The following is a 219217-nucleotide window of genomic DNA, read 5'->3' on the forward strand; positions in this document are numbered from 1 at the left end:
GCGGGCTTGCCCCGCGATGTATTTCACAGGCTTGGGCGCATCGACAGGTCTATGAGTTTGGCTTGCCCATAACCATAGAAATCTCCCACGTGGTCATGTATACGCGTGGGAGCGGGCTTGCCCCGCGATGTATTTCACAGGCTTGGGCGCATCGACAGGTCTATGAGTTTGGCTTGCCCATAACCATAGAAATCTCCCACGTGGTCAGGTTTGCGCGTGGGAGCGGGCTTGCCCCGCGATGTATTTCACAGGCTAAGGCGCATCGACAGGTCCACCGCCTTCACATCTTTGGTCATCGCGCCAATCGAGATGTAGTCCACACCCGTCTCGGCAATCACCCGCAGAGTGCTCTCGTTGACCCCGCCGCTGGCCTCCAGCTTGGCCTTGCCGGCATTGATGCGTACGGCTTCACGCATTTCATCCAGGCTCAGCTCATCGAGCATGACGATGTCGGCACCGGCCGCCAGCGCCTGACGCAGTTCATCCAGGCTTTCCACCTCGATCTCCACCGGCTTGCCTGGGGCGATGCGCTGCGCCGCCGCCACGGCCTCGGCCACCCCACCACTGGCGGCGATATGGTTTTCCTTGATCAGGAAGGCGTCGTACAAGCCGATGCGGTGGTTATCGCAACCGCCGCAGGTCACCGCGTACTTCTGGGCCAGACGCAGGCCAGGCAGGGTCTTGCGGGTATCGAGCAGGCGCACCTTAGTACCCTCGACCAAGCCCGCCAAGAAACGCGCCCGTGTCGCCACACCCGAGAGCATCTGCAAAAAATTCAACGCCGAACGTTCACCGCTGAGCAGCGAGCGCGCCGGGCCTTCGAGGTGGAACAAGGGCTGATTGGCCTTGGCCTGCTCGCCATCGGCTACCTGCCAATGCACCGCCACCCGCGGATCGAGCTGACGGAACACCGCATCCACCCACGCGGTGCCGGCGATCGTGCAGTCCTCGCGGGTGATGATGGTCGCCTTGGCCAGGCGCTCCGCTGGGATCAGCTGGGCGGTAATGTCGCCACTGCCGATGTCTTCGAGCAGTGCGCGACGCACGTTGGCTTCGATTTCGGCAGTCAGGTCGGCAAGGCGTAGGTTCGGCATGGTCGGCTCCACAAGCTAGATGCCGGCGATTATAGGGCAGGGGGCTGGTGTGTACAGCCGTCCGCAGTCTGACCTTTGGTCAGGGCGGCTGAGCAATCTGGGCAAATCGCGGTCATTTACCGAGCTGAGGCGAGAGCGCGCTGGTAGCTGTAAGATTTTTTGTCGATAATAGCGCCCAGTATTTGGCGTCATGACTTTGACGATTTTCCTGCAAGGAGTACGGGATGCATAAAGAAGGCAAGGTGGTGCCCCTGGCGGCGGCCATCGACAAAGGCGTGCGTGCGCCCTTGCCCTGTCTTCCGATCCTATTACTCCAGGTGCGCGACAAGGCCGCGCTGCACCTGCGCCAGGGCCTGCAGGCGTTGTTCGACAATGCTGACGATACGCTGTTCGAAATGGCCGACAAGGCCGTCGAACGTTGCGATCAGAACCTTTATTTCGAAGCCATGCGCGATCTACGCCTCAAGCGCAAGAGCATCGAACGCGCATTCCTCGACAGCTTCTATCAAGCATTTGCCCAGATGGGCCAACCCGACCCCTTGCCCTATCTTGGCGTTAGCGACTTCATGCGCAATACGCTGCAGGTGGAGCGCGCTGCGGCTATTCAGACCATGCTCGACCGGGTGTTGTCGCGCGAGGGCTTTGCCCTCGGTCAGCTGGGCCTGCGCTTTCAGGCGTTACTTGATCAGGCACTGGATGAGCCGCGTAATCCGTTGGGGCCTGAAGCCTTGTGTGGGTACTTTCTCGACGCCGGGCGCAGCCTGGGAGTAGGCCCCAAGGTCAAACTGATCTTGCTCAAACTGTTCGAGCGCTACGTGCTGCGCGACCTTGACCTGTTGTATGGCGAGGCCAATCAGTTGCTCGCCGCCGGCGGTATCTTGCCGGAGCTCAAGTCTGCGCCGCGCCGCCGCGCAGAAGACCGACGCCTAGCTGACCGACGTGTCCCAGATTGTCTGGCAGCTGGCGCCGAAACTGATGCCGATAGCGCAGGCCAAGCCTACTTCGCCTCGCTGCAAGCGCTCTTGGCGCCAGTGCGAGGCCGCGTCGCACCGCGCTTGCAAAGCCTGGCTGCCGCCCAGCCAATCAGCACGGCCGATCTGTTGCGCCTGCTGTCGCACCTGCAAAATTACGTGCCGGCCACCGGTGAGCCGGATGATTTCCATCTGGGCCAGCAGCTTGAGCAGTTGCTGCTGCGAGTCAGCGTACGCAGCGGCAGCCGTCGGCGCATCTCCAGTGCCGATGAAGACTTGATCAATCTGCTCGGTCTGCTGTTCGACTTCATCCAGGCCGATGCCAATCTGCCGGCCAATTTACGCGCCCTGATTGGCCGCCTGCACATTCCGCTGCTCAAGGTGGCGTTGCTCGACAAAGGCCTGTTCAGCCGCGCCAATCACCCGGCCCGGCGCCTGCTCAATGAAATCGCCGCCGCCGCGATTGGTTGGGAAGCTGACCACCAAGGTCCACGAGACAGTTTGCAGTTGCGGGTCGAACGGATCGTCCAGCGCCTGCTCAACGACTTCAACGAGGATCCACAGCTGTTTGCCGAGCTGCTCGAGGATTTCCTCGCGTTCAATCAGGATGAGCGGCGCCGTAACGAACTGCTCGAGCAACGCACCCGCGATGCTGAAGAAGGCCGTGCCCGTACCTTGCAGGCCCGTCAGCAGGTGCAGCAGGCACTGAATTTGCGCCTGCACGGCCGCGTGCTGCCGCAGGTGGTGGTGCAGATGCTGGTGCAGTCCTGGAGCCAGGTTTTGCTGTTGGCCTGGCTCAAGCAGGGCGAAGCGGGTAGCGCTTGGTACGACGGGCTGCAGACCATGGATGACTTGCTCGCCAGCATTGCCCCGCACCACGGCGAGCAGGCCTGCCAGCGATTGCTCCAGCAGGTGCCGGGGCTGCTCAAGGCGCTGCGCGAGGGCTTGGCCAGCGTGGCCCTGGACTCAGCGGCGGCGCGGGAGTTTTTCCTGCAACTGGAACAATTGCACCTGCACGCCTGTAGCGGATCGCAGGAGGCTCAAGCAGCGGCACCCGATCATGTACTCGTGGCGGATGAAATTGTCTTGGCGATTGCCGACGAGTCGGCCTGTGCTGGGGTGCTGCAACCTGAGCAGCCAGACGCAGAGCACCAACTGGTTGAGCGTCTTCGCGTTGGCAGCTGGGTGGAAGTGCTCGATGACGATGAGCCACTGCGCTGCAAGCTGGTCGCCAGGATCGCCAGCAGTGATCGCCTGGTATTTGCCAATCGCACCGGCATGAAAGTGCGCGAATGGAACAGCAGCAGCCTGGCCCAGGCGCTGCGCCGGGGCGAGGTGCGCTTGATCGATGATGGCCTGCTGTTCGAGCGCGCGCTGGACGCGGTGCTCAGCCATCTGCGCAGCCAGCAGGCGCGCTGAAGGTGTGGCCGCAGCACAATCATTTACATGCAAGCGCGATTGTCAGGGGGCATACTGGGTGCTCTATCCCTGGTGATCTACAGGATCTGCCCAATGCAATTGGACCGTGCGACAGGCTGGTTTTCCGGCGTTACCCACTGCCCCTCGCCCAACTTCAATAGCCGCCCTGAGGGCGAGGCGATCTCCCTGCTGGTTATCCACAACATCAGCCTGCCGCCTGCCTGTTTCGGCACCGGCAAGGTCCAGCAGTTTTTCCAGAACCAGCTAGACCCTGCCGAGCACCCCTACTTTCAAGACATCTGCCATCTCACGGTATCGGCGCATCTGTTCGTCGAGCGCGATGGCGCGGTGACTCAGTTCGTGTCGCTGCTCGACCGTGCCTGGCATGCCGGGGTATCGCGCTTCGAGGGCCGTGAAGGGTGTAACGATTTCTCGATCGGCATCGAACTGGAAGGGACCGACGAGTTGCCTTACACCGATGCCCAGTACGCCACCCTGGCCCAGCTCACCCAGGCGATTCGCGGGGTCTGGCCGGTCATCGGGCCAGCCCGTATCCGTGGCCACGACGATATCGCCCCGGGGCGCAAAACCGACCCCGGCCCAGCCTTTGACTGGCACCGCTATCGCGCCGATCTGCAGGACAACGAGGTAAATTCATGAGTTTTCTGGTGTTGGTGCTGGTGCTGTGGGTCGAGAAGTTCTCTGCCCTGCGCCAGCGATTGCAGCGTGATGGTTTCTTCCTCACTGAGCTGGCGCGTCTGGAGCGCAGCGGCAAAGTGCACCCTTGGTGGAGCCTGGCGATCCTGGTGTTGGCGCCGGTAGCGTTGCTGGTGTTGCTGTTGTATGTGCTAGAGCCGGTGGCCTATGGCCTGCTGGCGCTGCCGGTACACCTGTTGGTGCTGATCTACAGCCTCGGCCGCGGCGATGCTAAGGCCGCGCTCGGGCCGTTTCGCGACGCCTGGCGGCGTGGCGATGACCAGGCCGCGCTGCATGTAGCCGAACGCGACCTGGGGCTGGCGGCGGATGATCCGCAAAGCCTGCTGATCCGGGTTCAGGGCTATCTGCTGTGGCAGGCCTACCAGAGCTTCTTCGCCGTGATCTTCTGGTACTTCCTGCTCGGCCCAGGCGCGGCGCTGGCCTACCGGTTGCTGGTGCTCTGCGCCGAACATAGCGGTCAAGCAGCGCTCAAGGCCAAGGCCGAACAGCTGCGCCACGTCATGGACTGGTTGCCAGTGCGGGTCTTGGCTTTGAGCTTCGCTCTGGTGGGTAACTTCGTGGCGGTAATGCGGGTGATGCTGCATGAATTGCTCAACTGGCGGATCAGCGCCGGCCACCTGATCGCTCGGGTTGGCCGGGTGGCGGATGACATTCCAGAGCAAGAAGACAGTCAGCGTGGGCTGGCGCGCCTGGATAGCCTGTGGGAGCTGCTGCTGCGCTCGGCGGTGCTGTGGTATGCGGGTTTTGCCCTGTGGACGGTCTTGGTCTGATCAGGCCCGGTGATGCTCGCTAGCGTGGCAGCGGGCGTGCCCCGCGATGGCGAAGGTAAGGCCAACAGCTTAGCTGGCGCTTAACCATAAGTTACAAACCTTGGATTGGATCTGCGCTATTAATGGCCACGTGCCACACCGCAGAACAACAATAATCCAAGGAGGTGACCTGTGCAGCGCTTGCTCTATCCGGCCATCGCACTCATGAATCGGCTGAGCTTCGGCCTGAAGTTCAGCCTGATCAGCGTCCTGTTCTTCCTGCCCATGCTGGTCACCAGTTTCTATCTGGTGCGCGACGCCTACCGCCAATACCACGCCACCCACGTAGAACTGCAAGGCCTGGGCCCGCTGGCCGGTAGCCTGGTGCTGCGAGCCGATCTGGAAACCCTTGGCAACCTTCTGCAAATCAACGCTGTGCTTGGCCAGTCGGGGCAGGCCGGCGATGTCGAGCAACGCATTAACGCACTGGAGGACAAGCTCGCGGCCCAGTTGCAGGCCTTGCAGTCCAGTGATCCGCTGTTGGAAGACAAGCGTGCGGAGTTGAGTGAGGCGTTTACCCGTGCGCGCGATGAATCTTCGTTGCAGAACAAGGTGGCGTTGTTCGACAAGCTGTTGGGCCAAGCCCAGGTCCTGGCCAAGTTGCTGGCTGCCCAGGCGGGCCTGAGCCAGGACAGCCAGGCCTCGGTGCGCCAGTTGACCGAAGTGCTTGGCACCGCGACGGCCCAGGTCACGCAAACCCTGGGTGAGGGGCGGGCGATGGGCGCCGTTGCGTTAGGTCGAGGGTTCATCGACTCGGCAGGCAGTGCGCGTTTTGAAGACTTGCTGCAACGCCTGGAGCGGCTGGGCGCTGACTATGCCATCCGCCTGGACGATGCCCTGGCCAGTGATTCCCAGGCCAAGGCCATGCTCAGTGCAACTGCCCAGGCGAGTCAGGCGACCGTCAAGCAGGCGGCGACGCTGTTCGAAGACCAGGTGGTGGTGGCCGAAACCCTGGATGCGCCGTGGCCGGCGTTCTATCAGCAGGTCAGCGAGCTGATGGGCCAAACCTACCGCCTCAATGATGCGGTGCTGGCCCAGCTACGGGTGCAATTGCAAGAGCGCCTGGCCGAACACCGCCTGCGCATGATCGCCCTGATCGCCGCCCTGGCCACGGTGTTCGCATTGATCATCTACCTCTACAGCGGCTTTTACGTATCCACCCGTCAGACACTGCGCGGGTTGGGCGCGGCCATGGATAAAGTCGCCGCCGGCGACATGACCGTGAGCTACCAGGCGCGCAGCCGCGATGAGCTGGGCGAGCTGGGCAGTGCCTTCAATGAGACCGTGCGCAGGATTCGCGAGCTGATTGGCCAGGTCGGCCATACCGTCACTACAGTCGAGGCGCAGGCCGGGCAGGTACTGGCGGTGTCGGTGCGCAGCAACCAGGCGGTGAGTGGCCAGCGCGAGCAGATCGAGCAGGTTGCCACGGCCATGAATCAAATGAGCGCCACCGCCCTGGAAGTCGCCCGCAGCGCGGCGTTGGCTGCCGAGGGAGCACAACAGGTCAACCGTGAAAGCGCCACCGGCCGTGGCCTGGTCGAGCACCAACAAGACAGCATCGCCCGTCTGGCCGGGGAGATCGACCAAAGCGTGGTGACGGTCAATCAGCTGGCCGGCGACAGCCAGGCGATTGGCGGCGTGCTGGCTGTGATTCGCAGCATTGCCGAGCAGACCAACCTGCTGGCGCTCAACGCTGCAATCGAGGCGGCGCGGGCGGGTGAGCAGGGCAGGGGTTTTGCGGTGGTGGCCGATGAAGTGCGCACCTTGGCCAAGCGCACCCAAGACTCAACCGAAGAAATCGCCCAGATGATCCAGCGCTTGCAGGAGGGTGTCGGTGCGGCGGTCAAGGCCATGGGCAGCAGCCATCAGATGGCCGCCGGCACGGTCGACGAAGCCCGCCAGGTGCAGCAGGCATTGGGCAATATCCTCGCCGCGGTGGGCGGGATCGTCGAGCAGAATCAGCAAATCGCGGCGGCGGTCGAGCAGCAGACTGCCGTGGCGCATGACATCGACCAGAACATCGTGGCGATCAACCGCGCAGCCCAGGACACCACGCAAGGAGCGTGTCAGACCGAGGATGCCAGCCGGGCGTTGTCCGGGCAGGTAACCGAACTCAAGCGCTTGATCGGCGCCTTCAGGGTTTGACCGGCAGGCCTCCTCGCCGCTGCAACGTGGGCTTGCCCCGCGAGGAGGCCAGTACTACCAACCAAACAACTCGCAGGCATTGCGGCTACTGACCTCAGCCAAGCGCTCAGGCTCAACCCCCATCAGCCCCGCCAGCACTTGGGCAATCTGGGGCAGATGCTCCGGGCTGTTGCGCTGCCCGGCAAACATCGCGGGCGCCATATCCGGCGAATCGGTTTCCAGTACCACGCTCTCCAGCGGCAAGCGCGCCACTGTTTTACGCAGGCGCAATGCCTGCGGCCAGGTAGCGGCGCCGCCAAGCCCCAGCTTGAAGCCAAGCTTGATGTACTCGCGCGCCTCTTCATAGCTACCCGCAAACGCATGGATGATCCCGGCCCGCGCAGGCTTGTAACGTTTGAGGGTAGCGATCACCTGCGCGTGGCTGCGGCGCACATGCAGCAGCGAGGGCAGTGCGAAGTCGCAGGCCATTTGCAGCTGGGCCTCGAACAGCGCTTGCTGGCGCGCTTGGTCCAGTTCAGGCAGGTAGTAATCCAGGCCGAACTCGCCAACAGCGCACAACCGCGGATCACCGCGCAGGCGTTCGAGCCAGTCGCGCAGTTGCTCCAGGTGCTCTGGCCGATGCTGCTCCAGGTACACCGGATGCAGGCCGAGCGCGGCAACCACGCGGGGATCGGCGCAGGCCAGATCCCAAACGCGTTGCAGATTGTCCTGATACACCCCCAGCACCACCATGCGCTCGACCCCTCGGGCCTGGGCACTGTCCAGCAGTTGCTGGCGGTCGTCGTCGAAGTCGGCGAAGTCCAGGTGAGTGTGGGTGTCGATCAGGCGCATGTTCAGGCCGGCTGGATTCGTTGCTTGAAGGTACGCGCCACCGCGTGTACGCCGGGTTCGTAGCGTTTTTCTTCGATCGCGGCCAGGGCCAGTTCCAGGGCCGTGGCGGCGATCAGGCCGTGTTGCTGGGCCATGGCGTTGACCGGCAGCGGCAGGAAGTCCAGCAACTGGTTGTCGCCAAAGGTGCCCAACTGCAGCTGACGCGAGTCGGCCGGGCGCGCTTGCAAGGTGTCGAACACCCCTTGCAGGAGCACGTACGAGGTGGTCACCAGGGCATCCGGCAGACCGCCCAGGTCACTGATCAGCTGCTGCATCAGGCGCTGGCCACAGTCACGGCTGAACGCCTCGCCCTGGTAGCGCCGCACGTCGCCATCGAACTGCTCCAGCGCCTGGTCGAAGCCGCCCGCGCGCGCCTGGCTGACCGACAGTTCAGGGCGAGCACCGATCAGGGCGATGCTGCGTGGGCGGGTGGCGAGCAGGCTGTGCGCCAACTGCTGGCTGGCATCACGGTCGTCGCTGATCACCGAGCAGAAATGCGCTGGGTCCAGGCGCCGGTCGATGGCGATCACGGGCAGGCCTTTGTCTTGCAGTTCGCGATAGCTGTCATCTTCCGGCGGCAGGCAGCTGGCGACGAACAGCGCATCACAACGCCGGGCGCGGAACAGCTGCTGCAACTGCCGCTCGCTGTCGGGTTGGTCGTCGCTGCTGGCAATCAACAGTTGATAGCCACGGGCGCGCGCGCCTTGTTCGAGCTGTTTGGCGATGCGGGCGTAGCTGGGGTTCTCCAGATCCGGGAGAATGAAGCCCAGGGTACGTGTGTGCCGGCTGCGCAGGCCAGCGGCCTGGGGGTTGGGCGTGAAGCCATGGGCCTCGACCACCGCACGCACACGCTCGACCGTGCTGTTGCTGATGCGCTGCTGTTCGGCCTTGCCATTGATGACGTAGCTGGCGGTGGTCACTGACACACCGGCCAGACGGGCGATATCGCTGAGTTTCACCGAATTTTCCTTGTTATTACCGGGACTGGCTGTGGAGCTTGACCGGATAGTTTCCCCCATGGCCAGGCTCGCGCGCAGACGACCATTGTCGCAATTGTCCGACAGGATGGGGCTTTTTAGTCGGCAGATTATCGAGTAACGTGGCCACATGGTCAGATTAATCGTTTCAGCAGGCAATTTGACTGCCGTGGTTACCGCCTGCGCCTGACCCGTGAACCGGTTGATAACGTGAATCTCACAACAATACCTCAGTACCCATTGCGGGGCTGCAAAAGGAGAAGGTCATGCTCGAGCTCGCCAAAGAGCAGATAGCCATGGGCCAGTCGGCTGCCGACAAGGGCGAGGCGCTGCGCCTGCTGGCCCGTTGTCTGGTCGAGGATGGCTTGGTCGCCGAGGGATACCTTGAGGGCTTGCAGGCGCGCGAGGCGCAAGGCTCGACCTTCCTCGGCCAGGGCATCGCCATCCCCCATGGCACGCCGCAGACCCGCGACCAGGTGTTCGCCACGGGTGTGCGCCTGATGCAGTTTCCCGAGGGCGTCGACTGGGGCGATGGGCAGATGGTCTACCTGGCCATTGCCATCGCCGCGCGTTCCGATGAACACCTGCGCCTGCTTCAGTTGCTGACCCGCGCACTGGGCGAAACCGACCTCGCCGAAGCGTTGCGCCGGGCCAGCTCCGCCGAAGCCCTGCTCAAGTTGTTGCAGGGTGCGCCGCAGGAGCTGGCGCTGGATGCGCAACTGGTCGGGCTGAACCTGCCCGCCGAAGATTTCGATGAGCTGGCCTGGCGCGGCGCACGCCTGTTGCAACGCGCCGGTTGCGTCGATAGCGGCTTTGCCGCCGTGCTGCAGCAGGCCGAGCCGCTGCCGTTGGGCGAAGGTCTGTGGTGGTTGCACAGCGAGCGTCAGGTGCGTCAGCCCGGCCTGGCCTTCATTACCCCGCAGCAACCACTGCGCTATCGCGAGCAACCGCTCAATGGTCTGTTCTGCCTGGCCAGCCTTGGCGCGGCCCATCAGGCATTGCTTGAGCGGTTGTGCGAGGTGTTGATCGAAGGCCGCGGGCAAACGCTGTACCAGGCCACCAGCAGCAGAGCGGTGCTTGAAGTGCTCGGCGGCGAGGCGCCAGTGGACTGGCCCAGCGCCCGCATCGTGCTGGCCAACCCGCATGGTTTGCACGCGCGCCCGGCCAAGGTGCTGGCGCAGATGGCCAAGGGTTTTGACGGTGAAGTACGCATCCGCCTGCTCGACAACGCCCAGCCAGCGGTATCGGTCAAGAGCCTGAGCAAGTTGCTCGGCCTGGGTGCGCGGCGCGGGCAGACGCTGGAACTGATCGCCGAGCCGAGCATTGCCGCTGATGCCTTGCCGGCACTGCTGGCGGCCATCGAGCAAGGCTTGGGCGAAGAGGTCGAGCCGGTGCCGGAAATTGCCCAGCCAGCCGCTGCGGTAAACCAACGAGCCCTGGTCGCGCCGCAGCCGGGCAGCCTGGTTCAGGGTGTGGCAGCGGCACCTGGGATCGCCTGCGGCCCGGCTCATGTCTGCGTCGAGCGCGAAATCGACTACCCGTTGCGCGGTGAGTCGCCGGCGCAGGAGCGCAGCAAACTGCGCCAGGCGCTGGAGGCGGTCAACGCGGATTTGCACACCCTGGTGCAGCGAAGCGACAAGGCCATCGGTGAGATCTTCGTTACCCATCAGGAAATGCTCGCTGACCCCGCCTTGAGCGATGACGTCGATCAGCGGCTGGCCCAGGGCGAAAGCGCGGCAGCAGCCTGGATGGCGGTGATCGAGGCCGCTGCACGGCAGCAGGAGGCCTTGCACGATGCGTTGCTCGCCGAGCGCGCGGCCGATCTGCGCGACATTGGCCGACGGGTGCTGGCGCAATTGTGTGGCGTGCAACAAACCGCAGAGCCTGAGCAGCCCTACGTATTGGTCATGGCCGAGGTCGGCCCGTCCGACGTTGCCCGCCTGGACCCGGCCCGGGTCGCAGGGATCGTCACCGCCCACGGTGGCGCTACCGCCCACAGCGCCATCGTTGCGCGGGCGTTGGGTATCCCGGCGGTGGTTGGTGCTGGTGCGGCGATTCTCTTGCTCGAAGCCGGTACGCCACTGCTGCTCGATGGCCAGCGTGGCCGGGTCACTGTCGCGCCGCCCGCCGCTGAGCTGCAACGCGCCTTGGCCGAACGCGATCTGCGCGAGCAACGTCTGCAGGCTGCCTGGGCCACTCGCCATGAACCGGCGATCACCCGTGATGGCCATGCCATCGAAGTGTTTGCCAACATCGGTGAAAGCAGCGGCATCGACAAAGTGGTCGAACAGGGCGCCGAAGGTATCGGCCTGCTGCGCACCGAATTGATCTTCATGGCGCACTCCCAGGCACCCGATGTCGCGACCCAGGAGGCTGAGTACCGACGCGTGCTCGATGGCCTGGGTGGGCGCCCCTTGGTGGTGCGTACCCTCGATGTGGGCGGCGACAAACCCCTGCCGTACTGGCCGATCGCGGCCGAGCAGAACCCCTTCCTCGGTGTGCGCGGGGTACGTTTGACCCTGCAGCGGCCGCAGGTGATGGAAGACCAGCTGCGCGCGCTGCTGCGCTCGGCCGAGGGTCGGCCGCTGCGGATCATGTTCCCGATGGTTGGGCAGATCCATGAATGGCGCGAGGCCAAGGCGATGGTCGAGCGCTTGCTGGAGGAGATCCCGGTCAGCGACCTGCAACTGGGGATCATGGTCGAGGTGCCGTCGGCGGCGTTGTTGGCGCCCCAGCTGGCGCGCGAGGTGGATTTCTTCAGCATCGGCACCAACGATCTGACCCAGTACACCTTGGCCATCGACCGCGGTCATCCAAGCCTCTCGGCCCAGGCCGATGGCCTGCACCCGGCGGTGCTGCGCTTGATCGACATGACCGTGCGCGCTGCCCATGCCGAGGGCAAGTGGGTGGGCGTGTGTGGCGAGTTGGCCGCTGACCCGCAGGCGGTGGCGCTGTTGCTCGGCCTAGAGGTCGATGAGCTGAGCGTGGCCAGTCGCAGCGTCGCCGAAGTCAAGGCACTGGTGCGCCAGGCCGATTACCAGACGGCCCGCGCCTTGGCGTGCGAGGCCCTGCAACAAGACAGCGCCGCCGCCGTGCGGGCGCTGGTGGAGCGTTACTGATGGCCAAGATCCTCACCCTGACCCTCAACCCCGCGCTGGACATCACCGTCAGTCTCGACAGCCTGCGCCCAGGGCATGTCAATCGCAGCCAGGCCCAGCACAGCCACGCCGCCGGCAAGGGCCTGAACGTGGCCCAGGTACTGGCTGACCTGGGCCACAGGGTTACCGTCGGCGGCTTTCTCGGACGGGACAACCTGCAGCCGTTCGAAGCGCTGATCGACTGGCGTGGTTTTGCCGACTGCTTCGTGCGGGTAGCGGGCGAGACGCGCAGCAACATCAAACTGGTCGAGGCCGATGGTCGGGTGACCGATATCAATGGCCAGGGGCCGCAGGTCGACGAGGCGTCGCGCACGGCCCTGTTGCGGCGGCTGGAACAGGTCGCCGCCGGCCATGATGCAGTGGTGGTAGCCGGCAGCCTGCCGCGCGGCATCGACCCGCAGTGGCTGCACGAGTTGCTGGTGCTGCTTAAAGCGCAAGGTTTGAAAGTGGCCCTGGACACCAGCGGCGAAGCCCTGCGCGTTGGCCTTCAGGCCGGCCCTTGGCTGGTCAAGCCCAACACCGAAGAGCTGGGCGAAGTGCTCGGCGTTGCCGTGCACACCCAAGCCGAACAGCGGGCCGCCGCCGAGCGGCTGCTGGCCAGTGGTATCGAGCATGTGGTGGTATCCCAGGGCGAGCAGGGCGTGAGCTGGTTCAGCCATGGCCTGGCCCTGCACGCCCAACCGCCCAAGGTGCGCGTGGCCAGTACGGTTGGCGCGGGTGACTCGCTGGTGGCTGGCATGGTGCATGGTTTGCTGCAGGCAGAGGCCCCCGCCCTGACCTTGCGCCGCGCCACCGCCATCGCCGCCCAGGCGGTGACCCAGGTCGGCTTCGGTATTGCTGATCGCGAGCAATTGGCGCGCCTAGAAGCCGCCGTGCAACTGACAGAACAACAAGAGGGTTGCCGATGAACATCGCCATTGTCACCGCCTGCCCAAACGGCCAGGTGTCCAGCGTGCTCAGCGCACGCCTGCTGGCGGCTGCTGCCCAGCGTCGGGGTTGGAGCACTAGTGTCGAGGTCCAAGATGTCGAGCACCCTGAGCGCAGCCTGAGTGCGGCGCAGATTGCCGAGGCCGACTGGGTGCTGGTGATCAGCACGGGGCCGGTCGACTTGTCGCGTTTTGTCGGCAAACGTCTGTACCAGAGCACACCCGCCCAGGCCCTGGCTGACCGAGAAAGTTTTCTTGATGAGGCTGCGGCCCAGGCTCAAGTACAGGCGCAGACATCGCCCGTGCCAGTCGCTGCGTCAGCGTCCATTGGCGTGCCGCGTATCGTCGCGGTTACCGCCTGTCCGACCGGGGTCGCGCATACCTTCATGGCTGCCGAGGCGTTGCATAAGGCCGCACAGCAACTGGGCTACCAGATCACTGTAGAAACCCAGGGTTCGGTCGGTGCGCGCAATCCACTGCCCGCAGCGGCGATTGCCGAGGCAGACGTAGTGTTGCTGGCCGCAGATATCGAAGTGCCGACGGCCCGCTTTGCTGGCAAGCGGATCTATCGCTGCGGCACAGGGATTGCCCTCAAGCAGGCGCAAGCGACGCTCGACAAGGCCTTGCTCGAAGGCAAGGTCGAGAGTACCGCCGATGCTGCCAGCGAGGCGTCGAAAAAAGCCGAGAAGGCCGGCGTCTACAAGCACCTGCTGACCGGTGTGTCATTCATGTTGCCGATGGTGGTGGCGGGCGGTTTGTTGATCGCGCTGTCTTACGTGTGGGGGATCAACGCCCACGAAGTGCCCGGCACCCTGCCCGCAGCACTGATGCAGATCGGTGGCGAAGCGGCCTTCAAATTGATGGTGCCGCTGCTGGCCGGCTATATCGCCTGGTCTATCGCTGACCGCCCAGGCCTGGCCCCCGGGATGATCGGCGGCATGCTCGCGACCCTGCTCGGCGCTGGCTTCATCGGCGGCATCGTCGCCGGTTTCCTGGCCGGCTATAGCGCCAAGGCGATCAGCCGTTGGGTACGCCTGCCCAGCAGCCTGGATGCGCTCAAGCCGATCTTGATCATCCCGCTGTTGGCCAGCCTGTTCACAGGCCTGGTGATGATCTACGTGGTCGGCCAGCCGGTGGCCGCCATGCTCGCTGCCCTGACCCAGTTCCTCGACACCATGGGTACGACCAACGCGATTTTGCTCGGGCTACTGCTCGGCGGGATGATGTGCGTGGACTTGGGCGGGCCGATCAACAAGGCCGCGTATGCCTTCTCGGTCGGCTTGCTGTCGACCCACAGCTACGCGCCGATGGCGGCGACCATGGCCGCTGGCATGGTGCCGCCGATTGGCTTGGGCCTGGCCAGCTTGATCGCCCGCAGCAAGTTCGCCCAGAGTGAGCGCGAGGCGGGCAAGGCGGCGTTGGCGCTGGGGCTGTGCTTCATTTCCGAAGGGGCAATTCCGTTTGCCGCCAAAGACCCGCTGCGGGTGATTCCGGCAAGTATTGCCGGCGGTGCGCTGACCGGGGCGTTGTCGATGTATTTCGGCTGCAAGCTGATGGCCCCGCATGGTGGGCTGTTTGTGTTGTTGATCCCCAATGCGATCAACCACGCGCTGTTGTACCTGCTGGCGATTGTCGCTGGCAGTGTCCTGACGGCGGTGGTGTATGCGCTGATCAAGCGCAGTGAGCAGGTTGAATTGGCTGTGGCGCCGGCCAAGGGATGATGGGCTGACGGTTCCGGCCTTTTCGCGGGCAAGCCCGCTCCCACAGGGTTCGATGTGATCCGAGCACTTGCAGTGTGCAGGAGCCGGTGGGTCATGCGTGTGATCAATTCGGCCTCAGCGCGAGCGCCGCGAACCCTGTGGGAGCGGGCTTGCCCGCGAAGAGGCCGGGCCAGGCCACAACAAATTCAGCGGTTAGCGCCGCTGCTTGTGCCGCAACGGCACCAGCAGCTCACCCAGGCCGTTATGATCGATCTCATGCATCAGCGCCAATAGCGAGCCCAATTCCCCTGGCGGAAAACCCTTGCGCGCAAACCAGCCCAGGTAGTCGCCGGGCAGGTCGGCGAGCAGTCGGCCCTGGTACTTGCCAAAGGGCATGCTCCGGGTGACCAGCAGTTGCAGCGATTCAGGTTTCATCGTCACGCCCGTCGATAACAAAGCGCCGACCATACTGCAATCTGCACGAGCGCCCAAGCGCCGATCATGCAGAAAGCCGATTGCATGCCTTCCTATCTACTTTATAAGGCACTGATTTTATTAGATTTATTTAAAAATTCAGGCTTGGCACGAAGGCTGCTCTGTATCTAGGGACTTCCATCTGCCAAGGAGTTTGAGTCATGAGCAATCCAAACAAAGACGTGATCGACGTTCTTAACGACCTGATCGAATACAGCAAGGATGGCGAGAAGGGCTTCAAGACCTCCGCTGAAGACGTCAAGAACCCCGAGCTGAAGTCATTCTTCGTCCAGCGCGCCAGTGAGTGCGCCAGCGCTGCCGCCGAACTGCAGAGCGAAGTGCGTCGCCTGGGTGGCGATCCGGAAACCTCGACCAGCATCAGCGGTGATCTGCACCGTGGCTGGGTCAACCTCAAGTCGCTGGTGACCGGTAAGGATGAGGAAGCGGTGCTCAATGAGGTGGAGCGAGGCGAAGACCATGCGCTCAAAGCCTACAAGGAAGCCCGTGAGAAGCTGGTCAAGCACGGCCGCAGCGTCAGCGATCCGACCTACAGCCTGGTGGAGAAACAGCTGCAGGGTGTGCAGCGTAACCACGACCAGGTAAAGGCACTGCGTAACGCCGCGCGCGCTCGCTCTTAATCGAGCGGCCCTGCTACCCGGTTACGGCCACCGGCCTTGGCCCGGTACAGGGCTTCGTCCGCCGCACCCAGCAGCCTTGCCAGGTCTTGCTGGGTGCCGGGGATGTACAGGCCGATGCCGATACTGACGGTTATTGGCAGGCTATCCTCGCCAAATAGCGGCAGCGCTTGAACGTCGGCGCGAATCCGCTCGGCCAGCATCAGTGCGCCGGCCAGCTCGGTCTCCGGCAGCACCACCTGAAATTCCTCTCCCCCATAGCGCGCTGCCAGGTCTGCCGGGCGGCGGATAGCGTGTTCGATGGTCTTGGCCACTTCGCGCAAGGCATGATCGCCACCGGCATGGCCGTGACGCTGGTTGAACGCCTTGAAGTGATCGATATCGACCATCAGGATCGCCAGTGGCCGGCGGTTACGCTGCGCCCGTGCCCATTCCAGACGCAACACCTGATCCAGACGGCGGCGGTTGGCCAAGCCGGTGAGGCTGTCGGTCGCGGCCAGGGTGGCCAGGCTTCGCTCGGCATCATGCCGGCGACGGAGCTCGCGGCCCAGCAGCAGGGTCAGCCAGAGAATGCCCATGCACAGCACGCCGGTGGCCACGCTGACCACGATTGCCGTGCGCCGCCACGATTCGAAGACTTCATCGGAGGCGTGCGCGACCAGCACGATCAGTGGCAGGTCGGCAACCCTGGCGAAGGTGTACATGCGTTGCTTGTCAGACAAGGCTGACCTGGCGCTGAAGCTACCGCTGCGCTCATTGAGAATACGTTGGAAGTTGGCCCGCTTGCTGTAATCGGCGCCGATCATAGGATCTTGCGGCCGGGATGGCTGGCGAGCCAATAACTGCCCCTGGGTGTTGAACAGGTTGATGCTGCTGTCCTTGCCAATGTCCAGACGTTGGAACAGCTCGTTGAAGTAGGACAGGCGCAACGCGCCTGCGGCCAGTCCGAGAAATTCACCCTGCGGGCCATTGATCCGGCGACTGAAGCTGATACACCAGTCCAGGTCGCCCAGCTTTGCCTTGAAAGGCGGGCCGACCAGCAGGCCCAAATTGGCGTCGTTCAAATGCGCCTTGAACACCCCGGTATCGGCGAAATTGGCCTTGCGTGGCAGCATGCTGGTGGAGTCACCGACCACATTGCCTTGGGCGTCGAGCCACAGTACATCGCCGCGGCGACGATCGACGAAGGCTTCATTGAACAGCAGGCGTTGACGTAGTTGGCCGGGGACTTGTGGCAGTTCCTTGCGCCCGACTGCCCAGATCAGCCCTTGTAGCGACTGATCGTAGAGCTCGACATTGCGCAGGATATCGCTCTCGATCAGCTGGACGATGTTGCTCGATGCGCGAATCGCCGATTGCTCGACGCTGTCTCGCTCGCGCGCCAGCAGATAGCTGACGATGGCCACAATGGCGAGCACGGCGAGGCAACTGCCCAGATTGAGGATCAGTTCGGGGTGGGTCTTGTACAGGGCGGCGCGCGGTGATCGGGTGGGCAACGTCATACTCGCAACTGCATAAGCCCCTCATGTCCTTGAGGGTAGGGCCATTAAGCGGCGGCGGTAGTTTAGGCAAGTGGATATTGTCGGACAAGATTTTATCTGGCTGTCCGACGGAATGAGGGGCAACTTCTCTTCGTCGCGGGAAAGCCCACGCCCACGCTACCCCTTGAATGGCTGGCGTGAGAGCGGGCTTGCCGCGCGATTACAGGATCAGAATACGTTCAACGGATAATCGACGATCAGCCGAATCTCGTCATTGTCCTGCTCGGACGCATAGGCCTGGTTGGCCCGATGGCTGGCATAGCGCAGCAGCACCGAGAGGTCCTTCAGGTTGCCTTCCTGGAACACATACTTCACGTCCAGGTCACGTTCCCAGTGGGTGGCGTGCTTGCCGGCCGGGTTGTAGTAGTCGTAGTAGGTGCGGTTCTGGTCAGCCTTGGTCAGGTCGGCCTCACCGCGCGAATACGACAGCGACGAGCTCAGGCCAGCAATGCCCAAGCCTGCGAAGTCATAGTCGTACTGCAGCTTCCACGAACGCTCGTTCGGCGCGTTGAAGTCCGAGTACATCCGCGAGTTGTCCAGGTACACGCTGTCGCCCAGGTTGATGTAGTCGAACGGCGTGTCGCCATTGACCCGCTGATAGGCGGCCGTGATGCTGTGGTAACCGGCATTGACCGTGAAGTGCAGGCTGAAGGTGTTGTTGTCGATGTCGCCCAGCAGCGCCTGGCCGGTGTCCTGGGTGTGATAGAAGTGCACACCGGGGTTGAGGCTGACCAGGTCATTGACCACGTAGGTGTAGTCGAAGTCGACGTAGTACTGGTTCCAGATGTCCTTCAGCTCGGCGGCATACAGGTTGGTGGTGATGTTCTCGCTGCCGCTCCACGATGCACCCGCCCAGCTCAGGTGATCGCTGTCGCGGTTGTCTTGCAGAGCACCGTAGTAGGTGTCGATACGCCGATGGCCGCTCTGGTTGTACGGCTTGGTGAAGCTCACCTGGCCGCCTTCGAGCAGCAGGCCGTCGACACTGGTGTTGGTCAGGCTGACGCCGCGGAAGGTCTGCGGCAGCATGCGCGTCTCACCGCCGGCAATCACTGGGTTGGTGAGGAACAGGTCACCGGCCTTGAGCTCGGTGTCGAATGCCTTGAGCTTGACCGCCGCCCCTGCGGTGGAAAACGAGTGCGGCGCGGCGCCCAGTTCGTCTTCGTTCTTGAAGTGCGACGGGAGAATGCTGGTGCCAGCATGGCCGCCACCGCCATCGAGTTTCAAGCCCAGCATGGCGTGGGCATCGAGGCCGAAGCCTACAGTGCCGGGGGTGTAACCGGACTCGAAGCGGGCGACGAAGCCCTGGCCCCATTCGCGGTTGTCACGCACGCCGGTATTGAGGTTATTGCGATTGAAGTAGGCGTTGCGAAAGTGCAGGTTCAGCGACGAGCCTTCGATAAAGCCTTCAGCCTTGGCTTGTTCGTCGGCCTGTGCCATGAGTGGCATCGTTGCGGTGAATGCAATGAACAGCGGGGTAAAACGGAACGCGGAAGTCACCGGTAAGAGCTCCTTTGGTCTGACGGTGGGCAGTTTTTATTGTCGCAATTGCAAGTCTTCTTATTGATATACGTAACAGTCAGGCTGAATTATTCGACACATAAAAAAAGCCGCTGATTGGCAGCGGCTTTAAGAGGCTAACATATTGGCGCGCTGGGCGGCCATGCACTAGCCCAGGGAAAAAGGAGCGTTGTGGCAGGATTGATCAGCTATCGGCACTGTCGTCGTTGACGACTTTGGAAGCGGTCTGCTGAGCGTCTTTCGCAGCGTCTTGCTGTTGCGCGGCGTAGCTCTGGCGAGCTTCTTGATGAACGGCGGCAAGTTCTGCGTTTCGGGCGACGAAGGCCGGCGATTCTTCAGCCATGGCCAGGGGCGACAACAACAGGGAAGACAGAACGAATACGCTGGCAACACCCATACTGTTGGACATTTGGAGCAACCTTCTTGCGGGGCAAGTGATAATTAAGACAGGGGCTAAGTTAGTCCCAATACCGCCGCGGAAACAGCGCAAAGATGGATAAGCACTATTGCGCAAAAGGTAAGGATATGTCGCGAACTCCTCAGTTCTGCGGCGCAAACCCGCGGACTTGAGCGCTCGGCAGGCGAATACCAAAGGTGTTGGCGCCGCCTTCGCTGCGCACGAAAACACTCCCGCCATGCATCAAGGCGATGGCCTTGACGATTGCCAGGCCCAAGCCATGATTGCCACTGCCGGTATTGGTGCGGGCAGCATCGACCCGGTAGAAGCGTTCGAACAACAGCGCCAGGTGCTCGTCGGCAATGGCGGGGCCCGGGTTGCTCACGGCGATGCTGACATGCTCCGGCCCTGCCTCGATGTGCACCGCGATGATTTGCTGGGGCGCGGTGTGCTGCACGGCATTGTTGAGCAGGTTGATCAGTGCCCGGCGCAGTTGGGCTTTCTCGATCGGCGCCAGCGCATCGCCGCTGACACTGACCTTCACCTGGGCGTCTTCAAGGATGTAGTCCAGGTAGTCGAGGGTGGTGGCGACTTCTTCGGCCAGTGACGCCTGGGTCAGCGAGGTGGCCTTGCTGCCCTGGTCGGCGCTGGCCAAAAACAGCATGTCGTTGATGATGCTGCGCAGCCGTTCGAGCTCTTCAAGGTTCGATTGCAGAACCTCGAAGTAGTGTTCGGCGCTGCGTCCGCGGGTCAGCGCCACCTGGGTCTGGCCGATCAGGTTGGTCAGCGGCGAGCGCAGTTCGTGGGCGACATCGGCGTTAAATGCTTCCAGGCGCGAGTAGGCCAGGCTGACCCGGTCCAGCGCTGCGTTGAAGGCGCCAGCGAACTGCGCCAGCTCAGGTGCCAGATCGTGGGTTTGCAGGCGTCCGTCCAGGCGCGGGGGGGCCAAGGCTTGCGCTTCATTGGACAGCGCCAGTAACGGCCGCAGGCCGATCCGCGCCACCCAGTAGCCGAGCACCGCAGCCAGCAGCACGCCAAGCACGGCCAGGCCGACGATGGCCACCAGCAGGCTGTGTTGGGCCTGCCAGAAGGTTTCGGTATCGATGCCGATCATGAAGCGCAGGGCTGGCCGCTCACCCAGGGCCGGCAGTTCGCTGACCAGCACTTTGTACGGATAGGGGCTGTCGGCCAGGCGCAGATCGCGCATGCCCTGCGCGCCTTCGGCGAAGGCGCGGACCTGCTCGGTCGGTTTGCCATACTCGTAGGCCGGATCGCTGCTCACCACCCAGAAGCGAATGCGCCGGTCTTCTTCGCTCAGCAGGTTGAGCTTGTTGTGAATCTTCACCCAATGCTCGCGGGTGCCGAAGCGATTGAGGGTCGACTCCAGCACGCTGAAGCGCGCATCCAGCTCGGCCGCCGGGAGCATGTCCAGGCTGCGGTCGACCTGACGATACAGGGCAGTGCCGATCAGCAGGAACACGCCCATCGCCACCAGCAGAAACAGCGCCGCCAGGCGCAGGGCGATGGAGTTAGCCGGCACGGTTTTCCAGGACATAGCCCATGCCTCGAATGGTATGCAGCAGCTTGTTGTCGAACGGCCCGTCGAGCTTGGCCCGTAGGCGTTTGATGGCCACCTCGACGACATTCGCGTCGCTGTCGAAATTGATGTCCCAGACCAGCTCGGCGATGGCGGTCTTGGAAAGGATTTCGCCCTGGCGGCGGGCTAGCACGCTGAGCAGCGAGAACTCCTTGGCGGTCAGCTCCAGACGTTGCCCGGCGCGGCTGGCCTTGCGACTGATCAGGTCGATCCACAAGTCGCCGACCTGCACCTGCAAGGGCTCATGGTTGCTGCTGCGGCGCGTCAGTGCTTGCAGGCGCGCGACCAGCTCAAGGAACGAAAACGGCTTGCCCAGGTAGTCGTCGGCGCCTTCGCGCAGGCCGTGGATGCGGTCTTCGACGCGCTCGCGGGCGGTCAGCATGATCACCGGCGTCTGCTTGCGTGCACGCAATGCGCGCAGCACGCCGTAGCCATCCAGGCCGGGCAGCATGACGTCGAGGACGATCACCGCGTAGTCGCCTTCCAGGGCCAGGTGCAGGCCGTCGATGCCGTCACGGGCCAGGTCGACGGTAAAGCCCTGTTCGCTCAAGCCGCGATGCAGGTAGTCGGCGGTTTTCTCTTCGTCTTCGATGATCAGTACACGCATGCTCTTGTCTCAACTGGCGTTCGGCGCGGCTGCGGTGGCGGCCTGGCGGCGATGGAACAGACGCTCCAGGGCCAAGTATATGACCGGGGTGGTGAACAGCGTCAGCGCCTGGCTCACCACCAGCCCACCGACTACCGCAATGCCTAGCGGCTGGCGCAGCTCAGCGCCAGTGCCAAAGCCGAACATCAGCGGGACTGCGCCGAGCAAGGCGGCCAGGGTGGTCATGATGATCGGCCGAAAGCGCGTCAAGCACGCTTGATGGATCGCCTGCTCCGGAGTAAGGCCCTGCTTGCGCTGCGCCTCCAGGGCGAAGTCGATCAACAGGATGCCGTTCTTCTTGACGATGCCGATCAGCAGCACCACGCCGATCAAGCCCATGATGCTGAAGTCCTGACCCATCGCCCACAGCAGGATCAACGCCCCCAGGCCGGCCGAGGGCAGGGTGGAGATGATGGTCAGCGGGTGGACGAAGCTCTCGTAGAGCACGCCGAGAATGATGTACACCGCCACCAGCGCAGCGAGGATCAGCCACGGCTGGCTCGACAGCGAACTCTGGAAGGCCTGGGCGGCGCCCTGGAAGTTGCCGGCAATCGAGTCGGGCATGCCCAGTTCGCGCTGGGTCTGGTCGAGGATGCGCACCGCATCGCCCAGGGCTACCCCGGGCGCCAGGTTGAACGACAGGTTGGCGGCCGGGAACAGGCCGTCATGGGCGATCGACAGTGGCCCGGTGCTTGGCGCGGCGACGTGCGCGAGGGCCGACAGTGGCACCATTTGGTTGGTCAGCGGTGAGCGCAGGTAGAAGTAATTGAGGCTCTCGGCCTTGCCACGCTGGCGGGCATCCAGTTCGAGAATCACTTTGTACTGGTTGGTCTCGGTCTGGAATTCACTGATCTGCCGCTGGCCGAAGGCGTCATACAACGCTTGGTCGACATCGGTGGTGGTCAGGCCGAAGCGCGCTGCGGCCTGGCGGTCGATCTCGATGCGGGTGACGCTGGCGCCCAACTGCAGGTCGTTGGACAGGTCGCGAAACGCCGGGATCTCGCGCAGGCGCTCGGTCAAGCGCTGGGTCCAGAGGTTCAGGGCGACGCCGTCATTACTCTTGAGCACGTACTGGTACTGGGTGCGCGAGGGCCCGGAGCTGAGGTTGATATCCTGCCCGGCACGCATGTACAGCACCACCCCGGGGACTTTCGCCAGTTGCGGGCGCAGCCGGTCGATCAGCTCGCTGGCCGACACATCGCGCTCGCCACGGGGCTTGAGGGCGATCCAAAAGCGGCCGTTGGCGATGGTCTGGTTGTTGCCGGTGACCCCCACCGCGTGGGAGAAGGCGCGCACCGCAGGGTCAGCCTCGATGATCCTGGCCAGCGCCTGATGCTTTTCGATCATCGCCGGATAAGAGACGTCGGCCGCTGCCTCGCTGGTGCCGAGGATGAAACCGGTGTCTTGCAGCGGGAAGAAGCCTTTGGGGATGGCCACGTAGCCGACCACCGCCAGCGCCAGGGTCAGGCCGAACACGCCGAGGGTCAGGCGTTGATGGGCGAGGGCGCGGTTCAGGCCTTTTTCGTACCAGCGCACCAGGCGCTCGCCGAAGCCGTCGTGATGCTCCTTGGGTGGCCGGCGCATGAACAGCGCGCACAGGGTCGGCGCCAGGGTCAGCGATACCACCACCGAAATCAGGATGGTCGAGGTCGCGGTGAGGGCGAACTCCTTGAACAGCCGTCCAACCACGCCGCCCATGAACAACAGAGGGATGAATGCGGCGATCAGCGAGAAGCTGATCGATATCACGGTAAAGCCGATCTCGCCGGCGCCTTTTATTGCCGCGGTGCGGCTGTCGTCGCCAGCCTCCAGGTGGCGGTGGATGTTCTCTACCACCACGATCGCATCGTCGACCACGAAGCCTACCGAGATGACGATGGCCACCAGGGTCAGGTTGTTCAAGCTGAAACCAAAGATATACATCAGCGCGCAGCTGGCGATCAGCGACACGCCCAGAACACTGGACACCACCAAGGTCGCCGACCATTGGCGCAGAAACAACGCCATCACGCCGATCACCAGGATCACCGCGATCATCAAGGTCAGTTCCACCTCATGCAGCGAGGCGCGGATGGTCTGGGTGCGGTCTTGCAGCACCGACACCTCGACCGAGGCCGGGAGCATTTCCTGCAGACGGGGTAGCGCCTCCAGCACCCGGTCGACGGTATCGACGATGTTCGCCCCAGGCTGGCGGAACACCACCAGGTTCAGCCCGGGCTGATCGCCAGACCAGGATTTGACGTAGGCGTTTTCCGCGCCCTGGATCACCTTGGCCACATCCGACAGGTGTACCGGCGCGCCGTCGCGGTAGGAGACGATCAGCTTTGCGTAGTCCTCGGGGTGGAACAGCTGGTCGTTGGCGGCCAGGGTCGACACGCTGTGCTCGCCGTACAGCGCGCCCTTGGCCAGGTTCAGGCTGGTCTGCTGGATAGCCAGGCGCAGGTCGGCCAGGGTCAGGCCGATGGCGGCGAGTTTCTCCGGCTGGGCCTGGACGCGGATCGCCGGGCGCAGTTGGCCGGTAATGTTGATCAGGCCAACCCCGTCGATCTGGCTCAACTGTCGCGCCAGCAAGGTCTCGGTGTAGTCGCTCAGCTCGTTGCCGGGCATCTGCGCGGAGCTGACGGTGAGTACCAGCACGGGGCTGTCGGCCGGGTTGACCTTGCGCCAGGTCGGCGGGTTGGGCAGGTCCTGGGGCAGGCGTGCGGTGGCGGTGTTGATCGCCGCCTGAACTTCCTGGGCGGCGGTGTCGATGTTCTTGTCGAGGGTGAATTGCAGGATCAGGTTGGTCGAGCCCAGCGCGCTGCTGCTGGTCATCTGGGTCATGCCGGGGATGGCGCTGAACTGTACTTCCAGTGGCGTGGCCACCGACGAGGCCATGGTTTCCGGGCTGGCGCCGGGCAGCTGCGCGGTAACCTGGATGGTCGGGAAATCTGCCTCTGGCAAGGGTGCCACGGGCAAGCGTGGGAAAGCGATGGCGCCAAGCAGGACCAGGGCGAAGGTCAGCAGCAGGGTGGCGACTGGGTGGTCGATGCACCAGGCGCTAAGACCGTTGCGGGTAGTCATGGCTGCGCCCTGCGATCGGCCATCTCAGTGCTGTTGGGCGCGTCGCTCAGCACTTCGACGTGAGCCCCCGGCTTGAGCCGCGACTGACCATCGAGTACCAGCCGATCACCGGCTTTGACCCCGGCAATGATGTTCAGCGTACTGTCCTGGAACAGCACCTTGACCGGCACACTGGTGACCTTGTCGCCGTCCAGGCGGTAGACGAAATGGCCGTCGACGCCGCGCTGGACCACGGGTGGCGGTACCACCAGCGCGCTTTCTTCGACCGCGGTGCGCAGCTTTATCGTCACCAGTTGGCCGGGCCAGAGCAGCCCATCCTGGTTGTCGAATTCGGCCTTGACCCGCAGCGTGCCGGTGGTGGCCGAGATCTGGTTGTCGATCAGGGCCAGATGTCCCTCGGCGAGCAGTTTGCTTTCGCCGTCGGCATCCAGGTAGGCCTGGACCACGGCCGGGGTTGGCGCCTTGAGCAGGCTTTGCAGGGTCGGCAGCATCTGCTGGGGCAGGGCGAACTCGATGCCGATCGGGTCGATCTGGGTCACGCTGAACAGGCTCTGGGTATCGCTGGTGCGCACCAGGTTGCCGGGGTCGACATTGCGTATGCCAACTCGCCCGGTTACCGGGGAGCGGATCTGCGTATAAGAAAGCTGTACCTGGGCATTGGCGATGGCCGCCTGGTTGCCCTTGCCGGTGGCTTGCAACTGATTGACCAGCGCCTGTTGCTGGTCGAGGGTCTGTTTGGAGACGCCATCGTCGCTGCTGAGCAGCTTGTAGCGCTTAAGATCGACCCCGGCCACTTGCAGCTGCGCCTGGCTCTGGCCGAGCTGGGCACGCGCCTGGTCGAGGCTGGCGCGGATAGCCCGATCGTCGAGGGTGGCGAGCAGGTCCCCCTGCTTAACCCACTGGCCTTCCTTGACCAGCACTTGGGTCAGCACGCCTTCGACCTGTGGCCGAATCTCGACACTGTGCAATGACAGCACCGAGCCAATGGCGCTGGCATAGCGCGGCACATCCTGCTGGGCGACGCTGACCACCCGCACTGGAATCGCCGTTTGCGCACGGACGGCCGGCGCCGATTGGCGTTGGCTCAGCCAGCCGCCTGCGCCAATCAGGGCAATGAGCGCCAGGGCGGCAAGAAACACAGAGCGGGACGGACGTCGCATCGGGTCGGGCACCGTAGGCGGGGGGTGAGAAAACGGATGTCTGTACTCAAGCTTATAGCGCTGTGATCGGGTCGCCAGCGTGACGCCAAGCTGACGGCGCTGACAGTTTCGGCAGGTTAGTGGCGAAATGCCAATATGCTGCCCCAGATCAATGTTTCTCTGCTAGTTGGCCATAGAGTCGAACGCCCTGCCGATCTTCCCGACAAGAACGAGAGCCGCCGATGAAGTGCAATGTGCCTGTTACCGGTCGCCAAGTGGAGTACCCCGGCGATGCGAACATCCTGTCCACCACCGACCTGGACAGCCTGATCACCTATGCCAATGACGATTTCGTGCGCATCAGTGGCTTTGCCCGCGACGAATTGCTCGGCCAAGCGCATCACCTGGTGCGCCACCCCGACATGCCGCCGCAGGCGTTCGAGCAGATGTGGCGGGCGCTGAAGGCCGGCAGTTCATGGATGGGACTGGTCAAGAACCGCTGCAAGAATGGCGATCACTATTGGGTCAGCGCCTTCGTTTCGCCGATCAGTAGTGGCGGTAATACCGTCGAGTATCAGTCGGTGCGCACCCGGCCGACTGCAGAGCAGGTCGCCGCCGCCGAGCACTGTTATGCACGCTTGCGCGCGGGGCGGCGAGGTTGGCGCCAGCGCTTGCCGGTGGTGGGCTTGGGCCTGCGCGCATGCGTGGCGGTGGCGGCCGCCTTGGTGGTGGTGCTCGGCGCTGGGCATTGGTGGCTGGGCACGCCTTGGCAGGCTGCATTGCTGGAGTTGCTGTTGGCCGCTGGCTTGAGCAGTCTGGCGATTGTGCTGGTGTTGCGCCCGTTCGAGCGCTTGCGCCGCCAGGCGCTGAGCATTGCCGACAATCCGCTGAGCCAGCAGCTGTATACCGGACGGCGCGACGGCATCGGCCAGATCGAGTTCGCCATGCGTATGCTCAAGGCGCAGCTGGGCGCGGTGGTTGGGCGTATCGGCGATACCTCGGCGCGTCTGGCTGGCCATTCCGGAGCCTTGGTCAATGCCCTGCAGGCCAGTCACGCCAACAGCCTGGATCAGCAGAACGAAGCCGATCAAGTCGCCACCGCGATCCACCAGATGAGCGCCAGCGTCGCCCAGGTTGCCAGTAGCGCCCAGTTGGCCTCGATGGCCGCTGACCAGGCTGAGGACGAGACCCAGGCCGGCCACCAGTTGGTCGACCGCAATCGCTGCGCGATCCAGGATCTGGCAGGCTCGTTGGTAGAGGCCAGTGAAGTGGTGCAGCAGTTGGAGGGCCACAGCAGCGAGATTTCCGGAGTGCTGGATGTCATTCGCGGGATTGCCGAGCAGACCAACCTGCTGGCCTTGAACGCTGCGATCGAAGCGGCGCGCGCCGGCGATCAGGGGCGCGGCTTTGCCGTGGTTGCCGACGAGGTTCGCGGCTTGGCCCAGCGCACGGCGCAGTCGACCCATGAAATCCAACGCATGATTGGCGCCCTGCAGGAAGGCGCGCGTGCTGCCGTGCAGGTGATGCAGCAGAGCAGCGCCCACGCAGGACACAGCGTGAGCCAGGCGCAGTTGGCCAGCGGCGCGCTGGATAGCATCAGCGTGCGGGTCAACCAGATCAACGAGATGAGCTTGCAGATTGCGGCGGCGGTAGAGCAGCAGAGTCAGGTCAGCGAGAGCATCAACCGCAACATCGTCAGCATTCGCCAGGCCAGTGAGGCGACCGTCGATGTGGGCCAGCGCAGTCATACCCGGGCCAGTGATGTGGCGGATTTGGCGCAGGATCTGCGGCGCTTGGCCGATGAGTTCTGGCGGCGCTGTCAGTGATCCTTGCTGTGCCCGTGCCGGCCTCATCGCGGGGCAAGCCCGCTCCCACGCATGTTGTTGAATCCAGGAGCAATGAGCTGCGCCCCAGATGTTGGACACCCATCCATCATCTGGGGCGCAGCTCACAATTGCGTGGGAGCGGGCTTGCCCCGCGATGAGGCCGGCGCTGCCTCAGAAACCTATGAAGGCATAATAGACAGGCGGCTCGGCGGTGATTTGCAGGCCGTGACTCACAAGGGTACTGGCGAGCTCTGAGTCCGCTACATGCACAGTCCAAGGCGCACGATCATCGCTGATGACCTGCTCCAGCGCATTAGCGAAAGCCGCCATTTCCGGCAAATAGGCGGTAAAGCCATTGCCCTTCAGCGCGCTGGTGGTCATGCCCAGCGCCTGACAAATCGCCACCTTGGCCGCGATATCGTCCCTATCCGCCTGGCGCGACGCGGCAATCAGCGCGACCAGCTGCGGATCCGCCAGTACCTGGCCATGGATCAATTCCGGCCCCTGCTCCCAGGCTTCGGGCGGGCAGTCTTTGTTTTCCGGGCGCAGTGGCAGGTGCGGGTTGATCTCTGCCGGGTAGATGCGACAAACCAGAGGCCGCGTCTCATAAATAGTGCACAGGTCCTGCGCATCGAGATTGCGACAGCGCCCGGGATTGAATGCAGCGAAAGTCACTGACACGCGCATTTGCCCAGTGCCGCAACTGACCGGGTGCGAACGCCCCAGCACGTGCTCGCGTTGCTCGACCGGCATGCCCGGGCCATCGGTGACGAAACCCTCGAGCAATACCACTACTTGGCCACCAGCCGCCGCCCATTGGCGCGACTCGGCCAAGGTCAACGGAACATGATGGCCGGTGCAGCACTTGCCGCAACCGGTGCAGGAAAAACGAATGCTGTCGTTCACTTGGCGCCTGGGTTCCACTCGCTGACGAACGCCTTCTTGTGTTGACGATCGTACAGGCACAGCTCAGTGCCGGTGCGTTGCTGCATGTGCTTCTGCGGATAGACGCCTTCGATCAGCAGGGCGCTGAAACCGACCTGGTCGTCGAACTCGGCTGGCTTACCGCGGGCGTGGGCGTCCTTGAGTTGGCTGGCGGACAGGCAGTCCTTGAGCATCTGTTGGCGATACTCGTTCCAGGCCTGGCTGCTGGAGGCCTGGGCGACACCTGTGGACAGGGCGCAGGCGATCAGGAGAAAGCTGAAATACTTCATACGCGATACCGGCATAAAACATCCGAGGGGCGCGAATTATGCCCCAGTCTCCCCAGGCATCAAGCCTGGGAGTTTGTCGCTGAATATATCAGGGTGGCCCAGCTTGCCTACTGGCATAACTGTCAGTGCTCAGCGAACACCACGGTGCGTGCGGCGGTCACCAGGCAGTCGGTCAGGTCCGGCGAGGAGAACTTGGTGAGGATCGCATTGGCGCCGGCGGTCTTGGCCTTTTCGCTGCTCATGGCGCTGTCCAGCGAGGTGTGCAGCAATATATAGAGGTGCTGGAAGTCGGGCGTCTCGCGCAGGGTGCGGGTAAAGGCGTAGCCGTCCATCTCCGACATCTCGATGTCGGAAACGATGATGTTGATCTCGCGCTCGGTGCCTTGCAGCTCCAACAGCACATTGATCGCGTCCTTGGCACTGCGCGCGGTGTGGCACTCGATCCCCAGGTTACGCAGGGTGTGCACCGATTGCTGCAGGGCTACCTGGCTGTCGTCGACGACCAGGATATTGGCGGCGGCCAACAGGCTGGCATCTTCCTCGCTCAGCTCGCCGGGATGCGGCTCGGGCTGAGGGGGGGCGATGGCATGGATGACCTTTTCAATGTCCAGCACCTGTACCAGGGTGTTATCGACCCGGGTCACGCCGGTGATGAACGAGCGGTTGCCCGAGCCGTAGGGCGGCGGTTTGATGTCGGTGCTCAGGCAATGCACGATGCGGCTCACCGCCTGCACGTGCAGGCCCTGGCGCGAGCGGCTGATCTCGGTGACGATCAGGCAACCGCCGTCCGGGTCGGCCAGCGGTCGCTCGCCGATGGCGCGCGACAGGTCGATCACCGACAACGAATTGCCGCGCAGGGTCGCCACGCCTTTTACGTGAGGGTGGGATTCCGGCAGCTTGGTCAGCGGCGGGCAGGTGATGATTTCGCTGACCTTGAGCAGGTTGATAGCCATCAGCTTGCCGCTGCGCAGGGTGAACAGCAGCAGGGACAACGAGTCCGCGCGGGCATTTTGCGTGGCCATGGGCAACCTTTGCGTGTGTCAGGAAAAGAGAGGATGCCGGGTTATCGGCCTGTGCTGGCTTGGCTTTAGGGGTTTTTCGGTCCGCTGCGATGGGCTGCAAAGCAGGCCCACCCCAATTCAGCGCAGCCCCAAGCGCTTGGCCACCCGGCTCAAATTGGCCCGATCCAGCCCCAATTCACGTGCCGCTGCCGCCCAGTTACCGTCGTGGCGCGCCAGGCACGCTTCGATCACTTGCCGCTGATAATCATCCAGCGCTTCCCGCAGGCCACCCTCGGGCAGGCTGGCCAAGACTTGCGCGCTTTCAACCGGCGCGGCATTGGTGGGCAGCACACTACGCAGATCCAGGTCCGCAGCCTCCAAGGTAAGAATCCGTGGCCGCTGCGGGTGCTGCCCGAGGGCCTTGAGTGCCGAGCGGCCGATCAGGTGCTCCAATTCACGCACATTGCCCGGCCAGTCATACGCCAGCAGCGCCGCCTGGGCCTCATGACTCAGACGCAAACTATTCAGGCCCAGGCGCGAACGGTTCTGCTCCAGGAAGTAGCCCGCAATCAGCAGCACATCACGGCCGCGCTCGCGCAGCGGTGGAACCTGCAACGGATACACGCTGAGCCGGTGATAGAAATCGGCGCGATAGCGGCCGTTGCGCACCTCATCGGCCAGGTCGCGGTTGGTCGCGGCGATCAGCCGGACATCGACCTGGTGCTCACGATCCGACCCCAAGCGCTGTAGCTGGCCGCTTTGCAACACGCGTAGCAGCTTGGCCTGTACCGTCAGCGACAACTCGCCCACCTCATCGAGAAACAACGTACCGCCATTGGCCAGTTCGAACTTTCCACGTCGTTCGCCATGGGCACCGGTGAACGCCCCGCGGACATGGCCAAACAGCTCGCTTTCGACCAGGGTGTCGGGCAGGGCCGCGCAGTTGAGGCTGATCAGTGGCTTGTCGGCGCGGCTGCTGGCCTGGTGCAGGGCTTGGGCCACCAGCTCCTTGCCGACGCCGGTCTCTCCGGTAATCAATACGGTCAGGTCACTGCCGCCTACCAGGCGGATTTCTTCTACCAAGCGTTTGTGCGCCTTGCTCTGGCCGATCAACTCCTTGTCTTGCCCGCTGGCCTGGCGATAGACCTCGGCGCGTTGCTGTTCGTCTTCCACGCGCAGAGCCAGATGCTCGATGCGCTCGGCCACGGTGACCGTGGCCGCTGCCAGGCTGGCGAACGCTTGCAGGGCATCCAGCTCCAGGCTCTGGAACTGACCGGGGGTCAAGGCATCCAGGGTCAGCAGGCCCCAGGGCTGTTCATCGACCATCAGCGGGCAGCCCATGCAATCGTGTACTTCCAGGTCGGCGTCGGGTGCATTGACCAAGCCGTCATAGGGATCAGGCAGTTGGCTGTCGCTGGCAAAGCGCGTCGGCTCGCTGCGGCTGAGCAGGATCTTGAAGCGCGGGTGCTCACTGACCCGAAAGCGCCTGCCCAAGGTGTCAGGGGCGAGGCCGTCGACCGCCAGCGGCACCAACCACTCGCCATCCAGGCGCAGCAAGGCAGCGGCGTCGCACGGCAGCAAATCGCGCATGGCCTGCAATAGGCGGCGATAGCGCTCTTGGTCGGGCAGGTCGCGCGACAGGTCGCTGACTAGGGGGAGGAGGGCAGTGAGCAACGGTTTTGCGGTCATAAAGACTCCTTTTGGTCGTTATGACTATACGCCTGCCGTTGTCATTTTGACACTGTGCCCCGCGAAGCCCCGAATACGCTGGGTTTTAGAGTTGGCACGATTGCTGTAATAGCCAAGGCATCCATTCGAAGCCACAGGCTCAGGAGTTGTCGCAATGCTCAATGCCGAACAACGTGCAATCATCAAAGCCACTGTCCCTCTGCTGGAAAGCGGTGGCGAGGCGCTGACCACCCACTTCTATAAGATGATGCTCAGCGAGTACCCCGAGGTACGCCCGCTTTTCAACCAGGCCCACCAGGCCAGCGGCGACCAGCCGCGCGCCCTGGCCAACGGTGTATTGATGTACGCCCGCCACATTGATCAGCTCGAGCAGCTCGGCGGGCTGGTTGGGCAGATCATCAACAAGCACGTAGCGCTGCAGATTCTGCCCGAACACTACCCGATCGTGGGGCGCTGCCTGCTGCGCGCCATCGAAGAAGTGCTTGGCAAGGACATCGCTACCCCTGAGGTGATCGATGCCTGGGCCGCGGCCTATGGTCAGTTGGCCGATATCCTGATCGGCGCCGAGGAAAACCTCTACAAACAGAAAGAAGAAGCCGCAGGCGGCTGGCGCGGCACGCGCGAGTTCCGCCTGGTGCGCCGCGAGCAAGAGAGCAGCGAGATCGTCTCCTTCTATTTCGCCCCGGTCGATGGCAAGCCGGTGCTCAAGGCCGAACCGGGCCAGTACATTGGTCTGCAACTGTTTATCGACGGTGCCGAGCAGCGTCGCAACTATTCCCTCTCGGCTTTGTGCGATGGCGAGCAATACCGCATCAGCGTCAAGCGTGAGGCCGGTGGCAAGGTGTCCAACTACCTGCATAACGGGTTCATGGTAGGCGATACCATCGCCCTGTTCCCGCCTGCAGGCGACTTCACCCTGGCGCAGAGCGACAAGCCGCTGGTGTTGATCAGCGGTGGGGTGGGCATCACTCCGACCTTGGCGATGCTGCAAGCGGCGCTTGCTACCGAGCGTCCGGTGCACTTCATTCACTGTGCGCGTAATGGCGCGGTGCATGCCTTCCGTGACTGGATTGACGGCCTGGCTGCGCGCCATCCGCAGCTCAAGCGTTTCTATTGCCATGCCGAGGAGGGCGGTGATGCCGATGCGGTGGGCTTGTTGAACGAGGAACTGTTGGCGCAGTGGCTGCCGCAGGAACGCGACGTCGATGCCTACTTCCTGGGGCCTAAGGCCTTCATGGCGGCGATCAAGCGTCAGCTCAAAGGGCTAGGTGTGCCAGAGGCGCAGAGCCGCTACGAGTTCTTTGGGCCGGCGGCTGCATTGGAGTAATCCTCCTGGCAGGTGCAGCATCATCGCGGGGCAAGCCCGCTCCCACGCGATAGCGTAGGAGCGGGCTTGCCCCGCGATGGCTGCTGCAGATGTTTCATCCTTAATCGCGCTTTAATCACTGTATCCTTCACTCGCGGGTGTCGAGGGGCTTGCGCCTGTCCGGCATTCGCGTCGCCATTTGTGCATGGCCGACGTTGAACTGACGTCGATCCGTCTGGTCCTAGAGCTCTGCGGATAGTGCCGTCACGCCACTCCTTCGACATTCAAGGTCATGTTCAGCGTGTAGACTGGCGCCCAGGTCGGCCTCAGCGCTGCCACTCTCCATCGAAGGAATCGGCAATGAACGAACAAACATCGCGCCTCAATCGTGAACGGCGCTTCCTGGTGCTGCTGGGGGTGATCTGTCTCGCCCTGATCGGCGGCGCGCTCTACATGCAGATCGTGCTCGGCGAGGCGCCATGCCCGTTGTGCATCCTGCAGCGCTACGCCTTGCTGCTGATCGCGGTGTTCGCGTTCATCGCAGCGGCCATGCCGGGCAAGCGCAGCCTGACGCTGTTCGAAGGCTTGGTCATGCTCAGCGCCATCGGCGGAATCGTTGCGGCTGGCCGCCATGTGTATATACTCGCCAACCCTGCGGTCAGTTGCGGCATCGATACCCTGCAACCGATCGTCGACGACTTGCCCCTGGCCAAGGTCTGGCCACTGGCGTTCCAGGTCGAGGGTTTCTGCAGCACCCCGTATCCGCCGATCCTGGGTCTGTCGCTGGCGCAATGGGCGCTGGTGGCGTTCATCCTGACCGCCATCCTGGTGCCGCTAGGCATCTATCGCAACCGCCGCGGGGCTTAGACCAAAGTCCCGAATTCGCGCAAGTCTGTTGCACCGCGAGAGAATCACCTGATCTCGCCTCCCAGTTGATCCAGATCAAACACAAAGCCTTGCAGAATGCGGGTTTCAGGCCTACTGGGAGGGGTGCGACAAACTGTCGCGAAGTTGATTTTTTGAGCAGGATTGTTACGCATTCTGTAAAAGACTGTTGCTCAATAAGTCATAGTAAAGGGGGGGCGACCTATCTACAATCGCCCCCAATTTCCGTTCGGCACTGCTTGCAAGTCGCAGGATTGAAGGAAGCCACGGCTCCTTTTTGCTGACTTCGTCAAGTTTCGCCCAACGGCGATACCGGGCGGACACCCCTCCGCGTTTTCCCGCACCAAATGGACTTGGTCTGAAGTACAGGCCGTTTGCCTACGAAACCAAAAGCACCGTAAAGCCCGCTCAACGCCAGGTCCTGCAGTCGGACCCCAGGCAGGAGCGAATTCGAGCCCAAATTGCTAACGCTTGGCAGGACGAAGTGTTGGCGAACAAAACACTATTGCATTGAAGCAAGCTGATCTAGAGGTCGTGAGATGAGTAAAAAGCGTTACCCCAGACTGTTTGGCATATTGCCCTTTTTAGGCATGCTTTTACTCAGTGGGTGCAACTGGACCCTGCTCGACCCGAAGGGCCAGGTCGGCATTGAGCAAAAGAACCTTATCCTGATCGCTACCGGCTTGATGCTGCTGGTGGTCGTGCCGGTCATCATCATGACCCTGGCGTTCGCCTGGAAGTACCGTGCTTCCAACAAGGCAGCCACCTACACCCCCGACTGGTCGCACTCGACCAAGATCGAGCTGGCGATCTGGATCATCCCGGTGATCATCATCTGCGCCCTGGGGTACTTCACCTACCTGTCCACCCACAAGCTGGACCCGTACCGTCCACTGGATTCCGATGTGAAGCCGGTGCAGATCGACGTGGTCGCGCTGGACTGGAAATGGCTGTTCATCTACCCGGAGCAGGGCATTGCCACGGTCAACAAGATCGTCTTCCCAGCTAACACCCCGGTCAACTTCCGCGTCACCTCCGACGCTGTGATGAACTCCTTCTTCATCCCAGGCCTGGGCGGTCAGATCTACGCCATGGCCGGTATGACTACCAAACTGCACCTGATCGCTAACGAGAACGGTGAGTTCGACGGTATCAGCGCCAACTACAGCGGCGCCGGTTTCACCGGTATGAAGTTCAAGGCCACTGCAACCTCCCAAGCTGACTTCGAGAAGTGGGTCGCTGAAGTCAAGCAGTCGCCGAAGAAGCTGGACAAGGCCGAATACGAAGCCTTGGCCAAACCAAGCGAATACAACCCAGTCGCGCTGTACAGCGAGGCTTCGGCTGACCAGTTCCAGATCATCGTCGACAAGTACGAAGGTATGAACCGCGGTCGTCCGAGCCACGAAGAAGAAGGCAGCAAGGATCTGGCCACAACCCAGGGTGTGGAGTCGAGTAAGCAACCAGCTGCCGGGGCAGAGGAGTAAGAGATGTTCGGTAAATTAAGTCTGGAGGCGATCCCGTATCACGAGCCGATAGTCATGGTGACACTTGCCATGATCGCGCTCGGTGGTATCGCTGTAGTAGGTCTGATCACCTACTTCCGCAAGTGGACCTACTTGTGGACCGAGTGGCTGACCACGGTCGACCACAAGAAAATCGGCGTGATGTACATCATCGTCGCCATGATCATGCTGCTGCGTGGCTTTGCCGACGCCATCATGATGCGGACCCAGCTGGCTGCCGCCACCGGTGGCTCCGAAGGCTACCTGCCGCCTGAACACTATGACCAGATCTTCACCGCTCACGGTGTGATCATGATCATCTTCATGGCGATGCCGTTCTTCACTGGTCTGATGAACCTTGCGGTTCCTCTGCAGATCGGTGCACGTGACGTGGCCTTCCCGTTCCTCAACTCCCTGAGCTTCTACCTGCTGCTGGCAGGCGTGCTGCTGGTCAACATCTCCCTGGGTGTTGGTGAGTTCGCCAAGACCGGCTGGGTTGCCTATCCGCCGCTTGCGGGTATTCAGTACAGTCCTGGGGTAGGTGTCGACTACTACATCTGGGCGCTACAGCTATCGGGTCTGGGGACAACGCTGACCGGCGTTAACTTCCTGGTCACCGTGATGAAAATGCGCGCTCCAGGCATGAAGCTGATGGACATGCCGATCTTCACCTGGACCTGCACCTGGGCCAACGTGCTGATCGTAGCTTCGTTCCCGATCCTGACCGCTGCACTCGCTCTGCTGACTGTTGACCGTTATCTGGACTTCCACATTTTCACCAACGAGCTTGGTGGGAACCCGATGATGTACGTCAACCTGTTCTGGGCGTGGGGTCACCCTGAGGTTTACATTCTGATTCTGCCGGCCTTCGGCGTGTTCTCGGAAGTCACCTCGACCTTCGCTGGCAAGCGTCTGTTTGGCCACCACTCGATGATCTACGCATCGGGCGCGATCGCCATCCTCGGCTTTGCCGTTTGGCTGCACCACTTCTTCACCATGGGTGCCGGCGCGAGCGTCAACACCTTCTTCGGCCTGGCGACGATGCTGATCTCCATCCCGACCGGTGTGAAGTTGTTCAACTGGCTGTTCACGATCTACCAGGGCCGTCTGCGCTTCACCGCGCCGATCATGTGGACCCTGGGCTTCATGGTTACCTTCTCGATCGGTGGTATGACTGGCGTTCTGCTGGCTGTTCCAGGTGCTGACTTCGTTCTGCACAACAGCCTGTTCGTAATTGCCCACTTCCACAACGTGATCATCGGTGGTGCGGTCTTCGGCTACATCGCTGGCTTCTCCTTCTGGTTCCCGAAAGCCTTCGGCTTCACCCTGAACGAGAAGTGGGGCAAGGCTGCCTTCTGGTTCTGGATCTCTGGCTTCTACGTTGCGTTCATGCCGCTGTACGCCCTGGGCTTCATGGGCATGACCCGTCGTCTGAACCACTCCGACAACCCGCTGTGGGAACCCTACCTGTACGTTGCCGTCGTCGGCGCCGTGCTGATCCTGTTCGGTATCGCTTGCCAGCTGATCCAGATCTACGTATCGGTTCGCGATCGCAAGCAGAACATGGACGTCACTGGCGACCCATGGGGCGGCCGTACCCTGGAATGGTCGACTTCTTCGCCACCTCCGTTCTACAACTTCGCTCACATGCCTGAGAAAGTTGGTCTGGACGCCTGGCACGAAGCCAAGGAAGCCGGTGTGGCCTACAAGCCTGCGGCCAAGTACGAAGCGATCCACATGCCGAGCAACACCTCTACCGGTTTGTTCATGGGCCTGCTGCTGACCGTCTTCGGCTTCGCCTTCATCTGGCACATCTGGTGGCTGGTAGGCGCGAGCCTGGTAGCAACTATCGCAGTCTTCGTTCGCCACGCTGCACGTGACGACCAGGGCTACATGGTTCCGGCTGAAGAAGTGGCGCGCATCGAAGGCGAGCGCATGAAAGCGCTGGCCCAAGCAGGTGCTCTGCCTGCCGGCGCACGTGTCGAATCGTTTGAACGGGTGTAATCAATGTCCAGTCAAGTAATCCACGGTGACGCTCATGGTCATGACCATGGGCACGACGATCACCACCACGACTCGGGCCAGATGACCGTACTTGGTTTCTGGCTGTACCTGATGACCGACTGCATCCTGTTTGCGTCGCTCTTCGCCACCTACGCGGTGCTGTCCGGCGGTTTCGCCGGCGGCCCGTCGGGTCACGACATCTTCCAGCTCGACTTCGTGCTGGTTGAAACCGCGTTCCTGCTGCTGTCCTCGATCACCTTCGGCTTCGCCATGCTGAAGATGTTCGATGGCAAGAAAGCCGGTGTACTGGGCTGGTTGGCTATCACCTTCCTGTTCGGTGCTGCGTTTATCGCGATGGAAATCTATGAGTTCCATCACCTGATCGCTGAAGGCTACGGCCCGCAGCGCAGTGGCTTCCTGTCGGCGTTCTTCGCGCTGGTCGGTACCCACGGTCTGCACGTGACTGCCGGTCTGATCTGGATGGCGATCATGATGTATCAGATCAACAAGCACGGCATCACGCCGACCGCCAAGACCCGCATGAGCTGCCTGAGCCTGTTCTGGCACTTCCTGGACGTGGTCTGGATCTGCGTGTTCACCGTCGTCTACCTGCTGGGGGTTCTGTAATGGCTAATGCACATGACACTCATCATGAAGGCAACCACGGCAGCGTGAAGTCGTACATGATCGGCTTCGTACTGTCGATCATCCTGACCGCGATTCCGTTCGGCCTGGTGATGTATCCGACCCTGCCGAAGAACCTGACTGTCCTGATCGTGGTGGCCATGGCCGTCATTCAGGTAGTGGTGCACCTGGTTTACTTCCTGCACATGGACCGCTCGAAAGAGCAGCGTTCCAATGTCTCGACGTTCCTGTTCACCGTTCTGGTAATTGCACTGCTGGTCGGCCTGTCGCTGTGGATCATGTTCAGCATCCACTTCGAAATGATGGCCAAGTGAGGTAAGACTGCATGTCCGTGAAGCACTTTATCCAAATCACCAAACCGGGGATCATTTTCGGTAACGTGCTTTCCGTGGCAGGCGGTTTCTTCCTTGCCGCTAAGGGGCATGTGGACTTCGCCCTGTTCCTGGCGGTGGTTGTTGGTACTTCGTTGGTGGTAGCGTCCGGTTGCGTGTTCAACAACTGCATCGACCGCGACATCGACGTGAAGATGGAACGTACCAAGAACCGCGTCATGGTTCAGGGCGGCATGTCGCTGCCCCTCGCGCTGATCTACGCCACCCTCCTGGGGGTGGCTGGCTTCAGCTTGCTGTATGTCCAGGCTAATCCGCTGTCGGCGTTCTGCGCAGCTGTAGGCTTCATCGTCTACGTCGGTTTCTACAGCCTCTGGCTGAAGCGCAAATCGGTGCACGGCACCTTGGTTGGCAGCCTGTCGGGTGCCATGCCTCCGGTGATCGGCTACTGCGCCGTGAGCAACAGCTTCGACCTGGCTGCAGTAACCCTGCTGGTGATGTTCAGCCTGTGGCAGATGCCGCACAGCTTTGCCATCGCGATCTTCCGCTTCAACGACTACGCGGCAGCCAAGATTCCGGTTCTGCCGGTGGCGCGCGGAGTCCTGGCGGCGAAGAAGCAGATCGTGCTGTATGTCCTGGCCTTTGTCCTGGCGACCCTGATGCTCACCCTCGGCGGTTACGCCGGTCTGGGTTATCTGGCCGTAGCGGCTGCCATGGGCCTGTACTGGTTGTACATGGCCTGGGGTGGTTACAAGGCTGAAGACGACAGCAAGTGGGCGCGCAAGGTATTTGGTTTCTCCATCCTCACCGTCACCGCCCTGAGCGTGATGATGTCGGTGGATAGCCAGACCGCAGCTGACGTGCTGATGACCTACGCACGCTGATAGTCGCCTGCTACACGAAAAAACCCCGGCCATGTGCCGGGGTTTTTTTTGCCTGTTTTTCCTGTACCGGCCTCTTCGCGGGCAAGCCCGCTCCCACAGGTACAGTGCAAGCTTCAAAGGCTGTGGGAATTCTGTGGGAGCGGGCTTGCCCGCGAAGAGGCCGATACCGCAAATATGGATCTAAAGTTTTCAAAAAATATGCCTGTAAAATATATAAAAAACAGGAAATTATCTTTTGCATTAATAGTGTTTCGGCATTATCTTCTGAATCAGGCCGCCACAGCGGCCAGCGTCGCTCGGACGGTTCCGGGCGCTAACGTCTCTCGAGGAAATCATGGCCGACCAAGGTTCGCCGCGCCGCTTCGCGCGCATCGATCGTCTCCCCCCGTACGTGTTCAACATCACTGCCGAACTGAAGATGGCTGCTCGCCGCCGTGGCGAGGACATCATCGACCTGAGCATGGGTAACCCCGATGGCGCCACGCCGCCGCACATCGTCGAGAAGCTGGTGCAAGTCGCCCAGCGCGAAGACACCCACGGCTATTCCACCTCCCGCGGCATCCCGCGCCTGCGTCGGGCGATTTCGCGTTGGTATCAGGAGCGCTACGAGGTCGAGATCGACCCGGAAAGCGAAGCCATCGTCACCATCGGCTCCAAAGAGGGCCTGGCGCACCTGATGCTCGCCACCCTCGATCATGGCGACACGGTACTGGTGCCCAACCCCAGCTACCCGATTCATATCTACGGCGCAGTGATCGCCGGCGCCCAGGTCCGTTCGGTGCCGCTGGTGCCTGGGGTGGATTTCTTCAACGAGCTGGAGCGGGCGATCCGCGAGTCGATCCCCAAGCCGAAGATGATGATCCTGGGCTTCCCGTCCAACCCGACCGCCCAGTGCGTCGAGTTGGATTTCTTCGAGCGCGTGGTCGCTTTGGCCAAACAGTACGATGTGCTGGTGGTGCACGACCTGGCCTACGCCGACATCGTCTATGACGGCTGGAAGGCGCCTTCGATCATGCAGGTGCCGGGGGCCAAGGACATTGCCGTGGAGTTCTTCACCCTGTCCAAAAGCTACAACATGGCAGGCTGGCGCATTGGCTTCATGGTCGGCAACCCTGAGCTGGTCAGTGCCTTGGGGCGGATCAAGAGCTACCACGACTACGGCACCTTCACCCCGCTGCAAGTCGCGGCCATCGCCGCACTGGAAGGCGACCAGCAATGCGTGCGCGACATCGCCGAGCAGTATCGGCAGCGGCGCAACTTGCTGGTCAAGGGGCTGCACGAGCTGGGCTGGATGGTCGAAAACCCCAAGGCCTCGATGTACATCTGGGCGAAGATTCCCGAGGCTTATGCGCACCTGGGCTCGCTCGAGTTCGCCAAGAAGCTGCTGGCTGAAGCCAAGGTCTGCGTGTCGCCGGGCATCGGCTTTGGTGACTACGGCGATGACCATGTGCGCTTCGCCCTGATCGAGAACCAGGACCGTATTCGCCAGGCCATTCGGGGTATCCGCCAGATGTTCCGGGCGGATGGCTTGACCCACAAGTAAGGCTTTACGTCTATCGCGGGGCAAGCCCGCTTCAACGCCAGCTTGAGCCCTGAACTGGTCTGGGATTCAACGCTGATCTGCGTGGGAGCGGGCTTGCCCCGCGATGCATTGGATGCCCCGATCAGCGGCAATGTTTTTTTACTCATCCCCTCTTCTCAGCCGCCTTTGCTTGGATTACAAATGGCGCCGCGGGCCCAGCCCCGATAACAACAATCCTTCCCCCCTGGTCATCATGTCCGAATACAACCCTTGCCTTGACTGCGGCGCTTGCTGCGGGTACTTCCGTGTGTCCTTCTTCTGGGGCGAATGCCAGTCTGCTGGCGGAGTCGTGCCCGATGACCTGGTGGTGCAGATCAACCCGACCCGGGTCGCGATGATTGGCACCGACGCCAAACCCTGCCGCTGCATCGGCCTCGAGGGTGAGATTGGCAAGCAGGTCGGCTGCACCCTCTACGCTAATCGCTCGACCCCATGCCGAGAGTTCGAAGCGTCCTGGGTCGACGGTGTGCACAACCCTAGTTGCGATGCCGCACGCGCTGCTTATGGCCTGCCACCGCTGGAAGCCAACGAGCCGCATTGGCCTGACGAGGGGGCTGAAGTCGCCTGACGGCTGAAACGTTAAAGCACACAATCGACGAACGCAGTAGAGCCACCGTTCGTCGGTTGGATCCAACGGCCTCTGGCCTGTACCCCGCGAAACACGTGCTTGAGGCACAAAGTATTAACACCATTTTATCCGCGTGATTTCCGATTGCCGCGCCGGCAGCGACTACACATTCCCTCAAAGGAAATCAGTAGTCGCCAAGGTCAGGCTATTCGACTCGTCGCGTGTTTTGGTTCCCCCGGCAGCGCAACTTGCCACACGCATTCAAGGACTGAATGGCCTGATCCACGAAGGAGCTATCCGTGGACAGAAGAGTTGCCAAGCGTTCGCCTGCACGTATTTCACAGCTGTCATTGGCCATCAGCCTGGCAGTGGGGGGCATGGCCTTTGGTTTGAGCAGTGAACAGGCGCTGGCCGCCTGCAGCGCGGCGGGGTCGTTAATCACCTGCAACGGCGCGGCCAACCCACTGGCACCGAGCTATACCAACGGCGGCAGTGGCCTTACGGTCAATGTCAACGCCGGTGCCACTTTGGGCACCTTGCTCGGCATAGGCGGGACGTCCCTGTCGCTGGCCGGCAACAACAACACCTTGAACAACTCCGGAACCATCGACCCGACGTTGCTGGGGCTGCTGAGCATCCAGTCCTCCGCCGTGCAGATCGGCAACACCGGCACCTCCAGCACCCTCACCATCAACAACAACGCCAGCGGCGTGATCAAGGGCACCGGTGCGCTGCTGGGCGCGAGCCTGCTGAACCTCACCGGCATGGCGCTGGACGCGCGTAACGGTCCTACGGGCACCACCACCATCACCAACGCCGGCAGTATCGGCTCCACGCCGCTGGCCAGCCTGACGATACTGAGCGAGGACACTCCGGTCATCGCCGTGACCGGCGGCAGCACGGTGAATTTCACCAACACCGGCACCATACTGGGCCGGGCAGCCTTCGAGGCCTCGGCGACGGGCAACACCTTCACCAACGCCGGGACCCTCACCGGCAGCCTGTCGATGGGGGCCAACAGCAGCAACCGCTTCAACGCCATCACTGGTTCGAGTGTCGGCGCGGGGCTGGGTGTCAGCCTTGCCTTGCTGGTCACCAGCAACCCCAACCTCGCATTCGCGGCGGCGGGCAAGATCGATGGCGGTGCCGGCGGCACCAACACCCTGGCACTGCAGAACGCCATCGGTGGCGGCAGCGGCACCGGCGGTAGCGGTACGATCAATGCCTCCAACTACATCAACTTCAACCGCCTGATCGTCGACAGCGGTACCTGGAGCCTGGTCGGCCAGGTACTCAATGGCACTACTCAAACCACGCTCAATGGCGGCATCCTAAGTTTCGATAACGCTGCCGCGCTGGGCAGTGGCGGCATCACCAGCAATGGCGGGACGCTGCAGGGCAGTATTGCCGGGTTGACCCTGGCCAACGCCGTGACCCTCAACGCAGGAGGCCTGACCGTCAGTGGTAGCAACGACCTGGGCTTGAGCGGCGTGCTGTCGGGCGCTGGCGCACTGACCAAGTCCGGCAGCGGCCTGCTCACCCTGGCGGGCAGCAACACCTACAGCGGCGGCACCGTGCTTAGCGCTGGCGGCCTCAACCTGACCAGCGCAGCTGGCCTTGGCAGCGGTTCATTGACGGTCAATGGCGCCGCTAGTCTGCAAGGCAGTGTGCCACTGGTGCTGAGCAATGCCGTGCAGCTCAATGCGGCACTTAGCCTGCCTTCAAGCAACGCCCTGACCTTGGGAGGCATTCTCAGCGGCACAGGCTCGCTGGTCAAAAGCGGTAGTGGCAGCCTGACCCTCAACGGGGTCAATACCTATTCTGGCGGCACGACTCTGAGTAGCGGCACGCTCACCTTGGGCAATGCCAGTGCGCTGGGCAGCGGGGCACTCACCCTGGGCGGCAATGCCAGCCTCGATACCAGCACCGCGCTGACCCTGGGCAACGCCATTGGCCTGGCCGGCAATACCCTGACGCTACCCGGTAGCAACGCTCTGACCCTTGGCGGGGTGATCAGCGGCAGCGGCGCACTGGTCAAGAATGGCGCCAGCGGTCTGACCCTCAATGGTGCCAATACCTACAGCGGTGGCACCACCATCAACGGCGGAGCCCTGACCGTAGGCAGCAACACGGCCTTGGGTACCGGCGCACTGACCCTCGGCGCCAGCACCAGCCTGGGCGCCAGCACGGCGGTCAGCTTGGCCAATGCGGTCAACCTCGGTGCCAATACCCTAAGCCTGGTTGGGACCAACGCCACTACTTTGAGTGGCGTGATCAGCGGCACCGGCGCACTGGTCAAAAGCGGCGCAGCCGACCTGACCCTCAATGGCGCCAACACCTTCAGCGGCGGTCTGACCCTAAATACTGGCAAGCTGACCGTGGGCAATAACAATGCCCTGGGCGGTGGCGCGCTGACCCTCGGCGGCAACGCCAGCCTCGATGCCAATACCGGCGTCAGCCTGGCCAACGCGGTCAACCTTGGGGCCAACACCCTGAGCCTGCTCGGCACCAGCGCGACCACCCTGGGTGGGGTGATCAGCGGTACCGGAGCACTGGTCAAGAGCGGCGCGGCCGACTTGACTCTCAACGGCGCCAATACCTTCAGTGGCGGCACCACGCTCAACACCGGCAAACTGATCGTGGGTAACAATACGGCCCTTGGCACGGGGGCGTTGACCCTCGGCGGTAACGCCAGCCTGGACGCCAACGCCACGGTCAACCTTGGCAACGCCATCAACCTTGGCGCCAATGCCCTGAGCGTGCTGGGCTCCAGTGCCACCACGCTGAGCGGAGTGATCAGCGGCACGGGCGCCCTGATCAAGAACGGCAGCGACAACCTGACCTTGGCAGGCGCTAATACCTTCAGCGGCGGCCTGACGCTCAATGCTGGCACCCTGACCCTGAACAGTGCCGCGGCCCTAGGCACTGGCGCCTTGACTGTGGGCGGCGCGGCCACGCTGGCCAACAATGCCGCCATGACGCTGAACAACGCGGTCAATCTTGGCGCCAACCTCGCAGTCAACGGCACCAACGACCTGACCCTGGCGGGCAACCTCAGTGGTACTGGCGGCCTGGTCAAGAATGGCAGCGCCAGCCTGACCCTGAGCGGTAACAACAGCCAAACTGGCGCGACTGCGCTCAATGCCGGCACGTTGATTGTCGGCAGCGCAAGCGCGCTGGGCAGCGGCGCGCTGAATGCCGCGGCTAATACCACCCTGGATTCCACCGTCGCCAACTTGAGCGTGAGCAATGCGCTGAACCTGACGGGCACTCTCAACCTCACCGGTAGCAACAACCTAACCTTGGCCGGGGTGATCGCCGGCGCTGGCGGGCTGAGCAAAAATGGCAGCACCACCTTGACCCTCAATGGAGTCAATACCTATGCAGGCGGCACTACGCTCAATGGCGGGCAACTGACCGTCGGCAATAGCGCTGCATTGGGCACCGGCGCATTGACCCTCGGTGCCAACGCCAACCTCGATGCCAGCAGCGCGGTCAGCCTGGCCAACGCCATCAACCTTGGCGCCAACACCCTCAACTTGCTCGGTACCAGCGCTACCACCCTGGGCGGGGTGATCAGTGGCACCGGTGCGCTGGTCAAGAATGGCGCGGGCGACCTGAGCTTGAACGGCAACAACACCTTCAGCGGTGGCCTGACCCTCAACGCCGGCAAGTTGATCGTGGGCAACGACAATGCCCTGGGTGGCGGTGCCCTGACCCTGGGCGGCAACGCCAGCCTGGATGCCAGCACTGCCGTCAGCTTGGCCAACGCGATCAACCTGGGCGCCAATACCCTCAACCTGCTGGGCACCAGCGCCACTACCCTCGGCGGGGTGATCAGCGGCACAGGCGCACTGCTCAAAAGCGGTGCAGCTGGCCTGACCCTGAACGGCAACAACACCTTCAGTGGCGGGCTGACGCTCAATGCCGGCACACTCACCGTAGGTAACAACAATGCCTTGGGTACGGGGGCGTTGACCTTGGGCGGCAATGCCAGCCTGGATGCCAATACCGCAGTCAACCTCGGCAATGCGGTCAATCTGGGTGCCAACACCCTGAGCGTACTGGGCAGCAATGCCACCACTCTGGGCGGAGTCATCAGCGGCAGCGGCGCGCTGGTCAAAAACGGCGCAGCCAACCTGACCCTGTCCGGCGCCAACACGTTCACTGGCGGCCTCACGCTCAATGCCGGCACGCTGACCCTGGGCAATGCCGCCGCACTGGGCACCGGTGCGTTGACGGTCGGTGGCGCGTCGACCCTGGCCAGCACTGGCGCTTTGGTGCTCTCCAACGCCGTCGCTCTCGGGGATGATCTGACAGTGGCTGGCACCAGCAACCTGACCCTGAACGGCACCCTCAGCGGTACCGGCGGCTTGATCAAGAACGGCGCCGCCAGCCTGACCTTGACCGGCAACAACAGCTACTCCGGCGACACCACCCTGAACGCCGGCAGCTTGATCGTCGGCAGTGCCAGCGCGCTGGGCAGCGGCGCATTGAACGCCGCCGCCAACACCACCCTGGACAGCTCTGTGGCTGGCTTGACCCTGGCCAATGCGCTGAACCTGGCTGGCAACCTCAACCTCACTGGCAGCAATGATCTGACCTTGGCCGGCGTCATCGCGGGCGTGGGCGGCCTGACCAAGAACGGCGCCACCACCCTGACCCTGACCGGCGCCAACACCTATACCGGTGCCACCAACCTCGTCGCCGGGCGCATCGTAGTTGGCAGCGACAGCGCCCTGGGCACTGGTGTGCTGAATGCCGCTGGCGGAACCCGCCTGGATGCCAGCACTGCGGTCAATCTGGGTAACGCGGTCAATCTGAGCGGAGCCTTGACCATCGACGGCGGCGCGGACCTCGGCCTGGCTGGCCTGGTCAGTGGCAACGGCAGCCTGATCAAGAATGGCGCCGCCAGCCTGACCCTGGGCGGGCCGAACACCTATACCGGTGGTACCGTGCTCAACGCCGGTGAACTGGTGCTAGGTACCGGTACCTCGCTGGGCAGCGGCAAACTGACCGTCGGCGGCGCCGCCAGCCTCGACAGCAGCGCCGATATCAGCGTCGGCAATGCCATCACCCTGAACGACGCGCTGACCCTGGTTGGCAGCAACGACCTGATCCTCACCGGCGTGATCGACGGCAGTGGCCAACTGATCAAGAACGGCGCCGGCTCGCTGACCCTCGATGGCCTGAACACCTATGCTGGCGGCACCTTGCTCAATGCCGGCGAACTGGTCCTGGGCAATGCCAGTGCCATCGGCACTGGTGATCTCACCGTCGGTGCTGCCGCCAGCCTGGACAACAGCGCCGCCATCAACCTGGGCAACGACATCAACCTCAATGCCGACTTGACCTTGGTGGGCAGCGACGAGCTGACCCTCGGCGGTATCGTCAGCGGGGCAGGGCAACTGATCAAGAACGGCAACACGACGTTAACGCTGGACGGCAACAACACCTACAGCGGCGGCACCACCCTCAATGCTGGCGGCGTGGTGATCGGCAATAACAATGCTTTGGGCACCGGCACCCTGACCGTGGCAGGCGCCGCCAGCCTGGACAACAGCTCAGTGGCCAACCTGGCCAATGACATCGATCTGAACGCCAACCTCAGCGTGGCGGGCAGCAATGACCTGACCCTCAGTGGCGACATCAGCGGGAATGGCGGGCTGATCAAGACCGGTTTGGCCGACCTGACCCTGAGCGGCGACAACAGCTTCAGCGGCGCTGTCGACCTGCTTGGCGGCAGCCTTACCACGATTGGTGGCGCGGCCTTGGGCAATGCCTCGTCAGTCAACGTGGGGGCTGGCGCCAGCCTCAATCTCGGCGCGAGCACCAGCGTCGGTGGCCTGACCGGCGACGGCGCAGTGAACATCGGTGCTGGCAGCGACCTGAGCGTTGGCGGCAACAACCTCGACAGTGTGTTCAATGGTGCCTTGGCGGGTAATGGCGACCTGATCAAGGAGGGCAGTGGCAGCCTCGAACTGGCTGGCGTCAACGTTATTGGCGGCAACACCACGGTCACTGGCGGCACCCTCGATGTCAGTGGCTCGCTCAGTACTGGCAGCGTTCAGGTCAATACCGGCGCCGCTCTGAGTGGCGGTGGCAGCGTCTCCGGCCCGGTCACCATCGGCAATGGCGGGCACCTGATCGCCAACAGCGGCGCTACGCTCAACACCGGCGCGCTGACCTTGAACAGCGGCTCGATCCTCGACTTTGGCCTGGCCTCACCCTCCACCGGCAACACTGCGCTGGTCAACGTCAATGGCAACCTGACCCTGGATGGCACCCTCAATGTCAGCGACATCGGCGGCTTTGGCCTGGGTGTCTACCGTCTGTTCGACTACAGCGGTGCATTGATCGACAACGTCTTGAACATCGGCACCGTGCCCGGCAGTGTCCAGCCTGGCGATCTGACCTTGCAGACCTCGATCGGCAGCCAGGTCAACCTGCTGGTGGGTGCGGCAGGTGATGTCCTGTTCTGGGACGGCGCCCAGAACATCCCCAACGGCACCATTGATGGCGGCACCGGCACCTGGAACGGCACTAACACCAACTGGACCGACGCCAACGGTGTAATCAATCAATCCTGGGCCAACACCTTCGCGGTGTTCCAGGGCAGCGCAGGCACTGTCAATGTGGTCGGTACGCGTGACACCACCGGCATGCAATTCGTCACCGATGGCTATCAGCTCAGTGGTACTGGCTCGCTCAATCTGACCAATGCCAGCAATGGTGCGACTACGATTCGCGTCGACCCCAATGTCACGGCCACAGTGAATACCTTGCTGACCGGTAGCGGCCTGCTGAGCAAGCTCGACACCGGCACTTTGGTGCTCAATGGCGCCAATACTTATACCGGTGGCACCCGTCTGGGTGGCGGCACCCTGGTGCTGGGCAGCAATAGCGCGCTCGGTACGGGCGCCCTCACAGCGGCTGCAGGCACCACGCTCGATAGCAATACGGCGCTAAATCTTGCCAATGCGGTGAGCCTGCTCGGCGCCGTGAACATTGGCGGTAGCAACGCGTTGACACTCAATGGGGTTGTCAGTGGCGCAGGCAGCCTGGTCAAGAACGGTGCCGCCAACCTCACCCTCAATGGCGTCAATACCTACGCCGGCGGCACCACGTTGAACGCCGGCACGCTGACGCTGGGCAATAGCAATGCCATGGGCAGCGGCGCATTGACCGTTTCCGGCCCCGCGACCCTGACCGGCAGCAGCGCCCTGAACTTGGCCAATGCCATTGCCCTGAACGCCAACCTGACCACCCAGGCGAGCAACAACATCACCCTGGGCGGGGTGATTGGTGGTAGCGGTGGCCTGATCAAGACCGGCGCGGGCAGCCTGACGCTCAACGGTAACAACAGCTATCAGGGCAGCACTGCACTCAACGCCGGTACCCTGGTGGTCGGCAGTAACTCAGCCCTGGGTAGCGGGGCGCTCAACACTGGTAGCGGAACCACACTGAGCAGTACAGCGGCCGTGACCCTCGGCAACCAGATCAACCTTGCCGGCAGCCTGAATATCGCCGCCGCACAGGACCTGACGCTCAATGGCAACATTGCCGGCGTTGGCGGTCTGACCAAGGCCGGCGCAGGTACCTTGGTGCTCAACGGCAGCAACATTTACCTGGGCAATACCAGCCTCACCGCCGGGAGCTTGGTGCTGGGCAGTGATACTGCGCTCGGCCTAGGCCAGCTCAATGCGGCCAATGGCACAACGCTCGATAGCAATACGGCGGTGAGCGTCGGCAACACCGTCAACGTGCTCGGCAACCTCAACGTTGCTGGCAGCAACGACCTGGCCTTGAACGGCCTGGTCAGCGGTGCTGGCAGCCTGACCAAGAACGGCGCTGGCGAACTAACCTTGGCGGGCGCCAACACCTTCAGTGGCGGCACCACCCTCAATGCCGGGACCCTGACCCTGGGCAACAATCAGGCCCTGGGCACGGGCAGCCTGACCCTCGGCGGCGACGCCAATCTTGATACGCTGGGCCCGCTGAGCGTCGCCAACCAGATCGCCCTCGGTGGTGATCTGAGCTTCATCAGCAGCAACGACCTGACCCTGTCCGGCGTGATCAGCGGTGCGGGCGGCTTGAACAAGACCGGTACTGGCAACCTGACCCTCAGTGGGAGCAACGCCTACCAGGGCACCACCACCCTGGCCGCTGGCAGCCTGACCTTGGGCAACAATGCCGCGCTCGGCACAGGCAACCTTTCGGTCACTGGCAATGGCTCGCTGCTGGCAACCGGCCCGCTGCAACTGGCCAATGCAATCGGCCTCGGCGCGGCGACCACCCTCACTGTCAATAACAGCCAGGCGCTGACCTTGGATGGCGTCATCAGCGGTGCTGGCGCTCTGAACAAACAAGGTGCAGGGCAACTGGTGCTCAATGGCAACAACAACTACAGCGGCGGCACCACGCTGCGCAATGGCAGCCTGCTGCTAGGCAACAATAACGCATTGGGCAGTGGCGCGCTGACCGTGGATGGTGCCGCCACCCTGGACAGCACCCAAGCCCTGACCCTGGCCAACGCAGTCAACCTTACCGACGGCTTCCTCACCCTGGCGGGTAATCAGGCCCTGACCCTCAACGGCGTCATCGCTGGCAGCGATGGGCTGATCAAGAACGGTGCAGCGACGCTCACCCTCAATGGCAACAACACCTACAGTGGCGGCACCGCCCTCAATGCAGGCACCTTGGTGGTCGGCAGCAACAGCGCCCTGGGCACTGGCAGCCTGAACGCTGCAGCTAACACCAGCCTTGATTCCAGCGCCGCGGTCAGCCTGGCCAATGCGCTAAACCTGGCCGGCGCGCTGACTGTGCTGGGCAGTAACGACCTGACCCTCGACGGCGTGGTCAACGGCCCAGGCAGCCTGGTCAAGAGCGGTGCTTCGACGCTGACCCTCAATGGCGCCAATAACTATCTGGGCGGCACCACGCTGAACGCTGGTGCGCTGGTGGTCGGCAATAATTCAGCACTCGGCCTGGGCGGTTTGACAGTGGCTGGCGCTTCGACCCTGAGCAGTAATGCTCCGGTCAGTCTGGGCAATAACGTTACCCTCAATGCCGGCCTGACCGTCGATGGCAGCAACGACCTGAGCCTGAACGGGGTAGTCAACGGCACCGGTGGCCTGATCAAGCAAGGCAGTGGCAACCTGACCCTGAACGGCAACAACGGTTACCAAGGTGGTACCCAACTGGCAGCCGGTACCCTGACCCTGGGCACTTCCGGCTCCCTGGGCACGGGCGATCTGAGCGTCACCGGCGATTCGACCCTCAGCAATAGCGCGGCCATGGTCTTGGGCAACGACATAACCCTGGGCAATGGCGCCGAGCTGACCCTGGAGACTGGCAGTGCGTTGACCCTCAGCGGCGATATCGCCGGCACCGGCAACCTGGTCAAGACCGGGGTTGACGATGTCACCCTGGTCGGTACCAAGACCTTTACCGGTGACCTGGACATCCAGGCCGGATCGGTGACTACCCTGGGCAGTGGCGTGCTGGCCAATGTCGACAATCTCAACATCGGCGCGACCGGCCAACTGAACCTCAATGGCGATGCCAGCCTCGGTAGCCTGACCGGCTCGGGCGTGGCCGACATCGGTATCGGCAGTACCCTGAGCCTGGGCAGCAACAACACCAGCAGCACCTTCGCCGGCGCCCTGAGTGGCGCGGGCAACCTGGACAAACTCGGTACTGGCACCCTGACCCTGACCGGTACCAGCAACCTGGGCGGCAGCACTCAGGTCAGCGCAGGTACCTTGCAAGTCGATGGCAGCCTCAACAGTTCAGCGCTCACTGTCGCCAATGGGGCCAGCCTGAGCGGCTCAGGCACTGTCGCAGGTCCTGTGACTATCGCCAACGGCGGCCATCTGGTCGGCCAGAGTGGCAGCACCCTGGGCCTGGGTTCACTGGTGCTCAACGGCAGCTCGATCATCGACATTGGCCTGGCTTCGCCGCTCACCGGTGGCACTGCATTGTTCGATGTCGGCGGCAACCTGACGCTCGACGGTACCCTCAATGTCAGCAACATCGGAGGCATGGGCAATGGTATCTACCGGATCTTCGACTACGCCGGTGGCCTCACTGACAACGGCCTGGTCTACGGCAGCTTGCCCAGTGGGGTGACCAGCGCCGATCTGACCCTGCAAACCGCCCTGGCCAACCAGGTCAACCTGCTGGTCAGTTCACCGAACCTGGTCATCCAGTTCTGGGACGGCAGCCAGAGCATTGCCAACGGCCTGGTCGATGGTGGCAGCGGCGTGTGGAACAGCGCCGGAACCAACTGGACCGATATCAACGGCCTCGTCAACAGCGCCTGGGGTGGCACCTTCGCGGTGTTCCAGGCACCCGGTGGCGATGTCACCGTGCAAGGCAGCCAGACCGTCAACGGCATGCAATTCGTCGACAATGGCTATCGCCTGCTGGCCGGCACTGGCGGCGCACTCAACCTGATCAACGGCAGCAGCGGCGACACCTCAGTGCGGGTCGATCCCGGCGTGACCGCGACCCTCGACCTGCCACTCAACGGCAGCGGCATGTTGAACAAGCTCGACAGCGGCATTCTGGTGCTCAACGGCAACAACAGCTACAGCGGCGGCACCACCTTGAGTGGCGGCACTATTGTGGTCGGTAGCAACACTGCCCTGGGTAGTGGAGTGCTTGCAGCAAACGCCGGCACCACCCTGGACAGCAACAAGACCGTGGCCTTGGCCAACGACATCAGCGTGGCCGGCCCGTTGAACCTCAGCGGCAACAACAACCTTGCCCTGGATGGCGACATCAGTGGCAACGGAGGTTTGGTCAAGTTCGGTAGCAGCACCCTGCGTCTGGGTGGCAATAACAGCTACCTGGGCAACACTGCGCTCAATGCCGGCCAGTTGCTGTTGGCGTCCGACACTGCCCTGGGCAATGGCACACTGAACGCCGCAGGTGGCACGCAACTGGACAGCAGTCAGGCCGTCAGCCTGGGCAACAACGTCAATCTCGCCGGTGAGCTGCAGGTGCTGGGCAGCAATGACCTGACCCTCACTGGCATCGTCGCCGGTAGCGGCAGCCTGCTCAAGTCGGGCAACGCCCGCCTGACGCTGCTCGGCGCCAACACCTACAGCGGCGGTACCGAGCTGCAGGATGGCACCTTGGTCTTGGGCAACAACAGTGCCCTGGGTAGCGGCAGCCTCAACGTCACTGGCAGCGCCGCGCTGGATACCAATAGCCCGGTCACTATTGCCAACGCGTTGAACGTTACGGGAACAGTCGATGTGCTGGGCAGCAGCGACCTGCACCTTGCTGGGGTGCTCGGCGGCAATGGCGTACTCAATAAAAACGGCCTGGCCGACCTGACCCTGAGCGGCAACAACACCTTCAACGGCATCCTCAACATCCTCTCGGGTAGCCTCAGCACCCTCGGCACCACCGCCCTCGGCACCCAGAGCGAGCTCAACGTCAGCAGTGGCGCCACCCTCAACCTGGATGGCAACACCACCCTGGGCGACATCGGCGGCAACGGCGTCATCGACATCGCCGCTGGCAACAGCCTGAGCGTGACTGGCGGGGTCTTCGACGGGGCTATCACCGGTGCCGGGACCCTCGCCAAGGTCAGCGCCGGTACCCTGGCGCTCAACGGCGTCAGCAGCCTGACTGGCGCCACCAACGTCAACGGCGGCACCCTGACTGTCGACGGCAGCCTGGCCAGCGCCAACGTGGCGGTCAACAACGGCGCCACCCTGGGCGGCGGCGGTACTCTGAGCGGCGCAGTGACCTTGGCGGATGGCGCCAGCCTGGCGGTCAACAGCGGCTCGACCTTGAGCGTCGGCGCGTTGAACATGGGGGCCAACTCGATCCTTGATGCCGGCCTCGGCGCGCCACTGGGCGGCGCGGCGCTGATCGACGTCGCTGGCAACCTGACCCTCGACGGCACCCTCGATATCACTGACCTGGGCGGCTTCGGCTCCGGCGTCTACAGCCTCATCGACTATGGTGGGACCCTGCAGAACAACGGCCTGACCATTGGCACTACGCCGGTTCCGGCGAGCGAAGTGACCGTGCAGACCAGCGTCGCCAACGAGGTCAACCTGGTGGTCGGTGGTAGCAGCAACCTGCTGTTCTGGGACGGTAGCCAGACAGCCGCCAACGGCCAGATCGACGGTGGCAGCGGTACGTGGGACAGCACCACGACTAACTGGACCGACGCCAACGCCACCGTCAACAGCACCTGGAACAACACCTTCGCCATCTTCCAGGGCGCAGCGGGCACCGTCACCGTCAATGGCAGTCAGTCGATCAGCGGCCTGCAGTTCGTCACCGACGGCTATGTGCTCGATGCTGGCACCGCTGGCGAGCTGATCGCCGCCAACGGTGGTAGCGGCCAGACCAACGTGCGCGTCGATAGTGGCGTCAGCGCCACCCTCAACGTCGCCATCAACGGCACCGGCAAGCTGGCCAAGCTCGACAACGGCACCCTGGTGCTCAACGCAGCCAACGGCTACAGCGGCGGTACCGCACTGAATGGCGGCACCTTGGTGGTGGGTAACGATAGCGCCCTGGGCAGTGGCACCCTGACCGCCGCCGCAGGCACCACCCTGGACAGCAACAAGGCCGTCACCCTGGCCAACACCAGCGTGCTCAATGGTGCTCTGGCCATCGCCGGCAGCAACGCGCTGACCCTCAACGGTGCGATCAGCGGCGCCGGTGGCCTGATCAAGAATGGCGCCAGCCAGCTCACCCTGGGCGGCAGCAACAGCTACACCGGTGGCACCCAGATCAACGCCGGCAGCGTGGTCGGCAACAGCAGCAGCCTGCAAGGTGCGATCCTCAACAACGCTGCCCTGACCTTCGAGCAGAACGCCAATGGCAGCTACACCGGCAACCTCACCGGCAGCGGTACGCTGACCAAGAACGGCACTGGCGAACTGCTGCTGACCGGCACCAACGGCCTGACCGGCAACACCCAGGTCAATAGCGGCAGCCTCTTGGTCAACGGTCGCCTCGACAGCGCCAACGTGGTGGTTGCAGGCGGCGCCAACCTGGGTGGCAGCGGTACCCTGGCGGGCGCGGTGCAGGTACAAGACGGCGCCGCGCTCAGCGCTGGCGCTGGCAGCACCGCGCTGTCGGTCGGCAGCCTCGCGCTGTCGTCGGGTAGCGCCTTGAACCTTGACCTTGGCGCACCAACGGCGTCCACCACCGCGGTCAAGGTCGCGGGCAACCTGACCCTCGACGGCACCCTCAACATCACCGATGCCGGTGGCTTTGGGACCGGCGTCTATCAACTGTTCAGCTATGGCGGCACGCTGACCAACAACGGCCTGGTATTCGGCGCCATCCCCGGCAGCGTGGCCCTGGCTGACCTGACCCTGCAGACCGCGATCGCCAACCAGATCAACCTGGTGGTGGGCGGCGACGATGGCTCGCTGTTGTTCTGGAACGGCAGCAAGACCAGCGCCGATGGCACCATCACCGGTGGCAGCGGCACCTGGGGTAGCGGCACTAACTGGACCAACGCCGCCGGGACCAGCAGCGACACCTGGGCCGATCAGTTCGCCGTGTTCGGGGGCCAGGCGGGCACTGTCACGGTGGTCGGCAACCAAGGCTTCACTGGCCTGCAGTTTCTCACTGACGGCTACCAAGTGGTGCCTGGCACAGGTGGCAGCCTGACCCCGGTCAACGGCGCCGATGGCAGCCTGGCCGCAGTGCGGGTCAACGCTGGCGCCACCACCCTGATCAGCGCTGCACTGACCGGTAGCGGCGGCATCGAGAAGCTCGATTCCGGCACCCTGGTGCTGGCGGGCGCCAACACCTACAGCGGTGGCACCACAGTCAGCGGCGGTACCCTGGTGGGTAACACCAGCAGCTTGCAAGGCAACATCCTCAACAACGCCAGCCTGGTCTTCCAGCAGGCGGCCAACGGCACCTACGCAGGCGCTCTCAGCGGCACCGGCACCACCACCAAGACTGGCGCTGGCACCTTGTTGCTGACGGGCGACAACCCGTTCAGCGGCGCCTTCAACGTCAACCAGGGCGTGCTGCAGGTCGGCAACGCCGCCAACCCCAATGCCAGCCTCGATGCGCAAGTTACCGTGGGCAGCGGCGCCGGCCTGACCGGTAACGGCACCCTCGCCAGCCTGACCAACCACGGTACCGTGTTGCCAGGCAGCGATGGCAACCTGAGCGTCACTGGTGATTTCACCAACGCCGCCGACGGCACCTTGGTAGTGGCCCTCGACCAGCCAACCGTGAGTGCCTTGAACGTCGGCGGTACCGCCAACCTGGGTGGTAGCTTGCAAGTCACCAGCCTGGCCGACGGTAACGGTCAGTACACGGTGGTCACTGCTGACGACGGCGTGGAGGGCACCTTCGCCACCACCAACCTGAGCAACAGCGCGTTCATCGACAGCGATATCGATTATGGCGACAACGACGTCACCATTACTGTCAGCCGCAACGACAACGATTTCGCCGACGTCGCAGCTACCCGCAACCAGCACGCGGTGGCCAGTGCTCTGGACACCACGGCGGCACCAACGGCGCTGCAGAACACCATCCTGACCATGGATCAGCAGCAGGCCCGCGCAGCCTTCGATAGCCTCTCCGGCGAGATCCACGCCAGTACCGCTACGGTGCTGATCGAGGATTCGCGTTACATCCGCGAGGCCGTCAACGACCGCATGCGCCAGGCCGACTGCACTGCGCAGAACGACCCACGGCGTACCCTGGCGCCGACCGCCAACCAGCAAATGAGCAGCGAGGGTTGCCAAGGTCAGGCCGTGGGTTGGATGCGCGCCCTCGGTGGCTGGGGTGATTACGATGGCAATAGCAACCACGCCAGTGTCGACCGCGAGCTGTCGGGCTTCATTCTCGGCGTTGACCGCGCGCTGGATGACCAGTGGAAAGTCGGTGTCGCCGCCGGTTACACCCGCACCAGCATCGACGCCAGTCGGCGCAACTCGGATGCTTCTGTCGACAGCTACCACCTGGCAACCTACCTCAACTACCAGCTCGACGCCTTCGCCGCGCGACTGGGTGCCGGTTACAGCTGGCATGACATCGACACCAAGCGTGATGTCCAGGTGGGCGCCTACGACGACCGTCTGAAGTCCAGTTACAAGGCGCGCAGTGCCCAGGTGTTTGGTGAAGTGGGCTACGCCTTCGATGTTGGCGGTGTCGCCCTGGAGCCTTTCGCAGGCCTGGCATACGTCAATTACGACAGCGACACCGGGCGTGAGAAAGGTGGGGTAGGGCGGCTTGAAGCCAGTGTCGATCAGGACGTGACCTTCTCCACCGTAGGCGTGCGTGCGGGTAAACGCATCACCCTCGACAACGGCAGTGAGGTCACCCCACGGCTGTCGGTCGGCTGGCGGCACGCCTTCGGCGACACCAAGCCGGATGCCGACATGAACTTCGTTCAGGGCGGTGCGGGCTTTAGCGTCGAAGGGGTGCCGATTGCCCGCGATGCCGCGGTGGTCGAGGCTGGGATCGACTACTCGGTGGGCCAGAGCGGCAAGCTTGGCTTGGGTTACTCGGGGCAGCTCTCCAGCGAAAACCGCGACCATGGTGTGGTGCTGAGTTTCAGCATGGGCTTCTGATTGTTTTGCTGCACTGGCCTCGGGGCCGCTCTGCGGCCCTTCGCGGGCAAGCCCGCTCCCACAGGACTGGCTGCGCTGCTGATCCTGTAGGAGCGGGCTTGCCCCGCGATGAGGCCGGTACTGCTGCAGAAAAAACCAGGCTGCCCAGCACCCCCTCAGTAACGCTAGACTGTGTCCTTTCCAGCAATGGACAGGAGGTCCGGCGTGACCCAACCCCGCAGTTTCCCCAGTGACCTGTGCCTTGAAAGCCCGCGCCTGCAACTGCGCCCCATGCGCCATGCAGACGCTGCGCAGTGGCTGGCGATCATGGCCGATCCGCAGGTCATGCGTTACTGGCACCACGCACCCTGGCAAAACCTCGCCGAGGCCGAAAGCGCACTGGCCGCCGACCGCCAAGCCTACGCCAATGGCGAGCTGCTCAAACTGGGCATGTACCGCCGCGACAACGGCGAGCTGATCGGCATGGTCCAGCTGTTCAACATCGATGATATTTCCCGCCGCGGCGAGATCGGCTACTGCCTGGCCAGTAGCGTGCAGGGCCGTGGCTACATGGACGAAGCCCTGACCTGCTTCATCGACTACCTCGCCCACACCCTGCACATGCGCCGCCTGGAAGGCGAGATCGACCCGCGTAACCAAGGCTCGGCGCGCACCCTGGAGCGCCAGGGCTTCGTCCTTGAAGGCACCCTGCGCGCGCGCTGGTGCGTGGCGGGCGAGCTGTCCGACTCAGGGCTCTACGGGCTGTTGCTGGAACCGCCTGTTGCATAGCAGCGCAGCGAATAGCTACTATCCGGGAACAATTCTCAGTTAGATCCCGGTGGCCCATGTCCGCAGCCGATTCGCCAAGCCCGTATCCGTTAGAGGTGCTGTACAGCGAGCATCACGGCTGGCTGTTCAATTGGCTGCGGCGCAAGCTGCGCTGCTCGCACAGCGCTGCCGACCTGGTGCAGGACACCTTCGTGCGCATCCTCGCTTCCCGCGATGCCTTGCTCGGCATGCGCGAGCCGCGCGCCTACCTCAGTACCACCGCGCGTCGGCTGCTGATCGACAAGGCGCGGCGCCAGCAGATCGAGGATGCCTACCTGGCTGAGTTGGCGCTGACGGCCCAGGTGCTGGATGGGCACCAGTCACCTGAGCGCATTCTGCTCACCCTCGAGGCACTGGAGCAGATCGCCTTTCTGCTCGAAGGCCTGCACCCCAAGGCGCGCCAGGCTTTTGTCGATTATTACCTCGACGAACTGAGCCAGACGCAGATCGCCGAGCGCCTGCAAATCTCCTCGCGCATGGTGCGCAAGTACCTTGCCCAGGCCTTGGTGCATTGCCACCAGGCGCTGGATTACGACGCGCCATGAGCGTGCCATCGATCGAGGAACAGGCCGCCGAGTGGGTGCTGCGCCTGGGCGAAGGGGGGCTCGATGCCGACGAGCAAGGCGAGTTCGACGCCTGGCTGCTGGCCGATCCGCGTCATCAAGCCACCTTGCTGCGCATGCAAGGGGTGATCCGCCAGATCCAAGGTTTGCGCAGCCAACGTGGCCCGGCCACCGCAGCCTTGGGCACAGCGGCGGTGCCTGCGCGCAGCACGCCGCTGGCCCGGCGCGCCCTGCTCAGCCTGGCCTTGGCTGGCGCGCTGCTGGGCAGCCTGCCGCTGGCAGGGATCGAGCCGCGCGACTGGCTGGCGGATCTGCACACGGCGCCTGGCCAGTGGCGCACGGTGCCGCTCGAAGACGGCTCGCAACTGACCCTGGCCGGTCACTCGGCGGTGGATGTGCAGTTCACTGCGGGCGAACGGCGTATTCGCCTGTTGCGTGGCCAGTTGCTGGTCGACGTTGCCCACGATCCTGGAAGACCGTTCCTGGTGCACACCGACGACGGCAGTTTCCGTGCGCTTGGCACCCGTTTCGTGGTCGCCGCGGGCCAGCAGCGTAGCGAGCTGACCATGCTCGAATCACGGGTCGAGGTGCGCAGCGCCGATGCCCCCGCTCTGTTGCTCGTCGAGCGCGGCGAACGTGCCTGGGTTGCGCGTGATGCCCTGGGGCCGTTACCGGCCATCGATCCAAGCCGGGTGGAGCAGGCCTGGCAGCGCCATCAGCTGGTCGCCGATGGCGCGCCGCTCGATCAGGTGCTCGATGCCCTGGCCGCCCAGCGCCGAGGCGTGCTGCGCTTCGATCGCCAGGCCCTGCGTGGGATCAAGGTGTCCGCTGTACTGCCCCTGGATGACAGCCAGCGTGCCTTGCAACTGCTGGCCGAAGCCTTGCCGATTCGCATCGGTGGTTTAGGCCGCTGGTGGACCACGGTCGAGCGCCTGCCGCAAACAAAGTGATCCTGTTGGTTCCGCTTCTGCGAAGTGGCCCGTCATTGAAGAGGCCAACCGATAAAGAAAGGAGCCACACCACCATGCGCCGACTCTCTGGCCGCCCTGTCCTCACTCCGCTCACGCTGTGCCTGCGTCTGGCCTGCGCCGGGCTGATCCTGCCTGTCGTGGCCATGCCGGCTGTGGCCGAGGATGAGCAACGGCTGCACTTCGATGTGCGCGCTGGCAGCCTGGCCGCAGCGCTCGGCCAGTTCGCCCAGCAGGCGGGAGTGGCCCTGGCCTTTGAGCCCGATGAGTTGGGCGCGCGGCAGACGGCTGGCCTGCAGGGGCTGTATTCGGTCGACAGCGGCTTTGCCGTGCTGCTGGCTGGCAGTGGTTATCGCAGCCAGCGCAGCGCCAACGGCTACCGCTTGGTGCAGGAACCGCAAGCGGCCGTGGACGCCGCGGTGATGGAGCTTGGCGTGACCACCGTGGCCGGGCAGGGTATGGGCGAGAGCACTGAGAACACCGGATCCTACGCCCCGGGCTTGATCAGTGTCGGCTCCAAGACCCCCACCAGCCTGCGCCAGACCCCGCAGTCCGTGTCGGTGGTGACCCGCCAGTTGATCGAAGATCAGCAGATGACCGACATCAACCAGGCCATGAAGGCCACGCCAGGGATCATCACCCAGAGCACCACCGTGCGCACCCAGGACTTCATCTCGCGCGGCTTTTCCATTCAGAACCTGCAGATCGACGGCGCTGCGCCTCAGTCATTAGGCACCTCGATGGGTTCGTTCTATTCATCGAACATTTTCGATCTGGCCGAGTTCGACCACGTCGAGGTGTTGCGCGGCTCGGCGGCGCTGTTCGGCGGCACCGGCGATCCGGGAGGGATCATCAACCTGGTGCGCAAGCGCCCGACCGCCTACAACCAGCTCAAGCTGAGCCTTTCGGCTGGCAGCTGGGACAACTATCGCCAAGAGATCGACTTGTCCGGCCCGCTCGGCTGGGACGGTCGCCTGCGCGGGCGGCTGGTGATGGCCAACACTGATCGACAGTACTTCATCGACAACCGCAGCAGCGAAAAGCCGCTGGTCTATGGCGTACTCGAAGCCGATATCAGCGACGACACCCTGCTGACGTTCGGTGCGCGCTACAGCAAGGCCCATGAAACTGGCACGCAGAGCTCGGTGCCGCGCTACAGCAACGGTGCTGACCTGGGCTTGCCACGCCACACCGGCCTGACCCAGAACTGGTCGTATATCGATGTCAGCGCGCGGGAATACTTCGCCAAGGTCGACCACCGTTTCAACGATGACTGGAAACTCAACCTCAGCTACACCAACACCTGGGACCTGGGCCTGTTCAAGACCGCCTCGACCTTGGGTACGGTCGATCCGGTTACCGGCACAGGGGTTACCTGGTACGGCACCCTCAGTCGGCAGGAGAACGAACAGCATCTGTATGACGCCAACCTGTCCGGGCATTTCCAGGCCTTTGGCCTTGACCACGAGTTGGTCGTCGGCGCCGATTATCAGCGCATCGACAGCCGCTGGCTCGGCACCCGACCGCATGCTGACGCCGGTACGCCGGTGGACGTGTTCGATCCCGATGCGACGCCATTCCCCAATCAGTCCAGCGAGCGCAACTATGCCCGCGACTACAGCCCCAACTCACAGCGCCAATATGGCCTGTATGCCAGCTTGCGCTTGCAGTTGGCCGAGCCGCTGCACCTGATCGTCGGTGCCCGGGCCCAGCGTTATCATTTCTGGCAGACCTACCGCAATTCACTGCAAGGCCCGTGGATAACCGCCTCGAACCCCGATCAGCGGATCGGCACCAAACTCACTCCGTTTGGTGGTTTGGTGTATGACCTGGACGAGCAGTGGTCGGCTTATGCCAGCTATTCGCAAATCTACAAGCCGCAGTCGAACAAACTCGCCGGCCCCGAAAACACCAACAACATCCTCGAGCCGATGACCGGCAAGACCTACGAGACCGGGCTCAAGGGCGAGTTGTTCGATGGCGCGCTCAATACCAACCTGGCGCTTTACTACACCACGCGGGAAAACGAAGCGGTCGCCGACCCTGCGTACCAGCAGAACATGGTCGCGTTTTCCGGCAGCTGCTGCTGGCTGCCCAACGGCAAGGTGCAGAGCAAGGGCGTCGATGTCGAGGTGTCCGGCGAGCTGCTGCCAGACTGGATGCTGATCGGCGGCTACACCTTCAACCTCAATCGCAACCGTAGTGCCGACAGCCCGCTGAGCACGGTCATGCCCAAGCACCTGTTCAAGCTCTACACCACCTACCGACTGCCGGGCATCTTCAACGACTTCAAGGTCGGTGGCGGGGTGCAGGTGCAGAGCGCGACCTATGTCAGCGGCGAGGCGGTGCACAACGGTGTCACGGCGCCGTTCGATTACACCCAGAGCGGTTATGCCACCTGGAGCGCTCTGGCCGAGTACCGGATCGACGAGCATTGGGACCTGACCCTCAACGGCAACAACCTGTTCGACAAGAAGTACTACGAGACCGTCGGGACTTCGAGCTATGGCAACTACTACGGCGAGCCGCGCAATTTCATGGTGACCCTGCGCGGCAGTTACTGAGTGGTTTGAGCCAGGCACAGCGCTGGGGTATGGTCGCAGCTTGTTCCGTCTGCTCCTGGTGCGACCTTGCCCGCTTTCTACCTGACTTTCAGCCTGCTGTTGTACCTCGTCAGCTTGTACTTCGAGGGTGCCGTGATGAGCGCCGGGCGCCATATGCCGGCCTTGCAGATGCTGCTGTACGGGCCGTGGGGCGTGCCGTTCGGCTTGTACCAGTGGTTCGCCAATCCGTTGCTGGCGCTGGCGGTGCTGGCCCACCGACGTTTTCGCCGGCTGGCGCTGGTACTGGGGTTGGCGGCGTTGTACCTGGCGGCCAGCAGCCTTGGCATCGATCGGCTGCCGGATAACCGCAGCTATGCATTCCAGGATTTGATTGGCTTTGGTGCAGGTTTTTATCTGTGGCTGGGGGCGATTGCGCTGTTTTGCCTGGGCCAGGGTTGGTGGTGCTGGAAGGCTCGCAGCAGCGCTGACATGCCCGGCTGGCGCTGGCTCGATGTGGCGCTGATCGCGGCGCTGGGAGTGGCGGTGTATGCCGGCACGCAGATGCCCTCGCTGCGTTTCCAGGTCGATAAGGTATTGATGCCGCCCGAGCAGCCGCAGGCGTTTTGAACCGCGTTAGTGCTGAACCCTGTAGGAGCGGGCTTGCCCGCGATAGGGCCAGCACTGCCAACAGCACACAGGAGCCTTCAGCGGCTCGTGCCCCACTGCACCACCAGCATCCCCAGCACAATCATCCCCACCCCCACCAACCGCCAGGCATTCACCGGCCGCTCCGGTAGACCCATCAGCCCCCACTGATCGATCAGCAGCGACGACAGCACCTGCCCGGCAATCACGCAGACGATGAATCCCGCCGCCCCCAGCCGGGGCGTCAGGACCAACGCAGCGGTGATGTACAGCACCCCGGCCACGCCGCCAAACCACGCCCACCAAGGCGCCTGGGCCAGGCTCTGCAACTGCGGCAGCGGTGCGCGCATCACCAGCAGCGCTGGCACCAGCATCAACAAACTGACCAGCAGCGACACCCCCGCGGCCCACAGCGGATGGCCCAACAACCGACCCAGGGCGGCATTGCTGCCGGCCTGGAATGGCACGGCGGCGCCAGCCAGCACGGCAACGAGCAATGGCAGCAGGGCAGATAGAGCTAATGCTTGCGGCATGATGTTCTCCAGTAAAAGGGCTGGTTTCAGTCTCGGTTATCCATTTTAATGATGGAAATTCGAAGTCTGCACAGGCTGTATTCGTACCATGGATGATCTGCGCCGCATCGACCTCAACCTGTTGTTGACCCTGCACGCCTTGCTCAGCGAACAGCACGTCTCGCGCGCGGCCTTGCGTTTGCATCGTAGCCAGCCGGCGGTGAGCCATGCATTGGCGCAATTGCGCGAGATCTTCGCCGATCCGCTGCTGGTCCGGCGCGGCGGGCGGCTGCACTTGAGTGCCCGTGCGCAAGCTTTGCGTGAGCCTCTGCAACACGCCTTACAGCAACTCGATGGTCTGCTTGGCAGCCCAGGTTTCGAGCCGGGCAGGGCGCGGCGAACGTTTCGCCTGGCGATGTCCGACTATGGCGCGCGCGTGGTATTGCCGGCGTTGATTCGCGAACTGCGCCAGGATGCCCCAGGGGTGGACTTAGTGGTTTCCCAGGGCAGTCGCGAGGCGATGCTGGGGCAACTGATCGATGGCGAAGTGGATCTGGCCCTGGGGGTGTTTCCCGAGCTGCCTTCTGAGGTGCAGTGCCAGGTACTGTTCGAAGAGTCGTTCGCCTGTCTGGCTGACCGACGTGGCCTGCCGTCGCGGGGGGGGCTGACCCTGGCGCAATGGCTGGCGCGCCCGCATGTGCTGGTGGCGGTCCGTCCGGGTATCGACAATGAGATCGACCTGGCCCTAGAGGCGCTGGCTGAGCAGCGCCGGATTGCCCTGACGCTGCCGCACTGGGGCGTTGCCCAGACGCTGATCGCGGGCACCGACCTGATTCTTACCGTGGCCCGCCGCAGCCTGCTCGGCACCCGCCTCGACCCCGCCCTGCGCAGCTTCGCGCCGCCGCTGCCGATTGCGCCGTTTGCCTTTGCCCAGGTTTGGCATTCGCGGCGCGAAGGCGATGCTGGGCATGCCTGGCTGCGTGAACGAGTGCGGGTTCTGAGTGAGTGCAGTGCCGGGGCGAGCTGATGCTGATGTTTGTTCGGCGTGGTTGGCCAGTTGCCAGAGAATGCTAGGCTGGTTGCCAACTTTGAATGCAAGGACCCGCCATGCTCAGCCGATCCACTATCGCCAGTGCCGCCCTACTGACGTGTTTCGCTTGCCACGCCCAGGCCGAGGACTACTCGCAGACTTACACCCAGTGCATGGACAAGGCGTCCAGCACATTGGCCATGGGCGCATGTATCCAGGCCGAGACCAGCTTGCAGGACGAGCGGCTGAACCGGGTGTACAAGCAGCTGATGGGCAAGCTCGATAAAGACCAGAAAACCAACCTGCGCGATGTGCAACGCACATGGATCAAGTACCGCGACGGCAACTGCGCCTTCCACGGCCGTTTGAGCAGCGGCAGTATCTACCGCATCGAAGGGGCCATGTGCGAAATGGACATGAGCCGTGACCGGGCGGCGGAGCTGGAGCGGGTGCTCAGCCCGGGGCAGTGAGGAAAATCGAGGTGACTGCCAACGGCCAAGTCACCCTTGTCTGACGTTATCCACGAGCCTGGCGCTGGCGGCGAGCCTTCAGATAGGCCTGCACCTCTATTGCATCCCCAGCAAACTCGATGCGTTCGGCCTTGGCCGAGCGCTGGTAGGCATACATCGGATCGTAATACTCCTTGAGCAACCCCTCGATCCACCCTCGATGCAGCTCCACTGCACCACTGCGCAGCTGCTCATCAAGGGCCTGCTTGAGCCATTCAGCCAGCCGCTGGAATCGCTCGCCACCCAGCCGCTTGTGGATATTGGCCATGCTCTGCAGCATGCGTTCGGCATACAGCCGAGGGCCATGCTCAGGCCCGTGCAGGTCAACGAACTCGGCAGACAGATGGATGACATAATCGCGCAGGATGCGCTCGACCCGGTTGGCAAAACTGTCTTCCAACCACACCAATGGATAGTGCTGCATGCCTTGGTAGAGCTCCAGCGGCAGGGTGCAGCTGCCAATGATCCGCCCTTCATCCTCCAGCACGAATTGCTCGATGCCGCGCGCGCGCTTTTTCAGCACATCGATGGCCAGGCGGTTTTCGAAGTCGATCTGCACCGGCTGGGCGCTCGCGCGCTTGCCGAAGCTCGAGCCGCGATGATTGGCGTGGCCTTCCAGATCCAGCACATTGTTCAGTTGGTGGAGCACCTCAGTCTTGCCAGTGCCAGTCAAACCGCCTAGCAGGACGAAGTCGCATTGAGCTGCGGCCTGTTGAGTGGTTTGCAGTAAAAACGTACGCATGGCCTTATAGCCGCCCCTGACCCTGGGGTAGGCGATGCCCACTTCTTCACGCAGCCACTGCTGCACGATCAGCGAACGCAGGCCGCCGCGAAAGCAGTACAGGTAACCATTGGGATGAGCCTTGGCAAAGGACGCCCATGCGTATAGCCGCTCGTCCTTGGTCGCGCCGCTGACCAGTTGATGGCCGAGGCTAATGGCCGCGGCCTGGCCGTGCTGTTTGTAGCAAGTACCTACTTTCTGCCGCTCCTGATCGTTCATCAGCGGCAGGTTGACCACGCCGGGGAACGCACCCTTGGCAAACTCGATGGGCGCACGCATGTCCATCATTGGCGCATCATCGAGAAACAGCTGGCGGTAGTCGGTGCAGTCAGGGCGCATCAAATCACCTCGACCGCGTGGCGCTGTCGTTCTACCAGCTCGCCAATCGGCGACAGCTGCAGGCCAAGTTCAGTGGCCACCGCCAGAAACTGCGCCTCACCCTCAGGGCTGACCGCCACCAGCAGGCCACCACTGGTCTGTGGGTCACACAATAGCTGTTGCTGTTGCTCGCTCAGCACGCCGATCTTGTGCCCATAGCTGTCGTAGTTGCGCAAGGTTCCGCCAGGGATGCAGCCCTCGGCCAGGTAATGCTCGACGCTCGGCAGACGCGGCACGGCTCGATAATCCAGGCGCGCCGTCAGGCCGCTGCCTTCAGCCAGTTCCACCAGGTGGCCCAGCAGGCCAAAGCCGGTCACGTCGGTCATCGCCTTGACTCCATCGAGCTTGCCAAAGTGACTGCCTGGGGTGTTCAGGGTGCACATCCAGTCTCGTGCCAGGCCCTGGTCTTGCTCGCGCAGCTTGGCCTTTTTTTCTGCCGTGGTAAGGATGCCGATGCCCAGCGGTTTGGTCAGGTACAGGCGGCAACCGGCCGTGGCGGTGTCGTTGCGCTTGAGATGGCGTTTGTTGACCACGCCGGTCACGGCCAGGCCGAAGATCGGCTCAGGGGCATCGATGGAATGTCCGCCGGCCAAGGGGATACCGGCTTCGGCGCAGACTGCGCGCCCACCCCGGATGACTTCGCGCGCAACTTCGGGCGGCAATACGTTGATCGGCCAGCCGAGGATGGCGATGGCCATCAGCGGGTCACCGCCCATGGCGTAGATGTCGCTGATGGCGTTGGTGGCGGCGATGCGGCCGAAATCGTATGGGTCGTCGACGATCGGCATAAAGAAGTCGGTGGTCGAGACCACCCCGCGTTCATCATCCAGGGCATAGACGGCAGCGTCGTCACGCGAGGCGTTGCCGACCCACAGGTTCGGATCTAGGGCCTGAGTGCCGCTCTCGGCGAGGATCACATCCAGCACCTTGGGCGAGATCTTGCAGCCGCAACCGGCACCGTGGCTGTACTGGGTAAGACGAATCGGCTCGCTCATACGCACCTCGCATTGTGTGTTGGGCGAGTCTAGCAAACCTGGCGTTTGGGCCATGGGCACTATACTTCGACGGGTGTTGCGAGGTGTCAGGGTTGGCCTCTTCGCGGGGCAAGCCCGCTCCCGCGCCTTTGAGTTCTCAGCCATCTGCGTGGGAGCGGGCTTGCCCCGCGATGAGGCCGGCACTACCGCCAAACTGGCAACACCCAGTCTTCCCCGTCCTCGAACCGGAGAAACTCCTATGCTCAAACGTCCACTGGCGCTCGCCGCAGGCCTTGTGTTCTCGTGCTGTGCTGTCCTCACCCAGGCTGCCGAAACCCTCAGGGTCAGCGCCATCCCCGACGAAGCGCCCACTGAATTGCTGCGCAAGTTCAAGCCGCTGGGCGAATACCTGCACCAGCAGTTGGGCATGGAGGTGACGTTCGTGCCAGTGGCCGACTACCCGGCAGTGGTCGAGGCCCTGGCCAGCGACAAGCTCGACCTGGCCTGGCTGGGCGGTTTCACCTTCGTTCAGGTGCACCTCAAAGACCCCAACGCCACCCCGCTGGTGCAGCGCGAGCAGGACGCCAAGTTCACCAGCAAATTCATCACCGCCGACCCTAATGTGAAGAGCCTGGCCGACCTCAAAGGCAAGACCTTCGCCTTCGGCTCTGTCTCATCGACCTCCGGCAGCCTGATGCCGCGTTACTTCATGCTCAAGAACGACAACATCAAGCCTGAAACCTACTTCAGCCGCGTGGCCTATTCCGGCGCCCACGATGCCACCGTGGCCTGGGTCCAGGCCGGCAAGGCCGATGCCGGTGTGCTCAATGCCAGTGTCTGGCAGAAGCTGGTCGACGCCGGCAAGGTCGATACCGACAAGGTCAAAGTGTTCGCCACCACACCGACCTACTACGACTACAACTGGACCGTGCGCGGCAACATGGACGCCGGCTTGAAAACCAAGATCAAGCAAGCCTTCCTCGATCTGGATCCGGCCAACCCTGAGCACAAGGCGATTCTCGATCTACAGGCTGCCAGCCGCTTCATCGAAACCAGCCCCGATAACTACAAGGGCACCGAGGAAGCCGCACGCGAGGCCGGGCTGCTCAAGTGACTATTCGCCTGCACGGGGCGAGCTTGCGCCACGGCCAGGTGCGTGCCCTGGAGGCGCTCGATCTGCTGATCGAGCGTGGCGAACGGGTGGCGATCATCGGGCCCTCGGGGGCGGGCAAGTCCAGCTTGCTGCACCTGATCGCCACGGCCGTTCGGCCTAGCGCCGGTCACCTGGAGGTGCTCGGTGAGCAGCCCTGGGCACTCTCGGCACGCGCTCGTCAGCGCTTGCGGGCGCGGGTCGGCCTGGTGCACCAGGCGCCACCGTTGCCTTCGCGCCAGCGTGTCATCACCGCGGTACTGGCTGGCCGTCTGGGGCAGTGGGGCATGCTGCGTGGGCTGCTCAATCTGATCTGTCCCACCGACGTGCCGGGTGCGCGGCAGGCGTTGGCGGCGCTGGGTATGGCAGACAAGATGTTCGTGCAATGTGGGCAACTCTCTGGCGGCCAGTTGCAACGCGTGGGCATCGCTCGGGCGTTGTATCAGCGGCCCGAGGTGCTGCTTACCGATGAGCCGGTGTCGGCCATGGATCCGGTACTCGCAGAGCACAGCTTGAGCCTGCTCAATCGCCATGCCCAGGCGCACGGCGTGACCTTGGTCGCCAGCCTGCACGCGGTGGAGTTGGCGTTGGCGCACTTTCCACGCATCGTTGGCATCCGTGAGGGGCAAGTGGTGTTCGACCGCCCGGCCAATGAGGTCAGCGTAGGCATGCTCGATGCGCTGTACGCCAACGAGCAGTTGCTGGCGCCGACGATAACGGCGCCGAGCAAATTGGTGCAGTTGCCACGATGCTGAGCGTCGAGCGCCGCGACCCGGCCGCGCTGCCTCGGCTGCTGTTTACCTTGTTGTGCCTGGCGCTACTGTGGCCGGGGTTGCAGCTGAGCGAGCTGAACCCCGGCGTTCTGCTGCAGGCAGAAAACCGTCGGCAGATGGCCAATTTCCTCAGCGCGTTCTGGCCGCCTGCGCACGATCCGGCGTTCCTGTCGTTGTTGTTCGAAGCCACTGTACAGACCCTGGCCGTGGCCACTGCCGGCATGGCGTTGGCATTGATCCTGGCGCTGCCGGCGAGCCTGCTGGCCAGCCGTGCGCTGTCGCTGCGCGCCGCCTCCAACGCCGGGCGGCTGACGGCTGGCGCGCGTCTGTTGCGCCTGCCAGTGCGCGGTGTGTTGATCTTTTTGCGCAGCGTGCCGGAAATCGTCTGGGCCTTGCTGTTCGTACGCGCGGTCGGGCTGGGGCCGACCGCTGGGGTGCTGGCGATCGCCATCACCTACAGCGGCATGCTCGGCAAGGTCTACGCGGAAATTTACGAGTCGGTCGACCAGCGCCCGGCGCACGCGTTGCTGCAGGCGGGCAGCGGTCGGTTGCTGGCGTTCTTCTACGGCATCGTGCCGGGTGCGGCGAGCGAGTTGGTGTCGTACACCGTGTACCGCTGGGAGTGTGCGATACGCGCCTCGGTGGTGATGGGCTTCGTTGGCGCCGGAGGCCTGGGGCAGCAGATCGATCTATCGATGCGCATGTTCGCCGGCGCCGAGGTGGCGAGCATGCTGCTGACCTTCCTGCTGTTGGTGATGCTGGCAGACCTTTTGAGCCGCTTTCTGCGCGGGAGGCTGGCATGAGCCGGGCGATCAACCTGCTGGTGTTACTGGCGATTGTGCTGGCGGTGGTCGCTTCGTTTGGCTATCTAGAGCTGGACCTGGCCGCAGTCATGGGCAGTGGTGGACTGGCGCAGATGGGCGAGTATGCGACGCGCTTTCTCAGCCCGGACGTCTCTGCCGAGCACCTGCGCGCGGTCATGCGTGGGGCGCTGGAAACCTTGGCCATGTCTGGTCTGGGCACCTTGCTGGCGATGGTTCTTGGTTTGCTCTTGGCGTTACCTGCCGCAGGGCGTTTCGGCTGGCCGCTGCAAGGCGTCGCGCGCCTGCTGCTCAATGCCTTGCGGGCGATCCCCGAGCTGGTCTGGGCCGCCTTGACCGTACTGGCCGCAGGCCTGGGCCCCAATGCCGGCACCCTGGCGCTGGCGCTGCATACAACCGGCGTGCTCGGCAGGCTGTTCGCCGAAGCGCTGGAAAACACCCCCAGCGAACCTGCCGAGGCGATCCGCTTGCAGGGCGCCAGCCAAATTGCGGCGTTTTGCTACGGCACCCTGCCCAATCTCTGGCCACAGATGCTCGCCTACAGCTTGTACCGCTGGGAAAACAACATCCGCATGGCCAGCGTGCTCGGCTTTGTCGGTGCGGGTGGCCTGGGGCAGATGCTCTACACCACCCTGAGCTTGTTCCAGGAAGCTCAGGCCAGCACGGTGATCATCGGCATGCTGGTGCTGGTGTTGCTGGTCGACGCGCTGAGCGACCTGCTGCGTCAGCGTTACGTGCGCGTGTGAGCGGCTTCATTGCACCCGTTCGTCGCACTGCGCCTCACGCTGCATCGACTCCAGATTGCGCTCGATGGTCTCGCAGATGGTGTCCATCTGAATCTGGTGCTCACTGAAACGAAATGGGCTCTGCAGGTCGGTACCAATCCGCTCGATCGCCAGCAGCATGAAACCGACCACGGTCGAGGCCAGTGGCGTGAACCAACCCAGCGACTCCACCAGGCCAATCGGCACGATCAGGCAGAACAACGAAATGAACAGCCGCGGAAAGTACACGTAAGGGTAGGGCAGCGGCGTATTGGCGATGCGCTCCATGCCGCCCTGGGCATTGGACAGGTCCACCAGGGTCGACTCCAGCCGTGCCAGGCGAATGCTGTCCAGCCGCCCGGCCTTGTATTCGCGCGCCAGCAGCGCGGCTGAGCCGCTGAGGATATCGTTGGCGAAATTATTCGAACGATTGCGCCGCTCGAACTCCTGCGGCGGGATGAACGCCATCAGTTCGTCCGGGCATTTCTCCCCCTTCAGGTGCGCCGCCAGGCAGTTCACGTAAGCCACATGCCGGCGTAACAAGGTGGCCTTGACCGGGTTCAAGCCCTCGTCGCCGTCGTCGATCAGCGTCAGCACCTGGCGGGCGAAGCTGCGCGAACTGTTGACCAGCGCCCCCCACAGCGTGCGCGCCTCCCACCAGCGGTTGTAGGCACTGCTGTTGCGAAAGCTCACCAGCACCACCAGCGCCGAACCGAGCAAGGTCAGCGGCATCAGTGGCAGGGTGAACTTGCTGTTGAAGAACAGCATGAAATCGATGGTGACCAATACATCCCAGATCAGCAGCCAGAACAGCGACCAGCCGATATAGCCGAAGGTCTTCACCACCAGGCGGATCTTGCGCGCGATGATCTCTTTCAAACGGCGAACCTCGAAACGAAGCGGATGCAGGTTCGGACGCCGGCTGGCGGGCAAGGTTCGCTGCTGTTCGTCGCGCGGGTGTGTCGAAACGTTTTTGACTTCCACTTACCGGGACGAAGCTGACCCTCGGTTGGGAAATCGACTCCCGTTTGATATGGCTGATTTATTGGACAGTGATGAAGCTATCAGCGAGTACCTGACCCAGGTACTTGCTGATGGGGATACCGATGAAATCTTGCGTGCCATTGGTCACATTGCCAAGGCGCGTGGGATGGCGCAAATCGCTCAGCAAACCGGTCTGGGCCGAGAAAGCCTCTACAAGACTTTCGGTCCAGGCGCAAAACCACGGTTTGATACGGCCCTTAAAGTGATTCGCGCCCTTGGAATTGATCTGCTCGCTCAGCCCCATGCACTGCTACCGCGCTAAAACGAGGACGGGCAGATCTACATTTGCATGAGCGAGCTCTAGCAGTGGCCGTTGCTTCAATAGGCGTAGCGCAGGGTGGTCATGAAGTTGCGCGGGGCGCCGTATAGCCCGGCTGCGGTGGTCGAGTAGTATTCCTTGTCGAACAGGTTGTTGACGTTCAAGGTTGCCGACAACGACGGGCTGATCTGGTAGCGCGCCATCAGGCTGGTCAGGGCGTAACTGCTCTGGGTGGTGGCGTAGCTGGTGTTGTAGCCCGTCTCGCTCTGCCAGTTGACACCGCCGCCGACGGTCAGCTTGTCGAGCGCGCCCGGCAGGCGGTAAGTGGTGAACAGCTTGACGCTGTTACGCGGGATTTCGGTGACGATACGCTTGTCGTCGTCATCGAAACTGACGCTGTAGGAGTAACCGCCGGTGAGCTGCCAGCCCTCGCGGATTTCGCCGTTGAGTTCCAGCTCGGCCCCTTCGCTGGTGGTGCCGCTCTCGGCACGGTAGGCCTGGAAGTTATTAGGCTGCAGGTTGTCGCCATCGGCCACGGCGAGGTTGTCCTGCTCGACCCGGAACAGCGCCAGGCTGGCATTGAGCCGACCTTCATAGAAGCCTGCCTTTAGTCCAATCTCATAGCCGGTGCCTTCCTGCGGATCGAGTGGCGAGCCGCTGACATCGCGGATGTTGGCATTCTGCGGATTGAAGATCTGGGTGTAGCTGGCATAGGCGGTCCAGGTATCGTCCAGGTCGTAGACCAAGCCAGCATAGGGGATGACGATGCCGGTTTCGGTGCGCTCGGTCTTGGTGGTCGCGCCACCGTAGATGCGGTTGGTGGTTTCGCGGTTCCAGTCCACTACGCGGGTGCCGAGAATCAGGCTGGCCGCGTCGGTCAGGTGCCAGCGCGAGGTCAGGTAGGCGGCGTACTGGGTTTCGGTCAGGTCACTCTCGCCGATCTTGGTAAAGCGCGGCTTGGGCGCTTGGCCGTTCCAGGTGTAGATGTTGTCGATGTCGCCATCGTAGGTGCCGCGCCGCTGCCAGCCGCCGTAGTTGGCGGTGCCACGTTCTTCGATGCGCGACAGGGTTACGCCAGTGATCAGCTCATGCTCGCGACCCAGGAAGGGAAACGCGCCGGTCAGGTAGGCATCCAGGTTGTCCTGCTCGGGGCTGGCCTGCCAGCGGGTCGGCATGAGAAAGGCCCCGGCGCCGGTGGCGGCATCGATATCGCCGGTCATGTAGGTGGCCACGGTGTCGTAGTCGTTGCGCGCATGGCTGTATTCGAGCTTGCCGCTCCACCCGTTGGCGAAGTGCTGTTCGATCGAGGTGAACAGGCTGCTCTGCTTGCGATCGTAGTAGGACCAATCCGGCGAGCTGTTGAACGAGCGCTTGATGTCGGTCAGCGCGCCAGTGGTGGTGAACAGCGGAAAGCCGGTGCGCATGGGGGCATTGGCATGGGTCACCTGATGGCTGAAGCCGAGCGTCAGCAAGGTCGACTCACTCAGGTCCAATTCACTGATGCCGTACAGGGTGGAGATTTCCTGATTGAAGCGGTCGATCCAGGCATGCTGGTCCTTCTGATCGGCGACGAAGCGCCCGCGCACGTTGCCCGCCTCGTTAAGCGCGCCGCCAACATCCACGCTCAGGCCGTAGCGGTCCCAGCTACCGGCCTCGGCCGACAGCAGCACTTGTGGCGCTTGGGTGGGCCGCTTGCGGATCAGGTTGATGGTCGCCGACGGGTTGCCCAGGCCGCTGATCAGGCCAGTGGCGCCGCGCACTACTTCGACCCGGTCGTACATCGCGGTGTTCTGGGTGTAGTTGTCCATGCGCGAGGAGGTCGGCACCCCGTCGATCTCGTAGTTGCTTATGGCAAAGCCACGGGACAGGTAGGGCGTGCTGTCGGCGCCGATGCTCTCGCGGATGACGGTGATACCGGCGGTGGCGTCCAGGGCGTCGGTGAGGGTGTCGAGCTTCTGGTCTTCCATGCGTTGGCGGGTCAGCACGGTGACCGACTGCGGGGTCTCCTTGAGCGACAGGTTAAGCCGCGTCGAGCTGCTCGAAGACTCGGTGGTGTACGAGCCAGAGCCCTCGGTGGTCGCCCCAGGGGCCTTGCCGGAAATGCTCAGTGGCATCAGCTCCATCGCGCCGTTGGCCGCAGAGGCAGCCGGCAGCAGTACATAACCGCCATTACTCTGCCGGCTGGCTTGCAGGCCACTGCCGGCGAGCAAGCGCGCCAGGCCTTCTTCCACGCTGAAGGTGCCTTGCAGGCCTGGCGAGCTGAGCCCCTGGGTCTGCTCGCTGGCGAATGACAGGGTCACCCCGGCGGCGCTGGCGAACTCGCTCAAGGCTGTGCCCAGCGGCCCGGGTGTAATCTCGAAACGGGTCGACTGCTGGACTTGCGCCGCAACGCTGGCAGTGGTGAAAGCGATCAGGGGCACGCCGAAGAGGGCCAGCTGGACGGCGCGGGCCAGGGGAAGACGAGACATCGAAAGTTCCTTGGGGTTGGCAGGGCACAGTGCGGCAGTTATCGCCGCTTCAGTGCTTGGCCGAATGAGAATGAAAATCGGCAACCCCTGATTTGCATTTTTTAACTACCACCGCTTCGTGAGTAAACCGCCATCGTGAACAGGCCGCTGCTGACAGAGAGATCAGGCTGCTTGTGGGAGCTGGCGAAGCCTGCGATCGAGGGCGACAGCCCTCGCATTGGCGTACTGGGGCTGCTGCGCAGCCCATCGCAGGCTTCGCCAGCTCCCACGGGGCCTGTCGCACACGCTTTCAGACCGCATCGATCCGCACCCAGTAGCGCGTCAGGTAATGCACGCGGACAGGCAAAGACGCCGCCAGGTTTTCCAGCACCGTATCGGTATCATCCAAGCGAAAACCACCAGAGACCCGCAACCCGGCAACCGCATCGCTGCACAGCAACCGCCCGGTCCGATAGCGCTGCAGCTCAGTTACAAGGTCCACCAAGCGCCACTCCACCGCCATCAGCATGCCCCGCACCCAGGCATCGCTATCCCGTGCCCCCGGCTCCGGCGCATCGACTCGCTCACGGTTAAACGCGACCCGCTGCCCGGCCTCAAGCCGCATCAGCCGATTGGCCGCCGCCGCAGGCCTGACTTCGACTGCATGCTCCAGCACCTGAACCAAACTCTGCTGACCCTCACTGCGTACGCTGAACCGCGTACCCAGTGCACGAACGCTGCCCTGCGGCGTATGCACGACAAACGGCCGGCCTTGTGGATCGGCCGCCGTCTGGATCATCACCTCGCCACGATGCACTTGGATTTCCCGCAAGCCAGCGCCATAGCGGATATCCACAGCACTGTCGGTGTTGATATCCAACACCCCGCCATCGGCCAGGCGCAGATGGCGCCGCTCACCCTTGGCCGTGCGGTGCTGGGCCATGCGCGAGCTAATCGGTTCGATGATGTGCAGGCCCCAGCCCGTCGCCCCAGCGGCCAGCAACAACCCCAGCACCTTGGCCACAGCCCGTCGCCGCGCCCGCACTCCGGCAAGGGTGGGTAATGCGACCTCTTCAGGTAAATGACCCAGTTGCCGTTGCAGCTTCTCCACCCGCGCCCAGGCCTGGGCGTGACGCGCATCCTGGGCAAGCCAAGCTTGCCAGCCGAGGCGCTCGGCCTCGCTCGGCGGCGCAGCGTGCAACTGCACATACCAAGTGGCTGCCGCCTGGAGAATCTTGCGCTCGAGCACGGCTCAGTCCTCGACCAGCATCAGGCACTGGGTCATGGCGCGGATCATGTGTTTTTTCACCGTCGTCACCGACACCGCCAAGCGCTCGGCCGTGGCCACATAGCTCAGCCCCTCCAGCTGCACCGCAAGGAAGATCGTGCGCGTACGCGGCCCCATCTCATCGAGCATGGCATCCACGGCCGTCAGGGTTTCCAGGATCAACAACCGGGTTTCTGGCGAGATATCCAGCGCCTCCGGGCGCAACGCCAACACATCCAGGTAGGCCTGCTCCACCGCCCGGCGGCGGAAGCGGTCGATCATCAACGCCCTGGCAATCGAGCTGAGGTAGGTGCGCGGCTCGCGGATGGCGTCGACATTGCGCGCGGTCAGTACCCGCAGGAAGGTGTCCTGGGCCAGGTCCGCCGCATCGCTGGAATTGCCCAGGCGCGCCCGCAGCCAGGTTTTCAGCCAGCCGTTGTGGGTGTGATAGAGATCGTGCAGGGCAGAGGCGTCGGCTGGAGGCATGGCGGACTGTACCTGAGAATGATTCTATCTATTGTTGGCTGGATCGTTGGGTGGGGGCAAGTGGCAGGCGGCTATTGAGTATGCAGATGGTGTTTGGTTTGGTGCGGGTAGATGAGTACTGGTTAAAAGGCCGGAAGTGTGCCAGCGCTGGCCTCATCGCGGGACACGCTCGCTCCTACCCGAACGGTGCGTAGCGCAAAAACTGTGGTCAACTCGACCCCTGTAGGAGCGGGCTTGCCCGCGAAGAGGCCAGCACAGGCACACCAAGCCAGTCTCTCCCTGCAAGTTATGCTGTGGAGCGGGTAAGGCCGCATCGGCGTATAGCGGCTGCGGGTGCTAATGGCCAGCCTTCTCAGCCTGGCCCAGCTCCACATCATCCATCACCGCCTTGACCATATCGCTGAGCAGATGCGCGGCCCAACCCAGGTCCGCTTCCCCGTCGGTGGCCGCCAGCAAGGTCATGCGCCGCACGCAGGCCATCATCGCCGAGGCCTGTTCCATTGCCCGGCCTGCATCGTGGCCTGCGTTGACGCGGAACAGCGGTTGATCGCCATCGCCGTAGCCGAAGCCGGTTTTGCCAACAGTCTTTGCGCCCATCATTCGACTCTCCATGTCAGTGACATATCTGTAATTTTCCCAAGGCCATTTCGACCAACTCACGGGCAGCTTCGATTTCGTGAAGGGTGGCGAGATTGAGCGGATGTGCTGGGGTGTTGAAGGTGAACAGCGTGCTTTGGTTGGCAATGGAAAGGGCGCAGACCAGGTACTCGGCAGTCTGGATCAGAAGCTCTTCGAGTGTGTGGCAGGTTTCAGGGGAGTGGGGTGGATCGGGGACAATTTTTAACATGATGAAGTCCTTTGCTCGAGTGGAGCTACCACCTCCTGCTGTCAACAAGAGGGTGGCAGCTGTACGCGGGTTGACAGACCGGTAGCAAAGGAACCCGGCGCACACGAGGTGCCCCACGTACAGCCGCCATAAAGACGAAGCCATACGGTTCTTTGACTAATCGGTCTGTCAAAACCGGTCGTTGAATCGGCAACGACCGGGCGAGACTAGAGGGCGACCCAAAGCACCGCAATGGCTTGTAAGGCGGGCGGAGTATGTTTGGGAAATGGACTACAGGGAATGGGGAAATTCTTAAAGTTTGGCGGGGTTTTGCGGCGAAGGTGTGGGCTTGGCTGGGCGGCGGCTGGCCTCATCGCGGGGCGAGCCTGCTCTCACAGGAGTGGCGTTTTGCAGCAGAATCAGGGCAAAAAAAAACCGACCTATCAAGGTCGGTTTTTTCCGGATTTTGGTGCCCCGAGGGAGACTCGAACTCCCACTCCTTTCGAAAACGGATTTTGAATCCGCCGCGTCTACCAATTCCGCCATCAGGGCTTGTGGCGCCGCAGTATAGAGAGGGTCCTTCGGTCGGTCAATCGGCTTTCATGGAGAATTTTCATTCGTTGGGCTAAACTTTGCGGCCCTGTCGAACCGAACACCATCATGCGCGTCGCCGATTTTTCCTTCGAACTCCCCGATTCCCTGATCGCCCGCCACCCACTGGCCGAGCGCCATGGCAGCCGACTGCTGGTTCTTGATGGACCGAGCGGGGCGCTGGTGCATCAGCAATTCACCGATTTGCTCGACTACCTGCGTCCGGGCGACCTGATGGTGTTCAACAACACCCGGGTGATCCCAGCGCGGCTGTTCGGCCAGAAAGCCTCCGGCGGCAAGCTCGAAGTGCTGGTCGAGCGGGTGCTCGACAGCCACCGGGTGCTGGCCCATGTGCGCGCCAGCAAGGCGCCCAAGGCCGGGACGCAGATCCTCATCGATGGCGGCGGCGAGGCCGAGATGGTCGCGCGCCATGACACGCTGTTCGAGCTGCGCTTCACCGAAGAGGTGTTGCCGCTGCTGGAGCGGGTCGGGCATATGCCGCTGCCGCCGTATATCGATCGCCCAGACGAAGGTGCCGACCGCGAGCGTTACCAGACGGTCTATGCCGAACGTGCTGGCGCCGTTGCTGCGCCAACCGCAGGTCTGCACTTCGATGAAGCGCTGCTCGAGAAGGTCGCAGCCAAGGGCGTTGAACGCGCCTTCGTCACCCTGCATGTGGGCGCGGGCACCTTCCAGCCGGTGCGGGTCGACAAGATCGAAGACCACCACATGCATAAAGAGTGGCTCGAGGTCAGCCAGGAGGTAGTCGATGCCGTTGCCGCCTGCCGCGCTCGCGGTGGTCGGGTAGTGGCCGTCGGCACGACCAGCGTGCGCTCGCTTGAGAGCGCTGCGCGTGACGGGCAGCTCAAGGCGTTCAGTGGCGACACCGACATCTTTATCTTCCCTGGCCGGCCGTTCCATGTGGTCGACGCCCTGGTCACCAACTTCCACCTGCCGGAGTCCACGCTGCTGATGCTGGTCTCGGCCTTCGCCGGTTATCCCGAGACCATGGCTGCCTATGCGGCAGCAGTCGAGCAGGGGTACCGCTTCTTCAGTTACGGTGATGCGATGTTCATCACCCGCAATCCGGCGCCACGCGGCCCCGAGGATCAAGCATGAGTCGCACCTGTCGAATGTCCTTCGAACTGCTGGCCACCGACGGCAAGGCCCGTCGTGGTCGCCTGACCTTCCCCCGTGGCACGGTCGAGACTCCGGCGTTCATGCCGGTCGGTACCTATGGCACGGTCAAGGGCATGCTGCCGCGGGACATCGAGGCCATTGGCGCCGAGATCATCCTGGGCAACACCTTCCACCTGTGGCTGCGCCCGGGCACCGAGGTGATCAAGAAGCACAATGGCCTGCACGATTTCATGCAGTGGAAAGGCCCCATCCTCACCGACTCGGGTGGTTTCCAGGTGTTCAGCCTGGGCGCCATGCGCAAGATCAAGGAGGAGGGCGTTACCTTCGCCTCGCCCGTCGATGGCTCCAAGGTGTTCATGGGCCCGGAAGAGTCGATGCAGGTCCAGCGCGACCTGGGCTCGGACATCGTGATGATCTTCGACGAGTGCACGCCGTACCCGGCCGAGCATGATGTCGCCCGTACCTCGATGGAGTTGTCGCTGCGTTGGGCCCAGCGCTCGAAGAATGCCCATGGCGACAACACGGCGGCGCTGTTCGGTATCGTCCAGGGTGGCATGTACCAGGACCTGCGCATGCGCTCGCTCGAAGCGCTGGTCAACATCGACTTCGATGGCCTGGCCATCGGCGGCCTGTCGGTCGGTGAGCCCAAGCACGAGATGATCAAGGTGCTGGACTATCTGCCTGCGCAGATGCCGGCTGACAAACCTCGTTACCTTATGGGTGTAGGCAAACCCGAGAATCTTGTAGAGGGTGTGCGCCGCGGCGTCGACATGTTCGACTGCGTGATGCCGACGCGCAACGCGCGCAACGGCCATCTGTTCATCGATACCGGGGTGATCAAGATCCGCAACGCGTTCCATCGCCACGATGATTCGCCGCTGGATCCGACCTGCGATTGCTACACCTGCACTAACTTCTCCCGCGCCTATCTCCATCACCTGGACAAATGCGGCGAAATGTTGAGCAGCATGTTGAATACGATCCATAACTTGCGTCATTACCAGCGTCTGATGGCCGGTTTACGCGAGGCTATTCAACAAGGTAAATTGGCCGCCTTTGTCGACGCCTTCTATGCCAAACGCGGGCTGCCTGTGCCGCCTTTGGACTGACTGTCTCTCACGTATTGCCAACTCAACACGTGCAACTTAACAACTGGAGTGTCACATGAGCTTTTTGATCCCCGCCGCTTACGCGGACGCAGCTGCCCCGGCCGCCGGCCCTGCTGGTACTGGCTTTGAGTGGATTTTCCTGGTTGGCTTCCTGGTCATCTTCTACCTGATGATCTGGCGTCCACAGGCCAAGCGTGCCAAAGAGCAGAAGAACCTGCTGGGCAACTTGCAAAAAGGTGACGAAGTTGTCACCAACGGCGGCATCGCCGGCAAAATCGTCAAGGTTTCCGATGATTTCGTGGTTCTGGAAGTGTCCGACACCGTCGAGCTGAAGTTCCAGAAGGGCGCCGTGGCTGCGACCCTGCCAAAAGGTACGCTCAAGGCTATCTGAGTTACCGGTTTTCTTTTCCAGTCGGGGCGCGCAACGCGCCCCGCGTCTTGAACGGGCGGCGTGATGCTGAACAAATACCCTCTGTGGAAATACGCACTGATCGTGCTGGTACTGGCGATCGGTTTCATTTATTCCGCTCCCAACCTTTACCCGGATGATCCGGCGGTGCAGATCAGTGGTGCGAGCTCCGCACTGCAGGTCAACCAAGCCGACCTCGATCGCGTCACCAAGGCGCTGAGCGATGCCGGTATCGCCGTGAAGGGCGGTAGCCTGGGCGAGAAGGGCAGTGCGCTGGTGCGCCTGACCAACCAGGAAGACCAGCTCCCTGCCAAGGATGTGGTGCGCAAGGCACTGGGCGATGATTACGTCGTGGCCCTGAACCTGGCCCAGACCACCCCGCAGTGGCTGCGTAACCTGGGTGCAAGCCCGATGAAACTGGGTCTGGACCTGTCCGGTGGTGTGCACTTCCTGCTCGAAGTGGACATGGACAAGGCCATGAGCGCCCGGATGAAAGTCTACGAAGGCGAAGTGAAGACCCTGCTGCGCAAAGAGCGGATCCGCTATCGCAGCCTGCCTCAGCAGGACGGCGGCATCATGCTGGGCTTCTCCGACGACGCCACCCGCGAACAGGCCCGTGCCCTGATCCGCAAGAATTTCACTGATTTCGACCTGACCACCACCGAGCGCAACGAGCTCGCCGTGCTGCGTCTGGCGCTGACCCCGGCCAAAGTTGCCGAGATCCGCGAATACTCGATCAAGCAGAACCTGACCACCGTCCGTAACCGTGTCAACGAATTGGGCGTGGCTGAGCCACTGGTGCAGCGCCAAGGCGCCAACCGCATCGTGGTCGAGCTGCCAGGCGTGCAGGACACTGCCGAAGCCAAGCGTATCCTCGGCAAGACCGCCAACCTCGAGTTCCGCTTCGGTGCCGAGCCGGGCGCGTCCAAGGCCACCACTGAGGTCTTCGAGTTCCGTGACGGTGGTCGCTCGGCGCCCGTCGAGCGCGGCCTGATCATCACCGGTGACCAGGTCACCGATGCCCAGGCTAGCTTCGACGAGCAGGGCCGTCCGCAGGTCAACATTCGCCTCGATGGCCATGGCGGCGAGCTGATGAGCCGCGCTACCCGCAGCAACGTCGGGCGCAGCATGGCGGTGATCTTCATCGAGCAAAAGCCGGTGACCCGCTACGTCAAGCAGACGGTCGACGGTGTCGAGAAGGAAGTGCCGGTTCAGAGCTTCCAGGAAGACAAGAAGATCATCAGCCTGGCGACCATTCAGTCGCCACTGGGCAGCCAGTTCCGGATCACCGGTCTGAACGGCCAGGGCGAATCGTCCGAGCTGGCCCTGCTGCTGCGTGCCGGTGGTCTGGCCGCACCGATGTACTTCGCTGAAGAACGTACCATCGGTCCAAGCCTGGGTGCTGACAACATCACCAAGGGTGTCGATGCATCGCTGTGGGGCATGCTGTTCGTCTCACTGTTCATCATCGCCATCTACCGTGGCTTCGGTGTGATCGCGACCATCGCCCTGACCGGCAACATGATCCTGCTGCTGGCGCTGATGTCGCTGCTCGGCGCGACCCTGACCCTGCCAGGTATCGCCGGTATCGTGTTGACCATGGGGATGGCGGTTGACGCCAACGTGCTGATCTTCTCGCGGATTCGCGAGGAGCTGAAAAACGGCATGACGGTACAGCGCGCCATCCACGAAGGCTTCAGCCGTGCCTACACCGCGATCATCGACGCCAACCTGACCAGCCTGTTGGTCGGCGGCATCCTGTTCGCCATGGGTACCGGTCCGGTCAAAGGCTTCGCGGTTACCATGTCCCTCGGGATTTTCACCTCGATGTTCACCGCCGTCATGGTGACCCGCGCAATGGTCAACCTGACCTGCGGCGGGCGTGACATCAAGAAGCTGTGGGTTTGAGGGAATAACCATGAAAACCATCAACTTCATGGGCGTGCGCAATGTCGCGTTCGCCGTCACCGTACTGCTTACCGTGCTGGCACTGTTCAGCTGGTGGCAGAAGGGCCTGAACTTCGGTCTGGACTTCACCGGCGGTACGCTCATCGAGCTGACCTACGAGCGTCCGGCAGACCTGAAAACCGTGCGTGCCGAGCTGGTCGAGTCGGGCTTTGGCGACGCCGTGGTGCAGAGCTTCGGCGCGACCACCGACCTGCTGGTGCGTATGCCTGGCGACGACCCGCAACTGGGTAGCAAAGTCGCGGCGGCCTTGCAGAAGGCCGGTGGCGACAACCCGGCAACCCTCAAGCGCGTCGAGTTCGTCGGCCCGCAGGTGGGCGAGGAGCTGCGTGACCAGGGCGGCCTGGGTATGCTCCTGGCGCTGGGCGGGGTGTTGATCTACCTGGCCTTCCGCTTCCAGTGGAAGTTCGCCGTGGGCGCGATCATCTCGCTGATTCACGACGTGGTGGTGACCGTAGGTATCCTGTCGTTCTTCCAGATCACCTTCGACCTGACGGTGCTGGCAGCGGTCCTGGCGATCATCGGTTACTCGCTCAACGACACCATCGTCGTGTTCGACCGGGTGCGTGAGAACTTCCGGGTCATGCGCAAGGCTTCGCTGATCGAGAACATCAACGTCTCGACCACCCAGACCCTGTTGCGTACCATCGCCACCTCGGTGTCGACCTTGCTGGCCATCGCGGCGCTGCTGTTCTTCGGCGGCGACAACCTGTTCGGCTTCTCCCTGGCACTGTTCATCGGGGTCATGGCCGGTACCTACTCGTCGATCTACATCGCCAACGTGGTACTGATCTGGCTGAACCTGAACAGCGAAGACCTGATTCCGCCGGTCAAGGCAGAGGGTGTGGACGACCGTCCGTAAGGATTTGTCCTACGCCGTTTGGCGCAAAGAGAGCCGCGAGTGTTGAACTCGCGGCTTTTTTTTTACTCCAAGGCTGGGAGAAGCGCGGGTTCGGACCCGCAGGTACGATCAGGAGGTTCACGTGAATAAATCAATGCTAGTGGGTGCGGTGCTGGGTGCTGTCGGTGTCACTGCCGGAGGTGCTGTGGCGACCTACAGCTTGGTGAACAAAGGCCCTGAGGTTGCTCAGGTGACAGACGTGCAGCCGATTAAACAGCAGGTCAAGACCCCGCGCGAAGTGTGCAAGGACGTCACCGTGACCCGTCAGGCGCCGGTCAAGGATCAGCACCAGATTGCCGGCACCGTGGTCGGTGCGCTGGCCGGCGGCTTGCTGGGTAACCAGATTGGCGGTGGTACCGGCAAGAAGATCGCCACCGTGGCCGGTGCGGTCGGTGGCGGTTATGCCGGTAACAAGGTGCAGGAGGGCATGCAGGAGCGTGACACCTACACCACCACGCAAACCCGCTGCAATACGGTCAACGACCTCAGCGAGAAGGTGGTTGGCTACAACGTGACCTATTCGATTGGCGACAAGGTCGGCAAGGTGAAGATGGATCACGAGCCGGGCTCGACCATTCCGCTAGATGAAAATGGCAAGCTGGTGCTGAGCCGGGCGCAGCCGGGGCAGTAAGGCAAGTTGTCGTGGGAGTAGTCCATCGTGGGAGCGGGCTTGCCCCGCGATAGCGTCAGGCTCGCTTTCTACGTAGATAGGCGCATGCTATCGCGGGGCAAGCCCGCTCCACGCATCTCACCAGGGCAATAGCCAAAAAAAAGCACCCCGAAGGGTGCTTTTTTTGTGGCTGAAATCCGCCTCAGCGTTTCAGCGAGTGCGGCACGTGCGGCTGGATGGCAGTCAGCACGGCTTTGAAGCACTTGATGTTGCCCGCAACGATATGACCCTTCTCGAGGAAGTCATGGCCACCGTTGAAGTCGCTCACCAGGCCGCCGGCTTCTTGTACCAGCAGTACGCCGGCAGCCATGTCCCATTCGGACAGGCCCGACTCCCAGTAGGCGTCGAAACGGCCAGCGGCGACGTAGGCCAGGTCCAGGCTGGCGGAGCCGGCGCGGCGGATGCCGGCGGTCTGGCCAGTCAGGGCGCGGAACATGCCCAGGTAGTTGTCCAGGTCTTCCATCTGGTTGTCGCGGAACGGATAGCCGGTACCCAGCAGCGCGCCTTCCAGGCTGGTGCGCGAGCTGACGCGCAGGCGGCGACCGTTGACTTGGGCGCCACGGCCACGGCTGGCGGTGAATTCTTCCTGGCGCACTGGGTCGAGGACCACGGCGTGTTCCAGGCGACCACGGTATTTGCAGGCGATGCTGACCGCAAAGTGAGGAACGCCACGCAGGAAGTTGGTGGTGCCATCCAGCGGATCAATGATCCACAGGTAGTCCTTGCCTTCTTCGCCGGAGCCAGCGTGCAGGCCGGTCTCTTCGCCTTGGATGGAGTGGTTCGGGTAAGCCTTGCGCAAGGCGTTGACGATGCTCTGCTCGGCAGCGCGGTCAACTTCGGAGACGTAGTCCTTGGCTTCCTTTTCGTCGACCTTGATGCTATCCAGGCGTTCGATGGAGCGGAAAATCAGTTCACTGGCGCTGCGAGCAGCGCGCAGGGCGATATTCAGCATAGGCTGCATGGGCGTTTCACCTGGGGATGTTAAAGAAGAAAGCCGCACATTCTAGCAGAAAACTCCCGCGGCAGAAGTGTGACATTTGCTTTCGTGGCGTTACGCTGGTCGGTTCTGTAAGATCGATACCCCCTTCAATCGCATCTAATGAGCACACACCTTGCTGCAGAATATTCGTGTTGTTCTGGTCAATACCAGCCACCCCGGCAACATCGGCGGCGCTGCTCGTGCCATGAAAAACATGGGCTTGTCGCGCCTGGTGCTGGTTCAGCCACTGGACTTTCCCGCTGCCGACGCCAGCGCCCGTGCCTCCGGCGCCGACGATGTGCTCGATGGCGCCCAAGTGGTTGGCTCGCTGGAACAGGCGCTGGTCGGTTGCAGCCTGGCGATCGGCACCAGTGCCCGTGACCGCAGCCTGCCCTGGCCCATGCTCGACCCGCGTGAGTGCGGCGCCAAGGCCGTTGAACGCGCCGCCAGCGGTGAGGAAATCGCCCTGGTGTTCGGGCGCGAGCATGCCGGCCTGACCAACGACGAACTGCAGCGATGTCACTTCCACGTGCACATTCCCTCGAACCCCGACTTCAGCTCGCTGAACCTTGCTGCCGCTGTCCAGGTGCTCGCCTATGAGGTGCGCATGGCCTGGCTGGCCGAGCAGGGCGCACCGGCGAAAGTCGAGAAAGCGGACGCCGGCGAGCTGGCGACCCTGGACGAAATGGAGCGCTTCTACGACCACCTGGAAAAAACCCTGGTGGATATCGCGTTCCTCGATCCCGAGAAGCCCAAGCACCTGATGGCGCGTCTGCGCCGGTTGTATGGGCGTAGCGCGGTCGACCGTTCGGAAATGAGCATTTTGCGCGGCATCCTCACCGAGACCCAGAAGGTCGCCCGAGGCGAGCCGCATAAGCGGAAGGACTGAAAGATGTTTGAACGTCTGCGTGAAGATATCCAAAGCGTATTTCATCGTGACCCGGCAGCGCGCAACGCCTTCGAGGTGCTGACCTGCTACCCGGGGATGCACGCCATCTGGTTGCACCGTCTCGGTCATGCCCTGTGGGTTCGAGACTTCAAGTGGCTGGCTCGGCTGGTGTCGAACTTCGGTCGCTGGATGACCGGTATCGAGATCCATCCCGGCGCGACCATCGGTAGGCGCTTCTTCATCGACCACGGCATGGGTATCGTCATTGGCGAGACCGCTGAGATCGGTGATGACGTCACCCTCTACCAAGGCGTGACCCTGGGCGGCACCAGCTGGAATAAAGGCAAGCGCCACCCCACCTTGGGGAACGGCGTGGTAGTCGGTGCCGGCGCCAAGGTGCTGGGCCCGTTTACCGTCGGTGCCGGGGCCAAGATCGGCTCCAACGCCGTGGTCACCAAGGAAGTGCCGCCAGGCGCCACGGCGGTGGGTATCCCGGGGCGCATCATCGTCAAGACCGAAGACAGCGAAGTCGAGGCCAAGCGCAAGGCCATGGCCGAGAAAATCGGCTTTGACGCCTATGGCGTCAGTGGCGACATGCCCGATCCGGTGGCGCGAGCGATTGGCCAGATGCTCGATCATCTGCAGGCCGTCGACGAGCGCCTGGAGGGCATGTGTGGCGCCCTGACCAACCTGGGTAGCGACTACTGTGGCAAGGAACTGCCGGCTTTGCCTGAAGAAGACTTCGTCGAGCTGACTCAGGGCGAGGCCAAGCCGGCCGACGCCAAGCAAGCCGCGCAGGGCGACACCCAGCCGCATTGACATCAGTTCGTCATCTGGGGCGTGTGATCACGCCCCATGTCTGCTACACTCGCGCCCGCCTCCCAGATGCAAACCCGACTAAAGCAGTAGGTCTTATAGTTGACTTAAATGCTCGGGAATCGCATACTCGCTCACATCTTGTAACTCCCGTGGTACCCATACGCCATGCGACTGACTACCAAAGGCCGATACGCCGTGACCGCCATGCTTGACCTGGCACTGCACGCGCAGCATGGGCCGGTGTCTTTGGCCGACATTTCCGAGCGCCAGGGCATTTCCCTCTCTTATCTGGAACAGCTGTTCGCCAAGCTGCGCCGTAGCAGTCTGGTTTCCAGCGTGCGCGGTCCAGGCGGTGGCTACCAGCTGTCGCGGGGCATGGAAACCATCCAGGTGGCCCAGGTCATCGACGCGGTCAATGAATCGGTCGATGCCACCCGCTGCCAGGGCCTGGGGGATTGCCATGCCGGTGACACCTGCCTGACTCACCACTTGTGGTGCGACCTCAGCCAGCAGATTCATGAATTCCTCAGTGGCATCAGCCTGGCCGACCTCGTGATGCGCCGTGAGGTGCAAGAAGTCGCCCAGCGCCAGGACCTGCGCCGTGTCGCAGGCCGATCCGCCCAGCTGGACAAGATTGAGACGTCCGCCGTCGACTGAACCGTGACGACGAGCGACGCCAACGCCTGATAGGAGATACCCAATGAAGTTGCCGATCTACCTCGATTACTCCGCGACCACCCCGGTCGACCCACGTGTGGCCCAGAAGATGGCCGACTGCCTGCTGGTCGACGGAAACTTCGGTAACCCGGCTTCGCGCTCCCACGTGTTCGGCTGGCGCGCCGAGGAAGCGGTCGAGAACGGCCGTCGCCAAGTAGCCGAGCTGATCAACGCCGACCCGCGCGAGATCGTCTGGACCAGCGGTGCTACCGAGTCCGACAACCTGGCGCTGAAGGGTGTTGCGCACTTCTATCAGACCAAGGGCAAGCACATCATCACCTCCAAGATCGAGCACAAGGCGGTCCTGGATACCGCTCGCCAGCTCGAGCGTGAAGGTTTCGAAGTCACCTACCTCGAGCCAGGCGAAGACGGTATCGTCACCCCGACCCAGGTCGAGGCGGCGCTGCGCGACGACACCATCCTGGTCTCGCTGATGCACGTCAACAACGAAGTCGGCTCGATCAACGACATCGCCGCCATCGGTGAACTGACCCGTTCGCGCGGCGTGCTGTTCCATGTCGACGCCGCCCAGTCGGCTGGCAAGGTCGAAATTGACCTGCAGAAACTCAAGGTCGACCTGATGTCGTTCTCGGCGCACAAGGTCTACGGCCCGAAAGGCATCGGCGCGCTGTACGTCAGCCGCAAGCCACGGGTTCGCCTGGAAGCCATCATTCACGGCGGTGGCCATGAGCGCGGCATGCGTTCGGGCACCCTGCCAACCCACCAGATCGTCGGCATGGGCGAGGCGTTCGCCATTGCCAAGCAGGAAATGGCCAGCGAGAACGTCCGCATCAAGGCCCTGAGCGACCGCTTCTTCAAGCAGGTCTCGGACCTCGAAGAACTCTACGTCAACGGCAGCCAGACTGCCCGCGTGCCGCACAACCTGAACCTGAGCTTCAACTACGTTGAAGGCGAGTCGCTGCTGATGTCGCTCAAGGACATCGCGGTATCGTCGGGTTCGGCCTGCACCTCCGCTTCGCTCGAGCCGTCCTATGTACTGCGCGCTCTGGGCCGTAACGACGAGCTGGCACATAGCTCGATCCGCTTCTCCTTCGGCCGCTTCACCACTGAAGAAGAAGTCGACTACGCCGCGCAGGAAGTCTGCAAGGCAGTCAACAAGCTGCGTGAGCTCTCGCCGCTGTGGGACATGTACAAAGACGGCGTCGACATCTCCAAGATCGAGTGGGCCGCCCACTAAGCAGTCGCCGGCAAGAGCGGCTCCCTGATGAGGAAGGAATTGCACCATGGCATACAGTGAAAAGGTCATCGACCACTACGAAAACCCGCGCAACGTCGGCAAGATGAACGCCGACGATCCGGATGTCGGCACCGGCATGGTCGGCGCCCCGGCCTGCGGTGACGTGATGCGTCTGCAGATCAAGGTCAACGAGCAGGGCGTGATCGAAGACGCCAAGTTCAAGACCTATGGCTGCGGTTCGGCCATCGCCTCCAGCTCCCTCGCCACCGAGTGGATGAAGGGCAAGACCCTGGACGAAGCCGAAACCATCAAGAACACCCAGCTGGCTGAGGAACTCGCGCTGCCGCCGGTCAAGATCCACTGCTCGGTACTCGCCGAAGACGCCATCAAGGCGGCCGTACGCGACTACAAGCAGAAGAAAGGCTTGATCTGAGTCGCAAGACTCAACGGTAAGCACAGCTAAGCAAAGGAGCTCCGATGGCTATCAGCATGACAGAAGCCGCCGCCAACCACGTGCGGCGTTCCCTCGACGGGCGCGGCAAGGGTGAGGGCATTCGCCTGGCCGTGCGCACCACCGGTTGCTCGGGCCTGGCCTACGTGCTGGAGTTCGTCGACGAAGTGGCGTCTGAAGATCAGGTGTTCGAGAACCATGGCGTGAAGGTCATCATCGACCCGAAAAGCCTGGTTTACCTCGACGGTACTGAGCTCGACTTCGTCAAGGAAGGGTTGAACGAAGGCTTCAAGTTCAACAACCCCAACGTGCGCGGTGAGTGTGGCTGCGGCGAAAGCTTCAATGTCTGAGGCTTGACGTGGGTACTCCTTGCCATTTCGCTCTGTTTGACCTCAAGCCGGGCTTTCGTCTGGACCTCGACAAGCTGGCCGTTCGCTACCGCGAGCTGGCCCGCGAGGTCCATCCGGATCGTTTCGCCGATGCCTCCGAACGTGAACAGCGCATTGCCCTGGAAAACTCGGCAGCGTTGAACGACGCCTACCAGACCCTGCGCAGCGCCCCGCGGCGTGCCCGCTATCTGCTGGCCATCAGTGGCCACGAAGTGCCGCAGGAAGTCACCGTGCACGACCCTGACTTCCTGTTGCAGCAGATGGAGCTGCGTGAGGAGCTCGAAGAGCTGGACGATCTGGACGGTGTCGCGGTGTTCAAGAAGCGCCTCAAGGCTGCCCAAGACACGCTCAACGAGGATTTCGCCGCCTGCTGGGATGATGCTGCGCAGCGTGAACAGGCCGAGCGCCTGATGCGCCGCATGCAGTTCCTCGACAAGCTCGCCCAAGAAGTGCGCCAGTTGGAAGAGCGCCTCGACGATTAACCCGGCGTTGCCGTGACGACGCCTAAGGTATCTAGATAAGCATGGCCCTACTGCAGATCGCCGAACCCGGTCAGAGCCCACAACCGCACCAGCGCCGCCTGGCGGTGGGGATCGACCTGGGTACCACCAATTCTCTGGTTGCCGCCTTGCGCAGTGGCCTGAGCGAGCCGCTGCCCGACGCGCAGGGCAGCGTCATCCTGCCGTCCGCCGTGCGCTACCTCGATGGCCGCGTTGAAGTCGGCCAGGCTGCGCGCGACGCTGCCTCCAGCGACCCGCTCAATACCATCTTGTCGGTCAAGCGCCTCATGGGCCGTGGCCTGGCAGACGTCAAGCAACTCGGCGAACAGCTGCCTTACCGCTTTGTGGGCGGCGAGTCGCACATGCCGTTCATCGACACCGTCCAAGGGCCGAAGAGCCCGGTGGAAGTGTCTGCCGACATCCTCAAGGTGCTGCGCCAGCGTGCTGAGCAGACCTTGGGTGGCGACCTGGTTGGGGCGGTGATTACTGTCCCGGCCTACTTCGACGACGCCCAGCGCCAAGCCACCAAAGATGCCGCCAAACTGGCCGGCCTCAACGTTCTGCGCCTGCTCAATGAGCCGACCGCTGCTGCCGTGGCTTATGGTCTGGACCAGAACGCCGAAGGCGTGGTGGCGATCTTCGATCTGGGTGGCGGTACGTTCGATATCTCCATCCTGCGTCTTACCGCTGGCGTCTTCGAAGTGCTGGCCACTGGGGGCGACACGGCCCTGGGTGGTGACGATTTCGATCATGCGATCGCTGGCTGGATCATCGAGCAAGCGGGTTTGTCCGCTGACCTCGACCCCGCTACCCAGCGCCTGCTGCTGCAAACTGCCTGCGCCGCCAAGGAAGCCCTGACCGACGCCGACGTAGTCAGCGTTCAGCACGGCGCCTGGCAGGGCGAGCTGAGCCGGGTGGCCTTCGAAGCGATGATCGAGCCGATGATCGCCCGCAGCCTCAAGGCTTGCCGGCGCGCGGTGCGCGACAGCGGCATCGAGCTCGAAGAGGTCGGGGCGGTGGTCATGGTGGGTGGTTCGACCCGCGTTCCGCGTGTACGCGAAGCGGTCGGCACGCTGTTTGGCCGTACCCCGCTAACGTCGATCGACCCCGATCAGGTGGTCGCCATCGGCGCCGCGATCCAGGCCGATACGCTGGCGGGTAACCGTCGCGAAGGCGGCGAGCTGTTGCTGCTGGACGTTATCCCGCTGTCGCTCGGTCTTGAGACCATGGGCGGACTGATGGAGAAGGTGATCCCGCGCAATACCACGATCCCTGTGGCCCGCGCGCAAGAGTTCACCACTTATAAAGACGGCCAGTCGGCCATGATGATCCACGTCCTGCAGGGTGAGCGGGAGCTGATCAGCGACTGCCGCTCCCTGGCCCGCTTCGAGTTGCGCGGCATTCCGGCAATGGTGGCGGGCGCGGCGAAAATCCGCGTGACCTTCCAGGTCGACGCCGACGGGCTGCTCAGCGTAGCCGCCCGCGAGCTGGGCTCTGGCGTGGAGTCGAGCATTCAGGTCAAGCCGTCGTACGGCCTGACCGACGGAGAGATCGCCCGCATGCTCAAGGACTCCTTCGAGCACGCAGGTTCCGACAAGCAGGCGCGTCAGCTGCGTGAGCACCAGGTCGACGGCGAACGCCTGCTCGAAGCGGTGCAGGGCGCATTGGACGCCGATGGCGAGCGCCTGCTAAGCGCCGAAGAGCGCGAGGCTATTGCCTTCCAGATGCAACAACTACGTGATTTGCTGGCCGGCACCGATGGCCCTGCCATCGAGCAACAGACCAAAATTCTGTCGCAGGTGACCGATGCATTTGCCGCCCGTCGCCTTGATTCGACGGTCAAAGCCGCACTGGCCGGGCGCAACCTGAATGAGATCGAGGAGTAACCGATGCCCCAGGTGAAATTCCTGCCGCACGAGAAGTTCTGCCCGGAGGGCCTGGTGGTCGAGGTGCCGGCTGGCACCAACATCCTCGAGCTGGCTCACGAGCACCATATCGAGATGGAAAGCGCCTGCGGCGGCGTCAAGGCCTGCACCACCTGCCACTGCATCGTGCGCCAGGGCTTCGACTCGCTGGAAGAAGCCGACGAGCTCGAAGAAGACATGCTGGACAAGGCCTGGGGCCTGGAAGCACAGTCGCGCCTGGGTTGCCAGGTAGTGGTCGGTGATGAAGACCTGACCATCGAAATCCCCAAATATTCGCTCAACCACGCCGCTGAAGCGCCGCACTGAGTCTGGAGGCTGGCATGAGTCTGAAATGGGTTGATGTACTTGAGATCGCCATCCAGCTTGCAGAAAGCAAGCCTGAGGTCGATCCTCGTTATGTAAATTTCGTCGATCTGCACCGTTGGGTACTGGCCCTGCCAGAATTTAGCGACGATCCGTCACGCGGCGGTGAGAAAGTGCTCGAGGCCATCCAGGCGGCTTGGATCGAAGAAGCCGACTGAGCGTTATCTGCAGGTTAGGCAATCCCCTGGAACCCGCGTATAATTCGCGGGTTTAATTTTTCGCAACACTCAATTTTCTGGAGTTACCATGGCTGTTCAACGTACTTTCTCGATCATCAAGCCTGACGCAGTTGCCAAGAACGTCATCGGCAAGATCACCACTCGCTTCGAAGACGCTGGCCTGAAAATCGTTGCTTCGAAAATCAAGCAACTGTCCAAAGCCGAAGCTGAAGGCTTCTACGCTGAGCACAGCGAGCGCGGTTTCTTCGGTGACCTGGTTGCCTTCATGACTTCCGGTCCAGTTGTCGTTCAGGTTCTGGAAGGCGAAAACGCCATCGCTCTGAACCGCGAGCTGATGGGCGCTACCAACCCTAAAGAAGCTGCTGCCGGCACCATCCGTGCTGACTTCGCTGAGTCGATCGACGCCAACGCCGTTCACGGTTCGGACTCCGAAGCTGCCGCTGCTCGCGAAATCGCTTACTTCTTCGCTGCTACCGAGGTAACCACTCGCTAAGCGAAAGCTTACGGGTGAGGGTGAATCCATGACGACATCTACTGGCAAAATCAACCTGTTGGGTCTGACCCAGCCGGAAATGGAACAGTTCTTCGACTCGATTGGGGAGAAGCGCTTCCGTGCCGGTCAAGTAATGAAATGGATTCACCATTTTGGCGTCGATGATTTCGCCGCCATGACCAATGTCGGCAAGGCCTTGCGCGAAAAGCTCGAGGCTGTTGCCGAGATTCGGCCTCCGGAAGTGGTCAGTGAAGACATTTCCGCCGACGGCACCCGTAAATGGGTGATCCGCGTTGCCTCCGGCAGCTGCGTCGAGACCGTCTACATCCCCACCGACGACCGCGGTACCCTCTGCGTTTCGTCCCAAGCCGGCTGCGCCCTGGACTGCAGTTTCTGCTCCACCGGCAAGCAAGGCTTCAATAGCAACCTCACCGCCGCCGAAGTCATTGGCCAGGTGTGGCTTGCGAACAAATCCTTCGGCACCGTCCCGGCCAAAGTCGACCGCGCCATTACCAACGTGGTGATGATGGGCATGGGCGAGCCGTTGCTCAATTTCGACAATGTCATCGCCGCCATGAAGATCATGATGGATGATCTGGGCTATGGCATTTCCAAGCGTCGCGTCACCTTGTCGACTTCCGGCGTTGTGCCGATGATCGACGAACTGGCCAAGCACATCGACGTTTCCCTGGCGCTGTCGCTGCACGCGCCGAACGACGAACTGCGTAACAAACTGGTACCGATCAACAAGAAGTACCCGCTCAAGGTGCTGCTCGAGTCGTGCATGGGCTACATGGCCACCCTGGGTGGCAAGCGCGTACTGACCGTCGAGTACACCCTGCTCAAGGACGTCAACGACCAGCCGGAACACGCGTCGCAGATGATCGAACTGCTGCGCGATGTGCCGTGCAAGATCAACCTGATCCCGTTCAACCCATTCCCGCATTCCGGTTACGAGCGGCCGAGCAACAACGCCATCCGCCGCTTCCAGGACATGCTGCATCACGGTGGTTTCAACGTCACCACCCGCACCACCCGTGGCGAAGATATCGACGCCGCCTGTGGTCAGCTGGTTGGCCAGGTGATGGACCGCACCCGCCGCAGTGAGCGCTACATTGCCGTGCGTCAGCTCAACGACGACGTGCAGATGCAAGATAGCGCCGCGCGCCACTGACCGAGAACCTGCCAATGACCCTGCGCGCCGCGCTGTCGATCCTGACGCTGTTGCTGCTGGCCGGCTGCGTGTCCGGCGGCGCCGGCGATCCGCTGGCCAGCCGTCAAGGTCGGGTCGAGGCGGGGCGGGCTTATGTACAGTTGGGCCTGGGTTATTTGCAACAAGGTTTGACCGAGCAGGCCAAGGCGCCGCTGGCCAAAGCCCTGGCCCTGAATGACCGCGATGCCGACGCCCATGCCGCCCTGGCCTTGGTGTTCCAGGCGCAAGGCGAACCGGCCCTGGCCGAGGAGCATTTTCGCCAGGCCCTGGCGCAGCGCGCCAATGACACGCGGATTCGCAACAACTACGGCAGTTTCCTATATGCTCAGGGGCGTTTTAGTCAGGCCGAGCAGGTCTTTCGCCAGGCTGGCGCCGATACCCTGTATCCTGAGCGCTCGCGAGTCTTTGAAAACCTTGGCCTGACTGCCATGAAGCTAGGGCGTCCAGAGCAAGCGCGCGAGTATTTGGAAAAAGCCCTGCAACTCAACCCACGGCAACCCAGGGCGTTGCTGGAAATGGCTGAGTTGTCCTACGAAAACAGGCATTATGTGCCGGCCCGTGATTACTACGATCGTTTCAGCCAGCTGAGCGACCCGCAAGCCCGCAGCCTGCTGCTGGGTAGCCGCCTGGCGCGGGTGTTCGCTGAACCGGCCGTGGTGGCTGAACTGGGCCAGCAATTACAACGACTTTATCCCGGTACGCCGGAATATCAGCAATACCTGTCGGAGCAACGATGAAAGCCGCTCATCCCGAAGTAGCAGCAGCGTCTCACCAGCACCCCGGTGAGATCTTGCGCCAGGCCCGCGAAAACCGCGATTGGTCGCAAGCCGAGGTAGCCCGCAAGCTCAACCTGACCTTGAGTTCGCTGAACAACCTGGAATCCGGCGCCTTCGACAAGCTGCCAGGGCACACCTTCGCCCGTGGTTACATCCGTGCCTATGCCAAGCTGATGGACATGGACCAAGCCCCGCTGGTGGCCGCCTTCGACCAGATCACCGGTACCCATGCCCAAGGCAGCCAAGTGCATGCGCTGGGCCGTATTGAAGAGCCGGTGCGCCTGTCGCACAACATCCTGCGCGGTGTCAGCTTGCTGTTGCTGGTGGCCGTGGTCGGCGGTGGCTTCTTCTGGTGGCAAGACCAGACCAGCCTGCGCGGCAAGGACCTGGCCAAGATCGCCCTGGAGCACGTCGAAGTCGAAAGCGCCGACGGAACCACGCAGATTCACCCGCTGGACGAGCCAGAAGACCAGGCCGTCAGCGAAGGTCAGCAGCCACAAACCGAGCCATTGGCGCTCGAGCAGGCACCTGCCGGCGAGACCAGCGGCTCCGCCAATGAAGAAGCTACTGCGCCGGCCACGCCCGCAGATACTGCTAGCACCCCTGCGCCGGCAGCCCCGGCCGCTGCGGCACAGGCTCCCGCAGCTGCGGCTGCGCCAGTGGCACCGGTCGCGCCAGTGCCGCCAGTAGCAGCAGCTGCTACCCCGCCCGCCAGCGTGCCGGCGAGCGCCGCCGAACCTGCCGCCCCGGCCCCAGCCGGCAGCGCCAAGGTTGCAATTCAATTCACCGCCGATTGCTGGACTCAAGTCTCCGACGGCAACGGCAAGGTGCTGTTCAGTGCCATCAAGCGCAAGGGTGACAGCCTGGAACTGACCGGCAAGCCGCCGTTCGCGGTACGCCTGGGCTTTGCCCGTGGCGCCCAGGTCAGCTACAACGGCCAGGCCGTCGACGTTGCACCGTTCACCAGTGGCGAAACCGCTCGCCTGAAGTTGGGACAGTAAGTCATGCACGGCGAATCTCCGATCAAACGTCGCGAATCCCGGAAAATCTGGGTCGGCAATGTGCCGGTGGGCGGCGATGCGCCCATTGCGGTGCAGAGCATGACCAACACCGATACCAATGACGTCGCCGCCACGGTCGGGCAGATCCAGCGCCTGGTCGATGCTGGCGTCGACATCGTCCGTGTCTCGGTACCGGACATGGACGCCGCCGAAGCCTTCGGCCGTATCAAGCAGCTGGTCAGCGTGCCGCTGGTGGCCGACATCCACTTCGACTACAAGATCGCCCTGCGCGTGGCTGAACTGGGTGTCGACTGCCTGCGCATCAACCCCGGCAACATCGGCCGCGAAGACCGCGTACGCGCGGTGGTCGATGCCGCGCGTGATCGTGGTATCCCGATCCGCATCGGTGTCAACGCCGGCTCCCTGGAAAAGGACCTGCAGAAGAAGTACGGCGAACCGACCCCAGCCGCGCTGGTCGAGTCGGCGCTGCGCCATGTCGAGCACCTCGACCGCCTGGATTTCCAGGACTACAAGGTCAGCGTCAAGGCGTCCGACGTGTTCATGGCCGTCGAGGCCTACCGCCAATTGGCCCGGCAGATCGTCCAACCGCTGCACCTGGGCATCACCGAAGCCGGCGGCCTGCGTTCGGGGACAGTGAAATCCGCCGTCGGCATCGGTATGCTGCTGGCCGAAGGCATTGGCGATACGATTCGTATTTCCCTGGCCGCAGACCCTGTTGAAGAAGTGAAGGTCGGCTACGACATCCTCAAGTCGCTGCACCTGCGTTCGCGTGGCATCAACTTCATCGCCTGCCCGAGCTGTTCGCGGCAGAACTTTGACGTGGTCAAGACCATGAACGAGCTGGAAACGCGCCTGGAAGACCTGCTGGTGCCGTTGGATGTGGCGGTGATCGGCTGCGTGGTCAACGGCCCGGGTGAAGCCAAGGAGTCGCATGTGGGCCTGACCGGCGGTACGCCGAACCTGGTCTACATCGACGGCAAGCCCGCGCAGAAGCTGAACAATGACAACCTGGTCGATGAACTGGAAAAGCTCATCCGCCAGAAAGCGGCCGAAAAGGTCGAGGCCGATGCGGCGCTGATCGCCCGTGGCTGAAACACAGATTGGTAAGGACTTTTCGTGAGCAAATCGCTGCAAGCCATCCGTGGCATGAACGACATCCTGCCTGAGCAGTCGCCGCTGTGGCGCTACTTCGAGGGCACCGTGGCCGGCCTGCTGGACGGTTACGGCTACAGCCAGATCCGCACGCCGATCGTCGAGTTCACCGAGCTGTTCAAGCGCTCGATCGGTGAAGTCACCGACATCGTCGAAAAAGAGATGTACACCTTCGAGGACCGCAACGGCGATTCGTTGACCCTGCGTCCCGAAGGCACCGCCGCCTGCGTACGTGCAGTGCTCGAGCATGGCATCACGGGCAATGGCCAAGTGCAGAAGCTTTGGTACATCGGCCAGATGTTCCGCCACGAGCGCCCGCAGAAAGGCCGCTACCGTCAGTTCCACCAGATCGGCGTGGAAGTGTTCAACCTCGACGGTCCGGACATCGACGCCGAGCTGATCATGCTCACCTGGCGCCTGTGGGGCCAATTGGGCATCCAGGACGCGGTCAAGCTTGAACTCAATAGCCTGGGTACCAGCGAAGCCCGTGCCCGCTACCGTGACGCGCTGGTCGAGTTCCTCTCGGCGCGCCTGGAGCAGCTCGACGAAGACAGCCAGCGCCGCCTTAAAAGCAACCCGCTGCGCATCCTCGACAGCAAGGACCAAGGCACCCAAGCGGTGCTGGTCGGTGCGCCGAAGCTGGAAGATTACCTGGACGAAGAATCGCGCCTGCACTTCGAGGGCCTCAAGGCCCGCCTGGACGCTGCCGGTATTCCGTTCGTGATCAACACCAAGCTGGTGCGTGGCCTGGACTACTACAGCAAGACCGTGTTCGAGTGGGTCACCGACAAGCTCGGCGCCCAGGGCACTGTCTGTGCCGGTGGTCGCTACGATGGCCTGGTTGAGCAGATGGGCGGCAAGCCGACCCCGGGTGTGGGCTTTGCCATGGGTATCGAACGCTTGATCCTACTGCTCGAGACACTGGGCAAGGTGCCCGAGTCGATCAGCCGCCAGATCGACCTGTACCTGTGCGCCTTTGGCGAGCAGGCGGAGCTGGCGGGCCTGAAGCTCTCCGAAACCCTGCGTGACCAAGTGCCCGGCCTGCGCCTGGCGGTCAACGCCGGTGGCGGCAGCTTCAAGAGCCAGTTCAAGAAAGCCGACAAGAGCGGCGCGCTGTTCGCCCTGATCATGGGTGACGACGAACTGGCGCAACAAGTGGTAGGTTTCAAGCCCCTGCGTGGCCAGGGCGAACAACAGAACATTGCCTGGGATGCTCTGGCCGAGCACCTGCAAGCTGCTCTCGCGCAAGCGTAAGCAGTCAAACAGCCGAATTGCTGAATAGGAGTATTGGGGTGTCGAGTACCGATGATGATGGCCTGGTTGCGGTCAAGGACTGGTGGGACCGCAACGGCAAGCCGCTGCTGACCGGCGCCCTGCTGGCTGCTGCCCTGGTAATGGGCTGGCAGGCCTGGCACAAGTACCAGAATAACCAGTCGCAGGGCGCGTCTGTGTTGTACCAGAACCTGCTGGAAACCAGCCTGACGCCAACTGGCCAACCTGATGCGGCCAAGGTCGCGGAACTGGCCGGCAAGCTCAAGAGCGAATTCGCCGGCACCGCCTATGCCCAATACGGCAGCCTGTTCGTGGCTAAAGTGGCGGTCGATAGCGGTAAGCTCGACGATGCCGCCAGCGAACTCAAGAGCGTGCTGGACAAGCCGGCCGATGCCACCCTGGGCGAAATAGCGCGCCAGCGTCTGGCGCGGGTCCTGGCTGCCCAGGACAAGGCCGAAGACGCCCTCAAGCTGCTTGACGGCGATGCTGACAAAGCCTTCCAGGCCAGCCGCGAAGAACTCAAGGGCGACCTGCTGGTACAGCTCGGTCGTGCCGGTGATGCCCACAATGCATACGAAAAAGCCAAGGCCGCGCTGTCTGATGAAGCAGCGGTCGGTGGCCTGCAACTGAAGCTGGACGACCTGGCCAAAGGGGACGCTTGACGTGATCGGTTGGAAACAAGCAGCAGTGCTGACCCTGGCCGTACTGGCCGCGGGTTGCAGCAGCAACAGCAAGAAGGAACTGCCTCCGGCCGAGCTGACCAAGTTCACCGAAGAAGTGGTGCTCAAGAAGCAGTGGAGCCGTTCGATCGGTGACGGTCAGGGTGAGACCTACAACACCCTGGTCCCGGCCATCGAGAACGACCGTATCTACGCCTCTGATGTCAACGGCTTGGTGATGGCCCTGGACCGCGTCAACGGCGACGTTGTGTGGAAGAAGGATCTGGAGCTGCCGGTTTCCGGCGCCGTCGGCGTAGGCTACGGCTTGGTCATGCTCGGCACCCTCAAAGGTGAAGTGATTGCCCTGGACAGCAGCACCGGTGAGGAGCGCTGGCGCTCCCGCGTCACCAGTGAAGTGCTGGCGCCGCCTGCCAACAACGGTGACGTTGTGGTGGTGCAGACCCAGGACGACCGCCTGATCGGCCTCGATGCCGCCACGGGTGATCGTCGCTGGATCTACGAAAGCACCCCGGCGGTACTGACCCTGCGCGGTACCGGTGCACCGATCGTGACCAATCGCCTGGCCATCGCTGGCCTGTCGACCGGTAAGGTCATTGCCGTGGATACCCAGAACGGCGTGCCCGTGTGGGAAAGCCGCGTAGCTATCCCGCAAGGCCGTTCGGAGCTGGACCGGGTAGTGGATATCGACGGCGGTCTGCTGCTGTCTGGTGGTACCCTGTACGTCAGCACCTACCAGGGCCGCGTTGCGGGCCTGGATCTGGAAAGCGGCCGGGTACTGTGGCAGCGTGATGCCTCCAGCTATGTGGGTGTCGCCCAGGGCTTTGGCAACGTCTATGTCAGCGAGGCCTCGGGTACCGTAGAAGGCGTTGACGAGCGCTCCTCCAGCGCTCTGTGGAGCAACGATTCCATGGCTCGCCGTCAGCTGTCGGCGCCGGAAGTGTTCTCCAGCTACGTCGCTGTCGGTGACTTCGAAGGCTACCTGCACCTGCTCAGCCAGGTCGATGGTCGCTTCGTTGGCCGTGAGCGTATCGACAGTGATGGTCTGCGCGCCCGCCCTCTGGTGGTCGGTGACACCATCTATGTCTTCGGCAACAGCGGCAAGCTCCAGGCACTGACCATCCGCTGAAGCTATGCTTGAGGCCTTGCGGCCTCGAGCCGCGGCGCACGAAGCGCCGCACGAACTCCGGCCGCTGCTTCGCAGCGGCCTTTGCATTTTCAAGAATTCACGAGTGGAGAGCCGTATGGTTCCCGTAATCGCCCTGGTGGGGCGGCCGAACGTCGGCAAGTCCACCATGTTCAACCGTTTGACCAAAACCCGTGACGCCATCGTTGGCGACCTGTCGGGCCTGACCCGTGACCGCCAGTATGGCGACGCCATGTGGCAGGGTCGTTCGTACATCCTGATCGACACCGGTGGTATCACCGGTGATGAAGTCGGCATGGACGAGAAGATGGCCGAGCAGTCGCTGATGGCCATCGAAGAAGCCGATTATGTGCTGTTCCTGGTCGACGCCCGCGCCGGCATGACCGCCGCTGACCAGATGATTGCCGAGCACCTGCGCAAGCGCAACAAGTCGGCCATCCTGGTTGCCAACAAGATCGACAACATCGATGCCGATGTGGCCCGCGCCGAGTTCTCGCCGCTGGGCATGGGCAATGCGATTCCGGTGGCCGGCTCCCAGGGCCGTGGCATCAACGCCCTGATGGAATCTGTGCTCGGCCATATTCCGCGTGACCAGGAAGAGGAAGCGCTCGACCAGGAAGTGGCGCAAGGCGAAGAGGCCGTGCGCATCCCTGGCCCAAGCGAGAAGGATGGCATCAAGATCGCCATCATCGGCCGCCCTAACGTCGGCAAGTCGACCCTGGTCAACCGCATGCTCGGTGAGGAGCGCGTGGTGGTCTACGACCAGCCGGGCACCACCCGCGACAGTATCTACATCCCGTTCGAGCGCGATGGCGAGAAGTACACCTTCATCGATACTGCCGGGGTGCGTAAGCGCGGCAAGATTCATGAAGAAGTCGAGAAGTTCTCGGTGGTCAAGACGCTGCAGGCGATCAAGGACGCCAACGTGGTGATCTTCGTCATGGACGCCCGCGAAGGGGTGGTCGACCACGACCTGAACCTGCTGGGCTTTGCCCTGGAAGCTGGCCGCGCCATCGTCATCGCCCTGAACAAATGGGATGGCATGCAGCCGGGCGAGCGTGACTACGTCAAGACTGAGCTTGAGCGCCGGCTGTTCTTCGTTGACTTCGCCGACATTCACTTCATCTCCGCGCTGCATGGCACGGGCGTGGGCAACCTGTACAAGTCGGTGCAGGCCGCGTTCAAGTCGGCGGTCACCCGCTGGCCGACCAGCCGCCTGACCCAGATCCTTGAAGACGCGGTCAGCGAGCACCAGCCGCCGCTGGTCAATGGTCGTCGGATCAAGCTGCGTTATGCCCACCTCGGTGGTGCCAACCCGCCGTTGATCGTCATCCACGGCAACCAGACCGACAAGATCCCGCGCTCGTACTCGCGTTACCTGGAAAACACCTATCGCCGGGTGCTCAAGTTGGTCGGTACGCCAATTCGCATCGAGTACAAGGGTGGCGAGAACCCGTACGAGGGTAACAAGAACACCCTCACCGACCGTCAGGTCAACAAGAAGCGCCGCTTGATGTCGCACCACAAGAAGGCCGAGAAGAAGCGCAAGGACAAGCGTAAGTAAGCTCGTTTCGCGTAATTGGGGCCGCTTTGCGGCCCATCGCGGGCAAGCCCGCTCCCACAGCAACAGCGTAGATCTGAAGTTCGCGCGGCCCTTGTGAGCGCGGGCTTGCCTGCGCAGCGGCGCCAATACATTCCCTTATTGTTTCAACCTTTTTCCTGACTGCTCGATCCGCTATGCTCGGACTCCATCCCGTGCCGGATACACCCCAGGAAAGAGGGCTCCATGATCCGCAGCAAACTGCCGAACGTCGGCACGACCATCTTCACCACCATGTCGCAACTGGCAGTCCAGACCGGTGCGCTGAACCTTTCCCAAGGCTTCCCTGACTTCAACGGCCCGCAGGCGCTGCTCGATGCCGTTGGCCGGCACGTGGCCGCCGGCCACAACCAGTACGCGCCGATGACTGGTCTGCCAGCTTTGCGCCAGCAGGTAGCAGCCAAGGTTGCCCGGCTGTACGGAGTAAAGGTCGATGCTGATCACGAGGTGACCATCACCCCCGGCGCCACCGAGGCGATCTTCTGTGCTATCCAGGCGGTGATCCAGGCCGGTGACGAAGTGATCGTGTTCGACCCTGCCTACGACAGCTACGAACCTTCTGTGGAGCTGGCTGGCGGACGTTGCGTGCACGTCCAGCTTAGCGATGGCGATTTTCGTATCGACTGGCAGAAGTTCAGCGACGCACTGACCCCGCGCACGCGGATGGTCATCCTCAACTCACCGCACAACCCGAGCGGCGCGCTGATCAGCCGCGAAGACCTCGACCAGCTGGCCCAGCTGATTGCCGAACGCGACATCTACCTGGTCAGCGATGAGGTGTATGAGCACCTGGTCTACGATGGCGTACGCCATGCCAGTGTCCTGGCCAACGAGCAGCTCTACGCGCGCGCGTTCGTCATAAGCTCGTTCGGCAAGACCTACCATGTCACCGGTTGGAAGACCGGCTACGTGATCGCCCCACCAGCATTGAGCGCCGAGCTGCGCAAGGTCCATCAATACGTAAACTTCTGCGGGGTAACGCCGCTGCAGTGCGCGCTGGCTGACTTCATGGCCGAGCACCCTGAGCACATCGATGAGCTGCCGGGCTTCTACCAAGCCAAACGCGACGTGTTCTGCGACCTGTTGCAGGGCTCGCGTTTCAGCTTTACCCGCACCCCCGGCACCTACTTCCAGCTGGTGGACTATTCGCAGATCCGCCCGGACCTGAACGACGTCGACATGGCTCTGTGGCTGACCCGTGAGCACGGCGTTGCGACCATTCCGGTGTCGGTGTTCTACCAGCGACCTATCCCCGAGCAACGCCTGGTGCGCCTGTGCTTTGCCAAACGTGAGGAGACGCTGCGACAGGCGGCGGAGAAACTATGCGCGATCTGACTGCATTGCCCAATCTGAACATCGCCCTGGTGCAGACCAGCCTGGCCTGGCACGACCGCGAAGCCAACTATGCACATTTCGAGGTGTTGCTGGAGCAGGCGCGTGGCGCCGACCTGGTGATCCTGCCGGAGATGTTCACCACGGGTTTTTCCATGGAATCCGAGGCCCTGGCTGAGCCTGAACACGGCCCGACCTATAAGTGGCTCAAGGCCCAAGCGAAGAAAATCGAGGCGGTGATCACCGGCAGTGTGATCATCCAGGCTGCCGATGGCAGCCACCGCAACCGACTGTTGTGGGCGCGCCCGGATGGCGAGATCTTGCATTACGACAAGCGCCATCTGTTCCGTATGGCGGGGGAGCACAAGCACTACACCCCGGGTGAACGTCAGGTGCAGTTCGAGCTCAAGGGCTGGAGGATTCGCCCGCTGATCTGCTACGACCTACGCTTCCCGGTGTGGAGCCGCGATGCCCAGGATACCGACCTGTTGCTGTACACCGCGAACTGGCCGGCAGCGCGGCGCCAGCATTGGAACCGATTGTTGCCGGCGCGCGGGATCGAGAACCTGTGCTATGTGGCGGCGGTGAACCGGGTAGGCACCGATGGCAAGGGCTTTGCCTATTCCGGGGACAGCCAGGTGCTCGACTTCCAGGGTGAGAGCCTGATGAACGCCGGGGAGGCGGATGGGGTGTTTCCCGTGGTCCTGCGCGCGGCGGATCTGGCGGCCTATCGCACGCGTTTTCCGGCGAACCTGGATGCCGATACCTTCGAATTGCATTGATTGAACGTATGTTTCGACAGTGCCGGCACTATCACGGGCATGCCGGAGCGGCGAACCGCCGCTCCGGCACGACCTGCTCGACCGTGGGAGCGGGCTTGTCCCGCGATAGGGCCAGAGGGCGCTACCTCATACCTTGATCAATACACATCCCGCCGATACCGCCCATCCTCCACCAGCCGCTGCACCGCCTCATCGCCCAGAATGCCCTTGAGCGCCGCATCCACCCCCGCAGCCATCCCCTGCAAACTGCCGCAGACATACACACAAGCGCCGTCAGCCAACCACTGGCGCAGCGCTTGAGCCTGCTGCAGCAACACATCCTGGACATAGACTTTTTCTGCCTGATCCCGCGAAAATGCCAGGTCCAGCCGTTGCAGATCGCCGCTGTCCAGCCAGCCTTGTAGCTCATCGCCACAGAGCAGATCCTGAGCTCGATTGCGCTCACCAAACAGCAGCCAGTTACGCTGTTCGCCCTCACTGATCCGCGCCTTGAGCAAGCTGCGCAGGCCCGCCAAGCCGGTGCCGTTACCAATCAGGATCAGCGGCGCCGGTCCTTCAGGGAGATGGAAGCCACTGTTACGGCGCAGACGCAGACTGACGCTGCCCTGCACCGGCAGGTACTCGGTCAGCCAACCCGAACCCAGCCCAAGATTGCCATCGGCATGGCGCTCCTGGCGCACGATCAGCTCCAGCACGCCATCGCTGGCAATCGAGGCAATCGAGTATTCACGGCTGCCGATGGGTACCAAGGCATCGATCAGCGCCTGTGCATGCAGGCCCACCAGGTGTTCGCGGCTGACCGGCAGTTGCCGGCTGGCAAGCGCCTGAGCGAGGGTCTCGCTCAGGCCATCGCGCTGCACCCGCGTTTCGCAGTCCAGCCCCAAGCCGCTGAGGAAGGCCTCGACCCGTGGCTGGCCGTTGCGCGGCAGGATTTCTACCAGGTCACCGGCTTGCCAGCTGGCCGGGGCCTCAGGTTGCAGGCCAATCAGATAGACCGGTAGGCCTTGGCTGCCCGGGTTGAGCAGCTGGCGACGGACCAGCGTCCAGTTAGCGAAGCTCGGCGGCTGCCAGGCGCTGACCGGCTGCGCACCGGTCAATTGCCCCAGCGCTTGCTGCCATTGCTGCAAGGCGGCCTGATCGGCGTTGTCGACTTCGATTGGGCTGAAGGCGCTGCTGGCGCCACGCTCGCCTAGCCAGGCTTGCAGCCGCCGGGCGAAGCCGCAGAAGTGCGGGTACTGGCGATCGCCGAGGGCGAGCAGGGCGTAGTCGAGGTGCTCCAGTGGCCAGGCTTGGCCGAGCACTTTGCGTTCGAAGGCGCGGGCGCTGTCGGGCGCCTCGCCATCGCCGAAGGTGCTGACCACGAACAAGGCCCGGCGCGCCTGGCGCAGGTCTTGTTCGCCCAACTCACCCAAGGCACGTACTTGCACGGACAAGCCGGCGGCCTGCAATTGGCCTGCGCTCTGCCAGGCCAATTGCTCGGCAAAGCCGCTCTGGCTGGCAAAGCTGATCAACCAGCTGTCAGCCGCGTTCGAAGCGTTGTCGACAGTGCCACGGGCAGCACGGACCTGGCGCTTCTTGCGGCGGCGGTCCAGGTACAGCAGCCAGCCGGTGACGAAGAACAGCGGCATGCTCAGGCTGGCGAGGGTGACGATGATGCGCCCCGGCAAGCCGAAGTAGCTGCCCACGTGCAAGGCATACACGCTTTGCAGCAACTGTGCCTTGAACGACTTGTCGGCGTAGCGCTCCAAGCGCTTGATCTGGCCAGTGGCGGGGTCAAGGGTAATGGTGTTCAAGGCGCGCTCATGCGCGGCGTTTTCGAGCAGGTAGAACAGCGTCGCTGGCTGGCCACCGGCTGGCGGCAGGCGCAGGTTGTAGGTGGTCAGGCCTGGGCCGGCGGCATTCTTGAGGTTGCTCCAGATGGCATCGTAGTCGACTACCAGGGGAGGTGCGTTGTGGTCGACTTTCTGCGGGCCATGGCGGCCACGGCCTTCGCCGCGCTTGTGTGGCTCGCCGGTAGCGGGGGCGTCGGCCAGCAGTTTGTTCAGGCCGTCGCGATACCACTCGTAGGACCAGAACAAGCCCGTCAGGGCGAACAGCAGGTAGAACAGCAGGCACCAAGTGCCAGCGACGGCGTGCAGGTCCCAGTTGAAGGCGCGACCTTTCTTGGCCCAGTCGAGGGTCAGCCAGGTCCGCCAATTTAGTGCCTTGCGCGGCCAGCGCAGGTACAGGCCGGAAAGGCAGAAGAAAATCAGCAGTAGGGTACAGGCACCGGTAATCTGCCGACCGGTGTCGCCAATGGTCAGGAACCTGTGCAGGTTGAGCATCAGGTTGAAGAAGTCCTGTCCGGCAACTTCACCTTTGAGCTCGCCGGTGTAAGGATCGGCATAGTGCAGTTCACCGCGGCGTTGGCCGGGCGGCGGGGTAAAGAAGACCCGCGCGGCGTTGCCTTCGCGAGTATCGACCCACAGCATCGACACTTTGTCGCCCTGCGCGGCCTCGACCCGGCGCACCAGCTCGGCGGGCGGTAATACGCCTTCTTGGCGTACCTGAACCTTGAGCACCTCGGCGTTGAATAGGCGCAGCAGTTCTTCCTGGAACGACCAGATGGCACCGGTGGTGCCCATCAGTGCCAGCACCAGGCCAGCGGTGATGCCAAAGAACCAGTGCAATTGGAACAGCGACTTCTTCACCACATCGATCACCTTGTCTTGCCGCTCAAGTCCGCACGGCGTGCATTATGCCTTGCTACGCAAAAGCCCCGCTCACTGCAATGAACGGGGCTTGGGCTTACTTCATTATCAGAAGTGCACGCTGGTGGTCAGCAACGCCGTACGACCGGCAGCCTGGTTGGCATAGTGCGCACCGTAGGCTTTGTCGTAGTAGACCTCGTTGGTGAGGTTCTGCACGTTCAGTTGCAGGTCGATGTTCTTGGTCAGCTTGTAGCTGGCCATCGCGTCATAGCGCCAGTAGGAATCGACCATCACGCTGTTGGTGGTGTTGCCGAACACGTCATCGACATAGAAGGCGCCACCGCCGATGGTCAGCTTGGGCGTGAGGCTGTAGGTGGTCCACAGGGTCAGGCTGTTGTTCGGCGTGTTGGGCAACTGATTACCGTCGTTGTAGCCGTCGATAATCGCCGTGCCGACTTTTTGCGCGCCGCCATCGACCAGCTTGGCGTCCATGTAGGTGTAGCCAGCGAACACTTGCCAGTCGTTGGTGAGTTTACCGGTGGCGCTCAGCTCCAGACCGTCGACGCGGGTTTTACCGACGTTCTGGTAGGTGTCGGCATCAACCAGCACCCGCGCGTTGTCTTTTTCGGTGCGGAAGATCGCCGCGGTCAGCGACAGACGCTCTTGCAGCAAGTCCCACTTGGTGCCGATTTCGTAGTTGGTGGTCTCTTCGGCCTTCAGCTCGCTGCTGGTGGTGGCGGTCAGCAGTGGGTTGCCGTCCGAGCCTTCGCCGAGCGAGGCGCCCGCCGGGGTGGCGGAGGTGGCGTAGGACACATAGACGCTGCCGTTCTCGGCTGGCTTCCAGGTCAGGCCGAGTTGGCCCGTGACGAACTCGCTGGTGTCTTCGGTCTTGAAGTAGGTCAGCTTGCCCTTGGTCAGCGCACGGCTCTTGACCTTGGTGTCGAAGTGGTCGTAACGCAGGCCCATGGTCAGCAGCCACTCTGGCGTCAGCTCCAGGGTATCGGTCAGGTACAGCGCACGGGTGTTGCCGGTGGTGTCGGCGCCCAGGTCGTTGCGCGCCACACTGCCATCCCAAGGCTCATTGGGATTGGGATTGGGGAACGAGGTGCAGACACCGGAAATCTGCCCGGTGGCAGTGGAGCACTGGCCCGACGCGAAGCCGGTGACGTCATAACCGGTCTTGACCGAAGCCTCGCGGCTGAACTCGATACCGGTGGAGAAGGTGTTCTTGAAGCCGCCGATGTAGACCTCACCAAACAGATCGGTCTGGTTGGTGGTGGTGCGGGTATTGGCCACGCGGTTGTTCGGGCGACGCCAGACTTCACCGTTGAGGATGTTGCCCTTGCTGTCATCCGGCTGGCTGTAGATGTAGTCCTGCAGGGTGTTGCCATGGCGCAGGGTGTTCTTGAGGGTCAGCGTGTCGCTCAGGTCGTGCTCGATGGCAATGGTGGCGATGTCGGCGCGGGTCTTGTAGAAGTCGCGGTCGACCAGGCCGTAGTAGTTGCTGCTGTGACCGCCGCCATGGGTTGGCTTGTCGGGGTTGGCCGAGGTGCGAGTGGCCGAGCTGCCGGAGCGCAGGCTGTAAGGCACGCCCGAGTCGGGCAAGTCGTCGCTTTCGACGTGGTAGTAATCCAGGTTCAGGCGGGTGTCGGTGCCCAGCCCGAATACCAGCGAAGGGGCTACCCCCCAACGGTCGTAGTTGACCTCGTCGCGACCGGCCACATTGCTTTCGTGACTCATCAGGTTCAGGCGAAACGCGGCGCTGTCGAGGAACTGATAGTTGCCATCGAAGGTGTAGCGTTTGGTCTGGTCCGAACCCCAGGTGAAGGCGCCTTCGGTCGAGTTGCCCAGGTGGGCGCGCTTGCTTACCAGGTTGATGGTGCCGCCAGCCGCGCCGCGTCCGCCAATCGCCGAGTTGGGGCCTTTGGCGACTTCTACCGATTCTACGGCGAAGATCTCGCGGGTCTGCGAGCCGGTGTCGCGCACGCCATCGAGATACATCGAGCTCTGGCTGTCGAAGCCGCGAATGAACGGCCGGTCACCCGAAGGGTTGCCGCCTTCGCCAGCGCCCATGGTGATCCCCGGTACGGTGCGCAAGGCGTCTTGCAGGTTCAGGGCATTGGTGTCTTTGATGACCTGTTGCGGGACCACGGTGACTGAGCGTGGGATGTCCACCAACGGTGCGGTGTACTTCTGCGAGGAGACTTTGTCTGCCTTGTAGTCGGTATTGGCTTGCTCGACCTTGCCGTTGATGCTGGTCGCATCCAGGGTGACGGCATGGCTGCCGGCAGGGTCGGCGGCATAGGCGGAGGTAGCGCTGATGGCAACGCCGATGGCGCAAGTCAGCAGACGTGGTGAGCTCACAGCAGATGGCACAGGACGCATTGTGATGGGCCTTCCCCAAGGTATGAAGGCCGCGGATGGTAGTGTAAGCAAATGTAAGTAACAATTGAGAAGCGTTTCCATTCGCTACAAATTTACAATCTTTACAATTTATCCTTACGGATTTTCCGGTCTCGTACGTCATGTCCGGCAAACGGGGCTTGTGGCGAGTAAAAGGGAATCAATATCATTGCTGCCCCTCCAGCCTACGGTGCCGCCACCATGTTGCTTCACATCCCTGGCCTTTTCGAAGCTGATGAGCTGTCGCGTATTCGTGAAGCGCTGGCGCAGGCCGATTGGGCGGACGGCAAGATCACCGCGGGATACCAGTCGGCCAAGGCCAAGCACAATCTGCAGCTGCCTGAGGCGCACCCTTTGACCAAGGAAATCGGCGCGGCCTTAATCGAACGTCTTTGGCGCAATTCGCAGTTCATGTCAGCGGCGTTGCCGCACAAGGTATTTCCCCCGCTGATCAACTGTTACCGCGAGGGGGACAATTTCGGCTTGCACATCGATAATGCTCTGCGTCAGCCGCAAGGCAGTGCCGAGCGAATCCGCACCGACCTGTCCTCGACCTTGTTCCTCAGCGACCCCGACAGCTACGACGGTGGTGAGTTGGTGATCCACGACACCTACGGTGTGCAGCAGATCAAACTGGCAGCCGGTGACCTGGTGCTGTACCCCGGCACCAGTCTGCACAAGGTCAACCCGGTTACCCGGGGGCAGCGCCTGGCGGCGTTTTTCTGGACTCAGAGCCTGGTGCGCGAAGATAGCCAGCGGGCATTGTTGTTCGAGATGGACAACGCCATTCGCCAGCTGACCGCCGACGTGCCCGAGCATCCCTCACTTCTGCAACTGACCGGCACTTATCACAACCTGCTGCGACGCTGGGCGGAGGTTTGAGCATGACCTACCAGCTGCGGCGCGAAGACGTGGTGGATGTGGCGGGCCTGCAAGCAATGCTCGTGCATAGCCCTAGCCAAGCCGCCCAGGCGATTCTGGCCGCGGCGGGGCAGGGCGTGGTTGAAGCGCAATTGCTGCTCGGTCAGATTCTGCTCGATGGGCGCGGTATCGAACGTGATGTCCCGCTTGCCCGGCAGTGGTTCGCGATTGCTGCGCAAGCTGGCAGCACCATGGCGCACAACATGCTCGGGCGCTGCCTGGAGCATGGTTGGGGCGGCGAGGTTGATTTGCCGCGCGCGGCGCTGGCATATCAGGCTGCGGCCTACGCTGGCCTGGACTGGGGGATGTACAACCTGGGTAATCTGCTCGCGACCGGACGCGGTGTCGAGCAGGACCAGGCGTTGGCCTTGGCGTGCTACGAAAAGGCGGCTCACCTGGGCCATGCCAAGTCGATGAACCTGCTGGGTCGTTACCTGGAACAGGGCATTGCCACACCTGCCAGCCCCGCGCGCGCCCTGCGTTGGTATCGGCGCTCGGCCGAGGCGGGAGATTTTCGCGGGATGTTCAGCCTGGCGATGGTGCTGGTCGAACGCGGCGATGTACTGGCGGCGGCGCCATGGCTTGAGCGAGCACGCGCGCAGGGCAATATGAAGTTTCTGCGCACAGCCTTGCAGAGTTTGCAGGGGGCTGGTGCGTTGCTCGCCACCGATGCCTTGGCCTATGCCGATGAGATCCGGCGCCGAGAGTCTGCCGGGGAAAACCTACAGTCTTAAAGAGGCCAGGGACAATAGCCATGCTGTGATGACTCATCCAACGGAGTTGCACCATGGCCAAGTCCTATATCACTGAGAAGTCCTTCATCGCTCGCCTGAATGTAGTGAACACCCAGTACCCGGGGCCGGTCGGGCGCTGGGAATACAGCCCAGGTTACAACGGTAATACCTTCTGGCACTCCAGCGAGTGGCTGACCACATCGCGCCAGGATCGAGAGCCGCTAACCCTGTGGTTCGGCGCAGTGCAGCAGGCTGGCGGCGAGGATGCGTATGAGATCCGTCTGTGGACCGGTAACAACGCCCATCCGCTGTTCAACCGCCGGGTAGATGTCAGTACCAATGGATACCTGGGTCTCTATGAGCACAAAGCTACTGCGGGTCCGCTGTGGCGCCTGCAACAAGTAGGTGGATCGCAAGTTCGTATTACTACGCTGGCTGACAAAGCGATTGGTATTTACTGGGACAGGGCTGCCTGGAGCACCGGACGTATGGCCAGCTATCTCTGTGTTGACGTGGAGCCGGCTGCAGTATTTGAAGTCGAGATTATCCGGATGGGCGTCGATGCGCCTCTGTAAGTTGTGACAGATGCGTCGGCGATGTAACGAGATCGCTCGCTGCGCGGTAAGCACACACCGAACTGTTCGGTGTGTGCTTTTTTTGTTTTGCAGTAAGTTACGAATAGCAGATTTGGTAACTGTCTCGGCGCGTCTTATTCAGCGCGCGGCGCAGTAGGGAAATTGTTCAGGATTAAATGCCTTATTCCTTCGTCTCATGCTTGAGCTCACTTCTCGTCCCCCACGATCATTGCCTGAGTTGGTTTCTACGAGAAGTGCGATTACCAGTTCAGGGTCAGGAGCATTGTCATGTCGGATAACAACCTTGTTCGCTCGTTTGTCGCAGTGCTATACCAGGTGGGTGAAGAGGTTCGCCCGGTCAAGGTTATCACCAGGAATGACCATTGGCTGCCGGGATATAATGGTCGACTGGTAACGGAGGGTGGAACGCATGCGTTTCAAGTCAATACCCTGGAATTTAGTTTTCAGGTGATCAGCCCATATCTGGAGAAGATGCGGACTTATATTACCTGTGCGACTGATTTCGCGGGTTTTAAAGACGACATACTTCTTTATGACGAACGTGATTATCCCTACCTCGCTTCAGACTTCTGGGAAAAGCCTGAGGACTTTGGTAAAAGCGCCCAATGGGATTTGATCTATACCGGCGAGGTGAGGGAATATGAAGGCGAACCCCGTGCAGTATTCAAACTGTGGAGTGTAGCCCAGGCTAAGTTTGTCAGGCTTGTTCATTACTCGCCCTTTACGTACTTGCAGTTAACGGCGAGTGAAAACGCCTCGCACTTTATGTTCAAGGCTATCAAAGACGTAAAGTATCGCTAAGGTAGCAATGAGTGGCCTTGCAGTTTCCTTCAGCCTCGGTTTGAGGAACGCACGGTCCGGTAACTGCCTGGGCGCGGGTCTTCACCCGCGCCCAGGTTCGTTTCAGAGGTAGTAGGCCTTCAGCGGCGGGAATCCATTGAATTCCACAGCGCTGTAGCTGGTGGTGTAGGCACCGGTCGACAGCCAGTACATGCGATCACCAATGGCCAGGTTCAGCGGCAGGCCATACTTGTAGTGCTCATACATGATGTCGGCGCTATCGCAGGTCGGGCCGGCGATGACCACTTCTTCCATCTCGCCCTTCTTCTCGGTCCAGATCGGGAACTTGATCGACTCGTCCATGGTTTCGATCAGGCCTGAGAATTTGCCCACATCGGTGTATACCCAGCGCTCGACGGCGGTGCGCGATTTACGCGCAACCAGCACCACTTCGCTGACCAGGATGCCGGCGTTGGCGATCAGCGAACGGCCCGGCTCGAGGATGATTTCCGGCAGGTCGTCACCGAAGTCTTCCTTGAGGAAGCGGATGATCTCTTCGGCGTAGGTTTCCAGGCTGTTGGTACGGGTGATGTAGTTGGCCGGGAAGCCGCCACCCATGTTGATCAGCTTGAGGACGATGCCGTCTTCTTCCTTCAAGCGCTCGAAGATCACTTTGACCTTGGCGATGGCGGCGTCCCACACGCTGATGTCGCGCTGCTGGGAGCCGACGTGGAAGGAGATGCCGTATGGCACCAGGCCCAGGTCGCGGGCGAGGATCAGCAGGTCCATGGCCATGTCGGTCTGGCAGCCGAATTTGCGCGACAGCGGCCAGTCGGCAGTGGTCGAACCCTCGGTGAGGATACGCACGTAAACCTTCGAACCCGGGGCGGCCTTGGCGATGTTGCGCAGGTCGGCTTCGGAATCGGTGGCGAACAGGCGCACGCCCTTCTCGAAGAAGTAGCGGATGTCCTTGGATTTCTTGATGGTGTTGCCGTAGCTGATGCGATCGGCGCTGACACCCTGGCCCATGACCTTGTCCAGCTCGTAGATCGAGGCGATGTCGAAGTTCGAGCCCTTGTCTTTGAGCAGGTCGATGATCTCCACGGCTGGGTTGGCCTTGACCGCGTAGTAGACCTTGGCGAACTCGAAACCGGCGCGCAGGTCGTCATAGGCCTGGCTGATCATCTGGGTGTCGATGAGTACGAACGGGGTTTCTTGCTTGTCGGCGAACGCCTTCATTTTCTGGAAGGTGTCGCGTGCGAAATAGTCTTCGACTTGGATCGACATGCTCAGGGACTCCATGGGCAAACTGAAAAAGAAAGTGGCTGCAAACTGAACGCCCTCCGTATCCCCACTTTGGTTCGCCTACTTCCCAAGGCATGTCGCCGAAAGCAAAAAGGTCAACCGTGCCCAGGTAGGGAGCTGCGGATGACCTTGCTGTCTCGTCGTCAGTACTTGAGCCGGATGGATCGTTTCCAGCATGGACGTTCGGCGCGCACTTTAGGGCGTGAACCCGGCAAGATCAACAGGCAATCCCGACGTGTTCGTCGTGGATCGACGAGCAGTCACTTGAATAACCGACTCGTATGACCGGCAGATGTTCCCTGAGGGCTTTGCAGCGTTAAATATTGTGGAATAGCGCGGTGGCTCGTTCGCAGGCGAGCCCGCTCCCACCGGGCTCGCGGTGATCTGCCAATGTGCCCATGGCAGGGGAATGGAAGAGTGGGCTTAGCCACCAAAAGAGCCAGCCGGTCTCTCGGCGATCTCCGCTTGATCAGGTGTAGGCAAGGGCCAAGTGTTCATATTTATGGCCACATAAAGCACGCGGCTTTAGCGATGAAATTCCCCATAAATTTTTTGTTACCGAGGCCTCGGGTAGACGCTTGGTCGGCCTGGCTAAACGTCGATTGCCGGCTTTGATGAGAAACATTACTATTCGCGACCTCATCTTGCCTCCCTGACGACCTAGATCGTGTCTGGACATAAAGGCTTTCTCGACCATTACCATGAGCTGATCGGCACCTGGACGCGCAAGCTGCGCAATCGCCAGCAGGCCGAAGATCTCACCCATGACGCCTTTGTGCGGGTTCTTGAAAACCCGCGCGAGCAGGTCGAGCAGCCGCGCGCCTATTTGCACCAGACCGCGCGCAACATTGCCGTGGACGGCTTTCGCCGCGAGGATCGCCGCCAGGCCATGGCGCATGAAGTGTTCGACGACGGCGTCGCTGCCAGCGGCGACCCCGAGGCCTACGTGCATGCCTTGGAGCTGGCCGCCAGCGTCGAGCGTGCGTTGGCTGAACTGCCGCTCAATTGCCGGCAAGTATTCATCTGGCAGAAAATCGAGGGGCTGAGCCAGGCGGAGATTGCCGAGCGCATGGGTTTGACCAAGAACATGGTCGAAAAGTATATGATCCGCACGCTCCGACATCTGCGTGAGCACCTGGATGTGTCGACCAGATGAGTCAAGAGGCCCTTTCGATGAAACAGCACGGCGCTGATCCCGTAGCCGAGCAGGCGGCGCAATGGTTCGCCCGCGTGCAAGATGCGCAGCACGATGCTGGCCTGCAGGCGCAACTGCGCCAGTGGCTCGAGGCTGATCCGCGTCACCGTGCCGAGTACCAGTTGCTTGGTCAGTTGTGGCTGGCCGCTGACCTGATTCCCGGTCAACGCCTGGAGGCCCTGTGCCAGCCCGACCCGGTTCGCCAGCTGCCGCGGCGGCGCTTGGTGCGCCAGGCGTTGGCTGCCAGCTTGGCGGTGGTGGCGCTGGGACTGGGCTGGAGCGGCTGGCACTACCAACGGCTCAATACCCACGAGCATTACCAGACCGCATTGGGTGAGCGACGCCAGCTCGAGCTGCCGGATGGTTCGCGCTTGGAGCTCAATGGCGGCACGCATTTGAAGGTCGAGTTCAGCCCAGCTGAGCGCCACGTGGTACTGGACGCTGGTGAGGCCATGTTCACCGTAGCTCATGACACTGCCCGACCGTTCGTGGTGCAGACCAGCCAAGGCCGCGTCACCGTCACCGGCACCCGCTTCGACGTACGCCTGGATCCACAGCGCACAAGGGTCGCGGTGGAGCAGGGCTCGGTGCGCGTGCAGGGTACAGGCCAGTCACTGGCCCAGCTGACGGCCGGCCAAGGTTCGCACATCGATGCCCAGGGTTCGGTCGCCGCGCCTTATGCGATCGATGCTGGCGCACTGACCGCCTGGCGCCAAGGCAAGCTGGTGTTCGACAACGCTACCTTGGCGCAAGTGGTTAGCGAGGTGTCCCGATATCGCGCCCAGCCGCTGCGGGTAACCCCTGGCAAAGTGGCCAATCTGCGTCTTTCCAGTACCTTCAGCATTGATGATCCAGACGCCCTGCTGCGCGCCTTGCCGAGTATATTGCCGGTGGCCATCAAGACCCATGACGATGGCTCCAGTGAAATAATCGCGAAATAGATTCAGGTTTTTTTTCACTCGTTCGTCTTCCCCGCCAGCTGTAACTGCCAAGCATTTACATTTGCGTGCAGTTGGCGTTTGTCCCGACATTCAGGATCATTCGACGACGTGAAAAACAATAAGCCCAAGCTTCGCTCTCTGGCCTTGGCCCTGGCGGTCAGTGCCGCCTCTGCCCACACCTATGCCGAACAGGCGCCTGCTGCCATCCAGATCCAAGCCCAGCCGCTGTCTTCGGCCCTGGCCCAGCTGGGCCAGCAGACCAACCTGCAGTTGTTCTTCAGCCCGGAGCTGGTAGCTGGCAAGCAGGCCCCCGCCGTGTCCGGCAGCCTGGCGCCCGAGCAGGCGTTGCAACAATTGCTGCAGGGCAGTGGCCTGACCTACGAGATTTCCCAGGACACCGTTGTGGTCAAACCGGCGCAGAGCGCGGGCACCCTGACCACCGGCAGCCTGGAGCTGGCGCCTACTGATGTGAAGGTGGTCGGCGACTGGCTGGGCGATGCGCAGCAAAGCGTTGTGCAGAACCACCCCGGCGCGCGCACCGTGGTACGCCGTGAAGCGATGGTCGAAGAGGGCGCGATGAACGTGCGCGATGTACTGCGCGGCATCCCCGGGGTGCAGGTGCAGGATTCCAACGGCACGGGCGGCAGCGACTTGTCGCTGAACGTCGGCGTGCGCGGCCTGACCTCGCGCCTGTCGCCGCGCTCGACCGTGTTGATCGACGGCATCCCCGCAGCCTTCGCCCCCTATGGTCAGCCGCAGCTGTCGATGGCGCCGATTTCCTCGGGCAACCTCGACAGCATTGACGTGGTGCGCGGTGCAGGCTCGGTGCGCTACGGCCCGCAGAACGTCGGCGGGGTGATCAACTTCGTTACCCGGGCAATCCCCCAGAAGGCCAGTGCCGAGTTGTCCACCACCCTGGAAACCTCCCGCCATGGCGGCTGGAAACACACCGAATCGGCGTTCGCCGGGGGCACCGCCGACAACGGCATGGGGGTGGCCTTGTTGTACACCGGGGTCAACGGCAATGGCTATCGCAGCAGCAACAACGGCAACGATATCGACGACGTCATCCTCAAGACCCATTGGGCGCCGACCGACAGCGACGAGTTCTGGCTCAACTTTCACTACTACGACGGCCGCGCCGATATGCCCGGTGGTTTGACCCAGGCGCAGTTCGACAGTGACCCGTACCAGTCGGTGCGGGACTACGACTATTTTGCAGGTCGGCGCAAAGATGTCTCCTTCAAATGGCAGCGGCAGATCGATGACGCCACCCAGTTCGAAGTGCTGACCTACTACACCGACAGCTTCCGCGGCAGCGCCATCGCTTCGCGTGACCAGAAAACCTTGTCGTCGTATCCGCGTAACTACCACACCTTCGCGATCGAGCCGCGCGTGTCGCGGATCTTCTTCGCCGGCCCAACGACCCAGGAAGTCAGCGTCGGTTATCGCTACCTAAAAGAAGCCATGCGTGAGCAGTCGACCCGTCTGGAACTGATCGACAATGTGCCGACCCCAACGCCTACCTCCGATGGCCATGTGTTCCAGGACCGTAGCGGTGGTACCGAGGCCAGCGCCTACTACATCGACGACAAGATCGATGTGGGCAACTGGACCATCACCCCTGGCATCCGCTTCGAGCACATCAACACCGACTGGCGTGATCGCCCGGTGCTCGGCGCCAACGGCAAACCGGTGCCAGAGAAGAATCGCAGTATTACCAGTAACGAGCCGCTGCCGGCATTGAGCGTGATGTACCACCTCTCCGATGCGTGGAAAGTGTTCGCCAACTACGAGACCTCGTTCGGCAGCCTGCAGTACTTCCAGCTCGGCCAGGGTGGCACTGGTAACAGCACCGCCAATGGACTGGAACCCGAGAAGGCCAAGACCTACGAAATCGGTACGCGCTATGACAACGGCAACTTTGCCGGTGAGCTGACCGCGTTCTACATCGACTTCGACGATGAGCTGCAGTACATCAGCAATGACGTGGGTTGGACCAACCTCGGCGCGACCAAGCACCAGGGTATCGAGGCCTCGCTGCGCTATGACCTGGCCGGGCTTGATCCACGCCTGGAAGGCCTGTCGGCCAATGCTGGCTTCACCTATACCCGCGCCACGTATGAAGGCGAGATTCCCGGATTCAAGGGGCGCGACTTGCCGTTCTACTCGCGCCAGGTGGCTACTGCCGGACTGCGTTACCAGGTCAATCGCTGGACCTGGAATCTGGACGCTTTCGCCCAATCCAAGCAGCGTGCGCCGGGCACCGGCATCAACAACGACGGTAGCTTCAATGGCGACTACATCACCGAGCCGAGTGCCGATGGACAGTATGGTGACATTCCTGGCTACGTAACCTGGCATGCCCGCGGTGGTTATGACTTTGGGCCGCAGATGTCCAATTTGAAGTTGGCAGCCGGGGTCAAGAACCTGTTCGACAAGCAGTACTACACCCGCTCCAGCGACAACAACTCGGGGTTGTACCTGGGCGAGCCGCGCACATTCTATGTGCAGGCTAGCGTCGGGTTCTGACCTAGGCGGCGCTCTTTTCGCGGGCAAGTCGCAGCGGCGCACCGCTGCGACTTGCCCGCGAAAAGGCCGGTCAGCAGGGCGCTTCTCTACTGATTATCGCGGCCTTGGTTGCCCATCAAAGCTGCGTTTTTGCGGAGCCTGCTCGTCAGTAATGCCAAGCAGACACTGATTGCGATCATGGGCATTGCCCAGAGATTGGCAATCGGATGCAATGGCCCCGCTTTTCAGACACAGACTTTGCTCCAGGCCCTTCAGTTTCCGGCAGTCCTGCGCCTGCCACTGCAGGCTTGAGGCCTGCTCGGATTGCACGTTGAATTCCGCTTCGACTGTCATGCAGGCGAAGATGCAACAAGCAGTGATCGACTTTCTCATGGCGCGGTCCGGGTAACATCGGTGATCGCCAATGATGCCCGGACGTAGGGCCTATATAAGTCAGCCTGCTCCTAGGTTATTGCGCGAACGGTCTTAAGAAACCACCGCTTCTGCGGGTGAAACAATGCTGGTCTTGGCCCCGCGCGAGCGTCCCGAGCTCAAGTAGGCAGCAATCGACTCCTGGGTGACCTCGCCGAGGAATACCTGCTCGGCATCCAGCACCGGCAGCCAGGCCCGGTTGAATTCGTACATCCGCGACAACAGGATGCGCAGGTGCTCATCATGCGAGGCGGTAGCGTTGAACTGGCGCAGGAAGTCGCCACAGGTGCCTTGCTGGCGATGCATGTCACGCCGGCGCACATAGCCCAGCGCTTTGTTACCCCCATCGGTGACCACCACATAGCGCCGGTCATGCTCGTCCAACAGCTCCAGCGCATCGCTGACCGGCGTCTCGGGGCTGACCGAGGGCGCGTTGTCCGCCGCGTCTTCTGCCCGCACCAGCAGCAGGCGCTTGAGCGTGCTGTCCTGGCCTACGAAGTTGCTGACGAAATCATCCACCGGATGGGCCAGCAGGGTGTCCGGATGATCCAGCTGCAGCAGCTTGCCGGCGCGGAAGATGGCGATCTTGTCGCCCAGCTTGATGGCCTCGTCGATGTCGTGGCTGACCATGATCACAGTCTTGTTCAGCGCGCGCTGCATCTCGAAGAATTCGTTCTGGATCATCTCCCGGTTGATCGGGTCGACCGCGCCAAACGGTTCGTCCATCAGCAGCACTGGCGCTTCGGCAGCCAGTGCGCGAATCACACCAATACGCTGCTGCTGGCCGCCGGACAGTTCCCGCGGATAGCGCTGCAGGTACTGCTTGGGCTCGAGCTTGATCATGCTCATCAGCTCGCGGGCGCGCTCGTGGCATTTTTGCTTGTCCCAGCCGAGCAAGCGGGGCACCACGGTGATGTTCTCCTCGATGGTCATGTTGGGAAACAGACCGATCTGCTGGATCACGTAGCCGATGTGCCGGCGCAAGGTCACTTCGTCCAGGCCAGTGGTGTCTTCGCCATTGATGAACACCTGGCCGGAGGTCGGCGTGATCAAGCGGTTGATCATCTTCAGGGTGGTGCTCTTGCCGCAGCCCGAGGGGCCGAGGAATACGCAGATTTCGCCTTCGTTGACGGTCAGGCTTACCGAGTCGACGGCTTTGACGTCCTTGCCGTTGACGTTGAAGGTCTTGCTGAGGTTCTTGAGTTCGATCATGAGCGCAGTCCTTCTGGAGTCAGGGCACGTTGCAGGGTTTGCAGGAGCAGGTCGGCGATGATCGCCAGCAGGCTGACCAGCACGGCGCCGACCAGCAGCATCGACATGTCGCTGCGACTGATGGAAGTGAGGATGAGTACGCCCAGGCCGCCAGCGCCGATGGTTGCGGCGATGGTCATGACGCCGATGTTCATCACCACGGCGGTCCGCACGCCAGCGAGGATCACCGGCACCGCGATGGGCAGCTCGACCATGCGCAGGCGTTGGCCGAAGGTCATGCCGATGCCGCGTGCGGCTTCACGGATGCCCGGCTCGACGTTGGTCAGCGCCAGGTAGGTGTTGCGCAGGATCGGCAGCAGTGAATAAAGGAACACCGCGGTGATCGCTGGCAGCGGGCCGAGTCCCTGGCCGAACTTGGAGTAGAACGGCAGCAGCAGGCCGAACAGGGCGATCGAGGGGATGGTCAGCAGCACAGTGGCGCTGGCTTGCAGCGGGCCGGCAACGACCGGGAAGCGGGTCATCAGGATGCCCAGCGGCACGCCGACGAGAATGGCCAGGCTGACCGCGATGCCGACCAGCATGATGTGCTGCCAGGTCAGCTGCAGCACCTGGGCCCAGTCGAGGTGGGCGAACGTGTCGAGCAAGCTCATGGCTGGACCTCCTTGAGGGGGTGCTCACGCAGAAAGGCGGCGGCGACGGCAGTGGGGTTCTGGTGGTCGACGTCGACCTTGGCGTTGAGCTGGCGCATGGTCTCGTCGTCGAGCTGTTCGGCCAGCGGCTTGAGCAGGGCGACCAGTTGCGGGTTGGCGTCGAGCACTGCCTTGCGCACCACCGGTGCTGCGGTGTAGTCGGGGAAGTAGTGCTTGTCGTCTTCGAGCAGCTTGAGGTTGAACGCGCTCAGGCGCCCGTCGGTGGTGTAGACGAGGCCGGCGAACACCTGGTTGTTGTGCATAGCGGTGTAGACCAGGCCGGCGTCCATCTGGCGGATGTTGGCGCGGCCAACTTGCAGGTCGTACATCTCTTTGAGGCCGACCAGGCCGTCTGGGCGGTTGGCGAACTCGGTGTCCAGGGCCACCAGGTGATTACGCTGGTGTTCGTCACGCAGCACCTGGTTGAGGTCGCTGATCGAGTTGATCTGCGGGTAGGCCTCGGCGACCTGCTTGGGCAAGCCCAGGGCATAGGTGTTGCTGAATTTCGACGGGGTCAGCCAGATCAGGTCTTTCTTTGCGTCTAGCTCCTTGACCTTGGCATAGGTGGCCTCGGCGCTGGGCATGCGCTCGTCGATGTGGTTGTAGGACACCAGCGACACCCCGGTGTATTCCCACATCAGGTCGAGCTGGCCGGTTTCCTGCGCCTGGCGGGCGATGCTGCTGCCAAGGCCAGTGGTCACGCGCACATCGAAGCCGTTGGCGCGCAGGTATTGGGCGGTGATTTCAGCGAGCACGGTCTGTTCGGTGAACACCCGCGCGCCGATGCGTACCAGCGGTTTGTCCGCCGCCTGGGCAAATCCTGCGAACAGCAGGGCCGCGCCCAGCAGCAAGGCGATTGTCTTGTTCATACGTTCCCTCTTGTTATTGGGCCAGGCCACGTTCCAGCCAGCGCTTGCTGGAGAAACTCACCGCGGCATCCAGCACCAGTGCCAGCAACGCGGTACAGGCAGCGCCGAGCAACAGTTGTGGCTGGTTGTTCAAGGCGATGCCGGGGAAGATCAGGCTGCCCAGGCTGTTGGCGCCGATCAGGAAGGCCAGGGGGGCGGTGCCGACGTTCAGCGCCAGGGCCACGCGCACACCGCCGACGATGATCGGCACGGCATTGGGCAATTCGACCTGCCAGAGTTGCTGGCGCGGGGTCATGCCGATGCCGGTGGCGGCTTCCTTGAGCGAGGCGGGGACGTTTTTCAGACCCTCGTAGGTGTTGCGCACGATAGGTAGGAGGGAGGCGAGGAACAGCGCGAAGATCGCAGGACCTGCGCCGATGCCCAGGATACTCAGGGCAATGGCCAGAACGGCCAGGGGGGGAATGGTGTTGCCAACGTTGAAGAACTGCATGAAGCGCTCGGCTTTGTCGACCCGGTGCGGTCGACTCAACGCAATGCCAGCGGGGATGCCCACGGCCAACGCCGCCGCCATCGAAGCCAGCACCAGCACCAGGTGCGCTTGCAGGTAAAACCACAGATCGTCGCGATAGCGCGCGATCGTATCGAGGCCGATCCAGTGGATCAGCAGGGCCAGGATGACGAGCACGGTGGCGCATCCCAACAGCCCTTTTCCGTAGCGTATAGCCACAGGCGGACTCCTTGTGTTGTCGGCGAGCACACTCTTTTTTTGGCCGACCATACCTGGCAGCGAGTGGTGTGTTCGCGAGTAGCAGCGTGAAGCAACCGAAGGCTGCGATCAGGCCATGAGCCGAACCCCGTCGGGCCCGAAAATGCTGATGAAACCAGTCCCCAACCAGCGGCGGTTACAGGGGAGTGGACGTCTCCGTAGCCGTAAAGGTTCCCATCTACAGCGGCATTTGGCCAGCGTTAATCACTGGGTAGCGTGCTTATTAGCAGGATAAAGCAGCGGCTTTGTGCGTTACAGGCGTTGAAATAACTGCGCTGCAGCCATTTGTCATGAAAAGCCTGGGCAGTTAAATTATTTTGTCTCGCAGACATTGGGGTTCTGCCTGTTGCGGCCTCTTCGCGGGCAAGCCCGCTCCCACAGGTTTGGTGGTTATCCCGGTAAGAGCAGGCTGACTCGCGCAGAGGCTGGAGTAGACCACACATCATTTTTGCCGGAACGCCAGACACCCCGGCTTTGGTCCTTGGCCGACTTCAGGTATGATATCGCCCCTTTTTTCAATCCCCAGTCAGGCGATTTCCCATGACCAACCAGGCCGCCGAAGTCGCGAAGCGCCGCACTTTCGCAATCATTTCCCACCCCGACGCCGGTAAGACCACCATCACCGAGAAGCTCCTGCTGATGGGCAAGGCCATTGCCGTCGCCGGTACCGTGAAGTCGCGTAAGTCCGACCGCCACGCCACCTCCGACTGGATGGAAATGGAGAAGCAACGCGGCATCTCCATCACCACCTCGGTGATGCAGTTCCCCTACCGCGAGCACATGATCAACCTGCTCGACACCCCCGGCCACGAAGACTTCTCCGAAGACACCTACCGCACCCTGACCGCGGTCGACTCGGCGCTGATGGTGCTCGATGGCGGTAAAGGTGTAGAGCCGCGGACCATCGCCCTGATGGACGTCTGCCGTCTGCGGGATACTCCGATCGTCAGCTTCATCAACAAACTCGACCGCGATATTCGCGACCCGATCGAGCTGCTCGACGAGATCGAAGCGGTACTCAAGATCAAGGCCGCGCCGATCACCTGGCCGATTGGTTGCTACCGCGACTTCAAGGGTGTCTATCACCTGGCAGGCGACTACATCATCGTCTACACCCCAGGCCATGGCCACGAGCGTACAGAGGTCAAGATCATCCAGAAGCTCGACTCCGACGAAGCCCGCGCGCATCTGGGCGATGAGTACGAGCGCTTCCTCGAACAACTGGAGCTGGTGCAGGGCGCCTGCCATGAGTTCGACCAGGACGAGTTCATCAACGGTCAGCTGACGCCGGTGTTCTTCGGTACCGCCTTGGGCAACTTCGGCGTCGACCATGTGCTCGACGCCGTGGTCGATTGGGCGCCGCGTCCGCTGGCCCGTGTCGCTCATGAGCGGACCGTTGAGCCCGTGGAAGAGAAGTTCAGCGGTTTCGTGTTCAAGATCCAGGCGAACATGGACCCGAAACACCGCGACCGCATCGCCTTCATGCGGATCTGCTCGGGCAAGTACGAGAAGGGCATGAAGATGCGCCATGTGCGCACCGGCAAGGACGTGCGCATCGGCGACGCCCTGACCTTCTTCTCCTCCGAGCGTGAGCAGCTGGAAGAAGCCTACGCCGGTGACATCATCGGCCTGCACAACCACGGCACGATCCAGATCGGCGATACCTTCAGCGAAGGCGAGAACCTGGGCTTCACCGGTATTCCGCACTTCGCCCCAGAGCTGTTCCGCCGGGTACGCCTGAAGGATCCGCTCAAGTCCAAGCAGCTGCGTCAGGGTCTGCAACAGTTGGCCGAAGAGGGCGCCACCCAGGTGTTCTTCCCGCTGCGCAGCAACGACATCATCCTCGGCGCGGTTGGTGTGCTGCAGTTCGATGTGGTCGCCAGCCGTTTGAAGGAAGAGTACAAGGTCGAATGCGCCTATGAGCCGATCACGGTTTGGTCGGCGCGTTGGATCAGCTGCGATGACAAGAAGAAGTTCGAGGAATTCGAGAACAAGGCGGTGGAAAACCTTGCAGTGGATGGCGGTGGTCACCTGACCTACCTGGCGCCGACGCGGGTCAACCTGGCGCTGATGGAAGAGCGCTGGCCGGATGTGAAATTCCGCGCGACTCGCGAACACCACTGATCCGCGTATTTGGGCTGCTGCGCAGCCCTTCGCGGGCAAGCCCGCTCCCACAGGGACTGTGTTGAGCCAAAAAACAGCGCGGTTCCTGTGAGTTAGCACAGGTGCAGCGCTGAAATTGAGGGCAGCGCTGTACCTGTGGGAGCGGGCTTGCCCGCGAAGGGCCGCGCAGCGGCCCCAATCCTCAATTGCCAGCTTTGATGCTTGTCCAGACTCTGGTGCGAATCCGGTCGATCTTCGCCGGCATCGCCTCCAGCGCATACAGCTTGCCCATCACATCCTCACTCGGATAAATCATCGTGTTGCCCTTCATCGCCGGGTCAACCAGCGCATCCGCCTTGAGGTTGCCGTTGGCGTACTGCACATGGTTACTGATGTTGGCCATCACATCCGGCTGCAGCAAGTAATTCATGTAGGCGTAGCCGGCCTTCTCGTTGGGCGCATCGGCGGGCATGGCGACCATGTCGAACCACATCGGCGCGCCTTCCTTGGGAATCGAATAGCCCACTTTCACGCCATTGTTGGCCTCCTCGGCGCGGTTCTTCGCCTGCAGCACATCCCCCGAAAAACCGACCACCACGCAGACATCGCCGTTGGCCAGATCGCCGGTGTACTTGGACGAGTGGAAGTAGCTGATGTACGGGCGCACCTTCATCAACAGCGCTTTGGCCTTGTCGTAGTCCTTCGGATCCTGGCTGTGGTGCGGCAAGCCCAGGTAGTGCAGGGCGATTGGCAGCAGCTCCGGACCATTGTCGAGCACCGCCACCCCGCAGCTCTTGAGCTTGGCCATGTACTCGGGTTTGAAGATCAAGTCCCAGGAGTCGACCGGGGCATTATCGCCAAGCACCGCCTTGACCTTGTCGATGTTGTAGCCGATGCCGGTACTGCCCCACAGGTAGGGGAAACCGTACTGGTTGCCCGGGTCATTGACCTCCAGCGCCTTGAGCAGCACTGGGTTGAGGTTGTGCCAGTTGGGCAGCTGGCTCTTGTCCAGCTTCTTCAAGGCCTTGCCTTGAATTTGCCGGGCCATGAAATGGTTGGAAGGGAATACCACGTCGTAGCCGGAGTTACCGGTCATCAGTTTGCCGTCGAGCGTCTCGTTGCTGTCGAACACGTCGTAGGTCGGCACGATGCCGCTGGCCTGCTGGAAGTTCTTCAGGGTGTCGGGGGCGATGTAGCTGGACCAGTTGTAGATCTTCACCGAGTCGGCGGCATTGGCCACGCAGGCGGCCAGCATCAGTGGGGCGATAAGAAGCGTGCGCATGTCCGGTATACCTTGCTTGGTCTGTTGTTATCGAAGGGGTATCGAAAGGCGGCAGAGGCGATCAGCGGATCAGAAAATCAGAACGTAAGTCTTGCGCACGGTCTCCTGGATATCCCAGGTGCCGGTGCTGTTGGCCGGTAGCATCAGTGCGTCTCCGGCTTCTATGAGCAGGGGCTCGCCACCGTCGGGGGTGAACGTGCAGCGGCCCTTGATGAAGTGGCAGAACTCCTGTTGCACGATCTGCCGCCGCCAGCGTCCTGGGCTGCACTCCCAAATGCCGGTTTCGACGCCGTCGCTGCGCTCGACGCTGGTGACCGACGTCACCGCGACGGGCTCGCCAAGGGGGACGGCGACCGGGTTGGCGTGCTCGAGGATGGCGCTGTCGGTGTGCTTGAACTGGGTAATGCTCATGACCGGTGGATCCTGTGTGGTGATAAAGGCAAGTCAGTGCATGAAGCCTTCCATGAAGTCCGCCAGGCCACTGGCCAGGCGCCGCCTCCACGGCGCGCTGGCAGGGTTGGCGAGGGTCCTGTCCTCGTGGACGAAACTCTTGATGATCGCGTTGTAGCCCAGCCAGCGGCACGGTTCGGGCGGCCAGCTGGCCAGGCTCGACACTGGGCGGTTGTCGTGCACCCAGGGCTGGGCGGTGAGTGGGTTGTGTAGGCCGAGAATCAACGCCGCCAGGGTGCGCCCGCCGAGGTTGGTAGCGCCGACGCCTTCACCGCCATAGCCGCCGGCCAGGGCAATGCCGCGCTGACGGTCGCAAAGCATGTGCGGGCGGAACCGCCGTGCCATGCCGAGATTGCCGCCCCAGGAGTGGGTGATGCGCACGTGCTTGAGTTGCGGGAACAGTTCGCCGAACAGATAACGGCGCAGCTCGACCTCGTTGTCTTCAAGGTTGAAGTTCTCGCGCAGGCGACCGCCGAAGCGATAACCGCCGCGTGCGCCGAACACCAGGCGGTTGTCGGCGGTGCGCTGGCCGTAGGTGACCTGGCGGCTGCTCTCGCTGAAGGCTTGCCCCTGAGCCAGGCCGATCTGTTCCCAAGTCGATTCAGGCAGCGGCTCGGTGGCCACCAGCAGGCTCTGCACCGGCAATTGATGCTTACCCAGCGGCGGTAGGCTGGCGGCGTAGCCTTCCACAGCCGGCACCACCCAGTGGGCGCGCACCTTGGCCAGCGGCGTGCGTACTTCGCCGGGCTGAAAGTCATTGGCGGGGGTGTTCTCGTAGATTGTCACACCCATGCTCTCGACTACCCGGGCCAGGCCGCGTACCAGCTTGGCTGGCTGAATGGTGGCGGTATGCGGGCTGAAGATCGCGCCGTAGGCGTTGCTCACGCGCAGCTGCCCATCCAGCTGCTCGGGGCGCAGCCAGCGGTAGTCATCCTCGGTCATGCCTTGGCGATAGAGGTCGTCGAGGTAGGCGCGCAGGCTGCGCTCCTGCTCGGGGTAGCGCGCGGCGCAATACAGCACGCCGCCTTTGCGATAGTCGCAGTCGATGCCTTCGCGCTGGAGCACGCTGTCGACTTCATCGGGAATGCCATGCAGCAAGTCGATGCTGGCGCGCCGTTGTTGCGGCGAAAGGGTGGCCAGCAGGCGATCTTCCCCCAGCAGGTTGCCCATCAGCCAGCCGCCGTTGCGCCCGGAGGCGCCGAAGCCGGCGATATTGGCTTCGACGATGGCGATCTTCAGTTGCGGTGCCTGGCGCTTGAGGTAATAGGCGGTCCACAGCCCGGTGTAGCCAGCACCGATGATGCACACGTCGAGGTCGAGGTCTTCGCGCAGGGCAGGTCGTGCGCAGAGGGGCTCGTCGAGCTGGTCCATCCAAAGGCTGATCGTGCGCCAGGGTTGCATCAGGTGCGGCTCCACATCGGTAAGGTCTGTGACCGATCCTAGGGGCCTGTGGCGGTGGCTGTCTTACGTGCGTGCACGCAGGGAAACTTGCTTCACATAGGCCTTGGGCGAAAGACCGGTGTGTTCGCGAAAGGCTTTGTAGAAGGCCGACAGCGAGTTGAAACCGGCGCTGAAGGCCAGCTCGTCCATGGTCGAGGCGACGCTGTCATCGTCCAGCCCGGCCAGCAGGTGTTGCAGGCGGGCTTGGTTGACGTAGCGATAGAAGCTCTGGCCGAGTACTTGGTTGAGCAGGTAGGAGATCTGGTTGCGGCTGTAGCCGCTCTCTTTGGCAACTCGCTGCAAGTCCAGTTCGGGGTCCAGATAGGGGCGCTGGCGCTGGAAATAGTGCTCAAGGTCCTGAGCCATGGTGCTCAGTTGCCTGGGCGACAAGCCCAGGCGGCTGGTAGCCGGCCGCGAACTGGCGCCGCTGAGCCCCTGCGTGCTCTGGCGCACCAGGGTGGCGTACTCGTTGACCCGCCAGATCAAGCCGTCCTTGACCGTGATCGCTTCGCTGGACTGGAACGCAGCCAGGCCATCGCCGCCTTGCACGGTGACCTGGTACTGGATGAACGCGGTACAGCCATCGACGCGGATGCGATCGCTATGGACGATGTCCTCGCCGGCTTCGTGGGGCAGGCACACGCGCACGTAGTCGCGTAGCGCCTGGTAGTTGAGCACGCGATTCTGGAAAAAGTCATGGTACTCGACGTCTGGGTGGTACAGCGCCATCACCCCGTCGAGGTCGCGGTGCTTCCAGCAGAGGTGGTAGCGCAGGACCGTTGCGGCGGTGATCGGCGTTTGCTCAGGGCCGTCGGGGATTGGGCTCGGGATCATGCAAGTGATGGTGCCGGTGGGATCATCGCGGGGCAAGCCCGCTCCCGCACATTTTGCCACTGTGTCAGGGGCCTGGTGGGAGGGACTTGCCCCGCGATGCAAGCGCTGGACCTTGCATAAAACCCTGAGCTCAAAGCGCCAATCCGGGTGTTTTGCACGATCCTGACCAGCCCGATCCGGCTAACCCATTGATTTGTTGGAGTGTAATTTTTTGACACAGTTGGCACAGCGCCTGCACCGCCCTAAGTGCAAAGCACATGGAATCGTTGCTCACCACAAAAGGCGCTGAATCATGATTACCACTGCCGATCTGCCAACCACCGTCGCCGAGGGCCCGAATCGCTCGGGTGTGTCCTGGGCGGCGATCTTCGCGGGTGCCGCTGCGGCGGCTGCCTTGTCATTGATCCTGATGATCCTCGGCGCAGGCCTGGGGTTCGCTGCGTCTTCCCCATGGGCCCATGAGGGTGCCAGTGCCAAGGCGCTGGGTATTTCCACCATCGTCTGGCTGCTGGTCACACAGATTATCGCCTCGGGTGCCGGTGGCTACATCGCTGGCCGGCTGCGGGTGAGGTGGGCGAACTTGCACGGTGACGAGGTGTATTTCCGCGATACCGCCCATGGGCTGTTGGCCTGGGCGGTCGCTACCTTGGTCGCTGCCACGTTGATCGTGGCCACCGCTGGCAATGTTGCCAGTGCCGGTGCCCAGGCGGGTGCCGCTGCGGTGGGTGGAGTGGCTGGCGCGTCGACTGCGGCGGTTGCCAAGGATGCCGACGGGCCGGATGTCGATCCGATGGGTTACTACGTCGATGGCCTGTTCCGCAGCGAGGGCCCTGCGGCCGTCAGCGAAGATGCGGCCAATGCGGTGGCAGGGCGAATTGTCACCCGCGCCCTGAGCAATGGCGGGGCGATGGATCCGGCTGACCGGACCTATCTGGCGCAGTTGGTGGCGCAGCGTACCCGCTTGACCCAGGCCGAAGCCGAGGCACGGGTCGATCAGGTCTATGCCCAGGTTCAGGAGGATGCACAAAAAGCCAAGGTTGCCGCTCAGCAAGCGGCTGACACGGCGGCCAAGGTGGCGGCGTGGACGGCCCTGTGGACCTTCATTGCGCTGCTGTGCGGTGCGTTTTTCGCAAGCTTCGCTGCACTGTTCGGTGGTCGTCAGCGCGATCAAGCGCGCTGGATCGACGAGGATGGGCTGGGGTATGGCGAACGACGTGCGGTTAATGCTGGGACTGCGCCGATTCGCTAAGGGTTAACGTTCGAGGAGAAACATCATGCGCTCTATATTGCTGTGGATGCTTGGGGTACCGATTCCGGTGATCATTCTGATCGCGATCTTTATGCATTGACGATTTTGGGGCCGCCTTGCGGCCCATCGCGGGCAAGCCCGCTCCTACAGGGTTAGCGTGAAGTTCGAAACTGCGCTGTACCTGTAGGAGCGGGCTTGCCCGCGATGGGCCGCAAAGCGGCCCCAAACAGCATCACGCCAATCTAAAGAAACTGCTCTGCATAGTGACACGCCACCTGCCGCGTACCTACCTGGCGAAACGCCGGCACTTCCTTGCCACAGCGCTCCGTGGCATACGGGCAACGCTTGTGAAACGCACAGCCATCCGGCGGATTGAGCGGGTTAGGCAGCTCCCCGGTGATGCGAATCTTCGGCTTCAACGGATCGGGATGAATCGCCGGCGTCGCCGACAGCAAGGCCTGGGTATACGGGTGCAGCGGTTTCTCGTAGATATCTTCCTTCGGCCCCATCTCCGCTGGCCTTCCTAAGTACATCACCAACACCTGATCGGCGACATGCCGCACCACCGCCAAGTTGTGCGAGATGAACACGTAGGCGGTGTTGAACTGTTTTTGCAGGTCCATGAACAGGTTTAGCACTTGCGCCTGGATCGACACATCCAGCGCCGAGGTCGGCTCATCGGCCACCAGCACCTTGGGCTGCAACATCATCGCCCGCGCCAGGGCGATCCGCTGGCGCTGGCCACCGGAGAACATATGCGGATAACGCTGGTAATGCTCAGGACGCAGACCCACCTGCTGCATCATCGCCTGCACCCGTTCACGGCGCTCGGCCTTGCTCAGCGACGTGTTGATCAGCAGCGGCTCGGCCAACTGGTCGCCGATCTTCTGCCGCGGGTTGAGCGAGGCGTACGGGCTCTGGAAGACCATCTGCACGTCGCGGCGCAGTTGCTTGCGCTCGGCCTTGCTGGCGCCGTTGACTTCGGTGCCGGCGATCTGCAGCGAACCTGCGGTGGGCTCTTCGATCAAGGTCAGTGCGCGGGCCAAGGTCGACTTGCCACAACCGGACTCGCCCACTACGGCGAGGGTCTTGCCAGCCTCCAGCTCGAACGACACGCCATTGAGCGCGCGTACCAGGGCGTGGCCTTTGAACAGGCCGCGGGACACTTCGTAATGGCGGGTCAGGTCACGGGCGGTAAGCACGGCGGTCATCAGGCCACCTCCTGGTTCAGCGGATAGAAGCAACGCGCCAGGCTATGCGCTTGCGGGGCAAGGGGCGGGCGTTGGCGTCGGCAGTTGTCCTGCACATAAGGGCAGCGCGGCGACAGCAGGCAACCTTGCGGGCGGTCATAACGGCCGGGGACGATACCGGGCAAGGTGGCCAGACGCTCGGCGCCGATACTGTGCTCGGGAATGGCCGCCAGCAACGCCTCGCTGTAGGGGTGGGCAGGGATGTCGAACAGCTCCGGTACCTGACCGACCTCTACCGCTTGGCCGGCGTACATCACGCACACGCGCCTGGCCGTTTCGGCGACCACGGCGAGGTCGTGGGTGATCAGGATCAGGGCCATGTTGCGTTCTTTCTGCAGGTTGACCAGCAGCTCCATGATCTGCGCCTGGATGGTCACATCCAGCGCGGTGGTCGGCTCGTCGGCGATCAGCAGCTTCGGCTCGCCAGCGATGGCCATGGCGATTGCCACGCGCTGGCTCATGCCGCCGGAGAGCTGATGCGGGTAGGCGTCCAGGCGGCTTTCGGCGGCAGGGATCTCGACCTTCTTGAGCAATTCGAGTGCCCGTTGGCGCGCCGCCTTGCCCTTCAGGCCCAGGTGTTGGCGCAGCACTTCTTCGATCTGGAAGCCTACGGTGTAGCTAGGGTTGAGCGCGGTCATCGGGTCTTGGAAAACCATGGCGATGTCCTTGCCGACCACTTTGCGCCGCTGACGGCCGCTGAGCTTGAGCATGTCGATGCCAGCGAAGGTCATGGCATCGGCGGTGATCCGCCCCGGGGCGTCGATCAGGCCCATTAGGGCCATCATGGTCACCGATTTGCCTGAGCCGGATTCGCCGACGATGGCGACGATCTCGCCAGCGTCCACCGCCAGGTCCAGGCCGTCCACGACCGGTACGGCATCGGCGTCGCCGAAGCGCACATTGAGATTGTTGATCTGCAACAGTGACATGGCGTTCTCCTCAGGCGGCGTTCTTGAGTTTCGGGTCCAGCGCATCGCGCAGCCCGTCGCCCATCAGGTTGATTGCCAGCACACTGAGCAAAATGGTCAGGCCTGGCAGGCTCACCACCCACCAGGCGCGTTCGATGTAGTCGCGGGCCGAGGCCAGCATGGTGCCCCACTCAGGGGTAGGCGGTTGCACGCCAAGGCCAAGGAAGCCCAGCGCGGCGGCGTCGAGAATCGCCGAGGAGAAGCTCAAGGTCGCCTGCACGATCAGCGGCGCCATGCAGTTGGGCAGCACGGTGATGAACATCAGGCGCGGCAAGCTGGCGCCGGCCAGGCGGGCGGCGGTGACATAGTCGCGGTTGAGCTCACCCATTACCGCGGCGCGGGTCAGGCGCACGTAGGACGGCAGCGAGACGATGGCGATGGCGATCACCGTGTTGATCAGCCCAGGGCCGAGGATGGCGACGATCGCCACGGCCAGCAGCAGCGACGGCAGCGCCAGCATGACGTCCATCAGGCGCATGATCGACGGGCCGAGGATACGCGGGAAGAACCCGCCAAGCAGGCCGAGGAAGATCCCCGGAATCAACGACATCACCACCGACGACAGGCCGATCAGCAGCGATAGCCGTGCGCCCTGGATCAACCGTGAAAGCAGGTCGCGGCCCAGCTCGTCGGTACCGAGGATAAATTGCCAGGTGCCGCCTTCGAGCCATACCGGCGGGGTCAGCAAGAAGTCGCGGTACTGCTCGCTGGGATTGTGCGGAGCCACCCATGGCGCAAACAGTGCGCAGAACACCACCAGGCACATGAACGCCAGGCCCGCCACCGCGCCTTTGTTGCGCGAGAAGGCCTGCCAGAATTCTTTGTACGGCGAGGGGTAGAGCAGGCTCTGATCGACCGGGCTGGGCGGGGTCACGGAGTTTGGAATCGGGCTAGTCATGACGAGGCCTCAGCGCTGATGACGGATGCGTGGGTTGGCCAGGCCGTAGAGGATATCCACGACGAAGTTGACCAGGATTACCAGGCAGGCGATCAACAGGATGCCGTTCTGGACCACGGGGTAGTCACGGGCGCCGATGGCTTCGATCAGCCATTTACCGATGCCCGGCCAGGAGAAGATGGTTTCGGTGAGTACCGCGCCGGCCAGCAAGGTGCCGACTTGCAGGCCGAATACGGTGAGTACCGGGATCAGTGCGTTGCGCAGGCCATGCACGAACACCACGCGGGCTGGCGACAGGCCTTTGGCGCGCGCGGTGCGGATGTAATCCTCGCGCAGCACTTCGAGCATCGACGAGCGGGTCATGCGGGCGATCACCGCCAGCGGAATGGTGCCGAGCACGATGGCCGGCAGGATCAGGTGCATCACCGCGTCCTTGAAGGCGCCTTGCTCATCGCTGAGCAGGGTGTCGATGAGCATGAAGCCGGTCTTCGGCTCGATGTCGTAGAGCAGGTCGATCCGCCCCGACACGGGCGTCCAGCCCAGACTCACGGAGAAGAACATGATCAGGATCAGGCCCCACCAGAAAATCGGCATCGAGTAGCCGGCCAGCGAGATGCCCATCACCCCATGGTCGAACAGCGAGCCGCGCTTGAGCGCGGCGATCACTCCGGCCAGCAGGCCGACGATACCGGCGAACAGCAGGGCGGCGAAAGCCAGTTCGAGGGTGGCGGGGAACAGCGTGGTGAACTCGTTCCACACGCTTTCACGGGTGCGCAGCGACTCGCCCAGGTCGCCCTGGGCCAGCTTGCCGACGTAGTCCAGGTACTGGGCTGGCAGCGGCTTGTTCAGGCCCAGGCGCTCCATGGCCTGGGCATGCATCTCGGGGTCGACCCTGCGCTCGCCCATCATCACTTCCACCGGGTCGCCGGGGATCAGGCGTATGAGCGCAAAGGTCAGCAAGGTGATGCCGAAAAACGTCGGAATCAGCAGGCCTAGGCGCCGGGCAATAAAACTCAACATTGTCTGGGTTACCTCATCAGGCTGGACTTGCCAGCCGGTTAGAGCATGCCGCCGGTGCCCGTGTGGGTTGCCGGCGGTCGTTATTGTTCTACTTCACCCGGGTAGTGGCGAAGTTGTTATTGGTCAGAGGGTTGATGTGATAACCCTCCACGTTCTCACGCATGGCGGTGAACATCTTCGGATGAGCCATGCTGATCCAAGGCTGGTCCTCATCGTACACCGCCAAGGCCTTGAAATAGAGGCTTGCGCGCTCATCGTTGTCGATCACTTCACGGGCGCGGGTAATCAGCTGTTGAAACTTAGGGTTGCACCAGCGCGCATAGTTCTCGCCGCTTTTGGCCGCATCGCAGCTGAGCAGTGGGCTGAGGAAGTTGTCCGGGTCGCCGTTGTCGCCGGCCCAACCGGTGGAAACCATGTCCGCCTCGCCATTCTTGGCCCGGCGCAGCATCTCGGCCCACTCCATCACGCGGATGTCGAGCTTGATACCGATCTTGGCCAGGTCGGCCTGGAGCATCTCGGCCGACAGGCGCGGATTGGGATTGGTCGGGCCGCCGCCATTGCGGGTGAACAAGGTCAGAACAGTGCCTTCTGGAACGCCAGCCTCCTTGAGCAGGGCGCGGGCTTTATCCAGGTCGCGAGGTGGATTCTTGTTGTCGCTATTGAAGCCGATCATGGTCGGCGGATAGGGATTGACCCCGACCAGCGCATTGCCTTTGCCAAACAACTGATCGACATGGGTCTGGCGGTCGAAGGCCATGTCGATGGCCTTGCGCACGCGCACATCGCGCAGGTACTTGTGCTCGGTATTGAGGGCGATGTAGCCGGTCACCAGGGCTTCCATTTCGGCGACCTTGAGTTTCGGGTCGGTCTTGATCGAAGGTACATCATCAGGCTTGGGATAGAGCGCCACCTGGCATTCGTTGGCGCGCAGCTTTTGCAGGCGCACGTTGCTGTCAGTGGCGATGGCGAAGATCAGTGCATCGGCCGGGGGCTTGCCGCGAAAGTACTCAGGGTTGGGCTTGAAGCGTACCTGGGCGTCCTTGTTGTAGCGCTGGAAGATGAACGGGCCGGTACCGATCGGCTTGCTGTTGAGCTCGCCGGTTCTGTCGGCCTTGAGCAACTGGTCGCCATATTCGGCGGAGTAGATCGAGGTGAAGGCCATGGCCATGTCGCGCAGGAACGGCGCCTCGGGGCGGTTAAGGGTGAACACCACGGTGTGCGCGTCGGTCTTTTCCACCGACTTGAGCAGGTCCTTGAAGGCCATGCTTTCAAAATACGGGTAGCCGACGCTGGTCTTGTCGTGCCACGGATGGTTTGGATCGAGCTGGCGGCGAATGCTCCACAGCACGTCGTCGGCATCGAAGTCGCGAGTTGGCTTGAAGTAGTCGGTGGTGTGGAATTTCACCCCTTGGCGCAGGTGGAAGGTATAGGTCAGGCCGTCGTCGCTGACCTCCCAGCGTTCGGCCAGGGCCGGCTGGATATCGGTAGTGCCCGGCTTGAAATCGACCAGACGGTTGAACACGGTCTCGGCCGAGGCATCGGCGGTGACCGCGGTGGTGTACTGGACAATGTCAAAGCCTTCCGGGCTGGCCTCGGTGCACACCACCAGTGGCTTGGCGGCCAGGTTACTGGCGGCGCCGAGAATGACCGCTGCCAGGGCAGCGCGTAGCGGTAGAGATCTCATGGAACCTCCCTGCAGTGATGATTCCAGCGTAGCCGCCACGGCCCGCCTGTTGCGAGCCATGGCGTCAACGGTCAGAGGATGTTGAACGGAATGGTGGTGACGATACGCAACTCGTCCAGGCTACCGTCGGCCTGGGCCTTGCTCGCCCGGTGCGCGCTGTAGGTGGCGCGGATGCTGGTGTCTTTCAGTGGCCCACTCTGCACCGCATAGCTGGTGCCGATGCCCCACTCATAGTGGGTCTCGCCGTCCATGCCGCGCACATTGTAGGCATTGCCGCGGTAGTGAGTGCCGTCGATGCCCCAGCCACGAGCGTTGTACAGGTTGAACTTGAGCCCTGGCACGCCGTAAGGCGCCATGTTCAGCACGTAGGAGAGCTGCAGCGATTTCTCGTTGGGGCCGTTGAAGTCCGACAGCAGCGAGTTGGCCAGGTAGATGCCGTTGGTCTCGTGCAGGTAGTCGAAATACTCGTTGCCGTTCACTTGCTGCCAGGAGGCGGTGAGGGTGTGCGCCTGGTGGGTCAGACCCAACGACAGACTGTAGGTGTCGTTGTCGATTTCGCCCATCTTCTTGCTGCCTTCATCCACGGTCTTGTAGTAGTTAAGACCCGTGGTCAGGCTCAGTACCGCGCTGTCGCCAAGCACGTGGTTGGCGCCGAAGTAGTACTGGTTCCAGAAGTCGTCGACCTTGGTGGCATACAGGCTGGTGGTCAGGCTCTTGAACGGTTGGTAGTTGACCCCGGCCGTGCTGGCGCGGTCGGTCTCTACCCCGGCGGCGCCGTACTCGGTGCGGAATTTGCTCAGGCTCTGCTCGGTCCGCGGCGAGACCCGGTCGAAGCTGCCCAGGTCGAACGACAGGTTGTCGAATTCGGCACTGTGCAGGCTCACACCTTGGAAGCTCGAGGGCAGGGCGCGGTTGCCGATGTAGGCGATCATCGGCGTGTCGAGCGACTGGCGGCCGACGGTCAGGGTGGTATTGGAAATGCGTGCCTTGATATTGGCCAGGCCCGCCTTGCTCCATTGGCCCACCGGGTCGCCGTCGCTGTGGGTCAGGGTACGGTTGTTGGGCCCGGCGATGGCGGCGCGGCCGCGTTCCAGGGCGATGGCGTTGTAGGCCGCGACTTCAGTGGCGAAGCCCACGGTGCCTTGGGTGAAGCCCGAGCTGTAGTTGAGGATGGTGCCCTGCACCCAGTTGTCGCGGCTGTGGGTGTCATGGCGGCTGCCGTCGCTCTTGCTGTACTGCCACAGCGGTGCGCGGGTGGCGCGTTCGCGGGCGTACCAGTTGCGGGTGCTGCCGGTCAGGCTCTGGCCCTCGAAGAAGCCGCTTGCCTCGGCTTGTTCGCTGGACGCTTTGAGGCTCAGCGGGAAGAACGCCTGGCTGGCCGGTTCGGCCTGGGTGAGGGCGCTGAAGGCGCTGACCGACAGGGCTAGTGCGGTGGGGATAATGGGTCTCAAGGTGAAAGCTCCCTTTCATTTTTTTAGTTATCGACCTGCCTTGTGAGCAGGCGCTGTTGCGGTGGTGCAGGGGTTGCCGCGGGGTGGCCGGGCAAGTTCGGGGGGCAAGGATTCGGTGCCGGCCTCATCGCGGGGCAAGCCCGCTCCCACGCAGCACGCGAGGTGCGTGGGTATGGGTAGCGTGGGAGCGGGCTTGCCCCGCGATGAGGCCGGCACCGACTGCCAAATCAGTCGACGCTCACACCGGAAAACGCATTGCGTCCAAACGGGCTGACCTTGAAGTCGTGCACCTTGGCGCTGATCGGCTGGTTGACCGTGGAATGCGCCACCGGGGTAATCGGTACCTGTTGCTTGAGCCGCTGCTGGGCCTGCTGGTAAAGCGCGCTGCGCTGTTCGCGGTCGGTGACCTGCTTGGCCTGCTGGACCAACTGGTCGTACTGCTGATCGCACCACAGCGAGTAGTTGTTGCTGCCAATCGCGCCGCAGCTATAGAGGGTGCCCAGCCAGTTGTCCGGGTCGCCGTTGTCACCGGTCCAGCCGATCAGGGCGATGTCGTGCTCGCCACTTTTCATGCGCTTGAGGTACTCGCCCCACTCGTAGCTGACGATGCGCACCTTGAAGCCGAGCTTGCTCCAGTCGGCCTGGAGCATCTCGGCCATCAGCTTGGCGTTGGGGTTGTAGGGGCGTTGTACCGGCATCGCCCAGAGGGTGATCTCGGTGCCTTCCTTGACCCCAGCCTGTTTGAGCAGCGCCTTGGCTTTCTCGGGGTCGTAGGGTTGGTCCCTGAGGGTGTCGTCATAGGACCACTGGGTCGGCGGCATGGCATTGACCGCCAGTTGCCCGGCGTCCTGGTACACCGCCTGGATGATCGCTGGCTTGTTCACTGCCATGTCCATCGCCTGGCGCACCTGCAGCTGGTCGAACGGCGCATGGCGGGTGTTGTAGGCGATGTAGCCGAGGTTGAAGCCTGGCTTGCTCAGCACCTGCAGTTGCTTGTCTGTCTTGAGCTTGGGCAGATCAGCGGGGCGCGGGTGCAGGGTCACCTGGCATTCATTGCGCCGCAGCTTCTGGATGCGCACCGATGGGTCGATGTTGATCGAGAAGATCAGGTTGTCGATCTTTACGTCCTCGGGCTTCCAGTAGTCCTGGTTGCCCTTGTAGCGGATCTGCGAGTCCTTCTGGTAACGCTGGAATACGAAGGGGCCGGTGCCAATCGGTTTTTGATTGATGTCGCTGGGTTTGCCCGCCGCCAGCAGATGGTCGGCGTACTCGGCGGAGAGAATCGCGGCGAAGCTCATTGCCAGGTTCTGGATGAACGCGGCGTCGACGTTGTTGAGGGTGAATACCACGGTCATTGGATCGGTTTTTTCGACCTTGGCGATGGTCTTGTCCAGCCCCATGCTGACGAAGTACGGAAACTCGGTGGGGTAGGCTTTGCGCAAGGGTTGCTGCTTGTCGAGCATGCGCTGGAAGGTGAATAGCACGTCGTCGGCATTGAAGTCGCGCGTCGGCGTGAATGTCTGGTTGCTGTGGAATTTCACCCCAGGGCGCAGGTGGAAGGTGTATTGCAGGCCGTCAGCCGAGACCTGCCATTTCTCGGCAAGGGCTGGCTGCACCGCAGTGGCGCCGCGCTCGAATTCGACCAGGCGGTTATAGATCGGCTCGGCGGCATCGTTGTCGGTGGCACTGGTGTATTGGGCGGTGTCGAAACCGGCCGGGCTACCTTCGGAGCAGAACACCAGGTTGTTGGCCTGGCTGATTGGGGCCTGGGTCAGTAAGCCCAGGCCAAGCACAACGGAACACAGCAGAATCTGGCGCATGGCAAGTCCTTTTCCTGATCGATGTCAGCTGCAGCAGCGATGAATGACGGCAACAGAAACCCGTTCCTGACGGTACGGCCGTCAGGAAGGGGATGACAGGTTGCGAATTCGCTTGGTACTGCGGGAAATTTCCGATAGCTCGCGACGAAGCGTCTGATGAACTATCGGCAGCCCGAGCCCATCACGCCGTTCAGGCAAGATGGGCAGGCGGGTCTATTTCTCCACGCTCACGCCGTAGAAGGCGTTCAAGGCGAAGGGGCTGATCTTGAAGTCCTTAACCTTGGCGCTCATGGGCTGGTACACGGTGGAGTGGGCGATCGGGGTGATCGGCACCTGCTCCTTGAGGATGTGCTGCGCTTGCTTGTACAGCTCGGTGCGCTTGGCCTGGTCGGAGGTGGCCTTGGCCTGCTTGATCAGGTCGTCGTAGGGTTTGTAGCACCACTTGGAGAAGTTGTTGCCGTCGATCGCATCGCAGCCGTAGAGGGTGCCCAGCCAGTTGTCCGGATCACCGTTGTCACCGCTCCAGCCGATCAGCATGGCGCCTTGCTCGCCACCCTTGGAGCGTTTGATGTACTCGCCCCACTCATAGCTGACGATCTTGGCCTTGATGCCGATCTTGGCCCAGTCCGATTGCAGCATCTCGGCCATCAACTTGGCGTTGGGGTTGTATGGGCGCTGGACTGGCATGGCCCACAGGGTGATCTCGGTGCCTTCCTTGACCCCAGCCTCCTTGAGCAGCTGCTTGGCTTTTTCCGGGTCGTACTTGGCGTCCTTGATGCTGGTGTCGTAGGACCACTGGGTCGGCGGCATGGCGTTGACTGCCAACTGGCCGGCGCCCTGGTAGACCGAATCGATGATCTGCTGTTTGTTGACCGCCATGTCCAGCGCTTCACGCACCTTGAGCTGGGCCATCGGGTTGGGCTGGTTGCTGCCCTTGATCTGGTCCATCACGTTGTAGGCGATGTAGCCGAGGTTAAAGCCGGCCTGTTGCGGCATTTGCAGCTTTTTGTCGGCCTTGAGCGGTTCGATATCGGCAGGGCGCGGGAACAGGGTGACCTGGCACTCGTTCTTCTTGAGTTTTTGCATGCGCACCGAGGCGTCGGTGGTGATGGCGAAGATCAGGTTGTCGATCTTCACGTCCTCAGGCTTCCAGTAGTCCTTGTTGCCCTTGAAGCGAATCTGCGCGTCTTTCTGATACTTGCTGAACACGAACGGGCCGGTGCCGATCGGCTTTTGGTTGATCTCGGCGGCCTTGCCTTCCTTGAGCAACTGGGCGGCATACTCGGCCGACTGAATCGAGGCGAAGCTCATGGCCAGGTTCTGAATGAACGCTGCGTCAACCTGATTGAGGTTGAAACGCACGGTGTGCTCATCGACTTTCTCGACCTTGGCGATGTTGCTGTCCATGCCCATGTCGGTGAAGTACGGGAATTCGGTGGGGTAGGCTTTGCGGAACGGGTCGTTCTTGTCGAGCATGCGATTGAAGGTGAATAGCACGTCGTCGGCATTGAATGGGCGGCTGGGCTTGAAGTAATCGGTAGTGTGGAACTTGACACCTTCACGCAGGTGGAAGGTGTAGGTCTTGCCGTCGTCGGAGACATCCCACTTAGTGGCCAACCCCGGGATCACCGCAGTGCCACCGCGTTCGAACTGAGTCAAGCGGTTGAACACGGTCTCGGCCGAGGCGTCGAAGTCGGTTCCGGTGGTGTACTGCCCTGGGTCGAAACCGGCTGGGCTGCCTTCGGAGCAGAACACCAGGTTGCTTGCAGCGAGGGCGGACGGTGCGCTGGCAAGCAAGCCTGCGCCGACCAGGAACGGAATGACTGCGTGTTTGAGCATGGTGGCCTCATTGTTGTCATTTTTGGATTTGAGGTGGCCTCGTGAGCCGACCTGCGGATACTTATGCAGGGGGTGTTCCCAATGCAACACCATGAAGGATAGCTGGCGTCAAAAAAGTGGTACGGGCGTACATCAATGTCGCATCGATGTAAGTTTCGCCGAAGTTGATCGTTTGCGAGGGGGAAATGCTGGCATTTTGCCGAATATTTCGAGGGCAGAATGCAATAGGGATGCACCCTAAAGGTGCGTAGGAAGGATCTTAAAACTCTGTAAGCAGGCCCTTTGCGACCATTGCTTTAGGGACGGTGCCTTAACAAGCCGCTCCCCCAGGGTTCAGCACTTCTCTTCAGAACAGCGCTAGCCTTGTGGGAGCGGGTTTACCCGCGAAGGGCTGCACAGCAGCCCCAAAAAATACCCAAGACTCAGCCGATCAAGGCATCTGCACTTCGATCAAGCCATCGGCATTCATGCTGACTTCACTGGTACCGGCTTCAATATCCGGTGCCGGCGCCGCCTCGTCAGCTCCCATCGCTTTCATCGCCATCGGTGCGCTGCGCAGGTAAGGGCGGGGATAGCCGCTGCTATTGAGGTTCAGGTTGACCACTTTATAGCCCTTGCCGCCAAGCGCTTCGGTGGCCAGTTGTGCGCGAGCCTTGAAGGCGTTGACTGCATCCTTGAGCAGCTCGTCCTCGCTGGTCTTGCGGGTGTTCGGCGCAATGGAGAAGTCCATGCCGCCCATCTTCAGCTCTTGCAGCAACTCGCCGGTGAGTTTGGACAGGGCTGGGAAGTCGGCGCTTTCCAGGCGCAGCTCGGCGCGTTCGCGCCAGCCGGTGATCTTCTGGCCTTTGCTGTCATACACCGGGTAGCTGTTGCGGCTGCCCTGGCTGATCTTCACTTCCTTGACCTGGCGGGCCTGTTGCACGGCCTTGTTCATGGTCTCGGTGATCTCCTTGGCCAGCTTGCCCGGGTCGCTGTTCTGGGCTTCGCTGTACAGGGTCACGACCATCAGGTCGCGGGCAACCTCCTTGCTCACTTCAGCGCGCAGCGACACCTGGTTGTAACGTGGCTCATCGGCTGCCAATGCAGGCAGACTGGCCAGCAGGCCGCAGGACAGAATCAGGGCAGTGCCGCGACGAGGGATTTGCATGAGTAACTCCTTGGCGAATTGAAGGCGTGGAGATTGGCGTTCCATTCCACGCATGGCCCATCAGACCGGCAACAGTGTAGTGGGTTCACAAATGCCATCATCAACCTGTGACAAAGTGTGGCGCTTTGCCGCATCACTGCAGCGAGGGGCCCGGCTTCGGTATACTCCAGCCGATTTTCCTGGAGCACTCATCAGGAGAGCTCATGCTCGCTGCCGCACAACCGTTGTCCGCTACCCGTCAGAACCTCTGGCGCCTGACCGTCATTCGCGTACTGGTCCTGGCCGCTCAAGCAGGCTCGGTAGGCGTTGCCTACTGGACCGAACTGCTACCGCTGCCCTGGCTGTCGCTGGTGGTAACGCTCGCCCTGTCTTCGCTGCTGTGTGCCTTCACCGCCTTGCGCTTGCGCCTGTCGTTGCCGGTCACCGAGCTTGAGTACGCCTTCCAGCTGGCCTGCGACTTATTTATCCACAGTGTCTTGTTGTACTACTCCGGTGGCTCGACCAACCCGTTCGTGTCCTATTACCTGGTGCCGCTGGCGATCGCTGCGGTGACCTTGCCGTGGATCTACTCGCTGGTGCTTTCCGGCCTCGCCCTGGCGGCCTACAGCCTGTTGCTGGTGCAGTTCTACCCGCTGGAAACCTTGCCGCTGGCGCGCGACAAGATGCAGGTCTATGGCATGTGGCTGAGCATCGCCCTGGCCGCCGCGGTGATCACCTTCTTTGCCGCGCGCATGGCCGAGGAGCTGCGCCGCCAGGAGCAACTGCGCAGTGAGCGCCGCGAAGAAAGCCTGCGAGACGAGCAACTGCTGGCGGTCGCCACCCAGGCGGCCGGTGCTGCCCACGAGTTGGGTACGCCGCTGTCGACCATGAGCGTGCTGCTCAACGAGATGCGCCAGGATCACCACGACGCCCAGTTGCAGGAAGACCTCGCCGTGCTGCAGGACCAGGTCAAGCTGTGCAAGCAGACCCTGCAACAACTGGTGCGCGCCGCCGAGGCCAATCGGCGCATGGCCATCGTCAAGCAAGATGTCACTGCCTGGCTGGACGAAGCACTCAACCGCTGGCACCTGATGCGTCCGGAAGCCAGCTACCGCTTCCAGCGCTTGCAAGATGGCCAGGTCCCGCAGCTGACGCCGCCGCCGGACCTCACCCAGGCCCTGTTGAACCTGTTGAACAATGCTGCCGATGCCTGCCCGGATGACCTGGAAGTGCGTCTGGACTGGGACGACCAGGACATCATTATCAGCATCCGCGACCATGGCCCGGGGATTCCCCCGGCCATTGCCGAGGCAATCGGCAAACCCTTCTTTACCACCAAGGGCAAGGGCTTCGGCCTTGGCCTGTTCCTGAGCAAGGCCAGCGTTACCCGTGCGGGCGGCTCGGTGAAACTCTATAGTCATGAGCAGGGCGGCACCCTTACCGAGCTGCGCCTGCCCTATGGCAAGCGAGGAGATGAACGATGAGCGATGAAATTCAGGTTGAAGGCGAAGAGCTGCCGCATTTGTTGCTGGTAGACGATGACGCCACCTTCACTCGGGTCATGTCCCGTGCCATGAGCCGCCGCGGGTTCCGCGTGAGCACCGCATCCTCCGCTGAGGAGGGCTTGCTCCTGGCCCAGAACGACCTGCCGGACTACGCCGCCCTGGACCTGAAGATGGACGGCGACTCAGGGCTGGTGCTGCTGCCCAAGCTGCTGGAGATGGATCCGGAAATGCGCGTGGTGATCCTCACCGGTTACTCGAGCATCGCCACGGCAGTCGAGGCGATCAAGCGCGGCGCCTGCAACTACCTGTGCAAGCCGGCCGATGCCGATGATGTGCTGGCGGCGTTGCTGTCTGAGCATGCCGACCTGGATTCGCTGGTGCCGGAGAACCCGATGTCGGTGGATCGCCTGCAGTGGGAGCACATCCAGCGCGTGCTAGGTGAGCACGAGGGCAACATCTCTGCCACCGCACGAGCGCTGGGCATGCACCGGCGCACGCTGCAGCGCAAGCTGCAAAAGCGCCCGGTTCGCCGCTGAGTGTGGAGCGCTTGGATCGGTTGGCAGAGGGCCTTGTCCCGCCTGCGAGCCGATCCAGGCGCCACAAAAACCAGCTGAGTCTGAAGGGTATTTCCTTTTATCGCAGGCAAATGCCCGCACCTTGCGCAGCTCGCGTATCATTAGCGCCCTAACGACAACCCCTAGGACCGCTCGCGAATGCTCGCCCTTCTCATCCAGACGCTGAACATCACCGCACCGGTGTTCGCCATGCTGTTCATGGGCGTACTCCTCAAGCGTATTCGCCTGATCGACGACAACTTCAACAAAGTCGCCTCTTCGCTGGTGTTCAACGTCTGCATGCCTGCCTTGCTGTTTCTCGGTATCTACCACGCCGACCTGCAAGCAGCGATCAAACCCGGCGTCATCCTCTATTTCATCGCCGTTACCCTGGTCGGCTTCGCCATGGCCTGGGGCCTGGCTATCTGGCGGGCGCCGCTGGCTGAGCGCGGTATCTATACCCAAGGCGCATTTCGCGGCAACAACGGCGTGATCGGGCTGGCCTTGGCCGCCAGCCTCTATGGCGACTACGGCATCTCGCTGGGCGCGGTGCTCGCGGGCCTTGTGATCCTCATGTACAACTCGCTGTCGGCGGTGGTGCTGGCGGTGTACAGCCCGGACCTCAAGTCCGATCCATGGAGCATCTGCAAGAATATCTTCAGCAACCCGCTGATCATCAGCGTGTTGCTGGCCACGCCGATGGCCTACGCCCAGGTGCCACTGCCCAACTGGCTGCTGACCTCCGGCGACTATCTGGCGCAGATGACCCTGCCGCTGGCGCTGATCTGCATTGGCGGCACCTTGTCGCTGGCGGCGCTGCGCGACAGTGGCAAGCTGGCCATCGACGCCAGCCTGGTGAAGATGGTCTGGCTACCGCTGGTGGGCACCTTGGGCGCCTGGCTGTGTGGCTTCCGCGGTGCCGAGCTGGGCATCCTGTTCCTGTACATCGGCAGCCCAACGGCTGCGGCCAGTTATGTCATGGCGCGCGCGGCCAATGGCAACCATGAGTTGGCGGCGTCGATCATCGTGATCACCACGCTAATGGCAGCGATCACCACCAATATCGGCATCTTTATCTTGCAGTGGGGCGGATGGATCTAGATCCTGACTGCAAACAACTCCAATAACACTGCCTCCTGACCAAAGGACACTTCATGCAAGACCAGAACACGCCTGAGCGGTTACAGCGCGGGCTGAAAAACCGCCATATCCAGCTGATCGCGCTGGGCGGGGCGATCGGTACCGGGCTGTTCCTGGGCATCGCCCAGACCATCCAGCTGGCCGGTCCGTCCGTTTTGCTGGGCTATGCCATCGCTGGCCTGATGGCCTTCTTCATCATGCGCCAACTCGGCGAGATGGTGGTCGAAGAGCCGGTTGCCGGCAGCTTCAGCCATTTTGCCCACAAGTACTGGAGCGAGTTCGCCGGCTTTGTCTCAGGCTGGAACTACTGGGTGGTGTATGTACTGGTGGGCATGGCCGAGCTGACTGCCGTGGGCATCTACGTGCAGTATTGGTGGCCAGACTTCCCCACCTGGGCCACGGCCGCGATCTTCTTCGTCGCAATCAACCTGATCAACCTGACCCAGGTGAAGGTCTACGGCGAGCTGGAGTTCTGGTTCGCGCTGGTCAAGGTGATTGCCATTGTCAGCATGATTGGCTTTGGCGCCTGGCTGCTGACCAGTGGCCATGGCGGCCCGGATGCCAGCGTGGCCAACCTGTGGCAGTACGGCGGTTTCTTCCCCAATGGCGTCACTGGTTTGATCATGGCCCTGGCGGTGATCATGTTCTCCTTCGGCGGCCTGGAGCTGGTCGGTATTACCGCAGCCGAAGCGGACAACCCACGGGTGAGCATCCCCAAGGCTACCAACCAGGTGGTCTATCGCATCCTGATTTTCTACATCGGCGCGTTGGCGATTCTGCTGTCGCTGTACCCCTGGCAAAAAGTGGTGCAGGGCGGTAGTCCGTTCGTGATGATCTTCCATGAACTGGACAGCGACCTGGTGGCGACGATCCTTAACGTGGTGGTGCTGACTGCCGCGCTGTCGGTGTACAACAGCTGCGTGTATGCCAACAGCCGCATGCTGTTCGGTCTGGCCAGCCAGGGCGATGCGCCACGCCAGCTGCTCAAGGTCAGCCGCCGCGGTGTGCCGTTGACGGCACTGGGCGTGTCGGCAGCGGCCACCGGCTTATGCGTGCTGATCAACTACCTGATGCCAGGCGAGGCCTTCGGCCTGCTAATGGCGCTGGCGGTGTCGGCGCTGGTGATCAACTGGGCCAGTATCAGCATTACCCACTTGAAGTTCCGCAAGGCCAAGATCGAGTCGGGTGAGACGCCGTTCTACCGTAGCTGGGGGCATCCGGTGACCAACTACCTGTGCCTGGCGTTCATCGTGCTGATTCTGGTGGTGATGTACCTGACTCCGCCGATTCGTATTTCGGTGATGCTGATTCCGGTGTGGATTGCGGTGCTGGGTGCAGCGTTCCACCTTAAGAAAAAACGTCAAGCCGCCAAGGGCTGAAGAGCGCGTCGGCCCTATCGCGGGGCATGCCCGCTCCCACGGTAATTCTATGGGGTCACATAGGTTGCGTGGGAGCGGGCTTGCCCCGCGATAGGGCCGGCCCTGACACCTTAACCTTCGTAGCTGTCGATCACTTCCTGCGCAGCACGGAAGGCATCAATCGCCGCAGGCACCCCCGCATACACGGCGCAATGCAGCAACGCCTCGCGAATCTCTTCCACCGTACAGCCATTGTTCAGCGCCCCACGCACATGCCCCTTGAGCTCTTGCGGGCACTTCAGTGCAGTCAGGGCCGCCAGGGTGATCAGGCTGCGGGTCTTCAACGGCAAGCCGTCACGCGACCAGACACTGCCCCAGGCATGTTCATTGACGAAATCCTGCAAGGGCTGGGTGAAATCGGTGGCGTTGTTCAGTGCGCGATCGACGAACGCGTCGCCCATTACTTGGCGGCGGACCTGCTCGCCAGTCTTTGCTGCATCGGCCATGTTGTTTTCCTTAGTGTTGGCGGCGCCAGGCACGTAGGGTGGTGTACAGCAGAATCACCCCAAGCACTGGCAGGACATAGAACAGCATGAGGTTTTCCAGCCGCCCGGCCAGCGGCATGCCGGTGGTGAAGGTCACCACGTGCAGGCCGTAGGCCAGGTACAGGCAGAGGAACACCAGCCCTTCGGCGCGGGTGACGCGGTAGCCTGAATAGAACACTGGCAGGCTCAAGGCGGCGACGCCGAGCATCACCGGCAAGTCGAAGTCCAGCGCGTTGGGCGATATCGACAGTGGGGCAGGGGTGACCAGGGCAGTGACGCCCAGCACCGCCAACAGGTTGAACAGGTTGCTGCCGATCACCGTACCTACGGCGATCTCGCGCTCGCCGCGCAGGGCGGCGATCAGTGCGGCAGCCAGCTCCGGCAGTGAGGTGCAGACGGCGACCACGGTCAGGCCAATGATCCGCTCCGACAGCCCCAGGTCGGTCGCGACTTCGACGGCAGCCTCCAGCAGCAGGTGGCCAGCCACACTCAACAGCCCCAGGCCGAGCAGAATCTGCAGCACGGCGCCGGTCCAGAAGCGCCCAGAACTGCTTGGCAGTGGACCGGGTGCGGGATAGGTGCGGGCATAATGGCGGGACTGATGCCAGAGCATCGCCAGATAGCCGACCAGGCCAATCACCAACAGCAGCCCCTCCAGTCGCCCCAATTGGCCGTTGGCTGCTAGCAGGTAGACCAAGGCGCTGGCGGCAACCATCAGCGGGATATCCAGCCGCACCAACTGGCGCGAGACGCGCAGAGGGATGATCAGCGCGGCGAGGCCAAGGATCACCAGCACGTTGAAGATGTTGCTGCCGATCACGCTGCCGACCGCCACATCCGGCGCGCCCTGGTAGGCTGCCTGCAGGCTCACGGTCAGTTGCGGTGCGGTGCTGCCGAACGCCACCAGGCTCAGGCCGATGATCAGTGGCCGCACGTGCAAACGAGTTGCCAGGCGCAGGGCGGCGCGCACCAGCAGTTCGGCGCCGAGCACCAGCAATAGCAAGCCGAAGCCCAGTTGCAGAAGGCTGAAAGTGGGAAGGGTGGCCAGGTCGAAAATGGTCAGGGCTCCAGTCGGATCAGTCGCTCAGACCTTGTACCCGGACTCGCGCGGTTCCGCTACGGATCATGCCGATTTTTTCTGCGGCGGCGCGGGAGAGGTCGATCAGTCGGCCGCGGGTGTGTGGGCCGCGGTCGTTGATGCGTACCACGACGCTGCGCTGGTTGGCCAGGTTGGTGACCAGTACCCGGCTGCCGAAGGGTAGGCTGCGGTGGGCGGCGGTCAGGCCATGTTGGTTGAACGGTTCGCCGCTGGCGGTACGTTTGCCGTGGTGGCGTGAGCCGTAATAGGAGGCGGTGCCGCTGGTGTCGTATCCGCGAGGGTCGATATCGTGGCTGGCACAGCCGGCCAGCAGGGAGAAAAGCGCCAGGGCGCTGAGGCTACGCCGCATTCTGGGTGGTGCTCCTGAGTGAGTCATCGCGGGGCAAGCCCGCTCCCGCATGAGCGTAGAGCTCACCTGGGAGCGGGCTTGCCCCGTGATTGGGCTTACCCTTCGAGCTTGGCCTTGAGCAATTGGTTCACTTGCCCCGGGTTGGCCTTGCCTTTGGACGCTTTCATCGCCTGACCGACAAAGAAGCCGAACATCTTGCCGCGCTTGGCCTCGTCGGCCGCGCGGTACTGTTCGACCTGCTCGGCGTTGGCCGCCAGCACTTCGTCGAGCATCTTGTCGATCGCACCGGTGTCGGTGACCTGCTTGAGGCCTTTGCTCTCGATGATGCTGTCAGCATCGCCTTCACCGGCCGCCATGGCCTCGAACACGGTCTTGGCGATCTTGCCGCTGATGGTGTTGTCACGAATGCGCAGCAACATGCCACCGAGCTGTTCGGCGCTGACCGGCGCCTGGTCGATCTCCACGCCCAGCTTGTTCAGCAGGCTGCCCAGCTCGACCATGACCCAGTTGGCGGCAAGCTTGGCGTCGCCACCAATCTTCACCACTTGCTCGAAGTAGTCCGCTTGTTCACGGCTGGAGGCCAGCACGTTGGCGTCGTAGGCCGACAGGCCATACTGGCTCTGGAAGCGCTCGACCTTTTGTGGCGGCAGCTCCGGCAGGCCGGCGCGGACGGTTTTGAGGAAGCTGTTCTCGATGACCACCGGCAGCAGGTCAGGATCGGGGAAGTAACGGTAGTCGTTAGCTTCTTCCTTGCTGCGCATGGAGCGGGTTTCGTCTTTGTTCGGGTCGTACAGGCGGGTTTCCTGGACAACCTTGCCGCCGTCTTCGATCAGGTCGATCTGGCGCTGGATCTCGCTGTTGATCGCGCGCTCGATGAAGCGGAACGAGTTGACGTTCTTGATCTCGCAGCGGGTGCCGAACTCGGCCTGACCTTTCGGCCGGATCGAGACGTTGCAGTCGCAACGCAGCGAGCCTTCGGCCATGTTGCCGTCGCAGATGCCCAGGTAACGCACCAGCGCATGGATCGCCTTGACGTAGGCTACGGCTTCCTTGGCGCTGCGCATGTCCGGCTCGGAGACGATCTCCAGCAGCGGCGTGCCGGCGCGGTTCAGGTCGATCCCGGTGGCGCCATTGAAGTCTTCGTGCAGGCTTTTGCCAGCATCTTCTTCAAGGTGCGCACGGGTGATGCCGACGCGCTTGATGGTGCCGTCTTCCAGGGCGATGTCCAGGTGGCCCTTGCCGACGATCGGCAGCTCCATCTGGCTGATCTGATAGCCCTTGGGCAGGTCAGGGTAGAAGTAGTTCTTGCGCGCGAAGACGTTGCGCTGGCCGATTTCGGCATCGATGGCCAGGCCGAACATGCAGGCCATGCGCACGGCTTCCTGGTTGAGCACCGGCAGTACGCCAGGCATGCCCAGGTCGACCAGGCTGGCCTGGGTGTTCGGCTCGGAACCGAAGGTGGTGGCGCTGCCGGAGAAAATCTTCGACTGGGTGGCGAGCTGGGTATGAATCTCCAGCCCGATCACAACTTCCCATTGCATGTGTGAATTCCTCAGAAGCCGTTGGGGGCGCGGGTGTGCCAGTCGGTGACTTGCTGGTAGCGGTGCGCGACGTTGAGCAGGCGGCCTTCCTGGAAATACGGCGCCAGCAGCTGCACGCCCACTGGCAGGCCTTCGACGAAGCCGGCTGGCATCGACAGGCCCGGCAGGCCCGCCAGGTTGGCAGTGATGGTGTAGACGTCTTCCAGGTAGGCGGCGACCGGGTCGCTGCTCTTGGCGCCAAGCTTCCAGGCCGGGTTCGGCGTGGTTGGGCCAAGGATCAGGTCGACCTGCTCGAAAGCCGTCATGAAGTCGTTCTTGATCAGGCGGCGGATCTTCTGCGCCTTCAGGTAGTAGGCGTCATAGTAACCGGCCGACAGCGCGTAGGTACCAACCATGATCCGCCGTTGCACCTCGGTGCCGAAGCCTTCGCCACGCGAGCGCTTGTACAGGTCGGTGAGGTCCTTCGGGTCTTCACAGCGGTAGCCGAAGCGTACGCCATCGAAACGCGACAGGTTGGAGGAAGCTTCCGCCGGGGCGATCACGTAGTACGCGGGGATCGCGTGCTGCATGTTCGGCAGGCTGATTTCCTTGACCACTGCGCCGAGCTTTTCCAGCTCCTTGACGCTGGCCAGGACCAGGTCGGCGATGCGTGGGTCGAGGCCGGCACCGAAATATTCTTTCGGCAGGCCGATGCGCAGGCCCTCGAGCGGCGCATTGAGGTTGGCGCTGTAGTCCGGCACCGGCTCATCGATGCTGGTCGAGTCCTTGGCGTCGAAGCCGGCCATACCTTGCAGCAGCAGTGCGCAGTCTTCGGCGGTGCGCGCCAGCGGGCCGCCCTGGTCGAGGCTCGAGGCGTAGGCGATCATGCCCCAGCGCGAGACGCGGCCGTAGGTCGGCTTGAGGCCGGTGAGGTTGGTCAGCGCTGCCGGCTGGCGGATCGAGCCGCCGGTGTCGGTGCCGGTAGTCACCGGCAGCAGGCGTGCAGCCACGGCAGCGGCGGAGCCACCCGACGAGCCGCCAGGCACGTGCTCGAGGTTCCACGGGTTCTTCACTGGGCCATAGTGGCTGGATTCGTTGGCCGAACCCATGGCGAACTCGTCCATGTTGGTCTTGCCCAGGGTGACCATGCCGGCTTCGGCCAGCTTGGCGACCACGGTGGCGTCATACGGCGCCTTGAAGTTGTCGAGCATCTTCGAGCCGCAGCTGGTGCGTACGCCGTTGGTGCAGAACAGGTCCTTGTGGGCGATTGGCGCGCCCAACAGCGCACCAGCTTCACCCGCAGCGCGGCGGGCGTCGGCGGCACGCGCCTGGCCCAGGGCCAGGTCTTCGGTGACGCTGATGAAGCTGTTCAGTTGCGGGTCGAGTTGCTTGATCCGCGCCAGCAGGGCGCCGGTCAGCTCTTCGGAGGAAAACGACTTGTCGGCGAGTCCGCGGGCGATCTCGGCCAGGGTCAATTGATGCATGGCAGGTGCTATCCCTTACTCGATGACTTTCGGAACCAGGTACAGACCGTTTTCGGTCGATGGGGCGATGGCCTGATAGCTATCGCGCTGATTGCTTTCAGTGACCTGGTCGGGGCGCAGGCGTTGGCTGGCCTCCAGGGGGTGGGCCAGAGGTTCGATACCGCTGGTGTCGACGGCTTGCATCTGGTCGACCAGCCCGAGAATACTGTTCAAGGCATCGGTGATGCGTGGCAGTTCGCCTTCATTCAGGCCCAATCGGGCCAGATGGGCGATCTTTTCCACGTCGGAGCGTTGAAGCGCCATTGGGGATCTCCAGGGAAACAAAACGGATTAGGTCCGCGATCAGGAACATGCCAGCATTTTGGCGGTCAAAGGGCCGCGATCATCTGCAGGCTTGCTCGGAAAACTGCCAATTTAACATATTGGCTCCTTGCCCAAAATCCCTGCCATTGTTAGAGTTTGCCGCACTTTTTTACCCACGCTTTCCCCAGGGTCACTTTCCCATGTTCAAGAAACTGCGTGGCATGTTTTCCAGCGATCTTTCCATCGACCTGGGTACTGCCAACACCCTTATTTACGTGCGTGAGCGCGGTATCGTCCTGAATGAGCCCTCGGTTGTTGCCATCCGTACCCACGGCAACCAGAAAAGCGTCGTCGCCGTCGGTACCGAAGCCAAACGCATGCTGGGCCGTACGCCTGGCAACATTGCTGCCATTCGTCCGATGAAGGACGGCGTGATCGCCGACTTCAGCGTTTGTGAAAAAATGTTGCAGTACTTCATCAACAAGGTCCACGAAAACAGCTTCCTGCAGCCCAGCCCACGTGTGCTGATCTGCGTGCCGTGCAAATCGACCCAGGTCGAGCGCCGCGCCATCCGTGAGTCGGCCCTTGGCGCCGGGGCACGTGAAGTGTTCCTGATCGAAGAACCCATGGCTGCCGCTATCGGTGCGGGCCTGCCGGTCGAAGAGGCGCGTGGTTCGATGGTCGTCGATATCGGTGGTGGTACCACTGAAATCGCCCTGATCTCGCTCAATGGCGTGGTCTATGCCGAGTCCGTTCGTGTTGGCGGCGACCGCTTCGACGAAGCGATCGTGACCTACGTGCGCCGTAACTACGGCAGCCTGATCGGCGAATCCACCGCCGAGCGCATCAAGCAGGAAATCGGCACCGCCTACCCAGGTGGCGAAGTGCGTGAAGTCGACGTGCGCGGCCGTAACCTGGCCGAGGGCGTGCCACGTGCCTTCACCCTCAACTCCAACGAAGTGCTCGAAGCCCTGCAAGAGTCGCTGGCGACCATCGTTCAGGCGGTCAAGAGCGCCCTGGAGCAGTCGCCGCCTGAGCTGGCCTCGGACATCGCCGAGCGCGGCCTGGTGCTGACCGGTGGTGGCGCCCTGCTGCGCGACCTGGACAAGCTGCTGGCGCAGGAAACCGGCCTGCCGGTGATCGTCGCCGAAGACCCACTGACCTGCGTCGCCCGTGGCGGCGGCCGCGCGTTGGAAATGATGGACAAACACGCCATGGACCTGCTCTCCAGCGAGTGATCCACGGCGTTGTCCAACGTTCGGTAATGATCGCCCGGTTTACAGGTGGCACGTGCAGTGCTACCTGTATGCGCTGGGCTGGCGTCCGTTGGGCGCTGTTTACGTCAACCTGCAGCAGGCCGGTGCATTGTTCCATGTCCAATGACCTCCTGAATCGTCGTCCACGAGGAACGGCCCATTAAACCGCTTTTCTCCAAGGGCCCTTCGCTGGGCGTTCGTCTGCTGGTGCTGGTGGTCCTGTCGGTCGCGCTGATGGTGGTCGACTCGCGCTTTGCCTTGCTCAAACCGGTACGCAGCCAGATGGGGCTGGTGCTGATGGAATCCTATTGGCTGACCGACCTGCCGCAGCGCGTGTGGCAAGGCGTCGCCAGTCAGTTTGGCAGCCGTACCGAGTTGGCCGCCGAGAACGAGAAGCTCAAGACCGAGGCCCTGCTGCTGCAAGGGCGGCTGCAGAAGCTGGCCGCGCTGACCGAGCAGAACGTGCGCCTGCGTGAGCTGCTCAACTCCTCGGCACTGGTCAATGAGAAGGTCGAGGTCGCCGAATTGATCGGGGTCGACCCTAATCCCTTCACCCACCGCATCCTGATCAACAAGGGCGAGCGCGACGGCGTGTTCCTCGGCCAGCCGGTGCTCGATGCCCGTGGCCTGATGGGCCAGGTGGTCGAGTTGATGCCGTATACCTCGCGGGTCCTGCTGCTGACCGACACGACCCATAGCATTCCGGTGCAGGTCAACCGCAACGGTCTGCGCGCCATCGCCAGTGGCACCGGTAACCCGGAGCGTCTGGAGCTGCGGCATGTCGCCGATACCGCCGACATCAAGGAAGGCGACCTGCTGGTGAGCTCGGGCATGGGCCAGCGCTTCCCGGCAGGCTACCCGGTGGCGACGGTCAACGAAGTGATCCACGACTCCGGCCAGCCGTTTGCCATTGTCCGCGCCATCCCTACCGCCGCGCTGAACCGCAGCCGCTACATGCTGCTGGTGTTCAGTGACCGGCGTACACCGGAAGAGCGCGCCACCGAGGCGGCGATCGCCCAGGAGGAAGCCGACCGTAAAGGTGTGACACCGGCTCCGCTGAGCGGTAGCCCGTCTACTGCGCCCGCCGCCGCCCCGGCCCCCGCTGCGCCGACAGGTGCCGCGCCGGCAACTCCGGCCGCACCTGCTACCCAGGGCGCAGCCCCCGTCAATCCGGCAGCGGCGCCTGTGGCGCCGAGCCAACCTGGGAGGCATTGATGGCCAGTTCGCGCAGTAAGAACGGTTGGTTCATCTGGCTGACCTTCGTCATTGGCCTGCTGCTCAGCGTTTCGCCGATGCCGCAGTTCATGGAAGTCTTCCGTCCGATGTGGCTGGCCATGCTGGTGTCGTTCTGGGCGCTGGCAGTGCCGAACAAGGTCGGCATGACCACGGCATTCATCCTCGGCCTGGCCGAGGACGTGCTGTATGGCACCCTGTTGGGGCAGAACGCATTGATCCTGACCCTGATCACCTTCCTGGTGCTGTCGTTGCAACAGCGCCTGCGCATGTTCCCTATGTGGCAACAGAGCCTGGTGATCCTGGTGATCTTCGGCATCGCCCAGCTGATCCAGCTGTGGTTGAGCGCACTGACTGGCAATCGCCTGCCGACCCTGGCGCTGGTTTGGTCGGCGGTCATCAGTGCCTTGCTCTGGCCGTGGATCAGCTTTGCCCTGCGCGATATTCGCCGCCGCTTGCACATCCACTGACCGGCAACGCCGCGACTGACAGGGAGCTGTCCCATGACCCCGCTGTACCTAGCCTCCGGCTCGCCGCGCCGTCGTGAACTGCTGACCCAGATCGGCGTGCCGTTCACCACGATCAGTGCCCCCATCGATGAAACCCCGTTGCCTGGTGAAACTGCTCCGGCCTATGTCGAGCGCTTGGCGCGGGCCAAGGCCGCCGCAGGTCTTGGCCAGGTGTCAGGCCCGGCGGTAGTGCTCGGTGCAGATACAGCGGTGGTACTCGATGGGCGCATCCTGGGCAAGCCTGAGAGCCGTGAACATGCCCTGGCCATGCTCGCCGACCTTGCAGGTCGTGAGCATCAAGTGCTCACTGCGGTAGCGCTGAACGATGGCCAGCGTTGCTTGAGCCTGTGTGTCAGCAGCACTGTGCACTTTCGCCCGATCAGTAGCGACGAAGCGGCCCGCTACTGGGCCAGCGGCGAACCGCTGGACAAAGCCGGTGGCTATGCCATCCAGGGGCTGGGCGCGGTGTTCGTCACCGGCCTGGTCGGCAGCTACTCGGCAGTGGTCGGCTTGCCCCTGAGCGAAACCGCCGATCTGCTCGGTCAATTCGCCATTGCCTGCTGGCAACTGCCGGCGGCTCAGCCAGAGGATTGAACGCTTCGCTAGCCAGGGATCGGTCAGCGATCCATCATTATCCAAGACCTTTGACGAGAGCCTGCCATGAGTGAAGAGATCCTGATCAACATCACCCCGATGGAATCGCGCGTGGCAGTGGTGGAAAACGGTGTCCTGCAAGAGGTGCATGTCGAGCGCACCCAGCGCCGCGGCATCGTCGGCAACATCTACAAGGGCAAGGTGGTGCGGGTGTTGCCAGGCATGCAGGCCGCCTTCGTCGACATCGGCCTGGAGCGCGCAGCGTTCATCCATGCCTCGGAGATCTCCCAGCGCGAAGGCTCGGCGGTGGAAACCATCACGGCGCTGGTGCATGAAGGGCAGGCCTTGGTGGTGCAGGTGACCAAGGACCCCATCGGCACCAAGGGCGCTCGCCTGACCACCCAGCTGTCGATTCCCTCGCGCTACCTGGTGTACATGCCACGTAGCAGCCATGTCGGTATTTCCCTGAAGATCGAAGACGAAGCCGAGCGCGAGCGCCTCAAGCAGGTGGTCAGCAACTGCGTCGAGCAGGAGAACATCAAGGACGCCGGTGGCTTCATCCTGCGTACCGCCGCCGAAGGCGCGCGCCAGGAAGACATTCTCCAGGACATCCGCTACCTGCGCCGCCTGTGGGAGCAGATCGGCAGCCAGATCCAGACCTGCGGCGCGCCGACTGTCATCTACGAAGATCTCGGCCTGGCCCTGCGGACCCTGCGCGACCTGGTCAATCACAAGATCGAGAAAATTCGCATCGACTCGCGGGAAACCTTCCAGAAGACCACCCAGTTCGTCGGCGAGCTGATGCCTGAGATCGCCGACCGTCTGGAGCATTATCCTGGCGAGCGACCGATCTTCGACCTGTACGGCGTCGAGGACGAAATCCAGCGTGCCCTGGAGCGCAAGGTACCGCTCAAATCCGGTGGTTACCTGGTGGTCGATCCGGCCGAGGCGATGACTACTATAGACGTCAATACCGGCGCCTTCGTCGGTCATCGCAACCTTGAGGAAACCATCTTCAAGACCAACCTGGAGGCGGCCACCGCCATTGCCCGGCAACTGCGGCTGCGCAATATCGGCGGGATCATCATCATCGACTTCATCGACATGGAAGACGAAGAGCATCAGCGCCAGGTCCTGCGCACCCTGGAAAAGCAGCTCGAACGTGATCACGCCAAGACCAACATCATCGGCATCACCGAGTTGGGCCTGGTGCAGATGACCCGCAAGCGCACTCGTGAAAGCCTTGAGCAGGTCCTGTGCGAGCCATGCGCCGGCTGCCAGGGGCGCGGCAAGCTGAAAACCCCTGAAACCATCTGCTACGAGATCTTCCGCGAGATCCTCCGAGAGGCGCGCGCTTACCAGGCCGAGGGCTATCGAGTGCTGGCCAATCAGAAGGTGGTCGACCGCCTGCTCGATGAAGAATCGGGCAATGTCGCCGAGCTTGAAGCCTTCATCGGTCGAACCATTCGCTTCCAGGTCGAGTCCATGTACTCCCAGGAACAATACGATGTGGTGCTCCTCTGACGCGTTCTGAAACCCTTCGCCCGCTGGCGAAAACCACGCTTGGGGCCATAGTTAAGGCACGACTTGGAGGGCCATGGCCATGGGACGTCTGACCCGCGTTCTGAGCGCCTTGACCCGCTGGGGGCTGGGCCTGTGCGCCCTGTTGGCGGTGCTGGTGGCGCTGTATGTCAGCCTCGGTCGGCAACTGGTACCGCTAGTAGCCGAATACCGCGCTGATGTAGAGAGCAAGGCCGAGCAGGCCTTGGGCTTGGCTGTGCACGTAGGTGCCCTGGAAGGGCGCTGGAGCGGCCTGGCACCGGTGTTGCGCGTGCGTGATCTGCAAGTGGGCGAGGGCGCTGACGCCCTGCGTCTGGACGATGTGCGGGTGGTGCCTGATCTGTGGGCCAGCCTCAAGGCGCGTGAAGTTCGCCTGGCACGGATTCAACTGGGCGGCCTGCAGCTGATTCTGCGCGAGGAGGAGCAAGGCGCCTGGGTGCTCGAAGGCCTGCCGAAAAAAGACGATAGCCCGCTCGATCCTGCGCAAGCGCTGCAACGCTTGCAGCAGCTGGGCCGTATCGATGTGTTCGACAGCCAGGTGACCCTGCACCCCTGGCAGCGCGACCCGCTGACCCTCACCTATGTAAGCCTTGGTATGCAGGCCGGCGCTTCGCGCCAGGCCGTCGACCTGCGTGCCACCTTGCCGGACGGCCAGCCGCTGGCAGTCAATCTGCGCAGTCGCGCCAGCGCCAGTGCTTGGCGTGAGGGCTCGTTGCAAGGTTACCTGAGCTTGCCGCAGAGCGATTGGGCGCGCTGGTTGCCGCCACGCTTGCTCGGCCAGTGGCAGGCCAACGCCCTCAAGGCCGGCGGCGAACTGTGGATCGACTGGCGCAAGGGCCAATTGCAGCAGGCGGCGGTTCGCCTCAATGCCCCGCAGTTACGCGGCGCCTATGGCCAGCGCAAAGCGGTAAGCCTGGAAGACCTGGCGCTTTCGGCGTGGGTCCAGCGCGATAAAGAGGGTTATGCAGTCGTCCTCGACTCGCTGGCGGCGAGCATCGGCAAGACCCGCTGGGAAACTCACCTGCAAGCACGCCAGCAGTTGGGCCAGACGCCTGCCGATGAAACCTGGTCCGTCCAGGCCGACCGCCTCAACCTGACCCCACTGACGCCGCTGATCAATGCCCTGGCACCGCTACCGGAAAAAGTCATGGCGGTAGTCGATGGCCTGAACGTGACAGGTGCCTTGCGCAATGTGCATTTGGATATCCGGCCCAAGGCCGAAGGTGATCAGCGTTTGCAGTTTGCCGCCAACCTGGAGCGAGTCGGTTTCGATGCCTATCACGGTGCTCCAGCGGCCGGGAATGTCAGTGGCAGCATCGCCGGCGACCTGGGCCAAGGTGAACTGCGCCTGGACACCGATGCCTTCATGCTGCACCTGTACCCGATCTTCGCCAAACCCTGGCATTACCAGAAGGCCAACGCCCAGCTGAACTGGCGCCTGGACAAAGAAGGCTTCACCTTGATCGCGCCGTATCTGAAGGTGCTCGGCGAGGAGGGCAAGATCGCTGGCGACTTCCTCATCCGCCTGCTGTTTGAAGAAGGGCGCGAAGACTACATGGATCTGCGCGTCGGCTTGACTGAAGGCGACGGGCGCTACACCGCCAAGTACCTGCCTGAAGTGCTCAGCCCGGCGCTCGATGAATGGCTGCGCAGCGCCATCGTCAAAGGCACGGTCGATGAGGGTTATTTCCAGTATCAAGGTTCGCTGAACCACGGCGCGACGCCTGAGGCGCGCAGCATCAGCCTGTTCTTCAAGGTGCGCGATGCAGCGCTGGATTTCCAGCCTGGCTGGCCGCAGGTGCAGCACGTTGCCGGTGATGTGCTGATCGAGGACAGCGGCGTGCGCATCAAGGCCCAGCGCGGTCAGTTGCTCGATACCCAAGTCAGCGATGTCAGCGTCGACATTCCTCATGTCGAAGAAGGCCAGCACAGTCATCTGTATCTGGAGGGCGACTTCGATGGCGGCCTTGGCGACGGCCTGAAGATCCTCCAGCAAGCGCCGATCGGCACTGGCGAGATCTTTGCGGGCTGGGAAGGCGAAGGGCCGCTCAAGGGCAAGGTCAAACTGGATATTCCCTTGGCACGCGGCGAACGGCCGAAAGTGCGGGTGGATTTCACCACCGCTGATGCACGCTTGAAAGTCGCACCGCCAACCCTGGAACTGAACAAGCTCAAAGGCGATTTCAGCTTCGACTTCGACAAAGGCCTGAGCGGCAAGGACATCACCTTGCAGGCCTTCGGCAAGCCGGTCAGCGCGCAAATCAGCGCCGAAGGTCAGCCTGGCCAGATGCAGACCCGGATCAATGCCTCCGGCCAGGTGGCGCTCAAGGCCCTGACCGACTGGCTGCAGTTCAAACAGACCTTGCCAGCCAGTGGTGAGCTGCCTTATCAGCTGCAGTTGAGCCTGGGCAGCCGGGACAATCGCCTGAGCGTCAATTCGTCACTCAAGGGGCTGGCCATCGATTTGCCGGCGCCGTTTGGCAAGACTGCCCAGCAGACGCGTGATAGCCGCTTCAGCATGACCCTGCAGGGCGCCGAACGACGATTCGATGCTGCTTACAGCGATCTTGCCCGCTTTGCTTATGCCGCGCCGGGCGACAAGCTGGATCAGGGGCGCGGTGAGCTGCTATTGGGCACGGGCGAGGCGCAAGTGCCTTCTGGTCAGGGCCTGCGCGTGCGCGGCCGGCTGGACACGTTGGACCTGGAGCCCTGGCAGCAGCAGGCGCAACGCTTCGCCGGGCAAGACCCTGGCGGCAGTGCCCGGCAGAACTTGCAAGGGGTTGACCTGAGCATCGGCAAGCTCAAGGCCTTCGGTATGGACTTGAACCAGGCCGTAGTGCGCCTGGCCCGCGCTGCCAATGCCTGGGACCTGCGCCTGGACAGCCGCGAAGTGATGGGCAACGCACGCATCCCCGACGCCAAGGCGCAACCGATGGTGGTCAAGTTGCAGACGTTGCGTCTACCGCCTGCCGATCCTGCCGAAAGCCAGAGCGAGGATGGCCCCGATCCGCTGGCCACGTTCAACCCGCGTAAGGTGCCCGCGCTGGACCTGACCATCGACAAGCTGTACCGCGGCGACGATCTGTTCGGCAACTGGGCGTTGAAACTGCGCCCCACCACGCGCGGGGTTTCTTTCGATGATATCGATATCGAGATCAAAGGCCTGCACATCGATGGCAGCGGCGGCTGGGAAGGCGATCCAGGTGCTACCGGTAGTTGGTACAAGGGCCGGTTGGACGGCAAGAACCTGGCGGATGTGCTCAAGGCCTTCGGCTTCGCGCCAACGGTGACCAGCCGAGATTTTCGCCTGGATGTCGACGGGCGCTGGCCCGGCTCGCCGGCTGCAGTGGGGCTGAAAAACTACTCCGGCAGCCTCGATGCCGCGCTGCGCACCGGTCAGTTCGTCGAAGTCGAGGGCAGTGCCCAGGCCTTGCGGGTATTTGGCTTGTTGAACTTCAACTCGATCGGCCGGCGCCTGCGCCTGGACTTTTCCGACCTGTTCGACAAGGGCTTGGCCTATGATCGGGTCAAAGGCCTGCTGGTGGGCAGCGAGGGGGTCTACGTGACCCGTGAGCCGATCACCGTTACCGGGCCGTCGAGCAACTTCGAGCTCGATGGCACCCTGGACATGGTCCGCGATCGGGTCGACGCTAACTTGCGAGTGACCCTGCCGGTGACCAATAACTTGCCACTGGCGGCGCTGATTGTCGGGGCACCGGCCATTGGTGGTGCATTATTCCTGGTCGATCGGTTGATCGGTGACCGGGTAGCGCGGTTTGCCAGCGTGCATTATCGCGTCGAGGGGCCGTGGAAAGAGCCTAAAATCACCTTTGTGAAACCTTTCGAAAAGTCGCGTTAGGAGCTGGGATGAAGTCAGCGGTGATTCAGATGGTCAGCCAGGATGACGTTCTGGCCAACCTGCAGCGTGCCCAGGCCCTGCTCGAACAAGCCGCTGAGGGCGGGGCACGGCTGGCCGTGTTGCCGGAGAACTTCGCCGCCATGGGCCGACGTGACGCCGCAGCCATCGGTCGCGCCGAGGCATTGGGGCAAGGGCCTATCCTGCCCTGGTTGAAACGCACCGCCCGCGACCTCAAGTTATGGATTGTCGCCGGTACTTTGCCGTTGCCGCCGGTCGGCCAGCCTGAGGCCAAGTCGCATGCCTGCTCGCTGCTGATCGACGAACAGGGTGAGGTGGCCGCTCGCTATGACAAGCTGCACCTGTTCGATGTCGATGTGGCGGACAATCGCGGCCGCTATCGCGAGTCCGATGACTATGCCCACGGCAGCCAGGTGGTGGTTGCCGATACGCCGGTGGGACGCGTTGGCCTGTCGGTGTGCTACGACCTGCGGTTTCCCGAGCTGTACAGCGCCTTGCGCGCAGCCGGGGCGGAGCTGATTACCGCGCCGGCGGCTTTTACCGCCGTGACCGGTGCGGCGCACTGGGAGGTGCTGATTCGCGCGCGGGCGATCGAAACCCAGTGCTACCTGCTCGCTGCGGCGCAAGGTGGCACGCATCCCGGACCCCGGGAAACCCACGGTCACGCGGCGATCGTCGACCCCTGGGGGCGAATCGTCGCGCAGCAGGCGAACGGCGAAGCCGTCCTGCTGGCAGAACGTGACAGCGATGAACAAGCGTCCATACGGGCGCGGATGCCGGTGATCAAGCACCGGCGCTTTTTCTCGCAGGACGCCTTGCGGCCTGCGCACACCTCGGAGTGACTATGAGCGAGATGTTAACCACTGTCAGCGATCATCTGCTGGCGCCGGGCGGTCTGACCCTCGACAGCCTGCAATCAGTGCTGGGCGAGCTGGCCGGGCCAGGCATCGATGCCGCCGACCTGTACTTCCAAGGGCAGATCTCGGAAACCTGGGCCCTTGAAGACGGTATCGTCAAGGAAGGCAGCTTCAACCTTGACCAAGGCGTGGGCGTGCGTGCCCTGTCCGGTGAGAAGACCGGCTTCGCCTACAGCAACGCGATCAACCTTGAAGCGCTGACCTCGGCTGCCCGTGCCGCCCGCTCGATCTCCCGCGCCGGCCAGAACGGCACGGTGCAGGCCTTCCGCAGCCAGGACGTGGCTGCGCTGTATGCGCCGAACAACCCACTGGATGTACTTAGCCGGGCGGAGAAAGTCGAGCTGCTCAAGCGCGTCGATGTCGCCACGCGTGCGCTCGATCCACGTATCCAGCAAGTCAGCGTGAGCATGGCTGGGGTCTGGGAGCGCATCCTGGTCGCTGCCGCTGACGGCAGCCTGGCCGCCGACGTGCGCCCATTGGTGCGTTTCAATGTCAGCGTGATCGTCGAGCACAATGGCCGTCGCGAGCGCGGCGGGCAGGGCGGTGGCGGGCGTACCGACTACCGCTTCTTCACTGACGAGCGAGTCATGGGGTATGCCCGCGAGGCCCTTCGCCAGGCGTTGGTCAACCTTGAAGCGCAGCCTGCGCCAGCAGGCACCTTGCCTGTGGTGCTGGGGCCGGGCTGGTCTGGGGTACTGCTGCACGAAGCCGTAGGGCATGGCCTGGAAGGCGACTTCAACCGCAAGGGCAGTTCGGCCTACAGCGGCAAGATTGGCCAGCAGGTCGCCTCCAGCCTGTGCACCATCGTCGATGACGGCACCCTGCAAGATCGCCGTGGCTCGCTCAGCGTCGACGACGAAGGCACGCCGACCGAGTGCACCACGTTGATCGAGAACGGCATTCTCAAAGGCTATATGCAGGACAAGCTCAACGCGCGTCTGATGGGCATGGCCGTCACCGGTAATGGCCGGCGTGAGTCCTACGCCCACCTGCCGATGCCGCGCATGACAAATACCTACATGCGTGCGGGCGAGAGTGATCCGGCGGAGATCATCGCTTCGGTCAAGAAGGGCATCTACTGCGCCAACCTGGGCGGCGGTCAGGTCGATATCACCAGCGGCAAGTTCGTCTTCTCCACCAGCGAGGCGTACTTGATCGAAGACGGCAAGATTACCGCGCCCGTCAAAGGTGCGACGTTGATTGGCAATGGTCCGGAGGCGATGAGCCGGGTGTCGATGGTCGGCAATGACCTGGCCCTGGACAGTGGTGTCGGGACCTGTGGCAAGGATGGTCAGTCAGTGCCGGTAGGGGTTGGGCAGCCGACGCTGAAACTGGATGCGATTACCGTAGGCGGAACCGGCGGGTGATTTCTGGGGCTGCGCTGCAGCCCCAAATGACGTTGCTCAGCGCAGGCCGCGCTGGGTTTCGTCGAGCTCGCGGATGTATTTGAACACCTTGCGCGCAGCGGCCGGCGGTTTGTTCCGGGCCTTTTCGTGCTGGGCATGACGGATCAGCGAACGCAGGTGCTGACGGTCGGCCTCGGGGTACTCGTTGATGAAACGCTCCAGGTCTTCGTCAGTGCCGTCGACCAAGCGATCACGCCAGCGCTCCAGGCCATGGAAACGCTCGTTGTACTGGCGGGTCGAACTGTCGATCTGATCGAGCAGGGCGAGGATCGCGTCAAGGTCCTGGTCGCGCATCAGCTTGCCGACAAACGACATGTGACGTTTGCGGGCGCCGTGCGCGGTGTGCTTGCTCGATTCGGCCAGCGCTTTGCGCAGGCCATCGGTCAGGGGCAGTAGAGCCAGGGTATCGGGCTTGAGCGTGGTCAGGCGCTCGCCCAGTTCGACCAGCGCATGCAGCTCGCGCTTGATCTGGGTTTTGCTTTTTTCGCCGTCGAAGGCGTCGTCGTATGAATCAACCATGGTGGCAGTCCGCTGGAAAACGCCGCCATGATAACCAGTCGGGGGCCGCTTGTCCGGCCCGGTCGTAGAATGACCCTCGCCGTAAGCAGAATTTGAGTGGAGAAGACCATGAGTGCAGTCCAGAGCATAGGCCCCAAGGACCTGCCGGCATTGCAGGAGCAAGTCGAAGCGATCGTTGCCGAGGCGCGTCGCCAAGGCGCCAGCGCTTGCGAGGTCGCGGTGTCGCTGGAGCAGGGGTTGTCCACCACGGTGCGCCAGCGCGAAGTGGAAACGGTCGAGTTCAACCGTGACCAAGGCTTTGGCATCACCCTCTATGTTGGCCAGCGCAAGGGCTCGGCCAGCACCTCGGCGAGTGGCCCGGAGGCGATTCGCGAAACGGTTGCAGCGGCCCTGGCGATTGCCAAGCACACGTCCGAGGACGAGTGCGCAGGTTTGGCCGATGCCGCGCTGATGGCGCGGGAGATCCCCGAGCTTGATCTGTACCACGACTGGGACATCGATCCCGAGCAAGCCATTGAAAAGGCCCTGGACTGTGAAGCGGCTGCGTTCGAGGCCGATGCGCGGATCAAGAACGCCGATGGCACTACCCTCAATACCCACCAGGGTTGCCGGGTCTATGGCAACAGCCATGGCTTCATCGGTGGCTATGCCTCCACGCGGCACAGCCTCAGTTGCGTGATGATCGCCGAAAGCGACGGGCAGATGCAGCGCGATTACTGGTACGACGTCAACCGCCAGGGCGAGCTGTTGGCCGACCCCCGCAGCATCGGCCTGCGTGCCGCGCAGCGTGCGGCCAGTCGTCTGGGCGCGCGGCCGGTGCCGACGTGTGAAGTGCCGGTGCTGTTCTCGGCAGAGCTTGCCGGTGGCTTGTTCGGCAGTTTCCTGGGGGCGATTTCCGGCGGCAATCTTTATCGCAAGTCGTCGTTCCTGGAAGGCGCAATTGGCCAGCGCTTGTTCCCTTCCTGGCTGACCCTCGACGAGCGTCCGCACCTGCCGCGAGCGTTGGGCAGTGCTGCCTTCGATGGGGACGGTCTGGCGACCTATGCCAAACCGTTCGTCGAAAACGGCGAGCTGGTGTCCTACCTGCTGGGCACGTACTCAGGGCGCAAGCTGGGCTTGCCCAGCACCGCCAACTCGGGAGGGGTGCACAACCTGTTCGTTACCCATGGCGAGGAAGACCAGACGGCGTTGATCCGGCGCATGGGCCGTGGCTTGTTGGTGACTGAGCTGATGGGCCATGGCCTGAACATGGTCACCGGTGACTACTCTCGCGGTGCGGCGGGCTTCTGGGTCGAGCATGGCGAGATCCAGTTCCCGGTGCAGGAGGTGACTATCGCCGGCAATATGAAAGACATGTTCCAGCAAATCGTAGCGATTGGCAGCGATATCGAAACACGCAGCAATATCCACAGCGGCTCGGTACTGATCGAGCGCATGACAGTAGCAGGCAGCTGAGTCTAGCTCGTGGGAGCGGGCTTGCCCCGCGATAGCGTCCGCTCAAACGAGCGCGTCAGCAGAGCGTTCACTATCGCAGGGTAAGCTCAATCGCGCACTTTCCCTGACTGTCAGACCAAACCCGGCCATCGCGCCGGGTTTTTTGTTTATCGCTCCGCACTTGAAGTGATTCTGTTTATCACTTAATAATGAATATCATTATCCAGGCACCCGGCGATGATGTTCATGAAAACCGTCCTCCACGAGTTGCCCTACCTGGAAAACTGGCGCTGGCTCAGCCGGCGTATTCGCTGCGCCCTCGAACCCGACGAGCCGCGTCTGATCGAGCACTACTTGGCCGAAGGTCGCTATCTGGTGTGCTGCACCGATACCTCGCCATGGACGGTCGCCCTGACCTCATTTCGCTTGCTGCTCGATACCGCCTGCGATCGCATGCTGCCATGGCATTGGCGCTGCCAGTGCCTGGACCAGGCCTGGCGACCATTGCTCGACCTGCGCAACCTCGACCGCCGCGAGCAAAACCTCAGGTGGCAACCTTACGCCCTGCAATTGGCCAATTGTGTGTTGCTACCTTCGATTTCTCCCGATGAACTGATGCAAGGATTTGATGATGAGTGATACCCGTATCGAGCGTGACAGCATGGGTGAGCTGCAGGTGCCGGTTCAGGCCCTGTACGGCGCCCAAACCCAGCGCGCGGTCGACAACTTCCCGATCAGCGGCCAGCGCATGCCGACTCAGTTCATCCGCGCTCTGCTGCTGGCCAAGGCCGCGGCGGCCAAGGCCAACGTCGAGCTGGAGCAGATCTCCCCGGCGCAAGGCCAGGCCATCGTCAAGGCCGTCGAGCAACTGCTGGCCGAGGACTTCATCCAGCACTTCCCGGTCGACGTCTACCAGACCGGCTCCGGCACCAGTTCGAACATGAACGCCAACGAGGTGATCGCCACCTTGGCCAGCCGCGTGCTGGGCGAGCAGGTCAATGCCAACGACCACGTCAACTGCGGGCAGAGCAGCAACGACATCATCCCCACCACCATCCACGTCAGCGCGGCACTGGCCCTGCATGAACAGCTGTTGCCAGCCTTGCGCCACCTGGTCCAGGTGATCGACGCCAAGGCCGCTGAGGTACACCAGTACGTCAAGACCGGCCGGACCCACCTGATGGACGCCATGCCGGTACGCATGAGCCAGGTGCTCGGTGGTTGGGGCGCGCAAGTCAAGGCGGCCCAGGCGCATATCGAAGCCACCCTGCCGAGCCTGCAAGCGCTGGCGCAAGGCGGCACCGCCGTGGGCACCGGGATCAACGCCCACCCGCAGTTCGCGGCAGGTTTCGCCCGCCAGCTCAGCGGCCTGACCCACGTCGAATTCACCCCAGGTGACAACCTGTTCGCCCTGATCGGCTCGCAGGACACTGCTGTCGCCCTGTCTGGCCAGCTCAAGACCACTGCCGTGGCGCTGATGAAGATCGCCAATGACCTGCGTTGGATGAACTCCGGCCCCCTGGCTGGCCTCGGTGAGATCGAGCTGGAGGCGCTGCAGCCAGGCTCCTCGATCATGCCGGGCAAGGTCAATCCGGTGATTCCGGAAGCCACCGCCATGGTCGCCGCGCAAGTGATCGGCAACGACGCCACCATCGCCGTCGCCGGCCAGTCAGGCAACTTCGAGCTGAACGTGATGCTGCCGGTCATCGCCCACAACCTGTTGGAAAGCATCGAGCTGATGGCCAACGCCAGCCGCCTGCTGGCCGACAAGGCCATTGCCAGCTTCAAGGTCAACGACGCCAAGCTCAAGCAAGCGCTGTCGCGCAACCCGATCCTGGTTACCGCGCTGAACCCGATCATCGGTTACCTGAAGGCCGCCGAGATTGCCAAGACCGCCTACAAGCAAGGTCGGCCGATCATCGATGTGGCGCTGGAGCACACCGACCTGTCCCGCGATCAGCTCCAAGCGCTACTCGATCCGGAAAAACTCACTGCTGGCGGCATCTGATCAGAGTCGCCCTGGAGGCACGTCATGCAGCACTGGAAACGCACCACGGATTACGCCAATCGCTTGTTCGAACAAGGCGAGCTGGTCGATGCCCGGGAACATTACCTACAAGCCCTGGCCCTGGCCCAGGTGCTGCTCGAGCGCTGGCATGACGTCGACGAAGCGGTCGCCGCTTTCGTCATTGCCCACCACAACCTGGCCGATTTGCACCTGCGCCTGAACCAGCCGCACGAGAGCGCCGATTACTTGTGCTCCGCGCATCAGCGGCTGCTCCAGGCCAGCCAGGAGGCGCGCCTGCCCCAGGCCCTGCGTGACGCAGCGCTGCGTCACAGCGGGCGTACCTACACCGAGCTGCTGAACTTCATTGCCGAGTACGGCCAGTACCCGCGCACCGAGCGCCTGCTCAATCGCCACGCACCTGAGGCGAGCGAGCTGGCTGCCCAGGTGGACGTCACTCATCGCCCATTAGCCTACGGAATCCACTGACATGCCGCATACCTTGCCTGCCTTGCCTTATGCCTACGATGCGCTGGAGCCGCACATCGATACCCAGACCATGGAGATTCACCACAGCAAGCATCACCAGACCTACATCAACAACCTCAATGCCGCCATCGAAGGCACCGAGTGGGCCGAATGGCCGGTCGAGCAACTGGTGGGTGCGGTCAAGCAACTGCCGGAAAAGCTGCAGGGCGCAGTGATCAACCAGGGCGGCGGTCATGCCAACCACAGCTTGTTCTGGACGGTGATGTCGCCCAAGGGCGGCGGCTTGCCACAGGGTCAGGTGGCCAAGGCCATCGATGAGCAGCTGGGTGGCTTCGAGGCATTCAAAGACGCCTTCACCAAGGCTGCCCTGACCCGCTTCGGAAGCGGCTGGGCCTGGTTGAGCGTGACCCCAGAGAACACGCTGGTAGTGGAAAGCAGTGGCAACCAGGACAGCCCGCTGATGTACGGCAACACGCCGATTCTGGGCCTGGACGTCTGGGAGCACGCTTACTATCTCAAGTACCAGAACCGCCGCCCGGAATACATCGGTGCGTTTTACAACGTCGTCGATTGGGCTGAAGTGGAACGCCGTTACCTTGAAGCCTTGAAGTGAGTTGACCCGGTATGCGCTCTGAGGTGATGTCTGTCAGCAGTGTGCGTCTGTTTCGACTGGCGCTAGGGACTTTGCTGTTGCTGGTCGGCACCGCGCTGCTGGTTGCGCGTGGCATCGACTGGCTGGACCTGGAGCCGCGCATGCTGCGGGCCCTGGAGGGCGGCGCATTGTGTGCATTGGGCACGGCGCTGGGCGCAGTACCGGTGTTGGTCATCCGCAACATGCCGGTTGCCCTGGCTGACACATTGCTTGGTTTTGGCGCCGGGGTGATGCTGGCGGCCACTGCATTCTCGCTGATCATCCCCGGCCTGGATGCGGCCCAGGCCATCGGTTTCAGCCCTTGGGGCGCCGGTGGCGTGATCAGTTTTGGCCTGTTGTTCGGTGCCTTGTGCCTGTTTCTGGTCGACCTGAAAGTCTCCGGCGCGTCGCCGGAAGCCTTGGTCGGCAGCGACAATCAACCGGTGATCGCCGCGCGGATCTGGTTGTTCGTCATCGCCATCATTGCCCACAACATTCCCGAAGGCATGGCCATTGGTGTGTCGGCGGGCGGCGGTATGGCCGATGCCGACAGCCTGGCCATGGGCATCGCCTTGCAGGATGTGCCTGAAGGGTTGGTGATCGCCTTGGTCTTGGCGGGGGCGGGGATGTCGCGGTTCAAGGCGTTTTTGATCGGCGCCGCTTCTGGGCTGGTCGAGCCATTGGCCGCAGTGATTTGCGCCTGGCTGGTCAATGTCGCTGAACTGCTGTTGCCGTTGGGGCTGGCCTGCGCGGCGGGGGCGATGTTGCTGGTGGTGACCCAGGAGATCATTCCGGAATCGCGCAGCAATGGCCATCATCGTCTGGCCAGTTTGGGGCTGTGTATTGGCTTCTGCCTGATGATGGTGATGGATACGGCGATGGCGTGATTTGGTTTTCGGGGCCGCTTTGCGGCCCCGAGGTTCTTCAGCGACTTACTCGCCTTCGTCGAAATAGTTGTTGATCAGCGCCACCAGCGCTTCCAGGGCATCGTGGTCTTGCTCACCCTCGGTGTGCAGGTGCACCTGGGTGCCTTTACCTGCGGCGAGCATCATCACGGCCATGATGCTTTTGCCATCAACCAGTTTGTCTGGCGCGCGGCCAACCCTCACCTGGCACGGGTAGCGCCCGGCCACGCCGACGAACTTTGCCGCCGCTCGGGCATGGAGCCCCAGCTTGTTGATGATGGTGATTTCGCGGGCGGGCATCGTTGGGTGGATCCTGTGGGCTAGAGGTCGCGGTGGCGGACCTGGACGTTTTTCAGGGTTTGCTGCAGCGACTGGCCGAGGCGTTCGGTCAGGTACACCGAGCGGTGATGACCACCCGTGCAGCCGATAGCGATAGTGACATAGGCGCGGTTGCTGGCGGCGAAGCGTGGCAGCCATTTGAGCAAGTAGCTGGAGATATCCTGGTACATCTCCTCGACATCGGGCTGTGCGGCCAGATAATCGATCACCGGCTGTTCAAGACCGGAATGCTCACGCAGCTCTGGCTTCCAGTAGGGGTTAGGCAGGCAGCGCACATCGAATACCAGGTCGGCATCGACCGGCATGCCCCGCTTGAAGCCAAAGGATTCAACCAAAAAAGCCGTGCCAGGCTCGGGTTGGTTGAGCAGGCGCAGCTTGATCGAGTCACGCAGTTGGTAAAGGTTGAGATTGGTGGTGTCGATCTTCAGGTCAGCCAGGTCGGCGATCGGCCCGAGCAGTTCGCTTTCAACCCGGATCGCTTCAGCCAGGGAGCGATCGGCGTTGGTCAGCGGGTGGCGTCTGCGGGTCTCGGAGAAGCGCTTGAGCAGCGTGTCTTCGTCGGCATCCAGATACAGTACGTCGCACTGAATGTGCCGCGCGCGCGCCTCTTCGAGCAACTCTGGGAAGCGCGACAGATGGCTGGGCAGGTTACGCGCGTCGATCGACACGGCAACCTTGGGTTGCATCAGTTCGGTATTGATCAGCGCATTTTCCGCCAGCTGCGGCAGCAACCCGGCGGGTAGGTTGTCGATGCAGTAATAGCCGTTGTCTTCCAGCACGGCAAGGGCAGTGCTCTTGCCGGAACCGGAACGGCCGCTGACGATGATCAGGCGCATGTTCAGCTCCCGTTTTGTACGTCCAGGACGACCTGGTAGAGGGCCTCGTTGCTCTTAGCGTCACGCAGGCGCTTACGAACGTCCTCGCGATCAAGCATGCTGGCAATCTGGCGCAGCAGCTCAAGGTGGGCATCGGTGGCAGCTTCGGGTACCAGCAGGACGAACAGCAAGTCCACTGGCGCACCATCGATGGCATCGTAGTCGATGGGAGCATCCAGGTGCAGCAGCGCACTGACCGGCGCCGTGCAGCCTTCAAGGCGGCAGTGAGGAATGGCGATGCCATTGCCAAATCCGGTGGAGCCAAGCTTTTCGCGGGCGATAAGCTTCTCGAAGACGTCCTGCATCTCCAGCTCGGGGATTTGCTCGGCAATCACGTTGGCGACCTTTTCCAGGGCGCGCTTTTTACTGCCGCCCGGCACGTTCACGAGGGAACGGCCGGGGGTCAGGATGGTTTCAAGTCGGATCATGGATGAGGGGGATCAGCGGGCGGCTGCACCTTGCAGCAGGCTTTGCTGTTTTTCCTTATGTTTTTTCAATTGGCGGTCGAGCTTGTCAGCCAGAGCATCGATCGCTGCATACATGTCTTGGTGTTCGGCATTGGCAACCACTTCGCCGCCCGGAATCTGCAGGGTCGCTTCAATTTTCTGCTGAAGCTTTTCAACCTTCATGATCACCGTCACGTTGGTGATCTTGTCGAAGTGACCCTCCACGCGGGCGAGCTTTTCAAGCACATACTCGCGAAGAGGTTGGGTAACTTCTACATGCTGTCCACTGATGTTGACTTGCATACAGCTTCTCCTTTGTTGCCCGTGCATAAAGAGGCAGGTATTGCACCTGCCACACAAACGCTGTGGCACATCCCGGGGCTACATCAGTCGCTTGCGTTCACTCGACGGTGCGATGCCGAGCGACTCGCGGTACTTGGCGACGGTGCGACGGGCTACCTGGATGCCTTGTGCCTCCAGTAAACCAGCGATCTTGCTGTCACTCAATGGCTTTTTCTGATTTTCCGCCGCAACCAATTTCTTGATGATCGCGCGGATCGCCGTAGACGAGCATTCGCCGCCTTCGGCGGTGCTCACGTGGCTTGAGAAAAAGTATTTCAGTTCGTAGATGCCACGCGGGGTGTGCATGTATTTCTGCGTGGTAACCCGGGAAATCGTCGATTCGTGCATGCCCACCGCTTCGGCGATGTCATGCAGAACCAACGGCTTCATTGCCTCGTCGCCATGGTCGAGGAAACCGCGCTGATGCTCGACGATCTGCGTGGCGACCTTCATCAGGGTCTCGTTGCGGCTTTGCAGGCTCTTGATGAACCAGCGCGCTTCCTGCAGCTGATTGCGCATGAAGGTGTTGTCGGCGCTGGTGTCGGCGCGGCGCACAAAGCCTGCGTACTGCGGGTTGACCCGCAGGCGTGGGATGGCTTCCTGGTTCAGTTCGACCAGCCAGCGCTCGCTGTCCTTGCGCACGATCACGTCGGGCACCACGTACTCAGGTTCGCTGGATTCGATCTGCGAGCCTGGGCGTGGGTTGAGGGTCTGTACCAGTTCGATGACCTGGCGCAGCTCGTCTTCCTTGAGCTTCATGCGGCGCATCAGCTGGCTGTAGTCGCGGCTGCCGAGCAGGTCGATGAAGTCGCTGACCAGGCGCTGGGCCTCGGCCATCCACGGCGTGTTGCCGGGCAGTTGGCGCAGTTGCAGCAGCAGGCATTCGCCCAGGGTGCGCGCGGCGACGCCGGCTGGCTCGAACTGTTGGATGCGGTGCAGAACTGCCTCGACCTCATCGAGCTCGATATCCAGCTCCGGGTCGAACCCTGCGCAGATTTCCTCGAGGGTGTCTTCCAGGTAGCCCTGCTGGTTGATGCTGTCGATCAGGGTGACTGCGATCAGGCGGTCGGTGTCGGACATCGGCGCCAGGTTCAGTTGCCACAGCAGGTGGCTTTGCAGGCTTTCGCCAGCAGAGGTGCGGGTGGTGAAATCCCACTCGTCGTCATCGTTGCTGGGCAGGCTGCTGGCACTGGTCTGGTAGATATCTTCCCAGGCGGTGTCGACCGGTAATTCGTTGGGGATGCGCTCGCTCCATTCGCCGTCCTCGAGATTTTCAGTGGAGACGGTGCTTTCCTGGAAACTGTTGTCCTGAGCTTCGGCAGCCGGCTTGCTCTCGGCGTTATCGGCCATCGGGTCGCTGTTGTCGAAGTCCTCGCCGTCTTCCTGACGTTCGAGCATCGGGTTGGATTCCAGCGCCTCCTGGATTTCCTGTTGAAGGTCCAGGGTGGAGAGCTGAAGCAGACGAATGGCCTGTTGCAACTGAGGGGTCATCGTCAGTTGCTGGCCCATTTTTAGGACGAGCGATGGTTTCATGGCTGGGGCTTAATACCTTGTTCGCCGGCGCGCATGCGCCATCCACTACACGAAGGGCGCCGCGGCGCCAATTTCAAGCAAGTTATATGCCTTAATTTGTAGCGTTTGCCTAGAGCACTGTAGCACTTAAGCCGGGCAGAGGCCGTTTTACTGGCCGTCTGACAGTGCTCAGGCAAGCCTGGGCGTCAGAGTCGGAACTCGTGACCCAGGTAAACTTCCTTGACCAGATCGTTGGCCAGGATGGTCTCGGCATCGCCTTCGGCGATCAGTTGGCCATCGTTGACGATGTACGCGGTTTCACAGATATCCAAGGTCTCGCGGACGTTGTGGTCGGTGATCAGTACACCGATACCCTTAGCCTTGAGGTGGTGGATGATCTGCTTGATGTCGCCCACGGAAATCGGGTCGACACCGGCGAAGGGTTCATCGAGCAGGATGAACTTCGGCGCGGTGGCCAAGGCGCGAGCAATCTCGACCCGGCGACGTTCGCCACCGGAAAGGCTCATGCCGAGGTTGTCGCGGATGTGGCTGATGTGGAATTCCTGCAGCAGGCTTTCCAGCTCCTTGCGCCGGCCATCACGGTCGAGTTCCTTACGGGTCTCGAGAATGGCCATGATGTTGTCGGCCACCGACAGCTTGCGGAAGATCGAGGCTTCCTGCGGCAGGTAGCCAATGCCGGCGCGTGCGCGACCGTGCATGGGTTGATGGCTGACATCGTTGCTGTCGATCAGCACGCGGCCCTGGTCGGCCTGGACCAGGCCGACGATCATGTAGAAGCAGGTGGTCTTGCCGGCGCCGTTAGGCCCCAGCAGACCGACGATCTGGCCGCTGTCGATCGACAGACTGACATCGCGAACCACCTGGCGGCCCTTGTAGCTCTTGGCCAGGTGCTGGGCTTTGAGGGTTGCCATTTACTCGGCCTTCTTCTTCGGCTGGATCACCATGTCGATACGCTGACGTGGCGTGGACACGTTGCCGCCACGGCCAGCGGTCGCCACCTGGGACTTGGTGTTGTAGACGATCTTCTCGCCTTCGGTGGTGTTGCCTTCGTTCTCGACCTTGGCGCGGTCGGTGAGGATCACCGTGTCTTTCTGCGCCTGGTACTGGATGGTCACAGCCCAGCCTTTCATTTTGTCGGGCTTGGCGGCGCTCTGCTGCTGTTCGAAGTAGGCCAGGTTGCCCACCGAGGTCACCACGTCGATGTCGCCATTGGCGGCACGGGTCATGGTCACGGTGTTGCCTTTGATCATCATCGAGCCTTGGGTGATGATCACATCGCCCTTGTAGGTAGCTACGCCTTGCTTGTCATCCAGGTGAGCGTCGTCGGCCTGGATACGAATTGGCTGGTCACGATCGTTCGGCAGGGCCAAGGCGCTCGCGCTTCCCAGTGCTGCGCTCAGGCTGAGCAAAAAGGGGAGGGTTTTAACGAGCCTCATACTGTCCTCTTACGTTGGACAGCAGGTCCATCCTGCCGTCTTTCAAATACGCTTTCATTCCTTTGCCCGTAGTTGTGCCACCGGCGCCGTCGATTCTAACGGCTTGCTCGGTCTGCGCATATTGCTTCTGCGGGAACACCGTCATGCGGGTGGTGGTGATGATGGTCTCGCGCTGCTTTTCGTCAGTGCGGGCCACTCGAACCTGGTCGATCAGTTCGACCTCGCTGCCATCCGGATTGACCTCGGCGCGCACGCTCTGCACATGCCACGGGTAGGCGGTGCCACGGTACATGTGCAGGTCTGGGGTGGTCACCAAGGTGACTTCGCTGGCCTTGAGGTGCTCGACCTTGTCGGCAGTCATTTCGTACTGCATCTTGCCGTCAGGCAGGAACTGCACGCTATGGGCGTTGATCGCGTAATAGTCGATGGCGTTTTCATCGACCTGGGTCACCGGCTTGTCGAGAAAGCTCTCGGGGCTGATGTTCCAGTAGCCGACCGCCACCAGCAGCGCGGCGATCACGCTGAACAGTGCGATGTTTTTGGCTTTCTTGCTGAACATGTGCGGCCTTACAGGTAATTGGCGTTGGCAGCGTCCAGGGTGCCCTGGGCCTGCATGATCAGTTCACAGAACTCGCGGGCGGCGCCTTCGCCACCGCGCGCCTGGGTCACGCCATGGGCGTGCTGGCGAACGAACGGTGCGGCGTTGGCCACGGCCATGCCCAAGGCTACCCGACGGATCACCGGCAGGTCAGGCAGGTCATCGCCCAAATAGGCGACCTGTTCATAGCTTAGGCCCAGTTCTGCCAGAAGGCCGTCGAGAACCACCAGTTTATCTTCTCGGCCCTGATACAGGTGGGGGATACCCAGGTTCTTGGCGCGGCGCTCGACCACTGGGGTCTTGCGGCCACTGATGATCGCGGTGGTCACGCCCGAGTTCATGAGCATCTTGATGCCCTGGCCGTCGAGGGTGTTGAAAGTCTTGAATTCGCTGCCGTCTTCGAGGAAGTACAGGCGCCCGTCGGTCAATACGCCATCGACGTCAAACACCGCCAGCTTGATGGCTTTGCCGCGTTGCAGCAGATCATGGCTCATTCACATTACTCCAGCGCGCAACAGGTCGTGCATGTTCAGGGCGCCGGTTGGGCGGTCATCCTGATCGACCACGACCAGCGCGCCGATCTCGTGGTCTTCCATGATTTTCAAGGCCTCGGCGGCGAGCATCTCGGCACGGGCGGTCTTGCCGTGCACGGTCATGACGTCGTCGATCAGCGTGGTGTGCACGTCAATGTTGCGGTCCAGGCTGCGGCGCAAGTCACCGTCAGTGAAGACCCCGGCCAGTGTGCCGTCACTTTCGACGACCACAGTCATGCCCAAACCTTTGCGGGACATTTCGAGGAGCGCTTCCTTGAGCAGGGTGCCGCGTTGCACCTGGGGCAGTTCGTCGCCCGAGTGCATGACGTTCTCGACCTTCAGCAGCAGGCGCCGGCCAAGCGCGCCACCAGGGTGCGAGAAGGCGAAGTCCTCGGCGGAGAAGCCACGCGCCTCAAGCAGGGCGATCGCCAGCGCATCGCCCAGCACCAGGGCAGCGGTGGTCGATGAGGTTGGCGCCAGGTTCAACGGGCAGGCTTCCTGCTCGACTCGGGCGTCGAGGTTGACCTCGGCGGCCTGGGCCAGCGGCGAGTCAGGGTTGCCGGTGAGGCTGATCAGCTGGATGCCCAGGCGCTTGATCAACGGCAGCAGGGTGACGATTTCAGCAGTGCTGCCGGAATTGGACAGGGCCAAGATGACATCGTCGCGGGTGATCATGCCCATGTCGCCATGGCTGGCTTCGGCCGGGTGGACGAAGAACGACGGCGTGCCGGTACTGGCAAGGGTGGCAGCAATTTTGTTGCCGATATGCCCGGACTTGCCCATGCCGACCACCACGACCCGGCCTTTGCTGGCCAGGATCAGCTCGCAGGCCTTGACGAAATTGGCGTCGATGCGGGCCAGCAGGCCCTCGACGGCCTCGAGTTCCAGGCGCAAGGTGCGCTGGGCGGATTGGATCAGCTCGCTGGATTGGCTCATGTTCGGGAAGCAATGCCTGATGAAAAGGCGGCGATTATAGCGGTAATGTGCGAAAGGCTCATCCTTCGATTGTCATACGGATGTTGCACAAGCCTGTCGCTGGCCTGAACCACTGCGTGGATGGCCTTGGGGCGGGCCTGTCTGCGGTGCTATAGTTCGCCGCTATTCGGCCCGCGGGGGGCGCGTGTGCCTTCACGATGAAGGCAGGCGTCCATTAAGACGAGGCTGTTTTGCAAGGAGTCTAGATGAGTGTGGATAGCGCCTACGCGGTCGAGTTGAAGGGCCTTACCTTCAAGCGCGGTTCGCGCAGCATTTTCAGCAATGTCGACATCCGCATCCCGCGCGGCAAGGTCACTGGCATCATGGGGCCATCGGGGTGCGGCAAGACCACCCTGTTGCGCCTGATGGGCGCGCAACTGCGGCCTTCGAGTGGCGAAGTCTGGGTGGCCGGGCAGAACCTGCCGAGCCTGTCGCGCGGCGATCTGTTCGATGCGCGCAAGCAGATGGGCGTGCTGTTCCAGAGCGGTGCGCTGTTCACTGACCTCGATGTGTTCGAGAACGTCGCCTTCCCGCTGCGGGTGCATACCCAGCTGTCGGAAGAGATGATCCGCGATATCGTCCTGATGAAGCTGCAGGCCGTGGGCTTGCGCGGCGCCATCGACCTGATGCCCGATGAACTGTCCGGTGGCATGAAGCGCCGGGTGGCCCTGGCCCGGGCCATTGCCCTGGATCCGCAGATTCTCATGTACGACGAGCCGTTCGTCGGCCAGGACCCGATCGCCATGGGCGTATTGGTGCGCCTGATCCGCCTGCTCAACGATGCCCTGGGCATCACCAGCATCGTCGTTTCCCATGACCTGGCCGAGACCGCGAGCATTGCCGACTATATCTACGTGGTCGGTGATGGCCAGGTGCTGGGGCAGGGCACGCCGGACGAACTGATGGGCTCGGACAATCCGCGCATCCGTCAATTCATGAAGGGCGACCCTGACGGGCCGGTACCTTTCCACTTTCCTGCGCCTGACTACCGCGCCGATCTGCTGGGGACGCGTTGATGCGCAGAAGATCCTTACTCGAACGAATCCGCCTGCTCGGGCGCTCGGCCATCGATGTGGTGGCGGTGCTGGGGCGCTCTTGCCTGTTCTTGTTTCATTCGCTGATTGGTCGTGGCGGCATTGGCGGCGGCTTCCAACTGCTGGTCAAGCAGCTGTATTCGGTGGGCGTGCTGTCGCTGGCGATCATCGTCGTATCCGGCGTGTTCATCGGCATGGTGCTGGCGCTGCAGGGCTACAGCATCCTGACCAAGTACGGCTCCGAGCAAGCGGTAGGGCAGATGGTTGCGCTGACCTTGCTGCGCGAGCTGGGGCCGGTGGTCACCGCCTTGCTGTTCGCCGGGCGTGCCGGTTCTGCGCTGACTGCCGAAATCGGCAACATGAAGTCCACCGAGCAGCTGTCGAGCCTTGAAATGATTGGCGTCGACCCGCTCAAGTACATCGTTGCGCCACGCCTGTGGGCTGGCTTCATCTCGCTGCCGTTGCTGGCGCTGCTGTTCAGCGTGGTCGGCATCTGGGGTGGTTCGTGGGTCGCGGTCGACTGGCTGGGCGTCTACGAGGGTTCGTTCTGGGCCAACATGCAAAACAGCGTTTCCTTTACCGACGACGTGCTCAACGGCCTGGTGAAAAGCCTGGTGTTCGCCTTCGTCGTGACCTGGATTGCCGTATTCCAGGGGTATGACTGCGAGCCCACCTCAGAAGGGATCAGCCGTGCCACCACCAAGACCGTGGTCTATGCCTCGTTGGCAGTCCTGGGTCTGGACTTTATTCTGACCGCCTTGATGTTTGGAGATTTCTGATGCAAAACCGCACCCTGGAAATCGGTGTCGGCCTGTTCCTCCTGGCCGGGATCCTGGCGTTGCTGCTGCTGGCCCTGCGTGTCAGCGGGCTGTCCGCCAGCCCGAGCAGCGATACCTATAAAGTTTATGCCTACTTCGACAATATCGCCGGTTTGACGGTCAGAGCTAAAGTGACCATGGCCGGTGTGACCATCGGCAAGGTCACGGCCATCGATCTGGACCGTGATTCCTATACCGGTCGGGTTACCCTGCAGCTGGACAAAAATGTCGACAACCTGCCAGTCGACTCCACTGCCTCGATCCTGACCGCAGGTTTGCTCGGTGAGAAGTACATCGGTATCAGCGTGGGCGGTGAAGAAGAGGTGCTCAAAGACGACAGCACTATCCATGACACCCAGTCGGCGCTGGTCCTGGAAGATCTGATTGGCAAGTTCCTGCTCAATACGGTTGGCAAAGAACCGAAAGAAGCCACCCCAGCTAATCCAGCTAATTAAGGAGTTTCCATGATCTCGATCCTGCGACGCGGCCTGTTGGTCCTGCTGGCGGCCTTCCCCCTGCTGGCCCTGGCTGCCCCCGGGCAGTCTGCCCGTGAGGTGATCCAGACCACCACCAATCAACTGCTGAGCGATCTGAAGGCCAACAAGGAGCAGTACAAGGCCAGCCCCCAGGCCTTCTACGATGCGCTCAACAGCAACCTTGGCCCGGTAGTCGATGCTGACGGCATCTCCAAGAGCATCATGACCGTCAAGTACTCGCGCAAGGCCACGCCTGAGCAGATGCAGCGCTTCCAGGAAAACTTCAAGCGCAGCCTGATGCAGTTCTATGGCAACGCCTTGCTCGAATACAACAACCAGGGCATCACCGTCGACCCGGCCAAGAGTGAAGAGGGTGACCGCACCAGCGTTGGCATGAAGGTCACTGGCAACAATGGCGCGGTCTATCCCGTGCAGTACACCATGGTCAAGCTGGGCGGCGAATGGAAAGTGCGTAACGTCATCGTCAATGGCATCAACATTGGCAAGCTGTTCCGTGACCAGTTCGCCGATGCCATGTCGCGCAACGGCAACAATCTGGACAAGACCATCGACGGCTGGGCCGGCGAAGTCGCCAAGGCCAAGGAAACTGCCGACAGCTCGCCGGAGAAGACGGTCAAATGAGTGAAGCCGGCGTGAGCATGACCGAACCAGGCGTTCTGCGCCTGGCCGGGGTGCTGGACTATCGCAGCGGCCCGGCCCTGCGCAAGGAAGGCAAGGCGCTGATCGTCGCCAGTGGCGAGCAACGCCTGGTCCTGGACTGCTCGCAAGTGGTCAAGTCCAGCAGCGTTGGCTTGTCCCTGCTACTGGCGTTCATGCGTGACGCCCAGGCGGCTGGCAAGTCCTGGGAGCTGCGCGGCATGCCCGATGACATGCGCGAAATCGCCGAGGTCTATGACCTGGATGAAGTATTGGCGGGCTGATTGCCCGACAAGGTGAAAGGCCCCTCGGTCAGCGTGTCCGTTCATGGGCTTCGCAGGCGAGGGGCTTTTTTGTATGATGGCCGACCCGCGCGCACAGGGCGCCGATTGAGGTTGAGCATGCAGGCCGTAGAAGTTAAGAGTTTTCTTGAAGAGAAATTGCCGGGAACCCGAGTCGAAGTTGAGGGTGAAGGCTGCAACTTCCAGTTGAACGTGATCAGCGACGAGCTGGCCGGCCAGAGCCCGGTAAAGCGTCAGCAGGCGATCTATGCTCACCTGAATCCGTGGATTGCCGATGGCAGTATCCACGCGGTAACCATGAAATTTTTCAGCAGCGCAGCCTGGGCTGAGCGCACCTGAGCCTACTTGGCGGCGAGATTCCTATGGACAAACTGATTATTACTGGCGGCGCTCGTCTTGATGGCGAGATCCGTATTTCCGGGGCGAAGAACGCCGCCCTGCCGATTCTTGCAGCGACTCTGCTGGCCGATGGCCCGGTCACCGTCGCCAACCTGCCGCACCTGCACGACATCACCACCATGATCGAGCTGTTCGGTCGCATGGGCATTGAGCCGGTGATCGACGAGAAGCTGGCGGTGGAAATCGATCCACGCACCATCAAGACCCTGGTCGCGCCGTACGAGCTGGTGAAGACCATGCGCGCCTCGATCCTGGTGCTGGGCCCGATGGTCGCCCGTTTCGGCGAGGCCGAAGTGGCCCTGCCTGGCGGTTGCGCGATTGGCTCGCGTCCGGTCGACCTGCACATCCGCGGCCTGGAAGCCATGGGCGCGAAGATCGAAGTCGAAGGCGGCTATATCAAGGCCAAGGCGCCTGAAGGCGGCCTGCGTGGCGCGCACTTCTTCTTCGATACCGTCAGCGTCACCGGTACCGAGAACATCATGATGGCCGCCGCCCTGGCCAAGGGGCGCAGCGTGCTGCAGAACGCCGCGCGCGAGCCGGAAGTGGTCGACCTGGCCAACTTCCTGATCGCCATGGGCGCCAACGTCCAGGGCGCTGGCACCGACACCATCACCATCGATGGCGTCGAGCGCCTGCACCCGGCCACCTACCGGGTCATGCCTGACCGTATTGAAACCGGCACCTACCTGGTGGCCGCTGCGGTCACTGGCGGCCGGGTCAAGGTCAAGGACACCGATCCGACCATCCTCGAAGCGGTCCTTGAGAAACTCAAGGAAGCTGGCGCCGACATCACCACCGGTGAAGACTGGATCGAGCTGAACATGCACGGCAAGCGGCCGAAAGCCGTCAACCTGCGCACCGCGCCGTACCCAGCGTTCCCAACCGACATGCAGGCGCAGTTCATCTCGCTCAACGCCATTGCCGAAGGCACGGGCGCAGTGATCGAGACAATCTTCGAAAACCGCTTCATGCACGTCTATGAAATGCACCGCATGGGCGCCCACATCCAGGTCGAGGGCAACACCGCCATCGTCACTGGCGTGCCAGCGCTCAAGGGTGCACCGGTGATGGCTACCGACCTGCGCGCTTCCGCCAGCCTGGTACTGTCGGCCCTGGTCGCCGAAGGCGATACCCTGATCGATCGCATCTACCACATCGACCGTGGTTATGAGTGCATCGAGGAAAAACTGCAGATGCTCGGCGCCAAGATCCGCCGCGTTCCGGGTTAATCTGTGACAGGCGCAGGGATGCGCCTACCGAATTTCAAGCAGCCAGGTCACCGACCTGGCTGGCTATAGCCGCTTAAGGACCGACGTTTTCCATGTTGACCATCGCGCTATCCAAAGGCCGAATCCTCGACGATACCCTGCCATTGCTGGCTGAGGCCGGTATCGTGCCGACCGAGAATCCGGACAAGAGCCGCAAGCTGATCATCCCCACGACCCAGGACGACGTGCGCCTGCTGATCGTGCGCGCCACCGACGTGCCGACCTATGTCGAGCATGGTGCCGCCGACCTCGGGGTGGCCGGTAAGGACGTGCTCATGGAGTACGGTGGCCAGGGTCTGTACGAGCCGCTGGACCTGCAAATCGCCCGCTGCAAGCTGATGACCGCTGGCGTGGTCGGTGCGCCCGAGCCCAAGGGCCGTCTGCGTGTGGCCACCAAGTTCGTCAACGTAGCCAAGCGCTACTACGCCGAGCAGGGCCGGCAGGTCGATATCATCAAGCTGTACGGTTCGATGGAGCTGGCCCCGCTGATCAACCTCGCCGACAAGATCATCGACGTGGTCGACACCGGTAATACCCTGCGTGCCAACGGCCTGGAGCCCCAGGACCTGATCGCCACGGTAAGCTCGCGCCTGGTCGTCAACAAAGCCTCCATGAAGATGCAGCACGCACGCATCCAGGCACTGATCGACACGCTGCGCAAAGCGGTCGAATCGCGACACCGCGGCTGATTCCTGCGCGCGACCTTCGCTGTCGCGCCCGTCTATCCGCGTCATAGCCAATTTTTCTCAGGTGCCCGCGCGGATCGACTGGTAGCCTAGGGCGCCTGAGCATTCGCTAATAATCGAGGCCCTCGCCATGACCGTGTCCACTGCTATTGCCCGTCTCAACGCCGCTGATCCGGATTTCGCCCGACATCTGGATCATCTGCTGAGCTGGGAGAGTGTGTCCGATGACGCGGTCAACCAGCGTGTGCTCGACATCATCAAGGCGGTGCGCGAACGCGGTGACGCCGCGCTGGTGGAGTTCACCCAGCGTTTCGACGGGGTCGATGCCTCCTCCATCGATGACCTGATCCTTGGCCGCGAGCGCCTGGAGCTGGCCCTGACCCGCATTACCCCGGCCCAGCGCCAAGCACTGGAAAAGGCCGCCGATCGCGTGCGTATGTACCACGAGCGGCAGAAGCAGGACTCCTGGCAGTACACCGAAGCTGACGGCACTGTGCTCGGCCAGAAAGTCACGCCGCTGGACCGCGCAGGCTTGTACGTGCCAGGTGGCAAGGCTTCGTACCCCTCGTCGGTGCTGATGAACGCCATCCCGGCCAAGGTTGCAGGCGTTGCCGAAGTGGTGATGGTGGTGCCGACCCCGCGCGGTGAACTCAATGAGCTGGTGCTGGCTGCGGCCTGCATCGCCGGCGTCGACCGGGTGTTCACCGTCGGCGGCGCCCAAGCGGTAGCGGCGCTGGCCTATGGCACCGAGAGCGTGCCGCAGGTCGACAAGATCGTTGGCCCCGGTAACATCTATGTCGCCACCGCCAAACGGCATGTGTTCGGCCAGGTCGGTATCGACATGATTGCCGGCCCGTCGGAAATTCTCGTGGTCTGCGATGGCCAGACCGATCCGGACTGGATCGCCATGGACCTGTTCTCCCAGGCCGAGCACGATGAAGACGCCCAGGCCATTCTGGTTAGCCCCGATGGCGAGTTCCTTGACCGCGTGGCGGCGAGCATCGACAAACTGATGCCGACCATGGAGCGCGCCGAGATCATCGAGAAATCGATCAACGGCCGTGGCGCGCTGATTCAAGTGCGCGACATGCAGCAGGCGATTGAAGTGGCCAACCGCATCGCGCCTGAGCACCTGGAGCTGTCGGTGGCCGACCCGCAGGCCTGGCTGCCGCAGATCCGCCATGCCGGCGCGATCTTCATGGGCCGTCACACCAGCGAAGCCCTGGGCGACTACTGCGCAGGCCCCAACCACGTCCTGCCAACTTCCGGCACTGCGCGCTTTTCCTCGCCGCTGGGGGTGTATGACTTCCAGAAGCGTTCATCGATCATCTTCTGCTCCGAGCAGGGCGCATCCGAGCTTGGCCAGACGGCTTCGGTGCTGGCCCGTGGCGAGTCGCTGACTGCCCACGCCCGTAGCGCCGAATACCGCATCCTTGCCGACAAGAAGGGGAACTGAGCATGAGTAAATTCTGGAGCCCCTTCGTCAAGGACCTGGTGCCTTACGTGCCGGGCGAGCAGCCGAAGCTGACCAAGCTGGTCAAGCTCAACACCAACGAGAACCCGTACGGCCCATCGCCCAAGGCGCTGGAGGCCATGCGTGGTGAGTTGAACGACAACCTGCGCCTGTACCCGGACCCTAATGGCGACCGGCTCAAGCAGGCGGTCGCCGAGTACTATGGGGTCAAACCGCAGCAGGTGTTCGTCGGTAACGGTTCGGACGAGGTGCTCGCGCACATCTTCCACGGCCTGTTCCAGCACGGCGCGCCGCTGTTGTTCCCCGATGTCAGCTACAGCTTCTATCCAGTTTACTGCGGCTTGTATGGCATCCCCTTCGAGCAGGTGCCACTGGATGAGCAGTTCCAGATCCGCATTGAGGACTACAAAAAGCCCAACGCCGGGATCATCTTCCCCAACCCCAACGCGCCAACCGGATGCTTGATGCCGCTGGCAGTGGTTGAGCAGCTGCTGCAGGCCAATCCCGACTCGGTAGTGGTGGTCGATGAGGCCTACATCGATTTTGGCGGCGAGACTGCCATCAGTCTGGTCGACCGCTACGACAACCTGCTGGTCACCCAGACCCTGTCCAAGTCGCGTTCGCTGGCAGGCCTGCGGGTTGGTCTGGCGGTTGGCCACCCGGACCTGATCGATGCGCTGGAGCGGATCAAGAACAGCTTCAACTCCTATCCGCTCGATCGCATGGCGATTGTCGGTGCGGCGGCAGCGTTCGAAGACCGTGCTTATTTCGAACAAACCTGCCGCAAGGTGATCGACAGCCGCGAACTGCTGGTCGAGCAATTGCAGGGCAAAGGCTTCGAAGTGTTGCCATCGGCGGCCAACTTCATTTTCGCCCGTCATCCGCAGCAGGACGCAGCAGAACTTGCGGCACGTTTGCGCGAGCAAGGCGTGATCGTGCGGCACTTCAAGCAAGCGCGCATCGCCCAGTTCCTGCGGATCACCATCGGCACGCCGGAAATGAACCAGGCGCTGATCGATGCCTTGAGCTGATCGCGCGCCCGCTCTACCTACCGGCCTGTTAACGGCCGGTAGGGTTGTTACTGCCTTTGTCCCGCCTTCATTTCATCGCTCAAGCTCAGCGCCATCCATGCCGATGAATAGCGTTTTCGGCGACCTTGTCTGTGCGGGTTGGCCTTGGATCACCACGCTGAACACCAGCGCGGTCACGGCCACCAAAGCAATCACTATGGCCAGGCCTCTGTGGTCACGCATCACTCATTTCTCGCTGACGAACGGTAGGCGAAGCGTCACAAAGCCCTTCCGGCCGCGCAACTAGCAAAATTACCAGGTGGTTTTCAGTGGTTAGTGTGCTGGAGTAGACTGTAAAAATTCGTAGGATGATTGGGTGAGTGGGCATGGCAACTGAATTAGTCCGTCGCTCCTTGGTGGAAATGGCCGTGGAGCAACTGCGTGAACGCATCCTCGACGGCGTATGGACGGTGGGTCAACGTCTGCCGACCGAACCTGAGTTGGCCGCCGAGCTGGGCATCAGCCGCAATACCGTGCGCGAGGCGATGCGGGTGTTGGCGTTCAGTGGCTTGGTGGAAATTCGCCAGGGCGATGGCAGCTACCTGCGCACCGCCCAAGACCCATTGCAGGCTGTGCAGGCGATGTCCCGCTGCACGCCGGAGCAGGCCCGTGAGACGCGGCATATTCTGGAGGCCGAAGCTATTGGCCTGGCGGCCCTGCGCCGCAGCGAAGCGGATTTGCAAGGTCTGCGCGAGGCGCTCAAGGGCAGCGAGGCGCATTTTCATGCCGACCTCGACGCTTACATCGCCTGTGACCTGGTGTTCCACCAGCGCCTGGTCGACGCTGCGCACAACCCAGCGCTAAGTGAGCTGTACCGCTATTTCTCTGGCGTGGTCGCGGCAGCGTTGCAGCGCAATATGAGCGCCGTCCCCCGCTGCCAGTCGGTGTTCGACCTGCATGAGCAGATCCTCGACGCCATCGAGCAACGTGATCCGGAGCGGGCCAAGCGCCTGAGCCGGACCCTTATCGAATCCTGAAAACGAGAAGCCCCATGGCCGAACAACTGACGCGCACTTCCCCTGCCCATGAGCCGGAACTCGATGAACTGCTGATCGACGCCGAGGCCGATGATGAGCAGGTTCAACAGCAACCGGTGGTGCTGCGGCGCCCCTGGCTCCTGCTGTTGGGCCTGGTCCTAGTGGCCCTGAACCTGCGCCCGGCCTTGTCGAGCATGGCGCCGGTGCTAGGGCAGGTGTCCGAGGGGCTCGGTCTGAGTGCTTCGGCAGCAGGTTTGCTGACCACCTTACCGGTGCTGTGCCTGGGCCTGTTCGCGCCGCTGGCACCTGTGCTGGCACGCCGCTTTGGCAGCGAGCGGGTGATCCTTGGCATTCTCCTGACCTTGGCCTTGGGGATTGTAGTACGCAGCGCTTTTGGCGCGATCGGGGTGTTCCTCGGCAGCCTGATGGCCGGCGCCAGCATCGGCATTATCGGGGTATTGCTGCCTGGCATCGTCAAGCGCGATTTCCCTCAGCAGGCCGGGACACTGACCGGCGTCTACACCATGGCGCTGTGCCTGGGCGCGGCCATGGCCGCCGGTGCCACGGTGCCGTTGAGCCAGCATTTTTCCGGGAGCTGGGCAATGGGCCTGGGCTTCTGGATGGTCCCGGCGTTGTTGGCCATGCTGGTCTGGTTACCGCAGGCACGCCAGGGCCATGGCGCCCACAAGGTGGCCTACAAGGTGCGCGGCCTGTGGCGCGACCCGCTGGCCTGGCAGGTCACGCTGTACATGGGCCTGCAATCGTCGCTGGCGTACATCGTCTTCGGTTGGTTGCCGTCGATCCTGATCGGTCGTGGCCTGAGCCCTACCGAGGCCGGGTTGGTGCTGTCGGGATCGGTGATCGTGCAGCTGATCAGTTCGCTGAGTGCGCCGTGGCTGGCGACGCGTGGCAAGGATCAGCGGTTGGCCATCGTGATCGTCATGTTGGTGACCTTGGCGGGCCTGTTCGGCTGCCTGTATGCGCCGCTGTCAGGGCTGTGGGGCTGGGCGGTGCTGTTGGGCCTGGGGCAGGGCGGTACTTTTGCCTTGGCGCTGACGCTGATCGTGCTGCGCTCGAAAGATGCGCACGTTGCCGCCAACCTGTCGAGCATGGCCCAAGGCGTGGGTTACACCTTGGCCTCGATGGGGCCGTTCGCGGTGGGCCTGGTGCATGATCTGACCGGCGGCTGGGCGGCGGTGGGGTGGATCTTTGCCGTACTGGGTACCGGGGCGATTGTATTTGGCCTGAAAGCCGGGCGTGCGCAGCATGTGCAAGTGGTCAGCGAGCGGGTTTAGCGGTTGTCGGTGCCGGCTTTATCGCGGGACAAGCCCGCTCCCACGTAGGGCGTGCTTGTCCGGCGATCGCTCGACGCAGCATCCATTCATGACACAAATGGGCATGGCATTGCGCCGCAACGCAGATTATCGTTCAGCTCTTGAGCCCCAGGACGGACACCCCCATGAGCGACGCCAACCAAGCCCTGATCACCCGCTTCTACCAGGCCTTCCAGCGCCTCGATGCCGAAGCGATGGTGGCCTGCTACAGCGCTGATGTCGAGTTCAGCGACCCGGTCTTCGGCACCTTGCGCGGCCAGGATGCCGGCGACATGTGGCGTCTGCTCACCACGCGCGCCAAGGATTTCAGCCTGACCTTCGATCAAGTACGCGCCAACCAGGACAGCGGCTGCGCGCATTGGGTGGCTACCTACCTGTTCAGCCAGACCGGCCGGGTGGTGATCAACGATATCCAGGCCCGCTTCGTCATTCGCGACGGCTTGATCAGCCAGCACCACGACAGCTTCGACCTGTGGCGTTGGTCGCGCCAGGCCCTGGGCATGCCAGGGGTGCTGCTGGGCTGGTCGCCGATGTTGCAGAACAAGGTTCGCCAACAGGCGTTCAAGGGTTTGCGGGCGTTTCAGCAGGCGCGTTGAGCGGGTAAGCTTGACGCCTTCCCGTTGGCTTGAATACAACCGTGAGCGAGACTGCTATCCCCCAGCCCGGCATCCCCCCGTCCGCCAAGCCCTGGTACGTCTACCTGGTGCGCGCCGCCAATGGTTCGCTGTACTGCGGTATCAGCGATGATCCACAGCGACGTTTTCTCAAGCACCAGAAAGGCCAGGGCGCGCGCTACTTCAAGACCAGCCCGGCGCAGGCGCTGGTGTATGTCGAGCAATGGCCAGACAAGGCCGAAGCACTGCGCCAGGAGCGCCTGGTGAAGAAGCTGCGCAAATCTGCCAAGGAGGCCCTGGTGGCCTCCTGGCCAGGTCTTAGTCGGTGCGACGCTTGAGCTGATCGATCAGCTGGGTCGGCAGGCCCTTGATGATCAGCGTGCCCGCTTCTTCGTCATATTCCACTTTCGAACCCAGCAGGTGAGCCTCGAAGCTGATCGACAGGCCCTCGGCGCGCCCGGTGAAGCGGCGGAATTGGTTGAGCGTGCGCTTATCGGCTGGAATTTCCGGCGACAGGCCGTAGTCTTTGTTGCGGATGTGATCGTAGAACGCCTTGGGGCGGTCTTCGTCGATCAGGCTGGAAAGCTCTTCCAAGGTGACCGGCTCGCCCATCTTGGTCTGGCTGGTGGCGTAGTCGACCAGGGTCTGGGTCTTCTCGCGCGCCGACTCCTCAGGCAGGTCCTCGCTTTCGACGAAGTCGCTGAACGCCTTGAGCAGGGTGCGGGTCTCGCCGGGGCCATCGACGCCCTCCTGGCAGCCGATGAAGTCGCGGAAGTACTCCGAGACCTTCTTGCCGTTCTTGCCCTTGATGAACGAGATGTACTGTTTGGAAGCCTGGTTGTTCTGCCATTCGGACAGGTTGATCCGCGCCGCCAGGTGCAGTTGGCCCAGGTCCAGATGGCGAGAGGGGGTCACGTCGAGCTCGGCGTTGACCGCCACGCCGTCGCTGTGGTGCAGCAGGGCGATGGCCAGGTACTCGGTCATGCCTTGCTGGTAGTGAGCGAACAGCACATGGCCACCGGTGGAGAGGTTGGACTCTTCCATCAGTTTTTGCAGGTGCTCGACCGCGATCCGGCTGAAGGCGGTGAAGTCTTTTTCTTCACTCAGGTACTGCTTGAGCCAGCCACTGAACGGGTAGGCGCCGGATTCGCCGTGGAACAAGCCCCACGCCTTGCCTTGCTTGGCGTTGTAGCTGTCGTTGAGGTCGGCCAGCAGGTTTTCGATGGCGTCCGATGCGCCCAGCTCGTTATCCCGTGCATGCAGCACGGCGGGGCTGCCATCAGGCTTCTTGTCGATCAGGTGAACGATGCAATGACGGATTGGCATGGAAATCTCGGAGGTTGGAGCACGCGTGGCGATGGCCAAGGGTGCGCTGTGCAAAGTCGATCAGTTTAACCCAGAGATTGGGTGATGCAGTGGCCAGAAGTTGGCGTAAATGGCGGTTGTTCGTTTTTTGTTCGATTTTTTGCGTTTTCGGGGTAAGCCCCCGAAAAACCTGCATAAAAACCAAGCTGGCAGCGGATATTTATCTATTCCTGTGGTAGCTTTGCGCGGTCTTGCGCCCCTTGAATGGCGCATTGCTGGCAGATCGCTTGCGTCGTGTCGAACCAAACGCCGATTTTCGTATCTACATACGCGATTGGCGCGGCCCGCCGGACAGTTTCGGGCTGGCCCGATAACGACGTAGCACGCTGCATAACCTCTGAATTTTTAGGGAAGGAACACCACAATGGCACTGACCAAAGACCAACTGATTGCCGACATCGCCGAAGCAATCGACGCGCCAAAAACCACCGCTCGCAATGCTCTGGAGCAACTGGGCCAGATCGTTGCTGACCAGCTGGAAAACGGCGCTGAGATCACCCTGCCAGGCATCGGCAAGCTGAAAGTCACCGAGCGTCCTGCCCGTACCGGCCGCAACCCTTCGACTGGCGCTGCCATCGAAATCGCTGCCAAGAAAGTCGTCAAGTTCGTACCTGCCAAGGTCCTGACCGACGCCGTCAACAAGTAATTGTCGACGCTTGCGTAAAACCGCGCCCGGCTTGCCCGGACGCGGTTTTTTTACGCCTGCGTTTTACCCAGGCGCTGGGCATGCCAGGCCTGGCGCGCGGCATCGTCGTGAAAGCTCCAGGCCACCATGCGGCTCTGCTTTTGGCCCTGGCCCATGTCGATGACCCGCACCGCTTTGGCGGCAGCTTTCTTCAGGGCCGCTTCGATGCCTGGCAGATTGCTCGCTTTGGACACCAGGCTGGTGAACCACAGCACTTGTTGGCCGCAGGCAGCGCTCTCGGCGATCAACTGCGTGACGAAGCGAATCTCGCCGCCTTCGCACCACAGCTCATTGTTCTGCCCACCAAAATTGAGCACCGGCAACTTGCGCTTGGGGTCCTGCTTGCCGAGGTTTTTCCACTTGCGTTGACTGCCGCGGGTGGCTTCGTCGCGCGAGCTGTGGAAGGGTGGGTTGCTCAGGGTGATATCGAAGCGTTCGTCGGCCTGCAGCAAGCCGCTGAGGATGTGCTTGCTGTTGCTCTGCTGGCGCAGGCTGATGGCTTTATTGAGACCGTTGGCCTGGACAATGGCTTTAGCCGAGGCCAGGGCTATGGGGTCGATGTCCGAGCCGAGGAAGCGCCAGCGGTAGTCGCTGTGGCCGAGCAGCGGGTAGATGCAGTTGGCACCTACGCCAACGTCCAGGGCACGTACCTGGGCGCCACGCGGGATCTCGCCGGCATTGTCTTCAGCAAGCAGGTCGGCCAGTACGTGGATGTAGTCGGCGCGGCCTGGAATCGGTGGGCACAGGTAGTCGGCCGGGATGTCCCAGTGCTGGATGCCGTACTGGGCCTTGAGCAGCGCGCGGTTGAACACCCGTACCGCTTCAGGGTTGGCGAAGTCGATGCTGGGCTTGCCGTAGGGGTTGGTGATGGTGAAGCGGGCCAGGTCCGGGTGTGCCTTGATCAGGCTGGGGAAGTCATAGCGGCCCTGGTGGCGGTTGCGCGGGTGCAGGGTGGGTTTGTCGGTCATAGGGGTGTCCTGTGTAAAGCATCGCGGGGCAAGCCCGCACCCACGCCTGCACTCCAATACCGGAGCGGGGGCGTGGGGGCAGGGTTGCCCCGCGATGGCTTCACTGAGGTTTAGAGCGCGGCAATCCGCGCATGCTGCTCGGTGAAGTTGGCCAGCGCCTGCTCGGCTTCAGCCAGCTTGGCGCGTTCCTTGTCGATTACCGCAGGCGGTGCCTTGTCGACGAAGGCGGCGTTGGACAGCTTGCCGCCAACCCGTTGCACTTCACCTTGCAGACGCTGGATTTCCTTGTTCAGGCGAGCCAGCTCGGCGTCCTTGTCGATCAGGCCGGCCATTGGCACCAGCACCTGCAGATCGCCAACCAGTGCGGTGGCCGACAGTGGCGCTTCGTCCTGTTCGCCGAGCACGGTGAACGACTCGACCTTGGCCAGCTTCTTGAGCAGCGCTTCGTTTTCTTGCAAGCGACGCTGGTCGTCGGCATTGGCGTTCTTGAGGAACAGCGGCAGCGGTTTGCCTGGGCCAATGTTCATCTCGGCGCGAATGTTACGCAGACCGACCATCAGCTGTTGCAGCCACTCGATGTCACCTTCGGCCGCTACGTCGATGCGGCTGTCATTGGCCACGGGCCACGGTTGCAGCATGATGGTCTTGCCGTCGATGCCTGCCAGCGGCGCGATGCGCTGCCAGATCTCTTCGGTGATGAACGGCATGAACGGGTGTGCCAGGCGCAGGGCCACTTCCAGCACGCGTACCAGCGTGCGACGGGTGCCGCGGGCGCGCTCGACCGGGGCGTTTTCGTCCCATAGTACCGGCTTGGACAGCTCCAGGTACCAGTCGCAGTACTGGTTCCAGATGAACTCGTACAGCGCCTGGCTGGCCAGGTCGAAGCGGAACTGCTCGAGCTGCCGGGTGACTTCGGCTTCAGTGCGCTGCAACTGCGAGATGATCCAGCGGTCGGCCAGCGACAGCTCGTAGGCCTCGCCGTTCTGCCCGCAGTCTTCGCCTTTGTCCAGCACGTAGCGGGCGGCGTTCCAGATCTTGTTGCAGAAGTTGCGGTAGCCTTCGACGCGGCCCATATCGAACTTGATGTCGCGACCGGTGGACGCCAGCGAGCAGAAGGTGAAGCGCAGGGCGTCGGTGCCGTAGCTGGCGATGCCTTCGGGGAACTCGGCCTTGGTCTGCTTGGCGATCTTCTCGGCAAGCTTGGGCTGCATCATGCCGCTGGTGCGTTTTTCCAGCAGGGCCTCGAGGGTGATGCCATCGACGATGTCCAGCGGGTCAAGCACGTTGCCCTTGGACTTGGACATCTTCTGGCCTTGGCCGTCGCGCACCAGGCCGTGGACGTAGACGGTCTTGAACGGAACCTGCGGGGTGCCGTCTTCGTTCTTCACCAGGTGCATGGTCAGCATGATCATCCGGGCGACCCAGAAGAAGATGATGTCGAAACCGGTGACCAGCACGTCGGTGGAGTGGAATTTCTTCAGGAACTCGGTCTGCTCTGGCCAGCCGAGGGTGGAGAAGGTCCACAGGCCGGAACTGAACCAGGTGTCGAGCACGTCGTCGTCCTGGCGCAGGACTACGTCGCTGCCCAGGTTGTGCTTGGCGCGTACTTCTTCCTCGTTGCGGCCAACGTAGACCTGGCCGGCCTCGTCGTACCACGCCGGGATCCGGTGGCCCCACCACAGCTGACGGCTGATGCACCAGTCCTGAATGTCACGCATCCACGAGAAGTACATGTTTTCGTACTGCTTGGGCACGAACTGGATGCGACCGTCTTCCACAGCGGCGATGGCAGGTTCTGCCAGCGGCTTGGTGGAGACATACCATTGGTCGGTCAGCCACGGCTCGATGACGGTGCCGGAGCGATCGCCTTTCGGCACTTTCAGCGCGTGGTCATCGACGCTGACCAGCAGGCCCTGGGCATCGAGATCGGCAACGATCTGCTTGCGGGCAACGAAGCGGTCGAGGCCGGCGTATTGCGCCGGCAGGCTGGTGTCGATCTGCTCGTTGACGCTGCCGTCGAGGTTGAAGGCCTGGGCACTGGCCAGTACCAGGGCGTTCTTGTCGAAGATGTTCAGCAGCGGCAGGTTATGGCGCTTGCCGACTTCGTAGTCGTTGAAGTCGTGGGCTGGGGTGATCTTCACGCAGCCGGTGCCGAATTCCGGGTCGCAGTAATCGTCGCCGATGATCGGGATCAGGCGGCCGACCAGCGGCAGCTTGACGAACTTGCCGATCAGGGCCTGGTAGCGCTCGTCATTCGGGTTGACCGCGACCGCAGCGTCACCCAGCAGGGTTTCCGGACGGGTGGTGGCGACGACCAGGTAGTCCTTGCCATCGGCGGTCTTGGCGCCGTCGGCCAGCGGGTAGCGCAGGTTCCACAGGTGACCTTTCTCGTCGTGGTTTTCCACTTCCAGGTCAGAGATGGCGGTGTGCAGCTTGGTGTCCCAGTTGACCAGGCGCTTGCCGCGGTAGATCAGGCCGTCTTCGTGCAGGCGGACGAAGGCTTCCTTGACCGCGTCGGACAGGCCGTCGTCCATGGTGAAACGCTCGCGGCTCCAGTCGACCGACGAACCCAGGCGGCGGATCTGCCGGCTGATGTTGCCACCGGACTGCTCCTTCCACTCCCAGACCTTCTCCAGGAACTGCTCGCGGCCCAGGTCATGACGGTTCTGGCCCTTGGCCTCGAGCTGGCGCTCGACCAGCATCTGGGTGGCGATACCGGCGTGGTCGGTGCCGGGCTGCCACAGGGTGTCGCGACCCTGCATGCGGCGGAAGCGGATCAGGGCGTCCATGATCGCGTTGTTGAAACCGTGGCCCATGTGCAGGCTGCCGGTCACGTTCGGCGGCGGGATCATGATGGTGTAGGACTCGCCTGCACCTTGTGGGGCGAAATAGTTCTCGGACTCCCAGGTGTTGTACCAGGAAGTTTCGATGGCGTGCGGCTGGTAGGTCTTATCCATGCGCGGCGGGACCCTTAGGCATTAATTCGGGAAAGCCGAGAAGTATAACGGAGCCGTAGGTTTCAAGCGACAAGCTGCTGGGGTGTTGTTATGTAGGTCTGGCCCTATCGCGGGGCAAGCCCGCTCCCACGCAGGCTTGCCCATTGACAAGGCGCGTGAGCAGGTGCTCCTCCCACGCAGGCTTGGCTTTGACAAGGCGCGTGAGCAGATGCTCCTCCCACGCAGGCTTGGCTTTGAGAAGGCGTGGGAGCGGGCTTGCCCCGCGATAGGGTCACAACGGACACATTCAGGTTTGAGGCTTACTCGGGGCGCTTGAGCAGGCGCTCCATACGCGCATCGAGGCGGCGCTTGATCTCGGTTTCGATATGCGGGGTGAAGTCGTTGATCACGTCTTGCATGATCAACTGGGCAGCGGCACGCAGTTCGGCGTCCAGGCGCAGCAGGGTGTCCTGGCGGCGAGTCTGCGGGTCTTCTTCTTCGGCAGTGGGAGGGGCTACCGGCTGCGCTACAGCCGGTGCATTGCCGGCGGGTTCGTCCAGCAGCAGGGGAATCTGTTCGACCGTATCGGTCAGCAGTGGTGGTTGCAGGTCGGCATCACCCAACAGCTCGCGGATCGACTCCAGGTCGTCGAGCAGATGGGCAGAATCGGGCAGGGGAGAGTGCTTGTCCATCGTCGTTAAAGTCGCTGTAGGCGGTGATCTTGCAGAGCATAGCCCCGTTCACGGTAGAAACGGAACCGCTCTCGTGCGGCAAGGCGAATGCTGGGCTCCTCGACGACGATCTCGGCCACCCGGGCGAACTGCTCGACAAACCCCGGAACGTCGCCGCCCAGGTTGATCAGCAAGTCGCGATGGTCACCGGCGTCACTCCCCAAACCCAGCACCACTGCAGCGTCGGCGTGGGCCTCGGCCAGGTCGTGGGGGATGAAGGCCTCGCCCTTGAAGTGCCACAGACGCTGGTTGAGTTGTTCGCGCTGTTCGCCGTCCTGGCAATGCAGGTAGACCCGGTGGCCGAGGCGCCAGGCTTTCTCACACAGCTTGCAGGCGAAATCCAGCCGCGCCGACAGCGAGTCGGTGGGCAGGATATAGAAATCTACTTGGCTCATGGTTCAGTCCGTTGGCGGGTGGCCGCGAGCGGCGCACCCGCCGTGCGGGGTCAGGCGTTGGCGCGGTCGAGCAGGTATTGGGTCAGCAGGGGCACGGGGCGGCCAGTGGCGCCTTTGTCCTTGCCGCCGCTGATCCAGGCGGTGCCGGCGATGTCCAGGTGCGCCCAGTTGTAGGCCTTGGCAAAGCGCGACAGGAAGCATGCCGCGGTGATGGTGCCGGCCTTCGGTCCGCCGATGTTGGCGATGTCGGCGAACGGGCTGTCCAGCTGCTCCTGGTACTCGTCGAACAGCGGCAGCTGCCAGGCGCGGTCGTCGGCCCGCTTGCCAGCGCTGAGCAGTTGCTCGAGCAGATCGTCGTTGTTGCCCAGCAGGCCGGTGGTGTGGCTGCCCAGGGCGACGATGCAGGCGCCGGTCAGGGTGGCGATGTCGATCACCGCCTGCGGCTTGAAGCGTTCGGCGTAGGTCAGGGCATCGCACAGCACCAGACGGCCTTCGGCGTCAGTGTTGAGGATTTCCACGGTTTGCCCGCTCATGGTAGTAACGATGTCGCCAGGACGGGTGGCGTTGCCACTTGGCATGTTCTCGGCGCAGGCCAGGATGCACACCAGGTTGATCGGCAGCTTGAGCTCGAGCACCGCACGCAGGGTGCCGAACACGCTGGCCGCGCCGCACATGTCGTACTTCATTTCATCCATGCCGGCGCCTGGCTTGAGGCTGATGCCGCCAGTGTCGAAGGTGATGCCTTTACCCACCAGTACGAACGGTTTTTCGCTCTTCTTGCCGCCCTGGTATTGCATGACGATCAAGCGTGGTGGCTGTTCGCTGCCTTGGCCAACGGCGTAGAACGCGCCCATGCCCAGGTCTTTGATCTTCTTCTCGTCGAACACTTCGACCTTCAGGCCTTTGTTGGCCTTGCCCAGTTCCTTGGCTTGTTCGGCCAGGTAGCTTGGGTGGCAGATGTTCGGCGGCAGGTTGCCCAGGTCGCGGGTCAAGGACATGCCGCTGGCGATCGCGCTGGCGTGCTTGACGGCACGCTCGACCTCGGCCAGGCCGGCCTTGTCGGCCAGCAGGGTGATTTTCTTGAGCACGCGCGGCTCGGCCTTCTGGCTCTTGAAGCGGTCGAACAGGTAGTCACCGTCAAGCAGGGTTTCGGCCAGCAGGCGGTATTTGCCGTAATGCGCGTCGCGGCCAGTGACGGCGATATCGTCCAGGGCCAGTACCGCGTCGCTGCCACCCAGGCTCTTCAGCACGCCGGCCACGCTCACGGCCAGTTTGCGCCAGCTGCGATCGCCCAGGGCGTCCTTGCCGCTGCCAACCAGCAGCACGCGCTCGGCCTTCAGGCCCGGCAGGCTGTGCAGCAGCAGGGTCTGGCCAGGCTTGCCAGCCAGGTCGCCACGCTTGAGCACGGCGGAGATGGCGCCATTGGATGCCTCATCGACGGCCTTGGCGATGTTGCCGAGCTTGCGCCCCTCGCCGACGGCTACTACCAGCGTGGCGGTTTTCAACGATGCAGCAGCTACGCTTTTTACAACCAGTTCCATGTCAGGACCCCGTAGATCTGTGAGTTGGCGCAATGGGTGCGCGCTCGAAGCGGGCTTGGCCGCGTGGTCGCGTGCCAGCGGAAAAGCTGCCAGTTTGAGCCTGGGGCAAGGCCGCTGACAACCCCGATATGTACTGTCATGCGCGGCCAAGTGACAGGCGAGGTCAATCACAGGATAATGCGCGCACTTTACATGGAGGTTCGCCGTTGGCGAACCGGCATAGGTCTTGGCTGTCCGAAGCCATTAATTGGCTGTTCGCCCCTGACAACCCAGGAGTGTCTGGTTTGATCGTCTTTCGTTATCTGTCCCGCGAGGTCCTGCTGACCTTGAGCGCCGTCAGCGCTGTGCTGCTGGTGATCATCATGAGCGGGCGTTTCATCAAATACCTGGCTCAGGCCGCCCAGGGCGTGCTCGACCCGAGCGTGCTGTTCCTGATCATGGGCTTCCGGCTGCCGGGTTTCTTGCAGTTGATCCTGCCGTTGGGCTTGTTCCTGGGCATTCTGCTGGCTTATGGCCGGTTGTACCTGGAGAGCGAGATGACCGTGCTCTCGGCCACCGGCATGAGCCAGCAACGCCTGCTGGCGATGACCATGGCCCCAGCGGCCCTGGTCGCCCTGCTGGTCGCTTGGCTGAGCTTGAGCCTGGCGCCACAAGGTGTGTCGCAGGTACAGCAGATCATCAATCAGCAAGATGCCCTGACCGAGTTCGACACCCTGGTGCCTGGGCGTTTCCAGACCCTGCGCGATGGCTCACGGGTGACCTACACCGAGCAGCTGTCCGATGACCGGGTCAATCTGGCTGGCGTGTTCATTTCCGAGAAGCGCTTTAACGCCGACAAGACCAAGGACCGCGCGCCTTCGGTACTGGTTGCCGAAAAAGGCCACCAGGAAGTGCAGGCCGACGGCAACCGTTACCTGATCCTGGAAAACGGCTACCGCTACGACGGCAACCCTGGCCAGGCCGACTACCGAGCGATCAAGTACGACACCTACGGCGTGCTGCTGCCCAAGCCTGAAGTCAGTGAAGAAGTCACCGAGCGTGAAGCGATCCCCACGTCCGAGCTGATCGGCCATAAAGGCCTGCGTGAGCGTGCCGAGCTGCAATGGCGGCTGTCGCTGCCGCTGCTGGTGTTTGTCGTGACCTTGCTGGCAGTCCCGCTGTCGCGGGTCAATCCTCGCCAGGGCCGCTTCCTCAAGCTGCTGCCGGCGATCCTCCTCTACATGGCTTACCTGACAATGCTGATTTCCGTACGCGGCGCCCTGGAGAAGGGCAAGCTCCCGATCGCCCTGGGCATGTGGTGGGTGCACGGGCTGTTCCTGCTGATCGGCCTGGGCCTGATGTACTGGGAGCCAATGCGCCTCAAACGTGCTGCGCGGCGTGCGGGGGTGGCTCATGGTTAAGCTGGATCGCTATATCGGCATGAGCGTGCTGCTGGCCATCCTGGCTGTGCTCGGCATCATTCTTGGCCTGGCCTCGCTATTCGCCTTCATCGATGAGATGGGCGACCTGAGCGATACCTACACCGTGCTCGACGCCGGTTACTTCGTCTTGATGACCGCGCCTCGCCGGCTCTACGAGATGCTGCCGATGGCGGCCTTGATCGGCTGCCTGATCGGCCTGGGTAGCCTGGCCAGCAGCAGCGAACTGACCATCATGCGGGCTGCCGGCGTGTCGATCGGGCGGATCGTCTGGGCGGTCATGAAACCGATGCTGGTGCTGATGCTGGTCGGTCTGCTGATCGGCGAGTACGTCGCCCCGGTTACCGAAAACAAGGGTCAGGCCGAGCGCTCGCTGGCACAGGGCGGTGGCGAGGCGCAGAGCTCCAAGCGCGGCATGTGGCACCGCCAGGGCGAAGAGTTCGTGCACATCAACTCGGTGCAGCCTAACGGCCTGCTGTTGGGGGTGACCCGCTATCGCTTCGACGATGAGCGCAAGATCGTCACCTCCAGCTTTGCCCGCCGGGCCAAGTACAACGAAGACCACTGGGTGCTCAACGATGTCACCACCACCCACTTCCGTGGCGACCACACCGAAGTGGTCAAGGCCCCGGAAGAGCGCTGGGATGTATCGGTAACCCCGCAGTTGCTCAATACCGTAGTGCTGGCGCCTGAGTCGCTGTCGATTACCGGGCTGTGGGACTACATCCATTACCTGTCTGACCAAGGCCTGAACAATGCCCGCTACTGGCTGGCGTTCTGGACCAAGGTGCTGCAGCCGGCGGTGACCGCGGCGCTGGTGCTGATGGCGATTTCGTTCATCTTTGGCCCCCTGCGTTCGGTGACCCTGGGGCAACGTGTGTTCACCGGTGTATTGGTGGGCTTTGTGTTCCGGATTGCCCAAGACCTGCTTGGCCCATCCAGCCAGGTATTTGGCTTCCCGCCGCTGTTGGCGGTGGTGATACCGGCAGGCGTTTGTGCGCTGGCTGGGGTGTGGTTGTTGCGTCGAGCGGGCTGATGGCCTGGGCGATGTGAAAAAGCCGACCTTGGGGTCGGCTTTTTCATGGGCAATTTTCTGTAGGAGCTGGCTTGCCTGCGATGGGCTGCAAGGCAGCCCCAAAAATTACAGGCCTTGCGCAGACTTGGTGTCTTATCCAGATTTATTGGGGCTGCTTCGCAGCCCATCGCAGGCAAGCCAGCTCCTACAGGGGCTGATCCACTGGGCAGGTTATTTCTTCTGTTTCGGAACCCGCACCAGTTGGGTCTCGGAGTAGATGTCATGCCAGCTGCGCTTGCGCTTGTCGATCAACGACCAGACAAACCCCATCCCCAAGCACAGCCACGAAGCGATCGACACCACAAAACGCAGCAGCGCCTGCCACAGGCTGATCGCGCTGCCATCGGCGTTCTGCACGCGCACGCCCCACACCTGCATGCCCAGGGTCTGGCCGCCATGGGTCCAGAACTTGGCAAAAAAACCAAACAACGCAAACACCAGGATCGTCGACAGCAGCGGATCACCATCCAACGCACCGGCATCGGTCAGCTCGCGCATGCGCGCCTCGCCGATGATCGCCATCTGGATCATCTTGTACACCCCGGCAGTGACGATCAGCAGGGCGGTGCACAGCAGGAAGTCATAGAACATCGCCGCCAGGCGACGGCCCAGGCCAACAGGCGGGAAATCACCCTGGGGAGAAAGGGAATGCTTGGGCATGCAGGGCAACTCCAGATGGCAAAGGCCCATTCTATGGAATTGCAGGCATAAAAAAGCCCCTGCGGATCAATGCAGGGGCTTTTTTAACGCAGATCAGCCTTCGGCTTGAACTTCGTCAGCCTGCATGCCTTTCTGGCCCTGGACGGCAACGAAAGTCACCTTCTGGCCTTCTTTCAGGCTCTTGAAACCGTTGCCTTGAATGGCACGGAAGTGAACGAACAGGTCAGCACCGCTCTCTGGGGTGATGAAACCGTAACCTTTTTCGTCATTGAACCACTTGACGGTACCGTTCTGACGCTCAGCCATTGTCTTATTTCCTATGAATCTTTAGAGAGTAATAACAGTTTCTTTCGTATCGAATAGACGAAAGCGTACTGGGCTGGGTTGCAGGAAAGTAAGAGACGTCGAACGGGTTGTAGCAGATTGCAGCTACTGGCCCAGGTCACGAACTGTTGCGACCCATGCAAACACAGTGAGCTGAATGTACGCCAACTCCCAAGACAAAAACAAGCCCTGCCCATTCGCCGATTTCGGCCTTTTTCCGATAACCGCCCCGTTTGTCTGCAGGCGGCATGGCGCCTGGGCTGGCGCCATGTTCAAAAGTTATTGGGCAGGTTCGAAAACGAATATTGCCCGCCTGCTCGAAACGGCTTTCAACCGCGATAGTAACGTTGCGCGACAAAAGGCATTTTGCTGACTTTCAAGGCAACTCGTTTGCCCCGGACCAGGGCATACAGCGAGGTATCGAGTGCGGCATGTTCGCTATCGACATAACCCATTGCCAGCGGTGCACCGAGTGTCGGGCCAAAGCCGCCGCTGCACACTGCGCCAACAATGTTGCCGGCCTCGTCGACAATCTCGGCGCCCTCACGCACCGGAGTGCGTTCTTGCGGCAACAGGCCGACACGCTTGCGGGCCACGCCTTGCTGCTGCTGGGCGAAGATCGCAGCGGCGCCGGGGAAGCCACCTGCGCGCGCACCATCGGCCCGACGCACTTTGGAAATGGCCCAGAGCAAGCTGGCCTCGATCGGTGTGGTGGCGCTGTTCATATCGTGGCCATACAAGCACAGCCCGGCCTCCAGGCGCAGCGAGTCGCGCGCGCCCAGGCCGATGGCCTGGACTTCAGGTTCAGCCAGCAGGCGACGGGCCAGGGCCTCGGCACCGGCCGCAGGCACGGAAATCTCGTAGCCGTCTTCGCCGGTATAGCCCGAGCGGCTGACGTAGCAGTCCTGGCCGAGCAATGTGATGGGACGGAACTGCATGAAGGTCATCCCAGCCACTTCGGGTGCCAGGCGCTCCAGCACCGTGACCGCCGCTGGGCCTTGCAGGGCGAGCAGGGCGCGCTCTTCGAACAGCGGCTGGACGTCGCAGCGGTTGCCGATGTGCTGTTGCAGGTGGGCCAGGTCCTGCTCTTTGCAGGCGGCGTTGACCACCAGGAACAGCTCATCGTTACCCAGGTTGGCGACCATCAGGTCATCGAGGATGCCGCCGCTTTCATTGGTGAACATGGCATAGCGCTGCATACCCACCGGCAGGTCGACGATATCCACCGGCACCAGGGTTTCCAGGGCACGGGCGGCGTCGGCGCCGAGCAGGCGGATCTGACCCATGTGCGAAACATCGAACAGGCCGGCCTGTTCGCGGGTGTGCAGGTGTTCCTTCATCACCCCGAGCGGATACTGCACGGGCATGTCAAAGCCGGCGAACGGCACCATGCGTGCGCCCAGTTCCACGTGCAGGGCGTGCAGTGGGGTCTTGTGCAGTGTTTCGGACATCAGCTACTCCTTGATTTGTTGTTGGCTCAACATTCGATGATGTTGACGGCAAGACCGCCGCGGGCGGTCTCCTTGTATTTGCTTTTCATGTCGGCGCCGGTCTGGCGCATGGTGCGGATCACCTTGTCGAGCGAGACGAAGTGCTGGCCGTCACCGCGCAAGGCCATGCGCACGGCGTTGATCGCCTTCACCGAGCCCATGGCGTTGCGCTCGATGCAGGGCACCTGAACCAAGCCGCCGATGGGATCGCAGGTCAGGCCTAGGTTGTGCTCCATGCCGATTTCGGCAGCGTTCTCGACTTGCTGCGGGGTGCCGCCCATCACTTCGCACAGCGCCCCAGCGGACATTGAGCACGCCACGCCGACCTCGCCCTGGCAGCCCACTTCGGCGCCGGAGATCGAGGCGTTTTCTTTGTACAGGATGCCGATAGCCGCGGCGGTCAGCAGAAAACGCACTACGCCATCGTCGCTGGCACCGGGCACGAAGCGCATGTAGTAGTGCAGAACCGCCGGGATGATCCCGGCCGCGCCATTGGTCGGTGCGGTGACTACGCGCCCGCCGTTGGCATTTTCTTCGTTGACCGCCAGGGCATAGAGGTTGACCCAGTCGAGCACCGACAAGGCGTCGCGCAGGCTCGCCTCCGGGTGCTGGCTGAGTTGCCGGTACAACGCCGGCGCCCGGCGCTTGACCTTCAGCCCGCCCGGCAAGATGCCCTCATGGCGACAGCCGGCCGCGACACAGTCCTGCATCACTTGCCAGATTCGCAGCAGGCCAGCACGGGTCTCGCTTTCCGGGCGCCAGGCGGCTTCGTTGGCCAGCATCACCTGGCTAAACGACAGTTGCTGGGCGCTGCAATGGGCGAGCAGCTCTTTGCCGGTGGTGAAGGGGTAGGTCAGTGGCGTGCGGTCCTCGACGATGCGATCGTGCCCAGCCGCCTCTTCGTCGACCACGAAACCGCCACCGACCGAGTAGTACTCGCGGCTGCGGATTTGTAATCCGGCTGCGTCGAAAGCGCGAAAGATCATGCCGTTGGGGTGGTAATCCAGCGGTTTGCGGATCATCGCCAGGTGCTGCTTTTCGACGAAGCCAATCGGCTGTTCGCCGAGCAGGCGCAACTGGCCGCTTTCGCGGATTGTCTGCAGGCGGGCGGGGATGGATTCGGTGTCGACCGTGTCGGGCTGCTCGCCTTCCAGGCCGAGCAACACCGCCTTGTCACTGCCGTGGCCTTTGCCGGTGGCGCCCAGCGAGCCGTACAGCTCGGCTTTGACACTGACGGTTTGGCTCAACAGGTGATCGCGCCGCAGCCCTTCGGCGAAGCGCGCAGCGGCGCGCATCGGGCCAACGGTGTGAGAACTGGAGGGGCCGATGCCGATCTTGAACAGGTCGAAGACGCTCAGTGACATTAGCTTGCTCCTCGGTTCGGTGGGCTTGGCGCAGCAGCAGGACCGCTTGGCGGCCACTCGCAGGCAACGTCCGCTCCTACAGGGCTATGAGTGTTGCTGGTGTGGGAGCTGGCGGAGCCTGCGATGGGCTGCAGCGCAGCCCCCGCATGTGCCTGGGCTCAGACGTCCTGATAGCTCTCGATCGACGGGCAAGCGCACACCAGGTTGCGATCACCAAACACGTTGTCGACGCGGCCCACCGGTGGCCAGTACTTGGCTTCGATCAGGCTCGCCAGCGGGTACACCGCCTGCTCACGGCTATAGCCATGGTTCCACTCGCCGACCAGCTCAGCGGCGGTGTGCGGCGCGTTCTTCAGCGGGTTGTCGTCCTTGTCCAGGCTGCCGGTCTCGACTGCGCGAATCTCTTCACGAATCTTGATCATTGCCTCGCAGAAACGGTCCAGTTCTTCCTTGGACTCACTTTCGGTCGGTTCGATCATCAGTGTGCCGGCGACCGGGAAGGACATGGTCGGGGCGTGGAAGCCGAAGTCGATCAGGCGCTTGGCCACGTCATCGACGCTGATGCCGCTGGTGTCCTTGAGCGGGCGCAGGTCGAGGATGCATTCGTGCGCTACCAGGCCATTGCCGCCGGTGTACAACACAGGATAGTGCTCTTCCAGGCGACGGGCGATGTAGTTGGCGTTGAGGATGGCCATCTGCGAAGCCCGGGTAAGACCCGCACCACCCATCATTCGAATGTACATCCAGGTGATCGGCAGAATGCTGGCGCTGCCGAACGGTGCTGCGCAAACGGCGCCGCTAGTGTTTTCCAGTGCGGCGTGGCCTGGCAGGAACGGCGCCAGGTGCGATTTGACGCCGATCGGGCCGACGCCCGGGCCACCACCCCCGTGGGGGATGCAGAAGGTTTTGTGCAGGTTCAGGTGCGACACGTCGCCACCGAACTTGCCGGGGGCACACAGGCCGACCATGGCGTTCATGTTGGCGCCATCGATGTACACCTGGCCGCCGTTGTCGTGGATGATCGCGCAGATCTCGCCGATTGCTTCCTCGAACACGCCATGGGTCGATGGGTAGGTGATCATGATCGCCGCGAGCTGCTCGCGGTGCTCGAGGGCCTTGGCGCGCAGATCGTCGATGTCGACGTTGCCACGCGCGTCACACGCGGTGACCACCACGCGCATACCGGCCATGTGCGCGGTAGCGGGGTTGGTGCCGTGGGCCGAGGAGGGAATCAGGCAGATATTGCGATGCGCCTCGCCGCGGCTGCGGTGGTAGGCACGGATCGCCAACAGGCCTGCGTATTCGCCCTGGGAGCCGGCGTTGGGTTGCAGCGACACGGCGTCGTAGCCGGTGGCGGCGCAGAGCATGGCTTCCAGCTCAGTGGTCATCTGCAGGTAGCCCTGGCTCTGTTCGGCAGGCGCGAACGGGTGCAGATTGCCGAACTCGGCCCAGGTCACAGGGATCATTTCGCTGGCGGCGTTGAGCTTCATGGTGCACGAGCCCAGCGGGATCATGCTGCGGTCCAGCGCCAGGTCCTTGTCGGCCAGGCGGCGCAGGTAGCGCATCAGCTCGGTTTCGCTGTGATAGCGGTTGAATACCGGGTGTTCGAGAATTGCCGATTGGCGCAGCAGCGCGGCTGGCAGGCGCGAGGCGCTGGCCGCGGCAACGGCGGCGAACTCAGGCACAGGCTGGTTGCCTGCGAACAGCTGCCAGAGGGTTTCGACATCGGCCTGGGTGCTGGTTTCGTCGAGCGAAAGGCCCAGATGCTCGGCGTCGATCTGGCGCAGGTTGATGCGCTGGGCGCGCGCCCTGTCGTGCAGGGCGGCGGTCGCTTGGCCGGTGGCCAGGGTCAGGGTATCGAAATAGGCTTGGGTGACGACCTTGGCGCCCAGTTGCTCAAGGCCTGCGGCCAGGATCGCGGTCAGTGCATGAGTGCGTTCGGCGATGCGCTTGAGGCCGGCCGGGCCGTGGTACACGGCGAACATGCTGGCGATGTTGGCCAGCAGGACCTGTGCGGTGCAGATGTTGCTGGTGGCCTTCTCGCGGCGGATATGTTGCTCGCGGGTCTGCATGGCCAGGCGCAGGGCGCTCTTGCCGAAGCGGTCGATCGACACGCCGACCAGACGCCCCGGCATGTCGCGCTTGAACGCGTCGCGGGTGGCGAAGTAGGCCGCGTGCGGGCCACCGAAGCCTAGCGGCACGCCGAAACGCTGGGCGCTGCCGATGGCCACGTCGGCCTCGAACTCACCCGGTGGGGTCAACAGGGTCAGGGCCAGCAGGTCGGCAGCGACTGCGACCAGGGCGTTGGCCGCATGGAAACGCTGCACCAGTTCGCGGTAATCGAACACGTCGCCATTGCTCGCCGGGTATTGCAGCAGCGCGCCGAAGAAGGCGCTGACGTCGGTCAGTTCACGCTCATCGCCAACCACCACGTCGATGCCCAGCGGTTCGGCGCGGGTGCGCAGTACGTCGAGGGTTTGCGGGTGGCAATGGGCCGAAGCGAAGAAGGCATGGCTGCCCTTGTTCTTCGACAGGCGTTTGCAGAAGGTCATGGCCTCGGCAGCTGCGGTGGCTTCGTCGAGCAGGGAGGCGTTGGCGATCGGCAGGCCGGTCAGGTCGCTGATCAGGGTCTGGAAGTTGAGCAGCGCTTCCAGGCGGCCTTGAGAGATTTCTGGCTGGTACGGGGTGTAGGCGGTGTACCAGGCCGGATTTTCCAGCAGGTTGCGCAGGATCGGTGCCGGGGTGTGGGTGTTGTAGTAACCCTGGCCGATCAGGCTCTTGAACAGTTGGTTCTTGCCGGCGATGGCTTTAAGCGCGGCGAGCGCATCAGCTTCGCTCTGGCCGTCGCTGCTACCCAGGACGCTGGTGCCCTTGATGCTGTCGGGGATGACGGCGGCGCTCATCGCCTCGAGCGAGTCGAAGCCCAGGGTGGCGAGCATGGCGTGCTCGTCAGCGCTGCGTGGGCCGATATGGCGGGCGATGAATTCGTTGGCGGTGCCGAGGTTGATGGTCATGGCAGTTCCTCAGGCGTCGGCGTTGGCTTTGATCAGGCGGTCGTAGGCGTCCCGGTCAAGCAGGGCAGCCACGGCGTTGGCATCGGCGGGGATGAAGCGGAAGAACCAGCCTTCGCCCAGCGGATCTTCGTTGACCAGTTCGGGATTATCGGCAAGCTGCTGGTTGACCGCGACTACTTCACCGGTCAGCGGCATGTACACGCCGCTGGCGGCTTTGACCGATTCGACGGTAGAGGCTTCTGCACCTTGCTCGTAGCTTTGCAGCTCCGGCAGTTGCACATAGACCACGTCACCCAGGGCGTTCTGGGCGAAGGCGGTGATGCCTACGGTGACGCTGCCATCGGCTTCAGTACGCAGCCATTCGTGATCTTCGGTGAAACGCAACTCGCTCATGGGAATTCCTCAGGGAAGCTGGGGCGTGGGCGCGGTGGGCCGCGCTCTTGGGTGGGAATTCCCTAAGCAATATTGTGGCCATCTAATAAAAGTTGTTAAAAATCAATTGTTTATAAATAAAAAAGAAGGGGTGTAGGCACTTTTTGGAATGAAATCGTTACGAAGCTTTATTTGGGCAAATGATATTTAGGATCAAACCCTTGGTAGATGTGGATGCAGCGTGCCTGTAATGAAATCAATACAATGTTTCGAAATCGATACGAATGGGTAAGCATTGGGGCCGCTTTGCGGCCCTTCGCGGGCAAGCCCGCTCCCACAGGTACAGCGCTTATCTTCAGAGCGGCGCCGTACCTGTGGGAGCGGGCTTGCCCGCGAAGGGCTGCGAAGCAGCCCAGTACAATCGATTCAGGCCTTGCCGGGAATCCCATACTTGCGCAGCCGCTGGGCAATCGCGGTATGCGAAGTCTGCAAGCGCCCCGCCAGTTGCCGGGTCGAGGGGTAGCTGGCATACAGGCGCTGCAACAGCTCGCGCTCAAATTCCCCCACCGCCTGCTCCAGGCTGCCCACCTCGGCCTCTTGCCCGCGCGCCACTGAAGTGCCGGCGATATCCAGATCGCCAATATCCACCAGATCGCTTTCGCAAATCGCCGCCGCGCGGAAAATCACGTTCTGCAACTGGCGCACATTGCCCGGCCAAGGGTTGGCCAGCAGGGCGGCATGGGTGCCCGGTGTCAGCCTGCAAGGCGGGCGCTGGATCTGGGTGCAGGCTTGCTGCATGAAGTAGTGCGCCAGCAGCAGGATATCCTGACCGCGTTCACGCAGCGGCGGCACTTGCAGGTTGAGTACATTGAGGCGGTAGAACAGGTCTTCGCGAAAGCTGCCCTCGGCGACCATCCGTTCCAGATCGCGATGGGTGGCGCTGATGATGCGCACGTCGACCTTGACCTCGCGATCGCCACCTACCCGGCGGAAGCTGCCATCGCTGAGAAAGCGCAATAGCTTGGCCTGCAGATAGGGCGACATCTCGCCAATCTCGTCGAGAAACACCGTGCCTTGGTTGGCCAGTTCCATCAGCCCTGGCTTGCCACCACGCTGGGCGCCGGTAAACGCGCCGGGGGCGTAGCCAAATAGCTCACTCTCGGCCAGGCTCTCGGGCAGTGCCGCGCAGTTCAGCGCCAGGAAGGGCGCGGCATGGCGGCTGCTCAGGGCATGGCTGGCGCGGGCTACCAGCTCCTTGCCGGTGCCGGTTTCGCCGTGCACCAGCAACGGCGCATCGAGCACCGCTACGCGCAGGGCGCGAGCCTTGAGGGTGCGGATGGCCGGGGAGTCGCCGAGCAGTGCGTCAAAGCCTTCGGCGTGATCGTGGTGCAGCGCTGACAAGCGTTCGCCCATGCGGTTGGGCGGATACAAGGTGAGCAGGCCACCGGCGTTGGTAATGGGCGTGGCATCGAGCAGCAGGCTCTGGCCGTCGAGCTGCATCTCGCGCATGGGCAGGTGGAAGTTGTTGTCCAGCAGCGCCTGGAGCAGGTCGGGGTCTTTGAACAATTCACCGACCGAACGCCCAGCCGACTCCCGCCCGCACAGGGCGATCAGGGCCGGGTTGGCCAGCAGCACCTTGCCGGCGCTGTCCACCGCCAGCACTGGGTCGCTCATGGCCGCGAGCAGGGCATCGAGCTGCAAATGGCGACGCTGGCCGGGGAGGATGTCGACCACTTCCACCGACTGCACGCCGTGCACTTCGAACAGGGCGTCGTGGAGCTCTTCGAGCACTGCGGGGCTGAGGGTCGGGGCGTCGATGTAGACGTTCGGCGGGACCATCTCCACGGCGTCCAGGTTGAGGTTGCGGGCACCGAGCAGGGCCAGGACTTCCTGGGTGATGCCGACGCGGTCGATGAAGCTGACGTGGATGCGCATGGGAGTTTCGGGCTTTGGGCGAGCAGATGCGCAAGTATGCCTTATCTGGGGCCGCTTCGCGGCCCATCGCAGGCTGCGTCAGCTTGTGTCTTCAAGGGATGTGTTTGGTCCTGCGGGAGCAGCAGGGGTACGAGGTGGCGGAGCCTGGATGGGCTGCGCAGCAGCCCTGATGCGGGTTACTCCAGATGCTCAGGCTTGATCGGATCGCCAGACTTCACATCCAGTTGGACGCGGATGTCTTCGAACATCAGGTCGTAGATCTTGTGCGTCGATCCCAGCGACTCGAATTTCTTCGGCGCTGGCAGGTAGCTCTGGGCCTTGCGCGTAGCCAGGCTGAGAAAACTCGGCAAGACCTGGTCCTTGGCGAGAAAGAACTTCTCGTCCACCGGCTTGCCCTCGATGCTGCCATGCATGTGGAACTGGATACCGCGCCCTTCCCTGGGGTCCTGGGCTACCTCGTAGTTGATGTTCAGATCGTAGCTGTGATCATTGGTGTTGAGCGCGGTACGTTCGATGTGTACATGACCAGGTTGGAACTGAGCCACAGTGCAATCCTCCGGAAGGTTGAAACAGCGGGTGCCGAGCACCCGCCTAGTGCATTCAACGGTAGCTGATACCTGGCTGGGCCGTGGAAACACGGGTGCCGGCAGTGCCTTTGACGATGTCCTCGATGTTTTCCAGCGAGCTGATCACCGCGACCTTGCCAGTGTTACGGGCAAAGTCACTGGCGGCCTGCACCTTCGGCCCCATGGAACCAGCGGCGAAGCCTAGGCGCTCGAGTTCGTCGGGGTGCGCCTGGGCAATGGCTTTCTGCGTCGGCTTGCCCCAGTCAATATAGGCCGCATCCACGTCGGTGGCGATGATCAAAAGGTCGGCCTCCAGCTGTTCGGCGAGCAGCGCCGAACACAGGTCTTTGTCGATCACCGCTTCGATGCCCTTGAGCTTGCGATTTTCGTCGTACATGGTCGGAATGCCGCCGCCGCCGGCACAGATGACAATGCTGCTTTTTTCCAGCAGCCACTTGATCGGGCGGATTTCGAAAATGCGCTTGGGCTTTGGGCTGGCAACCACTCGCCGGTACTTGTCGCCGTCGGCCTTGACCACCCAGCCTTTTTCCTTGGCCAGGCGCTCGGCGTCTTCCTTGGAGTAGACCGGGCCAATGAACTTGGTCGGGTCTTTGAAGGCCGGGTCATTGGCGTCGACTTCGACCTGGGTCAGCAGGGTGGCGAACGGCACTTCGAAGTCCAGCAGGTTGCCCAGCTCCTGTTCGATCATGTAGCCGATCATGCCTTCGGTTTCAGCGCCGAGCACATCCAGCGGGTAGGCTTCGTCGGGTTTGTAGGACAGCGCCTGAAGCGACAGCAGGCCGACCTGCGGGCCGTTGCCGTGGGCGATGACCAGTTCGTTACCAGGGTGGATCTTGGCGATTTGCTCGGTGGCGGTGCGGATATTGGCGCGCTGGTTGTCAGCGGTCATCGGCTCGCCGCGGCGTAGCAGGGCGTTGCCGCCCAATGCAACAACGATACGCATGATGAAGTGTCCTTCAGAGAGAATATGGGACGGGCCCGTGGGAGCGGGCTTGCCCCGCGATGGCGTCGTTGCGGCTGGCGCAATCGCGGGGCCAGCCCGCTCCCACAAAAGCCCCCTGCTCGGGGGTTACAGGTCAGCCAGGGTCGAGACCAGAATCGCTTTGATCGTATGCATGCGGTTCTCCGCCTGCTCGAAGGCGATGCACGCTGGCGACTCGAACACGTCGTCGGTCACTTCGATGCCGTTCTTCAGGTTCGGATACTGCTCGGCGATCTGTTTGCCGACCTTGGTGTCGGAGTTGTGGAACGCTGGCAGGCAGTGCATGAACTTGGCCCGTGGGTTGCCGGTGGCTTTCATCAACTCGGCGTTGACCTGGTAGGGCAGCAGTTGCTGGATACGCTCGCCCCAGGCTTCGACCGGCTCACCCATCGATACCCAGACGTCGGTATGCACGAAGTCCACGCCTTTGACCGCTGCTTTCGGGTCTTCGGTGAGGGTGATGCGCGCACCGCTTTCTTCTGCGTACTTCTTGCAGCGCTCGACCAGGTCATCATGTGGCCACAGTGCCTTGGGCGCGGCGATACGTACGTCCATGCCGAGCTTGGCGCCGATCAGCAGCAGCGAGTTGCCCATGTTGTTACGGGCGTCGCCCAGGTAGGCGTAGCTGATGTCGTGGATCGGCTTGTCACTGTGTTCGCGCATGGTCAGCACGTCGGCGATCATTTGGGTCGGGTGATATTCATCGGTCAGGCCGTTGAATACCGGTACGCCAGCGAACTTGGCCAACTCCTCGACGATTTCCTGCTTGAAGCCACGGTACTCGATCGCGTCGTACATGCGCCCGAGCACGCGGGCGGTGTCCTTCATGCTCTCTTTGTGGCCAATCTGCGAGGAATTGGGGTCGATGTAGGTAACGTTGGCGCCCTGGTCATAAGCGGCGACTTCGAATGCACAGCGGGTGCGGGTCGAGGTCTTTTCGAAGATCAGGGCGATGTTGTTGCCCTTCAGGTGTTGCTGCTCGGTACCGGTGTACTTGGCGCGTTTCAGATCGCGGGACAGGTCGAGCAGGTAACGCAACTCGCGCGTTGTGTGGTGTTCCAGGCTGAGCAAGTTACGGTTATGGATGTTGAACGCCATGATGATTCTCCTTAATGCGGTGATCAGCCCGGCCGTCGTCTTGTGGACGCGGCCGGGAGTAATGGTCGTTTAGTAGTCGATTGGGTCGCGAATGATTGGGCAGGTCATGCAGTGGCCACCGCCACGGCCGCGGCCCAGCTCACCGGCGCTGATGGTGATGACTTCCACTCCGGCCTTGCGCAGCAGGGTGTTGGTGTAGGTGTTGCGGTCGTAGCCGATGACAACGCCAGGCTCCACGGCCACTACGTTGTTACCGTCATCCCACTGTTCGCGTTCGGCGGCGAAGCTGTTGCCGCCGGTTTCGACTACGCGCAGTTGCTTGAGGTTGAGCGACTCGGCCACCACCTCGATGAACGATTTGTTCTCGCGACGTACATCCATGCCATACGGCTTGCTGCTGTCTGGGCGGATGACGAACGGCACGATCTCTTTGACCACTTCCGGGAAGACCGTGACCAGGTCGCGGTCGCAGAAGCTGAACACCGTATCCAGGTGCATCGCAGCACGAGATTTCGGCAGGCCGGCGACCACCACTTTTTCCACTGCGCCCTTGGCGAACAGCGATTGAGCCAGTTGGCCGATGGCTTGGCGCGAGGTGCGCTCGCCCATGCCGATCAACACCACGCCATTGCCGATCGGCATGACGTCGCCGCCTTCCAGGGTGGCCTTGCCGTGGTCTTTGTCCGGGTCGCCGTACCAGACTTCGAAGTCGGCGCCGGTGAACTCGGGGTGGAACTTGTAGATCGCGCTGGTCAGCAGGGTTTCCTGACGGCGCGCTGGCCAGTACATCGGGTTCAGGGTCACGCCACCGTAGATCCAGCAGGTGGTGTCACGGGTGAACTGGGTGTTGGGCAGCGGGTCGAGGAGGAAGCTGGAGTGGCCCAGGTAGTCGCGGTACATCTTGATCACGCTGGCGCCTTCGCTGTCGGGCAGGTCTTCACCGGCCACGCCGCCGATCAGGAACTCGGCCAGCTTGCGTGGCTCCAGCCCTTCGAGCCAGCTGCGCACCTCGTTGGTCAGGCCCACGCCAACGGTGTCTGGGGTGATCTTGCGATCGAGGATCCATTTCAGCGCTTCAGGATTCTGGATGGTCTCGGTCAGCAGGTTGTGCATTTCCAGCACTTCGATACCGCGCTCACGCATTTTGGTGACGAAGTCGAAGTGGTCGCGCTTGGCCTGGTTGACCCAGATGACGTCATCGAACAACAGGTCGTCGCAGTTGCTCGGGGTCAGGCGCTGGTGGGCAAGGCCCGGGGAGCAAACCATCACTTTGCGCAGTTTGCCGGCTTCGGAATGGACGCCGTACTTAACTTTATCGGTGGACATGGTTCATTGCCTCCATCATGCAAATTCAGTGATTACAGAGTCAGGAATCCGTCGTACAGGCCATAGGCCGCAACCAGCGCGCCCACGACTACGGCGGCGAAGATCAGCTTCTCCACGTTGGTAAAAATAGGTTGGCCCAGTTCGCGCTTGGCCTTGGCGAACAGGATCGCGCCAGGGGCATACAGCAGGGCCGACAGCAGCAGGTACTTGACCCCGCCGGCATACAGCAGCCAGATCGCATAGAGCAGGGCGATGGCGCCGATGATCAGGTCTTTGTTGCGCTCGCCGGGGGCTTGTTCATAGGTCTCGCCGCGCAGGGCCATGAGGAAGCCATAGGCCGCCGACCACAGGTAAGGCACCAGGATCATCGAGGTGGCGAGGTAGATCAGTGACAGGTAGGTGCTGGCCGAGAACAGCGTAATGACCAGGAAGATCTGCACCATGGCGTTGGTCAGCCACAGGGCGTTGGCCGGCACATGGTTGGCGTTCTCGCGGCGCAGGAACTCCGGCATGGTGTGGTCCTTGGCGGCGGCGAACATGATCTCCGCACACAGCAGTACCCACGACAGCAGGGCACCCAGCAGCGAGATGATCAGGCCGACGCTGATCAGCACCGCACCCCAGTGGCCGACCACGTGCTCAAGCACGGCCGCCATCGACGGGTTCTGCAGCTTGGCCAGCTCCGGTTGAGTCATCACGCCCATCGACAGCACGTTAACCAGCACCAGGAACAGCAGCACGGTGATGAAGCCGATGACCGTGGCTTTACCCACGTCCGAGCGTTTTTCTGCCCGTGAGGAGAAGATGCTCGCGCCCTCGATGCCGATGAACACCCAGACGGTGACCAGCATCATGTTGCGCACCTGGTTCATCACGCTGCCCAGATCTGGCGAGCCCAGGCCCCAGATGTCGGCGGTGAACACGTCGAGCTTGAAGGCGAACAGGCAGATCAGGGCGAACAGCGCCAGCGGCACGACCTTGGCCACGGTGGTGACCAGGTTGATGAACGCCGCTTCCTTGATACCGCGCAGCACCAGAAAGTGCACTGCCCAGAGCAGGATCGACGCGCCGATCACCGCCGCCGGGGTATTGCCCTCACCGAAGATCGGGAAGAAGTAGCCCAGAGTACTGAACAGCAAGACGAAGTAACCGACGTTGCCCAACCAGGCGCTGATCCAGTAACCCCATGCTGAAGAGAAGCCCATGTAGTCGCCAAAACCGGCCTTGGCGTAGGCATACACCCCGCCATCGAGGTCAGGTTTACGGTTGGCCAGGGTCTGGAACACGAAGGCCAAGGTGAGCATGCCCACCGCGGTGATGGCCCAGCCGATCAGCACGGCACCGACACCGGCGCTGGCGGCCATGTTTTGCGGCAAGGAGAAGATCCCGCCGCCAATCATCGAGCCGACGACAAGTGCAACAAGTGCACCGAGTTTTAGTTTTTCGGGAGAATCAGACATTTAACAACTCCGTACCAGGAGAAAGTTGACGACAGAATAAAACTGACGCCGGGGTCATTCGCTGATGTAGATCAGTTCATGACGACGTAAAGTGAGAAAAATCCTTCACGCGTCTCCTGGAGAGTGCCGACAGCTCTGCCGCAGGCCTTGTGCGCTGGCACCTCCATGTACATCTAGAGCAAACGCTCTGTTTCGCCTGCGAACTTTGAAGCTAGCCGCTTTTGAGTAAGAAGCAAATTTTTCAGGAAAAAGACGGTGGTATCCTCAACGGCATGGGTATATCCACATATCCCGCAGGGTTAGTTGCCTGCTGCATAGACGGGCTAGTTATGAGCCCGGCAGATTTCATCACGTGGTCTAATATAAAAGTGCCGCCGCTATATATGAATGCAAGGGGTGTTACATGGGTATGACACTGCGCCGCCGGGGCCGCTGGGCGGGCCTTTTTCTGGGTACTGATCGGGAGGCGCCATGAGCGAGCCGGGACAAAAACTGCGGCTCGGCGCGTTGATCGCCTTGGTGGTCGGCTCGATGATCGGCGGTGGGATTTTCTCGTTGCCGCAGAACATGGCAGCGCGCGCCGATGTCGGCGCCGTGCTGATCGGCTGGGGCATTACCGCCGTGGGCATGCTGGCCTTGGCCTTCGTGTTCCAGACGCTGGCCAATCGCAAGCCGGAGCTGGATTCGGGGGTGTATGCCTACGCCAAGGCTGGTTTTGGCGAGTACATGGGCTTTTCGTCAGCGTGGGGTTACTGGATCAGCGCCTGGTTGGGCAACGTCGGTTACTTCGTCCTGCTGTTCAGTACCTTGGGTTTTTACTTTCCGGTGTTCGGCGAGGGCAACACGCCGATCGCCATCGCTTGCGCCTCTTTGCTGCTGTGGGCGGTGCACTTTTTGGTCCTGCGCGGGATCAAGGAAGCGGCGTTCATCAACCAGGTGACCACGGTGGCCAAGGTATTGCCGCTGCTGATGTTCATCGTGATGGCTGCCTTTGCCTTCCGCGCCGATATCTTCACCCGCGATATCTGGGGCCTGAGCAACCCCCAGTTCGGCAGCGTGATGGAGCAGGTGCGCAACATGATGCTGGTGACGGTGTTCGTGTTCATCGGCATCGAGGGCGCCAGCGTTTATTCGGGGCGAGCGCAGCGCCGCTCGGACGTGGGCAAGGCGACGGTGATCGGTTTTCTTGGGGTGTTGGCCTTGCTGGTGCTGGTCAACGTGCTGTCGCTGGGAGTCATGACCCAGCCTGAGCTGGCGGGGTTGCAGAATCCATCGTTGGCCTCGGTGCTCGAACACATCGTCGGCCCATGGGGGGCCTTGCTGATCAGCATCGGCCTGGCGGTGTCGCTGCTCGGTGCGCTGCTGTCGTGGGCGCTGCTGTGCGCGGAGATCCTCTTCGCCACCGCCCGCGACAAGACCATGCCACGCTTTCTGACCCGGGAGAATGCCAACCAGGTACCGGCCAATGCCTTGTGGCTGACCAACTGCATGATCCAGGGGTTCCTGCTGATCACGCTGTTTTCAGCAGGGACTTACACCAGCCTGATTTACCTGGCCTCGTCGATGATCCTGGTGCCGTACCTGTGGTCGGCGGCCTATGCGGTACTGCTGGCGGTACGCGGGGAGGGCTATGAAGGCCAGGCCAATCTGCGGCGCAAGGATTTGTTGATTGCGGGGGTGGCGCTGATTTACGCCATCTGGCTGCTGTATGCCGGGGGGCTGAAGTACCTGCTGTTGTCGGCCTTGCTCTATGCGCCGGGGGTGATTCTGTTCGCCCGGGCCAAGCATGAGCAGGGGCAGGCCCTGTTTACCCGCTGGGAGAAATTGATTTTTGCAGCGGTGCTGGTGGGCGCGGGGTTGGCGGCCTATGCGCTGTATTCGGGGTTGCTGAGTCTTTGACTCCATTGGGTGCTGCAGTTATCGCATCGCAGGGCAAGCCCGCTCAGGAACAATGCAATCGTCAATTGCCGCGCTGACCCTGTAGCGGGCTTGGCCCGTGATGCGCTGTAGAGGTCACCAGTGTGGTGCTGCCGATCCCAGCTCGCAGGCGCCGATATCCCAACGCAAAACGGCATCGCCCACCGCCAACGGCCCCTTGAGCCGCTGCGCCAGTCCCCACGGCGTTTGCTCCAGATGCCGATCCAGGTCATCCACTGTCTGCGCCGCCAATGGCAGGTCATCCCCCACTGTCCCGTGCTCGACCAGCAGTTTCGCCGTACGCGCCAGTGACAAACGTGCGCGGCTCCCTGCTGCAGTCTGCAGGCGATCGCCCAGGGCGCGAATCGCCTCGGCCGCCATCAGGTAGCCAGTGGCATGGTCCAGCGCCTGTACCGGCAGCGGCACAGGCTGGTTCGCCTGCTGCCAGCGCATGCCTTCGCGGGCAATCCCAGTGCTCATCTGCACCAGGCTGTCGAAGCCGCGTCGCTCTTTCCAGGGGCCACTCCAGCCATAGGCGTTGAGGCTGACATCGATCAGCCCGGGGTTGAGCTGGCGCCGTCGTTCATGACCAAGGCCCAGTCGCTCGAGTGCATCTGCGCGATAGCCGTGAACGAGGATGTCGGCATCGCCCAACAGCCGCTCGAACACCAGGCGATCGGCTCGATCGCGCAGATCCAGGCGCGCGCAGCGCTTGCCCAGGGTGACTTCGGCAACCACTGCCGGCTCTTCCCAGCCCGGGGGATCGATTCGCAGTACCTGGGCGCCAAAGCCGGCCAGCAGGCGGGTGGCGATGGGGCCGGCGAGGATGCGCGTAAGGTCGAGTACCTTGATCCCCGCCAATGGCCGCTGGGTAGTGCCACGCCATTTCAGCGGGGTATCGCTGGCGAAGGTTTCGCGCAGGATCAGCGGCTGCGCATTGACCGCCTGGCCTTGAGGATGCGCGCACCAGTCGAGCCAACTGCGCATCCGCGCCGCGCAACCGCCAGCAGCGACCAGCGCAGACTCCAGCTGGTCGGCGCTCCAGCTCGCTACCTTGCTCGCTACCTCGTTGTGATTGGCGCAGCTGCCCAGTACCCGCTCGACGGCGGCGCGGTGATGAGGGGCATTGGTATGCAGGCGGATCCAGCCGTCGCCGCAGGCGTAGTCACCAGCGATCGCATCCCACAGCCCTGGCGGCTGCCAGCCTCGTGGACGCAGGCTGGTGGCGAACCAGAACGAGGCTAGGCGTCGGTCGACGCGCACCAATGGGCAATTGTCGGTTTGTTGTTCAAGCAAGCGCGCCAAGGCCAGGCCGGCGGCGCCGATGCTGGCGGCGGCAAGCTCGCTGACAGCGTAGGTCGAGGGCAAGCTGCCGACGCCCTGCCAGCGCAAAGAGGCGGGGTTAAGGGTCAGTGCTTGGCTGATGGTGTCGAGCAACGGCTGCATGCAGGATCCTCCTTGATCGATCCCATTGCAGTACATCCGGCGCCCAGACGCAAATCTCAGCGGGCGTTGCAGCTCGTTGCAGGTGGCGTTGCTCGCTCAGGCCGCGACCAGATCCACAGATTGCCCAGGGTCATGCCGGCGATCGCCAGGAACACCGGCCAATGGTGTTCAAGGAAGGTCAGCATCACCCCGGCGCAGAGCAGCATGCTGATCGTCGCGCTGATCTTGGCCCGACGCTGGATGACCTTGCCGTTGCGCCAGTTGTACAGGATCGGCCCGAACAGCCGGTGATTCTCCAGCCAAGCACTCAAGCGCGGCGAGCTGCGAGTTGCCGCCCAGGCGGCGAGGAGAATGAACTCGGTGGTCGGCAGGCCAGGAATGACGATAGCGACCAGGCCGATCCCCAGGCTCACGTAGGCCAGGATTCCATACAGCAGGCGGGCAAGTTTCGAGCGGGCAGGTCGGGTCATGGTCTCACTGCAAAAACGGCCGGCCACAAGATCTGTGGCCGGGTAAAGCGTATCAGGCCAGCGCCGCGTCTGCAGCGTAGGCGTGCTTGAGCAGCTGAGTGAAGCGCTCGAAGGCGGCGACTGCGCCACGCTCGGCAGCAGCTTCTTCTTCGGCCGACAGCTCCAGGCCATCGAGGATGCGGGTGAACTGCTTCCAGCCCTCGGCGCGACCGCCGGCCGGCTCGCCCAGGTGCCGCGCGCCAAAGCTGTCCGACAGCTCCAGGGCCACCGCGCGTTTGATCAGGAACGCGGCGCCCAGTTTGGAGCCTTCAGAGACGAAGATCCAGCCCATCGCCTCGCCCAGGCTCGGTTTGCTCAGGGCACCGGCTACCGGCGCTGGGACTTCGGTGTCGAGGTCAGCCAGGTCCAGGCGGGCTTGCTCGGCGCGGCAGCGCTCGGCCAGGTCAGGGACGATGGCGATCAGCTGCGGGTCGGTGTACAGCGCCTGCAGTTCGGATTGGAACAGGTACTGGGCGACCACGAAGCGCGCAAAGCTCTCTCGGCTGTCGAACGGCGCGTGGGATTTGACCAGCACGTCCAGCTCGCTGTGGGGCGCGTGGGTGATCTGGTTCAGGCGTTGCGAGCGCAGGCTCGGGCGCTCGGCGGTGGTGGCGGTGGTCATGGTCGATCCTTGGGAAATAGGGTGTCTAATGACAAGACGAACAAGAAGACGCAGAACAGTAAAAAAACCTCACCTGCGTTGTGTCGGTAGTGGCCTCAGCGTGGGGCGACCCCGCGCCCACCAGAAGCGCGAAGAAGGTGGGGGCGGGTGTATCGCGTGATAAGTCGCTGCTGGATTGGGTCAGATATCCCAGACCACGTTGATGGCGAAGTTGCGCCCAGGCATGGTCAGGCGGTCCAGATTGGCTGGCTGGGTCGCGCCGGCTTCACCCTGGCCGTCATAGCCGCGTACCGAATCCCACTGCCAGTATTTCTTGTCGGTCAGGTTGTACAGCCCGGCATTGACGGTGATGTCGTCGGTCACTTTGTAGAAACCGCTCAGGTCCAGCACGCCATAGCCGGGAGTGCGGAACTGCTTGCTGGTGCCGTCGGGTGCGAAGAAGGCACTGTCGTCGACCCGGCTCTTGCGCTTGACCAGCGTCCAGCTCAGCAGGCCGCCATAGTTGGCTTGCTCATAACCCAGGCCGAACACACCGGTCAGCGGGTTGACACTGTTCAGCGGCTGGCCGTTGTCATCGTTGCGACCGTGGGCGTAAGCGATCGAGGTCTGGGTATAGAGACCTTGCGGCGCGCCAAAGTGATCGAGGTTCAGGCGGCCTTTGAACTCGGCGCCCTTGATGGTCGCGTGCTTGATGTTGCCAGCGCTGAAGGTCGGGCCCAGATCGGCGGCCTGCACCGCATCCTCGTCGATGAAATCGCGGTACTTGTTGTAGAACACCGCCACGTCGAAGTTGCCGGCGTCGAAGTTGCCCCGCAGGCCAGTCTCGTAGCTCTTGCTTTTTTCGGGCTCAAGGTTGGGGTTGCCTTCTACGCGATAACCCAGGGTCGGGTTGTCGAAGCGGCCGTACATCGACTTGGCGGTCGGTGTGCGGAAGCCTTCGGCGTATTGGCCGTACCAGGTGTAGTGGTCGTTGAAGGCATAGGTCACCCCCAACTTGGGCGATACGCGGTGCCATTTCTTCGGCGAGTCGTCGATGCTGGCGGGCGCACCCGAGTTGTCGCTGTCCAGCCCGGCGAGGAACGCTTGGGTGATCTTCGGCTCCATGCGCGTGTAGTCGTAACGGGCGCCGGGCAGGAAGGTCCAGTTGTTCCAACGGATCTCGTCCTGGGCGAACACGCTGTAGGTCTTGACGGTCGGGTCGGGGAAGTCGCTGACGTTCAGTCGATCGTCCGGGCTGTCTGCGCCGGCGCCGGCGCAGTTGCGGCCAAATGCCAGGCAAGTGCCGTAGCCCGTGCGCATGCCGGTGACTTGCTCGCGCTTGAAGGTGGCCCCGTAGGTCAGCAGATGCTCAGTGGCGCCGATGCTGAAGGCTTTGTCCAGTTGGGCATCGACTACCCATTGGCGATCTTTGTAGGTGGTCTCGCGAGTACGCAGCACGCGCCGCACGAAGGGTGCATAGATTTCTTCGGTCTGCTGGTCGGTCTTGGCGATCTGGTAGTTGAGGCTCCACTTCATGTGATCGGCCAGCAGCGAATCCATGGCGAACTCGTGGTTGATGCCGAAACGTTCACGGGTGACGGTGTCATTGCCCAGGCGGCTCTCGTACATGCCGATGCCAACGCCGTTGCCGAAGGGGCCGCCGACTGCGCTGAGGACATTCTGGTCGCGATCATCCTTGTAGCGCTCGTAGGTGAACCCCAGCCGGGCATCGTCGGCGTAATTCCAGCCGAGCTTGGCCAGCACGTTGGTGGTACGTACGTCTTCAGGGTTGGCCTCGGTACGCGACAGGCCGCTGCCGCCATGCCCGCCGTAGGATTCGGTCTCGTGGCCATTGCGCTGGCTCAGGTGCAGCAGGCCATCGAAGTCGCCGTGCCGGCCAGCGACGGTGGCGGAGGTCAGCCAGCTCTCGTCGGCCGAGCTGTAGCCGGTCTTGAGGCGAGCGCCGACGTCCTTGCCGGGCTTGATGATGTCTTGTGGGTCGAGGGTGAAGTAGCTGACTGCACCGCCGATGGCATTGCTGCCGTACAGCACCGAGGCCGGACCGCGCAGGATTTCGACGCGTTTGACGATCTCCGGGTCGACGTAGTTGCGTTGGGTCTGGGCGTAGGGGCCGTAGAAGAAGCTGTCGGGGATCGACACGCCGTCGACCTGGGTCAGGACGCGTTCGCCATCGATACCGCGAATGTTGTAGCCGTTCAGGCCACTGCGTTGGCCGGTGCCACCGACGGAAACGCCGGGCTCGTAGCGGACCAGTTGCTGGATGTCATTGACGTTCTGCCGGTCCAGTTGCTCGCGGGTCTGCACGCTGACGGTGCTTGGCACCTGGCTAATGTCCTGGGCGCTGCGGGTGGCACTGACGGTCAGCTGCTGCAGGGCGATAGCGTTACCGGTCGACTGGCGTTCGAGCACCACATTGCCGTTGCTGATTTTGCGATAGCTCAGACCGGTGCCGTGCAGCAGGCGCTTGAGGGCGGCTTCGGGTGGCAGCGAGCCCTGAACGCCAGGCGAGGATACGCCCTCGGCGACTTCGGCGGTGAAGCCGACCTGCCAGCCGGTGACTTCGCTGAAGGCATTGATCGCGGCGACCAGCGGTTGCTGGGTGATGGCGAAGCGGTAGTCGCCCATGCGTGGGGTGCTGGCCTGGGTGGGTTCTGCGGCCAGGGCTGGCAGGCTGCAGGTGCCGCTGGCGAGCAGGGCCAAGCTGAGCAGGGACAGTTGCCCCATGCGGCGGGAAGATGGAGATGGGCGAGTTGGACCTGTGGACATCGGAGGCGCTCCCTGACGCGCGGGCTGTTATAGGTGCTGGCTGGTTCTTGGTAACAACAAGAATCAGTTGCATTGGCTATAACGAGACGGGCGTTGAGGGGGGATCGCGTAAAAATAATTTTGTGTTTGGTGTTTGGGGTTTGGTGTTTGGTTTGGTCGGTTTTGGGGTTGGTGTGTATATCCATTTGCGATGGAGACGCTGAATCACCTTTCCGCCCTTACGGCGGGTCACTTTTGGTCGTGGCCAAAAGTAACCAAAAGCCGTGCGCTCCACCATCCGGCCCTACGCTGCGCTTCGGGTCCCTTCGCGCCGGCGCCTTCCGGGCCCGCGCGGCCTACGATTTGCTGCGCAAATCTACATCTCGCGCCTTCG

General features: G+C 62.5%; 189 protein-coding genes, 1 tRNA gene and 2 pseudogenes. 105 read left to right on the top strand and 87 right to left on the bottom strand.

What is annotated here, in order from left to right; translation table 11 throughout:
* Nucleotides 1–245: 245 nt before the first annotated feature.
* On the bottom strand, nucleotides 246–1094 hold the full coding sequence (nadC, locus tag ACI2JX_RS14915) for a carboxylating nicotinate-nucleotide diphosphorylase (protein WP_392463474.1): 849 nt from the start codon (nucleotides 1092–1094) through the stop codon (nucleotides 246–248).
* Nucleotides 1095–1318: 224 nt separating this feature from the next.
* Here nadC and ACI2JX_RS14920 point away from each other — a divergent pair, with 224 nt between their 5' ends.
* The 5 genes and pseudogenes from ACI2JX_RS14920 to ACI2JX_RS14940 all read left to right on the top strand — a co-directional run bounded on the left by ACI2JX_RS14920 (nucleotide 1319) and on the right by ACI2JX_RS14940 (nucleotide 7155).
* Nucleotides 1319–3484 carry a DUF1631 domain-containing protein gene (locus tag ACI2JX_RS14920; RefSeq protein WP_404690370.1) on the top strand — a complete coding sequence of 722 codons (2166 nt, stop codon included), beginning with the start codon at nucleotides 1319–1321 and terminating at the stop codon, nucleotides 3482–3484.
* 93 nt (nucleotides 3485–3577) lie between these two features.
* Nucleotides 3578–4144: a 1,6-anhydro-N-acetylmuramyl-L-alanine amidase AmpD gene (gene ampD / locus ACI2JX_RS14925; RefSeq protein ID WP_404690371.1), complete on the top strand. Its 567-nt coding sequence runs from the start codon at nucleotides 3578–3580 to the stop codon at nucleotides 4142–4144.
* Entirely contained in the window at nucleotides 4141–4971 is an 831-nt protein-coding gene (gene ampE / locus ACI2JX_RS14930; protein WP_404690372.1) for a regulatory signaling modulator protein AmpE, read from the top strand. Before ampD ends, ampE begins: the two co-directional genes overlap by 4 nt.
* Before the next feature lie 1122 nt (nucleotides 4972–6093).
* Nucleotides 6094–6300 (top strand): annotated as a pseudogene (locus ACI2JX_RS14935) (HAMP domain-containing protein); the annotation flags it as partial.
* 150 nt (nucleotides 6301–6450) lie between these two features.
* Nucleotides 6451–7155: a methyl-accepting chemotaxis protein gene (locus ACI2JX_RS14940; protein WP_404690440.1), complete on the top strand. Its 705-nt coding sequence runs from the start codon at nucleotides 6451–6453 to the stop codon at nucleotides 7153–7155.
* A gap of 54 nt (nucleotides 7156–7209) precedes the next feature.
* Here ACI2JX_RS14940 and ACI2JX_RS14945 read toward each other — a convergent pair whose 3' ends face one another.
* The gene (locus tag ACI2JX_RS14945; protein ID WP_404690373.1) at nucleotides 7210–7986 is read right to left on the bottom strand and encodes a TatD family hydrolase; all 777 of its coding nucleotides are present in this window, start codon (nucleotides 7984–7986) and stop codon (nucleotides 7210–7212) included.
* Nucleotides 7987–7988: 2 nt separating this feature from the next.
* Nucleotides 7989–8984 carry a catabolite repressor/activator gene (gene cra, locus ACI2JX_RS14950; protein WP_264234767.1) on the bottom strand — a complete coding sequence of 332 codons (996 nt, stop codon included), beginning with the start codon at nucleotides 8982–8984 and terminating at the stop codon, nucleotides 7989–7991.
* Nucleotides 8985–9268: 284 nt separating this feature from the next.
* Between cra and ptsP the strand changes: the two genes are divergently transcribed.
* From ptsP to ACI2JX_RS14965, 3 genes are read left to right on the top strand one after another with little or no spacing between them, the layout of a single operon-like run.
* Nucleotides 9269–12121 (top strand): phosphoenolpyruvate--protein phosphotransferase, encoded by a 2853-nt coding sequence (ptsP, locus tag ACI2JX_RS14955; protein WP_404690374.1) that lies wholly within the window; start codon nucleotides 9269–9271, stop codon nucleotides 12119–12121.
* Nucleotides 12121–13068, top strand: coding sequence for a 1-phosphofructokinase (gene pfkB, locus ACI2JX_RS14960; RefSeq protein WP_404690375.1), 948 nt, complete (start codon nucleotides 12121–12123; stop codon nucleotides 13066–13068). The genes ptsP and pfkB overlap by 1 nt, the downstream gene beginning before the upstream one ends.
* Nucleotides 13065–14807, top strand: a complete 1743-nt coding sequence (locus tag ACI2JX_RS14965; protein WP_404690376.1) for a PTS fructose-like transporter subunit IIB — start codon at nucleotides 13065–13067, stop codon at nucleotides 14805–14807. The genes pfkB and ACI2JX_RS14965 overlap by 4 nt, the downstream gene beginning before the upstream one ends.
* A gap of 192 nt (nucleotides 14808–14999) precedes the next feature.
* On the opposite strand, the gene ACI2JX_RS14970 is transcribed toward ACI2JX_RS14965, so the two are convergent.
* Entirely contained in the window at nucleotides 15000–15221 is a 222-nt protein-coding gene (locus ACI2JX_RS14970; protein ID WP_368973007.1) for a DUF3820 family protein, read from the bottom strand.
* A 200-nt stretch (nucleotides 15222–15421) separates the two neighbouring features.
* On the opposite strand from ACI2JX_RS14970, the gene ACI2JX_RS14975 reads away from it, so the two are divergent.
* Entirely contained in the window at nucleotides 15422–15898 is a 477-nt protein-coding gene (locus tag ACI2JX_RS14975; protein ID WP_368973008.1) for a PA2169 family four-helix-bundle protein, read from the top strand.
* On the opposite strand, the gene ACI2JX_RS14980 is transcribed toward ACI2JX_RS14975, so the two are convergent.
* The 7 genes from ACI2JX_RS14980 to ACI2JX_RS15010 form a co-directional block, all read right to left on the bottom strand.
* Nucleotides 15895–17391 carry a sensor domain-containing diguanylate cyclase gene (locus tag ACI2JX_RS14980; RefSeq protein ID WP_404690441.1) on the bottom strand — a complete coding sequence of 499 codons (1497 nt, stop codon included), beginning with the start codon at nucleotides 17389–17391 and terminating at the stop codon, nucleotides 15895–15897. The two genes, ACI2JX_RS14975 and ACI2JX_RS14980, sit on opposite strands and share 4 nt — an antisense overlap.
* Before the next feature lie 213 nt (nucleotides 17392–17604).
* Nucleotides 17605–18933: an OprD family porin gene (locus tag ACI2JX_RS14985; protein ID WP_404690377.1), complete on the bottom strand. Its 1329-nt coding sequence runs from the start codon at nucleotides 18931–18933 to the stop codon at nucleotides 17605–17607.
* 205 nt (nucleotides 18934–19138) lie between these two features.
* Nucleotides 19139–19363 (bottom strand): hypothetical protein, encoded by a 225-nt coding sequence (locus ACI2JX_RS14990; protein WP_404690378.1) that lies wholly within the window; start codon nucleotides 19361–19363, stop codon nucleotides 19139–19141.
* A 130-nt stretch (nucleotides 19364–19493) separates the two neighbouring features.
* Complete coding sequence (locus tag ACI2JX_RS14995; RefSeq protein ID WP_404690379.1) at nucleotides 19494–20906, bottom strand: heavy metal sensor histidine kinase; 1413 nt, start codon at nucleotides 20904–20906, stop codon at nucleotides 19494–19496.
* A complete protein-coding gene (locus ACI2JX_RS15000; protein WP_186554133.1) occupies nucleotides 20881–21555 on the bottom strand; it encodes a heavy metal response regulator transcription factor in 675 nt (224 codons plus the stop codon). The genes ACI2JX_RS14995 and ACI2JX_RS15000 overlap by 26 nt, the downstream gene beginning before the upstream one ends.
* A 9-nt stretch (nucleotides 21556–21564) precedes the next feature.
* Nucleotides 21565–24657, bottom strand: coding sequence for a multidrug efflux RND transporter permease subunit (locus ACI2JX_RS15005; protein WP_392463453.1), 3093 nt, complete (start codon nucleotides 24655–24657; stop codon nucleotides 21565–21567).
* Nucleotides 24654–25817: an efflux RND transporter periplasmic adaptor subunit gene (locus tag ACI2JX_RS15010; protein ID WP_368973012.1), complete on the bottom strand. Its 1164-nt coding sequence runs from the start codon at nucleotides 25815–25817 to the stop codon at nucleotides 24654–24656. Before ACI2JX_RS15010 ends, ACI2JX_RS15005 begins: the two co-directional genes overlap by 4 nt.
* Before the next feature lie 221 nt (nucleotides 25818–26038).
* On the opposite strand from ACI2JX_RS15010, the pseudogene ACI2JX_RS15015 reads away from it, so the two are divergent.
* Both ACI2JX_RS15015 and ACI2JX_RS15020 read left to right on the top strand, forming a co-directional pair.
* A pseudogene (locus ACI2JX_RS15015) lies at nucleotides 26039–26320 on the top strand (PAS domain-containing protein); the annotation flags it as partial.
* A 180-nt stretch (nucleotides 26321–26500) separates the two neighbouring features.
* Complete coding sequence (locus tag ACI2JX_RS15020) at nucleotides 26501–27622, top strand: methyl-accepting chemotaxis protein (protein WP_372353303.1); 1122 nt, start codon at nucleotides 26501–26503, stop codon at nucleotides 27620–27622.
* Nucleotides 27623–27793: 171 nt separating this feature from the next.
* Here ACI2JX_RS15020 and ACI2JX_RS15025 read toward each other — a convergent pair whose 3' ends face one another.
* The 4 genes from ACI2JX_RS15025 to norR all read right to left on the bottom strand — a co-directional run bounded on the left by ACI2JX_RS15025 (nucleotide 27794) and on the right by norR (nucleotide 31526).
* Nucleotides 27794–28528, bottom strand: coding sequence for a YkgJ family cysteine cluster protein (locus tag ACI2JX_RS15025; RefSeq protein WP_404690380.1), 735 nt, complete (start codon nucleotides 28526–28528; stop codon nucleotides 27794–27796).
* On the bottom strand, nucleotides 28525–28836 hold the full coding sequence (locus ACI2JX_RS15030; RefSeq protein WP_264234783.1) for a hypothetical protein: 312 nt from the start codon (nucleotides 28834–28836) through the stop codon (nucleotides 28525–28527). The genes ACI2JX_RS15025 and ACI2JX_RS15030 overlap by 4 nt, the downstream gene beginning before the upstream one ends.
* Before the next feature lie 122 nt (nucleotides 28837–28958).
* On the bottom strand, nucleotides 28959–29858 hold the full coding sequence (locus tag ACI2JX_RS15035) for a chemotaxis protein (protein WP_264234784.1): 900 nt from the start codon (nucleotides 29856–29858) through the stop codon (nucleotides 28959–28961).
* Between the two features lie 117 nt (nucleotides 29859–29975).
* Nucleotides 29976–31526, bottom strand: a complete 1551-nt coding sequence (gene norR / locus ACI2JX_RS15040) for a nitric oxide reductase transcriptional regulator NorR (protein ID WP_404690381.1) — start codon at nucleotides 31524–31526, stop codon at nucleotides 29976–29978.
* A 154-nt stretch (nucleotides 31527–31680) separates the two neighbouring features.
* Here norR and hmpA point away from each other — a divergent pair, with 154 nt between their 5' ends.
* From hmpA to ACI2JX_RS15115, 15 genes are all read left to right on the top strand, one after another.
* The gene (gene hmpA, locus ACI2JX_RS15045) at nucleotides 31681–32853 is read left to right on the top strand and encodes an NO-inducible flavohemoprotein (RefSeq protein WP_404690382.1); all 1173 of its coding nucleotides are present in this window, start codon (nucleotides 31681–31683) and stop codon (nucleotides 32851–32853) included.
* Nucleotides 32854–33192: 339 nt separating this feature from the next.
* Complete coding sequence (locus tag ACI2JX_RS15050) at nucleotides 33193–33699, top strand: disulfide bond formation protein B (RefSeq protein ID WP_186554124.1); 507 nt, start codon at nucleotides 33193–33195, stop codon at nucleotides 33697–33699.
* A 557-nt stretch (nucleotides 33700–34256) separates the two neighbouring features.
* Nucleotides 34257–35201 carry a ubiquinol oxidase subunit II gene (gene cyoA / locus ACI2JX_RS15055; RefSeq protein WP_186554123.1) on the top strand — a complete coding sequence of 315 codons (945 nt, stop codon included), beginning with the start codon at nucleotides 34257–34259 and terminating at the stop codon, nucleotides 35199–35201.
* A gap of 3 nt (nucleotides 35202–35204) precedes the next feature.
* Nucleotides 35205–37223 (top strand): cytochrome o ubiquinol oxidase subunit I, encoded by a 2019-nt coding sequence (cyoB, locus tag ACI2JX_RS15060; protein WP_186554122.1) that lies wholly within the window; start codon nucleotides 35205–35207, stop codon nucleotides 37221–37223.
* 3 nt (nucleotides 37224–37226) lie between these two features.
* Nucleotides 37227–37850, top strand: a complete 624-nt coding sequence (cyoC, locus tag ACI2JX_RS15065) for a cytochrome o ubiquinol oxidase subunit III (protein ID WP_186554121.1) — start codon at nucleotides 37227–37229, stop codon at nucleotides 37848–37850.
* Nucleotides 37850–38182 (top strand): cytochrome o ubiquinol oxidase subunit IV, encoded by a 333-nt coding sequence (gene cyoD, locus ACI2JX_RS15070; protein ID WP_186554120.1) that lies wholly within the window; start codon nucleotides 37850–37852, stop codon nucleotides 38180–38182. Before cyoC ends, cyoD begins: the two co-directional genes overlap by 1 nt.
* Nucleotides 38183–38193: 11 nt before the next feature.
* Entirely contained in the window at nucleotides 38194–39081 is an 888-nt protein-coding gene (gene cyoE, locus ACI2JX_RS15075) for a heme o synthase (protein WP_312152488.1), read from the top strand.
* Nucleotides 39082–39415: 334 nt separating this feature from the next.
* Nucleotides 39416–40624 (top strand): alanine transaminase, encoded by a 1209-nt coding sequence (gene alaC, locus ACI2JX_RS15080; protein WP_186554118.1) that lies wholly within the window; start codon nucleotides 39416–39418, stop codon nucleotides 40622–40624.
* A 232-nt stretch (nucleotides 40625–40856) separates the two neighbouring features.
* Nucleotides 40857–41231: a YkgJ family cysteine cluster protein gene (locus ACI2JX_RS15085; RefSeq protein ID WP_186554117.1), complete on the top strand. Its 375-nt coding sequence runs from the start codon at nucleotides 40857–40859 to the stop codon at nucleotides 41229–41231.
* 299 nt (nucleotides 41232–41530) lie between these two features.
* Nucleotides 41531–56815: an autotransporter-associated beta strand repeat-containing protein gene (locus tag ACI2JX_RS15090; protein ID WP_404690383.1), complete on the top strand. Its 15285-nt coding sequence runs from the start codon at nucleotides 41531–41533 to the stop codon at nucleotides 56813–56815.
* 204 nt (nucleotides 56816–57019) lie between these two features.
* Nucleotides 57020–57583, top strand: a complete 564-nt coding sequence (locus ACI2JX_RS15095) for a GNAT family N-acetyltransferase (protein WP_186554116.1) — start codon at nucleotides 57020–57022, stop codon at nucleotides 57581–57583.
* 56 nt (nucleotides 57584–57639) lie between these two features.
* The gene (locus ACI2JX_RS15100; RefSeq protein WP_404690384.1) at nucleotides 57640–58167 is read left to right on the top strand and encodes a sigma-70 family RNA polymerase sigma factor; all 528 of its coding nucleotides are present in this window, start codon (nucleotides 57640–57642) and stop codon (nucleotides 58165–58167) included.
* A complete protein-coding gene (locus ACI2JX_RS15105) occupies nucleotides 58164–59135 on the top strand; it encodes a FecR family protein (RefSeq protein WP_404690385.1) in 972 nt (323 codons plus the stop codon). The genes ACI2JX_RS15100 and ACI2JX_RS15105 overlap by 4 nt, the downstream gene beginning before the upstream one ends.
* 74 nt (nucleotides 59136–59209) lie before the next feature.
* Nucleotides 59210–61717, top strand: coding sequence for a TonB-dependent siderophore receptor (locus tag ACI2JX_RS15110; RefSeq protein ID WP_404690386.1), 2508 nt, complete (start codon nucleotides 59210–59212; stop codon nucleotides 61715–61717).
* A gap of 66 nt (nucleotides 61718–61783) precedes the next feature.
* Nucleotides 61784–62323, top strand: coding sequence for a hypothetical protein (locus ACI2JX_RS15115; RefSeq protein ID WP_264234793.1), 540 nt, complete (start codon nucleotides 61784–61786; stop codon nucleotides 62321–62323).
* Nucleotides 62324–62400: 77 nt separating this feature from the next.
* On the opposite strand, the gene ACI2JX_RS15120 is transcribed toward ACI2JX_RS15115, so the two are convergent.
* A complete protein-coding gene (locus ACI2JX_RS15120; RefSeq protein ID WP_404690387.1) occupies nucleotides 62401–62874 on the bottom strand; it encodes a DMT family transporter in 474 nt (157 codons plus the stop codon).
* Between the two features lie 88 nt (nucleotides 62875–62962).
* Between ACI2JX_RS15120 and ACI2JX_RS15125 the strand changes: the two genes are divergently transcribed.
* The gene (locus tag ACI2JX_RS15125) at nucleotides 62963–63880 is read left to right on the top strand and encodes a LysR family transcriptional regulator (protein WP_404690388.1); all 918 of its coding nucleotides are present in this window, start codon (nucleotides 62963–62965) and stop codon (nucleotides 63878–63880) included.
* 80 nt (nucleotides 63881–63960) lie between these two features.
* Nucleotides 63961–64353 (top strand): lysozyme inhibitor LprI family protein, encoded by a 393-nt coding sequence (locus tag ACI2JX_RS15130; protein ID WP_404690389.1) that lies wholly within the window; start codon nucleotides 63961–63963, stop codon nucleotides 64351–64353.
* Nucleotides 64354–64399: 46 nt separating this feature from the next.
* Here ACI2JX_RS15130 and mnmH read toward each other — a convergent pair whose 3' ends face one another.
* Both mnmH and selD read right to left on the bottom strand, forming a co-directional pair.
* Entirely contained in the window at nucleotides 64400–65512 is a 1113-nt protein-coding gene (mnmH, locus tag ACI2JX_RS15135) for a tRNA 2-selenouridine(34) synthase MnmH (RefSeq protein WP_404690390.1), read from the bottom strand.
* Entirely contained in the window at nucleotides 65512–66546 is a 1035-nt protein-coding gene (selD, locus tag ACI2JX_RS15140; protein ID WP_264234797.1) for a selenide, water dikinase SelD, read from the bottom strand. Before selD ends, mnmH begins: the two co-directional genes overlap by 1 nt.
* 238 nt (nucleotides 66547–66784) lie before the next feature.
* On the opposite strand from selD, the gene ACI2JX_RS15145 reads away from it, so the two are divergent.
* Genes ACI2JX_RS15145 through phnE form a run of 4 tightly spaced genes read left to right on the top strand, consistent with a single transcriptional unit; the run spans nucleotide 66785 to nucleotide 70015 of the window.
* Nucleotides 66785–67639, top strand: coding sequence for a putative selenate ABC transporter substrate-binding protein (locus ACI2JX_RS15145; protein WP_404690391.1), 855 nt, complete (start codon nucleotides 66785–66787; stop codon nucleotides 67637–67639).
* Nucleotides 67636–68430, top strand: a complete 795-nt coding sequence (locus ACI2JX_RS15150; protein WP_404690392.1) for a phosphonate ABC transporter ATP-binding protein — start codon at nucleotides 67636–67638, stop codon at nucleotides 68428–68430. The genes ACI2JX_RS15145 and ACI2JX_RS15150 overlap by 4 nt, the downstream gene beginning before the upstream one ends.
* A complete protein-coding gene (locus ACI2JX_RS15155) occupies nucleotides 68424–69251 on the top strand; it encodes a PhnE/PtxC family ABC transporter permease (RefSeq protein ID WP_404690393.1) in 828 nt (275 codons plus the stop codon). The genes ACI2JX_RS15150 and ACI2JX_RS15155 overlap by 7 nt, the downstream gene beginning before the upstream one ends.
* Entirely contained in the window at nucleotides 69248–70015 is a 768-nt protein-coding gene (phnE, locus tag ACI2JX_RS15160; RefSeq protein ID WP_404690394.1) for a phosphonate ABC transporter, permease protein PhnE, read from the top strand. The genes ACI2JX_RS15155 and phnE overlap by 4 nt, the downstream gene beginning before the upstream one ends.
* Before the next feature lie 6 nt (nucleotides 70016–70021).
* On the opposite strand, the gene ACI2JX_RS15165 is transcribed toward phnE, so the two are convergent.
* Nucleotides 70022–70912, bottom strand: coding sequence for a bestrophin family protein (locus tag ACI2JX_RS15165; RefSeq protein ID WP_264234802.1), 891 nt, complete (start codon nucleotides 70910–70912; stop codon nucleotides 70022–70024).
* Between the two features lie 154 nt (nucleotides 70913–71066).
* Here ACI2JX_RS15165 and ACI2JX_RS15170 point away from each other — a divergent pair, with 154 nt between their 5' ends.
* Complete coding sequence (locus tag ACI2JX_RS15170) at nucleotides 71067–71339, top strand: addiction module antidote protein (RefSeq protein ID WP_404690395.1); 273 nt, start codon at nucleotides 71067–71069, stop codon at nucleotides 71337–71339.
* 56 nt (nucleotides 71340–71395) lie between these two features.
* On the opposite strand, the gene ACI2JX_RS15175 is transcribed toward ACI2JX_RS15170, so the two are convergent.
* The 6 genes from ACI2JX_RS15175 to ACI2JX_RS15200 all read right to left on the bottom strand — a co-directional run bounded on the left by ACI2JX_RS15175 (nucleotide 71396) and on the right by ACI2JX_RS15200 (nucleotide 76914).
* Nucleotides 71396–73804, bottom strand: coding sequence for a TonB-dependent siderophore receptor (locus ACI2JX_RS15175; protein ID WP_404690396.1), 2409 nt, complete (start codon nucleotides 73802–73804; stop codon nucleotides 71396–71398).
* 289 nt (nucleotides 73805–74093) lie between these two features.
* On the bottom strand, nucleotides 74094–75032 hold the full coding sequence (locus ACI2JX_RS15180; protein ID WP_404690397.1) for a FecR domain-containing protein: 939 nt from the start codon (nucleotides 75030–75032) through the stop codon (nucleotides 74094–74096).
* A 3-nt stretch (nucleotides 75033–75035) separates the two neighbouring features.
* Nucleotides 75036–75536 carry a sigma-70 family RNA polymerase sigma factor gene (locus tag ACI2JX_RS15185; protein WP_264234805.1) on the bottom strand — a complete coding sequence of 167 codons (501 nt, stop codon included), beginning with the start codon at nucleotides 75534–75536 and terminating at the stop codon, nucleotides 75036–75038.
* Nucleotides 75537–75872: 336 nt separating this feature from the next.
* On the bottom strand, nucleotides 75873–76136 hold the full coding sequence (locus tag ACI2JX_RS15190; RefSeq protein WP_186554100.1) for a DUF3077 domain-containing protein: 264 nt from the start codon (nucleotides 76134–76136) through the stop codon (nucleotides 75873–75875).
* 13 nt (nucleotides 76137–76149) lie between these two features.
* Nucleotides 76150–76383: a hypothetical protein gene (locus ACI2JX_RS15195; RefSeq protein ID WP_404690398.1), complete on the bottom strand. Its 234-nt coding sequence runs from the start codon at nucleotides 76381–76383 to the stop codon at nucleotides 76150–76152.
* 446 nt (nucleotides 76384–76829) lie between these two features.
* Nucleotides 76830–76914 (bottom strand) — tRNA-Leu (locus ACI2JX_RS15200).
* Nucleotides 76915–77022: 108 nt separating this feature from the next.
* On the opposite strand from ACI2JX_RS15200, the gene queA reads away from it, so the two are divergent.
* The 6 genes from queA (at nucleotide 77023) to ACI2JX_RS15230 (ending at nucleotide 83108) form a co-directional block, all read left to right on the top strand.
* Nucleotides 77023–78072, top strand: coding sequence for a tRNA preQ1(34) S-adenosylmethionine ribosyltransferase-isomerase QueA (gene queA, locus ACI2JX_RS15205; protein WP_404690399.1), 1050 nt, complete (start codon nucleotides 77023–77025; stop codon nucleotides 78070–78072).
* Between the two features lie 14 nt (nucleotides 78073–78086).
* Nucleotides 78087–79202, top strand: a complete 1116-nt coding sequence (gene tgt / locus ACI2JX_RS15210) for a tRNA guanosine(34) transglycosylase Tgt (protein ID WP_404690442.1) — start codon at nucleotides 78087–78089, stop codon at nucleotides 79200–79202.
* Between the two features lie 55 nt (nucleotides 79203–79257).
* Nucleotides 79258–79593, top strand: coding sequence for a preprotein translocase subunit YajC (gene yajC, locus ACI2JX_RS15215; RefSeq protein ID WP_186554097.1), 336 nt, complete (start codon nucleotides 79258–79260; stop codon nucleotides 79591–79593).
* A 63-nt stretch (nucleotides 79594–79656) separates the two neighbouring features.
* Nucleotides 79657–81519: a protein translocase subunit SecD gene (secD, locus tag ACI2JX_RS15220; RefSeq protein WP_264234809.1), complete on the top strand. Its 1863-nt coding sequence runs from the start codon at nucleotides 79657–79659 to the stop codon at nucleotides 81517–81519.
* A 10-nt stretch (nucleotides 81520–81529) separates the two neighbouring features.
* Nucleotides 81530–82438, top strand: coding sequence for a protein translocase subunit SecF (gene secF, locus ACI2JX_RS15225; RefSeq protein WP_264234810.1), 909 nt, complete (start codon nucleotides 81530–81532; stop codon nucleotides 82436–82438).
* A 121-nt stretch (nucleotides 82439–82559) separates the two neighbouring features.
* Nucleotides 82560–83108, top strand: a complete 549-nt coding sequence (locus tag ACI2JX_RS15230; protein ID WP_404690400.1) for a glycine zipper 2TM domain-containing protein — start codon at nucleotides 82560–82562, stop codon at nucleotides 83106–83108.
* Nucleotides 83109–83289: 181 nt separating this feature from the next.
* On the opposite strand, the gene suhB is transcribed toward ACI2JX_RS15230, so the two are convergent.
* A complete protein-coding gene (gene suhB / locus ACI2JX_RS15235) occupies nucleotides 83290–84108 on the bottom strand; it encodes an inositol-phosphate phosphatase (protein WP_186554093.1) in 819 nt (272 codons plus the stop codon).
* A gap of 151 nt (nucleotides 84109–84259) precedes the next feature.
* On the opposite strand from suhB, the gene trmJ reads away from it, so the two are divergent.
* The 21 genes from trmJ (at nucleotide 84260) to ACI2JX_RS15340 (ending at nucleotide 103022) form a co-directional block, all read left to right on the top strand.
* The gene (gene trmJ, locus ACI2JX_RS15240; protein WP_404690401.1) at nucleotides 84260–85015 is read left to right on the top strand and encodes a tRNA (cytosine(32)/uridine(32)-2'-O)-methyltransferase TrmJ; all 756 of its coding nucleotides are present in this window, start codon (nucleotides 84260–84262) and stop codon (nucleotides 85013–85015) included.
* Nucleotides 85016–85018: 3 nt separating this feature from the next.
* Nucleotides 85019–85834, top strand: coding sequence for a serine O-acetyltransferase (cysE, locus tag ACI2JX_RS15245; RefSeq protein ID WP_404690402.1), 816 nt, complete (start codon nucleotides 85019–85021; stop codon nucleotides 85832–85834).
* 165 nt (nucleotides 85835–85999) lie between these two features.
* Nucleotides 86000–86491, top strand: coding sequence for a Fe-S cluster assembly transcriptional regulator IscR (gene iscR / locus ACI2JX_RS15250; RefSeq protein WP_042111731.1), 492 nt, complete (start codon nucleotides 86000–86002; stop codon nucleotides 86489–86491).
* 43 nt (nucleotides 86492–86534) lie between these two features.
* Nucleotides 86535–87749 (top strand): IscS subfamily cysteine desulfurase, encoded by a 1215-nt coding sequence (locus ACI2JX_RS15255; RefSeq protein ID WP_404690403.1) that lies wholly within the window; start codon nucleotides 86535–86537, stop codon nucleotides 87747–87749.
* 46 nt (nucleotides 87750–87795) lie between these two features.
* Entirely contained in the window at nucleotides 87796–88182 is a 387-nt protein-coding gene (gene iscU / locus ACI2JX_RS15260; RefSeq protein ID WP_011532337.1) for a Fe-S cluster assembly scaffold IscU, read from the top strand.
* Nucleotides 88183–88226: 44 nt separating this feature from the next.
* Nucleotides 88227–88550 (top strand): iron-sulfur cluster assembly protein IscA, encoded by a 324-nt coding sequence (gene iscA / locus ACI2JX_RS15265; protein ID WP_186554089.1) that lies wholly within the window; start codon nucleotides 88227–88229, stop codon nucleotides 88548–88550.
* 8 nt (nucleotides 88551–88558) lie between these two features.
* Nucleotides 88559–89071, top strand: a complete 513-nt coding sequence (hscB, locus tag ACI2JX_RS15270) for a co-chaperone HscB (protein ID WP_186554088.1) — start codon at nucleotides 88559–88561, stop codon at nucleotides 89069–89071.
* Nucleotides 89072–89112: 41 nt separating this feature from the next.
* A complete protein-coding gene (gene hscA / locus ACI2JX_RS15275; protein WP_368972400.1) occupies nucleotides 89113–90975 on the top strand; it encodes a Fe-S protein assembly chaperone HscA in 1863 nt (620 codons plus the stop codon).
* Between the two features lie 3 nt (nucleotides 90976–90978).
* Nucleotides 90979–91320, top strand: a complete 342-nt coding sequence (fdx, locus tag ACI2JX_RS15280) for an ISC system 2Fe-2S type ferredoxin (protein ID WP_186554086.1) — start codon at nucleotides 90979–90981, stop codon at nucleotides 91318–91320.
* 14 nt (nucleotides 91321–91334) lie between these two features.
* The gene (gene iscX / locus ACI2JX_RS15285) at nucleotides 91335–91535 is read left to right on the top strand and encodes a Fe-S cluster assembly protein IscX (RefSeq protein ID WP_136916531.1); all 201 of its coding nucleotides are present in this window, start codon (nucleotides 91335–91337) and stop codon (nucleotides 91533–91535) included.
* Nucleotides 91536–91623: 88 nt separating this feature from the next.
* Nucleotides 91624–92049 (top strand): nucleoside-diphosphate kinase, encoded by a 426-nt coding sequence (gene ndk / locus ACI2JX_RS15290; RefSeq protein WP_033701183.1) that lies wholly within the window; start codon nucleotides 91624–91626, stop codon nucleotides 92047–92049.
* Between the two features lie 28 nt (nucleotides 92050–92077).
* Nucleotides 92078–93223 (top strand): 23S rRNA (adenine(2503)-C(2))-methyltransferase RlmN, encoded by a 1146-nt coding sequence (rlmN, locus tag ACI2JX_RS15295; protein ID WP_404690404.1) that lies wholly within the window; start codon nucleotides 92078–92080, stop codon nucleotides 93221–93223.
* 14 nt (nucleotides 93224–93237) lie between these two features.
* The gene (pilW, locus tag ACI2JX_RS15300; protein WP_264234817.1) at nucleotides 93238–93999 is read left to right on the top strand and encodes a type IV pilus biogenesis/stability protein PilW; all 762 of its coding nucleotides are present in this window, start codon (nucleotides 93238–93240) and stop codon (nucleotides 93997–93999) included.
* A complete protein-coding gene (locus tag ACI2JX_RS15305) occupies nucleotides 93996–95039 on the top strand; it encodes a RodZ domain-containing protein (protein WP_404690405.1) in 1044 nt (347 codons plus the stop codon). Before pilW ends, ACI2JX_RS15305 begins: the two co-directional genes overlap by 4 nt.
* Before the next feature lie 3 nt (nucleotides 95040–95042).
* Nucleotides 95043–96152: a flavodoxin-dependent (E)-4-hydroxy-3-methylbut-2-enyl-diphosphate synthase gene (ispG, locus tag ACI2JX_RS15310; RefSeq protein WP_186554082.1), complete on the top strand. Its 1110-nt coding sequence runs from the start codon at nucleotides 95043–95045 to the stop codon at nucleotides 96150–96152.
* Between the two features lie 24 nt (nucleotides 96153–96176).
* Nucleotides 96177–97466: a histidine--tRNA ligase gene (hisS, locus tag ACI2JX_RS15315; protein WP_186554081.1), complete on the top strand. Its 1290-nt coding sequence runs from the start codon at nucleotides 96177–96179 to the stop codon at nucleotides 97464–97466.
* 38 nt (nucleotides 97467–97504) lie between these two features.
* Nucleotides 97505–98146 (top strand): tetratricopeptide repeat protein, encoded by a 642-nt coding sequence (locus ACI2JX_RS15320; RefSeq protein ID WP_186554080.1) that lies wholly within the window; start codon nucleotides 97505–97507, stop codon nucleotides 98144–98146.
* A gap of 1 nt (nucleotide 98147) precedes the next feature.
* The gene (gene bamB, locus ACI2JX_RS15325; protein ID WP_186554079.1) at nucleotides 98148–99290 is read left to right on the top strand and encodes an outer membrane protein assembly factor BamB; all 1143 of its coding nucleotides are present in this window, start codon (nucleotides 98148–98150) and stop codon (nucleotides 99288–99290) included.
* Between the two features lie 115 nt (nucleotides 99291–99405).
* Nucleotides 99406–100872 carry a ribosome biogenesis GTPase Der gene (gene der, locus ACI2JX_RS15330; RefSeq protein WP_404690406.1) on the top strand — a complete coding sequence of 489 codons (1467 nt, stop codon included), beginning with the start codon at nucleotides 99406–99408 and terminating at the stop codon, nucleotides 100870–100872.
* 222 nt (nucleotides 100873–101094) lie between these two features.
* The gene (locus ACI2JX_RS15335) at nucleotides 101095–102243 is read left to right on the top strand and encodes a pyridoxal phosphate-dependent aminotransferase (protein ID WP_404690407.1); all 1149 of its coding nucleotides are present in this window, start codon (nucleotides 101095–101097) and stop codon (nucleotides 102241–102243) included.
* On the top strand, nucleotides 102231–103022 hold the full coding sequence (locus ACI2JX_RS15340) for an amidohydrolase (RefSeq protein ID WP_186554076.1): 792 nt from the start codon (nucleotides 102231–102233) through the stop codon (nucleotides 103020–103022). Before ACI2JX_RS15335 ends, ACI2JX_RS15340 begins: the two co-directional genes overlap by 13 nt.
* Nucleotides 103023–103159: 137 nt before the next feature.
* Here the strand turns inward: ACI2JX_RS15340 and ACI2JX_RS15345 are convergent, their stop codons facing one another.
* On the bottom strand, nucleotides 103160–105715 hold the full coding sequence (locus ACI2JX_RS15345) for a PepSY domain-containing protein (RefSeq protein ID WP_404690443.1): 2556 nt from the start codon (nucleotides 105713–105715) through the stop codon (nucleotides 103160–103162).
* 105 nt (nucleotides 105716–105820) lie between these two features.
* A complete protein-coding gene (locus ACI2JX_RS15350; protein WP_404690408.1) occupies nucleotides 105821–108097 on the bottom strand; it encodes a TonB-dependent receptor in 2277 nt (758 codons plus the stop codon).
* A gap of 219 nt (nucleotides 108098–108316) precedes the next feature.
* Between ACI2JX_RS15350 and ACI2JX_RS15355 the strand changes: the two genes are divergently transcribed.
* From ACI2JX_RS15355 to ACI2JX_RS15370, 4 genes are all read left to right on the top strand, one after another.
* Nucleotides 108317–108997, top strand: a complete 681-nt coding sequence (locus tag ACI2JX_RS15355) for a Fe2+-dependent dioxygenase (RefSeq protein ID WP_404690409.1) — start codon at nucleotides 108317–108319, stop codon at nucleotides 108995–108997.
* 2 nt (nucleotides 108998–108999) lie between these two features.
* Nucleotides 109000–109770 (top strand): tetratricopeptide repeat protein, encoded by a 771-nt coding sequence (locus tag ACI2JX_RS15360; protein ID WP_404690410.1) that lies wholly within the window; start codon nucleotides 109000–109002, stop codon nucleotides 109768–109770.
* A 53-nt stretch (nucleotides 109771–109823) separates the two neighbouring features.
* Nucleotides 109824–110345, top strand: coding sequence for a hypothetical protein (locus ACI2JX_RS15365; protein ID WP_404690411.1), 522 nt, complete (start codon nucleotides 109824–109826; stop codon nucleotides 110343–110345).
* 288 nt (nucleotides 110346–110633) lie between these two features.
* Nucleotides 110634–111167 carry a hypothetical protein gene (locus ACI2JX_RS15370; protein WP_404690412.1) on the top strand — a complete coding sequence of 178 codons (534 nt, stop codon included), beginning with the start codon at nucleotides 110634–110636 and terminating at the stop codon, nucleotides 111165–111167.
* A 102-nt stretch (nucleotides 111168–111269) separates the two neighbouring features.
* On the opposite strand, the gene ACI2JX_RS15375 is transcribed toward ACI2JX_RS15370, so the two are convergent.
* Complete coding sequence (locus tag ACI2JX_RS15375) at nucleotides 111270–112433, bottom strand: type III PLP-dependent enzyme (RefSeq protein WP_186554069.1); 1164 nt, start codon at nucleotides 112431–112433, stop codon at nucleotides 111270–111272.
* Nucleotides 112434–113118: 685 nt separating this feature from the next.
* Between ACI2JX_RS15375 and ACI2JX_RS15380 the strand changes: the two genes are divergently transcribed.
* The 3 genes from ACI2JX_RS15380 (at nucleotide 113119) to ACI2JX_RS15390 (ending at nucleotide 117119) form a co-directional block, all read left to right on the top strand.
* On the top strand, nucleotides 113119–113607 hold the full coding sequence (locus ACI2JX_RS15380; protein ID WP_264234827.1) for a sigma-70 family RNA polymerase sigma factor: 489 nt from the start codon (nucleotides 113119–113121) through the stop codon (nucleotides 113605–113607).
* Between the two features lie 17 nt (nucleotides 113608–113624).
* Entirely contained in the window at nucleotides 113625–114587 is a 963-nt protein-coding gene (locus ACI2JX_RS15385) for a FecR family protein (RefSeq protein WP_404690413.1), read from the top strand.
* A gap of 108 nt (nucleotides 114588–114695) precedes the next feature.
* On the top strand, nucleotides 114696–117119 hold the full coding sequence (locus ACI2JX_RS15390; protein WP_404690414.1) for a TonB-dependent siderophore receptor: 2424 nt from the start codon (nucleotides 114696–114698) through the stop codon (nucleotides 117117–117119).
* 93 nt (nucleotides 117120–117212) lie between these two features.
* Here the strand turns inward: ACI2JX_RS15390 and ACI2JX_RS15395 are convergent, their stop codons facing one another.
* From ACI2JX_RS15395 to ACI2JX_RS15415, 5 genes are all read right to left on the bottom strand, one after another.
* Nucleotides 117213–117491, bottom strand: a complete 279-nt coding sequence (locus ACI2JX_RS15395) for a hypothetical protein (protein WP_404690415.1) — start codon at nucleotides 117489–117491, stop codon at nucleotides 117213–117215.
* A gap of 93 nt (nucleotides 117492–117584) precedes the next feature.
* Nucleotides 117585–118742 (bottom strand): betaine/proline/choline family ABC transporter ATP-binding protein, encoded by a 1158-nt coding sequence (locus tag ACI2JX_RS15400; RefSeq protein ID WP_404690416.1) that lies wholly within the window; start codon nucleotides 118740–118742, stop codon nucleotides 117585–117587.
* Nucleotides 118739–119392: an ABC transporter permease gene (locus tag ACI2JX_RS15405; RefSeq protein WP_186554063.1), complete on the bottom strand. Its 654-nt coding sequence runs from the start codon at nucleotides 119390–119392 to the stop codon at nucleotides 118739–118741. Before ACI2JX_RS15405 ends, ACI2JX_RS15400 begins: the two co-directional genes overlap by 4 nt.
* Nucleotides 119389–120300 carry a glycine betaine ABC transporter substrate-binding protein gene (locus tag ACI2JX_RS15410; RefSeq protein WP_404690417.1) on the bottom strand — a complete coding sequence of 304 codons (912 nt, stop codon included), beginning with the start codon at nucleotides 120298–120300 and terminating at the stop codon, nucleotides 119389–119391. The genes ACI2JX_RS15405 and ACI2JX_RS15410 overlap by 4 nt, the downstream gene beginning before the upstream one ends.
* A gap of 13 nt (nucleotides 120301–120313) precedes the next feature.
* Nucleotides 120314–121027 carry an ABC transporter permease gene (locus ACI2JX_RS15415; protein WP_404690418.1) on the bottom strand — a complete coding sequence of 238 codons (714 nt, stop codon included), beginning with the start codon at nucleotides 121025–121027 and terminating at the stop codon, nucleotides 120314–120316.
* 579 nt (nucleotides 121028–121606) lie between these two features.
* Between ACI2JX_RS15415 and ACI2JX_RS15420 the strand changes: the two genes are divergently transcribed.
* Nucleotides 121607–123190: a peptide chain release factor 3 gene (locus ACI2JX_RS15420; RefSeq protein WP_264234833.1), complete on the top strand. Its 1584-nt coding sequence runs from the start codon at nucleotides 121607–121609 to the stop codon at nucleotides 123188–123190.
* Between the two features lie 181 nt (nucleotides 123191–123371).
* Here ACI2JX_RS15420 and ACI2JX_RS15425 read toward each other — a convergent pair whose 3' ends face one another.
* From ACI2JX_RS15425 to ACI2JX_RS15440, 4 genes are all read right to left on the bottom strand, one after another.
* On the bottom strand, nucleotides 123372–124451 hold the full coding sequence (locus ACI2JX_RS15425) for a polyamine ABC transporter substrate-binding protein (RefSeq protein WP_264234834.1): 1080 nt from the start codon (nucleotides 124449–124451) through the stop codon (nucleotides 123372–123374).
* A gap of 69 nt (nucleotides 124452–124520) precedes the next feature.
* Nucleotides 124521–124862, bottom strand: coding sequence for a cupin domain-containing protein (locus ACI2JX_RS15430; protein ID WP_186554058.1), 342 nt, complete (start codon nucleotides 124860–124862; stop codon nucleotides 124521–124523).
* 33 nt (nucleotides 124863–124895) lie between these two features.
* A complete protein-coding gene (locus tag ACI2JX_RS15435; protein ID WP_404690419.1) occupies nucleotides 124896–126302 on the bottom strand; it encodes an NAD(P)/FAD-dependent oxidoreductase in 1407 nt (468 codons plus the stop codon).
* 63 nt (nucleotides 126303–126365) lie between these two features.
* Nucleotides 126366–127175 (bottom strand): helix-turn-helix domain-containing protein, encoded by an 810-nt coding sequence (locus ACI2JX_RS15440; protein WP_404690444.1) that lies wholly within the window; start codon nucleotides 127173–127175, stop codon nucleotides 126366–126368.
* Between the two features lie 292 nt (nucleotides 127176–127467).
* On the opposite strand from ACI2JX_RS15440, the gene ACI2JX_RS15445 reads away from it, so the two are divergent.
* Nucleotides 127468–128424 carry a hypothetical protein gene (locus ACI2JX_RS15445; protein WP_404690420.1) on the top strand — a complete coding sequence of 319 codons (957 nt, stop codon included), beginning with the start codon at nucleotides 127468–127470 and terminating at the stop codon, nucleotides 128422–128424.
* A 242-nt stretch (nucleotides 128425–128666) separates the two neighbouring features.
* Here ACI2JX_RS15445 and ACI2JX_RS15450 read toward each other — a convergent pair whose 3' ends face one another.
* The 9 genes from ACI2JX_RS15450 to ACI2JX_RS15490 all read right to left on the bottom strand — a co-directional run bounded on the left by ACI2JX_RS15450 (nucleotide 128667) and on the right by ACI2JX_RS15490 (nucleotide 140501).
* A complete protein-coding gene (locus ACI2JX_RS15450) occupies nucleotides 128667–129635 on the bottom strand; it encodes a peptide ABC transporter ATP-binding protein (protein WP_186554055.1) in 969 nt (322 codons plus the stop codon).
* Nucleotides 129635–130603 (bottom strand): ABC transporter ATP-binding protein, encoded by a 969-nt coding sequence (locus ACI2JX_RS15455; protein ID WP_264234837.1) that lies wholly within the window; start codon nucleotides 130601–130603, stop codon nucleotides 129635–129637. Before ACI2JX_RS15455 ends, ACI2JX_RS15450 begins: the two co-directional genes overlap by 1 nt.
* Nucleotides 130604–130613: 10 nt before the next feature.
* On the bottom strand, nucleotides 130614–131540 hold the full coding sequence (locus tag ACI2JX_RS15460) for an ABC transporter permease subunit (RefSeq protein ID WP_186554053.1): 927 nt from the start codon (nucleotides 131538–131540) through the stop codon (nucleotides 130614–130616).
* 9 nt (nucleotides 131541–131549) lie between these two features.
* Nucleotides 131550–132560 (bottom strand): ABC transporter permease subunit, encoded by a 1011-nt coding sequence (locus ACI2JX_RS15465; RefSeq protein WP_186554052.1) that lies wholly within the window; start codon nucleotides 132558–132560, stop codon nucleotides 131550–131552.
* An 88-nt stretch (nucleotides 132561–132648) separates the two neighbouring features.
* A complete protein-coding gene (locus ACI2JX_RS15470) occupies nucleotides 132649–134244 on the bottom strand; it encodes an ABC transporter substrate-binding protein (protein ID WP_404690421.1) in 1596 nt (531 codons plus the stop codon).
* A 71-nt stretch (nucleotides 134245–134315) separates the two neighbouring features.
* Nucleotides 134316–135695, bottom strand: coding sequence for an OprD family porin (locus tag ACI2JX_RS15475; protein WP_404690422.1), 1380 nt, complete (start codon nucleotides 135693–135695; stop codon nucleotides 134316–134318).
* 227 nt (nucleotides 135696–135922) lie between these two features.
* The gene (locus ACI2JX_RS15480) at nucleotides 135923–137515 is read right to left on the bottom strand and encodes an ABC transporter substrate-binding protein (protein WP_264234840.1); all 1593 of its coding nucleotides are present in this window, start codon (nucleotides 137513–137515) and stop codon (nucleotides 135923–135925) included.
* A 213-nt stretch (nucleotides 137516–137728) separates the two neighbouring features.
* Nucleotides 137729–139354, bottom strand: coding sequence for an ABC transporter substrate-binding protein (locus ACI2JX_RS15485; RefSeq protein WP_264234841.1), 1626 nt, complete (start codon nucleotides 139352–139354; stop codon nucleotides 137729–137731).
* Nucleotides 139355–139784: 430 nt separating this feature from the next.
* Nucleotides 139785–140501, bottom strand: a complete 717-nt coding sequence (locus ACI2JX_RS15490; protein ID WP_264234842.1) for an SIMPL domain-containing protein — start codon at nucleotides 140499–140501, stop codon at nucleotides 139785–139787.
* Between the two features lie 203 nt (nucleotides 140502–140704).
* Here ACI2JX_RS15490 and ACI2JX_RS15495 point away from each other — a divergent pair, with 203 nt between their 5' ends.
* From ACI2JX_RS15495 to ACI2JX_RS15510, 4 genes are all read left to right on the top strand, one after another.
* Nucleotides 140705–141964 carry an ATP-binding protein gene (locus ACI2JX_RS15495; RefSeq protein WP_264234843.1) on the top strand — a complete coding sequence of 420 codons (1260 nt, stop codon included), beginning with the start codon at nucleotides 140705–140707 and terminating at the stop codon, nucleotides 141962–141964.
* Entirely contained in the window at nucleotides 141961–142521 is a 561-nt protein-coding gene (locus ACI2JX_RS15500) for a response regulator transcription factor (RefSeq protein WP_264234844.1), read from the top strand. Before ACI2JX_RS15495 ends, ACI2JX_RS15500 begins: the two co-directional genes overlap by 4 nt.
* A 177-nt stretch (nucleotides 142522–142698) precedes the next feature.
* Nucleotides 142699–143640 carry an AEC family transporter gene (locus tag ACI2JX_RS15505; protein WP_264234845.1) on the top strand — a complete coding sequence of 314 codons (942 nt, stop codon included), beginning with the start codon at nucleotides 142699–142701 and terminating at the stop codon, nucleotides 143638–143640.
* Between the two features lie 53 nt (nucleotides 143641–143693).
* Nucleotides 143694–145058, top strand: a complete 1365-nt coding sequence (locus tag ACI2JX_RS15510; RefSeq protein WP_264234846.1) for an amino acid permease — start codon at nucleotides 143694–143696, stop codon at nucleotides 145056–145058.
* A gap of 110 nt (nucleotides 145059–145168) precedes the next feature.
* Here the strand turns inward: ACI2JX_RS15510 and ACI2JX_RS15515 are convergent, their stop codons facing one another.
* The 6 genes from ACI2JX_RS15515 to gatC all read right to left on the bottom strand — a co-directional run bounded on the left by ACI2JX_RS15515 (nucleotide 145169) and on the right by gatC (nucleotide 150337).
* Nucleotides 145169–145543 (bottom strand): carboxymuconolactone decarboxylase family protein, encoded by a 375-nt coding sequence (locus ACI2JX_RS15515; RefSeq protein WP_264234847.1) that lies wholly within the window; start codon nucleotides 145541–145543, stop codon nucleotides 145169–145171.
* Nucleotides 145544–145553: 10 nt separating this feature from the next.
* Complete coding sequence (locus tag ACI2JX_RS15520) at nucleotides 145554–146597, bottom strand: calcium/sodium antiporter (RefSeq protein ID WP_404690445.1); 1044 nt, start codon at nucleotides 146595–146597, stop codon at nucleotides 145554–145556.
* Nucleotides 146598–146658: 61 nt separating this feature from the next.
* Complete coding sequence (locus ACI2JX_RS15525) at nucleotides 146659–147030, bottom strand: septal ring lytic transglycosylase RlpA family protein (protein WP_186554041.1); 372 nt, start codon at nucleotides 147028–147030, stop codon at nucleotides 146659–146661.
* Between the two features lie 95 nt (nucleotides 147031–147125).
* Nucleotides 147126–148571, bottom strand: coding sequence for an Asp-tRNA(Asn)/Glu-tRNA(Gln) amidotransferase subunit GatB (gene gatB, locus ACI2JX_RS15530; protein ID WP_404690423.1), 1446 nt, complete (start codon nucleotides 148569–148571; stop codon nucleotides 147126–147128).
* Nucleotides 148572–148582: 11 nt separating this feature from the next.
* Nucleotides 148583–150034, bottom strand: coding sequence for an Asp-tRNA(Asn)/Glu-tRNA(Gln) amidotransferase subunit GatA (gatA, locus tag ACI2JX_RS15535; protein ID WP_404690424.1), 1452 nt, complete (start codon nucleotides 150032–150034; stop codon nucleotides 148583–148585).
* Nucleotides 150035–150049: 15 nt separating this feature from the next.
* The gene (gatC, locus tag ACI2JX_RS15540; protein ID WP_186554038.1) at nucleotides 150050–150337 is read right to left on the bottom strand and encodes an Asp-tRNA(Asn)/Glu-tRNA(Gln) amidotransferase subunit GatC; all 288 of its coding nucleotides are present in this window, start codon (nucleotides 150335–150337) and stop codon (nucleotides 150050–150052) included.
* A 200-nt stretch (nucleotides 150338–150537) separates the two neighbouring features.
* On the opposite strand from gatC, the gene mreB reads away from it, so the two are divergent.
* From mreB to tldD, 8 genes are all read left to right on the top strand, one after another.
* Complete coding sequence (gene mreB / locus ACI2JX_RS15545; protein WP_003255163.1) at nucleotides 150538–151575, top strand: rod shape-determining protein MreB; 1038 nt, start codon at nucleotides 150538–150540, stop codon at nucleotides 151573–151575.
* Between the two features lie 177 nt (nucleotides 151576–151752).
* Nucleotides 151753–152808 (top strand): rod shape-determining protein MreC, encoded by a 1056-nt coding sequence (gene mreC, locus ACI2JX_RS15550; RefSeq protein ID WP_404690446.1) that lies wholly within the window; start codon nucleotides 151753–151755, stop codon nucleotides 152806–152808.
* Nucleotides 152808–153296, top strand: a complete 489-nt coding sequence (gene mreD, locus ACI2JX_RS15555) for a rod shape-determining protein MreD (RefSeq protein ID WP_186554037.1) — start codon at nucleotides 152808–152810, stop codon at nucleotides 153294–153296. Before mreC ends, mreD begins: the two co-directional genes overlap by 1 nt.
* Before the next feature lie 33 nt (nucleotides 153297–153329).
* Nucleotides 153330–153929, top strand: a complete 600-nt coding sequence (locus ACI2JX_RS15560) for a nucleoside triphosphate pyrophosphatase (protein ID WP_264234850.1) — start codon at nucleotides 153330–153332, stop codon at nucleotides 153927–153929.
* Between the two features lie 66 nt (nucleotides 153930–153995).
* The gene (rng, locus tag ACI2JX_RS15565; protein WP_186554035.1) at nucleotides 153996–155453 is read left to right on the top strand and encodes a ribonuclease G; all 1458 of its coding nucleotides are present in this window, start codon (nucleotides 153996–153998) and stop codon (nucleotides 155451–155453) included.
* Between the two features lie 73 nt (nucleotides 155454–155526).
* A complete protein-coding gene (locus tag ACI2JX_RS15570) occupies nucleotides 155527–159348 on the top strand; it encodes a YhdP family protein (protein ID WP_404690425.1) in 3822 nt (1273 codons plus the stop codon).
* A gap of 8 nt (nucleotides 159349–159356) precedes the next feature.
* Nucleotides 159357–160208, top strand: coding sequence for a carbon-nitrogen hydrolase family protein (locus ACI2JX_RS15575; protein WP_404690426.1), 852 nt, complete (start codon nucleotides 159357–159359; stop codon nucleotides 160206–160208).
* A gap of 2 nt (nucleotides 160209–160210) precedes the next feature.
* The gene (tldD, locus tag ACI2JX_RS15580; protein WP_264234853.1) at nucleotides 160211–161650 is read left to right on the top strand and encodes a metalloprotease TldD; all 1440 of its coding nucleotides are present in this window, start codon (nucleotides 160211–160213) and stop codon (nucleotides 161648–161650) included.
* A 36-nt stretch (nucleotides 161651–161686) separates the two neighbouring features.
* Here the strand turns inward: tldD and yjgA are convergent, their stop codons facing one another.
* Nucleotides 161687–162208, bottom strand: a complete 522-nt coding sequence (gene yjgA, locus ACI2JX_RS15585; RefSeq protein WP_186554031.1) for a ribosome biogenesis factor YjgA — start codon at nucleotides 162206–162208, stop codon at nucleotides 161687–161689.
* A 108-nt stretch (nucleotides 162209–162316) separates the two neighbouring features.
* On the opposite strand from yjgA, the gene pmbA reads away from it, so the two are divergent.
* The 6 genes from pmbA to ACI2JX_RS15615 all read left to right on the top strand — a co-directional run bounded on the left by pmbA (nucleotide 162317) and on the right by ACI2JX_RS15615 (nucleotide 167654).
* Nucleotides 162317–163663, top strand: coding sequence for a metalloprotease PmbA (pmbA, locus tag ACI2JX_RS15590; RefSeq protein ID WP_368972996.1), 1347 nt, complete (start codon nucleotides 162317–162319; stop codon nucleotides 163661–163663).
* A gap of 216 nt (nucleotides 163664–163879) precedes the next feature.
* Entirely contained in the window at nucleotides 163880–164281 is a 402-nt protein-coding gene (locus tag ACI2JX_RS15595) for a FagA protein (protein WP_264234855.1), read from the top strand.
* Nucleotides 164274–165650 carry a class II fumarate hydratase gene (locus ACI2JX_RS15600; RefSeq protein ID WP_368972995.1) on the top strand — a complete coding sequence of 459 codons (1377 nt, stop codon included), beginning with the start codon at nucleotides 164274–164276 and terminating at the stop codon, nucleotides 165648–165650. The genes ACI2JX_RS15595 and ACI2JX_RS15600 overlap by 8 nt, the downstream gene beginning before the upstream one ends.
* 24 nt (nucleotides 165651–165674) lie before the next feature.
* Nucleotides 165675–166136 carry a DUF2753 domain-containing protein gene (locus ACI2JX_RS15605; protein WP_264234857.1) on the top strand — a complete coding sequence of 154 codons (462 nt, stop codon included), beginning with the start codon at nucleotides 165675–165677 and terminating at the stop codon, nucleotides 166134–166136.
* 1 nt (nucleotide 166137) lies between these two features.
* Nucleotides 166138–166749: a superoxide dismutase gene (locus ACI2JX_RS15610; RefSeq protein ID WP_404690427.1), complete on the top strand. Its 612-nt coding sequence runs from the start codon at nucleotides 166138–166140 to the stop codon at nucleotides 166747–166749.
* An 11-nt stretch (nucleotides 166750–166760) separates the two neighbouring features.
* Nucleotides 166761–167654, top strand: a complete 894-nt coding sequence (locus ACI2JX_RS15615) for a ZIP family metal transporter (RefSeq protein ID WP_186554025.1) — start codon at nucleotides 166761–166763, stop codon at nucleotides 167652–167654.
* Between the two features lie 45 nt (nucleotides 167655–167699).
* Here the strand turns inward: ACI2JX_RS15615 and ACI2JX_RS15620 are convergent, their stop codons facing one another.
* The 10 genes from ACI2JX_RS15620 to ACI2JX_RS15665 form a co-directional block, all read right to left on the bottom strand.
* Nucleotides 167700–167972 carry an HPr family phosphocarrier protein gene (locus ACI2JX_RS15620; RefSeq protein WP_186554024.1) on the bottom strand — a complete coding sequence of 91 codons (273 nt, stop codon included), beginning with the start codon at nucleotides 167970–167972 and terminating at the stop codon, nucleotides 167700–167702.
* Nucleotides 167973–167992: 20 nt separating this feature from the next.
* Complete coding sequence (rapZ, locus tag ACI2JX_RS15625; RefSeq protein WP_186554023.1) at nucleotides 167993–168847, bottom strand: RNase adapter RapZ; 855 nt, start codon at nucleotides 168845–168847, stop codon at nucleotides 167993–167995.
* 2 nt (nucleotides 168848–168849) lie between these two features.
* Entirely contained in the window at nucleotides 168850–169314 is a 465-nt protein-coding gene (ptsN, locus tag ACI2JX_RS15630; protein ID WP_368972992.1) for a PTS IIA-like nitrogen regulatory protein PtsN, read from the bottom strand.
* A 12-nt stretch (nucleotides 169315–169326) separates the two neighbouring features.
* The gene (gene hpf / locus ACI2JX_RS15635) at nucleotides 169327–169635 is read right to left on the bottom strand and encodes a ribosome hibernation-promoting factor, HPF/YfiA family (RefSeq protein WP_264234860.1); all 309 of its coding nucleotides are present in this window, start codon (nucleotides 169633–169635) and stop codon (nucleotides 169327–169329) included.
* Between the two features lie 78 nt (nucleotides 169636–169713).
* Nucleotides 169714–171207: an RNA polymerase factor sigma-54 gene (locus tag ACI2JX_RS15640; protein ID WP_264234861.1), complete on the bottom strand. Its 1494-nt coding sequence runs from the start codon at nucleotides 171205–171207 to the stop codon at nucleotides 169714–169716.
* 185 nt (nucleotides 171208–171392) lie between these two features.
* A complete protein-coding gene (gene lptB, locus ACI2JX_RS15645; RefSeq protein ID WP_186554020.1) occupies nucleotides 171393–172118 on the bottom strand; it encodes an LPS export ABC transporter ATP-binding protein in 726 nt (241 codons plus the stop codon).
* Nucleotides 172119–172643 carry a lipopolysaccharide transport periplasmic protein LptA gene (gene lptA / locus ACI2JX_RS15650; RefSeq protein ID WP_186554019.1) on the bottom strand — a complete coding sequence of 175 codons (525 nt, stop codon included), beginning with the start codon at nucleotides 172641–172643 and terminating at the stop codon, nucleotides 172119–172121. It abuts the gene before it with no gap.
* On the bottom strand, nucleotides 172630–173202 hold the full coding sequence (lptC, locus tag ACI2JX_RS15655; protein WP_186554018.1) for an LPS export ABC transporter periplasmic protein LptC: 573 nt from the start codon (nucleotides 173200–173202) through the stop codon (nucleotides 172630–172632). The genes lptA and lptC overlap by 14 nt, the downstream gene beginning before the upstream one ends.
* Before the next feature lie 8 nt (nucleotides 173203–173210).
* A complete protein-coding gene (locus tag ACI2JX_RS15660) occupies nucleotides 173211–173735 on the bottom strand; it encodes a KdsC family phosphatase (RefSeq protein ID WP_404690428.1) in 525 nt (174 codons plus the stop codon).
* Nucleotides 173736–174710, bottom strand: coding sequence for an SIS domain-containing protein (locus tag ACI2JX_RS15665; protein WP_404690429.1), 975 nt, complete (start codon nucleotides 174708–174710; stop codon nucleotides 173736–173738). It abuts the gene before it with no gap.
* A gap of 245 nt (nucleotides 174711–174955) precedes the next feature.
* Between ACI2JX_RS15665 and ACI2JX_RS15670 the strand changes: the two genes are divergently transcribed.
* From ACI2JX_RS15670 to hisC, 10 genes are all read left to right on the top strand, one after another.
* Nucleotides 174956–175765: an ATP-binding cassette domain-containing protein gene (locus ACI2JX_RS15670; RefSeq protein ID WP_186554015.1), complete on the top strand. Its 810-nt coding sequence runs from the start codon at nucleotides 174956–174958 to the stop codon at nucleotides 175763–175765.
* A complete protein-coding gene (mlaE, locus tag ACI2JX_RS15675) occupies nucleotides 175765–176562 on the top strand; it encodes a lipid asymmetry maintenance ABC transporter permease subunit MlaE (protein WP_186554014.1) in 798 nt (265 codons plus the stop codon). Before ACI2JX_RS15670 ends, mlaE begins: the two co-directional genes overlap by 1 nt.
* The gene (gene mlaD / locus ACI2JX_RS15680) at nucleotides 176562–177056 is read left to right on the top strand and encodes an outer membrane lipid asymmetry maintenance protein MlaD (RefSeq protein ID WP_186554013.1); all 495 of its coding nucleotides are present in this window, start codon (nucleotides 176562–176564) and stop codon (nucleotides 177054–177056) included. Before mlaE ends, mlaD begins: the two co-directional genes overlap by 1 nt.
* A gap of 9 nt (nucleotides 177057–177065) precedes the next feature.
* Nucleotides 177066–177719 carry a phospholipid-binding protein MlaC gene (locus ACI2JX_RS15685; protein WP_264234864.1) on the top strand — a complete coding sequence of 218 codons (654 nt, stop codon included), beginning with the start codon at nucleotides 177066–177068 and terminating at the stop codon, nucleotides 177717–177719.
* Nucleotides 177716–178018, top strand: coding sequence for a lipid asymmetry maintenance protein MlaB (locus ACI2JX_RS15690; protein ID WP_186554011.1), 303 nt, complete (start codon nucleotides 177716–177718; stop codon nucleotides 178016–178018). Before ACI2JX_RS15685 ends, ACI2JX_RS15690 begins: the two co-directional genes overlap by 4 nt.
* A 117-nt stretch (nucleotides 178019–178135) precedes the next feature.
* On the top strand, nucleotides 178136–178375 hold the full coding sequence (locus ACI2JX_RS15695) for a BolA family protein (protein WP_029613593.1): 240 nt from the start codon (nucleotides 178136–178138) through the stop codon (nucleotides 178373–178375).
* A gap of 23 nt (nucleotides 178376–178398) precedes the next feature.
* Entirely contained in the window at nucleotides 178399–179664 is a 1266-nt protein-coding gene (gene murA, locus ACI2JX_RS15700; protein WP_264234865.1) for a UDP-N-acetylglucosamine 1-carboxyvinyltransferase, read from the top strand.
* 92 nt (nucleotides 179665–179756) lie between these two features.
* A complete protein-coding gene (gene hisG / locus ACI2JX_RS15705; protein ID WP_264234866.1) occupies nucleotides 179757–180392 on the top strand; it encodes an ATP phosphoribosyltransferase in 636 nt (211 codons plus the stop codon).
* A gap of 127 nt (nucleotides 180393–180519) precedes the next feature.
* Entirely contained in the window at nucleotides 180520–181845 is a 1326-nt protein-coding gene (gene hisD, locus ACI2JX_RS15710; RefSeq protein WP_264234867.1) for a histidinol dehydrogenase, read from the top strand.
* 2 nt (nucleotides 181846–181847) lie between these two features.
* Nucleotides 181848–182894 (top strand): histidinol-phosphate transaminase, encoded by a 1047-nt coding sequence (gene hisC / locus ACI2JX_RS15715; RefSeq protein WP_404690430.1) that lies wholly within the window; start codon nucleotides 181848–181850, stop codon nucleotides 182892–182894.
* Nucleotides 182895–182966: 72 nt separating this feature from the next.
* Here the strand turns inward: hisC and ACI2JX_RS15720 are convergent, their stop codons facing one another.
* Nucleotides 182967–183116, bottom strand: a complete 150-nt coding sequence (locus tag ACI2JX_RS15720) for a hypothetical protein (RefSeq protein WP_264234869.1) — start codon at nucleotides 183114–183116, stop codon at nucleotides 182967–182969.
* A 143-nt stretch (nucleotides 183117–183259) separates the two neighbouring features.
* On the opposite strand from ACI2JX_RS15720, the gene ACI2JX_RS15725 reads away from it, so the two are divergent.
* From ACI2JX_RS15725 to ACI2JX_RS15740, 4 genes are all read left to right on the top strand, one after another.
* Complete coding sequence (locus tag ACI2JX_RS15725) at nucleotides 183260–183910, top strand: FadR/GntR family transcriptional regulator (protein ID WP_186554004.1); 651 nt, start codon at nucleotides 183260–183262, stop codon at nucleotides 183908–183910.
* Between the two features lie 14 nt (nucleotides 183911–183924).
* Nucleotides 183925–185205, top strand: coding sequence for an MFS transporter (locus ACI2JX_RS15730; RefSeq protein WP_264234870.1), 1281 nt, complete (start codon nucleotides 183925–183927; stop codon nucleotides 185203–185205).
* Nucleotides 185206–185369: 164 nt separating this feature from the next.
* Nucleotides 185370–185840, top strand: a complete 471-nt coding sequence (locus ACI2JX_RS15735) for a nuclear transport factor 2 family protein (protein WP_312153002.1) — start codon at nucleotides 185370–185372, stop codon at nucleotides 185838–185840.
* A 41-nt stretch (nucleotides 185841–185881) separates the two neighbouring features.
* On the top strand, nucleotides 185882–186196 hold the full coding sequence (locus ACI2JX_RS15740; RefSeq protein WP_264234872.1) for a GIY-YIG nuclease family protein: 315 nt from the start codon (nucleotides 185882–185884) through the stop codon (nucleotides 186194–186196).
* On the opposite strand, the gene yejK is transcribed toward ACI2JX_RS15740, so the two are convergent.
* The gene (gene yejK, locus ACI2JX_RS15745; RefSeq protein ID WP_186554001.1) at nucleotides 186177–187184 is read right to left on the bottom strand and encodes a nucleoid-associated protein YejK; all 1008 of its coding nucleotides are present in this window, start codon (nucleotides 187182–187184) and stop codon (nucleotides 186177–186179) included. The genes ACI2JX_RS15740 and yejK overlap by 20 nt on opposite strands.
* A 403-nt stretch (nucleotides 187185–187587) precedes the next feature.
* Here yejK and ACI2JX_RS15750 point away from each other — a divergent pair, with 403 nt between their 5' ends.
* On the top strand, nucleotides 187588–187869 hold the full coding sequence (locus ACI2JX_RS15750; protein WP_186554000.1) for an HU family DNA-binding protein: 282 nt from the start codon (nucleotides 187588–187590) through the stop codon (nucleotides 187867–187869).
* 50 nt (nucleotides 187870–187919) lie between these two features.
* Here ACI2JX_RS15750 and rlmF read toward each other — a convergent pair whose 3' ends face one another.
* The 5 genes from rlmF to ACI2JX_RS15775 form a co-directional block, all read right to left on the bottom strand.
* A complete protein-coding gene (rlmF, locus tag ACI2JX_RS15755) occupies nucleotides 187920–188876 on the bottom strand; it encodes a 23S rRNA (adenine(1618)-N(6))-methyltransferase RlmF (RefSeq protein WP_404690431.1) in 957 nt (318 codons plus the stop codon).
* Nucleotides 188877–188986: 110 nt separating this feature from the next.
* Nucleotides 188987–191833, bottom strand: coding sequence for a valine--tRNA ligase (locus ACI2JX_RS15760; protein WP_264234874.1), 2847 nt, complete (start codon nucleotides 191831–191833; stop codon nucleotides 188987–188989).
* Between the two features lie 299 nt (nucleotides 191834–192132).
* Nucleotides 192133–192504 (bottom strand): DNA polymerase III subunit chi, encoded by a 372-nt coding sequence (locus ACI2JX_RS15765; RefSeq protein ID WP_264234875.1) that lies wholly within the window; start codon nucleotides 192502–192504, stop codon nucleotides 192133–192135.
* Between the two features lie 5 nt (nucleotides 192505–192509).
* On the bottom strand, nucleotides 192510–192938 hold the full coding sequence (locus ACI2JX_RS15770) for a DNA polymerase III subunit chi (RefSeq protein WP_264234876.1): 429 nt from the start codon (nucleotides 192936–192938) through the stop codon (nucleotides 192510–192512).
* A gap of 50 nt (nucleotides 192939–192988) precedes the next feature.
* Entirely contained in the window at nucleotides 192989–194479 is a 1491-nt protein-coding gene (locus tag ACI2JX_RS15775) for a leucyl aminopeptidase (protein WP_392465178.1), read from the bottom strand.
* Nucleotides 194480–194763: 284 nt separating this feature from the next.
* Between ACI2JX_RS15775 and lptF the strand changes: the two genes are divergently transcribed.
* Nucleotides 194764–195879 carry an LPS export ABC transporter permease LptF gene (gene lptF / locus ACI2JX_RS15780; RefSeq protein ID WP_264234878.1) on the top strand — a complete coding sequence of 372 codons (1116 nt, stop codon included), beginning with the start codon at nucleotides 194764–194766 and terminating at the stop codon, nucleotides 195877–195879.
* The gene (gene lptG / locus ACI2JX_RS15785; protein ID WP_368973560.1) at nucleotides 195872–196933 is read left to right on the top strand and encodes an LPS export ABC transporter permease LptG; all 1062 of its coding nucleotides are present in this window, start codon (nucleotides 195872–195874) and stop codon (nucleotides 196931–196933) included. The genes lptF and lptG overlap by 8 nt, the downstream gene beginning before the upstream one ends.
* Nucleotides 196934–197143: 210 nt before the next feature.
* On the opposite strand, the gene ACI2JX_RS15790 is transcribed toward lptG, so the two are convergent.
* The 12 genes from ACI2JX_RS15790 to arcD (ACI2JX_RS15845) form a co-directional block, all read right to left on the bottom strand.
* The gene (locus ACI2JX_RS15790; RefSeq protein WP_186556448.1) at nucleotides 197144–197632 is read right to left on the bottom strand and encodes an RDD family protein; all 489 of its coding nucleotides are present in this window, start codon (nucleotides 197630–197632) and stop codon (nucleotides 197144–197146) included.
* A gap of 93 nt (nucleotides 197633–197725) precedes the next feature.
* Entirely contained in the window at nucleotides 197726–197938 is a 213-nt protein-coding gene (locus tag ACI2JX_RS15795) for a cold-shock protein (RefSeq protein ID WP_186556447.1), read from the bottom strand.
* A 347-nt stretch (nucleotides 197939–198285) separates the two neighbouring features.
* The gene (gene gcvT / locus ACI2JX_RS15800; RefSeq protein ID WP_404690447.1) at nucleotides 198286–199410 is read right to left on the bottom strand and encodes a glycine cleavage system aminomethyltransferase GcvT; all 1125 of its coding nucleotides are present in this window, start codon (nucleotides 199408–199410) and stop codon (nucleotides 198286–198288) included.
* Between the two features lie 23 nt (nucleotides 199411–199433).
* On the bottom strand, nucleotides 199434–200810 hold the full coding sequence (locus tag ACI2JX_RS15805; RefSeq protein ID WP_404690432.1) for an L-serine ammonia-lyase: 1377 nt from the start codon (nucleotides 200808–200810) through the stop codon (nucleotides 199434–199436).
* 158 nt (nucleotides 200811–200968) lie between these two features.
* Nucleotides 200969–203824, bottom strand: coding sequence for an aminomethyl-transferring glycine dehydrogenase (gene gcvP, locus ACI2JX_RS15810; RefSeq protein WP_404690433.1), 2856 nt, complete (start codon nucleotides 203822–203824; stop codon nucleotides 200969–200971).
* A gap of 9 nt (nucleotides 203825–203833) precedes the next feature.
* On the bottom strand, nucleotides 203834–204217 hold the full coding sequence (gene gcvH / locus ACI2JX_RS15815) for a glycine cleavage system protein GcvH (RefSeq protein WP_404690434.1): 384 nt from the start codon (nucleotides 204215–204217) through the stop codon (nucleotides 203834–203836).
* Between the two features lie 405 nt (nucleotides 204218–204622).
* Nucleotides 204623–206131 carry a sigma-54-dependent transcriptional regulator gene (locus ACI2JX_RS15820; RefSeq protein ID WP_264234883.1) on the bottom strand — a complete coding sequence of 503 codons (1509 nt, stop codon included), beginning with the start codon at nucleotides 206129–206131 and terminating at the stop codon, nucleotides 204623–204625.
* A gap of 176 nt (nucleotides 206132–206307) precedes the next feature.
* Nucleotides 206308–206676 (bottom strand): DUF5064 family protein, encoded by a 369-nt coding sequence (locus ACI2JX_RS15825; RefSeq protein WP_264234884.1) that lies wholly within the window; start codon nucleotides 206674–206676, stop codon nucleotides 206308–206310.
* 55 nt (nucleotides 206677–206731) lie between these two features.
* A complete protein-coding gene (gene arcC / locus ACI2JX_RS15830; RefSeq protein ID WP_264234885.1) occupies nucleotides 206732–207661 on the bottom strand; it encodes a carbamate kinase in 930 nt (309 codons plus the stop codon).
* Nucleotides 207662–207787: 126 nt separating this feature from the next.
* Complete coding sequence (locus tag ACI2JX_RS15835) at nucleotides 207788–208798, bottom strand: ornithine carbamoyltransferase (RefSeq protein WP_368973482.1); 1011 nt, start codon at nucleotides 208796–208798, stop codon at nucleotides 207788–207790.
* A 69-nt stretch (nucleotides 208799–208867) separates the two neighbouring features.
* Nucleotides 208868–210124: an arginine deiminase gene (gene arcA, locus ACI2JX_RS15840; RefSeq protein WP_264234887.1), complete on the bottom strand. Its 1257-nt coding sequence runs from the start codon at nucleotides 210122–210124 to the stop codon at nucleotides 208868–208870.
* A 32-nt stretch (nucleotides 210125–210156) separates the two neighbouring features.
* Nucleotides 210157–211584 carry an arginine-ornithine antiporter gene (arcD, locus tag ACI2JX_RS15845; RefSeq protein WP_404690435.1) on the bottom strand — a complete coding sequence of 476 codons (1428 nt, stop codon included), beginning with the start codon at nucleotides 211582–211584 and terminating at the stop codon, nucleotides 210157–210159.
* 471 nt (nucleotides 211585–212055) lie between these two features.
* Between arcD (ACI2JX_RS15845) and arcD (ACI2JX_RS15850) the strand changes: the two genes are divergently transcribed.
* Nucleotides 212056–213483 (top strand): arginine-ornithine antiporter, encoded by a 1428-nt coding sequence (gene arcD, locus ACI2JX_RS15850; protein WP_404690436.1) that lies wholly within the window; start codon nucleotides 212056–212058, stop codon nucleotides 213481–213483.
* A 114-nt stretch (nucleotides 213484–213597) separates the two neighbouring features.
* Here the strand turns inward: arcD (ACI2JX_RS15850) and ACI2JX_RS15855 are convergent, their stop codons facing one another.
* The 4 genes from ACI2JX_RS15855 to ACI2JX_RS15870 all read right to left on the bottom strand — a co-directional run bounded on the left by ACI2JX_RS15855 (nucleotide 213598) and on the right by ACI2JX_RS15870 (nucleotide 218844).
* The gene (locus ACI2JX_RS15855) at nucleotides 213598–214947 is read right to left on the bottom strand and encodes a CoA transferase (RefSeq protein ID WP_404690437.1); all 1350 of its coding nucleotides are present in this window, start codon (nucleotides 214945–214947) and stop codon (nucleotides 213598–213600) included.
* Between the two features lie 56 nt (nucleotides 214948–215003).
* On the bottom strand, nucleotides 215004–215417 hold the full coding sequence (locus ACI2JX_RS15860) for a YbaN family protein (protein WP_264234891.1): 414 nt from the start codon (nucleotides 215415–215417) through the stop codon (nucleotides 215004–215006).
* A gap of 52 nt (nucleotides 215418–215469) precedes the next feature.
* Complete coding sequence (locus ACI2JX_RS15865; protein ID WP_264234892.1) at nucleotides 215470–216078, bottom strand: biliverdin-producing heme oxygenase; 609 nt, start codon at nucleotides 216076–216078, stop codon at nucleotides 215470–215472.
* A gap of 180 nt (nucleotides 216079–216258) precedes the next feature.
* Nucleotides 216259–218844, bottom strand: coding sequence for a TonB-dependent receptor (locus ACI2JX_RS15870; protein ID WP_404690438.1), 2586 nt, complete (start codon nucleotides 218842–218844; stop codon nucleotides 216259–216261).
* Nucleotides 218845–219217 lie beyond the last annotated feature (373 nt).

The sequence above is a fragment of the Pseudomonas sp. NPDC088890 genome (assembly GCF_044900155.1).
Classification (GTDB): domain Bacteria; phylum Pseudomonadota; class Gammaproteobacteria; order Pseudomonadales; family Pseudomonadaceae; genus Aquipseudomonas; species Aquipseudomonas urmiensis.

Bases quoted from the DNA above. Each gene is read 5' to 3' on its own strand.
- nadC (WP_392463474.1), bottom strand. From the start codon at position 1,094: ATGCCGAACCTACGCCTTGCCGACCTGACTGCCGAAATCGAAGCCAAC.
- ACI2JX_RS14920 (WP_404690370.1), top strand. From the start codon at position 1,319: ATGCATAAAGAAGGCAAGGTGGTGCCCCTGGCGGCGGCCATCGACAAA.
- ampD (WP_404690371.1), top strand. From the start codon at position 3,578: ATGCAATTGGACCGTGCGACAGGCTGGTTTTCCGGCGTTACCCACTGC.
- ampE (WP_404690372.1), top strand. From the start codon at position 4,141: ATGAGTTTTCTGGTGTTGGTGCTGGTGCTGTGGGTCGAGAAGTTCTCT.
- ACI2JX_RS14940 (WP_404690440.1), top strand. From the start codon at position 6,451: ATGAGCGCCACCGCCCTGGAAGTCGCCCGCAGCGCGGCGTTGGCTGCC.
- ACI2JX_RS14945 (WP_404690373.1), bottom strand. From the start codon at position 7,986: ATGCGCCTGATCGACACCCACACTCACCTGGACTTCGCCGACTTCGAC.
- ptsP (WP_404690374.1), top strand. From the start codon at position 9,269: ATGCTCGAGCTCGCCAAAGAGCAGATAGCCATGGGCCAGTCGGCTGCC.
- pfkB (WP_404690375.1), top strand. From the start codon at position 12,121: ATGGCCAAGATCCTCACCCTGACCCTCAACCCCGCGCTGGACATCACC.
- ACI2JX_RS14965 (WP_404690376.1), top strand. From the start codon at position 13,065: ATGAACATCGCCATTGTCACCGCCTGCCCAAACGGCCAGGTGTCCAGC.
- ACI2JX_RS14970 (WP_368973007.1), bottom strand. From the start codon at position 15,221: ATGAAACCTGAATCGCTGCAACTGCTGGTCACCCGGAGCATGCCCTTT.
- ACI2JX_RS14975 (WP_368973008.1), top strand. From the start codon at position 15,422: ATGAGCAATCCAAACAAAGACGTGATCGACGTTCTTAACGACCTGATC.
- ACI2JX_RS14990 (WP_404690378.1), bottom strand. From the start codon at position 19,363: ATGTCCAACAGTATGGGTGTTGCCAGCGTATTCGTTCTGTCTTCCCTG.
- ACI2JX_RS14995 (WP_404690379.1), bottom strand. From the start codon at position 20,906: ATGTCCTGGAAAACCGTGCCGGCTAACTCCATCGCCCTGCGCCTGGCG.
- ACI2JX_RS15000 (WP_186554133.1), bottom strand. From the start codon at position 21,555: ATGCGTGTACTGATCATCGAAGACGAAGAGAAAACCGCCGACTACCTG.
- ACI2JX_RS15005 (WP_392463453.1), bottom strand. From the start codon at position 24,657: ATGACTACCCGCAACGGTCTTAGCGCCTGGTGCATCGACCACCCAGTC.
- ACI2JX_RS15010 (WP_368973012.1), bottom strand. From the start codon at position 25,817: ATGCGACGTCCGTCCCGCTCTGTGTTTCTTGCCGCCCTGGCGCTCATT.
- ACI2JX_RS15030 (WP_264234783.1), bottom strand. From the start codon at position 28,836: ATGAAGTATTTCAGCTTTCTCCTGATCGCCTGCGCCCTGTCCACAGGT.
- ACI2JX_RS15035 (WP_264234784.1), bottom strand. From the start codon at position 29,858: ATGGCCACGCAAAATGCCCGCGCGGACTCGTTGTCCCTGCTGCTGTTC.
- norR (WP_404690381.1), bottom strand. From the start codon at position 31,526: ATGACCGCAAAACCGTTGCTCACTGCCCTCCTCCCCCTAGTCAGCGAC.
- hmpA (WP_404690382.1), top strand. From the start codon at position 31,681: ATGCTCAATGCCGAACAACGTGCAATCATCAAAGCCACTGTCCCTCTG.
- ACI2JX_RS15050 (WP_186554124.1), top strand. From the start codon at position 33,193: ATGAACGAACAAACATCGCGCCTCAATCGTGAACGGCGCTTCCTGGTG.
- cyoA (WP_186554123.1), top strand. From the start codon at position 34,257: ATGAGTAAAAAGCGTTACCCCAGACTGTTTGGCATATTGCCCTTTTTA.
- cyoB (WP_186554122.1), top strand. From the start codon at position 35,205: ATGTTCGGTAAATTAAGTCTGGAGGCGATCCCGTATCACGAGCCGATA.
- cyoC (WP_186554121.1), top strand. From the start codon at position 37,227: ATGTCCAGTCAAGTAATCCACGGTGACGCTCATGGTCATGACCATGGG.
- cyoD (WP_186554120.1), top strand. From the start codon at position 37,850: ATGGCTAATGCACATGACACTCATCATGAAGGCAACCACGGCAGCGTG.
- cyoE (WP_312152488.1), top strand. From the start codon at position 38,194: ATGTCCGTGAAGCACTTTATCCAAATCACCAAACCGGGGATCATTTTC.
- alaC (WP_186554118.1), top strand. From the start codon at position 39,416: ATGGCCGACCAAGGTTCGCCGCGCCGCTTCGCGCGCATCGATCGTCTC.
- ACI2JX_RS15085 (WP_186554117.1), top strand. From the start codon at position 40,857: ATGTCCGAATACAACCCTTGCCTTGACTGCGGCGCTTGCTGCGGGTAC.
- ACI2JX_RS15100 (WP_404690384.1), top strand. From the start codon at position 57,640: ATGTCCGCAGCCGATTCGCCAAGCCCGTATCCGTTAGAGGTGCTGTAC.
- ACI2JX_RS15105 (WP_404690385.1), top strand. From the start codon at position 58,164: ATGAGCGTGCCATCGATCGAGGAACAGGCCGCCGAGTGGGTGCTGCGC.
- ACI2JX_RS15110 (WP_404690386.1), top strand. From the start codon at position 59,210: ATGCGCCGACTCTCTGGCCGCCCTGTCCTCACTCCGCTCACGCTGTGC.
- ACI2JX_RS15120 (WP_404690387.1), bottom strand. From the start codon at position 62,874: ATGCCGCAAGCATTAGCTCTATCTGCCCTGCTGCCATTGCTCGTTGCC.
- ACI2JX_RS15125 (WP_404690388.1), top strand. From the start codon at position 62,963: ATGGATGATCTGCGCCGCATCGACCTCAACCTGTTGTTGACCCTGCAC.
- ACI2JX_RS15130 (WP_404690389.1), top strand. From the start codon at position 63,961: ATGCTCAGCCGATCCACTATCGCCAGTGCCGCCCTACTGACGTGTTTC.
- mnmH (WP_404690390.1), bottom strand. From the start codon at position 65,512: ATGCGCCCTGACTGCACCGACTACCGCCAGCTGTTTCTCGATGATGCG.
- selD (WP_264234797.1), bottom strand. From the start codon at position 66,546: ATGAGCGAGCCGATTCGTCTTACCCAGTACAGCCACGGTGCCGGTTGC.
- ACI2JX_RS15145 (WP_404690391.1), top strand. From the start codon at position 66,785: ATGCTCAAACGTCCACTGGCGCTCGCCGCAGGCCTTGTGTTCTCGTGC.
- ACI2JX_RS15155 (WP_404690393.1), top strand. From the start codon at position 68,424: ATGCTGAGCGTCGAGCGCCGCGACCCGGCCGCGCTGCCTCGGCTGCTG.
- phnE (WP_404690394.1), top strand. From the start codon at position 69,248: ATGAGCCGGGCGATCAACCTGCTGGTGTTACTGGCGATTGTGCTGGCG.
- ACI2JX_RS15170 (WP_404690395.1), top strand. From the start codon at position 71,067: ATGGCTGATTTATTGGACAGTGATGAAGCTATCAGCGAGTACCTGACC.
- ACI2JX_RS15175 (WP_404690396.1), bottom strand. From the start codon at position 73,804: ATGTCTCGTCTTCCCCTGGCCCGCGCCGTCCAGCTGGCCCTCTTCGGC.
- ACI2JX_RS15185 (WP_264234805.1), bottom strand. From the start codon at position 75,536: ATGCCTCCAGCCGACGCCTCTGCCCTGCACGATCTCTATCACACCCAC.
- ACI2JX_RS15190 (WP_186554100.1), bottom strand. From the start codon at position 76,136: ATGATGGGCGCAAAGACTGTTGGCAAAACCGGCTTCGGCTACGGCGAT.
- ACI2JX_RS15195 (WP_404690398.1), bottom strand. From the start codon at position 76,383: ATGTTAAAAATTGTCCCCGATCCACCCCACTCCCCTGAAACCTGCCAC.
- queA (WP_404690399.1), top strand. From the start codon at position 77,023: ATGCGCGTCGCCGATTTTTCCTTCGAACTCCCCGATTCCCTGATCGCC.
- tgt (WP_404690442.1), top strand. From the start codon at position 78,087: ATGTCCTTCGAACTGCTGGCCACCGACGGCAAGGCCCGTCGTGGTCGC.
- yajC (WP_186554097.1), top strand. From the start codon at position 79,258: ATGAGCTTTTTGATCCCCGCCGCTTACGCGGACGCAGCTGCCCCGGCC.
- secD (WP_264234809.1), top strand. From the start codon at position 79,657: ATGCTGAACAAATACCCTCTGTGGAAATACGCACTGATCGTGCTGGTA.
- secF (WP_264234810.1), top strand. From the start codon at position 81,530: ATGAAAACCATCAACTTCATGGGCGTGCGCAATGTCGCGTTCGCCGTC.
- suhB (WP_186554093.1), bottom strand. From the start codon at position 84,108: ATGCAGCCTATGCTGAATATCGCCCTGCGCGCTGCTCGCAGCGCCAGT.
- cysE (WP_404690402.1), top strand. From the start codon at position 85,019: ATGTTTGAACGTCTGCGTGAAGATATCCAAAGCGTATTTCATCGTGAC.
- iscR (WP_042111731.1), top strand. From the start codon at position 86,000: ATGCGACTGACTACCAAAGGCCGATACGCCGTGACCGCCATGCTTGAC.
- ACI2JX_RS15255 (WP_404690403.1), top strand. From the start codon at position 86,535: ATGAAGTTGCCGATCTACCTCGATTACTCCGCGACCACCCCGGTCGAC.
- iscU (WP_011532337.1), top strand. From the start codon at position 87,796: ATGGCATACAGTGAAAAGGTCATCGACCACTACGAAAACCCGCGCAAC.
- iscA (WP_186554089.1), top strand. From the start codon at position 88,227: ATGGCTATCAGCATGACAGAAGCCGCCGCCAACCACGTGCGGCGTTCC.
- hscA (WP_368972400.1), top strand. From the start codon at position 89,113: ATGGCCCTACTGCAGATCGCCGAACCCGGTCAGAGCCCACAACCGCAC.
- fdx (WP_186554086.1), top strand. From the start codon at position 90,979: ATGCCCCAGGTGAAATTCCTGCCGCACGAGAAGTTCTGCCCGGAGGGC.
- iscX (WP_136916531.1), top strand. From the start codon at position 91,335: ATGAGTCTGAAATGGGTTGATGTACTTGAGATCGCCATCCAGCTTGCA.
- ndk (WP_033701183.1), top strand. From the start codon at position 91,624: ATGGCTGTTCAACGTACTTTCTCGATCATCAAGCCTGACGCAGTTGCC.
- rlmN (WP_404690404.1), top strand. From the start codon at position 92,078: ATGACGACATCTACTGGCAAAATCAACCTGTTGGGTCTGACCCAGCCG.
- pilW (WP_264234817.1), top strand. From the start codon at position 93,238: ATGACCCTGCGCGCCGCGCTGTCGATCCTGACGCTGTTGCTGCTGGCC.
- ACI2JX_RS15305 (WP_404690405.1), top strand. From the start codon at position 93,996: ATGAAAGCCGCTCATCCCGAAGTAGCAGCAGCGTCTCACCAGCACCCC.
- ispG (WP_186554082.1), top strand. From the start codon at position 95,043: ATGCACGGCGAATCTCCGATCAAACGTCGCGAATCCCGGAAAATCTGG.
- der (WP_404690406.1), top strand. From the start codon at position 99,406: ATGGTTCCCGTAATCGCCCTGGTGGGGCGGCCGAACGTCGGCAAGTCC.
- ACI2JX_RS15335 (WP_404690407.1), top strand. From the start codon at position 101,095: ATGATCCGCAGCAAACTGCCGAACGTCGGCACGACCATCTTCACCACC.
- ACI2JX_RS15340 (WP_186554076.1), top strand. From the start codon at position 102,231: ATGCGCGATCTGACTGCATTGCCCAATCTGAACATCGCCCTGGTGCAG.
- ACI2JX_RS15350 (WP_404690408.1), bottom strand. From the start codon at position 108,097: ATGCGTCCTGTGCCATCTGCTGTGAGCTCACCACGTCTGCTGACTTGC.
- ACI2JX_RS15355 (WP_404690409.1), top strand. From the start codon at position 108,317: ATGTTGCTTCACATCCCTGGCCTTTTCGAAGCTGATGAGCTGTCGCGT.
- ACI2JX_RS15360 (WP_404690410.1), top strand. From the start codon at position 109,000: ATGACCTACCAGCTGCGGCGCGAAGACGTGGTGGATGTGGCGGGCCTG.
- ACI2JX_RS15365 (WP_404690411.1), top strand. From the start codon at position 109,824: ATGGCCAAGTCCTATATCACTGAGAAGTCCTTCATCGCTCGCCTGAAT.
- ACI2JX_RS15370 (WP_404690412.1), top strand. From the start codon at position 110,634: ATGTCGGATAACAACCTTGTTCGCTCGTTTGTCGCAGTGCTATACCAG.
- ACI2JX_RS15375 (WP_186554069.1), bottom strand. From the start codon at position 112,433: ATGTCGATCCAAGTCGAAGACTATTTCGCACGCGACACCTTCCAGAAA.
- ACI2JX_RS15385 (WP_404690413.1), top strand. From the start codon at position 113,625: ATGAAACAGCACGGCGCTGATCCCGTAGCCGAGCAGGCGGCGCAATGG.
- ACI2JX_RS15395 (WP_404690415.1), bottom strand. From the start codon at position 117,491: ATGAGAAAGTCGATCACTGCTTGTTGCATCTTCGCCTGCATGACAGTC.
- ACI2JX_RS15400 (WP_404690416.1), bottom strand. From the start codon at position 118,742: ATGATCGAACTCAAGAACCTCAGCAAGACCTTCAACGTCAACGGCAAG.
- ACI2JX_RS15405 (WP_186554063.1), bottom strand. From the start codon at position 119,392: ATGAGCTTGCTCGACACGTTCGCCCACCTCGACTGGGCCCAGGTGCTG.
- ACI2JX_RS15410 (WP_404690417.1), bottom strand. From the start codon at position 120,300: ATGAACAAGACAATCGCCTTGCTGCTGGGCGCGGCCCTGCTGTTCGCA.
- ACI2JX_RS15420 (WP_264234833.1), top strand. From the start codon at position 121,607: ATGACCAACCAGGCCGCCGAAGTCGCGAAGCGCCGCACTTTCGCAATC.
- ACI2JX_RS15425 (WP_264234834.1), bottom strand. From the start codon at position 124,451: ATGCGCACGCTTCTTATCGCCCCACTGATGCTGGCCGCCTGCGTGGCC.
- ACI2JX_RS15430 (WP_186554058.1), bottom strand. From the start codon at position 124,862: ATGAGCATTACCCAGTTCAAGCACACCGACAGCGCCATCCTCGAGCAC.
- ACI2JX_RS15435 (WP_404690419.1), bottom strand. From the start codon at position 126,302: ATGCAACCCTGGCGCACGATCAGCCTTTGGATGGACCAGCTCGACGAG.
- ACI2JX_RS15440 (WP_404690444.1), bottom strand. From the start codon at position 127,175: ATGATCCCGAGCCCAATCCCCGACGGCCCTGAGCAAACGCCGATCACC.
- ACI2JX_RS15445 (WP_404690420.1), top strand. From the start codon at position 127,468: ATGATTACCACTGCCGATCTGCCAACCACCGTCGCCGAGGGCCCGAAT.
- ACI2JX_RS15450 (WP_186554055.1), bottom strand. From the start codon at position 129,635: ATGACCGCCGTGCTTACCGCCCGTGACCTGACCCGCCATTACGAAGTG.
- ACI2JX_RS15455 (WP_264234837.1), bottom strand. From the start codon at position 130,603: ATGTCACTGTTGCAGATCAACAATCTCAATGTGCGCTTCGGCGACGCC.
- ACI2JX_RS15460 (WP_186554053.1), bottom strand. From the start codon at position 131,540: ATGACTAGCCCGATTCCAAACTCCGTGACCCCGCCCAGCCCGGTCGAT.
- ACI2JX_RS15465 (WP_186554052.1), bottom strand. From the start codon at position 132,560: ATGTTGAGTTTTATTGCCCGGCGCCTAGGCCTGCTGATTCCGACGTTT.
- ACI2JX_RS15470 (WP_404690421.1), bottom strand. From the start codon at position 134,244: ATGAGATCTCTACCGCTACGCGCTGCCCTGGCAGCGGTCATTCTCGGC.
- ACI2JX_RS15480 (WP_264234840.1), bottom strand. From the start codon at position 137,515: ATGCGCCAGATTCTGCTGTGTTCCGTTGTGCTTGGCCTGGGCTTACTG.
- ACI2JX_RS15485 (WP_264234841.1), bottom strand. From the start codon at position 139,354: ATGCTCAAACACGCAGTCATTCCGTTCCTGGTCGGCGCAGGCTTGCTT.
- ACI2JX_RS15490 (WP_264234842.1), bottom strand. From the start codon at position 140,501: ATGCAAATCCCTCGTCGCGGCACTGCCCTGATTCTGTCCTGCGGCCTG.
- ACI2JX_RS15495 (WP_264234843.1), top strand. From the start codon at position 140,705: ATGCTCGCTGCCGCACAACCGTTGTCCGCTACCCGTCAGAACCTCTGG.
- ACI2JX_RS15500 (WP_264234844.1), top strand. From the start codon at position 141,961: ATGAGCGATGAAATTCAGGTTGAAGGCGAAGAGCTGCCGCATTTGTTG.
- ACI2JX_RS15505 (WP_264234845.1), top strand. From the start codon at position 142,699: ATGCTCGCCCTTCTCATCCAGACGCTGAACATCACCGCACCGGTGTTC.
- ACI2JX_RS15510 (WP_264234846.1), top strand. From the start codon at position 143,694: ATGCAAGACCAGAACACGCCTGAGCGGTTACAGCGCGGGCTGAAAAAC.
- ACI2JX_RS15515 (WP_264234847.1), bottom strand. From the start codon at position 145,543: ATGGCCGATGCAGCAAAGACTGGCGAGCAGGTCCGCCGCCAAGTAATG.
- ACI2JX_RS15525 (WP_186554041.1), bottom strand. From the start codon at position 147,030: ATGCGGCGTAGCCTCAGCGCCCTGGCGCTTTTCTCCCTGCTGGCCGGC.
- gatB (WP_404690423.1), bottom strand. From the start codon at position 148,571: ATGCAATGGGAAGTTGTGATCGGGCTGGAGATTCATACCCAGCTCGCC.
- gatA (WP_404690424.1), bottom strand. From the start codon at position 150,034: ATGCATCAATTGACCCTGGCCGAGATCGCCCGCGGACTCGCCGACAAG.
- gatC (WP_186554038.1), bottom strand. From the start codon at position 150,337: ATGGCGCTTCAACGCTCCGACGTGGAAAAGATCGCCCATCTGGCCCGA.
- mreB (WP_003255163.1), top strand. From the start codon at position 150,538: ATGTTCAAGAAACTGCGTGGCATGTTTTCCAGCGATCTTTCCATCGAC.
- mreD (WP_186554037.1), top strand. From the start codon at position 152,808: ATGGCCAGTTCGCGCAGTAAGAACGGTTGGTTCATCTGGCTGACCTTC.
- ACI2JX_RS15560 (WP_264234850.1), top strand. From the start codon at position 153,330: ATGACCCCGCTGTACCTAGCCTCCGGCTCGCCGCGCCGTCGTGAACTG.
- rng (WP_186554035.1), top strand. From the start codon at position 153,996: ATGAGTGAAGAGATCCTGATCAACATCACCCCGATGGAATCGCGCGTG.
- ACI2JX_RS15570 (WP_404690425.1), top strand. From the start codon at position 155,527: ATGGCCATGGGACGTCTGACCCGCGTTCTGAGCGCCTTGACCCGCTGG.
- ACI2JX_RS15575 (WP_404690426.1), top strand. From the start codon at position 159,357: ATGAAGTCAGCGGTGATTCAGATGGTCAGCCAGGATGACGTTCTGGCC.
- tldD (WP_264234853.1), top strand. From the start codon at position 160,211: ATGAGCGAGATGTTAACCACTGTCAGCGATCATCTGCTGGCGCCGGGC.
- yjgA (WP_186554031.1), bottom strand. From the start codon at position 162,208: ATGGTTGATTCATACGACGACGCCTTCGACGGCGAAAAAAGCAAAACC.
- pmbA (WP_368972996.1), top strand. From the start codon at position 162,317: ATGAGTGCAGTCCAGAGCATAGGCCCCAAGGACCTGCCGGCATTGCAG.
- ACI2JX_RS15595 (WP_264234855.1), top strand. From the start codon at position 163,880: ATGATGTTCATGAAAACCGTCCTCCACGAGTTGCCCTACCTGGAAAAC.
- ACI2JX_RS15600 (WP_368972995.1), top strand. From the start codon at position 164,274: ATGAGTGATACCCGTATCGAGCGTGACAGCATGGGTGAGCTGCAGGTG.
- ACI2JX_RS15605 (WP_264234857.1), top strand. From the start codon at position 165,675: ATGCAGCACTGGAAACGCACCACGGATTACGCCAATCGCTTGTTCGAA.
- ACI2JX_RS15610 (WP_404690427.1), top strand. From the start codon at position 166,138: ATGCCGCATACCTTGCCTGCCTTGCCTTATGCCTACGATGCGCTGGAG.
- ACI2JX_RS15615 (WP_186554025.1), top strand. From the start codon at position 166,761: ATGCGCTCTGAGGTGATGTCTGTCAGCAGTGTGCGTCTGTTTCGACTG.
- ACI2JX_RS15620 (WP_186554024.1), bottom strand. From the start codon at position 167,972: ATGCCCGCCCGCGAAATCACCATCATCAACAAGCTGGGGCTCCATGCC.
- rapZ (WP_186554023.1), bottom strand. From the start codon at position 168,847: ATGCGCCTGATCATCGTCAGCGGCCGTTCCGGTTCCGGCAAGAGCACT.
- ptsN (WP_368972992.1), bottom strand. From the start codon at position 169,314: ATGATCCGACTTGAAACCATCCTGACCCCCGGCCGTTCCCTCGTGAAC.
- hpf (WP_264234860.1), bottom strand. From the start codon at position 169,635: ATGCAAGTCAACATCAGTGGACAGCATGTAGAAGTTACCCAACCTCTT.
- ACI2JX_RS15640 (WP_264234861.1), bottom strand. From the start codon at position 171,207: ATGAAACCATCGCTCGTCCTAAAAATGGGCCAGCAACTGACGATGACC.
- lptB (WP_186554020.1), bottom strand. From the start codon at position 172,118: ATGGCAACCCTCAAAGCCCAGCACCTGGCCAAGAGCTACAAGGGCCGC.
- lptA (WP_186554019.1), bottom strand. From the start codon at position 172,643: ATGAGGCTCGTTAAAACCCTCCCCTTTTTGCTCAGCCTGAGCGCAGCA.
- lptC (WP_186554018.1), bottom strand. From the start codon at position 173,202: ATGTTCAGCAAGAAAGCCAAAAACATCGCACTGTTCAGCGTGATCGCC.
- ACI2JX_RS15660 (WP_404690428.1), bottom strand. From the start codon at position 173,735: ATGAGCCATGATCTGCTGCAACGCGGCAAAGCCATCAAGCTGGCGGTG.
- ACI2JX_RS15665 (WP_404690429.1), bottom strand. From the start codon at position 174,710: ATGAGCCAATCCAGCGAGCTGATCCAATCCGCCCAGCGCACCTTGCGC.
- ACI2JX_RS15670 (WP_186554015.1), top strand. From the start codon at position 174,956: ATGAGTGTGGATAGCGCCTACGCGGTCGAGTTGAAGGGCCTTACCTTC.
- mlaE (WP_186554014.1), top strand. From the start codon at position 175,765: ATGCGCAGAAGATCCTTACTCGAACGAATCCGCCTGCTCGGGCGCTCG.
- mlaD (WP_186554013.1), top strand. From the start codon at position 176,562: ATGCAAAACCGCACCCTGGAAATCGGTGTCGGCCTGTTCCTCCTGGCC.
- ACI2JX_RS15685 (WP_264234864.1), top strand. From the start codon at position 177,066: ATGATCTCGATCCTGCGACGCGGCCTGTTGGTCCTGCTGGCGGCCTTC.
- ACI2JX_RS15690 (WP_186554011.1), top strand. From the start codon at position 177,716: ATGAGTGAAGCCGGCGTGAGCATGACCGAACCAGGCGTTCTGCGCCTG.
- ACI2JX_RS15695 (WP_029613593.1), top strand. From the start codon at position 178,136: ATGCAGGCCGTAGAAGTTAAGAGTTTTCTTGAAGAGAAATTGCCGGGA.
- murA (WP_264234865.1), top strand. From the start codon at position 178,399: ATGGACAAACTGATTATTACTGGCGGCGCTCGTCTTGATGGCGAGATC.
- hisG (WP_264234866.1), top strand. From the start codon at position 179,757: ATGTTGACCATCGCGCTATCCAAAGGCCGAATCCTCGACGATACCCTG.
- hisD (WP_264234867.1), top strand. From the start codon at position 180,520: ATGACCGTGTCCACTGCTATTGCCCGTCTCAACGCCGCTGATCCGGAT.
- hisC (WP_404690430.1), top strand. From the start codon at position 181,848: ATGAGTAAATTCTGGAGCCCCTTCGTCAAGGACCTGGTGCCTTACGTG.
- ACI2JX_RS15720 (WP_264234869.1), bottom strand. From the start codon at position 183,116: ATGCGTGACCACAGAGGCCTGGCCATAGTGATTGCTTTGGTGGCCGTG.
- ACI2JX_RS15725 (WP_186554004.1), top strand. From the start codon at position 183,260: ATGGCAACTGAATTAGTCCGTCGCTCCTTGGTGGAAATGGCCGTGGAG.
- ACI2JX_RS15730 (WP_264234870.1), top strand. From the start codon at position 183,925: ATGGCCGAACAACTGACGCGCACTTCCCCTGCCCATGAGCCGGAACTC.
- ACI2JX_RS15735 (WP_312153002.1), top strand. From the start codon at position 185,370: ATGAGCGACGCCAACCAAGCCCTGATCACCCGCTTCTACCAGGCCTTC.
- yejK (WP_186554001.1), bottom strand. From the start codon at position 187,184: ATGCCAATCCGTCATTGCATCGTTCACCTGATCGACAAGAAGCCTGAT.
- ACI2JX_RS15750 (WP_186554000.1), top strand. From the start codon at position 187,588: ATGGCACTGACCAAAGACCAACTGATTGCCGACATCGCCGAAGCAATC.
- rlmF (WP_404690431.1), bottom strand. From the start codon at position 188,876: ATGACCGACAAACCCACCCTGCACCCGCGCAACCGCCACCAGGGCCGC.
- ACI2JX_RS15760 (WP_264234874.1), bottom strand. From the start codon at position 191,833: ATGGATAAGACCTACCAGCCGCACGCCATCGAAACTTCCTGGTACAAC.
- ACI2JX_RS15765 (WP_264234875.1), bottom strand. From the start codon at position 192,504: ATGGACAAGCACTCTCCCCTGCCCGATTCTGCCCATCTGCTCGACGAC.
- ACI2JX_RS15770 (WP_264234876.1), bottom strand. From the start codon at position 192,938: ATGAGCCAAGTAGATTTCTATATCCTGCCCACCGACTCGCTGTCGGCG.
- ACI2JX_RS15775 (WP_392465178.1), bottom strand. From the start codon at position 194,479: ATGGAACTGGTTGTAAAAAGCGTAGCTGCTGCATCGTTGAAAACCGCC.
- lptG (WP_368973560.1), top strand. From the start codon at position 195,872: ATGGTTAAGCTGGATCGCTATATCGGCATGAGCGTGCTGCTGGCCATC.
- ACI2JX_RS15790 (WP_186556448.1), bottom strand. From the start codon at position 197,632: ATGCCCAAGCATTCCCTTTCTCCCCAGGGTGATTTCCCGCCTGTTGGC.
- ACI2JX_RS15795 (WP_186556447.1), bottom strand. From the start codon at position 197,938: ATGGCTGAGCGTCAGAACGGTACCGTCAAGTGGTTCAATGACGAAAAA.
- ACI2JX_RS15805 (WP_404690432.1), bottom strand. From the start codon at position 200,810: ATGTCACTGAGCGTCTTCGACCTGTTCAAGATCGGCATCGGCCCCTCC.
- gcvP (WP_404690433.1), bottom strand. From the start codon at position 203,824: ATGACCATCAACCTCGGCACCGCCAACGAATTCATCGCCCGCCATATC.
- gcvH (WP_404690434.1), bottom strand. From the start codon at position 204,217: ATGAGCGAGTTGCGTTTCACCGAAGATCACGAATGGCTGCGTACTGAA.
- ACI2JX_RS15820 (WP_264234883.1), bottom strand. From the start codon at position 206,131: ATGCGCATCCACGTCAGCTTCATCGACCGCGTCGGCATCACCCAGGAA.
- arcC (WP_264234885.1), bottom strand. From the start codon at position 207,661: ATGCGTATCGTTGTTGCATTGGGCGGCAACGCCCTGCTACGCCGCGGC.
- ACI2JX_RS15835 (WP_368973482.1), bottom strand. From the start codon at position 208,798: ATGGCGTTCAACATCCATAACCGTAACTTGCTCAGCCTGGAACACCAC.
- arcA (WP_264234887.1), bottom strand. From the start codon at position 210,124: ATGTCCACCGATAAAGTTAAGTACGGCGTCCATTCCGAAGCCGGCAAA.
- arcD (WP_404690435.1), bottom strand. From the start codon at position 211,584: ATGTCTGATTCTCCCGAAAAACTAAAACTCGGTGCACTTGTTGCACTT.
- arcD (WP_404690436.1), top strand. From the start codon at position 212,056: ATGAGCGAGCCGGGACAAAAACTGCGGCTCGGCGCGTTGATCGCCTTG.
- ACI2JX_RS15855 (WP_404690437.1), bottom strand. From the start codon at position 214,947: ATGCAGCCGTTGCTCGACACCATCAGCCAAGCACTGACCCTTAACCCC.
- ACI2JX_RS15860 (WP_264234891.1), bottom strand. From the start codon at position 215,417: ATGACCCGACCTGCCCGCTCGAAACTTGCCCGCCTGCTGTATGGAATC.
- ACI2JX_RS15865 (WP_264234892.1), bottom strand. From the start codon at position 216,078: ATGACCACCGCCACCACCGCCGAGCGCCCGAGCCTGCGCTCGCAACGC.
- ACI2JX_RS15870 (WP_404690438.1), bottom strand. From the start codon at position 218,844: ATGTCCACAGGTCCAACTCGCCCATCTCCATCTTCCCGCCGCATGGGG.